This window comes from Pediococcus sp. EKM201D (assembly GCF_011800215.1).
Lineage (GTDB): Bacteria > Bacillota > Bacilli > Lactobacillales > Lactobacillaceae > Pediococcus > Pediococcus pentosaceus.
Map to the genome: position 1 here is coordinate 1 of NZ_JAALFK010000003.1, position 230,686 is coordinate 230,686.

The 230,686-nt window shown below is 37.1% G+C and carries 237 protein-coding genes, 8 tRNA genes, 2 riboswitches and 4 other annotated features (1 of these 251 cut by a window edge); of the genes, 33 read left to right on the forward strand and 212 right to left on the reverse strand.

Annotation, left to right across the window (positions count from 1 at the left end):
* Positions 1–245: 245 nt before the first annotated feature.
* A complete protein-coding gene (locus HFC68_RS04945) occupies positions 246–620 on the reverse strand; it encodes a S1 RNA-binding domain-containing protein (RefSeq protein WP_002834538.1) in 375 nt (124 codons plus the stop codon).
* 112 nt (positions 621–732) lie between these two features.
* Between HFC68_RS04945 and HFC68_RS04950 the strand changes: the two genes are divergently transcribed.
* A complete protein-coding gene (locus HFC68_RS04950) occupies positions 733–1,377 on the forward strand; it encodes a VTT domain-containing protein (protein ID WP_002834539.1) in 645 nt (214 codons plus the stop codon).
* Here the strand turns inward: HFC68_RS04950 and HFC68_RS04955 are convergent.
* From HFC68_RS04955 to purB, 20 genes are all read right to left on the reverse strand, one after another.
* Positions 1,374–2,000 carry a TIGR01906 family membrane protein gene (locus tag HFC68_RS04955; protein ID WP_011673558.1) on the reverse strand — a complete coding sequence of 209 codons (627 nt, stop codon included), beginning with the start codon at positions 1,998–2,000 and terminating at the stop codon, positions 1,374–1,376. The genes HFC68_RS04950 and HFC68_RS04955 overlap by 4 nt on opposite strands.
* Positions 1,991–2,767, reverse strand: coding sequence for a TIGR01457 family HAD-type hydrolase (locus HFC68_RS04960; RefSeq protein ID WP_002834541.1), 777 nt, complete (start codon positions 2,765–2,767; stop codon positions 1,991–1,993). Before HFC68_RS04960 ends, HFC68_RS04955 begins: the two co-directional genes overlap by 10 nt.
* The gene (locus HFC68_RS04965; RefSeq protein WP_011673559.1) at positions 2,768–3,304 is read right to left on the reverse strand and encodes a YutD family protein; all 537 of its coding nucleotides are present in this window, start codon (positions 3,302–3,304) and stop codon (positions 2,768–2,770) included. It lies immediately after the preceding gene.
* 62 nt (positions 3,305–3,366) lie between these two features.
* Positions 3,367–3,975, reverse strand: coding sequence for a metallophosphoesterase (locus tag HFC68_RS04970; protein WP_011673560.1), 609 nt, complete (start codon positions 3,973–3,975; stop codon positions 3,367–3,369).
* Positions 3,972–5,336: an amino acid permease gene (locus tag HFC68_RS04975; protein ID WP_011673561.1), complete on the reverse strand. Its 1,365-nt coding sequence runs from the start codon at positions 5,334–5,336 to the stop codon at positions 3,972–3,974. Before HFC68_RS04975 ends, HFC68_RS04970 begins: the two co-directional genes overlap by 4 nt.
* Positions 5,337–5,427: 91 nt before the next feature.
* Positions 5,428–6,432 carry a class I SAM-dependent methyltransferase gene (locus HFC68_RS04980; protein WP_011673562.1) on the reverse strand — a complete coding sequence of 335 codons (1,005 nt, stop codon included), beginning with the start codon at positions 6,430–6,432 and terminating at the stop codon, positions 5,428–5,430.
* 17 nt (positions 6,433–6,449) lie between these two features.
* Positions 6,450–6,728 carry a hypothetical protein gene (locus HFC68_RS04985; protein ID WP_036673347.1) on the reverse strand — a complete coding sequence of 93 codons (279 nt, stop codon included), beginning with the start codon at positions 6,726–6,728 and terminating at the stop codon, positions 6,450–6,452.
* 4 nt (positions 6,729–6,732) lie between these two features.
* Positions 6,733–7,167 (reverse strand): ComGF family competence protein, encoded by a 435-nt coding sequence (locus HFC68_RS04990; protein ID WP_011673564.1) that lies wholly within the window; start codon positions 7,165–7,167, stop codon positions 6,733–6,735.
* Positions 7,168–7,310: 143 nt separating this feature from the next.
* Complete coding sequence (locus HFC68_RS04995; RefSeq protein WP_229564061.1) at positions 7,311–7,790, reverse strand: type II secretion system protein; 480 nt, start codon at positions 7,788–7,790, stop codon at positions 7,311–7,313.
* A complete protein-coding gene (gene comGC / locus HFC68_RS05000) occupies positions 7,750–8,055 on the reverse strand; it encodes a competence type IV pilus major pilin ComGC (protein WP_002834551.1) in 306 nt (101 codons plus the stop codon). Before comGC ends, HFC68_RS04995 begins: the two co-directional genes overlap by 41 nt.
* Positions 8,052–9,086, reverse strand: a complete 1,035-nt coding sequence (gene comGB, locus HFC68_RS05005; RefSeq protein ID WP_233418263.1) for a competence type IV pilus assembly protein ComGB — start codon at positions 9,084–9,086, stop codon at positions 8,052–8,054. The genes comGC and comGB overlap by 4 nt, the downstream gene beginning before the upstream one ends.
* Positions 9,040–10,002, reverse strand: coding sequence for a competence type IV pilus ATPase ComGA (gene comGA, locus HFC68_RS05010; RefSeq protein WP_167399711.1), 963 nt, complete (start codon positions 10,000–10,002; stop codon positions 9,040–9,042). Before comGA ends, comGB begins: the two co-directional genes overlap by 47 nt.
* 118 nt (positions 10,003–10,120) lie before the next feature.
* The gene (rbsK, locus tag HFC68_RS05015) at positions 10,121–11,032 is read right to left on the reverse strand and encodes a ribokinase (RefSeq protein ID WP_002834357.1); all 912 of its coding nucleotides are present in this window, start codon (positions 11,030–11,032) and stop codon (positions 10,121–10,123) included.
* Positions 11,033–11,142: 110 nt separating this feature from the next.
* Positions 11,143–11,880 (reverse strand): YebC/PmpR family DNA-binding transcriptional regulator, encoded by a 738-nt coding sequence (locus tag HFC68_RS05020; RefSeq protein ID WP_002834358.1) that lies wholly within the window; start codon positions 11,878–11,880, stop codon positions 11,143–11,145.
* Between the two features lie 102 nt (positions 11,881–11,982).
* Positions 11,983–12,381: a hypothetical protein gene (locus HFC68_RS05025; protein ID WP_002834359.1), complete on the reverse strand. Its 399-nt coding sequence runs from the start codon at positions 12,379–12,381 to the stop codon at positions 11,983–11,985.
* A complete protein-coding gene (locus HFC68_RS05030) occupies positions 12,374–12,703 on the reverse strand; it encodes a hypothetical protein (RefSeq protein ID WP_002834360.1) in 330 nt (109 codons plus the stop codon). Before HFC68_RS05030 ends, HFC68_RS05025 begins: the two co-directional genes overlap by 8 nt.
* Positions 12,696–13,985 (reverse strand): Y-family DNA polymerase, encoded by a 1,290-nt coding sequence (locus HFC68_RS05035; protein WP_167399712.1) that lies wholly within the window; start codon positions 13,983–13,985, stop codon positions 12,696–12,698. The genes HFC68_RS05030 and HFC68_RS05035 overlap by 8 nt, the downstream gene beginning before the upstream one ends.
* A gap of 474 nt (positions 13,986–14,459) precedes the next feature.
* Positions 14,460–15,017: an elongation factor P gene (gene efp / locus HFC68_RS05040; RefSeq protein WP_002834362.1), complete on the reverse strand. Its 558-nt coding sequence runs from the start codon at positions 15,015–15,017 to the stop codon at positions 14,460–14,462.
* Between the two features lie 237 nt (positions 15,018–15,254).
* Complete coding sequence (locus HFC68_RS05045) at positions 15,255–15,812, reverse strand: cysteine hydrolase family protein (RefSeq protein ID WP_011673569.1); 558 nt, start codon at positions 15,810–15,812, stop codon at positions 15,255–15,257.
* A gap of 28 nt (positions 15,813–15,840) precedes the next feature.
* Positions 15,841–17,139, reverse strand: a complete 1,299-nt coding sequence (gene purB / locus HFC68_RS05050; protein ID WP_011673570.1) for an adenylosuccinate lyase — start codon at positions 17,137–17,139, stop codon at positions 15,841–15,843.
* Between the two features lie 180 nt (positions 17,140–17,319).
* Here purB and HFC68_RS05055 point away from each other — a divergent pair, with 180 nt between their 5' ends.
* Complete coding sequence (locus HFC68_RS05055; RefSeq protein ID WP_002834365.1) at positions 17,320–18,615, forward strand: adenylosuccinate synthase; 1,296 nt, start codon at positions 17,320–17,322, stop codon at positions 18,613–18,615.
* Between the two features lie 23 nt (positions 18,616–18,638).
* Here HFC68_RS05055 and HFC68_RS05060 read toward each other — a convergent pair whose 3' ends face one another.
* Complete coding sequence (locus HFC68_RS05060; protein ID WP_205598753.1) at positions 18,639–19,511, reverse strand: hypothetical protein; 873 nt, start codon at positions 19,509–19,511, stop codon at positions 18,639–18,641.
* A 199-nt stretch (positions 19,512–19,710) separates the two neighbouring features.
* Between HFC68_RS05060 and HFC68_RS05065 the strand changes: the two genes are divergently transcribed.
* Entirely contained in the window at positions 19,711–20,442 is a 732-nt protein-coding gene (locus HFC68_RS05065; protein WP_002834367.1) for an MIP/aquaporin family protein, read from the forward strand.
* A 55-nt stretch (positions 20,443–20,497) separates the two neighbouring features.
* On the opposite strand, the gene ccpA is transcribed toward HFC68_RS05065, so the two are convergent.
* A complete protein-coding gene (gene ccpA / locus HFC68_RS05070) occupies positions 20,498–21,502 on the reverse strand; it encodes a catabolite control protein A (protein WP_002834368.1) in 1,005 nt (334 codons plus the stop codon).
* 162 nt (positions 21,503–21,664) lie between these two features.
* Between ccpA and HFC68_RS05075 the strand changes: the two genes are divergently transcribed.
* The gene (locus tag HFC68_RS05075; protein ID WP_011673572.1) at positions 21,665–22,759 is read left to right on the forward strand and encodes a Xaa-Pro peptidase family protein; all 1,095 of its coding nucleotides are present in this window, start codon (positions 21,665–21,667) and stop codon (positions 22,757–22,759) included.
* 56 nt (positions 22,760–22,815) lie between these two features.
* On the opposite strand, the gene spxB is transcribed toward HFC68_RS05075, so the two are convergent.
* The 3 genes from spxB to HFC68_RS05090 form a co-directional block, all read right to left on the reverse strand.
* Positions 22,816–24,564 (reverse strand): pyruvate oxidase, encoded by a 1,749-nt coding sequence (spxB, locus tag HFC68_RS05080; protein WP_011673573.1) that lies wholly within the window; start codon positions 24,562–24,564, stop codon positions 22,816–22,818.
* Positions 24,565–24,731: 167 nt separating this feature from the next.
* Positions 24,732–25,082 carry a hypothetical protein gene (locus tag HFC68_RS05085; protein WP_002834372.1) on the reverse strand — a complete coding sequence of 117 codons (351 nt, stop codon included), beginning with the start codon at positions 25,080–25,082 and terminating at the stop codon, positions 24,732–24,734.
* Between the two features lie 12 nt (positions 25,083–25,094).
* Entirely contained in the window at positions 25,095–25,508 is a 414-nt protein-coding gene (locus HFC68_RS05090) for a DUF948 domain-containing protein (protein ID WP_011673574.1), read from the reverse strand.
* Positions 25,509–25,637: 129 nt separating this feature from the next.
* Between HFC68_RS05090 and HFC68_RS05095 the strand changes: the two genes are divergently transcribed.
* The gene (locus tag HFC68_RS05095) at positions 25,638–26,483 is read left to right on the forward strand and encodes a mechanosensitive ion channel family protein (RefSeq protein ID WP_002834374.1); all 846 of its coding nucleotides are present in this window, start codon (positions 25,638–25,640) and stop codon (positions 26,481–26,483) included.
* Between the two features lie 86 nt (positions 26,484–26,569).
* On the opposite strand, the gene HFC68_RS05100 is transcribed toward HFC68_RS05095, so the two are convergent.
* The 40 genes from HFC68_RS05100 to ezrA form a co-directional block, all read right to left on the reverse strand.
* Entirely contained in the window at positions 26,570–27,166 is a 597-nt protein-coding gene (locus tag HFC68_RS05100) for an XTP/dITP diphosphatase (protein ID WP_002834375.1), read from the reverse strand.
* 11 nt (positions 27,167–27,177) lie between these two features.
* Positions 27,178–27,975 carry a glutamate racemase gene (murI, locus tag HFC68_RS05105; protein WP_011673575.1) on the reverse strand — a complete coding sequence of 266 codons (798 nt, stop codon included), beginning with the start codon at positions 27,973–27,975 and terminating at the stop codon, positions 27,178–27,180.
* A 141-nt stretch (positions 27,976–28,116) separates the two neighbouring features.
* Positions 28,117–28,428 carry a thioredoxin gene (trxA, locus tag HFC68_RS05110; protein WP_002834378.1) on the reverse strand — a complete coding sequence of 104 codons (312 nt, stop codon included), beginning with the start codon at positions 28,426–28,428 and terminating at the stop codon, positions 28,117–28,119.
* An 87-nt stretch (positions 28,429–28,515) separates the two neighbouring features.
* Positions 28,516–30,873, reverse strand: coding sequence for an endonuclease MutS2 (locus HFC68_RS05115; RefSeq protein ID WP_011673576.1), 2,358 nt, complete (start codon positions 30,871–30,873; stop codon positions 28,516–28,518).
* Between the two features lie 86 nt (positions 30,874–30,959).
* Entirely contained in the window at positions 30,960–31,247 is a 288-nt protein-coding gene (locus tag HFC68_RS05120; RefSeq protein WP_002834381.1) for a DUF1292 domain-containing protein, read from the reverse strand.
* A 10-nt stretch (positions 31,248–31,257) separates the two neighbouring features.
* Positions 31,258–31,698 (reverse strand): Holliday junction resolvase RuvX, encoded by a 441-nt coding sequence (gene ruvX, locus HFC68_RS05125; protein ID WP_002834382.1) that lies wholly within the window; start codon positions 31,696–31,698, stop codon positions 31,258–31,260.
* Entirely contained in the window at positions 31,698–31,979 is a 282-nt protein-coding gene (locus HFC68_RS05130) for an IreB family regulatory phosphoprotein (RefSeq protein ID WP_002834384.1), read from the reverse strand. The genes ruvX and HFC68_RS05130 overlap by 1 nt, the downstream gene beginning before the upstream one ends.
* A gap of 92 nt (positions 31,980–32,071) precedes the next feature.
* Positions 32,072–34,717 (reverse strand): alanine--tRNA ligase, encoded by a 2,646-nt coding sequence (gene alaS, locus HFC68_RS05135; protein ID WP_011673577.1) that lies wholly within the window; start codon positions 34,715–34,717, stop codon positions 32,072–32,074.
* Positions 34,718–34,991: 274 nt separating this feature from the next.
* Positions 34,992–36,353: a DEAD/DEAH box helicase gene (locus HFC68_RS05140; RefSeq protein WP_002834388.1), complete on the reverse strand. Its 1,362-nt coding sequence runs from the start codon at positions 36,351–36,353 to the stop codon at positions 34,992–34,994.
* Positions 36,354–36,367: 14 nt separating this feature from the next.
* Entirely contained in the window at positions 36,368–37,303 is a 936-nt protein-coding gene (locus HFC68_RS05145; RefSeq protein ID WP_011673578.1) for a bifunctional oligoribonuclease/PAP phosphatase NrnA, read from the reverse strand.
* 85 nt (positions 37,304–37,388) lie between these two features.
* Complete coding sequence (dinB, locus tag HFC68_RS05150; RefSeq protein WP_167399713.1) at positions 37,389–38,513, reverse strand: DNA polymerase IV; 1,125 nt, start codon at positions 38,511–38,513, stop codon at positions 37,389–37,391.
* Positions 38,514–38,515: 2 nt separating this feature from the next.
* Entirely contained in the window at positions 38,516–40,003 is a 1,488-nt protein-coding gene (zwf, locus tag HFC68_RS05155; RefSeq protein WP_011673580.1) for a glucose-6-phosphate dehydrogenase, read from the reverse strand.
* Between the two features lie 111 nt (positions 40,004–40,114).
* Positions 40,115–40,489 carry a preprotein translocase subunit YajC gene (gene yajC, locus HFC68_RS05160; protein WP_002833736.1) on the reverse strand — a complete coding sequence of 125 codons (375 nt, stop codon included), beginning with the start codon at positions 40,487–40,489 and terminating at the stop codon, positions 40,115–40,117.
* 65 nt (positions 40,490–40,554) lie between these two features.
* Positions 40,555–41,697, reverse strand: coding sequence for a tRNA guanosine(34) transglycosylase Tgt (gene tgt / locus HFC68_RS05165; RefSeq protein WP_167399714.1), 1,143 nt, complete (start codon positions 41,695–41,697; stop codon positions 40,555–40,557).
* Positions 41,698–41,720: 23 nt separating this feature from the next.
* On the reverse strand, positions 41,721–42,755 hold the full coding sequence (gene queA / locus HFC68_RS05170) for a tRNA preQ1(34) S-adenosylmethionine ribosyltransferase-isomerase QueA (RefSeq protein ID WP_002833734.1): 1,035 nt from the start codon (positions 42,753–42,755) through the stop codon (positions 41,721–41,723).
* A 10-nt stretch (positions 42,756–42,765) separates the two neighbouring features.
* Positions 42,766–43,779 (reverse strand): Holliday junction branch migration DNA helicase RuvB, encoded by a 1,014-nt coding sequence (gene ruvB, locus HFC68_RS05175; RefSeq protein ID WP_011673582.1) that lies wholly within the window; start codon positions 43,777–43,779, stop codon positions 42,766–42,768.
* Between the two features lie 9 nt (positions 43,780–43,788).
* Positions 43,789–44,376, reverse strand: a complete 588-nt coding sequence (gene ruvA / locus HFC68_RS05180) for a Holliday junction branch migration protein RuvA (protein WP_002833732.1) — start codon at positions 44,374–44,376, stop codon at positions 43,789–43,791.
* Between the two features lie 47 nt (positions 44,377–44,423).
* Positions 44,424–46,361, reverse strand: a complete 1,938-nt coding sequence (mutL, locus tag HFC68_RS05185) for a DNA mismatch repair endonuclease MutL (protein WP_011673583.1) — start codon at positions 46,359–46,361, stop codon at positions 44,424–44,426.
* Between the two features lie 11 nt (positions 46,362–46,372).
* The gene (gene mutS / locus HFC68_RS05190; protein ID WP_167399715.1) at positions 46,373–48,994 is read right to left on the reverse strand and encodes a DNA mismatch repair protein MutS; all 2,622 of its coding nucleotides are present in this window, start codon (positions 48,992–48,994) and stop codon (positions 46,373–46,375) included.
* Between the two features lie 113 nt (positions 48,995–49,107).
* Positions 49,108–50,667: a ribonuclease Y gene (gene rny / locus HFC68_RS05195; RefSeq protein WP_011673585.1), complete on the reverse strand. Its 1,560-nt coding sequence runs from the start codon at positions 50,665–50,667 to the stop codon at positions 49,108–49,110.
* A gap of 168 nt (positions 50,668–50,835) precedes the next feature.
* Positions 50,836–51,894 carry a recombinase RecA gene (gene recA / locus HFC68_RS05200; RefSeq protein ID WP_002833728.1) on the reverse strand — a complete coding sequence of 353 codons (1,059 nt, stop codon included), beginning with the start codon at positions 51,892–51,894 and terminating at the stop codon, positions 50,836–50,838.
* Between the two features lie 89 nt (positions 51,895–51,983).
* Positions 51,984–53,225: a competence/damage-inducible protein A gene (locus tag HFC68_RS05205; protein ID WP_011673586.1), complete on the reverse strand. Its 1,242-nt coding sequence runs from the start codon at positions 53,223–53,225 to the stop codon at positions 51,984–51,986.
* A 109-nt stretch (positions 53,226–53,334) separates the two neighbouring features.
* Positions 53,335–53,916 carry a CDP-diacylglycerol--glycerol-3-phosphate 3-phosphatidyltransferase gene (gene pgsA / locus HFC68_RS05210; protein ID WP_002833726.1) on the reverse strand — a complete coding sequence of 194 codons (582 nt, stop codon included), beginning with the start codon at positions 53,914–53,916 and terminating at the stop codon, positions 53,335–53,337.
* Between the two features lie 12 nt (positions 53,917–53,928).
* On the reverse strand, positions 53,929–54,798 hold the full coding sequence (locus HFC68_RS05215; RefSeq protein WP_011673587.1) for a RodZ family helix-turn-helix domain-containing protein: 870 nt from the start codon (positions 54,796–54,798) through the stop codon (positions 53,929–53,931).
* 45 nt (positions 54,799–54,843) lie between these two features.
* Entirely contained in the window at positions 54,844–55,569 is a 726-nt protein-coding gene (gene ymfI / locus HFC68_RS05220) for an elongation factor P 5-aminopentanone reductase (protein WP_011673588.1), read from the reverse strand.
* The gene (gene yfmH / locus HFC68_RS05225; RefSeq protein WP_011673589.1) at positions 55,566–56,858 is read right to left on the reverse strand and encodes an EF-P 5-aminopentanol modification-associated protein YfmH; all 1,293 of its coding nucleotides are present in this window, start codon (positions 56,856–56,858) and stop codon (positions 55,566–55,568) included. The genes ymfI and yfmH overlap by 4 nt, the downstream gene beginning before the upstream one ends.
* A gap of 5 nt (positions 56,859–56,863) precedes the next feature.
* Positions 56,864–58,117, reverse strand: coding sequence for an EF-P 5-aminopentanol modification-associated protein YfmF (gene yfmF, locus HFC68_RS05230; protein ID WP_011673590.1), 1,254 nt, complete (start codon positions 58,115–58,117; stop codon positions 56,864–56,866).
* A gap of 67 nt (positions 58,118–58,184) precedes the next feature.
* The gene (cls, locus tag HFC68_RS05235; protein WP_011673591.1) at positions 58,185–59,612 is read right to left on the reverse strand and encodes a cardiolipin synthase; all 1,428 of its coding nucleotides are present in this window, start codon (positions 59,610–59,612) and stop codon (positions 58,185–58,187) included.
* Positions 59,613–59,692: 80 nt separating this feature from the next.
* Positions 59,693–60,514 (reverse strand): amino acid ABC transporter substrate-binding protein, encoded by an 822-nt coding sequence (locus tag HFC68_RS05240; RefSeq protein WP_011673592.1) that lies wholly within the window; start codon positions 60,512–60,514, stop codon positions 59,693–59,695.
* The gene (locus HFC68_RS05245; RefSeq protein ID WP_002833718.1) at positions 60,515–61,150 is read right to left on the reverse strand and encodes an amino acid ABC transporter ATP-binding protein; all 636 of its coding nucleotides are present in this window, start codon (positions 61,148–61,150) and stop codon (positions 60,515–60,517) included.
* Positions 61,151–61,164: 14 nt separating this feature from the next.
* Positions 61,165–61,815 carry an amino acid ABC transporter permease gene (locus HFC68_RS05250; RefSeq protein WP_002833717.1) on the reverse strand — a complete coding sequence of 217 codons (651 nt, stop codon included), beginning with the start codon at positions 61,813–61,815 and terminating at the stop codon, positions 61,165–61,167.
* Between the two features lie 183 nt (positions 61,816–61,998).
* Positions 61,999–62,229, reverse strand: a binding site (T-box leader).
* A gap of 42 nt (positions 62,230–62,271) precedes the next feature.
* A complete protein-coding gene (mreD, locus tag HFC68_RS05255; RefSeq protein ID WP_002833716.1) occupies positions 62,272–62,817 on the reverse strand; it encodes a rod shape-determining protein MreD in 546 nt (181 codons plus the stop codon).
* Positions 62,818–62,826: 9 nt separating this feature from the next.
* On the reverse strand, positions 62,827–63,672 hold the full coding sequence (gene mreC / locus HFC68_RS05260; protein WP_002833715.1) for a rod shape-determining protein MreC: 846 nt from the start codon (positions 63,670–63,672) through the stop codon (positions 62,827–62,829).
* Between the two features lie 98 nt (positions 63,673–63,770).
* The gene (locus HFC68_RS05265) at positions 63,771–64,430 is read right to left on the reverse strand and encodes a RadC family protein (protein ID WP_011673593.1); all 660 of its coding nucleotides are present in this window, start codon (positions 64,428–64,430) and stop codon (positions 63,771–63,773) included.
* Between the two features lie 42 nt (positions 64,431–64,472).
* Positions 64,473–65,747, reverse strand: a complete 1,275-nt coding sequence (locus HFC68_RS05270) for a folylpolyglutamate synthase/dihydrofolate synthase family protein (RefSeq protein WP_011673594.1) — start codon at positions 65,745–65,747, stop codon at positions 64,473–64,475.
* Between the two features lie 83 nt (positions 65,748–65,830).
* Positions 65,831–68,497, reverse strand: a complete 2,667-nt coding sequence (locus tag HFC68_RS05275) for a valine--tRNA ligase (RefSeq protein WP_011673595.1) — start codon at positions 68,495–68,497, stop codon at positions 65,831–65,833.
* 45 nt (positions 68,498–68,542) lie between these two features.
* Positions 68,543–68,754: a binding site (T-box leader), on the reverse strand.
* Between the two features lie 42 nt (positions 68,755–68,796).
* Positions 68,797–69,288 carry a thiol peroxidase gene (tpx, locus tag HFC68_RS05280; RefSeq protein WP_002833710.1) on the reverse strand — a complete coding sequence of 164 codons (492 nt, stop codon included), beginning with the start codon at positions 69,286–69,288 and terminating at the stop codon, positions 68,797–68,799.
* Between the two features lie 76 nt (positions 69,289–69,364).
* Complete coding sequence (gene thiI / locus HFC68_RS05285) at positions 69,365–70,582, reverse strand: tRNA uracil 4-sulfurtransferase ThiI (protein WP_011673596.1); 1,218 nt, start codon at positions 70,580–70,582, stop codon at positions 69,365–69,367.
* A gap of 8 nt (positions 70,583–70,590) precedes the next feature.
* Positions 70,591–71,745: a cysteine desulfurase family protein gene (locus HFC68_RS05290; protein ID WP_002833708.1), complete on the reverse strand. Its 1,155-nt coding sequence runs from the start codon at positions 71,743–71,745 to the stop codon at positions 70,591–70,593.
* A 139-nt stretch (positions 71,746–71,884) separates the two neighbouring features.
* Positions 71,885–73,594 (reverse strand): septation ring formation regulator EzrA, encoded by a 1,710-nt coding sequence (gene ezrA / locus HFC68_RS05295; RefSeq protein ID WP_002833707.1) that lies wholly within the window; start codon positions 73,592–73,594, stop codon positions 71,885–71,887.
* 163 nt (positions 73,595–73,757) lie between these two features.
* On the opposite strand from ezrA, the gene HFC68_RS05300 reads away from it, so the two are divergent.
* The 4 genes from HFC68_RS05300 (at position 73,758) to HFC68_RS05315 (ending at position 77,443) form a co-directional block, all read left to right on the forward strand.
* Complete coding sequence (locus tag HFC68_RS05300) at positions 73,758–74,243, forward strand: GAF domain-containing protein (RefSeq protein WP_002833706.1); 486 nt, start codon at positions 73,758–73,760, stop codon at positions 74,241–74,243.
* Positions 74,244–74,425: 182 nt separating this feature from the next.
* Positions 74,426–75,034, forward strand: a complete 609-nt coding sequence (gene rpsD / locus HFC68_RS05305; RefSeq protein ID WP_011673597.1) for a 30S ribosomal protein S4 — start codon at positions 74,426–74,428, stop codon at positions 75,032–75,034.
* A gap of 63 nt (positions 75,035–75,097) precedes the next feature.
* Positions 75,098–76,375 carry a replication-associated recombination protein A gene (locus HFC68_RS05310; RefSeq protein ID WP_011673598.1) on the forward strand — a complete coding sequence of 426 codons (1,278 nt, stop codon included), beginning with the start codon at positions 75,098–75,100 and terminating at the stop codon, positions 76,373–76,375.
* A gap of 612 nt (positions 76,376–76,987) precedes the next feature.
* Entirely contained in the window at positions 76,988–77,443 is a 456-nt protein-coding gene (locus HFC68_RS05315) for a universal stress protein (RefSeq protein WP_002833702.1), read from the forward strand.
* Positions 77,444–77,508: 65 nt separating this feature from the next.
* Here HFC68_RS05315 and HFC68_RS05320 read toward each other — a convergent pair whose 3' ends face one another.
* From HFC68_RS05320 to HFC68_RS05330, 3 genes are all read right to left on the reverse strand, one after another.
* Positions 77,509–78,060 (reverse strand): DNA-3-methyladenine glycosylase I, encoded by a 552-nt coding sequence (locus tag HFC68_RS05320; RefSeq protein ID WP_011673600.1) that lies wholly within the window; start codon positions 78,058–78,060, stop codon positions 77,509–77,511.
* 48 nt (positions 78,061–78,108) lie between these two features.
* On the reverse strand, positions 78,109–79,164 hold the full coding sequence (locus HFC68_RS05325) for a D-alanine--D-alanine ligase (RefSeq protein ID WP_002833700.1): 1,056 nt from the start codon (positions 79,162–79,164) through the stop codon (positions 78,109–78,111).
* 120 nt (positions 79,165–79,284) lie between these two features.
* Entirely contained in the window at positions 79,285–80,259 is a 975-nt protein-coding gene (locus HFC68_RS05330) for a DUF2785 domain-containing protein (RefSeq protein WP_002833699.1), read from the reverse strand.
* Positions 80,260–80,427: 168 nt separating this feature from the next.
* Here HFC68_RS05330 and HFC68_RS05335 point away from each other — a divergent pair, with 168 nt between their 5' ends.
* Positions 80,428–81,849: an APC family permease gene (locus tag HFC68_RS05335; RefSeq protein ID WP_002833698.1), complete on the forward strand. Its 1,422-nt coding sequence runs from the start codon at positions 80,428–80,430 to the stop codon at positions 81,847–81,849.
* Positions 81,850–81,896: 47 nt separating this feature from the next.
* On the opposite strand, the gene HFC68_RS05340 is transcribed toward HFC68_RS05335, so the two are convergent.
* From HFC68_RS05340 to HFC68_RS05470, 27 genes are all read right to left on the reverse strand, one after another.
* Positions 81,897–82,652 carry a DUF975 family protein gene (locus HFC68_RS05340; RefSeq protein WP_011673601.1) on the reverse strand — a complete coding sequence of 252 codons (756 nt, stop codon included), beginning with the start codon at positions 82,650–82,652 and terminating at the stop codon, positions 81,897–81,899.
* 7 nt (positions 82,653–82,659) lie between these two features.
* Positions 82,660–83,448, reverse strand: coding sequence for a hypothetical protein (locus HFC68_RS05345; RefSeq protein ID WP_011673602.1), 789 nt, complete (start codon positions 83,446–83,448; stop codon positions 82,660–82,662).
* Entirely contained in the window at positions 83,441–84,307 is an 867-nt protein-coding gene (locus tag HFC68_RS05350; RefSeq protein WP_002833695.1) for an ATP-binding cassette domain-containing protein, read from the reverse strand. The genes HFC68_RS05345 and HFC68_RS05350 overlap by 8 nt, the downstream gene beginning before the upstream one ends.
* On the reverse strand, positions 84,304–84,675 hold the full coding sequence (locus tag HFC68_RS05355; RefSeq protein ID WP_002833694.1) for a GntR family transcriptional regulator: 372 nt from the start codon (positions 84,673–84,675) through the stop codon (positions 84,304–84,306). Before HFC68_RS05355 ends, HFC68_RS05350 begins: the two co-directional genes overlap by 4 nt.
* A gap of 166 nt (positions 84,676–84,841) precedes the next feature.
* On the reverse strand, positions 84,842–85,657 hold the full coding sequence (locus HFC68_RS05360; protein ID WP_011673603.1) for a MetQ/NlpA family ABC transporter substrate-binding protein: 816 nt from the start codon (positions 85,655–85,657) through the stop codon (positions 84,842–84,844).
* Positions 85,658–85,674: 17 nt separating this feature from the next.
* Entirely contained in the window at positions 85,675–86,358 is a 684-nt protein-coding gene (locus HFC68_RS05365) for a methionine ABC transporter permease (RefSeq protein WP_011673604.1), read from the reverse strand.
* Positions 86,348–87,385, reverse strand: coding sequence for a methionine ABC transporter ATP-binding protein (locus HFC68_RS05370; RefSeq protein WP_011673605.1), 1,038 nt, complete (start codon positions 87,383–87,385; stop codon positions 86,348–86,350). Before HFC68_RS05370 ends, HFC68_RS05365 begins: the two co-directional genes overlap by 11 nt.
* Positions 87,386–87,440: 55 nt before the next feature.
* Positions 87,441–87,683: a binding site (T-box leader), on the reverse strand.
* Positions 87,684–87,770: 87 nt separating this feature from the next.
* Positions 87,771–88,985 carry an FtsW/RodA/SpoVE family cell cycle protein gene (locus HFC68_RS05375; protein ID WP_011673606.1) on the reverse strand — a complete coding sequence of 405 codons (1,215 nt, stop codon included), beginning with the start codon at positions 88,983–88,985 and terminating at the stop codon, positions 87,771–87,773.
* A gap of 15 nt (positions 88,986–89,000) precedes the next feature.
* Positions 89,001–89,222, reverse strand: a complete 222-nt coding sequence (locus tag HFC68_RS05380; RefSeq protein ID WP_002833689.1) for a DUF2969 domain-containing protein — start codon at positions 89,220–89,222, stop codon at positions 89,001–89,003.
* Between the two features lie 8 nt (positions 89,223–89,230).
* Complete coding sequence (yidD, locus tag HFC68_RS05385) at positions 89,231–89,488, reverse strand: membrane protein insertion efficiency factor YidD (RefSeq protein WP_011673607.1); 258 nt, start codon at positions 89,486–89,488, stop codon at positions 89,231–89,233.
* A gap of 14 nt (positions 89,489–89,502) precedes the next feature.
* Positions 89,503–89,727, reverse strand: a complete 225-nt coding sequence (locus HFC68_RS05390) for a DUF1146 family protein (protein ID WP_011673608.1) — start codon at positions 89,725–89,727, stop codon at positions 89,503–89,505.
* 117 nt (positions 89,728–89,844) lie between these two features.
* Positions 89,845–90,264 (reverse strand): F0F1 ATP synthase subunit epsilon, encoded by a 420-nt coding sequence (locus tag HFC68_RS05395; RefSeq protein ID WP_011673609.1) that lies wholly within the window; start codon positions 90,262–90,264, stop codon positions 89,845–89,847.
* Positions 90,265–90,275: 11 nt separating this feature from the next.
* Positions 90,276–91,685, reverse strand: a complete 1,410-nt coding sequence (gene atpD, locus HFC68_RS05400) for a F0F1 ATP synthase subunit beta (protein ID WP_002833687.1) — start codon at positions 91,683–91,685, stop codon at positions 90,276–90,278.
* Positions 91,686–91,709: 24 nt separating this feature from the next.
* Positions 91,710–92,630, reverse strand: coding sequence for a F0F1 ATP synthase subunit gamma (locus tag HFC68_RS05405; protein WP_011673610.1), 921 nt, complete (start codon positions 92,628–92,630; stop codon positions 91,710–91,712).
* Positions 92,631–92,667: 37 nt separating this feature from the next.
* Positions 92,668–94,185 (reverse strand): F0F1 ATP synthase subunit alpha, encoded by a 1,518-nt coding sequence (gene atpA / locus HFC68_RS05410; RefSeq protein WP_002833685.1) that lies wholly within the window; start codon positions 94,183–94,185, stop codon positions 92,668–92,670.
* A gap of 29 nt (positions 94,186–94,214) precedes the next feature.
* A complete protein-coding gene (gene atpH, locus HFC68_RS05415; protein ID WP_011673611.1) occupies positions 94,215–94,757 on the reverse strand; it encodes an ATP synthase F1 subunit delta in 543 nt (180 codons plus the stop codon).
* Entirely contained in the window at positions 94,754–95,275 is a 522-nt protein-coding gene (gene atpF, locus HFC68_RS05420) for a F0F1 ATP synthase subunit B (RefSeq protein ID WP_002833683.1), read from the reverse strand. Before atpF ends, atpH begins: the two co-directional genes overlap by 4 nt.
* Positions 95,276–95,319: 44 nt before the next feature.
* A complete protein-coding gene (gene atpE, locus HFC68_RS05425) occupies positions 95,320–95,532 on the reverse strand; it encodes a F0F1 ATP synthase subunit C (protein WP_002833682.1) in 213 nt (70 codons plus the stop codon).
* Between the two features lie 32 nt (positions 95,533–95,564).
* The gene (atpB, locus tag HFC68_RS05430) at positions 95,565–96,281 is read right to left on the reverse strand and encodes a F0F1 ATP synthase subunit A (protein ID WP_167399716.1); all 717 of its coding nucleotides are present in this window, start codon (positions 96,279–96,281) and stop codon (positions 95,565–95,567) included.
* 273 nt (positions 96,282–96,554) lie between these two features.
* Positions 96,555–99,167 carry an ABC transporter permease gene (locus HFC68_RS05435; protein ID WP_011673612.1) on the reverse strand — a complete coding sequence of 871 codons (2,613 nt, stop codon included), beginning with the start codon at positions 99,165–99,167 and terminating at the stop codon, positions 96,555–96,557.
* A gap of 9 nt (positions 99,168–99,176) precedes the next feature.
* Positions 99,177–99,878 carry an ABC transporter ATP-binding protein gene (locus HFC68_RS05440; RefSeq protein WP_002833679.1) on the reverse strand — a complete coding sequence of 234 codons (702 nt, stop codon included), beginning with the start codon at positions 99,876–99,878 and terminating at the stop codon, positions 99,177–99,179.
* A gap of 105 nt (positions 99,879–99,983) precedes the next feature.
* Positions 99,984–100,613 carry a uracil phosphoribosyltransferase gene (gene upp / locus HFC68_RS05445; protein WP_002833678.1) on the reverse strand — a complete coding sequence of 210 codons (630 nt, stop codon included), beginning with the start codon at positions 100,611–100,613 and terminating at the stop codon, positions 99,984–99,986.
* Positions 100,614–100,682: 69 nt separating this feature from the next.
* Positions 100,683–101,915 (reverse strand): serine hydroxymethyltransferase, encoded by a 1,233-nt coding sequence (glyA, locus tag HFC68_RS05450; RefSeq protein ID WP_011673613.1) that lies wholly within the window; start codon positions 101,913–101,915, stop codon positions 100,683–100,685.
* Between the two features lie 13 nt (positions 101,916–101,928).
* Positions 101,929–102,951 (reverse strand): L-threonylcarbamoyladenylate synthase, encoded by a 1,023-nt coding sequence (locus HFC68_RS05455; protein ID WP_002833676.1) that lies wholly within the window; start codon positions 102,949–102,951, stop codon positions 101,929–101,931.
* Between the two features lie 9 nt (positions 102,952–102,960).
* Entirely contained in the window at positions 102,961–103,812 is an 852-nt protein-coding gene (gene prmC / locus HFC68_RS05460; protein WP_167399717.1) for a peptide chain release factor N(5)-glutamine methyltransferase, read from the reverse strand.
* Positions 103,805–104,884 carry a peptide chain release factor 1 gene (gene prfA, locus HFC68_RS05465; RefSeq protein WP_002833674.1) on the reverse strand — a complete coding sequence of 360 codons (1,080 nt, stop codon included), beginning with the start codon at positions 104,882–104,884 and terminating at the stop codon, positions 103,805–103,807. Before prfA ends, prmC begins: the two co-directional genes overlap by 8 nt.
* Positions 104,885–104,888: 4 nt before the next feature.
* Positions 104,889–105,482: a thymidine kinase gene (locus HFC68_RS05470; protein ID WP_002833673.1), complete on the reverse strand. Its 594-nt coding sequence runs from the start codon at positions 105,480–105,482 to the stop codon at positions 104,889–104,891.
* A gap of 153 nt (positions 105,483–105,635) precedes the next feature.
* On the opposite strand from HFC68_RS05470, the gene HFC68_RS05475 reads away from it, so the two are divergent.
* Together HFC68_RS05475 and HFC68_RS05480 are read left to right on the forward strand one after the other, a co-directional pair.
* Positions 105,636–106,982: a Mur ligase family protein gene (locus tag HFC68_RS05475; protein WP_167399718.1), complete on the forward strand. Its 1,347-nt coding sequence runs from the start codon at positions 105,636–105,638 to the stop codon at positions 106,980–106,982.
* Between the two features lies 1 nt (position 106,983).
* Positions 106,984–107,688, forward strand: coding sequence for a type 1 glutamine amidotransferase (locus HFC68_RS05480; RefSeq protein ID WP_011673616.1), 705 nt, complete (start codon positions 106,984–106,986; stop codon positions 107,686–107,688).
* A 47-nt stretch (positions 107,689–107,735) separates the two neighbouring features.
* Here the strand turns inward: HFC68_RS05480 and manA are convergent, their stop codons facing one another.
* The 5 genes from manA to HFC68_RS05505 form a co-directional block, all read right to left on the reverse strand.
* Entirely contained in the window at positions 107,736–108,704 is a 969-nt protein-coding gene (gene manA, locus HFC68_RS05485; protein WP_011673617.1) for a mannose-6-phosphate isomerase, class I, read from the reverse strand.
* 73 nt (positions 108,705–108,777) lie between these two features.
* Complete coding sequence (locus tag HFC68_RS05490; protein WP_011673618.1) at positions 108,778–109,776, reverse strand: serine hydrolase; 999 nt, start codon at positions 109,774–109,776, stop codon at positions 108,778–108,780.
* Between the two features lie 100 nt (positions 109,777–109,876).
* On the reverse strand, positions 109,877–111,757 hold the full coding sequence (locus HFC68_RS05495) for an ABC transporter ATP-binding protein (RefSeq protein ID WP_002833668.1): 1,881 nt from the start codon (positions 111,755–111,757) through the stop codon (positions 109,877–109,879).
* A complete protein-coding gene (locus HFC68_RS05500; protein ID WP_011673619.1) occupies positions 111,750–113,489 on the reverse strand; it encodes an ABC transporter ATP-binding protein in 1,740 nt (579 codons plus the stop codon). Before HFC68_RS05500 ends, HFC68_RS05495 begins: the two co-directional genes overlap by 8 nt.
* A 2-nt stretch (positions 113,490–113,491) precedes the next feature.
* Complete coding sequence (locus tag HFC68_RS05505; protein WP_011673620.1) at positions 113,492–114,142, reverse strand: TetR/AcrR family transcriptional regulator; 651 nt, start codon at positions 114,140–114,142, stop codon at positions 113,492–113,494.
* Between the two features lie 122 nt (positions 114,143–114,264).
* Between HFC68_RS05505 and HFC68_RS05510 the strand changes: the two genes are divergently transcribed.
* The 4 genes from HFC68_RS05510 to HFC68_RS05525 all read left to right on the forward strand — a co-directional run bounded on the left by HFC68_RS05510 (position 114,265) and on the right by HFC68_RS05525 (position 115,288).
* Positions 114,265–114,606, forward strand: a complete 342-nt coding sequence (locus tag HFC68_RS05510; RefSeq protein ID WP_002833665.1) for a hypothetical protein — start codon at positions 114,265–114,267, stop codon at positions 114,604–114,606.
* A 14-nt stretch (positions 114,607–114,620) separates the two neighbouring features.
* Positions 114,621–115,085 carry a transcription elongation factor GreA gene (gene greA / locus HFC68_RS05515; protein WP_011673621.1) on the forward strand — a complete coding sequence of 155 codons (465 nt, stop codon included), beginning with the start codon at positions 114,621–114,623 and terminating at the stop codon, positions 115,083–115,085.
* Positions 115,086–115,134: 49 nt separating this feature from the next.
* Positions 115,135–115,207, forward strand: a tRNA-Glu gene (locus HFC68_RS05520).
* 8 nt (positions 115,208–115,215) lie between these two features.
* Positions 115,216–115,288, forward strand: a tRNA-Gln gene (locus HFC68_RS05525).
* Positions 115,289–115,373: 85 nt separating this feature from the next.
* Here HFC68_RS05525 and HFC68_RS05530 read toward each other — a convergent pair.
* The 8 genes from HFC68_RS05530 to HFC68_RS05565 form a co-directional block, all read right to left on the reverse strand.
* Complete coding sequence (locus tag HFC68_RS05530) at positions 115,374–115,670, reverse strand: rhodanese-like domain-containing protein (protein WP_011673623.1); 297 nt, start codon at positions 115,668–115,670, stop codon at positions 115,374–115,376.
* 147 nt (positions 115,671–115,817) lie between these two features.
* Positions 115,818–116,639 (reverse strand): SPFH domain-containing protein, encoded by an 822-nt coding sequence (locus tag HFC68_RS05535; RefSeq protein ID WP_002833662.1) that lies wholly within the window; start codon positions 116,637–116,639, stop codon positions 115,818–115,820.
* Positions 116,640–116,651: 12 nt separating this feature from the next.
* Positions 116,652–116,981, reverse strand: coding sequence for a toxin-antitoxin system HicB family antitoxin (locus HFC68_RS05540; protein WP_002833660.1), 330 nt, complete (start codon positions 116,979–116,981; stop codon positions 116,652–116,654).
* A 126-nt stretch (positions 116,982–117,107) separates the two neighbouring features.
* A complete protein-coding gene (locus HFC68_RS05545; RefSeq protein ID WP_167399719.1) occupies positions 117,108–118,412 on the reverse strand; it encodes an NADPH-dependent oxidoreductase in 1,305 nt (434 codons plus the stop codon).
* Positions 118,409–119,041, reverse strand: coding sequence for an NADPH-dependent FMN reductase (locus tag HFC68_RS05550; protein WP_011673625.1), 633 nt, complete (start codon positions 119,039–119,041; stop codon positions 118,409–118,411). Before HFC68_RS05550 ends, HFC68_RS05545 begins: the two co-directional genes overlap by 4 nt.
* A 33-nt stretch (positions 119,042–119,074) precedes the next feature.
* Positions 119,075–120,016 (reverse strand): FAD:protein FMN transferase, encoded by a 942-nt coding sequence (locus tag HFC68_RS05555; RefSeq protein WP_011673626.1) that lies wholly within the window; start codon positions 120,014–120,016, stop codon positions 119,075–119,077.
* Between the two features lie 140 nt (positions 120,017–120,156).
* A complete protein-coding gene (locus HFC68_RS05560; protein ID WP_002833654.1) occupies positions 120,157–121,506 on the reverse strand; it encodes a glucose-6-phosphate isomerase in 1,350 nt (449 codons plus the stop codon).
* Positions 121,507–121,806: 300 nt separating this feature from the next.
* On the reverse strand, positions 121,807–122,676 hold the full coding sequence (locus HFC68_RS05565; RefSeq protein WP_002833653.1) for a GRP family sugar transporter: 870 nt from the start codon (positions 122,674–122,676) through the stop codon (positions 121,807–121,809).
* A gap of 347 nt (positions 122,677–123,023) precedes the next feature.
* Here HFC68_RS05565 and fba point away from each other — a divergent pair, with 347 nt between their 5' ends.
* Entirely contained in the window at positions 123,024–123,887 is an 864-nt protein-coding gene (fba, locus tag HFC68_RS05570) for a class II fructose-1,6-bisphosphate aldolase (protein WP_011673627.1), read from the forward strand.
* A 24-nt stretch (positions 123,888–123,911) separates the two neighbouring features.
* On the opposite strand, the gene HFC68_RS05575 is transcribed toward fba, so the two are convergent.
* The 5 genes from HFC68_RS05575 to HFC68_RS05595 form a co-directional block, all read right to left on the reverse strand.
* On the reverse strand, positions 123,912–125,360 hold the full coding sequence (locus HFC68_RS05575) for a HAMP domain-containing sensor histidine kinase (RefSeq protein ID WP_167399720.1): 1,449 nt from the start codon (positions 125,358–125,360) through the stop codon (positions 123,912–123,914).
* Positions 125,361–125,365: 5 nt separating this feature from the next.
* On the reverse strand, positions 125,366–126,088 hold the full coding sequence (locus HFC68_RS05580) for a response regulator transcription factor (protein WP_011673628.1): 723 nt from the start codon (positions 126,086–126,088) through the stop codon (positions 125,366–125,368).
* Between the two features lie 141 nt (positions 126,089–126,229).
* A complete protein-coding gene (locus HFC68_RS05585) occupies positions 126,230–126,907 on the reverse strand; it encodes a LysM peptidoglycan-binding domain-containing protein (RefSeq protein WP_011673629.1) in 678 nt (225 codons plus the stop codon).
* A gap of 319 nt (positions 126,908–127,226) precedes the next feature.
* A complete protein-coding gene (locus tag HFC68_RS05590; RefSeq protein WP_011673630.1) occupies positions 127,227–127,913 on the reverse strand; it encodes a LysM peptidoglycan-binding domain-containing protein in 687 nt (228 codons plus the stop codon).
* 308 nt (positions 127,914–128,221) lie between these two features.
* Positions 128,222–128,719 (reverse strand): GNAT family N-acetyltransferase, encoded by a 498-nt coding sequence (locus HFC68_RS05595; protein ID WP_011673631.1) that lies wholly within the window; start codon positions 128,717–128,719, stop codon positions 128,222–128,224.
* Between the two features lie 168 nt (positions 128,720–128,887).
* Here HFC68_RS05595 and HFC68_RS05600 point away from each other — a divergent pair, with 168 nt between their 5' ends.
* Positions 128,888–130,036, forward strand: a complete 1,149-nt coding sequence (locus tag HFC68_RS05600; RefSeq protein WP_002833646.1) for a hypothetical protein — start codon at positions 128,888–128,890, stop codon at positions 130,034–130,036.
* Between the two features lie 47 nt (positions 130,037–130,083).
* On the opposite strand, the gene HFC68_RS05605 is transcribed toward HFC68_RS05600, so the two are convergent.
* The 4 genes from HFC68_RS05605 to gnd form a co-directional block, all read right to left on the reverse strand.
* Positions 130,084–130,461, reverse strand: coding sequence for a YxeA family protein (locus HFC68_RS05605; protein ID WP_002833396.1), 378 nt, complete (start codon positions 130,459–130,461; stop codon positions 130,084–130,086).
* A gap of 65 nt (positions 130,462–130,526) precedes the next feature.
* Positions 130,527–131,879, reverse strand: a complete 1,353-nt coding sequence (locus tag HFC68_RS05610; RefSeq protein ID WP_088355943.1) for a gluconate:H+ symporter — start codon at positions 131,877–131,879, stop codon at positions 130,527–130,529.
* 71 nt (positions 131,880–131,950) lie between these two features.
* The gene (gene gntK, locus HFC68_RS05615) at positions 131,951–133,513 is read right to left on the reverse strand and encodes a gluconokinase (RefSeq protein WP_011673633.1); all 1,563 of its coding nucleotides are present in this window, start codon (positions 133,511–133,513) and stop codon (positions 131,951–131,953) included.
* 14 nt (positions 133,514–133,527) lie between these two features.
* A complete protein-coding gene (gene gnd, locus HFC68_RS05620; RefSeq protein ID WP_011673634.1) occupies positions 133,528–134,427 on the reverse strand; it encodes a phosphogluconate dehydrogenase (NAD(+)-dependent, decarboxylating) in 900 nt (299 codons plus the stop codon).
* 148 nt (positions 134,428–134,575) lie between these two features.
* On the opposite strand from gnd, the gene HFC68_RS05625 reads away from it, so the two are divergent.
* Positions 134,576–135,409 (forward strand): MurR/RpiR family transcriptional regulator, encoded by an 834-nt coding sequence (locus HFC68_RS05625; protein ID WP_002833390.1) that lies wholly within the window; start codon positions 134,576–134,578, stop codon positions 135,407–135,409.
* 98 nt (positions 135,410–135,507) lie between these two features.
* Positions 135,508–135,627 (forward strand): YdeI/OmpD-associated family protein, encoded by a 120-nt coding sequence (locus tag HFC68_RS09435; RefSeq protein WP_372237465.1) that lies wholly within the window; start codon positions 135,508–135,510, stop codon positions 135,625–135,627.
* Between the two features lie 832 nt (positions 135,628–136,459).
* Here the strand turns inward: HFC68_RS09435 and HFC68_RS05630 are convergent.
* The 12 genes from HFC68_RS05630 to HFC68_RS05685 all read right to left on the reverse strand — a co-directional run bounded on the left by HFC68_RS05630 (position 136,460) and on the right by HFC68_RS05685 (position 149,940).
* A complete protein-coding gene (locus HFC68_RS05630; protein WP_011673635.1) occupies positions 136,460–137,347 on the reverse strand; it encodes an Mrr restriction system protein in 888 nt (295 codons plus the stop codon).
* Positions 137,348–137,490: 143 nt separating this feature from the next.
* The gene (rlmD, locus tag HFC68_RS05635; RefSeq protein ID WP_011673636.1) at positions 137,491–138,858 is read right to left on the reverse strand and encodes a 23S rRNA (uracil(1939)-C(5))-methyltransferase RlmD; all 1,368 of its coding nucleotides are present in this window, start codon (positions 138,856–138,858) and stop codon (positions 137,491–137,493) included.
* Positions 138,859–138,976: 118 nt separating this feature from the next.
* Positions 138,977–139,978 carry a diacylglycerol kinase gene (locus tag HFC68_RS05640; protein ID WP_002833385.1) on the reverse strand — a complete coding sequence of 334 codons (1,002 nt, stop codon included), beginning with the start codon at positions 139,976–139,978 and terminating at the stop codon, positions 138,977–138,979.
* 27 nt (positions 139,979–140,005) lie between these two features.
* Positions 140,006–141,433, reverse strand: a complete 1,428-nt coding sequence (gene gatB / locus HFC68_RS05645) for an Asp-tRNA(Asn)/Glu-tRNA(Gln) amidotransferase subunit GatB (RefSeq protein WP_011673637.1) — start codon at positions 141,431–141,433, stop codon at positions 140,006–140,008.
* Positions 141,433–142,893, reverse strand: a complete 1,461-nt coding sequence (gatA, locus tag HFC68_RS05650) for an Asp-tRNA(Asn)/Glu-tRNA(Gln) amidotransferase subunit GatA (RefSeq protein ID WP_011673638.1) — start codon at positions 142,891–142,893, stop codon at positions 141,433–141,435. The genes gatB and gatA overlap by 1 nt, the downstream gene beginning before the upstream one ends.
* Positions 142,893–143,207: an Asp-tRNA(Asn)/Glu-tRNA(Gln) amidotransferase subunit GatC gene (gene gatC / locus HFC68_RS05655; protein WP_002833381.1), complete on the reverse strand. Its 315-nt coding sequence runs from the start codon at positions 143,205–143,207 to the stop codon at positions 142,893–142,895. The genes gatA and gatC overlap by 1 nt, the downstream gene beginning before the upstream one ends.
* A 19-nt stretch (positions 143,208–143,226) precedes the next feature.
* Positions 143,227–144,384, reverse strand: coding sequence for a CamS family sex pheromone protein (locus tag HFC68_RS05660; protein WP_002833380.1), 1,158 nt, complete (start codon positions 144,382–144,384; stop codon positions 143,227–143,229).
* 68 nt (positions 144,385–144,452) lie between these two features.
* On the reverse strand, positions 144,453–146,726 hold the full coding sequence (gene pcrA / locus HFC68_RS05665) for a DNA helicase PcrA (RefSeq protein WP_011673639.1): 2,274 nt from the start codon (positions 146,724–146,726) through the stop codon (positions 144,453–144,455).
* A 92-nt stretch (positions 146,727–146,818) separates the two neighbouring features.
* Complete coding sequence (locus HFC68_RS05670) at positions 146,819–147,958, reverse strand: ATP-grasp domain-containing protein (RefSeq protein ID WP_002833377.1); 1,140 nt, start codon at positions 147,956–147,958, stop codon at positions 146,819–146,821.
* A gap of 38 nt (positions 147,959–147,996) precedes the next feature.
* Positions 147,997–148,569 carry a xanthine phosphoribosyltransferase gene (locus HFC68_RS05675; RefSeq protein WP_011673640.1) on the reverse strand — a complete coding sequence of 191 codons (573 nt, stop codon included), beginning with the start codon at positions 148,567–148,569 and terminating at the stop codon, positions 147,997–147,999.
* Between the two features lie 9 nt (positions 148,570–148,578).
* The gene (locus HFC68_RS05680; RefSeq protein WP_036673025.1) at positions 148,579–149,223 is read right to left on the reverse strand and encodes a glycoside hydrolase family 73 protein; all 645 of its coding nucleotides are present in this window, start codon (positions 149,221–149,223) and stop codon (positions 148,579–148,581) included.
* 93 nt (positions 149,224–149,316) lie between these two features.
* Positions 149,317–149,940 (reverse strand): ECF transporter S component, encoded by a 624-nt coding sequence (locus HFC68_RS05685; protein WP_011673642.1) that lies wholly within the window; start codon positions 149,938–149,940, stop codon positions 149,317–149,319.
* Between the two features lie 73 nt (positions 149,941–150,013).
* Between HFC68_RS05685 and HFC68_RS05690 the strand changes: the two genes are divergently transcribed.
* Complete coding sequence (locus tag HFC68_RS05690) at positions 150,014–150,961, forward strand: phosphoglycerate dehydrogenase (RefSeq protein WP_011673643.1); 948 nt, start codon at positions 150,014–150,016, stop codon at positions 150,959–150,961.
* 68 nt (positions 150,962–151,029) lie between these two features.
* Here the strand turns inward: HFC68_RS05690 and HFC68_RS05695 are convergent, their stop codons facing one another.
* Positions 151,030–152,886: an ABC transporter permease gene (locus tag HFC68_RS05695; RefSeq protein WP_011673644.1), complete on the reverse strand. Its 1,857-nt coding sequence runs from the start codon at positions 152,884–152,886 to the stop codon at positions 151,030–151,032.
* Positions 152,887–153,163: 277 nt separating this feature from the next.
* Between HFC68_RS05695 and HFC68_RS05700 the strand changes: the two genes are divergently transcribed.
* From HFC68_RS05700 to HFC68_RS09345, 3 genes are all read left to right on the forward strand, one after another.
* Positions 153,164–156,016, forward strand: a complete 2,853-nt coding sequence (locus tag HFC68_RS05700) for a DUF3427 domain-containing protein (protein ID WP_011673645.1) — start codon at positions 153,164–153,166, stop codon at positions 156,014–156,016.
* 54 nt (positions 156,017–156,070) lie between these two features.
* Entirely contained in the window at positions 156,071–156,643 is a 573-nt protein-coding gene (locus tag HFC68_RS09340; protein ID WP_011673646.1) for a DUF4767 domain-containing protein, read from the forward strand.
* Between the two features lie 137 nt (positions 156,644–156,780).
* A complete protein-coding gene (locus HFC68_RS09345; RefSeq protein ID WP_011673647.1) occupies positions 156,781–157,218 on the forward strand; it encodes a hypothetical protein in 438 nt (145 codons plus the stop codon).
* Positions 157,219–157,289: 71 nt separating this feature from the next.
* Here the strand turns inward: HFC68_RS09345 and HFC68_RS05710 are convergent, their stop codons facing one another.
* Together HFC68_RS05710 and HFC68_RS05715 are read right to left on the reverse strand one after the other, a co-directional pair.
* Positions 157,290–157,772: a DNA starvation/stationary phase protection protein gene (locus HFC68_RS05710; protein WP_002833369.1), complete on the reverse strand. Its 483-nt coding sequence runs from the start codon at positions 157,770–157,772 to the stop codon at positions 157,290–157,292.
* Positions 157,773–158,041: 269 nt separating this feature from the next.
* Positions 158,042–158,308 (reverse strand): helix-turn-helix domain-containing protein, encoded by a 267-nt coding sequence (locus HFC68_RS05715; RefSeq protein WP_002833368.1) that lies wholly within the window; start codon positions 158,306–158,308, stop codon positions 158,042–158,044.
* A gap of 157 nt (positions 158,309–158,465) precedes the next feature.
* Between HFC68_RS05715 and HFC68_RS05720 the strand changes: the two genes are divergently transcribed.
* Complete coding sequence (locus HFC68_RS05720; protein ID WP_011673648.1) at positions 158,466–158,672, forward strand: helix-turn-helix domain-containing protein; 207 nt, start codon at positions 158,466–158,468, stop codon at positions 158,670–158,672.
* A 595-nt stretch (positions 158,673–159,267) separates the two neighbouring features.
* On the opposite strand, the gene rpsI is transcribed toward HFC68_RS05720, so the two are convergent.
* The 38 genes from rpsI to rpsL all read right to left on the reverse strand — a co-directional run bounded on the left by rpsI (position 159,268) and on the right by rpsL (position 180,953).
* Positions 159,268–159,660 (reverse strand): 30S ribosomal protein S9, encoded by a 393-nt coding sequence (gene rpsI, locus HFC68_RS05725; RefSeq protein WP_002833359.1) that lies wholly within the window; start codon positions 159,658–159,660, stop codon positions 159,268–159,270.
* Positions 159,661–159,674: 14 nt separating this feature from the next.
* Positions 159,675–160,118: a 50S ribosomal protein L13 gene (gene rplM / locus HFC68_RS05730; protein WP_002833358.1), complete on the reverse strand. Its 444-nt coding sequence runs from the start codon at positions 160,116–160,118 to the stop codon at positions 159,675–159,677.
* A 125-nt stretch (positions 160,119–160,243) separates the two neighbouring features.
* Positions 160,244–160,990, reverse strand: a complete 747-nt coding sequence (truA, locus tag HFC68_RS05735) for a tRNA pseudouridine(38-40) synthase TruA (RefSeq protein WP_011673649.1) — start codon at positions 160,988–160,990, stop codon at positions 160,244–160,246.
* 2 nt (positions 160,991–160,992) lie between these two features.
* A complete protein-coding gene (locus HFC68_RS05740; RefSeq protein ID WP_011673650.1) occupies positions 160,993–161,793 on the reverse strand; it encodes an energy-coupling factor transporter transmembrane protein EcfT in 801 nt (266 codons plus the stop codon).
* Positions 161,786–162,655, reverse strand: a complete 870-nt coding sequence (locus tag HFC68_RS05745) for an energy-coupling factor ABC transporter ATP-binding protein (RefSeq protein WP_023440647.1) — start codon at positions 162,653–162,655, stop codon at positions 161,786–161,788. Before HFC68_RS05745 ends, HFC68_RS05740 begins: the two co-directional genes overlap by 8 nt.
* Positions 162,631–163,473 (reverse strand): energy-coupling factor transporter ATPase, encoded by an 843-nt coding sequence (locus HFC68_RS05750; protein ID WP_002833354.1) that lies wholly within the window; start codon positions 163,471–163,473, stop codon positions 162,631–162,633. Before HFC68_RS05750 ends, HFC68_RS05745 begins: the two co-directional genes overlap by 25 nt.
* Before the next feature lie 184 nt (positions 163,474–163,657).
* Positions 163,658–164,041, reverse strand: coding sequence for a 50S ribosomal protein L17 (gene rplQ, locus HFC68_RS05755; protein ID WP_002833353.1), 384 nt, complete (start codon positions 164,039–164,041; stop codon positions 163,658–163,660).
* A 21-nt stretch (positions 164,042–164,062) separates the two neighbouring features.
* Positions 164,063–165,007: a DNA-directed RNA polymerase subunit alpha gene (locus tag HFC68_RS05760; RefSeq protein WP_002833352.1), complete on the reverse strand. Its 945-nt coding sequence runs from the start codon at positions 165,005–165,007 to the stop codon at positions 164,063–164,065.
* A gap of 83 nt (positions 165,008–165,090) precedes the next feature.
* Complete coding sequence (gene rpsK / locus HFC68_RS05765) at positions 165,091–165,480, reverse strand: 30S ribosomal protein S11 (RefSeq protein ID WP_002833351.1); 390 nt, start codon at positions 165,478–165,480, stop codon at positions 165,091–165,093.
* Positions 165,481–165,500: 20 nt separating this feature from the next.
* The gene (gene rpsM, locus HFC68_RS05770; RefSeq protein ID WP_002833350.1) at positions 165,501–165,866 is read right to left on the reverse strand and encodes a 30S ribosomal protein S13; all 366 of its coding nucleotides are present in this window, start codon (positions 165,864–165,866) and stop codon (positions 165,501–165,503) included.
* Between the two features lie 24 nt (positions 165,867–165,890).
* On the reverse strand, positions 165,891–166,010 hold the full coding sequence (rpmJ, locus tag HFC68_RS05775; protein WP_011673652.1) for a 50S ribosomal protein L36: 120 nt from the start codon (positions 166,008–166,010) through the stop codon (positions 165,891–165,893).
* A 27-nt stretch (positions 166,011–166,037) separates the two neighbouring features.
* Positions 166,038–166,256, reverse strand: coding sequence for a translation initiation factor IF-1 (infA, locus tag HFC68_RS05780; protein WP_002833349.1), 219 nt, complete (start codon positions 166,254–166,256; stop codon positions 166,038–166,040).
* Positions 166,257–166,407: 151 nt separating this feature from the next.
* Positions 166,408–167,067 carry an adenylate kinase gene (locus tag HFC68_RS05785; protein ID WP_167399721.1) on the reverse strand — a complete coding sequence of 220 codons (660 nt, stop codon included), beginning with the start codon at positions 167,065–167,067 and terminating at the stop codon, positions 166,408–166,410.
* Between the two features lie 32 nt (positions 167,068–167,099).
* Positions 167,100–168,398 carry a preprotein translocase subunit SecY gene (secY, locus tag HFC68_RS05790; RefSeq protein WP_002833347.1) on the reverse strand — a complete coding sequence of 433 codons (1,299 nt, stop codon included), beginning with the start codon at positions 168,396–168,398 and terminating at the stop codon, positions 167,100–167,102.
* Positions 168,398–168,832, reverse strand: coding sequence for a 50S ribosomal protein L15 (rplO, locus tag HFC68_RS05795; protein ID WP_002833346.1), 435 nt, complete (start codon positions 168,830–168,832; stop codon positions 168,398–168,400). The genes secY and rplO overlap by 1 nt, the downstream gene beginning before the upstream one ends.
* Before the next feature lie 27 nt (positions 168,833–168,859).
* Positions 168,860–169,042: a 50S ribosomal protein L30 gene (gene rpmD / locus HFC68_RS05800; protein WP_002833345.1), complete on the reverse strand. Its 183-nt coding sequence runs from the start codon at positions 169,040–169,042 to the stop codon at positions 168,860–168,862.
* Between the two features lie 13 nt (positions 169,043–169,055).
* Positions 169,056–169,559, reverse strand: a complete 504-nt coding sequence (gene rpsE, locus HFC68_RS05805; protein WP_002833344.1) for a 30S ribosomal protein S5 — start codon at positions 169,557–169,559, stop codon at positions 169,056–169,058.
* 21 nt (positions 169,560–169,580) lie between these two features.
* Positions 169,581–169,946 carry a 50S ribosomal protein L18 gene (rplR, locus tag HFC68_RS05810; protein WP_029258104.1) on the reverse strand — a complete coding sequence of 122 codons (366 nt, stop codon included), beginning with the start codon at positions 169,944–169,946 and terminating at the stop codon, positions 169,581–169,583.
* A gap of 43 nt (positions 169,947–169,989) precedes the next feature.
* Complete coding sequence (rplF, locus tag HFC68_RS05815; protein WP_002833341.1) at positions 169,990–170,526, reverse strand: 50S ribosomal protein L6; 537 nt, start codon at positions 170,524–170,526, stop codon at positions 169,990–169,992.
* Between the two features lie 25 nt (positions 170,527–170,551).
* The gene (rpsH, locus tag HFC68_RS05820; RefSeq protein WP_011673654.1) at positions 170,552–170,950 is read right to left on the reverse strand and encodes a 30S ribosomal protein S8; all 399 of its coding nucleotides are present in this window, start codon (positions 170,948–170,950) and stop codon (positions 170,552–170,554) included.
* Between the two features lie 35 nt (positions 170,951–170,985).
* Positions 170,986–171,171, reverse strand: coding sequence for a type Z 30S ribosomal protein S14 (locus HFC68_RS05825; RefSeq protein WP_011673655.1), 186 nt, complete (start codon positions 171,169–171,171; stop codon positions 170,986–170,988).
* 18 nt (positions 171,172–171,189) lie between these two features.
* Positions 171,190–171,732, reverse strand: coding sequence for a 50S ribosomal protein L5 (gene rplE, locus HFC68_RS05830; RefSeq protein WP_002833339.1), 543 nt, complete (start codon positions 171,730–171,732; stop codon positions 171,190–171,192).
* Between the two features lie 27 nt (positions 171,733–171,759).
* Positions 171,760–172,071, reverse strand: coding sequence for a 50S ribosomal protein L24 (rplX, locus tag HFC68_RS05835; RefSeq protein WP_002833338.1), 312 nt, complete (start codon positions 172,069–172,071; stop codon positions 171,760–171,762).
* A 32-nt stretch (positions 172,072–172,103) separates the two neighbouring features.
* Complete coding sequence (rplN, locus tag HFC68_RS05840; RefSeq protein WP_002833337.1) at positions 172,104–172,472, reverse strand: 50S ribosomal protein L14; 369 nt, start codon at positions 172,470–172,472, stop codon at positions 172,104–172,106.
* Between the two features lie 46 nt (positions 172,473–172,518).
* Entirely contained in the window at positions 172,519–172,785 is a 267-nt protein-coding gene (gene rpsQ / locus HFC68_RS05845; protein WP_002833336.1) for a 30S ribosomal protein S17, read from the reverse strand.
* Positions 172,786–172,811: 26 nt separating this feature from the next.
* Complete coding sequence (gene rpmC, locus HFC68_RS05850) at positions 172,812–173,006, reverse strand: 50S ribosomal protein L29 (protein ID WP_002832266.1); 195 nt, start codon at positions 173,004–173,006, stop codon at positions 172,812–172,814.
* On the reverse strand, positions 172,996–173,430 hold the full coding sequence (gene rplP, locus HFC68_RS05855) for a 50S ribosomal protein L16 (RefSeq protein WP_002833335.1): 435 nt from the start codon (positions 173,428–173,430) through the stop codon (positions 172,996–172,998). Before rplP ends, rpmC begins: the two co-directional genes overlap by 11 nt.
* A 2-nt stretch (positions 173,431–173,432) precedes the next feature.
* The gene (rpsC, locus tag HFC68_RS05860) at positions 173,433–174,104 is read right to left on the reverse strand and encodes a 30S ribosomal protein S3 (protein ID WP_002833334.1); all 672 of its coding nucleotides are present in this window, start codon (positions 174,102–174,104) and stop codon (positions 173,433–173,435) included.
* 3 nt (positions 174,105–174,107) lie between these two features.
* Positions 174,108–174,464 (reverse strand): 50S ribosomal protein L22, encoded by a 357-nt coding sequence (rplV, locus tag HFC68_RS05865; RefSeq protein WP_002833333.1) that lies wholly within the window; start codon positions 174,462–174,464, stop codon positions 174,108–174,110.
* A gap of 12 nt (positions 174,465–174,476) precedes the next feature.
* Entirely contained in the window at positions 174,477–174,758 is a 282-nt protein-coding gene (gene rpsS, locus HFC68_RS05870) for a 30S ribosomal protein S19 (RefSeq protein ID WP_002833332.1), read from the reverse strand.
* 26 nt (positions 174,759–174,784) lie between these two features.
* A complete protein-coding gene (gene rplB, locus HFC68_RS05875; RefSeq protein WP_002833331.1) occupies positions 174,785–175,633 on the reverse strand; it encodes a 50S ribosomal protein L2 in 849 nt (282 codons plus the stop codon).
* A gap of 22 nt (positions 175,634–175,655) precedes the next feature.
* Entirely contained in the window at positions 175,656–175,943 is a 288-nt protein-coding gene (rplW, locus tag HFC68_RS05880) for a 50S ribosomal protein L23 (RefSeq protein ID WP_011673656.1), read from the reverse strand.
* The gene (rplD, locus tag HFC68_RS05885; RefSeq protein ID WP_002833329.1) at positions 175,943–176,566 is read right to left on the reverse strand and encodes a 50S ribosomal protein L4; all 624 of its coding nucleotides are present in this window, start codon (positions 176,564–176,566) and stop codon (positions 175,943–175,945) included. Before rplD ends, rplW begins: the two co-directional genes overlap by 1 nt.
* A gap of 18 nt (positions 176,567–176,584) precedes the next feature.
* Positions 176,585–177,217: a 50S ribosomal protein L3 gene (gene rplC / locus HFC68_RS05890; RefSeq protein WP_002833328.1), complete on the reverse strand. Its 633-nt coding sequence runs from the start codon at positions 177,215–177,217 to the stop codon at positions 176,585–176,587.
* A gap of 26 nt (positions 177,218–177,243) precedes the next feature.
* On the reverse strand, positions 177,244–177,552 hold the full coding sequence (rpsJ, locus tag HFC68_RS05895; protein ID WP_002832277.1) for a 30S ribosomal protein S10: 309 nt from the start codon (positions 177,550–177,552) through the stop codon (positions 177,244–177,246).
* Between the two features lie 285 nt (positions 177,553–177,837).
* Positions 177,838–179,931 (reverse strand): elongation factor G, encoded by a 2,094-nt coding sequence (gene fusA, locus HFC68_RS05900; RefSeq protein ID WP_002833327.1) that lies wholly within the window; start codon positions 179,929–179,931, stop codon positions 177,838–177,840.
* Between the two features lie 122 nt (positions 179,932–180,053).
* Complete coding sequence (gene rpsG, locus HFC68_RS05905; RefSeq protein WP_002833326.1) at positions 180,054–180,524, reverse strand: 30S ribosomal protein S7; 471 nt, start codon at positions 180,522–180,524, stop codon at positions 180,054–180,056.
* Between the two features lie 15 nt (positions 180,525–180,539).
* On the reverse strand, positions 180,540–180,953 hold the full coding sequence (gene rpsL, locus HFC68_RS05910) for a 30S ribosomal protein S12 (protein ID WP_002832281.1): 414 nt from the start codon (positions 180,951–180,953) through the stop codon (positions 180,540–180,542).
* A gap of 275 nt (positions 180,954–181,228) precedes the next feature.
* Between rpsL and HFC68_RS05915 the strand changes: the two genes are divergently transcribed.
* Positions 181,229–181,909, forward strand: coding sequence for an A24 family peptidase (locus tag HFC68_RS05915; protein WP_041526972.1), 681 nt, complete (start codon positions 181,229–181,231; stop codon positions 181,907–181,909).
* Positions 181,910–182,001: 92 nt separating this feature from the next.
* A complete protein-coding gene (locus HFC68_RS05920) occupies positions 182,002–182,952 on the forward strand; it encodes a nucleoside hydrolase (RefSeq protein ID WP_011673657.1) in 951 nt (316 codons plus the stop codon).
* A gap of 87 nt (positions 182,953–183,039) precedes the next feature.
* Here HFC68_RS05920 and rpoC read toward each other — a convergent pair whose 3' ends face one another.
* The 14 genes from rpoC to HFC68_RS05990 all read right to left on the reverse strand — a co-directional run bounded on the left by rpoC (position 183,040) and on the right by HFC68_RS05990 (position 199,073).
* Positions 183,040–186,678 carry a DNA-directed RNA polymerase subunit beta' gene (gene rpoC / locus HFC68_RS05925; RefSeq protein ID WP_011673658.1) on the reverse strand — a complete coding sequence of 1,213 codons (3,639 nt, stop codon included), beginning with the start codon at positions 186,676–186,678 and terminating at the stop codon, positions 183,040–183,042.
* A gap of 29 nt (positions 186,679–186,707) precedes the next feature.
* On the reverse strand, positions 186,708–190,316 hold the full coding sequence (locus HFC68_RS05930) for a DNA-directed RNA polymerase subunit beta (RefSeq protein ID WP_002833322.1): 3,609 nt from the start codon (positions 190,314–190,316) through the stop codon (positions 186,708–186,710).
* A 239-nt stretch (positions 190,317–190,555) separates the two neighbouring features.
* On the reverse strand, positions 190,556–193,021 hold the full coding sequence (locus HFC68_RS05935; protein ID WP_167399722.1) for an ATP-dependent Clp protease ATP-binding subunit: 2,466 nt from the start codon (positions 193,019–193,021) through the stop codon (positions 190,556–190,558).
* Positions 193,022–193,048: 27 nt separating this feature from the next.
* The gene (locus tag HFC68_RS05940) at positions 193,049–193,513 is read right to left on the reverse strand and encodes a CtsR family transcriptional regulator (RefSeq protein WP_011673660.1); all 465 of its coding nucleotides are present in this window, start codon (positions 193,511–193,513) and stop codon (positions 193,049–193,051) included.
* Positions 193,514–193,684: 171 nt separating this feature from the next.
* Positions 193,685–193,758 (reverse strand) — tRNA-Pro (locus HFC68_RS05945).
* 90 nt (positions 193,759–193,848) lie between these two features.
* A tRNA-Arg gene (locus tag HFC68_RS05950) sits at positions 193,849–193,922 on the reverse strand.
* 21 nt (positions 193,923–193,943) lie between these two features.
* Positions 193,944–194,015, reverse strand: a tRNA-Gly gene (locus tag HFC68_RS05955).
* Positions 194,016–194,019: 4 nt separating this feature from the next.
* Positions 194,020–194,092, reverse strand: a tRNA-Thr gene (locus HFC68_RS05960).
* Positions 194,093–194,104: 12 nt separating this feature from the next.
* A tRNA-Leu gene (locus tag HFC68_RS05965) sits at positions 194,105–194,186 on the reverse strand.
* 42 nt (positions 194,187–194,228) lie between these two features.
* Positions 194,229–194,301: transfer RNA gene (locus HFC68_RS05970), tRNA-Val, on the reverse strand.
* A gap of 227 nt (positions 194,302–194,528) precedes the next feature.
* A complete protein-coding gene (gene serS / locus HFC68_RS05975) occupies positions 194,529–195,809 on the reverse strand; it encodes a serine--tRNA ligase (RefSeq protein ID WP_011673662.1) in 1,281 nt (426 codons plus the stop codon).
* 278 nt (positions 195,810–196,087) lie between these two features.
* Positions 196,088–196,720: a deoxynucleoside kinase gene (locus HFC68_RS05980; protein WP_002833318.1), complete on the reverse strand. Its 633-nt coding sequence runs from the start codon at positions 196,718–196,720 to the stop codon at positions 196,088–196,090.
* A gap of 80 nt (positions 196,721–196,800) precedes the next feature.
* Positions 196,801–198,252, reverse strand: a complete 1,452-nt coding sequence (locus HFC68_RS05985) for an amino acid permease (protein WP_002833317.1) — start codon at positions 198,250–198,252, stop codon at positions 196,801–196,803.
* Between the two features lie 113 nt (positions 198,253–198,365).
* Positions 198,366–198,543, reverse strand: a riboswitch (Lysine riboswitch).
* Between the two features lie 29 nt (positions 198,544–198,572).
* On the reverse strand, positions 198,573–199,073 hold the full coding sequence (locus HFC68_RS05990) for a GNAT family N-acetyltransferase (RefSeq protein ID WP_002833316.1): 501 nt from the start codon (positions 199,071–199,073) through the stop codon (positions 198,573–198,575).
* Between the two features lie 89 nt (positions 199,074–199,162).
* Here HFC68_RS05990 and HFC68_RS05995 point away from each other — a divergent pair, with 89 nt between their 5' ends.
* Positions 199,163–199,960 (forward strand): alpha/beta hydrolase, encoded by a 798-nt coding sequence (locus HFC68_RS05995; RefSeq protein ID WP_167399723.1) that lies wholly within the window; start codon positions 199,163–199,165, stop codon positions 199,958–199,960.
* 136 nt (positions 199,961–200,096) lie between these two features.
* Positions 200,097–201,416, forward strand: coding sequence for an LCP family protein (locus tag HFC68_RS06000; RefSeq protein ID WP_002833314.1), 1,320 nt, complete (start codon positions 200,097–200,099; stop codon positions 201,414–201,416).
* A 60-nt stretch (positions 201,417–201,476) separates the two neighbouring features.
* Here HFC68_RS06000 and scrK read toward each other — a convergent pair whose 3' ends face one another.
* The 9 genes from scrK to HFC68_RS06045 all read right to left on the reverse strand — a co-directional run bounded on the left by scrK (position 201,477) and on the right by HFC68_RS06045 (position 208,841).
* Positions 201,477–202,349: a fructokinase ScrK gene (gene scrK / locus HFC68_RS06005; RefSeq protein ID WP_011673664.1), complete on the reverse strand. Its 873-nt coding sequence runs from the start codon at positions 202,347–202,349 to the stop codon at positions 201,477–201,479.
* A gap of 174 nt (positions 202,350–202,523) precedes the next feature.
* The gene (locus HFC68_RS06010) at positions 202,524–203,015 is read right to left on the reverse strand and encodes a threonine/serine exporter family protein (protein WP_002833312.1); all 492 of its coding nucleotides are present in this window, start codon (positions 203,013–203,015) and stop codon (positions 202,524–202,526) included.
* A gap of 15 nt (positions 203,016–203,030) precedes the next feature.
* Positions 203,031–203,777 (reverse strand): threonine/serine exporter family protein, encoded by a 747-nt coding sequence (locus tag HFC68_RS06015; protein ID WP_011673665.1) that lies wholly within the window; start codon positions 203,775–203,777, stop codon positions 203,031–203,033.
* A 132-nt stretch (positions 203,778–203,909) separates the two neighbouring features.
* A complete protein-coding gene (locus HFC68_RS06020; RefSeq protein WP_002833310.1) occupies positions 203,910–204,110 on the reverse strand; it encodes a cold-shock protein in 201 nt (66 codons plus the stop codon).
* 349 nt (positions 204,111–204,459) lie between these two features.
* Complete coding sequence (locus HFC68_RS06025) at positions 204,460–205,143, reverse strand: phosphatase PAP2 family protein (protein WP_167399724.1); 684 nt, start codon at positions 205,141–205,143, stop codon at positions 204,460–204,462.
* A gap of 24 nt (positions 205,144–205,167) precedes the next feature.
* Positions 205,168–205,815 carry an HD domain-containing protein gene (locus HFC68_RS06030; protein ID WP_011673666.1) on the reverse strand — a complete coding sequence of 216 codons (648 nt, stop codon included), beginning with the start codon at positions 205,813–205,815 and terminating at the stop codon, positions 205,168–205,170.
* Positions 205,812–207,374 carry a ribonuclease Y gene (rny, locus tag HFC68_RS06035; protein ID WP_011673667.1) on the reverse strand — a complete coding sequence of 521 codons (1,563 nt, stop codon included), beginning with the start codon at positions 207,372–207,374 and terminating at the stop codon, positions 205,812–205,814. The genes HFC68_RS06030 and rny (HFC68_RS06035) overlap by 4 nt, the downstream gene beginning before the upstream one ends.
* A 138-nt stretch (positions 207,375–207,512) precedes the next feature.
* The gene (locus HFC68_RS06040) at positions 207,513–207,926 is read right to left on the reverse strand and encodes a hypothetical protein (RefSeq protein ID WP_002833306.1); all 414 of its coding nucleotides are present in this window, start codon (positions 207,924–207,926) and stop codon (positions 207,513–207,515) included.
* Between the two features lie 30 nt (positions 207,927–207,956).
* Entirely contained in the window at positions 207,957–208,841 is an 885-nt protein-coding gene (locus HFC68_RS06045; RefSeq protein WP_011673668.1) for an RluA family pseudouridine synthase, read from the reverse strand.
* A gap of 128 nt (positions 208,842–208,969) precedes the next feature.
* A riboswitch (THF riboswitch) is annotated at positions 208,970–209,065 on the forward strand.
* Between the two features lie 68 nt (positions 209,066–209,133).
* Between HFC68_RS06045 and HFC68_RS06050 the strand changes: the two genes are divergently transcribed.
* Positions 209,134–209,688 carry a folate family ECF transporter S component gene (locus tag HFC68_RS06050; protein ID WP_002833304.1) on the forward strand — a complete coding sequence of 185 codons (555 nt, stop codon included), beginning with the start codon at positions 209,134–209,136 and terminating at the stop codon, positions 209,686–209,688.
* A gap of 72 nt (positions 209,689–209,760) precedes the next feature.
* Positions 209,761–209,907 carry a hypothetical protein gene (locus HFC68_RS06055; protein ID WP_011673669.1) on the forward strand — a complete coding sequence of 49 codons (147 nt, stop codon included), beginning with the start codon at positions 209,761–209,763 and terminating at the stop codon, positions 209,905–209,907.
* Between the two features lie 48 nt (positions 209,908–209,955).
* On the opposite strand, the gene HFC68_RS06060 is transcribed toward HFC68_RS06055, so the two are convergent.
* Both HFC68_RS06060 and HFC68_RS06065 read right to left on the reverse strand, forming a co-directional pair.
* Positions 209,956–210,744 carry a hypothetical protein gene (locus HFC68_RS06060; RefSeq protein ID WP_011673670.1) on the reverse strand — a complete coding sequence of 263 codons (789 nt, stop codon included), beginning with the start codon at positions 210,742–210,744 and terminating at the stop codon, positions 209,956–209,958.
* 104 nt (positions 210,745–210,848) lie between these two features.
* Positions 210,849–212,159 (reverse strand): nucleobase:cation symporter-2 family protein, encoded by a 1,311-nt coding sequence (locus tag HFC68_RS06065; protein WP_011673671.1) that lies wholly within the window; start codon positions 212,157–212,159, stop codon positions 210,849–210,851.
* A gap of 180 nt (positions 212,160–212,339) precedes the next feature.
* Between HFC68_RS06065 and HFC68_RS06070 the strand changes: the two genes are divergently transcribed.
* A complete protein-coding gene (locus HFC68_RS06070) occupies positions 212,340–213,746 on the forward strand; it encodes a C69 family dipeptidase (protein WP_160211268.1) in 1,407 nt (468 codons plus the stop codon).
* Positions 213,747–213,845: 99 nt separating this feature from the next.
* On the opposite strand, the gene HFC68_RS06075 is transcribed toward HFC68_RS06070, so the two are convergent.
* The 13 genes from HFC68_RS06075 to HFC68_RS06135 form a co-directional block, all read right to left on the reverse strand.
* On the reverse strand, positions 213,846–214,199 hold the full coding sequence (locus HFC68_RS06075; RefSeq protein ID WP_011673673.1) for a hypothetical protein: 354 nt from the start codon (positions 214,197–214,199) through the stop codon (positions 213,846–213,848).
* A gap of 553 nt (positions 214,200–214,752) precedes the next feature.
* On the reverse strand, positions 214,753–216,012 hold the full coding sequence (purD, locus tag HFC68_RS06080) for a phosphoribosylamine--glycine ligase (RefSeq protein ID WP_011673674.1): 1,260 nt from the start codon (positions 216,010–216,012) through the stop codon (positions 214,753–214,755).
* Positions 216,013–216,025: 13 nt separating this feature from the next.
* A complete protein-coding gene (gene purH / locus HFC68_RS06085) occupies positions 216,026–217,561 on the reverse strand; it encodes a bifunctional phosphoribosylaminoimidazolecarboxamide formyltransferase/IMP cyclohydrolase (RefSeq protein WP_011673675.1) in 1,536 nt (511 codons plus the stop codon).
* A 14-nt stretch (positions 217,562–217,575) separates the two neighbouring features.
* Entirely contained in the window at positions 217,576–218,157 is a 582-nt protein-coding gene (gene purN / locus HFC68_RS06090) for a phosphoribosylglycinamide formyltransferase (RefSeq protein ID WP_011673676.1), read from the reverse strand.
* Positions 218,154–219,203 (reverse strand): phosphoribosylformylglycinamidine cyclo-ligase, encoded by a 1,050-nt coding sequence (purM, locus tag HFC68_RS06095; RefSeq protein ID WP_011673677.1) that lies wholly within the window; start codon positions 219,201–219,203, stop codon positions 218,154–218,156. The genes purN and purM overlap by 4 nt, the downstream gene beginning before the upstream one ends.
* Entirely contained in the window at positions 219,203–220,672 is a 1,470-nt protein-coding gene (gene purF, locus HFC68_RS06100; RefSeq protein ID WP_011673678.1) for an amidophosphoribosyltransferase, read from the reverse strand. The genes purM and purF overlap by 1 nt, the downstream gene beginning before the upstream one ends.
* Entirely contained in the window at positions 220,657–222,864 is a 2,208-nt protein-coding gene (gene purL, locus HFC68_RS06105) for a phosphoribosylformylglycinamidine synthase subunit PurL (RefSeq protein ID WP_041526973.1), read from the reverse strand. Before purL ends, purF begins: the two co-directional genes overlap by 16 nt.
* Positions 222,865–222,881: 17 nt before the next feature.
* On the reverse strand, positions 222,882–223,556 hold the full coding sequence (purQ, locus tag HFC68_RS06110) for a phosphoribosylformylglycinamidine synthase subunit PurQ (protein ID WP_011673680.1): 675 nt from the start codon (positions 223,554–223,556) through the stop codon (positions 222,882–222,884).
* Between the two features lie 2 nt (positions 223,557–223,558).
* A complete protein-coding gene (gene purS, locus HFC68_RS06115; RefSeq protein ID WP_011673681.1) occupies positions 223,559–223,813 on the reverse strand; it encodes a phosphoribosylformylglycinamidine synthase subunit PurS in 255 nt (84 codons plus the stop codon).
* Positions 223,806–224,534: a phosphoribosylaminoimidazolesuccinocarboxamide synthase gene (gene purC / locus HFC68_RS06120; RefSeq protein ID WP_011673682.1), complete on the reverse strand. Its 729-nt coding sequence runs from the start codon at positions 224,532–224,534 to the stop codon at positions 223,806–223,808. Before purC ends, purS begins: the two co-directional genes overlap by 8 nt.
* On the reverse strand, positions 224,534–225,673 hold the full coding sequence (gene purK / locus HFC68_RS06125) for a 5-(carboxyamino)imidazole ribonucleotide synthase (protein ID WP_011673683.1): 1,140 nt from the start codon (positions 225,671–225,673) through the stop codon (positions 224,534–224,536). Before purK ends, purC begins: the two co-directional genes overlap by 1 nt.
* Complete coding sequence (purE, locus tag HFC68_RS06130; protein ID WP_011673684.1) at positions 225,657–226,139, reverse strand: 5-(carboxyamino)imidazole ribonucleotide mutase; 483 nt, start codon at positions 226,137–226,139, stop codon at positions 225,657–225,659. The genes purK and purE overlap by 17 nt, the downstream gene beginning before the upstream one ends.
* A gap of 218 nt (positions 226,140–226,357) precedes the next feature.
* Entirely contained in the window at positions 226,358–226,855 is a 498-nt protein-coding gene (locus tag HFC68_RS06135; RefSeq protein WP_011673685.1) for a cysteine hydrolase family protein, read from the reverse strand.
* Positions 226,856–226,966: 111 nt separating this feature from the next.
* Positions 226,967–227,216: a binding site (T-box leader), on the forward strand.
* A gap of 60 nt (positions 227,217–227,276) precedes the next feature.
* Here HFC68_RS06135 and asnA point away from each other — a divergent pair.
* On the forward strand, positions 227,277–228,284 hold the full coding sequence (gene asnA, locus HFC68_RS06140; protein WP_011673686.1) for an aspartate--ammonia ligase: 1,008 nt from the start codon (positions 227,277–227,279) through the stop codon (positions 228,282–228,284).
* Positions 228,285–228,360: 76 nt separating this feature from the next.
* Here asnA and HFC68_RS06145 read toward each other — a convergent pair whose 3' ends face one another.
* The 3 genes in view from HFC68_RS06145 to tsaD are tightly spaced (at most 17 nt apart) and all read right to left on the reverse strand, a layout consistent with a single transcriptional unit that may run on beyond the window.
* The gene (locus tag HFC68_RS06145; RefSeq protein ID WP_002833282.1) at positions 228,361–228,987 is read right to left on the reverse strand and encodes a redox-sensing transcriptional repressor Rex; all 627 of its coding nucleotides are present in this window, start codon (positions 228,985–228,987) and stop codon (positions 228,361–228,363) included.
* Positions 228,988–229,004: 17 nt separating this feature from the next.
* The gene (locus HFC68_RS06150) at positions 229,005–229,982 is read right to left on the reverse strand and encodes a serine hydrolase (protein WP_056979364.1); all 978 of its coding nucleotides are present in this window, start codon (positions 229,980–229,982) and stop codon (positions 229,005–229,007) included.
* A 17-nt stretch (positions 229,983–229,999) separates the two neighbouring features.
* Positions 230,000–230,686 carry the 3' portion of a tRNA (adenosine(37)-N6)-threonylcarbamoyltransferase complex transferase subunit TsaD gene (tsaD, locus tag HFC68_RS06155; protein WP_011673688.1) on the reverse strand. It continues 351 nt past the right edge of the window, so the window shows 687 of its 1,038 coding nt (coding positions 352–1,038); its start codon lies beyond the right edge, outside the window — the gene reads right to left on this strand; its stop codon occupies positions 230,000–230,002.

A 230,686-nucleotide genomic window follows, 5' to 3' on the forward strand; every position in this document is an offset into this window, starting at 1 on the left:
ATTTGTAAGACCCTACACTATTGATTGTCAAAATTTTGTTCAGTTTTCAAAGGTCTACTATCGTTGTCATATCAACGTTGTTAGCGCTTTTGACAACTATTTAACTATACCATCGAGAACAATCACTGTCAACAACTTTTTTTAAAATCATTTAACAAGTTTTTTAATTATCGATGTGCGCCTTATCAATGCCGCTCAAATATAATACCAAGTTTTCACACCTAACGTCAAGTAATTTTATGAAATTAATTTAATTTCTCTTTTTTCCATTGTTCCATGGCGATTTCTAAGGGTTTAAAACCACTAATATAATGGGCTTTGGTCCAATATTTCTTATGTCCAACATATAAGTTGCTTGGCTTAGGATATTGGTGTAAATCTCCTTTAGTTTCCTTTAAAGAACGAATTGATAACGAAAACTTTTTATCACCATCATCCTCCATTACGATTGCTTTTATTTTTTCACCAATTGAAAAAGTGTTTCTCAGATTCTTTATATATCCGTCATCGCATTCTGAAACATGAATTAAGCCTTTTCGTCCATTACGATCCAACACGAACACGCCATACGGCTTAATTCCAACTATCGTAGTTGAAACAATTTCTCCTAATCTATACATAATTAAAACCTCCAATACTTAATTTTACGGTAATATTCTTTTAAATACAAAATACTCTTTAGAATATGTAATAATATATAAGATACGTTCATAATTTGAAAGGAATGATATTTTGCAAGTTCTCATTGATTTTGTTTTACACATTGATTCTCACTTAGTAACCATTGTAAATAGTTTCGGAGATTTAACCTATTTACTCCTTTTTGCAATTATTTTTATTGAAACTGGGGCTGTAATTCTCCCCTTCCTGCCTGGCGACTCACTTTTATTCGCAGCTACCGCCCTTTCCGCAAAACCTGAATACGGACTACACGTTTGGATTTTTGTCGGGCTTTTCTGCCTAGCCGCTTTATTAGGAGATTCCTTAAACTTTTATCTAGGTAGACACGTTGGTATGGCATTAAGAAAACACCGTTTCTTTGGTAAATTCATTAGTGATGAAAAAATGGCTGAGGCTGAGCACTTTTTCGAAAAACACGGTAACATCTCAATTACTTTAGCACGTTTCATGCCAATCATTCGAACTTTCGCTCCATTTGTTGCTGCTGGTTCTAATATGCCTTATAAAGATTTCATCCGTTACAATATTATTGGAAATGTAGCTTGGGTTGCAATTTGCTGTAGTGCTGGATATTTCTTTGGTAACATCGCATTTGTAAAAGAGCATTTCTCACTCGTAGTAATCGGAATCATTGTGGTTTCCCTAATTCCAGCTATTGTTTCCTTTGCCAAATCAAAAATAAAAAAGCAGGTCTAGTTGACCTGCTTTTTTACTACCCAAAATGAAATGGCTAAATATAACTCCAATAAACCGAACAAGAAAACAAAACAAATTGTAAAAAAGTTATCTGTTAAAACATTAATAATTGGGTCTGTAACGGGATTAAAAATCCAATAATTGTTATTAAAAAATGCCTGATGAAAGAGAACAAACCAATGGTCAAAATCTAAGCTTATAAAAATGACTACTAAAGGGACCAATATCATCGAGTTTTGTAATCCGCCAATTAATTCCCACCACTTCTTATTTTTAGCAATATAACGATATAGAATTATTACCATACAAATAGAAAATACCATTACAATCGTATTTAGCATAAATAAATTTTTCACTTCCGCCATATGAACTAAACCATGTTCAGAAAAGGGAAAATCATCGAGTTTTAATCTATGGACCCATGGAAGCTCTAGATATGCAATCAATTGGTAATAATTAACCATAATTTTATTTGTAGACATCCCTACCAGTTTAGTTAGATGCGCATTGATAGTGAACCTAAACAAAAAAATAGAATTAATTGTCAGAAAAATAGCACTACTTAATCCTGCTATATCCAATAGCAAGCTATATAATAATCTTTTCCAAAATCCTATTGCCATTCATCAAAACTATCAACTTCATGAGTAGGTTTAATGTCTTGTTTTGCAACGAGCTCTTTAGTTGAAACTCCCGTATAGACAAGCAAAGTATCAATCCCAAAATTAATACCAGCGGAAATGTCGGTCATGTAATTATCTCCTACCATAACTACTTGATCCTTAGATAATCCAGTCACTGCTAAAGCTTTTTCCATAATAATGGTTTCAGGTTTACCTATATATAGGGCTTGTTGTTGCGTAGAACGTTCCAATAAAGCAATCACAGAACCCGCACCAGGTACTAATCCTCGTTCATTTGGTAAATTGGTATCAGCATTCGTACCAATAAACTTAGCGCCCTTTTTAATCGCTAACGTGGCAATTTCAAACTTGTGATATGTAACGTCATAGTCTAACCCAGCAACAACATAATCGGGATTATCTTCGTCCATCTCAAAACCTTTTGATAAAATAGCTCGCTTAAGTCCTAATTCACCAATAATATAAACTTTTCGATGTTTTTGATCAGCGATACCATCCAAATAGTCTGCCGTAGCCAAAGCGGCCGTGTATACATTGGATGCTTCTGCTTTGATATCATGATTGTCCCTTAAGTTCTTAGCCACATCTTCTGGTGTTTTGGTTGTATTGTTAGTTAAAAAAAGGAATGGAATATTATGTTCTTGCAATCGTTCAATAAAGCGTTTAGCTGCAGGAATTTTTTCTTTTCCCCGATAAATGGTTCCATCTAAATCAATTAAATATCCGCCGTAACTATTAATCTTCATCTATTTCTTCTCCCTGATTGTAAATGTTTTTTGTCGTTTCTTCTTACCGGTCCCCACAACCTCGTTATTTCTCTTTGATACTGGTTTACGACTCTTTTTAGTCTTTTTAGGTTGACGCCCCTTACTGTTTTTCTTTCTAGGGGTAAGTTTCTTTTGCTCTCTCAACCACTTATTTTTAGCTCGTTCATTAATTTGCATGTTCCGTAAGATAAAATATGGGCAACCAAAGCCACAATACTCATTTAGGTAATCTTGAACTCTGCTAATCTTCATTTCACTAGGTGCTAACATATCATCAGCATAAAACCCCTTCAATCTTAGCTGTCCTGAACCTATATCTCCTACCAAAAAATCATACCTACTAAATAATCCTACAAACCGTTCTGCAAGTAACTCTTCATCAAAAGCTTCTCGATAGTTCACTTCTAGCCGATATTCATGGTCATTGATTAGAATTTCATCATCACTAACACGGTTAACCTTATTAATGACCGGTCTTCTCATTTCAGATAATTCTTCATTTGTTTTCTTACTCATCTAAATTCTCCACTCATCAATATAAAACTTATCCTAAATAAAAAAAGAAGAAAGGTCAACGCCTACTTCCTTTTTTGAAAATCAATTTTCTTACCATTGATGATTTGTTCTATGTCAGATTCTGAAAATGGCGCTCCAAATGGAATCGCATAATCTAAATAATCTTTTTCAGGAGTATCCACACCCACATTAATATTTTCCTTAATATTTACGCTGTAATGGTGGATATGACCATGTAAATTAATTACCTGTTTTACAATTCCTAACATTATCGGATAATGACTCATTATTAATTGGCGATGATTCATCTTAATGATAGTACCCACATCATGAAATTGAAATTTAGATTGTCCATTTAACAAATAATTATTAGCTTGAAGATATTTGAATAAACTTCGTGCGTCATGGTTCCCTTTAATTAAAACAATGTGACCATTTAAAGAATTCAATAATCTGAATATTTGTTCGTTAGCCCTTTTTTCAGGTCTCACAAAATTCAAAGCCACATCCCCTAAGTGATACACCGTATCCCGATCGGTCACTCGATCATTCCAATTTTTAATGATTGCTGCATGCATATCTTCGATATTGTCAAAATCGCGTGGAGCAAAGTCTTTATCTTTTAACAATTCTTTATGAAAAAAGTGTGTATCCGAGGTGAAAAATTTCAATCCATTAGCTCCCCTTTTCCCTTAATTTTCGCTACCGTAAACATTACACCGAACCAAATTAATGATCCAATTAAAGCAATCGCTGTTTCCTTTTGCAATAATAATACAACGCCCACGAAACTTAGGAAAGTTAATACAATATAATTACTAATTGGGAAAAATGGCATACTGAATTCTTTTTTAGCCTGCTTTTGACCTTTTTTATATTTCAAATGAGCTAAGACAATCGTTCCCCAGATAAACAAGAAACAGGTTGTCGCAATACTAGAAATTAGTGTAAATACTCCTTCTGGCATCAAGATATTTAAAATGACTGCTACTGCAATCACTAGCGATGATAACAAAATCGCATTTTTGGGCACTTGACTTTTAGACAAGGTACCTAGTCGTTTACCTAGTTTGTTTGAACTTCCATAGGTTAATGAGAATAGCATTCGTCCAGTTGTGAACAGTGAACTATTACATGCTGAAGCCGCTGCCGTTAGGACCACAAAGTTAATGATTCCACCTGCTCCTGGGATACCGATATTCTTAAAGACTTGTACAAAAGGGCTTCCATTGGGATTAATTTCATTCCAAGGATAGATTGCCATTAAGAAAAATAGCGCGCCAACATAAAAGATACCAATTCGCACTGGTATTTCATTAATAGCCTTAGGGATTACACTTTTAGGATCTCTAGTCTCAGCGGCTGTCATCCCTACCATCTCAATACCAACAAATGCGAATAAAACCATTTGAAAAGAAAGGATAAAGCCTTTCAATCCTTGCGGAAAAATACCGCCAAAATGTATTAAATTAGTAAGGTCGGCATGTCCTACGTTTGTTTTAGAGTGTAAAAGTACCATAATAAAACCAATGGCAATCAAAGCCACTATTGCAATAATTTTAATAATTGAAAACCAAAATTCAGTCTCTCCAAAAGCCTCAACCGTGATCAAGTTTAGCCCGATTAATAAAATAAGGATAATAAATCCTGGAATCCATTGTGGCACACTTGGAAACCAATACCTAACGTACATTCCGGTTGCCGTAATCTCAGCCATTGCAATCGTTATCCAGCAAACCCAATACGTCCATCCCGTGACAAATCCTACTTTTTTTCCTAAATATTTAGTTACAAAAGTTACAAATGAAGTTGATTCTAAATCTGATAACAGTAGTTCACCTAACGCTCGCATGAGCCAAAAACAAACCAATCCAGTTACAATATATGCTAATAGAATTGACGGTCCTGCTAAATGAATAGAACTTCCTGCCCCAAGGAAAAGCCCCGTTCCAATCGTTCCTCCAATCGCAATTAACTGAACGTGCCTGCTCTTTAAATTCCGAGCCAGCTCATTATTACCATTTTCTTCCATAATCAATTCCCCCCAGAAATGTTTCAAAAATTAAAAAATCATTAGACTTTTAATAGTCTAATGATACATAAAACTTTTTAATTAGTAAAACCTAAAATAAGTTCTTTTGAGCCCATTTCTTAAAATCTTGTAAGAAATCAAGCATTTTTTCTTGATTATTGAATTCTGGGAATTCTCCTAATAAAACTTGTTCTGCCTGTTTAGCACTAGCTCCAACCTTTTGCAAAATGAGAATTGACTTCTGCGCCTGTTCATCTTTAAACATTTTGGTAGGCAGATTCAAAATTGCTTGCAAATAAACTTTTTCGTGGAAAAATGATAATAATTTTTTAGCCTCTTGAGTTTGAAATAAATTACTTGGAACTAGGAAAACCCCATACCCTCCCGGTCGGATAGTCTTCATTGATTGCTCAATTAATAAATGGTGTACAAAAGAATGTCCCTCCTTGCTTCTCGTTTCAAAGCCCTTAGTCCGTTCGTCAATAGGATAATAGCCAACCGGCAAATCAGATACCGCAATATCAACATTCTTTACAAATAAATCATCAATACTGTCTTGATGGAAGAGCTCCACCTCTAGTCTTTCAAAAGTAAATGACATGCTAGCAATCGAAAGCATCGTATCATCATTATCTACACCAATTCCTTTAAAATTAATTCGTTTAGTTTGAAAATAATTTAAAATTGTTGATAGTAGATTACCTGTACCTACAGCGGGATCAAAAATTGTTAATTGATTTGAATCAACTTTTAAATTTTCAATAATGTAGTTAAAAAGCATTCCAACTGCTTCCGGTGTAAATTGATGATTTGCTTGAATTCGTTCTTCTTTGTTAGCACGAATCATAACCAATTGGATAGCTTTTCGTAATTCTTCCGGGCTATAATCATTGTACTTAAAACCTTCATATATTTTTTTTAATTCGCCAATAATTGCTTCGCTAGGCTTCCCGTCTTCAACATGAATTTGACCAGAAATTAGATTGTCACCTGTTTCAATAAATGCATCTAGAAAATCAACGTCCAATTCCTCTTTTAAAATTTCAATTGATTTCTCGAATGTTTTATAAATCTTTTTAATAGTTTCTGTATTCATTTATAAACTCCTCTTCACTAATAGCCACTTTCATTAAATTCAACCTTTACAGTATTACCTTTTAGGACTTTTATAGTCAAGTTATTATCATCATTTATTTTAACAGTTCCATATTTCGGATCATCTAAAAACCTTATTTTTTGTTTTCTATTCTCTAACACAAACTTATTTGCTAGAATCTTAGTCTTGGTTATTTGTTGTTCATCTTTTAACCTCAGTATTACTTGCCGCGCTTGCTCACCAATCAAGAGACTAATTCCAGATAAAAAAGATAAAACAAATAACGCCGTAATCATTGCACTACCGCTTTTTTTGAGGCGGGATATATACATATGAGATACTCTTCTTTCCATTTGAAACTAATTTAATTTGGATTAAATTTCTTTCTTTTTTAAAAAATACGTGTTGCACACCCAAAACTAGTGGCATATGTCCAGGTGTATATCTCAACATATCATGATTGACATAACTTCCTAGATAATAACGTTTCTCTTCAGTTTTGGAATATAGAGTTAATTGGTCACTTCTAACTTCAACCAATTCAAAAGCATGCTTTGGTGACTCCAAGTCTTGGACCACCTCTGTAATCTTCATATTAAAATTTTGTTGAGCCTTATTTTGAGCACTTTTAATTAAAAGTACTGCTAAATTAACAATTAAAAACATTATCATCATTGCTAATACAGCTTCCATTAATGTAAAACCACTCTTTTTATAACTTTTGTCTAATTTCATTTAATATTGTCCGCTCATAACTTAGTTCAATCTGTTCTCTATTTATTTTATCGTTCCACATATGCCATGAATTCAATATAACTGTGCCAAAGCCTCCTAATAAAAATAAACTAACGATTCCTTCGTATAACAGTGTTCCTTGTTTATTTTTCGGTAATTTCATAAACTCCCCAACCCATTTGTGCTGATAACTTATATTTAATTTTTCCATTGGATTCTAGCATCACATTGATTGGTGTGACCGTTCCATTTTTGCCAATATTAATGGTTCGATCATAAACCGGCTCCAATCCTTCAGGTAACTCCAGATGTTTTGAAATTTTATGACCATTCCGATAACACAAAAAAATTACCTCATGCAAATTCTTCTGAAAAGTTACCGTAGCTTTGTATCCATCATAAGCTGTTAGACGTTGTGTATCCTTCCAACTCATTTCAAATCTTCTAAAAAATATTTTTTCATTATTGGCGCTCTGAGCTCCTTTAAAACCACCATAACCCATTAAGATCGTTCCACTTGTTATTAAGAGAACGATCATCGTCTCTAATAGTGAAAATGCTTTTTTCAAATAACAGCTAACTTTAGCTTCCGACTGCATGTCCATCATTAATCTTAATGCCATTTCGATTAGCCTGTTGAACTTGTTTATCAGATAAGTAACCTTTGTCCTGTAATTCATCTAAGGACTTAGGCAACTCGTTGTATTCATTTTCGTACAAATCTACTTGAGTTTGAACCACTTGCGTCATCGCATCCCCTTGGATATGTCTAGCATTTTTCTTTTGACTAGTGACATTGGGTAGAATAATTAAAATTAATAATGAAATAATAAATAAGACGATGGTCATTTCAATCAAAGTAAAACCTTTTTTTATTTTCGCTTTCATTTTGACACTTCCTTCATTGAGTTATACATTGGCATTAAAAGATTCATGTACATCAAAACAATGACAATTCCGATTATGCCAAACAAGATTGGCTGGACAATTAAAATCATTCGTTCAATTTTTTGAATCAAAGTTTTGTATTTAATCATTGATAATGCATGCACTTCTTTTGATAATGTTTCTTTTTTACTCCCTTTACGCAGCAATAAGTCTAGCTCAATTGGTAAATAAACCGATTTCTTTATTACCGAACTAATATCTTGACCACTAGCCATGCTTTTTTCGACCCGTCGGCCAATTTGATGAAGTAAAGACTGGGAATCTAAAAGGGTTAAATACTTACAAACACTTCCCATTGACATACCGCTACTAATAAAAAATGATAAATTTGCTGTTAAGTAGTAATGACAATATGTTTGATACAACTGGCCAAAGATTGGTATTCTACATAGTAAAGCGACTTGATTAGCCATACTTTTCTTTTTAAATTTTAACCATAAATATAATATTCCTACTATAATTCCAAATAACATACCAATTATTACCAATTTAATCACTTGACTTTGAACACTTGCTGTCCCCGTATTCCAATTAGCCAGTTCAGGCATAATATAAATTCGCATCCCTAGCATCATTATTCCCAAGAATGCCATTAAAAAAACGGGATATTGAATTAACGACTTTAACTTCTTACGTTGCTGACTTTGACTAGTAAAAATTTTAGCGATGGTTTCCAAGGTTTGCTCTAATCCGCCGTGTTGATCGGCAATTTCTAATTGATAATAGATATTAGTACTTACATACGGACCAAAAGCTGTTGAAAATGATTTACCACGCTGCAACTGATTAATCACCTTTTCCATGGGTTTAGCAATCGCTGGACGCATAATTCGAACAAGTTCCACACTCTTGCGAATCGAAACGCCCATTTTCATTAAATCAACCATAGTTGAAAAAATAAACGCTTGATCATTTAATTGGATCCTATCCGTATTGGAAATCTTCAAATACTTCTTTAGTAATTTGGCCACTTTCCTTCCACTCCTCTAGTCGTTCTGTCCACTTCTTCTTTGTTCCTTTCAGGGCCGGATGGAATGATTTAATTTCTGCCATAATTTTTAAATCACCAACCTTAGCAGGAATCATTCTTTGATAGATAACTGCCGTTAAGGCTTCTTTTAAGTGCTCTTCTCGTACACCTAATTCAACAATTCGATTCCATACCCCTTGGGTACTTTTAGAGTGAACGGTGGTTAAAACTAAATGACCACTTAACGCAGCTTGAATCGCAATTTCTGCAGTTTTACCATCTCGGATTTCGCCAATAATAAAAACATCTGGTCGATTCCTTAAACCATTTTTCAGTAATTCTTGATACGACATCCCCGATTTTTCATTAACTTGCAGTTGCAAAAAATTATGTTCGCGAATTTCTACCGGATCTTCAATTGACATTACCATCTTGGTTTCACTTAATTTACGAGCTACTTCGTAAATCAACGTTGTTTTTCCGGAGCCCATTGGACCTGAAAAAACCATTAATCCCCGAAGCTTAGTTGCTAGTTGGATTTTTTCCATACTTTCGCTATCCAAAATATGTTCATCTTGCTTTAGTACATATATAAAACGAATTACCATCGAAGGTCGATCCAAAAAATCGCCCACCGTAGATATTCGTAAATTAACTAATTCTCCCTGGCGGTTTAACCAAGTCATCGCCCCACTTTGTGGCCTTCGTCGCTCACTGATCCCCATATCAGCCCGATATTTGATATACATCATAATTTGTTCTGCTTCATCTCTATCAATCAGGGCAGACTTTCGGTACCCTCCCGCATCTCGATATAATAATTGATATTTATCAAATCGCGACATAATGAATAAATCACTATCCCGATTGACAAGACACTCTTGGATGATTTGATTTAGCTTACTGGTTATATTCATCTCACGTCCTCCTCACCGTATATATACTCAAAAACAGAACATTTATTTTTTAATTAGCTAAATTTAGACAACAAAAAAACATGAACCATTCAGGTTCATGTTTTTTTGTTATGACTATTTATTTTAGAACTTCTTTGCGTGTTGGAATTGATGGTTGGGCACCCATCTTTTGAACAGCCAGCGAGGAAGCTTTATTGCCATACATAATGGCTTCTTTTAAGTTACTTAAATCTGGCTTCAATTCCGAACTAAAAGATCCTAGGAACGTATCTCCAGCTGCTGTTGTATCAATCGCATGCACTTTAAACGCCGGAACAATGCCGCTCACGTCGCCATCATCATAATAAACCCCTTTACTACCTAGGGTAATAATGACCGTCTGGACTCCCATTTTATGTAATCTTTGAGCTGCTTCTTTCATTGAAGCATCGTCCACAACCGTAACGCCTGTTAAAATTTCAGCTTCAGTTTCATTGGGCGTGATAACATCCGTCAATTGAATTAATTCCTTAGGTAAATTTTTAACTGCAGGAGCAGGATTTAAAATTGTTTTGATTCCAGCTTGTTTAGCAATTTCGAAGGCATATTTAGTTGTTTCAAGTGGAGTTTCCAATTGAGCAACGATAAAATCAGCTTGTTGAATTTTTTCAGCTGCCTTATTGACATCATCCTCATTTAACTCAGCATTAGAGCCTCCATAAATTAAAATTCGATTTTCACCGGTATTTTCGAGCATTACAAAAGCTTGACCTGTATCCGCTACTTTGGAGGTTGCCACATATTCCGTTGAAACCCCGCTATCAAGTAATTGTTTAAGCATAAATTGCCCATTCGCATCGGTTCCGACTTTACCAATAAAACTAGTTTCTGCACCTGAACGAGCCGCTGCAATTGCTTGATTGGCTCCTTTTCCACCACCGGCCATTTGCTTATCTTTTAAAGCCAATGTTTCCCCTGGTTCTGGAAACCGTCCAACTTGTAAAATTGTATCCACATTTAGACTGCCAAGAACGACCACTTTATTACTCATTACGCCACCTCAGTTATATGTTATATAAGTAAATTTTATCATACTAAATTTTCAAATTCTTGATTAAATAAAAAAAGCAAGAACTTAATTGTCCTTGCCTTTAATAATTATTATTCAGCGTCTTCAGGTAATGTAGCTGCTTCATAAACTTCTGAAACATCATCATTATCTTCAAGTTCATCAATTAAACCTGTATATTGTTTAACTTTATCTTCTGGAACCATTGTTTCGTTTTCAGGAATCATGGTTAATTCAGCATTAGCCAATGTGTATCCCTTTGCTTCAAGAGCATCACGAACAGCAGCAAATTCCTTAGGATCAGTATAGATTTCAAATACCTCTTCTGATGTTTGTACATCGTCTGCACCTGCATCAATTGCATCTTCCATCATATCATCTTCATTTTTATCAAGGTCTTCACGACTAATAACAATGTAACCCTTACGATCAAACATGTAAGAAACTGAACCTGAAGCCCCTAGTGAACCACCATGGTGAGTGAATGCTGAACGAACAGCAGCTGCAGTACGATTCTTGTTATCTGTAAGAGCTGACACGATAATAGCTGTACCAGCTGGTCCATATCCTTCATAAGTAATTTCTTCGTAGTTAGCACCACCTGCGCCACTACCCTTATCAACGGCACGTTTGATGTTGTCTTTTGGCATGTTGGCTGCGCGTGCCTTATCCATCATTAAACGTAATTGAGGGTTAGAAGAAGGGTCCGGACCCCCAGCTTTAACTGCAACATAAATCTCACGAGAGATTCGTTGGAAAATTTTACCACGCTTTGCATCTTGGGCGTTTTTACGACCTTGAATATTATGCCACTTTGAATGTCCTGACATACCCGAACTCCTTCTTTCATTTCAATTTTTTATCTGTTCATAGACGTTTAATATATTACGTATTATAGTGGGGTTTGTCAATGCTTACATTCAATCCTCACCTTACCCTTTTCCATTGTTCGCTAACCTAATCGAACGCATCATCGAAATGCTAACAAACTTTCCATCACCTAAATATACAGAATCTTCATTAAATCCTTTAATACGCGATTTTATTGCATTTTCAAAGAGTAAATCACGGTTACATTCATTTAATTGAATTTCAACTAATAGTTGCTCTTCATATGCCCGAGCAACTTTTAATCTGATTTCACCTTGTTTCATTCTTGGTGGAATTTTTTGCTCATAAAATATTTTGTTATCATTTCTCTTACGTTTAATTGCTACAGTATGATCTGAAAGAAAAAAGCCTTGCCACTTTATCATTCCTCGATCAATATACACATTATCAAAAAAGTTTTGAACTACTTGAGGATCATATTGATTATTTTTATTATTCATCTCTACGCCTCTTTTTTTGAATAACTTTTTGACTAGTAGGCCAAAGTTGATTTTCAAATTGAATAAATTTTATAGTAAACTTCCAGCGTTGCTGAAGCCCGCGTACAATCTCTTCTAGATCTATCAATGTATATTTTTCAAGCGTATGAATTGGAATAGAACGTTCCCTTTGCCCTCGTCGTTGTTCACTAAAAAAAATATTATAAGAATGATCATAGATATCATTAACAATTACAATCCAAAATTGAGTGTTAAATTTTGAAACATTAAACAGTGTTTCAATTCGCTGGTTAATTAAAGTTAATTCTTGTTGCTTATTCATAAGCATTCCCCCCATTATGTCCACCTACTAGGCTGGCCCGCTGGATTGCAGTACCACCTTTAGTTAAGCTACGTGCGTAAACTAAAGCGGTAAAGCCATATTCAGCTCTAATCTGGTCAACCAGTTGATCAGTTTGATGTTTGGAAATCCTCGGAAACGGTTCGAATAGATTCAATTGTTCACCAATCTGATAGCTCAATTTAGCAGTAAAGATAGCTATATTACGAACAGGTTGCCCTTTCCAGTACTTTTGGAAAATTTCCTTAGCATATTTAAAAATTTCTACATTACTATTAGTCGGAATAACCTTCAATGACTGGCTAAACCCACTATTTATCGTAGACTGGTAACTAAATCCAATACTTAACGTTAGCTCACCACATTGTTGACACCGATGTCGTAACCGTGCAGCTACCTGCTCACTAATCTCTTTAATTACAGTTTCAATTTCACATTGCTGCTGATAATTTCTAGGTAACACTTGGGAATTACCCACACTATTTTCTTTAGGTTTTACCCTTTCACTTAGAATCGTTCGATCAATGCCCCACGCTGTTGCAAACAATTGAGTTCCAATTATTCCAAACTCTTGTTTTAAAAAATATGGATTACTATGTGCTAACTCATTCATATTGTTAATACCCAGTTTTTGCAAACGCTCGGTCGTCCGTCTTCTAATTCCCCACACATCTGTCAACTTAGGAATCATCCATACTTTTTGGGCTACTGTATTGTATGTAATTGTGCCAATCAAATCATTGGATTTTTTAGCGAAATTATCCAATGCTAGTTTAGCTTGCAATGGATTTTCACCGACACCGATTGTTGTGTATAAGCCTAACTGCCTACGTACTTTATGTTGAATTTTTTTAGCAACTTCTTCAGGAGTTTCTCCAAAAAGTTTCCAGGTTTTAGTAATATCTAAAATTGATTCATCAATGGAATATGGATATAAATCTTCTTCTGCCACATACTGTTTAAATATTTCGTTAATTTGAAGATTACGCTTAATATATAGATTCATTCGTGGTGGGACCATTATAATTCTTGGATCACACGGTAAATCCCTTTGTCGCGAGACGTTAGCTTTCAATCCAAAAAGTTTTTTGGCCATCGGTGATGTGGCTAAAATTAGTCCACCATTGGTATTTTCCTGCTCAGAAATTACTACCATAACAACTTTTAATGGATTTAGCCCGCGCATAACTGCTTCAACGCTGGCATAAAAAGATTTATTATCAATCATTAAAAAAACACCCTTGGGTTCTTTATCATAATTCATTAAATCTGCCTCCGCTCTCAATTATACGAACATATGTTCTTTTTGACAAGAAAAAAATAAAAAACGCTTCTTAAAAATAGAAACGTTTCTTATTAACGAGGGGGCGACTATCCCGATTAAAAGATAGTAGAATATATTAAGTTTTGGGACAATGTAATATTATTGAGCTATTGCTAGCTTTTGAGTTAGACTCATTGATTTTGGGGGTCAATAAGTATTTTATATTCTAGCTTCGCCACTTAGTGCTCGTTTTCTTGATTGTAAAATCATTTTATAACTGCCCTTAAACGTAGTTTTTGCTAACTACAAATTTATCCTAACATACCCGCTGATGATATGCGATGCTTATTTCTAAATCGGGTAAAATATCTATTATTCCTTTTTACAGTTAGGCTCCAAGAGAATCATTCATCTATCAAAAAAGCCGATAAAAAAAGGATTAATAGTATTCCTACTATCAATCCTTTTAGACAATTACGCGCGTTTTGTGTAAGTTCCTTTTTCAGTATTAATTACTAGAACTTCGCCTTCTTGGATAAAGTCTGGAACATTAACTACTAATCCAGTTTCCATTGTAGCTGGTTTACCTGAACCAGTAACTGTAGCTCCTTTAATTGATGGTGCGGTTTCAACAACTTTTAATTCAACCGTTGTTGGTAAATCAACCCCAATTACTTCATTACCATAAAAACTAATTTTAACCATTGTATTTTCCAAAAGATATTTTAATTCACTTTCAATACTTGATACTGGTAATTCATATTGTTCGTATGTTTCAGTATCCATGAAAACAGCCATATCATCTTGACGATAAAGATATTGAGCTTCTTTAGTATCAAGAATAGCTTGTTCAACTTTTTCAGTTGGACGCATAGTTGTTTGAACAGTTGAACCTGCTCGTACATCATATAACTTCATTTGCATTACTGTGTTACCTTTACCAGGTTTATGATGGTTAGTTTCTACAACCTTAATCAATTTACCATCCTTAATGAACGTCATGCCTGCTTTTAAATTAATTGCTTCTACCATATTTAAAATCCCCTTTTATTTAATAATTTCTATAATTTTTGATTTTTCAATTCCCAGACTAGTTAGGTGGGATTGAAAAAATACTACTAATTATTTTTAACGTAAAGTTCATTATTAACTCCGCTTTAATTCGACTTAATACTTCATTCTATCATAAATTAGGCTGATTTTTGACTACCACATAAAAAGGAACCCCTGAAAAAATAATTTTCTCAGCGGTTCCCATTTATATTAATCCTATTCAACCTGAGCACCTAGTGCATTCTTAAAATGTTCTAGTGCCCATTCTTGACCATGTTCTGTAAAGGTTGCCACACCTTTTTCATTAATAATAATTCGATAGCCTAAATTATATGCATCAACGGCAGTATGAAGGATACAAATATCCGTACATACCCCCACTAGCCGTACTGTATCAATTTTACGAGCTCTTAGTTGCATATCTAGGTCCGTTCCAGTAAAAGCACTATAACGAGTTTTATCAAGGATTTTAACTCGTTGATTAGCTTTATTTAAATCGTACCAATCCTGCAACTGCCCGTAAAAATCACGTCCCCATGTTCCTTTGAGATTGTGTGCAGGAAATAACTTAGTTTCTGGATGATATGGATCGCCTTCTACATGTACATCAGTTGGCAAAAACACCCAACCGTCTTCACGTAGCTCTTGGTTCGCCAACTTGATAATCTCTGATTCAATCTTTTGTCCAACTACTCCTGTAGTTAACGCACCATTCGATGCCACAAAATCATTCGTATAATCAATTACAAGTAACGCTTCATTTGATTTTTTCATCAAAATTCCTCATCCCTTTTAATCTAAATTATGCTTCGATACCACACCGTTGGTAGATTGCATCAACGTTTTTAAGATGGTATTGATAGTTAAAAATAGCTCGAATTTCTTCATCATCAAGAATTGACTTAATTTTATCATTTTCAAGTAGTAAATCCATAAAATGTTGCCCAGTATTCCATACCATCATAGCGATTGGCTGAACTGTATCGTAGGCTTCCTCGCGGGTCCAACCTTTATCAATCAATTTCAACATAACTTGTTGAGAAAAAATCAATCCATGAGTCATTTCAAGGTCTTTTTGAACTTCATCTTCATTAACTACCAAGTTATTTAAAATCCGATTCATTCGTGTAAGAATGTAGTCAACTAAAGCTGTTGAATCTGGTAAAATTACACGTTCAGCAGACGAATGAGAAATGTCTCGTTCATGCCATAAATTCATATTTTCAAACGCTGTTATCATTTCTCCACGAACAACTCGACTTAGTCCTGAAACATTTTCAGAACCAATAGGATTACGTTTATGAGGCATCGCTGATGAACCTTTTTGTCCTTTAGCAAATCCTTCTCGCATTTCATTGACTTCTGTACGCTGTAAATGTCTAATTTCAGTTGCAATTTCTTCAATTTGGGAGGCGATTAAGGCCAAAACACTCAAATATTCTGTGTGTAAATCACGTGGGAGGATTTGAGTCGAAATTTCTTGATGCCCAATTCCAAGCATTTGGCAAACCCATTCTTCAATTTGAGGAGTAATGTTAGCAAAAGTCCCCACTGCCCCACTAATCTTGCCAACTTCGATGTTTTTACGGGCATGATTAAAACGTTCAATATTACGATTAATTTCTGAATACCAGCGTAAAAATTTTAATCCAATTGTAGTTGGTTCGGCATGAATTCCATGAGTCCGTCCAACGGCAATTAAATCTTTATATTTGATTGATAGTTCTTTCAAGGTTGTTTTTAGTGTTTCTAAATCTGCCGAAATAATTTCATTAGCAGCTTTGAGTCGAAGCGACTGCGCTGTATCGACAACGTCTGTACTGGTTAATCCGTAATGAATCCATTTTCGCTCTTCGCCTAAAGATTCGGAAACGGACCTAGTAAAGGCAATTACATCGTGATGCGTTTGACTTTCAAGCTCATCAATTCGATCTAAATCAAACTTAGCTTTCTTTTCGATTAGTTCGAGATCTTGATCAGGAACCTTTCCATCCTTATTCCAAGCTTTAACAACGGCTATTTCAACGTCAAGCCAACTTTGAAATTGGGACTGGCGGTTCCAAATTTTTTGCATTTCGGGTCTTGCATAACGATCAATCATTTGATTACTCCTTTGAATTAAAAATATTTACCTCTCCATTTTACCAAAATCTTCAGTATTAATAAACACGAACCATTAAAAGAATTACCTTTTGTATAATTCGGTTTATCCCTTTTATTTTTTTGGTAAACTGTGTTATCATCTTTAGAGTTGTGTATTGATAAAAATGGAGGAATAAATATGACAGCTACAGTAGTAATAGGAAGCCAATGGGGCGATGAAGGAAAAGGAAAGATTATTGATTTTCTTGGACAAAGTGCTGATGTTACAGTGCGTTATTCAGGTGGAGATAATGCTGGTCACTCACTTGTGGTTAACGACCAAAAATTAGCTCTTCGTTTAATCCCTTCCGGAATTCTTGCTCCTAATTCAATTTGTATCATTGGTAATGGAACAGTGATTAATCCTGCTACCCTACTTGATGAAATTAAAGAATTAAATGGAGTAGGTGTTAACACTGATCATTTAAAAATTTCTGATCGTGCTCATATTGTTTTCCCATATCACATCTTACAAGATCAACAACAAGAACGTGATCGTTCTAAAAATGGCGAAAAAATTGGAACAACTAATAAAGGTATCGGCCCAGCATACATGGACAAGATGCAACGTATTGGTATCCGAGCTATTGATCTATTAGACAACGAAACTCTTGAAGAAAAAATTGCTTTTAACCTTGAACAAAAGAAACGCATTCTGGACGAAGATCTTTGGAATCAACTTCCAAGCTTAAAGGAATTGACCGCTCAGTACATTGAATATGGAGAAATTCTTAAGGACTATATTACTGATACAAGCTACCTAATTCACACTAACTTAAATGATAATAAACGCGTCTTATTTGAAGGAGCTCAAGGTACTATGCTTGATATTGACCATGGTACTTATCCTTTTGTTACTTCCTCTAATCCAACTGCCGGTGGAGCTGCTACGGGTGCAGGAATTGGTGTAACTAAGATTAAACACGTCATTGGTGTATGTAAATCTTACGTTTCTCGCGTTGGTGAAGGCCCATTCCCAACTGAACAAATCAACGAAGTCGGTGATCGAATCCGTGAAATTGCTCATGAATATGGTACCGTTACTAAACGACCTCGTCGAATTGGATGGTTTGATGGCGTATTAATGAAATACGTTTCAGAAGTTAATGGGCTAACTGATTTAGTTGTTAACTGTTTGGATGTCCTTTCAGGATTTAAAGAACTTAAAATCTGTACTGGTTATCAAACTGATCACGGCGTAATTAAGTATTATCCTGCTTCAGAAAAAGAACTTAAAAATTCAACTCCAATTTATGAAACTCTTCCAGGTTGGGATGAAGATCTTACTCAAATGACTACTTACGAAGAATTACCAGCTAATGCTAAAAATTATCTTAAAAAGATTGAAGAAATTACTGGAGTTCCAGTTAGCGCCTTTTCAATCGGCCCTGATCGTGAACAAACCATCGTCTTAAATGATATGTGGTCAGACTAAAATAAAAAAAGAAGTAAAAATCATTAACGATTTTTACTTCTTTTTTTATTGACCTGATTAGCCCCAAAAGACAACACCAATAAAATGATTCCTAATATTAAAATACCAAGTGCCATAGTTAACTCACGTAATAAAATATCTTGTCCTGCTTGCTCAACAATCCCTTTAATTACAGCATATTGGATTGGCAAATCATTAAGAACATTTGATACATAGGCGATGGCACTAATCACAGTAGCAAATGCCCCAACCGTCACCATCATGGAACCTAATAAATTGAGACCGCGTCGTTTAATGAAAGCAAAGAATGTTAGTATCAGCAGTCCTACTGCACTAATCGCCATCATGATTTGATTCAACTTTTGTAATTTAGCTACCTGTCCCGCATAATGCGTTAGTTTTTGCGTATCCAACTGGCTATTAAAAATATTAGCAACTTGATTAACAATAATCGAAACTATCCCTTGTTGTATCATTCCGGACGTGCCAATATTTGCATTAACTTCTTCCGTAATGATTGATTGATCTAACTTGACTTCCTCACCAGCATAAAATTCACCAATCATTGACTTCAATTCATCATTAATTACATTATCAGGGATCAAATTAGTCTGTTGAATCCCTGCTTGTTGCAATTGTGTATTAACTTGCTGATTAATTGTACTAGCCGCATTCGATTTAACCACCTGACTTTGAACATAGTTTACATTAAAGACGGTTTGTTTAGCTGAGAAAGTTAAAAATAGTAATAACCCACAAATAATCATCAAGACTCTTATCCAAAACAGCCTTGGTTTTCTGTCAATTGTCGGATTTTTTTCCTGAAGCGTTTCTCTTGTCATCCTTGTTTCTTCGATTGGGACCACTCCTCCATTAAGCTCATAATATATCTTCATTTTACCACTATTCCGTAATCTCTCATTACTCTTCAAGATATCTTAAGACTTGCTATACTTGTTTTCATCCAATTTTCTTATTTTTTGAGAAATGTTAAGAAAGCTTTACATATCGCCCTTGCATATTGCCTTTCAAATAAGATATACTCATAAACAGTGTGTTTTACGTAAATTTTATTTTTAAGGAGTTTTACATAATATGGAATATAGTTTTTTTGCCAAGTTAGCAGCTGAATTTCTTGGTACAGCAATTTTAGTTCTTTTAGGTAATGGTTCGGTTGCTAACGTTGAGCTTAAAGGTACAAAAGGTAACGGTAGTGATTGGTTAGTCATCGCAGTTGGGTACGGATGTGGTGTAATGGTCCCTGCATTAATGTTTGGAACTATTTCTGGAGCTCAAATTAATCCTGCTTTCACCATTGGTTTAGCAGTTTCAGGAATGTTCTCATGGTCTCAGGTCCTTCCTTTCATTATTGCCCAAATGTTAGGTGCTATTTTCGGACAATTAGTAGTTTATTTTGCTTACAAGCCTCATTATGATTTAACTACTAATACTGAATCAATTTTAGGTACGTTTAGTACAATTGATGCTAGTCATAGCTCTTGGAATGGTTTTGCTAACGAATTTATTGGTTCATTCGTCCTCTTCTTTGGGGCTACAGCCTTTACTCATGCTCCTTATTTCGAGGCTAATAAAGGATCAGTATTTATTGCACTTGGTTTTCTAGTTGGTACTTTGGTTGCTTCACTTGGTGGTGCTACTGGTCCAGCTTTGAATCCTGCTCGTGACTTAGGTCCCCGTTTAGTTCACGCAATGCTCCCAATCAAACATAAAGGATCATCTCAATGGGGTTACGCATCAGTTCCCGTTGTTGCCCCAATCTTAGCTGGTATTTGTGCCGTTGCTTTGTATAAAGGACTTTTCCTATAACATATAATTAAACAAAAAATCCGCTTCTACCTAATGTAGAAGTGGATTTTTTCTTTTATTTAGTAGATTGTCTGAAGACCATATCAAATGGAAGAGTAATATTACGTTCTTCGACTTCTTCTTTATTCATTAATTTAGTTAAAAGACGCATTGCAACCGCCCCAGTATCGTACATTGGGTGACCAATTGAACTAATTTGTGGACGAACCATCTTAGTCAAGCTAGTATTATTACTTGAAATAATTTCGAAATCTTCCGGAACTTTAACGCCGAGATCTTGAAGGCCGTTAAGTAAGCCCACCGCTAAACTATCATTAGCAACAAAAGCGGCCGTAACGCCCGTTGTAGAAGCAATTTCGGATGCTAACTTAACTCCATCTTCGTAAGTATTACTTGTTTCAAAAACTAGATTTTCGTCATAATCAACTTTAGCTTCACTTAAAGCAAGACGATAACCTTCTAATCTAAATTTACCATTAACGGGTTCAGAAAGCGGACCTGAGATAAAAGCAATCTTCTTATTTTTATTATCAATTAGTTTATTGACTGCTTCGTATACTGCAGCCTTATTATCGATACTTACAGAAGGCAAAGTGTTCTTATCATCTACGGAACCAGCAAAAACGACTGGTGTACGAGCTGCTTTAAACGCTTCTCGTAAACGATCGTCAACGGCATTCCCCATATAAATGATACCGTCTACTTGCTTAGCTTGTAAGTTTTCAAGCACTTCAACCTTTTTATCAACATCTTCGTCAGAATTTTCTAAAATGATATTGTATTTGTACATTGAAGCAATATCATCAATTCCTCGTGCTAACGATGCAAAAAACATTTGAGTAATATCTGGTAGAATTACTCCAATAGTAGTTGATCTCTTGCTAGCAAGACCACGAGCTACTGCATTGGGATGGTAATCCAAACGTTCGATTACTTCGTTAACCTTTTTTCTTGTAACAGGTTTAACATTAGGATTTCCATTAACAACGCGTGATACTGTGGCCATTGAAACGCCCGCTTCTCGAGCAACATCGTAAATTGTGATGGTTTGTTTTGCCATATTATATTACCTCTTCCATTGATATTATTTGTTTTCATTCTGTTTTCATTGCCATGAATACGTTATCAAATTTTCAGCATACTTGCAACCTTTTTTTATTTTATTACCTATTTCCCTATGTGCTATAATCTAACTATCCGAATATAAGAAAGAAGAGATTAAATGTCACAATTAGATAAAGTCCAAGCATGGGTTTCAGATCATAAGTTAGACGTTGCATATATTAGTAATTTTGAAAGTATTAAATACTTAACTGGTTTTGGTAGCGACCCTATCGAACGCGTTTTAGCTTTATTTGTTTTTCCTGATCATGAACCATTCTTATTTGCTCCTGCACTAGAAATTGAAGCAATTAAAGATACTGGATGGAATCACCCCGTTTATGGTTATTTAGATCACGAGAAGCCCTTTCAATTAATTGCTAAATATATTCGTGAACGCAATGCTAACCCTATTCACTGGGGAATTGAAAATAATAATCTTACATTTGATCGTTATGAAGTACTTCGTTCTGAATTTCCAAATGCTAAATTTGAACAAAACTTAACTCCAGTTTTTGAAAAACTTCGTATGATTAAAACTGCCGACGAAATCGAAAAATTAAATGCTGCTGGTGCAGAGGCTGATTACGCCTTTGAAGTTGGTTTCAATGCAGTTGCCGCTGGTAAAACTGAAGCTGATGTTGCTGCTGAACTTGAATATGCTTTAAAAAAGCGTGGTGTAATGGAAATGAGTTTTGATACTCTCATTCAAGCGGGCGCTCATGCTGCTGAACCCCATGGTGCAACTGGCATGAACCAAATTCAAAATAATGAATTAGTACTTTTCGACTTAGGTACCATCCATGATGGTTATATTAGTGATGCTTCTAGAACGGTCGCTTTAGGAACTTTAAATGACAAACAAAAAGATATTTACAAAGTTTGTCTAGAAGCTCAATTAACTGCCCAAGCTTACGCCAAACCTGGAATTACTGCTGCTAGTTTAGATAAAGTCGCACGTGACATCATCGATAAGGCCGGTTACGGTGAATACTTCATTCATCGCCTAGGACATGGAATGGGTATGGGAGAACACGAATTCCCATCCATCATGGAAGGAAACGATTTAATCCTCCAAGAAGGTATGTGTTTCTCAATCGAACCTGGTATCTATATCCCTGGCGTTGCTGGTGTTCGCATTGAAGACTGTGTTCACATCACTAAGGATGGTTGCCTACCATTTACCCATACTTCAAAAGAACTTAGATATCTATAATATTTCTACCAAAAAGCACTTCGGTTCTAAGCCGAAGCGCTTTTTATATAGCCTAATTATTCGGCAGAATATTGAGCTAAATATTCATCAAATGGCTTCAATTCTTCTGCATCCCATTCTTTAAGAAATTCAGGTGTATACAATGTATCATCCTGTTCCAAATCAAGTTCAACTGGAATCCCTCGTTTATCCGTGATATTGGCATCAATTAACACCGGACGACCAGCTTTTACTTCTGCAACAGCATCATCAAAGGCCTTTTCAAGCTGACTAATTTCATCGACTCGAATTCCTTTAACACCCATTCCTTCGGCAATTTTAGCGTAGTCAGCATCAGTTAAATCTACCCCGAATTCATCTTGAGGAACGTCATCTTGTTCAGACTTAATAAAACTTAGATGGCGGTTAGATGTAACGATGTTAATGATTGGTAAGTTATAACGTTTTTCGGTAATCATATCCTGCATTACCATTGAGAACGCTCCATCTCCAGCAATATTGAATACTTGACGATCTGGATAGCTTAACTTGCTAGCCATTGCTCCAGGAATTCCACAACCCATAGTTGCAAACAAAGCTGAAGTTAAGATTTTTTGTTTAGGATTCATATCAAGGAAACGGAAACTATTAATAATATTATCCCCAACATCCATTGAAAATACGGCGTCGTCATCTGCAATTCGGTTAATTTGTTGATAAACTTGTTCGTATTCTAGAGGTCCATCTGCCCGATTCATCAAGCCCTTTAGGTATTTACGCCAGTCTTTTTGGGCAGCCACAGCCGCTTTGTAGAATGGACGCGGTTGAACGGCTTCGCTAATTTCATCCAATTTTTCAACGAATAATTTAGCATCTGCCCAAATTCCTAAATCAAGTGAATGATGGCGCCCAAAAATAGCTTGATCATTATCAACTTGAATATACTTAAATGGTCGATCTCCATATACAATTGCTGCAAATGGGAAGTTAGCACCAATTGAAATTAAAAGGTCCGTTTTCTTAATTAATTCATTAGAAACCTTAGAAGCCGCTCGGTTAAATGGCCCCATATTCCCCTCATATTCATCAGGGATTACGCCCTTAGCTAACCCAGTAATTACGATTGGAATTTGAAGTTTTTCAGATAATGCCTCAACTTCTTTGGTGGCTCCGCGAGCACCTTGTCCTAAATGAATAACTGGATATTTAGCATTTTTAATCATATCCCAAGCATCTTGCACTAATTCAGAATCAGGTTGAGGTTTAATCTCAGGTTGATTACGTGTTTTTTCAGTAGAATAATTGCCAGTTGGGATTTCTACGTAGCCAAAGTCATTCGGAATAATAACTACCGCTACTCCCTTTTCTTTATATGCCATACGAATCGCTTTATCAATTACATATGGCAAACTTTCTGGGGTCATCACAATTCGATTGTAAACCGCAACGTCATCGAACATAGGAGATTCATTGAATTCTTGGAAGTAATCATAATTCATTCGGGTATGTGGGACTTGTCCTACAATTGCCAAAACAGGAACATGGTCTTCCTTTGCATCATACAATCCATTAAGTAGGTTGACTGCGCCGGGTCCTGCTGACCCAAAAGCTACCCCAATTTTACCAGTCAATTTGGCGTCAGCTGCTGCTGCAAGTGCCCCGACTTGTTCATGTCGAACTTGGATGTATTTAATATTGTCTTGTTCTTTTTGCAAAGAATCCATAGTTGAATTAATTGATCCCCCAGGGTAACCGTAAATATGGTCTACACCCCATGATTCAATTACTTTTAACATTGCTATTCCTGCTTGAATTTTTTCTGCCATGAATAATTTCCTCCTCAGCTTTTTGAAAACGTTTTCGTTTTTCATATCTGATTATTTATCTTTTATAAGTAAAAATCAATAAATATGCTTACCGAGTAAAATCATCACCATTTCAAAATAAAAAAGATGAAAACTAGCAATAGCTACTAGTTTCCATCTTTTTTTATTTATTCTTGGATTTTGTGAGGCATAAATACCTCAGTGGGTTTTTCATATGGAGTCGCTTCTGCCATGTTATCAATAACTAAATCTTCATCCATCTCTTCTAAATCAGGATTAAATTTATTGTTAGCACGATTAGCTAATTCCATTCCTCGTTGTTTTAAATCATCTACAGATGAAACTGCTCGATCTTTAAGCGTAGCTGTATCAAAATCATTGGATTCCATGAAATCATCAAATTTCTCAATAGCAGCTTCCTTAAGTTGTTGAGGTGTTGTATCTGTTAACTTAATTGCTGCTGCAGTAGCAGCTGCTCCACCCAAGATTACACCTAGTAAAAAACTACTCTTTGACATACTGATAGCCCCCTATTTATTCTTAACTTTATGGTTCTTATACATATTCATAGCACCTTTACCAACATTCATGGCTGTGGCTACTTTACCGGTATTCTTGCTTTTTCCAGTATGGTTTACCCGACCAGCTAAACGACGAGTTGCTTGGTTTAAATCCGATGTACTTTCACTCAAGTCAGCAACTGCTTGGAACAATGGATCGATGGTAGCGACTTTTCCGTTAACATCTTCTAAAAGTTCGTTCGCATTTGCCATAATACCTTCAGCTTCATGTGATATAAGATCAACATCCCGTGTGATCACTGCCATACTACGATTAATCTCTGATAATGTTTTAGAAGCATTCACTAATACTAATCCAATGAATAGAACTAAAATAAGCAATGCTACTGCAGCAATAATTGCAGCAATTCCGCCTCCTGTCAAATGATCCCCTCCTGTTCGTTTATGACTACAGAATAGCATTACAAATAATTAAGTGCAATTAAAACCCCTACTTATTCGCTACAAAATTCTGTTAGAATAGTATTATTACTGAAAGGACGATTTTTATTTATGAAAAACATGCTTACTATTGCAGCAGGCTTCCCATCATTAAAATCCAGCTTTACTCATATTGATTGGGAAAAAATTGGTGTAGCTTTTATGGAACATTTTTTCCAACTCGTTCTAATCACCATTATTTTCTGGATTATTAATCGGATTGGTAAACATATCATCCGTAATAGTTTTCAACATCACGATCCAATTGAAAAACAATCCGCTCGTTCACAAACCGTTTACGCAGTGGTTAAAAATATTTTCAAGTATTCCGTCCTATTCTTTTACGTCTATACTATTTTATCAAATTTAGGAGTACCAGTGGGCACTTTATTGGCCGGTGCTGGAATCTTAAGTGTTGCGATTGGTCTCGGGACTCAAGGGATTGTGTCCGATGTTATTAACGGCCTAACTATTTTAATTGAAGGCCAACTACGTGTTGGTGATAGTGTTACGATTCAATCCATCGATGGAACCGTCGTTTCAATCGGTTTACGAACCATTGAACTTCAAGCACTCGATGGTACTTTACATTACCTACCGAATCGCTCCATTTCAACAATTTCAAATCATTCTCGCGGAAGTCAAACTATTTCCATCTTTCTACGAATCAGTGATCCGTTTGAAATTGACCGTGCTAAAGACTTGTTGCGTGACCAACTAGCTTCGATTAAACAAGACACCGATAAAATTAAAGCTACTCCCATTGTTCTCGCTCCTGTAGTCGAAAAGACTTACGGATATCTGGGAGTTCAAATCTCTGCCAAGGTTAAGGCCGGCTATCAAACTCCGATGAAAACTATGATTTTGGATCGTTGTCTACGAACTTTAGCCCAAGAACAAATTAAAATTCAAAATTAGTAAAAAAGTATGCCATCTTATAATCACCCAAAGTTAGATCCAATTCACTCTACTACGGGTTCAATGTTGATGGCATACTTTTTTATTTATTCCCAGAATTTATCAAAGTTTACTAATAAATCTTCAATTGCTAATGCACGATGGCTAATTTTATTTTTCTCTTCACGCGTCATTTCAGCTAAAGTTTTATTCTTTGCTTCCACAAAAAATAAAGGATCATAACCAAAGCCGTTGTCACCGCGCGGAACAGCAAGAATTCGTCCTCGTAGATTTCCATTTGCCACTAACTCACTTCCATCTGGTTTGCGCACAACTACGGTTGAATGAAACGTTGCTGTACGTTTTTCATCTGGAATGCCACCCAATTCGCTAAGAACTTTGGCATTGTTAGCTGCATCATTGTGATCACCGGCGTAACGCGCCGAAAAAATTCCTGGGCGTCCATTCAAAGCATCGATTTCCAAACCTGAATCATCGGCAAGGACTGGAATACCAATTGATTTAGCGTATCCGTCTGCTTTTAAACGGGCATTTTCTTCAAACGACAAGCCATTTTCAACTATTTCAACGTCATCATTAATATCTTTCAGCGATTTTACAACAATGCCCTTTTGTTCAAAAATTTGTTTAAATTCTTTTAATTTTCCATCATTTTTCGTGGCAATCAAAATTTCATTATTCATTCTAATTTCTCCTAGTCAATTTTAACTTCTTCAACTCTTAGATCTTGATTTAAGAATGTCCGCGCTATTTCTTCAAAATTCTTAATATTACCCGTTGAATAATATTGATCCTGCGCTTTAGGACCTTCTGCATGTTGAAGCGCTTGTTTTGTTAAAATTTCAATTAATTGGTGAACGGTCTCCACTCCTGGATCTACTAAAGTAACATCAGGCCCAACGGCTGCTTGGATACCTTCTTCTAAAAGCGGAAAATGAGTGCAGCCTAAAATCAAAGTATCAATTTGATCTTGCCTAAACTCAGCTAGTTTTTCATTCATAACTTTTTGAGCTGCCGTTGTATGAAGTTCATTTTTTTCAGCAATTTCTACAAATTCTTGGCATGCTACCGGATAAGCGCGTAATTTGGTATTAATTTCAGCTAAAGCCTTTGGGTAAGCCTCAGATTTAATTGTGCCTAGTGTAGCAATAACTCCAATTTTTTGATTTTTAGTTTGCCTATTAGCTGCAATTGCGCCAGGTAAAATCACCCCAATTACTGGGATGGGTAATTCAGCTTGTAAAACCGCTAACGCCGCGTTGGTCGCAGTATTACATGCAATCACTAGCGCCTTAATATTTTTAGTCATTAAAAATGACGCCATCTGTCGTGAAAATTCAACGACTTCTGCTGTGGGACGAGGACCATACGGCATTCTTGCTTCATCTCCAATAAAGATAATTTCTTCATTAGGTAACAGTTTTTGAGCTGTTTTGACAACTGTCAGACCACCGACGCCTGAATCCATAAAACCAATTGGACGATTATCCATTTTAATTCCCCCACTAAATAAAATTATACATACATCCATAATACTAAATTTCAGTACAAAAAGGGAGCATGTTACCCACCTAACTCTATAAAAAAAGAAACCAATTATTGATAAATTGGTTTCTACTTAACCTCAATTTAATTAAATGTATTGGTCTAAAATCTTAGCTAATTGTTCTTTAGAATGGTATCCCACGATTGAATCAACGACTGCTCCGTCTTTTTTTACCAAGAGTGTTGGGATACTCATAATTCCAAAGTTTCTTGCTGTTTCAGGGTTTTGATCAACATCCATCTTAGAAAATGAAACTTTATCGCCCATTTCATCAGCAAGTTGTTCAACTACAGGTGATTGCATCCGACAAGGTCCACACCATGTAGCCCAAAAATCAGTTAGTGTTACGCCAGTATTTGTTTTTTCTTCAAAATTTGCATCTGTAATAGCTTCAACCATTCTAATTACCCTCTTTCACAATTTGTTACGTTAACTATACCAGTCTTTGCGTAGCAAATGAAATAATTAGCTTACATTTTATAAGGATTATTTAAAATGAACAATCGTGGCACCATTTCCACCAGCATTCGCAGGTGCGTATTCAAAAGCTTTAATTCGACGATTATTCTTAAGATACTTGGTAATCCCACTTCTAAGTGCCCCAGTTCCTTTTCCATGAACAATCGTTACCTCGTCATAACCTGCTAACAAAGCAGCATCAATGTAGCGATCGGTTTCAGTCAGTGCTTCTTCATAACGTTTTCCACGTAAATCTAAGGTTGTTTTAACTCCCGCAGAAGCCGTTCTTTGAACTGAGTTATGAACTCGTCGCTTGACCGTCTTATCCGGTTTAACTTTTTCCAGTTCATCAACGGCAACCTTCATTTTCATAATTCCCATTTGGACTTCCCAATGTTTTTTATCAACTTGCCGAAGAAGTTCCCCACGTTGTCCATAAGTTAAGACCACTACTTCATCATTTTCATGGAATTTTTGAGCTTCTTTAGCACGTCGTAAAACTTTATTACGTTTAAGGTTAGTATCCTGATGAAGGGCGTTAATTTTACTTTTAGCGTCGATTAAATCATTTTCCTTAAAACTTCCTGTGGAATGTTCTAACTTACGTAGACGTTTAATAATGCGGTCTGCTTCGGCCTGACTATCATTCACAATTCGGTTTGCATCTTCTTTAGCACTCTCAATTAAATTGCTCCGTTGCGAATTTAGGCTATCGACTCCCTTGACCAAGGTTTGGTGGTACTCCTCGGCTTGTTTAAGTAATTCCACAGCTTGTTGATTAATTTTTTGAGCTCGTTTTTGACGAGTCGTTAAATCTTTAATCATATTGTTCAAATCTTGGCTATCTTGGTCAACTAGCCCCCGAGCTTGACTGATGATATCACTATCTAAACCTAAACGTTTTGAAATTTCAAAAGCGTTACTCTGACCAGGAATTCCTAATAATAACTTATAGGTAGGCTGCAAGGTATCAACATCGAATTCCATACTAGCATTAATGGTACCCATTCTTTCATATCCATAAGTCTTTAATTCTGGATAATGGGTGGTAGTCATTGAAACAGCCCCCGTACTGCGAACTTTATCTAAAATAGCAATCGCAAGTGCAGCCCCTTCTTTAGGATCTGTTCCGGCACCCAATTCATCAAATAATGCCAAGGAACGTTCATTTAAATTGCCTAAAATTCGAATTGTATTATCCATATGGGAAGAGAACGTACTCAAATTTTGTTCGATGGATTGCTCATCCCCAATATCAGCAAATATTTCCTCAAAAATCCGAACCGTACTATTCTCATTAGCTGGAATAAACATTCCCGACTGTGCCATTAATTGAAGGAGTCCCACCGTTTTTAAGGTGATGGTCTTACCACCGGTATTAGGTCCAGTAATCACGAGTGTCTCATACTCTCCACCTAGTCTAATATCGTTGGAAACTACCTTTTTTTGGTCAATCAAAGGATGCCTTGCTTCTCGTAGGTTAATTTCATTGGACGCTGAAATTTGCGGTTCAGTTGCTTTTAGTTGATGAGCATACTGGGCCTTAGCATTTAGTAAATCTAAATGGCCCAAAATGCGACTATTATCTTTTAATGTATCTGTGTAAGGAGCTACTAATGCACTAAGTTCTTGTAAGATGCGTTGCTCTTCATGGACTTCTGCTACTTGGTTTTGTCGTAATTCATTATTCAAATCCACTACTGATTCAGGTTCAACGTATAATGTTTGTCCTGATGAACTTTGATCATGGACTACTCCACCAAATTTAGAACGATATTCAACACGAGCTGGAATAACATAGCGTTCGTTTCGGATAGTCACGATTGGTTCACTTAAATACTTAACATTATTTCCACGTGTGAATTTTTCCATTCGTGAACGCACATCACTCTCGATACGGGTAATGGAAGCACGAATCCGTCTTAGTTCGCTTGAAGCGGAATTCAACAAATGACCGTTTCCTTCAATTGAATTACTTAAACGTTCTTCAACTTCAGGAATAGTTACTAGTTGCTCAATCACTTGATCTAGTGCAATGATTTCAATTTCTTCATTTTCTAAATCATCGAAAAAGTTAATTACCGTTCGTGTAGCTCTTAGAATTCTACCAATTTGAGCCAATTCTTGACCGTTTAAAGCAGCATCAATCTTCAAACGTTGAAGTGCCTCTGTCACATCTTCAAGCCGCGGAACTGGAATACCATTCTTTAAACGATAAATATTAACTGCATCTAGTGTTTGTTTTAAGGCGTTTCGTACTTCAGTTTCATCGCTACTTGGTACTAGCTCACGTAACTCTTTTGTTCCATTTTCAGTAGCTATAAACTGCCGAATAGATTGTTTAATCTTGTCATACTCTAAAACATCTAAAATTTTCTTATTCATATCAATCTCATTTCATTTCAAATCAAAAACGGCCCGCTCGCCGATAGATAATATCTCATCGTCAAACAAGGACCGTTTCTAGGAAATTAATCTTGGTCTTGATCACCAAGGAATGTATTCAAGACTTCTTCGACCATATCCCATTCTTCATCAGATTCAATTGGAATCAATTCCCCTTCACCTAAGTCGTGATTTTCATCAGGCATAAAGGCATAAGCTTGAATATCAACCTCTTCATCTGCTTCTGCTTCTGATGGGTAAAGTAAGACGTATGAACGACCATAGTCCTCTGAATCAAACGTAAATAGTACGTTATACAATTCTTCATTTCCGTGTTCGTCAACAAGTGTAATTTTTTGTTCTTCGTTATCCATATGCTTGTCCTCACTTTAATCTATCGATTAATTTTCCATGTCCGTTTAAGTAGTTTTCTAAAATCAGGCTAGCTGCTAATTTATCAATCACTTTTTTTCGCTTTGAACGAGAAGTATCTGCTTGCTCAATCAACATGCGCTCAGCTTCCACAGTCGTTAGCCGTTCATCTTGAAAATCGATGGGTAATCCAAAAGTTTCTTCCAATAACTTACCATAGTTACGTGCTGCTTCAACTCTTGGTCCCTCAGTGTTATTCATATTTTTAGGCAAGCCTAATACGAAACCTACAACATCATATTCTTTTACTAATTCTTTAACGCGTTCAATCCCGAAGATTTCTTCATCTTCATTGATTGGAACAATCTCGACACCTTGAGCAGTCCATCCTAACTGATCACTAACTGAAATTCCGACTGTTCTTGAACCGACATCCATTCCCATTAATCTCATTAATTTTCTTCCTTTTTGCTATCAGCGATTTGTTCAGATAGATAGTATCGAACGAGTTCTTCGATAATCTCATCGCGCTGATGTTTCCGAATCAAATTACGAGCATCATTCAACCGTGGAATGTATGCCGGATCACCTGAAATTAAATAACCAACGATCTGATCAATAGGGTTATATCCCTTCTCTTCAAGAGCATCGTAGACTGTTTTTAAAGTTTCTCTGACATCGTTTTGCTTATTATCGCCAAAGTCAAAGAACATTGTTTCATCAAGTTTTCCCACTGTTAGCACCCCTCTTCACATACTAGTCCTAATTTTACTTTATTAGCACCTAAATCACAATGAATGGAGCTTCTCGTAACTAACTCGTAATATTATCCATTTTGACTTTCTAGCCATTCTCGAGCGGCTTGCAAAGCAGCCTTGATATTATCCGGATTAGAACCACCGGCTTGAGCCATGTTCGGACGTCCACCACCGCCACCGTTTACTTTAGGTGCGATTGCTTTGATTAAATCTCCTGCTTTAAGACCTTTTTTAACAAAATCATCTTTGACAGCAGCAATTAAATTAGCCTTTTCACCAATCTTAGCAGCTAAGACTAGGACATCGGATTGATCTTTATTTTTCCAATCATCAGCCATTTGACGTAATTGATCCATTCCTGAAACTTGAACATCAGCAGCAATTAAACGCACTCCGTTAATTTCCACCATTTCATCGCCGATATTAGCAGCTTGGGATTTAGCAATCTTAGCTTCTAATTGGCTAATTTTTTGTGTCAATGCTTTAACATTTGATTGAAGTTGTTCAGTCTTAGTAGGAACATCTTTTAATTGAGCACTCTTCAAAAGACCAGCTGTTTGCTTCAAAAGGTTTTCTTCAGTATTTAAGAATTCAAGTGCGGCCTGTGAAGTTACAGCTTCAATTCGGCGAACGCCAGCTCCCACACCGGATTCTGAAACGATCTTAAAGAGTCCAATTTCATTAGTATTCTTGACATGGGTCCCCCCACAAAATTCTTTTGAATAATCGCCAATACCAACAACGCGTACCTTTTTACCATATTTATCATTAAACAAGGCAATGGCGCCCATCTTCTTACCAGTTTCAAGGTCCGTTTCAACCGTTGTTACTGGAATTTCATCATAAATTTTTTCGTTAATAATTTTTTCGACCCGATCCAAGTCTTCGTTAGTTACTTGTCCAAAATGCGTAAAATCAAAACGTAAATAACCTGGTTCAACTAACGAACCTGCTTGTTGTGTATGATCGCCCAAAATATCACGTAGCGCTTGGTCTAATAAATGAGTAGCTGTATGGTTCTTTTCAACTTTCAAATGGAAAGCTCGGTTAACTTCTAATGTATAAGCTGCTCCGCTGTGCATCTTCTTTAAAGCTTTAATAGTATGCAAGTTTTGACCATTAGGTGCATGTTGAACATCAATCACTTCCGCCACAATTTCGCCATTGGCATCCCTAATTTCACCTTGATCCGCAACTTGTCCACCCATTTCAGCATAGAAAGGTGTGATATTAAATAAGACGCGGGCTTCACCCGGTTCTACAATATCTGTTAATTTCCCATCCTGAATTACATTTTCAAGGATTGCATTATCAACTCGAAGAGTATCATAACCAACATATTTACTTTCAGTCTTTAAATCCGTTAATAAATCAGATTGAACTCCCATTGATTTTTCTGTTGATCGAGCCGAACGGGCACGTTCTTTTTGCTTCTGCATTTCATCTTCAAAGCCTGCTTCGTCAACTTTGAGCCCCTTATCACTAGCATATTCTTTAGCTAGTTCTAGTGGGAAACCATAAGTATCGAACAAACGAAAGGCATCAAATCCAGAAATTGTGTCGGAGCCCTTAGTCTTAGTTTCATCAATAATTGTATTTAAAAGTTCTAGTCCGTCTGTAAGTGTTTCGCTAAAACGATCTTCTTCAGATTTAATAACTTTGGCAATATAATCCTGATCAGCCAACACTTCTGGATAGTAATCCTTCATAATTTCGCCTACAACTGGAACCATCTTGTAAAGGAAGGTTTCATTTACCCCCAGTTGTTTACCATGCATAACCGCACGACGTAATAAGCGACGAATAACGTATCCACGTCCCTCATTAGAAGGAATAGCTCCATCACCAATAGCAAACGTAATAGCCCGTGCATGGTCAGCAATTACCTTAAATGAGATATCACTTTCTTTATTTTCTCCATACTTTTTACCACTAAGTTTTTCAACTTCATGGATAATTGGTAAGAATAAATCTGTTTCAAAGTTAGTGGGGGCATCTTGGAAAACAGAAACAACTCGTTCTAATCCCATCCCCGTATCAATATTTTTATGTGGAAGTGGTTCATAAGTTCCATCTGGCTTATGGTTAAATTGTGAAAATACAATATTCCAAATTTCAAGCCAGCGTTCATTTTCTCCACCAGGATAATTCTCTGGATCGTCATCTTCAAGATTATTAAACGCTTCACCGCGATCATAGAAAATTTCTGAATCAGGACCACTAGGACCCTCACCGATATCCCAGAAATTGTCTTCCACTTTCACAATATGGCTAGGATCAATTGGTGTTTCTAACCATATTTTTTTAGCTTCTTCATCCTTAGGATAGACGGTAACATACAATTTTTCTGGGTCCATGCCATACCATTCTTTGGATGTTAGCAATTCCCAAGCCCAATGAATAGCTTCTTCTTTAAAATAATCTCCTACTGAAAAGTTACCCAACATTTCAAACAAAGTATGGTGACGAGCCGTATGACCCACATTTTCAATATCATTTGTTCGAATACTTTTTTGTGAACTTGTTAGACGAGGTACTTCAGGAACCACACTTCCATCAAAGTACTTTTTCATGGTAGCAACCCCAGAATTAATCCATAACAAAGTTGGATCATCTTGCGGTACTAATGAGGCACTGGGTTCAATGATGTGACCTTTACTCTTGAAAAAATCTAAATACATTCGACGAATTTCACTACTTGACTTTCTTTCCATTATTTCCTCCTAAAATAAAAAACACCATTGCGTGTAAAATAATAAAGACGCGACTGCGCGGTACCACTTTACTTGCAACGATGTTTAATCGTATACCTCTTAAGTCTCATTAACGCTGAGAAAACGATTCATTAACTTGAGTAGCATAGAAACTTCCCTTCACCCTTCACACCAGCCAGAATGTCTCTTGCACTAAGGGGTTAGCTCCTACATATCTCAAATGATTTTAAAAATATTACAGCTAATTATAGAAAATCAACTTTAAAATGTCAATTTATCTTCGCTTATTTCGTGATTGTTTTATCTTAGCCTTTTTGGCTTCACGAACTGCTTGATGTTGTTCCATACGACGATCACGAATTTCTTTTTCTGAAATTGCTTTGCGAATTCGACGCTTGTAACCTGGTTTAACCTTTTTCTTCTTTTTCTTAACCATCCCAATCATGGTTGGGTCAAGTTTCTTTTGACTCAGACGACGCGTCTGACGACGATCACGATCGTACGTATCAACTAATTCGTTGTTTCGAATCTGTTGAGGTAAGAATGTAATTCCCATCTTTTCGACATCAGCTACTTTGTCTTCTTCATTAGGCATATATAAGGTAATTGCGGTTCCTGACATACCATTTCGACCAGTACGACCCACTCGATGGATAAAGAATTCAAGGTCTGTCGGAATATCATCATTAATTACTAGTGAAACTCCATCAATATCGATTCCACGAGCAGCCAAATCAGTTGCTACAACGTATTGATAACGAAGACGATGAATATCCTTCATAATTCGTTTACGTTCACGTGGTTGGATACCACCATGAATTTTAGCAACATCGAGTCCCTGAGCTTTAAGATAATCGGTCAACTCATCAGCACGTTCCTTAGTGTTGGTGAAAACTAAAGCTAGATAGGGCTCTCCCATAGTCAATAATTTATAAATTAAATTATTTTTGCCAGAACTCTTAGTTGAAATCAAGATATTCTTGATGGTAGGGCTAATAGTTGTTTCGGTAGGAATCTCTTCAATTACCGGATGATCCATATACTTCTTCAAAAATACATTTAGCCGTTGTGGAATGGTAGCTGAGAAAACCAAAATTTGCAGCTTAGATGGCATTGCAGCAGCAATTTGATCTACCGCGTTTAAAAATCCCATATCTAAGGTCATATCAGCTTCGTCAATAACCATATACTTCACTTGACGGAAGTTCAAGGCCCGTTCCTTTAACAAGTCCAAAACTCGTCCTGGTGTACCAATGATGATAGCTGGTTGATGATGTCCTAATTTTTCAACTTGACGTTTCTTATCAGTTCCACCAACGTAATTGCCAATTTCAATCTTAACTTCTGAAGCTGAGGCTAATTGCTTAGCATCTTCATAAATTTGATAAGCCAATTCACGACTAGGTGTCGTAATTACTGCTTGAATTGCATTTAATTCCGGATCGATATTGTTAAAAATTGGTAAAAGAAAAGCATGGGTTTTACCACTCCCCGTTTGAGATTGTCCGACAACACTCTTTCCATCAGCAATAAGTGGAATCACTTTATCCTGTACAGGGGTAGGTGTCTTAAAATTAATCTCATCTAAAGCCGTCATTAAAAATGGTTTTAGATTAAACTTCTGAAATTCGTTCATTAAATACTCCTTGTCTAAACCAATTGATCTAATTCACTTACAATTTGGTTAACTTCTTCAATGTTAGCTGCCTTCGCACCACTAGCTAATGGATGACCACCGCCGTCGTGTTTCTTTGCAAGTTCGTTGATCACTGGACCCTTTGAACGAAGTCGAACACGGTAAGAGTGATCATCTTGTTCAACAAAAATTGCCCAGCATTTAACCGTTGTAATATGACCTGGTAGTGAAACAATTCCAGCTGTTCCAGCGTCCTTCAAATCAAACTTATCCAAAGCTTCTTTACTTAAAACAATATGGGCAGCCCCATTAGCCTTAATTTGAAGGTTGTCATATACGTATGATGATAAATGAGCTACTGATTCTGGTATTTCGTCTAACGTCTGATTAACAGCTACCATGTCAAAGCCAGTTTCCATTAAACCAGCTACTACACTATGCGTATGTGCACTAGTAGCTGCATACATAAAGCGTCCAGTATCTCCCACGATTCCCGCATAGAGATCTCTAGCCGCGTCTGCTGTCAGCGTTAATTGGTCCTTGAAGCGATTATAGAAATCAAAAACTAATTCTGAACTACTTGATGCTTCTTCTTTTACCCACATCAAATCGCCAAATGGGTCATCATTCGGATGATGATCAATTTTAATTAGGAACGCCCCGTTCTCAAAGCGACGATCGTCAATTCTTGGTGAATTGGCCGTATCAATCACTATTACCAATGCATCATCGAAGAAATCACCTTCAATTTCATCCATGTTACCCAACCAACTCAAACCATCGATTTGTTTTCCAACCACTTTGATTTGTTTATGGGGAAAAGATGCTTGTAAAATTTTGGCGAGTCCAACTTGTGATCCAATGGCATCGGGATCGGGACGTTGATGACGATGAATAATAATTCGGTTATATTTTTTGATTTGTTCTAAAATTTTTTCAAGTGTGTCCATTACAGCCTCATTTATCCTACTCATTAAATTTTTATCAATATAAGTTTAATACTTTATTATTAGCGCTCTTAAGCATATCACAAAATCACTCTGAGTGCTTAAACAGTGGTAAAGAAACTTCTTGAAAATTTTGATCCGTTAAGTTGGTTAGTGTAATCCCTAATAAGCGAATCCCCCGCGAAATATCAGCAATTTCATCCAAAATCTGTTTAGCATAAAAATAATAGGTTTCAACATCATTTTGGAAAAATTCGTCCAATGTGATTCGTTTAGTTAACGTTTCAAAATCACCATATCTTAGTTTCAATACAATGGTTTTGCCGTGTTTCTGTCTTTTCAAAACTGCGCGAAATAGATTCTTAGCAATTACCCGAAGTCGCTCTTCAACCTCCATCTCAGTGGTGAGCAACTTTCCATACGTTTCTTCTTTGCCAATTGATTTTCTTTCACGCAAGTATTCGACTGGGCGATCATCTTGTCCGCGAACCCAACGAAACAAGGTGTACCCAAATTTTCCAAAGTAATGAATTAAATCATTTTCAGACATCTTGATTAAATCCGCACCTTGAAAAACACCTAGCTCGTGCATTTTAGGCACTGTTTTTTTGCCAACCCCTCTAAACCGTTCGATTGGAATATTCTTTAGAAACTCAGCAACGTCATCTTTTTCGATGATTGCCACACCTACCGGCTTGGAATATTCGGAAGCCATTTTAGCCAGAAATTTATTGTATGAAATTCCCGTAGAGCAGGTTAATTGGGTTTCATTAAAGATAACTTTCTGAATTTCATGAGCAATCAACACAGCGTCACCAAGCCTCTTTTTATCTTCTGAAACATCTAAATAGGCCTCATCAAAGGCAACGGGTTCAATCTTATCGGTATACTCGTGAAAAATTTGATGAATTTGTTCCGAAACTGCACGATATTTAGTGAAGTCCGGATCTTTAAAAATCGCCTCTGGACAAAGTTCTAAAGCTTTCATAGCCGGCATCGCAGAATGGACACCAAATTGCCGTGCAATATAGTTTGCCGTTGTGACAACCCCATGTCCTCCAGTAAGGCGCGGATCATGAGCTACCACCAAAGGCTGGGTTTTGAACTTGGGGTTATCTCGCATCTCAATTGAAGCATAAAAGGCGTCCATATCAACATGAATTATCTTACGAGAATCATCAATGTTGATCGGAGTTAAAACTTCTGTTTCCATTATTAGCTGCGTGGATTAAAAACCCATTTACGTCCATCATCAGCTAGAAGTTGCATAGCTGCTTCAGGTCCCATACTACCACTTGCATAGTTTGGAAATGCGGGTTCTTCTTCATCCCAAGCCTCGCGGACTACATCCATAATCTTCCATGCTTGGCTAACTTCATGCCAATGTGCAAAATTAGTCTTATTTCCCATTAAAGCATCGCGAATCAAACCTTCGTAAGCATCTGGAATTTGAGCCTTTTCAGTGGCTGTCTTACGATAACGTAAATGAACTGGGGAAAGGTTGTAACCTTGGTTTCCAGTCTTTGTATTAAATTCTAGTGTAAACCCTTGATCAGGTTCAATATGCATAGTCAAAACATTGGTCTTTAATTTTTCTGACGCGTCTTTAGCAAAAATGTTTTGATCATCATTTTTAAATACAATGTTAATCTGAGTTGATTTTTTAGTTAATCGTTTCCCAGTACGAATATAAACTGGTACACCATCTAATGACGGATTATGTGTAATTAATTTACCGGCAACGAAAGTTTCAACAGTTGATTGATTATCCGTACCTTCTTCATCTCGGTATCCAAGTTGTGTATTAGCCTCATCTGCACCGTATTGGCCACGAATGAAATATTTTTTAGCTTCTTCTTTGGTATACATTTGGATATTTTCCAAAGCTTCAATTTTCTTGTCACGTAAATGTTCTGAATCAAAAACATCTGGCCGTTCCATTGTAAGTAACGAAACAATTTGCATAATATGATTTTGGACCATATCCCGCATTGCCCCAGCTGTTTCATAGTATCCAGCCCGTTCTTCGACACCAAGTGATTCAGATAGGGTAATCTGAATGTTATCAATATGTTCTTTATTCCAAAGCGAGTTGAACAATGCGTTCCCAAACCGTAATCCAGCAATTGACTGGATCGGTTCCTTACCTAAATAATGATCAATTCTAAAAATCTGTTCTTCTTTAAAGGAACCCGAAATTGAATCGTTCAATTCTTTAGCACTGGGATAGTCACGTCCGAAGGGTTTTTCGATAATTAATCGGTTAAAACCATTTCCCTTTGTAAGTAAAGCTTGATCTTTCAGATGGCCGGCAATTGTTCCAAAGAATCTTGGTGCCATTGCTAAATAAAAAATACGATTTCCTTGAAGATCATACTTTTCATCCAATTCATCTGCTAATTTACGTAAAGCTACATAATGATCGACATCATCAACATTATGTGATTGATAGTAGAAATGGCTTGCAAATTTGCGAGGTAGGTCATCGTTAGTCCGACCAGAATCACGGCCTGCGTCTTCAATTGCACTCATAACTACTTCATGGTAGTGATCGTTAGACCACGGACGGCGTGCTGTACCAATTACAGCAAAATCCTCTTTTAAATATCCTTTTTCGTATAAATTAAATAACGCCGGATATAATTTTCGATAAGCTAAGTCGCCTGTTCCGCCAAAAATAATAAATAAAGCCTTTTGATTCATTTTTATAACCCCGCTTTCGCTTTTCATATAGATTAATTATCTACCATTTTAAAACTTCAAACAAGAAAAAAAAGACCCACGAATTAAAATTCGCGGTCTAAGTTTGAAAAATTATTCTTCTTTTTCAGTTGTTTCTTCAGGTTCGGCTTCCTTTACGGGAGCTTCTTCTTTAGTTTCAGTTGTTTCAGTTGTCGTAAGAGCCTTCTTTTCGACCCGCATGATTGCCATACGATCAAAAACTAGGTAAATACCATCACAATCTAAAGTAACAGTTTTTTCCTCTTCATTAATTGAATCAACCACCCCATGAAGACGACCAATTGTTACAACATTGTCTCCAACGTTCAATTGATTCATCATTTCTTGGCGCTTTTGTTGTTGTTTACGTTGTGGTCTGATCATCATGAAGTACATCAATCCAATGATTAAAACAAAGAAAATGATTGAACTCATTCCGAAACCACCATTTGCAGCTGCTAATAACATTTTTTCACCTCACTAAAGTCGTCTAAGTATACTGTACCAAAAATACGTTTTCTAAACCAGTACTCTTAGAAATTCTTACTATTTTCCTTATTATATCCGTATTCTTCAAAGAAGTTTTGTCTAAACTCAAGTAAATTATCATCCATAATAGCTTGACGCACATCTTTCATCAAATGAACTAAGAAATAGACATTATGAATACTGGTTAGTCGAAGACCAAAAGTTTCGTCGCTCTTAATTAGATGGCGAATATAGGCCCGAGTGTAGTTGCGACAAGTATAGCATTGACAATTATCATCAATTGGTGTGAAATCACGCGCGTATTTAGCATTTTTAACTACTAAACGACCATGACTCGTCATACAGGTACCATTTCGGGCAATGCGGGTTGGTAATACACAATCAAACATATCTACCCCACGAAGAACACCATCAATCAAAGCATCTGGCGAACCTACTCCCATTAAATAACGGGGCTTATTTTCGGGAATCAATTGCGTTGTGAAATCCAACACCCGATTCATTTCTTCTTTAGACTCTCCTACTGAAAGTCCTCCGATTGAATATCCAGGGAAATCCATACTAACTAAATCTTTAGCACTTTGTCTTCTTAAATCTTCGAAACCGGCACCTTGAATAATCCCAAAAAGGCCTTGGGTTTCTGGGTTACGATGAGCTTTCAAACCACGTTCGGCCCAACGGCTAGTTCTTTCGACCGAATGTTTAACATAGTCATAACTCTCAAAATAAGGCGGGCATTCATCGAAACTCATCATGATATCTGGACCCAGATCATTTTCAATTTGAATAGCCTTTTCCGGTGAAAGGAACATGTTTGCTCCGTTAAGCTCGTTTTTAAAGTGCACCCCTTCTTCAGTGATATCCCGTAATTTCGCTAAAGAAAATACCTGAAATCCACCTGAATCAGTTAAGATTCCCTTTTTCCAGTTCATAAATTGGTGAAGACCACCACCTTCTTTAACAATATCTTCACCTGGTCGCACCCATAAATGATAGGTATTCGACAAAATAATGTCTGCTCCTAAGTCTTCTAGTTCTTCAGGTGACATGGCTTTGACGGTTGCTTGAGTTCCAACGGGCATAAAAATCGGTGTTGGAAAAGTACCATGCGGGGTGATTATTTCACCTAGACGTGCTCCTGTATGCTTATCGGTTTTAATTAATCGGTATTTAATTGCAGGTTCCAATGTATTTCTCCATTCATAGTTCTTTATTTAATAAACATTGCGTCACCAAAGCTAAAGAAACGATATTTTTCTTCAATCGCATGTTGGTAAGCATTTAAAATATTTTCTCTTCCCGTAAAGGCCGCTACTAGCATTACCAAAGTTGATTTTGGTAAATGGAAATTAGTTATAAAAGCGTCAACCACTTTCCATTCATAACCTGGTTTAATAAAAATATCTGTCCAACCACTATCAGCTTTAATTTCTCCATTAAACTTAGAGCCAATTGTTTCAAGCGTCCGAATTGAAGTTGTTCCCGTAGCCACAATTCTTCCACCCTGCTTCTTCACTTCATTCAAGGCTGCCGCTGATTCTTCAGAAAGTTGATAAAACTCACTGTGCATCTTGTGATCTTCAATATTATCTTCATCCACAGGTCGGAAAGTTCCTAGTCCAACATGCAATGTCAAATAAACTAATTTGATGCCCTTTTGTTCAACCTTTTCTAGTAGTTCTTTAGTCCAGTGTAATCCAGCCGTTGGAGCTGCTGCTGAACCTGGTTCTTTAGAATAAACGGTCTGATAACGTTCTGGATCATCTAATTTTTCTTTGATGTATGGAGGTAACGGCATTTCTCCTAGCTTTTCCAAAACTTCCATGAAAATTCCATCATAATCAAAGACAATCTCACGTCCACCATGTTCTAATTCTTTGGTAACTGTCGCTGTCAAGGCACCATCACCAAATATAATTTTGGTTCCAGTTTTTGCTCGTTTAGCAGGTTTAACGAGCGTTTCCCAGCGGTCGCCTTCAATATTGTGTAATAGTAGAACTTCAAAGTGACCACCCGTTTTGTCCTTAATTCCGTAAATACGAGCCGGCATTACTCGTGAATTATTCATAACGACTGCATCACCAGGATTTAATTGGTCGATAATATCGTAAAAATGTTTATCTTCCATTGCTCCTGTTTCGTGGTCTAACACAAGTAAACGAGATTCATCGCGTTCTTTAATTGGAGTTTGGGCAATTAATTCATGTGGTAAGTCATAATTAAAATCTTCAGTAGTTAGTGTCATTTTCAATTCCTCATTTATTCATATATTGATCAATTAAGCCTAGATGTTCGTAGGCACGTTCTGTAACCATCCGGCCTCGAGGCGTCCTTTTCAGGAATCCAATTTGAAGCAAGTATGGTTCATACATTTCTGAAATAGTATCTGGTTCTTCACCGATATTAGCTGCAATGGTGGAAATTCCTACCGGACCGCCTCCATAGAGCTCGATCATAGTAGTTAGAACTTTTTTATCAGTCCGATCTAGTCCACGATTATCTACTTGAAGTAATTTCAAGGACTGACTAACCAATTGGCGATCAATTTGTCCATCATTTTCTACTTCAGCAAAATCTCGGATTCGTTTTAACAGACGATTCGAAATTCGCGGTGTTCCTCGTGAGCGACTAGCAATTTCGTACGCCCCTTGATCGTCAATATGCGAGTTAAAAATACCCGCAGAGCGTCGAACAATGTTAGCTAAATCCGCTTCATTATAGTAATTCATATGTTCAACAATTCCAAAGCGATCTCGTAATGGAGCTGAGAGTAAGCCCGCTCTAGTAGTCGCTCCAATCAAAGTGAAAGGTGGTAAAGGAAAATGAATTGGATGTGCAGTTGGTCCTTGTCCGACAACAATATCAACAAAGAAATCTTCCATGGCTGAATAGAGCATTTCCTCCACCACTTTAGGTAATCGATGAATTTCATCAATAAATAAAACGTCACCAGGTTGTAGCTCATTCAAAAGAGCTACTAAATCACCCGGTTTTTCAATGGCTGGTCCACTAGTCGTTCGAATCTGAACGTTCATTTCATTAGCAATAACCATCGCTAAAGTCGTTTTCCCTAGTCCAGGGGGGCCATATAAAAGAACATGATCTAGTGCTTCTTCGCGATTTTTGGCTGCGGCAATATATACTTCAAGCTCATGTTTAATCTGATCCTGACCAATATATTGATGCAATGTTTGAGGCCTTAACGACAACTCTTCATTTTCTTCGTCTGGACTTTGAACTTCCGCAGAAGTAATCCGTTCATCTTCCATCAACTTGTCTTATCCTTTCATCAATAATTTTAATCCCGAACTAATATACTGATCAGTTGTCCGATCAGTTTGTTCACTCAATTTCTTAGTTAATTTCTTAACCTCTTTTTCAGAATAACCTAATGCAATCAAAGCTTCTAGAGCTTCATCTAGAGCTTGGTTTGAAGTAGTTGATAAATCAAAAAGGGTTCCTACTTCATTTTCAACCGCCACTTTGCCCTTCAAATCTAGAATGATTTGTTGAGCAGCCTTAGGACCAATCTTAGGGAACTTTTTGAGATAACTTACATCATCATTATTAATCGCATTAATCAACCCTGTATGATCATCGTTCGCTAAAATAGCCAACGCACTTTTCGGACCAATCCCCTTAACTTTTAATAAATTAAGAAAAAGTTCTTTATCTTCAGCTTTTTTAAATCCATATAAAGTTTGATCATTTTCTGAAACAGCTTGATGAACAAAAACTTTCTGTTTAGCATCTAGTTCAAAACTATATGGATTAGCCACGTTAACTAAAAATCCAACTCCATTGACATCAACAACAATATAAGCTGGATTAACGTTAACGACGACTCCATCTAAATATTCATACATTTATAAATCCTCATTTCAAAACGTTTGTTCGCATTCAGTTAATTGTATCACATCTCATCTTCCATCAAGTCAGAATGGTGTGGATCTTGAATTCTTTTAAACATTTTCTCCATGTCTGTCGTTGAAAAATGTACTAGTACTGGACGACCATGAGGACAATTAAATGGATTTTCAGCCTTAGCGATGTCTTTTAATAATTGTTTAGCTTGTGGTTCATCTAAATGATGATTGGCTTTAATAGCTCGTTTACAACTCATCATGATGGCGGTTGCTTCCCTAAATTTAGCTACCGTCATTGAGCTATCATTTAAAACATAATCAACCATTTCTTTAACGGTGTCTTCCTCTTGCCCTTTTTTGAACCACGTTGGATGATGTCTAACGATAAACGTATTTTTCCCGAATTCTTCTAAAAACAATCCACACGACTCTAAGACTGTTTGCTTTTCTTTAATTCGGATAGCATCCGTAGTTGAATAATCTAAGTAAATTGGCACTAGTAAGTCCTGTTGATCATCACTGACCTCTCCAATTTGAACTCGATAATATTCATAATTAATACGTTCCTGCGCTGCATGTTGATCAATAATGTAGAGACCATCCTCAGCTTCGGCAAACAAATATGTTCCGTGCATTTGTCCAATGTAAGTCAAAGTTGGAAAACGTTGTACGGCATCTTTCTCTTTTAATTCAGGCTGATCCCCGTCTTCAACCGTATTGTTAACTACTGCATCGTTAGCGTATTTGGTTTTAAATTCGGCAATGGTATCAGATTTTAAATCTTGGCGACTATTAATAACAATTGGTTCAGGTTCCACATATCGATCCGAGATATTTACTTCTTTTTCAACTTCGTCGTTATCTGTATCTGGAATCGTTACATGATCCTGTTCCATCTCAAAAGAACCCGATATGGCCATCCGAGCTAAGTCAAGTTGTTCACTTGAACTTACTTTTACACGTGACTTTTTTAAATTGTCTACTGCATCCGGAATCAAATTTTTATCTGCAAGTTCATTAAAAACGGCTTTGGAAATTAAATCTAACAGTGTCTGTTCTTCACTGATGCGCACCTCTTGTTTAGTTGGATGCACATTTACATCTACTAAAATTGGATCAGTTTTAATATTCAAAACTGCTACTGGATAACGACCAACCATTAATTTTGAACCATAACCATCAATAATAGCCTTACTGATTTGGAAATTTTTGATATACCGTCCATTAACTAGAACCGTGATATAGCTGCGATTTGCCCTAGTGAATTCTGGTAAACTAATATAACCATCAATCGTAAAGTCAATATTTTGTTCTTTAACATGTACCATTTTTTGAGCATTTTTGGCACCATAAATGTTAGCTAAAACTTGTTGAATATTTCCGTTTCCTGAGGTTCGCATTAGCTCACGCTCATTATTTTGTAGTGAGATAGCTACTTCTGGGTAACTTAGTGCAATTCGATTGACAATATCCGTAATTTTAGATAATTCTGTTTGGAGCGATTTTAAGTACTTTAACCGTGCTGGAGTATTGAAAAATAGATCCTGTACAGTAATATCCGTACCTTGGCGACTTTGAGCATCACCGCTATCTTCTAATTTGCCACCCCGGTAATGAATCTTTTTACCCGGTCCATCAGTTGTAGCTGTCAACATTTCAACATCTGCAATTGAAGCAATACTAGGTAGGGCTTCCCCTCGAAAACCCAAAGTCCCCACCTTAAATAAGTCTGAACGCGACGAAATCTTACTCGTAGCATGTCGTTTAAAAGCAATCTCAACTTGATTTGCATCAATTCCACTACCATTGTCAATAATTCGAATCATCTTTAACCCAGACTCTTCAAGCAAAATATCAATTCGAGAACTACCAGCATCGATAGCATTTTCAACTAATTCTTTAACCACTGAAGCTGGACGTTCAACAACTTCACCCGCTGCAATCTGATCCGCTAAAATTTCACTTAACTCATGTATTTCTGCCAAAAATAATCGCCTCACTTACGAAGTTTCTTTTGCCATTTATATAACTGATTCATAACTTCCATGGGAGTCATATCCATTAAATTTAACTGTTCCAGTTGGTTAGCAACTTCTTCTTTAGGACTTGATTTAACCGGCTTAGTAGGTGTTTCAAACAAAGCCATTTGTTCTTCAATCATGGTTGGCGTTTGCTCTGATTCAACCGGAGTTGCTTTGGAGACTGGTGTCTCAACCCCATCAGAATGAGCTTGATCTTTAGCCTCAAGTTTTTCTAAAATGACGGATGCACGTTTTAAAAGTTTATCAGGCATCCCTGCTAGCTTAGCAACATGGATTCCGTATGATTTATCAGCAGGGCCGTCTTCCATTTTATGAAGAAAGACAAGATTACCATTTTGTTCCACTGCTCCAACATGGACATTTTTGAGATGTTCTAGTGATTGATCGAGCTCAGTTAACTCGTGATAGTGAGTCGAAAAAAGCGTTTTAGCATGGACATTTTGATGAATAAATTCAATGATAGATTGAGCTAAAGCCATTCCATCATAAGTGGCTGTACCACGACCAATTTCATCAAAAAGAACTAAACTATTACTGGTTCCATCCTTCAAAGCTCGGTTTGCTTCTTGCATTTCAACCATAAAAGTACTCTGTCCGGAAATTAGGTCATCTGCAGCACCAATTCGAGTAAATATTTGATCAAAAATTGGCAAAGTTGCCTCACTAGCGGCTACAAAACATCCCATCTGAGCCATGATTACGGTCAAAGCAAGTTGCCGCATATAGGTACTTTTACCCGACATATTAGGTCCCGTAATTAAGAGAATGTCTGTATTATCATCCATATCAATATTATTTGGAACATAACTCTGATGTCCCATCACCTTTTCGACAACGGGATGCCGGCCATCTTTAATTTCGATTGCATGATTTTTGGTCATGGTTGGTTTAACAAACTGATATTTTTCACTAACCACCGCAAAGCTCTGTAGGACATCTAATTCGGCCACTTGTTTAGCTAAATCTTGCAGTCTTTCAATTTGTTTTTTGATCAATTCTCGAATTTCTTTAAATAATTGGTATTCCAAATCCGTAGATTTTTGTTCAGCTTCCAGAATAATCCGTTCTTTTTCCTTTAATTCTGGCGTAATGAATCGCTCTGCATTTGTTAAAGTCTGTTTTCTTTCATAACGTCCTTCAGGAATATTAGCTAAATTGGCTCTGGTTACCTCGATATAGTAACCAAAAACTTTGTTATAACCAATCTTCAATGTCTTAATTCCCGTTGTCGCTCTTTCTTGTGCCTGTAAATCCGCAATCCATTTTTTACCATTACGCATTGCATCTCGGTACTCATCTAACTTAGCATGGTAACCATCTTTAATAATATCTCCATCCGTAACAGAAATTGGTGCATCTTCATCAATAGCATTTTGGATTAGCTCAGCAATATCACTAACCGGATCCAAATGTTCTAAAGCATCATCAAAGACCGGCTCACTAAGTTCCTCTAAAATATGACGTACCTTAGGAATTTGAAGTAATGATGTTTTGAGTTGGATTAAATCTCGTCCATTCACGCTACCGAATGCAACGCGACCAGCTAGCCGTTCCAAATCATAAACTTTTGTTAACTCTTCTTGTAAATTACTACGCTCAAAAAAATGATCTACTAAAACCTGAACTCGATCTTGGCGACTAATAATTTCTTTTTTGCGGATTAAGGGACGATCTAACCATTGTTTCAGTAAACGTCCCCCCATCGCCGTTTTAGTCTCGTCCAACAGCCACAGTAATGTTCCTTGTTTTTTTCCTGTACGAATTAAACGAGTTAGTTCCAAATTATACTTGGAAGCATGGTCCATTCTCAAAAAGAAAGATGGTTCATATGCCACTGCTTTTTGAATATGAGCTAAATTACGTTTCTGCGTAGTTTGCACATACGTAAGTAGTTGCTTAACAACTTCTATTTCCGTTGAACTTGTTAAATCTTGAATTAAATAGCTTAATTCAGCGGATATTTCCACTTCACTCTGCTTAGACACTAAAATATTTAACTCTTTAAAACGTTCTTCAAAACTTTCTGCAAGGCTTTCGTCAGTTACTATTTCTTTGGTCTGTAATCCTACTGCTTCATTAATCACGCTATCAAAATCATCTAAAATCGCAACTTTTAATTCACCAGTTGAAAGATCTGTATACGCAAAGCTATATTTTTTAGTTTTAGAATCAAAATTAACAGCGGTCAAATAGTTATTTTCTTTGGCATCCTCAGCACTCTTATCAGTTGTTGTACCTGGAGTAACCAATTGGATAACTTCACGTTTAACCATTCCTTTAGCAGTCCGTGGATCTTCCATCTGTTCACAAATTGCCACTTTGTATCCTTGGTCGACAAGGATATCAATATAATTTTGTGCTGCATGATGAGGAACTCCACACATTGGAATCGGATCATCTGCGTTTTTAGAACGCGCTGTTAGCGTTAATTCCAATAGCTGGGAGCCTTTGACCGCATCATCATAAAATAATTCATAAAAATCACCAATTCGATAGAATAGGAAAGCATCGGGGTATTGATTTTTAATTTCCATATACTGACGCATCATTGGCGTATCACTTGTTTTTTGTGGCATTCTTTTTTCCTTCCAGCTTTTTCTCTCATATTTTTAAATACGTAAAAAATACATTAACAATGGATATTCTAACATATAACAAAAAAAGAGCGGACCGCTAGTCCAACTCTCCTTTACTTAGCATAATCAACTGCTCGAACTTCACGTACAACCGTTACTTTAACTTTTCCAGCATATTCGAGCTCTTTTTCAATCGCCTTACGAATATTGTGGGTCAACATAACCGCCTTCAAATCGTTAATCTTATTAGGTTTAACGATAACGCGAACTTCACGTCCAGCTTGAATTGCGTAACTTTTCTTTACTCCATCAAAATTATTAGAAATCTGTTCTAGTTTTTCTAAACGATGAATATAACTTTGTAGTGTATCACTCCGTGCCCCTGGTCGCGCTGCTGAAATCGAGTTAGCTGCAGCAACCAATACGGAGATAACATGCTGTGCTTCAACACCATCGTGATGAGCGGCAATTGCATTAATTACCGTTGCACTTTCTTTATACTTCTTAGCCAACTCAACTCCAAGTTGAGCGTGCGAAGTATCAGTTTCATGTTGTACTGCTTTACCAATATCGTGTAATAATCCTGCGCGTTTTGCTACAGTAACATCTTCACCTAATTCAGCAGCTAAAACACCTGCTAAATTAGCAACTTCAATTGAATGGTTTAAAACATTTTGACCATAACTCGTCCGATATTTTAATTGTCCAATTAACTTAATTAGTTCCGGGTTCATAGAATGAATTCCCAAATCAAAGACCGCTTGTTCACCAGTCTTACGAATATTGTCATCCATTTCTTTTTTAGCTTTTTCAACCATTTCCTCAATTCGAGCAGGATGAATCCGACCATCTTGAATCAGTTTGTCTAAGGCAATTCGAGCAATTTCGCGACGAATTGGGTCAAAGCTACTCAATACCACGGCTTCAGGAGTGTCATCAATGATCAAGTCTACTCCCGTGACATTTTGGAAGTTTCGAATATTACGGCCTTCACGTCCGATAATTCTACCCTTCATATCATCATTGGGCAACGAAACCACCGTAATTGTGGTTTCAGATGCCATATCAGCCGCACTGCGTTGAATAGCTTCAGCGATAAGTTTCCTGGCAGTCTGATCTGCTTCTGCTTCAGCATCTTCAAGACCTTCCTTGATTATTAACGCTCTTTCCTTTTCCAACTTAGCTTCTGTTTCGGAAATAATTAAGTTCTTTGCATCTTCTTGAGTTAGATTGGAAACTCGCTCAAGTTCTTGTTGTCGTTCTTCAACGAGTGATGATGCTTTTTGTTGTTGCTCATCGATATGCTTTTGGTCTAGAGCAAGTTTCTGTTCTTTTCGTTCTAGGCTATTCTCTCTCTTTTCGAAGGAATTATCCTTACGATCAAGAGAATCTTCTCTCTGAAGTAAACGATCTTCTTGCTTTTGAAGCTCAGCCCGTCGCTCTTTTAATTCTTTTTCCACCTTCGCCCGATAGCGATGACTCTCGTCCTTGGCTTCTAGAAGCTTTTCACGACGTTCCGTTTCTGCTTGCTTTCTTGCATTTTCAACAATTACATCTGCCGAATTACTGGCATTTGCAGTTTGCTTTTCAATGAGCCGTTTGTGCATAAAGAATCCTGCACAATAGCCAACAACTATAGCGATGATTGCGAGGATAATATATAAAATTATCATCTTTGCCTCCAAATCATCAAGACCATAGTTATATCTCTTGAATGATGTTATTTGATTTTCACACTTATTATCATTTTAATATTTAGGTATAAGAGTGTCAATGAATCATTTAGTTTGAAACCTATCAAAAAAGATTCAAGAAAAGTTTCTTGAATCTTTTAGTAGTATTTAAGCTAAATCTGAATCATCAGTTGAAGATTTTTTGGAACTTTCTTTTTTAACTTCACTCGTAGGATCAGCTACCATACCATACGCTTCACGAACTTTACCAAGAATTTCTGCACGAACGTCTGGATGTTCATCAATGTACTTCTTAGCATTCTCACGACCCTGTCCAATGCGTTCGTCTCCGTATGAATACCATGAACCACTCTTACCAACCAAATCTTTTTCAACAGCCATATCAATCATCTCACCAGTTTGCGAAATTCCATGACCATACATAATATCGACTTCAGCCTTTTTGAATGGAGGAGCAACCTTATTTTTTACCACTTTAATACGAACACGGTTACCAATAACGTCGGCACCATCTTTAATTTGTTCTGCACGGCGTACTTCTAAACGGATTGTTGCATAGAATTTTAAAGCCCGTCCACCAGGAGTTGTTTCTGGATTACCAAACATAATTCCGACTTTTTCACGTATTTGGTTAATGAATAACGCAATCGTCTTAGTTTTGTTAATCGAACCAGATAATTTACGAAGTGCTTGTGACATCATCCGAGCTTGGAGGCCAACATGAGCATCCCCCATCTCTCCATCAATTTCAGCACGTGGAACTAAGGCTGCAACGGAATCAATAACGACCAAGTCAATAGCACCACTTGATACCAAAGCATCGGCAATAGCTAATCCTTCTTCACCAGTGTCTGGTTGTGAAAGTAAGAGTGAATCGATATCAACGCCCAAATTAGTTGCATATGCAGGATCCATCGCGTTTTCAGCATCAATATATGCAGCAGTTCCCCCACGTTTTTGCACTTCAGCAACTGCATGTAAAGCTACAGTTGTCTTACCAGAACTTTCAGGCCCATAAATTTCGACGATTCTTCCCTTAGGAAAACCGCCAACTCCTAGTGCATCGTCTAATGCTAAAGAACCACTGGGAATCGTTGAAATTTGCGTATCAACCGCATCCCCCATTCGCATAATAGATCCTTTACCAAAGTTTTTTTCAATTTTTTTAAGTGCTTTATTTAAAGCTTCTTGTCTTTCGTCTGCCAATTAATAACCTCCTAGGGTTTCTCTATACTAGTATGATACATAGTTATTTTATAAAAATCAACAAAAAAGCGAACAAAAGTTCGAATGTTTTATTTAATAACATTTTCCCATATCATTCTAAATCCGTTCATCACGGCTAGGTGCCGAATCTTTTCACGGTTACCAACAAAATTAAATTCTTTAGTGACTATTGACCCATCACGTTTAGCTAAACCAATCCATACGTTTCCGGGTTGGTGATGTTCTAAGGCCCCTGGTCCAGCTACTCCAGTAAAACTAACCGCTATATCCGTATCTAACGTCTTTTGAGCCCCTCTAGCCATCTCTTCCGCTACTTGCCGACTTACAACCGTGTTTTCTTCAATCGTTGCTGGTTGAACCCCTATCAACTTACTTTTGACCTCATCAGCATATGTTACAAATCCTCCCGGAAAAATGGTTGCTGCTCCAGAAGTTTCTACAACCGTACTTTCAAAAGCTCCCCCCGTCAAACTTTCTGCCGCTGTTAATGAAATATTGCGTTTAATCAATTGATTAACGACAAAATCGGTGAAAGAAACTCTGTCACCTTCTGCATAAAAGAATTCTCCAACTCGATCTAGTAGTTGCTTTTTAGTATGATTTAAAATTTCCTCAGCAGCTAGCTTAGAATTAGCTTTGGCAGTCAATCGAATTGTCACATCGGTTGGTTTAAAGTAAAGGGCGATAGTAGGATTGCTTTGATTACGAACAATCTCATCTACTCGAGCAGCTAAATCTGCCTCACCGATTCCAACAAAATGCAGAGTTTTAGATTGAATTGTTTTCTCCAAACCATATTGCTGGCTTAGTAGCGGAAGTACCTTTTCATCCACCATAGGTTCGAATTCCGAAGGCGGTCCAGGCAAAACAATATAATCGGTTTGCTCTGTGTGATAAAAAATACCCAGGGCTAATCCATTAGGATTATGAATTGGTTTAGCCCCATCCAGTAATAAAGCCTGACGTTCATTATTTTTAGTCAATGGCCGATTTTGTTTTTTAAAATAGTCTGTAATTTGTTGTAGCGCCTCGGGATGGTGTTTTAAGTTTTTTCCGACAAATTTAGCCAAGGATTGCTTAGTGATATCGTCCTCTGTTGGACCTAATCCGCCGATCGTAACCACTAAATCACTTCTCTTCGAAGCGACTTCTAAGGCATCCATGATGTTTTTTTCGTTATCTCCAACAGTTATTTTGTTGAAAACATCAATCCCTAATTTAGCAAAAAGCTGGCTCAGATAAACGGCGTTAGTATCGACGATTTCTCCTAACAAAATTTCTGTACCAACTGAAATAATTTCAGCGTTCATTTTTTTTCCTCCTCAATGCTTATATATGTAATTTTACTCGTTTTTATTTTTTTGTATTAAAAAAAGGTCCATAACAAAATCATAAATTTCGCTATAGTCCTTTATATTACTAGAATGAATCAGAAAAAATGGCCCGATTCTTATAAAAATAATCGATTCCTGAATAAACAGTAAAGAATAAGCAGACATATAATAATACTGTACCTAGACCGAAATGTAAGAAACTTGAGAAAATGTTATTCAAAAGCAAGAAAATAATCGCGAACATTTGCGAGAATGTTTTGATTTTTCCAGGCATTTCAGCTGCTAGTACCTCACCATCATTTTCCACAATGATTAAGCGCAATCCACTAATAGCTAACTCACGACAAACGATGATAGCAGCAATCCAAGCTGGAACCATCTTCATTTCTACTAAGACAATAAAAGCAGTCATTACTAACATTTTATCTGCAATTGGATCAGCAAATTTACCAAAATTGGTAACCAAATGTTGACGTCTAGCAATCTGTCCATCTAAAAAATCGGTAATAGATGCAATTGCAAAAACAAGTGCCCCCCAAATCTTGGTAACTGCAATACTTGTCCCCAACCAAACTACACTTCCACCAACTTCTGGCATGACTGTGAGTATGATAAAAATTGGAATTAAAATTATTCTAAAAATGGTTAATTTATTAGGTAAATTCATTGATACTCCCTCTTATTTTACTTCAATTGTTATATTTCGAACCACCGAATTGGTAGTTGATTTAGGTATTTCTTTTCCGGCAATCGTTCCCGTAAACCCAGTTGAGGCGCCAATTTTAAGCGCATAAGTGTAACCTTTTTTCAATTCAATTGTTTTGCTAGCATTCGCTTCTAGCAGTCCTTGCCAAGTAGTTTCTGCTTTAGGCTGAGTTACCGTCAATGCATTCCAAGATCTTTGGCCCATCTGCATCTTTAAGTTAGCATGCTGGCTTCCTGCAGCCAACGTTACCTCTAAATTATCGGAGCTATTGTTAATTTTTTTAAGTGTAGCCTTCGAGTTCTTTGAACTAGCACTTTCCTTCTTGGAAGAGCTTGCCTTCGACTGATCATGTTTCTTGGTAGATGTCCCTTTAGTTGTATCAACCACCTTGACCTGATTTGGTACCTTGAACGTAGATTTAGTATGTCCAGCCATGTCATTGAAAGCTCCCCAAACTAAAAGCCAAATAACAACCACCAATACAATTCCCATCAACCATGGATGTTGTCGGATTAATCCTTGCAAAACTGATTTTCGTTGTTGTGCTTCTTTTTGACTACGACTTGATATCTCAGCATGCGTACGACGCCATTCTTTGATACTATTCGGTTCACTTTTTAGGTTGCGACTGCCAAGGTCAATTTCAAGTAGATTGGCGTATTGCTTAATCAGTGATTGTGTATAATAATCACCTGGTAAATCATCATTTTCACCAGCTTCTAACGCCATTAAATATCGTTTTGAAATTTGCAGTTTAAATTGAACTTCTTCAATCGTCCACCCTTTTTTTATACGAGCATCTTGCAGACGCTCACCAATTTCCTTGTATTTTCTAGTGCTCATAAGTATACCGCCCAACTTATTTCTAAATCAAAGATAAGTATATCATTATTTTTTCCATCCACCATCAACATAAATCGTTTGACCAGTTAGGTAAGAGGCCCGTTCATCCATAATTGATTGAACTATATGACTGATCTCTGTTGGATCACCGAAACGTCCCACCGGTATTTCTTCATTAACTGCTTCAATTTCTGTTTGATTAAATTCATCGTTCATCTTAGTGGCAACTGCCCCTGGTGCAACAGCATTAACAGTAACTCCTAGTGAAGCAACTTCTTTAGAGTAGGCATTTACAAAACTACTAATCCCCCCCTTAATAGCACTATAAGGTACCTCCATTGAACTGCCTACTGCTCCATAGATTGAACCAATAAAAACAATTCTTCCATTTTCAGCGTTGCTTATTTTTTTAATTACCTTTTGAATAACTAACATGGGTGTTTTTAACTGTTCTTGCCACAAATTTTCCAACTGTTGGGCACTAAAACAATCAAACAATTGATAGATTGTCGTTCCTTGAGCAAAAACCACGGCATTCAACCCAAAAATATTTTGGCTAATTTTTTGAGCAGCGTCTTCGCTTCTGAAATTCGCTTGAATGGTTAAAAAATCTTGCTGAGGATATTCTGCCCGTAACTCATTGGCTAATTGATTAGTTGTTGCCTCATTTTGATAATAATGTAAGTAAAGTGACCATCCCTTTTGAGCCAAATCTTTGCTAATCGCTGTTCCGATATTGCCGCTTGCTCCACAAATTAATGCAAATTTCATTTCTTCGCCTGCTCACTATCCATTTTAAACGTACTGATAACAACATTTTTCATAAAGGTATCGAAAGTATTAATTACTTCGTCTAAAGAGATATCTTGATAAAGCATTGCTTCATCAAAAATTGTCGTATTTCCATAGTTTTCACCTTCAAATGAATTAGCAATAGCTTCCAAAGAATTCATCCTAGTAATACTTCTTCCATACATTTCTTTTTTAGCTAGCTCGAAATCTTTGAGGAGCGCATCCGACTTCATTAAAACAGTTGTCAAAATATCTTTTAAGGCTTGTATCAATTCAGTAGGATGGTTGGTGTCACCGCCCAAAGTTAGGAACAAGGCTTCTCTTTCACTATTTAAATCGTATCCAAAAGTGTCGTCCAAAAGCCCTTCATCATACAATTCTAAATATAATCTAGAAGATGAACTTAAGATTAAATATAACGCCAAATCAAGCGTAATAATGAATCTTAGACGTTCAATACCAGGTTGAGGCAATGCTTTAGCATTTTTAACTCCTAACATAACTTTAGGACGTTCAACCTTAGTCAATAATGCACGATTTTCGATAATCTCATCATCATCGGATTCTGGAGTAGGAATTTCAAAGTTAACTTTTGCAAACTCTTTTCGTTGCTGATTATCCTTAATCCATTGAAGGATCTGATCCGGATCTAGGTTCCCAGTAACAAATAAATTCATATTTTCGGGACGGTAAAACACTTTATGTACTTTGTACAACAACTCCGGAGTAATTTTAGCAATTGATTCCACGGTTCCGGCAATGTCGTCACTAATGGATTGATTGGGGAAGAGATTCTTTAAAATTCCCATGTATAATTGCCAATCAAAATCGTCATTATACATCTGAATTTCTTGTCCAATAATTCCTTGTTCTTTAGCAACTGACTTCTCCGAAAAATATGGCTGTTGAACAAAATCTAACAAAATATCTAAATTCTCTTGTAATCCAGTCGTTGAAGAAAATAGATAACTAGTCTTGGTATAGCTTGTAAATGCATTGGAATCTGCTCCGTTATTAGTGAACAATTCAAATGCATCGTATTCCGCCTTTTCAAAAAGTTTATGTTCTAAAAAGTGTGCCGTGCCGGCGGGAATCTGAATTTTTTCACCATCTAAAGTGAATGCTCGATCCATTGATCCAAAATCAGTAGTTAAAACGGCGTATGTTTTTTTAAATCCAGTTTTGGGTAAAATATTAACTTTTAAACCGTTGGAAAGAACGGTTGAAAATAAGCATTCATTGAACGCTTGATATACTTTTTTATTCATTCAAATTATTCTCCACTCAAGAAATATTCAGCTCGAATTTTAATTTGCTGAGCTAATTGTTCAATATCCTTTTTAGACACTGCATTAATCTGGGTTAGCCACTCTTCCGTCGACCAATGTCGATTTAACAGATAATCATTTAATCCACGCCGATGTGCGGTTCTTTGCAAGTCCATCCCCGAAAGATAATCTGATTGTAGTCCTTTTTTAATGTTAGCAAGTTCGCTTTCAGTAAAGAGCCCATTTTGCATGTCTTGGAGTTGTTGTTGAATAATTTGCATTGCAGCATCATGGTTCCCGCCATTAATACCTGTCTGGATATTTAAGATTCCGTCATATAAATCTAAACTCGAACTAGCATAGTAGGCCAAGCTGGCTTTTTCGCGCACGTTAACAAACAACTTAGATTGTGGTGATCCGCCGAATAAAGCATTAAATACGACTGCCGTAAAAAAGTTCTCTCCAGTCATATCAGCCGGAATATTGAAAGATAAGTTTAAGCGTGCTTGGCGTACATCTTGATGTTCAGCCTTAACGATAGCTTTCTCCCGTGCATCGAAATGTGTAATTAAAGGTTTTAAATCAAATTGGCGTTCATCTAATTCAAAAATCTTTAAATCTTCCTCAATCTCTTCTTGATTGACGTCCCCTGAAACACTAATATGCACTAAATCATTTTTAAGCATATCCAAATAAGCTCGGTAGGTTTCTGCATTTTTTAGGTTCTCTAAATCTTCTACTAATCCATAGCTTGGAATACCTTGTACCACGGTCTGACCGAAAGTTAGTTTACGTAATTGTTGCGCGGACCAATACTGCTTATCTTCTGTTGCCGATTTAACATAATTTAACATATTTTGCTTTTGACGTTGGAATGTTTCTTCATCAAATTGCTTACCATCTGCTAGTGGATGAACAATCACTTCATTCAAAAAGCGAATCGCATCTTGAATTAAGTTTTGGTGCTTAATATATTTATCATTGGCAACTACCATTGAGAAAGCTACATCATGCATATTACCTTTTTTAGCAGCACCTCCACCAAAGCTAGCGCCGAACATTTCCGATAGAGCATGCGTAAACCGAACTTGATCTGGATACTTTTTAGTACTTGTATCTAAAATATTAGCAATTAAAGAGCGTTGGGCTAAATCTTTAATCGTTGCGTATTTCAAAAAATGTACGTCAATGCGCACAGTTTTAAATTTTTTACTTGGTAAAACTAAAGTCTGAATCCCAGACTGATTTTGAACATCCAATATGATGCCTCCTACTTTTTCACATGCGATTAATGTTAGCGAAATTTCGCACACTTTTCAATGTTAATTAAAGAATTGGTGAAATCAAACGACTAGCCAATTGACGGAATTTTTTCCACGAAGATTGTTGCTTGAAATATTCTTCATCCAATTCACGCGCATCCTTTAAATCATTTTTAATTGTAGCGATTATTTGTTCAGCCACTTTAGGATCATACATAAATGCATTTGCTTCAAAATTTAATTTAAAAGAACGAATATCCCAATTTGCTGAACCTACACTTGTAATCATATTATCGACCACAATCGTCTTAGCATGCATGAACCCATTTTGATATGAATAGATACGCGCGCCAGCTTTTAACAATTGTTGTACATAATACTCTGTAGCCCGGTAGACGAAGGGATGATCAGGCATTTGTGGAATTACAATCCGCACTTCGATGCCTGAACGAATAGCGATTAACAAAGCTTCCATTAAGGCATCATCAGGGATAAAGTATGGCGTTTCAATCCAAATGGAATGTTTAGCCCCCATAATCATTTTAATATAACCCTGTTTGATTTTTTGAACATCATTCTCAGGTCCACTACTAACAATCTGCATTGGAATATTATTTTGAACGTTACTTTGTGGAAAATAATCTAAGCTAAATTGAACTTTTTGACGCTTAGCAGATGCATTCCAATCCATGAAAAAACGACTTTGCAATTGCAATACCACGGAACCCTCTAACCTTAAGTGCGTATCACGCCAGTTTCCAAAGCGCTTATTACGTCCTAAATATTGGTCACCAATGTTAAAACCACCAATGTATCCAACCGATCCATCAATCACCACAATTTTTCGATGATTTCGAAAATTAATTCTAAAACTATAATAGCCTAGTTTAGATTTCATAAATGGCGTGACTTCGCCACCAGCCTGAATTAATTCTTTAAAAAATTTTTGCTTGGATCCTTTTGATCCAAATAAATCGTACAACACCCTTACTTGGACACCTTCACGCGCTTTTTGAACCAAAATTTTACGTAATTTTTTGCCTAACTGATCATCATAGATTGTAAAATATTCGATATTGATATGATGTTTAGCCTTTTTTAAATCTTCAAACAAGCTGTTAAATTTTTCATGACCATCTGTAAAAATCTTTAAATCATTTTTAGTCGTTAAAATTGCATTATCCGTGTTTAAAAACATCTGAACCAAGTCATTTTCAAGATTGGTATCCAGGGTCGGTTTGTTTTTAGGATTACGCTTTTGATATTCAGCCATATCGCTAATTCCGAGTCTTTTTTGAGCTTTCAAATCAAATATTTGCCTTTGATTTAACTTCCAGCCAAAAAATAGATAAATTATAAACCCAATTCCAGGAAGCAATAGCATTACAAATAACCAAGCCCATGCTGCAGAAATATCTCGCTTTTCCATTAATGCGATCGTTAACGCGATGATAATATTGATTAGATAAAAAACAATCTCAATAAGAACCAAAATGATCTTCCTCCGCCATTCTTTTCTCCAGTGTATCAAAAAGACCGAAAATAACTAAATTTTCGGTCTTAAGGTTCAGATTATTTTCCAAACCACTTTTGATTGATACGTTTTAATTCTCCATCGGCCCTTAATTGATTAATTCCCTGATCAATTTTTTGTTTAACTTCAGTGTTGCCTTTTTTAATTCCAACTGCAAATTGTTCACTGGGCATATTACTCTTTATAATCCGATAATCACTTGAATTCGACATATGCTTAATATAGTAATTAGCATACACACTATCAATTAGTAACCCTTGGATACGGTTAGCATTCAAATCAATAAACGCGTTATTGAAACTATCATACAAAATAGGGTCGTGGTTTTTAATCCGATTCTTTAAAATTTGGGGATGGTCATCAATATCTTGTGCCCCCGATGACCCACTTTGTGCACCAACACTTTTATTTTTCAGATCTGCTAACTTGGTAATCCCGCTACTTTTCTTTACTACTATAATTTGTTGATTAGTTAGATAAGGCTCACTTAGCGTCAACGCTTTTTGACGTTCATCAGTGATTGTTAATCCATTCCAAATCAAATCAATCGTTTGATTGCGCAATTCAGTTACGTTCATTGACCAATCAATTGTTTGAAAATCAACTTTAATTCCATATTGTCTAAAAACTGCTCTAGCTAAATCAATATCGTATCCAGCAAGCTGCCCATTTTTTTCTCGAAATCCCATTGGTACAAAACTATCATCTAAGCCAATTACGACTTTTTTATTTTTTTGAATAGTTTCCCAACTACTAGGTTCGGCCCTCGTGGTTTTCTTTGAATTGCCACAACCTCCTAGAACTGGAATAATTAATAGTCCCAAAGCCATCACAAGAAATAATTTCAATTCTTTTTTCATTTAATCCACCGGCTTCACTGTTAAAGTATCATCAGCAACTTTATCTGCAAATTCAATATCATGCGTAATAATTACTTGTGTAATACCATTTTCCTTCAAGTCTAAGATTAATTTACTAACTTCATTTCGAAGTTCAGGATCTAACGCTGAAGTTGGTTCATCGTAGCAAAGAATACTAGGGTTCATCGCTAACGCTCTTGCAATCGCTACTCGCTGTTTTTGCCCACCGGATAGTTGATATGGATATTGTTCTACAAATTTAGTTAAATCAAGGCGTTCAATAATGTTTTGCACGCGTTCTTTAGCTTCCGTTTCTTTTTGATGTAAAACATTGATTGGAGCCAGCGTGATGTTATCGATTACTGATAAGTTAGGAAATAATTGAAAATCTTGAAAAACAACTCCGATTACACTTTCATTGTCTCGACTTTCATATGGATCAAACGGTTGCCCATCTAAAAGAAATTCACCTGAATCAATTTTTTCTAACCCGCTAATACAACGTAAAAGGGTTGTTTTACCCGCTCCTGAAGGACCAACAATAGTTAATATTTTCCCATCTTGAATTTTTAAGTTCAAATTATTGATAATAGTTTTACCGTTGAAACTTTTAACAACATTTTTAAGCTCTAACATAACCTAATCCCTCCCTATTTAAAGTATGAATAGTGTTTTTCGACTTTACGTAACAGGAATGTACATATCCCTGTCAATATTAGGTACATAATACCGACTAAGATAAATGGAACCAAAGTCACATCACGAGCCGCTGCTACATTTCCTGCACGTAGTAAGTCACCAATTCCAATCACATAAACTAATGACGAATCTTTAACAAGGTTGATAACTTCATTTCCGATTGATGGGAGAACAATTTTAGCGACCTGAGGCAAAATTACTTTCTTAGTTGTTTGCCAATAGGTCATCTGAAGTACCCGTCCCGCCTCATATTGACCTTTATCAACGGATTGTAATCCTCCCCGAAAAATTTCTGCAAAATAGGCTGCATAGTTTAGGATAAAAGCTAGTAAAGCAGCTTCGTAGCGTGGAAATACAATTCCCACAGTTGGTAATCCGTAAAAAATAAAAATTAATTGCAAAAGTAATGGAGTACCACGCATTAACCACACATACGCACTTATAATTGCTTGGAATGGTTTAAATTTTGATACTAACCCCAACGCTAGAAAAACACCTAGAATTAATGACCCCACAATTGTCCAACAGAAAACCTGTAATGTCATTGATGCCCCACTTAACAAAGATGGTATGATTTCTGAAATATAATTAATGTTAAACATCGCTATTCCCCTTTTCAATAAATAAAAAATCCTCTTAGGCGTTAAAAAGCCTAAGAGGACGAGTTAATCGTGGTTCCACCCCTGATTCGTTATTTACTCACATAAATAACCTCAGAAAGTTAGTTAACCTTCTTTAGTAGCACACCACCCAGTCCATAAAAAAATCCTCTTAGGCCAAAAGCCTAAGAGGACGAGTTCAATCGCGGTTCCACCTCAAGTTTGTTAATTGCTCACGCAACCAACCTCAGAAAGTTAATTAACTTAAATGATAACGGAATTACCGGATAACTCTAATTAATTGTTCAAGTTATCAACTTACAGATGTGTTTCATTTATGGTCTTGACCATGCTTCCACTGTCCACGGCTCGCTTAACGAAGATTACATAAACTACTTTTCTGATCATTGCTAAAGTATACAAATAATATCAATTATATTTAAAACTTTCAAGTCCTTATTACATAAAACTTCTTGAATTGGTTCCCCGTGTTCTTCTAAATACGGTTTTAATTGGGTAATATAGAATTACAAAAATTGATAAATTGAGAATAATGGTTGGTAAAAACGAATATCCGATGAAAAATGTGGTAGTCACATTCGCCATCTTAATCATTTGAAAAACGATGAAAAATAAGATGTTATACATCGCCATCGCAAACATATCCATCCCCAACACTATCAAGAATGTTGTTTTAACAAAAGGTCGAATTCCACGAATAAACATCACTACGATTGGAATAATAAAAGTATCCACGCCAAAAACTCCAGTATAATACCAATCAAATATAATCCCAATAACAAATGACCACAATGTGAAATTAATTTGAGATTCTCCTTCAAAAAAGATCGCCATTACAAACCACATCAACGTTAGATTACAAATCATCGAATATGGATATTGAAATAAAGTTGACGAAAAAATTTGATTTAATGAACCATCTAGAAAAAAAGCAATCAATAAAACGATAGGAAAAATATATTTTAATTTTGCAGATTGTAACATGCTTTCACCCTAATCTAACTTAGCAATATAAACGTTGTTAACATTGCTTAATTTAGCTGCTGGTTCGATTCGAATTTCGCTAGCTAACCCATAATCATCTTTTGAAATTTTAGCAACTTTTCCGACATACAGTCCTTTTGGAGTAACTCCTCCAAGACCTGATGTTGTTACCGGAGTTCCAACTTTAACCGTCTTTTTATCCGTAATTTGTCCCATAATAATCTGGTTAGTCTTTTTATCGTAGCCAGTAATAATACCGTTAATATATTCTCCATCAGTTGCTTGAACCTGAATAGCAAAGCGATTAGCGGATTCATTATTATCACTAATCAATTCAACTTTACTTACCGTATAATCAGCTTCTACTACCCGACCAACTAATCCGTTACCGGCTAAGACGGGTTGATTTTTCTTTATCCCATTAGCCGTTCCTTTGTTTACCGTAATTAAATCTTGCCATGAACTTGGTGAACGGGTTAAAACGGTTGCTGCTGTTAGTGAATAGTCCGACATGGTTTCTTTTAGGCCAACTAATTTCTTTAATTCTTTGTTCTCAGCCTTTAAGCTTTTATTTTCGGCGTTGATTGAATCATTTTTTTCAATCCCTTTTCTCAAACGTGCGTTTTCTTCGTAGGTCGAAACAAAGTTGTTAATATCAGTGGTCATTGTTTGTACACCATGAATCGGCAATGCAATCACACGACTAACTGTACCAAAAACGTCGTTACCGACTTTTTGAATAACAGGCGTCTTATCTTTCTTTTTCAATGTAAGTGAACCTGCAATTAAACCTACCGCGATAATTGCACAAATCACTGTTATAACTAATTTTCGATTAGAAAAAAACTTATGCATGAGCCCTGAACCCCTTAACTTATCTCATTAAAATGACTTCATAAATTATAACATATAAAGATTATAAACTAGGCAATAACCTAAATGTTTATCAATCATTAAATAAATCTTTTTTCTGCTGCACTCCAGTAACTTTGATCTCCTACAATTAAGTGATCAATTAGGCGAATACCCATTAAATCGCCGACTTTTTTCATTTTCTTGGTGAAGGCTAAATCATTGGTTGAAGGCTCTATATTACCGCTTGGATGATTGTGGATTAAAACAAAACTATTTGCACTAACCCGCAATACTTCCACCATAATTTCTCGAGGATGAACTTCTGCCGAGTTAAGGCCACCCTTAAAAACAACAATTTCGCGTTTAATTTGATTTTTAGTATCCAAACATAATACCAACAGGTGTTCTTGCGGTTCCTTTTGAAATCTTGAAACCATCATTTGTCCCAACTGAGCGCTTCCTAGTACCTTTCCCAGTAAATGGATTGGTTGTTTTTGAATTCGACGTCCCAATTCAATACCCGCCTCCAAAGCTACAGTAGCATCTGGAATATTTTTAAAAATTTTTCTTTTTTCATTTTGACTTAGTAAGCCGTAACCAGCTATGTCTCCAATTGTATCCCAAAAATGATTAGTTAGCTGGTTAATTTTTTGACTTTGTCCAAAACTATCCAAAAAAGCTCGAACAAGTTCTTCGTTACTTAAATTTTCAGCACCGACTTTTTTTAATTTTGCTTTCGCTTCATCTTGAATTTCCATATACATCACCTCTAATAAATACATACGGAAATTCAGCCGGCTTTATTTAATTAGCTGCGGGCGTACCTCAGAAATAAAATACAAGGATCCGGTAATAATAATTACGTCGCTAGGTTTAGCCTGACGCAGAATTTCTTTTAAAGCCAACTGCCAATTCGCTTGATAATTAATATCTTTTCGAATCGGATCGTGCAGTTCTGACCAGTCTACAGCAGCACGCTTGATTGGCCCATTAAATCTAGTTAACGTTAACTCTACTTGTTTTAAATCAACTAACTCGGTCAACATTGCCTCAAATCTTTTGTCATCTAAAATAGCTGCTAAAATAAAAACTTTTTGTTCTGGCCAATACGCTTGAATCGATTTTTTTAATGCTTGGATTCCTGGTAAATTATGGGCCCCATCTAAAATAATTTTAGGCCGTTTTTGAATAATTTCCATTCGGCCAGCCCATTGAGTATGTTGGACTGCTTGTCGTAATTGATCATAGTTAATCTTCCAATTTAATTGACGACTAACTACTAACATAGTTTCTAGAGCAACTGCTAAATTATTTACTTGATATAAACCCAGTAAGCCACTGTGGATATGTTCGATTTGAGCGAACGTATTGCTGAAAAAATTTTCCTTGGAATCAATTTTAAAATCACGTTTCAAAATTTTTAGCGGTGCATGTAACTTTTTAGCTTCCTCTTCAATCACTCGTAGCGCAGCCTGATCTTCAGTTCCAGTGATTACTGGAACATTAGTTTTAATAATGCCTGCTTTTTGAAAAGCAATTTTAGGTAATGTATCACCCAGAATTTGCATATGATCCCAACCAATATTCGTTATTACACTAGCAATCGGGGTGAAGACATTTGTAGAATCATACCTTCCTCCAATACCTACTTCAATCAAAACTATATCCACGGGGTGTTTTTTAAAATACAAAAACATCATGGCTGTGACAATTTCGAATTCTAATGGTCCACCTAAGGGAGTTTGATCTAACTCGTCTACGATTGGTTTGATTTCTTCCACTAACGTTAGAATCTCATCGTCACGGATAGGGATTCCATTTACTGCAATCCGCTCATTGAAGCGTTCTAAATAAGGCGAAGTAAATGTCCCTACTCGTTGTCCAGTAGTCTCCATCATTTTGGCCAAAAAAGCAATGGTCGAACCTTTACCATTGGTCCCTGCAACATGAATTCCTTGAATTGCATCTTGTGGATTCCCTAACTGATCTAGAAAGGCAGTCATTCTTTTTACGGTCGGCTCTTTTCGTAACCGCGGCCGCCCGTGTATAAATTTCAAAGCCGTTTTATAATCCATCACTGAGCCCCCTTCTAGCAAAAAAGAACCGCATCAAAAATCACTTTTTGTTTGCAGTTCTTTAATGTTAATTTAAACGTTAGCTACTTGCTTTCAGATTTAATATCTGCAAGACGACGTTTAGTTGCTTCTAATTTACCTTCGTAATCCGTTTGTTTTGCACGTTCAGCTGCAACAACTTCTTCAGGAGCATTGCTTACAAAACGTTCATTTTGTAATTTTTTAACCACACGGTTTACTTCTTGCTCGTACTTAGCTTCTTCTTTTTCCAGACGCGCAATTTCATCTTCCAAGTTTACTAATTCAGCTAGTGGAATGTAAATTTCTCCGTCCGTAATTACCGCTGACATTGAAAGTTTTGGTGCCTCTACATCTGCCCCTAATTCAAAATTAGCTGGATGACAGAAACGATCAATATAATCGCGATTTTCATTAAAGAGTTGCATTAGTTTTGTACTATCAGTCTTAATCAAAAGATCAACCGGACTAGACATTGGGGCCCCAGCTTCTGAACGAATGTTACGAACCGCCTTAATCAATCCAATTAAGTGATCCATTCCCGCTTCAGCATCTTGATTTTCTAGTTCAGCATGTACAACCGGATATTCTGCATTCACTAATGATTGACCATCATGTGGCATGGAGAGCCAAATTTTTTCAGTAACAAATGGCATCACTGGGTGCAACAAACGAAGTGTTTGATCAAGAACGTATGCCAATACATTTTGAGTATTAACCTTAGCTTGTTCATCTTCACCGTTCAAAATTTCTTTACTCATTTCGATATACCAGTCACAGAAATCATCCCAAATAAAGGTGTACATTGCCCGACCAGCTTCACCAAAATCATAAACGTCAAAGAAGTGCGTAACTTGTTCAACCGTTTTATTCAAACGACTCAAAATCCATTTATCAGCTAATGTTAATTGGCTTAATTCTGGAAGTTTTGGCTGTTCAACTTGATCCAAATTCATAATTACATAACGGCTAGCATTCCAAATCTTATTGATAAAGTTCCATGCCGAATCCATCTTATCGTAACTAAAGCGTAAATCTTGTCCAGCAGTTGAACCATTGGATAAGAACCAACGAAGCGCATCGGCACCATACTTATCAATTACGTCCATTGGATCAATCCCATTACCCAAGGATTTACTCATCTTGCGTCCTTGCTCGTCACGAATTAAACCGTGAAGTAACACATCTTTAAACGGACGTTTGCCAGTGAATTCTAGACTTTGGAAAATCATTCTAGCAACCCAGAAGAAGATAATGTCATATCCAGTAACTAATGTACTAGTTGGGAAATAACGTTTAAAATCTGCTGAATTCTCATCAGGCCAACCCATTGTTGTAAATGGCCATAAAGCACTTGAGAACCAAGTATCCAAAACATCGGGGTCTTGTTCCCAATTTTCAACATCTTGAGGTGCTTCTTCGCCCACGTAAACTTCTCCAGTTTGCTTGTTATACCAAGCAGGGATTTGATGTCCCCACCACAATTGACGTGAAATAACCCAATCATGAGCATTCTCCATCCATTGGTTAAAGGTATGTTCAAAACGTTCAGGAATAAAGTTAACCTTATCGTCTGTTTTTTGGTTATCCAGCGCCATTTGGGCTAACTTATCCATCTTAACAAACCACTGGGTAGATAATCGAGATTCGACTTGCACACCCGTCCGTTCAGAATGGCCCACACTATGAACAATTGGATCAATCTTAATCATGTAATCTTGTTCTTCAAGATCTTTAACCATGGCTTTCCGAGCTTCAAAGCGATCCATACCTTCGTACTTACCAGCATTTTCATTCATTGAAGCATCTTCATTCATCGTATTGATGCGCTTCAAATCATGACGATTACCGACTTGGAAATCATTAGGGTCATGAGCTGGTGTAATTTTTACCATCCCTGTCCCAAATTCTGGGTCAACATATTGGTCAGCAATGATTGGCAAATGACGTCCTTGGAGCGGAAGAATGACTTCCTTACCAACGATATCTTTATAACGTTCATCACTAGGGTGTACAGCAATAGCAACATCCCCAAACATAGTTTCCGGACGAGTAGTTGCAATTTCGATATAGTTTTTACCGTTAAATTCAAACCCTTCATCTGCAAAGAAGTACTTAACATGATAAAAAGCACCTTGGTCATCTTGATGTTCCACTTCAATATCGGATAAGGCAGTACGAGCTTGTGGATCCCAGTTGATAATGTATTCACCACGATAAATTAAGCCTTTTTCATAAAGGGTCACAAAGACTTTCTTGACAGCTTTAGAAAGACCTTCATCTAAAGTAAAACGTTCACGGTCATAATCAAGAGAAAGACCCATCTTAGCCCACTGTTGATGAATTGTATCAGCATATTCATCTTTCCATTCCCAAACTTGGTCAACGAACTTTTCACGGCCTAAGTCATAACGGGAAACACCTTGCTCTCGTAGCTTGGCTTCTACTTTAGCTTGAGTAGCAATTCCAGCATGATCCATTCCAGGAATCCAAACAGTATCATATCCTAGCATTCGTTTTTGGCGGATCAACATATCTTGTAGTGTCGTATCCCAGGCATGTCCCAAATGTAATTTTCCAGTTACATTGGGAGGCGGAATAACGATTGAATAAGGCTTAGCCTTTTGATCTCCATTAGGTTTAAATTGTCCTTGTTCGACCCATTTTTGGTAGCGTCCATGTTCAACGCTTTGGGGGTCGTACTTTGTCGACATATCTACGTCTTTAGTCATTAAAATCCCACTTTCCTTTCCAAATAAAAAGCACCCCGTCCTAACTCATAGGACGAAGATGCTTCGCGGTACCACCTAAATTGGGCGTATTATGCCCCTCTTTAACATTGATAACGAACAATTTGTTCGATTTTCTAGAATTAAATCTAGAAAATTGGCTCATAAGCAACCCGAACTCCAACTTTTTAAGACTCTCAGCAAAAATGTCTATTCTCTGAAAAAAGTTTTGCAGCTCTCCTCTTAGTCATAACCTTCAGAATAAATAATAAAGAATAATTGTCCGTTCGTCAATTATGTTTTTACATTTTATTGATAAAATCAAGTGCAGCTTGATAGTCAGGTTCGTCATGAATTTCTGGTACAATTTCACGATAAATAATTTTGCCATCAGCATCAACAATGAAGATACTACGAGCTAGATAACCAGCATTCGGAATATATAGATTCATCTCATAACCAAATGATAGCTCATGATCTGACAATACTTCCATGTTCTTAACGCCTTCATTTGCGCACCAAGCTACTTGGTCTTTAGGCATATTGTTAGAAATGGTTACAAATCGAATATCTGAGTATTGGTCAGTTTCTTGGTTAAATTTTTTAGTTTGCATGCTGCAAACCGGCGTATTTAAATCTGGAACAACACTAATTAAAAGTGGTTTACCCAGTAAATCGCGTGTCTTAACTTTTTCACCGTCGCCAGTAAAAACTTTAAATTTGGGTAATTGTTCTCCAATCATTGGAGGATTTCCAACGAGTTCAACTTTTTCTCCACCGCGTAATACTTCCATAATTGTACGCTCCTTTATTTAAATTACGTTAACCTTATCTCAAACACTCACTGATTTCAATCAATATACAAATCCTTTACAATAATTCAGCAAAAACTTCTTCATTTTGATTCATAAAGTTTTCTTCAGCACGAATGTTAGTAATTTTTACGCCTGCTAAAGAACGTTCCAATAATCCTTCAACGTCAATTCTCTTCTCAAAGTAACGCGTCTTTTCGAGATCTGGATGTGTTTTAGGTGATGGTGGAGCAAAAATCGTACAACAATCTTCGAATGGCATAATTGATAAGTCATAAGTGTCGATATCCTTAGCTATGTCAATAATTTCATTTTTATCCATTGAAACTACCGGACGAATAATCGGCATAGTAGTTACGTCATTAATAGCTAACATGCTTTCCATTGTTTGCGAAGCTACTTGTCCTAGAGATTCTCCATTAAAGATTGCTAGTCCACCACGTTGTTTAGCTAGGGCAACTACTAGGCGCAACATCATTCGACGTTGAATCGTCATCAAATACCCCTCTGGACATTTTTCTTTAATAGTTTCTTGAATTTCTGTAAATGGAACTTGGATAAATTGAACACTTCCAGAATATGCAGCTAATTTTCCACTTAATTCCTTAGCCTTAGCTAGAGCTTGTTCGCTAGTATATGGCGGACTGAAAAAATGCACCATTTCCATCTCTACGCCACGTTTCATCCCCAAATAACCTGCCACAGGAGAATCAATTCCACCAGAAAGCATCATCATTCCCTTACCAGCAGTTCCAACCGGTAAGCCACCTGCCCCATTAATTACTTCACTAGTTAAGAAAATTCCATTAGATCGAATTTCAACACGTAAGGTAATGTCTGGATTTTTCATTTTTACATCATTATCTGGGAAGTTATCTAGTATAAATCCACCAAGTTCCCGATTCATGGTATCTGTATTAATAGCAAATTCTTTATCAGAACGACGTGTATTAATTTTAAAGGTCATTCCCGGCTTTAATTGCTCCTTCATCATTTCTAGAGCACCAGCTTGGACAGCTTCCATTGTTTTCTCAACTTTTAACATTGGCGAAAAATTTTGAATCCCAAAAACTTTTTTAAGTCTGTTAATGACTGCATCACTGTCTGTACCATTTAAGGTTACATGTGTACGATCACGATTAGGATGAATTTCAACGTCTTCAAAGTCCTTAAGACTTTTACGTATATTTCCTCCCAAACGAGCAATAAAATCTTTGCGGTTTTTACCTTTAGTTGATAGTTCACCGTAGCGAACCATTATTTCCGTATATTTCATATAAACTCCTAGCTATTTTTATTTATTTTTGAAAAGTCTTGATATAATTGGTCAAAAATTCGATTAAATTCATCAGCTTCTTCCAAAGAATTAGCACTATCTAAGCTAACTCGGACGGCACTCGTTGAAATGGTTGAGTCAATCTTCATTGCCGTTAAAGTACTTGAAGCTTGCTGTTTTTTAGAAGAACAAGCACTAGTGGTCGAAATGTAAATTCCATGTGATTCAAACGCATGAACAATCGTTTCTCCACGCACCCCTTTAATTGCAAAACACAAAATATGCGGAGCAAAGTTAGCTTGAATTTTAGAAAAAGCAACCACTTTTTCAAACTTAGTTACGTGATTATAAATTTTCTCTTTAATTGATTCTTGTAAAGCTACCTTTTGATCTTCGCCATCAAGTAGTAAACGCAGTGCCTTAGCCATCCCAGCAATCGCAGGTAAGTTCTCCGTTCCACTCCGTAAATTCTTTTCCTGTCCACCACCAGTTAACAATGGTGCAATTCGCCTACCTTCGCGCGCATAAATAAAACCCACCCCTCGAGGAGCATGAAATTTATGGCCAGAGAAGGTTACAAAATCAACACGATCATTCATGATTGCAGCTTGAATCCCTTTACCAATTCCTTGAACAGCATCGATATGAAAATGTACTTTTGGATAGTCCTTTAAAACTTCTGCTGCTTTTAAAAGTGGTTGAATTGTTCCAATTTCATTATTAATTGCCATAATCGAAACCAGAATCGTATCCGGGCGAATGGCATCTTTTAAATCTTGAATGTTAATTCGACCCTCATCATCAACGGGAAGATAGGTAATATCAAATCCTAATTGTGCTAACTGTTCCATAGAATTTTTTACGGCAGGATGTTCGACAGCCGTCGTAATTAGATGCTTTCCATACATCCGTTTTTCCATCGCTGTCCCTTTAATTACCCAGTTGTCGCCTTCCGTTCCACCACTTGTAAAAAATATTTCGTGAGGTTTAACATTTAACAAACTAGCAATTTGTTTTCTAGACTGCTCCAATAAATTGAACGACATTTCGCCCATATCATGCAAACTAGAAGGGTTACCCCAAATCTTATTACTGACCTTTTGGTAGGTCTCTAAAACGTTCTTATCAACTTTAGTTGTTGCACTATTATCAAAATAAATCATTTACTCATTTCTCCATTATATATTTCCGTAAACCCTAATAATTATAACAGAAAAATATACTTACAAAATTAAAGTAATCTAAATATTTAGATCTTCAAAGTAAAATGCCATCGCACTAAGTACGATAGCATTTTATTTTCTAATATTCAGTTCGTTTTTGTTGGTAGTAATTGTCTGTGATATTATCCACTGCACCTGGTTCAACTTCTTCTAGTGCTTTTGTAATTACAGTTAAACTTTCATTGTAACGATGGTCCGTATCAAAAAGCTTTTGAGCTCGTAAAATAGCATCTTCGATATCTTGATCGGTATGACGATAACGATTAGCGTATTGAATTGCTAACTCACTGATAGCGGCATCGTCTGTCAGATCAGTGGTCTTCTTAGTAAGAGTTTGAATATCCGTACTTACCATATCAAGTTCTCGGTTAATTTTGTCTATATTAACTCGAACTTGATTCATATCGCTCCCAACTTTTTCAATCTCATCACTAACCACAAAGAAGTAATCCATGTATCCTTCTGGAATACCTGGAAGGTTAAGACTTTCAACGTGACGTTTGATGTTATGGAGTTCACCGTCATATTGTTGCATTCTTGCACGGGCATCTTTTTCACTATCTACAAGGCTTTGAAGTTCATCATTTAATTTAGCTTGTTGATCTTCAATCTCAGAAAGTTGGTCATTTTCAGCTTTTAAACGTTCCACAATTTCTGAGTAAACAACCGGTTGGTTAGTAATTTGTTCTGTATCACGATCATGTTCATTACGAATTTCATTTAATTCAGCATCTAAGTTTTGACCTAATACCAACTGATCATCACTCAAAACATAACTTTGATCCATGCGTTCCACTTCTGCTAACAAAACTTTATTCTGTTTTTCAGCGTGATCTAAGAAGCGAGTAATTACATCAAAATTATGCTCAACTGACTTACGTGCATCAATCTCAGTTTGTAAGATACTGTATAAATCGTCAATTCTAATTTCAATTGACTTATTGTTATCACGTACAGCATCTAAACGTAAGTTACCAAGGGTTTCAAGATTATCTGAAATCTTAGCTTTAATAGCACCCAGCTCGTCATCAACGATATCATCTTCAAAGGCATAGTTATGATTAATCAATTGATCGTAGCCATCTTTGATTTCAGCAATTTGCTCTGGAAATACATTAGTTAGTTCTTCATATAAAGGTGGAACGTTTTGAATTTGTGCTTCTAATTGTTCTGTACTTGTTCGAAGTTTTTGGAGTTGGCCTTCAGCCTTTTCATGATCTCCAGCTTCTACGGTTCCACTGAACATTTCAAATTCATCATCTAAACGAGCTAATTTTTCTTCTAATAAATCAATGCTTGGACCAAGCGTTAGGTTCTTAGCTAGAAGTGTTTTTCTAATTTCTTCATACTTCATGCGTAAGACCTTAACCGCATCTCGTTGTTCTTGATCCGTACGTTTAATATTATCCAACTGATCGTTAAGACGTCGCGTTTCTTCGTCAATTGCATCTAAAGATTCACTAACCGTCGTAACATCCTTACGCGCTTCGAAAATCTTCATATCATTGACATCTTGTTTCGAATGGTTAGCAATGTCTTCAATTTCTGGTAATCGATGATCAATAATTTCCTGGTAGTCATTTCGAATGTTATCTAACCCAATAGCCGATGATCCAGTTAGATTCATGGAGGAAACTTCCATTAGTTTTTGACGCACCGGTGATTCACTGATGTCTGCTTTTCGATCTAATAATTCATCGATTTGTTTAAGTAAATAACGTTGATATGAAACAATTCCTAAATAAACTAGAATTGCTACCACTATGATTGCAATCAATACCATGATCATAACTAAAATCCCATCCTTCTTAACTTCACTCAATTCAATTGATAAAAAACTTGCCTTTTAACTTTCTTCAATTTAGAATTTACCTAATTAATTATATCATACCCATTAGTTTGTTAAACTAGGGATTTTTTATTAATTAAACATTATATAGGAAGTGACTACAATGTCAGAACCGATTAACTCAATTATTGTCGAACAGATTGATGCACTTTTGTTTAATGAAACCAACTTAATTGCCAATCTTTCAAATGCTTCAGCTTTGTTGTATAGCGAAACCAAAGATGTAAACTGGTGTGGTTTTTATCTTTTTGATTCAAAAAAAGATGAATTGGTCCTGGGACCCTTCCAAGGAAATGTGGCTTGTATGCACATCAAAAACGGTTCGGGAGTTTGTGGAACTGCCTTTAAAGAAAATAAAGTCCTCCGTGTGGAAAATGTGCATGAATTTCCTGGACACATTGCTTGTGATAGTGCATCAAACTCAGAAATTGTCTTACCTTTAATGGTGGGTAACCAATTATTAGGTGTTTTAGACATTGACTCACCGATTCTCAATCGTTTTAGTGAAGATGATGAAGCCACTCTGATTAAATTCAGAGACGCATTAGTTAAACACATTGACAGTTCTGTTTTGAGTGCGTTAAACTAGTAGGAGTGTAAAATAATGCAGCGGTGGGCGGTAAGCTCGTCAACAGATTGTTGCCTGTTTTTCAGGTCAACTAGTAACCTCAGCGGCTGCAAAGGTGAACCTTGCAAAGCAATCTGCACGAATACTAAACCCACATTTGTTTATTTTACTCCAACAAAAACAATTTATTGGAGGATATTTTTATGTCTAGATATACAGGCCCAAGCTGGAAAGTTTCACGTCGTCTTGGTATTTCATTAACAGGTACAGGTAAGGAATTGGCTCGCCGTCCTTACGCTCCTGGTGATCATGGTCAAAATAACCGTCGTAAGATTTCTGAATACGGTATGCAACTTCGCGAAAAGCAAAAGTTACGTATGATGTACGGTTTAACAGAACGTCAATTCTCAAACCTATTTGTTCGCGCTGGTAAGATCCGCGAAGGTCTTCCTGGTACAAACTTTATGGTTTTACTTGAACGTCGTTTGGACAACATGGTTTACCGTTTAGGTTTGGCAACTACTCGTCGTCAAGCTCGTCAATTGGTAAATCATGGTCACATCACTGTTGATGGCAAGCGTGTTGATATTCCTTCATACGAAGTAGAAATCGGCCAAGTTATTGGCGTTCGTGAAAAATCAAAAGATCTTAAGATTATCAGCGAAGCTGTTGAAGCTGTTGTTGGTCGTCCACAATTTGTTCAGTTTGATGCTGACAAGTTGGAAGGTTCTCTTGTTCGTCTTCCACAACGTGATGAACTTGAAGCAGATATTGACGATTCACTTATCGTTGAATACTACAACAAGCTATAATCATATTAAAAACGGCCTTGGCCGTTTTTTTATTTACTTTAAATTTTTATTTTAGGAGAAAAAATGCAACCATTAGCGTTTCGTATGCGCCCACGAACTATCGAAGAAATTGTTGGTCAACAGCATTTGGTCGGTCCTGGAAAAATTATCGACCGCATGGTTAAAGCCAAACTTTTATCATCCATGATTTTATACGGCCCTCCTGGAACTGGTAAAACTAGTATTGCCAGTGCTATTTCAGGCTCAACTAAATATGCTTTTCGAATTTTGAACGCTGCCACCGATTCTAAAAAAGATCTTCAAATTGTGGCTGAAGAAGCCAAAATGAGTGGAACTGTAATTCTGCTACTAGATGAAATCCATCGTTTAGATAAAACTAAGCAGGATTTCCTCCTCCCCCATTTAGAAAATGGCAATATCATTTTAATCGGTGCAACAACTGAAAATCCTTATATCAATATCAATCCGGCAATCCGTAGTAGAACTCAAATTTTTGAAGTTAAACCACTTCAACCGGATGAAATTAAAAAAGCCGTCCTTGCTGCGATTAAGGATTCCTCCCGTGGCTTAGGTGAATTACCCATCGTAATTGATGAAGATGCTTTAAAATTTGTATCTGAGTCCACTAATGGTGATTTGCGTAGCGCCTTAAATGCAGTTGAACTGGCTGCGCGTTCAACTGGTCCTGACGAAAATCAAAAAATTCACTTAACACTAGCTATTCTAGAAGAATGTCTGCAAAAAAGAGCTCTCACCCAAGATAAGGATGGGGATGCTCATTACGATGTAATTTCTGCCTTTCAAAAATCGATTCGCGGTAGTGATACAGATGCGGCTCTCCATTATATGGCACGACTTTTGGAAAGTGGCGACTTGCAAAGTGTTATCCGTCGACTGTTAATCATTGCTTATGAAGATATCGGTTTGGCTAACCCCCCAGCTTGTCAACGGACAGTTTCTGCCGTCACGGCCGCTGAACACGTCGGACTGCCTGAAGCTCGAATTCCTTTGGCTGACGCCGTGATTGAACTTTGTGTCTCTCCTAAATCCAATTCAGGCATTAGCGCAATCGATAATGCCTTAACCGATGTACGTACTGGAAAGATTGGTGAAGTCCCAGACCATCTACGCGATTCTCATTACAAAGGTGCAGCTGCTTTAGGTCGTGGGGTAGATTACAAATACCCTCACAATTATCCTAATGACTGGATAGCTCAGCAATATCTACCAGACAAATTGGTTGATGCTGCCTATTTTGATGCCAAAGGTAATAGTACCTATGAAGAGAAAATTAAAAATCGGTACGAAAGTCTAAAGAAATCACAACGTTCTAATCATTAACATTGTATTTTCTACAAAAAGTATAGTAAGATAATTATGAAGTTCTTAGGTATTCGGAATTATCGGTTTCATATTCTTCCAACAAACATCTAATCGGGAGCACGGATCTCAAGTGAATTGTATGCCTTGTATAAGGAAACATGCTGTTTGGGTATGTGCACCCACCTAGTTACTAGGGTTAGATACTGGCCGATATGAACGCTACTAAAAGTTCTTTGCCCCACTCCGGTGGGGTTTTTTTATATATTAAGAAAGTAGGATTTATTTATGCTAATTCAGCTCTTTATGTTCATTTTTGCAATTATTATCTTTTATATCGGTTATTACCTCTATACCCACCGTTCCACGGATTTTATGCTATTTAAACCTTCTACTAATAAATTACTCAGCCAAAGTTTAAATGTAGTTGGAAAAATATTAATAGGCATTAGTATTATTACTCTACTGTTAGGAATAACTGGAAATACTGTTCTAATTTTAATTGCTTTAGTTTTAGGAATTTTTTCTACCACTGGAACTTTGCTATTTTTATTAAAATTTTTATAGCAAATTCCTTTTTATTTTCTCATTTTTAACGTACAATGAGGGTAAATAGATAGGAGTGGTTATGTTATGACACAACAGTATAAACATATTCTTGTTCCAGTTGATGGTTCCAAAGAAGCAGAGCTAGCCTTTAGAAAAGCAGTTGCCGTCGCTAAGCGTAACGATGGTGCAGAATTGCATTTACTCCACGTTATAGATACTCGTGCTTTCCAAAATATTTCGAGTTTCGATACCGCCATGGTCGACCAAGTCACAGATACAGCTAAAAAATCTTTAGACCGCTATATCCAAGAGGCACACAATGATGGATTAGAAAATGTTGCTTATTCCATTGAGTACGGTTCACCAAAGGTAGTAATCTCTCAAGATGTCCCTAAAGAACTTCATACAGATTTAATCATGATTGGTGCTACTGGATTAAACGCTGTTGAACGTTTATTAATCGGTTCCGTTACCGAATACGTAACCCGTACCGCCATTTGTGATGTTTTGGTTGTTCGCACAGACTTAGAAAATAAATAATAAAAATAAAGTACAGTAATTTAGTTTAAAAAAATTAAATCGCCGTACTTTTTATTTACGCCATTTTAACGATAACTACAATTTACCCAGTGTGTATTAATTATTCCACTTGCTTGTAAAAAGAAGCTAATGTTAGTAGGCCCCACAAACTGAAATCCCAGCTCTTGCATGTCCTTACACACCCTTCTAGCAATTGGTAAATCAAACATCATCTTAGCATTATTTTTGGGTTCTAAATCCATAGGAACAAAATCTACTTTTGACCAGATAAAATCATTAAAAGACATCCCCGTTTGAGACATTTTTAAGATCACATCTGCGTTATGGATAACTGCTTTAATTTTTCGTCGGTTTCTAATGATTAATGGACATGCCATCAACGCTTCTAATTTAGACTGATCATAGCCAGCAACAGTTTGAACTTTAAACTCGTCAAACATTTCATTTAATGCTTCCAATTTCGTCAAAACCGTTCGTAAATCTAACCCCGATTGGAAAATTTGAATTGCCAGACATTTAAAGAGTTCTTGGTCACTAAAACATGGCTTTCCCCATATCTTATCATGATAGTTTTCTAAAATTGCATTCTTAGTTGACCACGTACATTTTAATTTCATAAAAAATCCCTCCTTAGGGTTTAATTACTCTAAAGAGGGATTTTAAATTTATTTTTTTAATTCATCGTAAAGCTTTTGCTTGCCTAATACGATACTTTCACAAAGGTCCTCATAACTAATACCAGCTGCTTCTGCTTCTTGTGGTAATAACGATAGAGGTGTCATTCCTGGAAGGTTATTGGCTTCGATTACATATACGCCTGTGTCGTTAGTTAGAAAATCAACGCGTCCATAGTTAGTCATGCCCAAGGCATCCATTGTTTGAACAGCTACCCTTTTCATTTCATCATGAACATCATCTTCGATTTCTGGAGGAGTAACGAATTTAGTCGTTGAACCCGTTTGAAATTTATGTTCATAATCGTACCAACCATCATTTACCACAATTTCAATTGCTGGCATTGCTTGACCATTTACCACCCCTAGTGAAAATTCACGTCCAGTGATAAATTCTTCGACAATAATTTCATCATCAAAACGATAGGCATCCTTTAATGATTCAGCTAGTTCGGCTTCATCATGTACAATTCTAGTACCAATACTTGAACCACCACTATTAGGCTTAACAACCATTGGATAGTCAAAGGCTAATTGAGGATGAATACCATCTTTTGCATGCAATACAGCAAATTGGGCTGTTTTAATGTTGTTATACAACATTATCTCTTTTGAAATTGCTTTATCCATGGCAATTCCTGAAGCTAGTGAACCACTACCTGTATATTTAATATGATTAAGATCCAAAACAGCTTGAACTTTACCGTTCTCACCATCACCACCATGTAACGCTAGAAAAACAAAGTCAGCAGCTTGGAGGATTGGTAAAACATTTTTCCCAAACAATCCAACCGTACCGTCTGTACGAAGTTCTTCAATATCTTCTTCTGTTAAAACTGCGTCACTGATTTCATAATCAGTACTGGTATTACTAGACTTAAATACGTCTTCATAACTTTGACCATCCTCAAGTTCATATCCCAAGAATAAATCAATCATCGTTGCATCGTAACCTTTTGATCGCAAAGCATTGGTGATCTTTGAACCAGATGAAAGCGACACGTTTCTTTCCGTGCTTTTCCCACCGGCAAGTACAGCAATTTTCATTTTTTCCACCTCGTATGTAAGATAATTACAAACCTTGAGTTTGCTCCGCCAATTATCAAACGTTTATTGAACCTTCAGTATATCATAAAATCAGTTCAATGATGAAATAGAAGTTAAAAATTATACTGTAAAATCATTGGAATCTTCCAAATATTCCACAATTGAATTGGCCATATCCGGATTTAAAACGAGAGCTTGCAAAAAACGCTGACGATTAAATAAAGCATTCCACATAGCACTGGACTCTCTCATTTGAATTGTTTCCAAAGAGCGACGCCATTCGCGAAGTTCAATCAATAAAAATTGCTGATATACGTCGTCTTCATATAGCTGGTCGGCAATGTATACCGCTAAACGAATAGATTCTCCATAAATTAACGGTGTTTTTAATCTTTTTATCTTTTCAATCACTGTACACATTAATAAAATTTTATCCGCTCGGACTAACTTTTCATCACTTGCTAGCTCATCTAAAACGTTACCCAAATGTGTATAGGCATGAATCCATCCTCGCCCGTCTTCATATCCACGTGTATCGTTTTCTAGCATAGTATAGAGTACAATTTGGTTTACCAATCTTGATCGACGTTTAGGATCAATAAAAGTGGTCCCAGCTCGATCAATGTAGATAAGAGTTGCTAACAAAATTAGTGTGTATGCTCTTAAATATGCCGCATCATTCTGTGTTTCATTAATATGCGACAAGAGCATCTGGTCACTAATCAAACGATCAAATATCATTATTTTTTGATTTTTAGTTAAAATATCATATTGGAGTAAATCACCAAAAAGAGTGAAAACTCCACCATCACGGATTTGAGCTTTAAAAGAGCCTAGGTGATCCATTAGTAGATTAATGTTATCATCACTAATTTCGTCCATGTCTCCCTTCCCCAACTGTTCATTAATAATTTTAAGTAATTCAACTACATCATCTTCATCTTGGGGGACTTTTACCTCAGTAACTGGTAAATCTTGTGAAGCCGAATCAATAATTAGTCCAACTGATTTTCCTAAAGAAGAAAATATTTTTCCAACTCGGAGATCCATCCTTAGAGCTGCTATTTTTGTTTGTGTTTCATTAATTGAATCCAAAGGCATGTCCTCCTAATAATATATTGATTCTAACACGTTCATCAACTTAGCAAAAATATTTCCCATTCTTCACTTAAAAATACAATTAAATTTGATTAGCTAAACATTAAAAATAAATGATAGAATATGATATGATAGTCTATACTACTATTTAAGGAGGTTAAATTATTGCATAATTTCATCAAAAATTTTATTAAAAAAGAAAATCCTGCTATTTATGAAGATAAAGATTCTCATTTGACTCGTACCCTAGTAGTCAAAGACTTTTTAGCTCTTGGGGTTGGGACGATCGTTTCCACCTCCATCTTCACACTTCCTGGTGTGGTTGCAGCTCAACATGCTGGTCCAGCCGTCGTACTTTCATTCTTAGCAGCAGCTGTAGTTGCCGGCCTAGTAGCCTTTGCTTATGCCGAAATGGCTTCCGCTATGCCATTTGCTGGATCTGCATACTCTTGGATTAACGTAATCTTAGGTAAAGGGTTTGGTTGGGTAGCCGGCTGGGCTTTGTTAGCGGAATATTTCATCGCCGTAGCCTTCGTGGCCTCCGGACTTTCAGCTAACTTTAGGGGACTGCTTTCCTCAATTGGAATCCAAATTCCCAAACAGCTTGCAAATCCTCTAGGTACTAATGGTGGAATCATTGATATTACTGCGTTGATCGTCGTTATTGCGGTAGCGTTACTTTTAGCTCATGGAACTACAGGAGCCGCTCGCATCGAAAATGCACTCGTTGTTTTAAAGGTTGTTGCTATTTTAGTATTTATTATTGTGGGACTTTCAGCTATCCATATTCAAAACTACCTACCATTTATCCCTAAATATCATACCAACCCAGACGGAACTTCCTTTGGTGGATGGAAAGGTATCTATTCGGGAATTTCAATGATTTTTCTTTCCTATATTGGTTTTGATTCAATTGCTGCTAATGCCGGAGAAGCTAAAAACCCTGAAAAAACTATGCCTCGCGGTATTTTAGGATCGTTAATAATTGCTGTTATCCTTTTTATTGCAGTTTCGCTAGTGCTAGTTGGAATGTTTCATTACACGAATTACGCTAATAATGCTGAACCTGTCGGTTGGGCCTTACGACACGCTGGTCACGGAGTAATTGCTGGTGTGATTCAAGCAATTGCCGTAATTGGGATGTTTACAGCATTAATTGGCATGATGATGGCTGGTTCTCGTCTGCTATACTCATTTGGACGTGATGGTATGCTACCTAAATGGTTAGGTCAAGTAAATCCAAAAGGTCTTCCTAACCATGCATTAAGCCTTTTAACAATTATCGGCATTATTATTGGTTCCATGTTTCCTTTTGCTTTCTTAGCGCAATTAATCTCAGCTGGGACCTTAATCGCCTTTATGTTTGTATCGTTAGGGATCTATGTCCTGCGACCTCGTGAAGGTAAAGATATTGCTATTCCAAGCTTCAAAATGCCGCTCTACCCTGTTCTTCCTGCCTTGGCTTTCTTAGGCTCTCTGGCAGTTTTCTGGGGACTAGACGCCCAAGCTAAATTATACTCACTAGTTTGGTTTATCATTGGAATTATTGTTTACACTTTCTACGGAGCAAGACATACTACAGATTAAAAAACGCATCTAAACTTAGCTTTTAACTAAGTTTAGATGCGTTTTTGTCATCCAAATATTTCTGGAAGAATTTGTTGACCACGCTGTTCAACTAAATTTTTATAAAATACGGCATAAAGCCCGTTGCGATAGGGAACGTACCAAATAAATCCTATTCCAAACGTAATGATGCTTAAAATGTACCATCCAATTAATGAAATTTGTAATCCCAGTAATCTTGCCTTATTGCCATCCATGAGTCGTCGACTAAAAGTAATGAAATTAACAAATTCAAAACGATCACTTATCTTCCGATCAGTGGCTTCTTTATAAAGAAAATAGGCTTGTGAATACGAATAATATTTGATCCAACCCGGAATAATGAGCAAGAAGGACCATAAGAAGCGGAAAATAAATTGAAAAATAAAAATAGCTAGAGTTGATGTAAAATACTTTCTGCTAAAGGTTTGGAAGGCTGTCCCCCATGAAAGACGCTGATTTCGGTGTCGTAACCAATCTAAAATTCCGTATTGAATTCCCACTGTAAAAAATACTACGATTGCTTGAAAGAAAAATTGTTGAGCAGTCGTCCTGCCTGAATAAGGGGTCCCTGAATTTTGACTGTAATTTCCCATTGTACCTAGTGCGCTGCTATCAATCTGACTAAAAAAATATAAAATTATTCCAATCAAACTAGCAATTATAAATCCACTAAAAATGGAGCAAACAATTGGTATAATGTTAATTTTAATTGCTGTTATCCAGTTTCCCCGATAGAGTTCTAGGACTTCTTTCTTTAATGTTCTATTGCTTGTCTGATCCATATAAAAGTCATTCTCCTCGTTTAGTACGTAATAATGTATTTAACCATCTTGAGATTATCAAAGATAATACAATCAATATTACCATACCTGTCGCTGGAATGATTGGGTTAAAGTAACCTAAAGTTTTAGAATAACCCATAGCAAATTTTAAGAATGCTACTAACGGGTCTAATATATGCGATTGTCGTATAACTATTCTTTCCAATATCGCCAATAACAGGATTCCTAAAATAGGGATTGATATTGCCACAATTTTTTGATTTTTCCGTGTTAATAGCGCAAAGACGGCTCCCGCAATGATACCAAAGACGGCTAGCATAACCAACATAATATAGTTAACAATAAACATTGAAACTAAATCTAATGGCAATGATTTAAAGAAATGACCATATAATTCTAAATAAGGTACTGACTTATACCCACTTCCCCCGTTTAATGCAAACAATCCGGTAATAAAACTATAAATATTACCGATTAACGCTACAATTAATATCGATATAACCTTTGCATACCAACCCGTTCTTCGCGAAATTCCATTTTGAATTAAGAAAGAAAAACGCTCGTACGTTAAAAAGCCAAAATAAAATAGTAAGGCTACGTTAACAAACAAGGCTGCCGTTGTTAGTAGAGATAAATCATTTAAGATGGCAATGACCATCCCTTCGGTACCACTAGCTACTAAATGTAATAGCACTGGAATTCCTACCAGCAAACCAATTAGCCACAGGTAAACAATTAAAATCAAGCGGACAAAATAACTTAAATCGTACTTGATTACGCTAGCTACTTTATTCATTCTCATTACCTCCATTTGTTAAATTGACAAATAAGGTTTGTAAATCCATTTGATCAATGTTAATTAAGTCCGAAATTGGTTTATTATCTAATGAACCAAAAACATAACTAGCTTTGATTCGAGCCAATTTATCGCTCCCAATAACGTTCAATCCTTGGGTATATTCATCCACCTTGTCCTCAGGTCCGCTAACTACGTAAGCTTCACCTAGCACTTTTTCGGTTTCATCATCCACAATTAAACGACCATGATCGATTACTAAGACATGCTCAATTAAATTAGCAATCTCTTCAATTAGATGGGTTGAAATAACAAAAGTACGAGGATTTTCCGCATATGTCTCAACTAAGGCATTATAGAAAATTTCTCGATGACCGGCATCTAAACCTAGAATAGGTTCATCTAAGAAAACATATTCCACCGGAACCGCCAATGCAACGATTAACTTCATAATAGTACGGTAACCGGTTGATAACTTATTAAAAATAATATTAGTTTGTAATCCAAACTTCTCACATAAATCTTGTGCGAGTTCTTCATCAAAGCCCCCGTAAAAGCTCTTGGTCCACTTGAAAACATCCTTAACTTTAAGGTTTTTAGGATAAAGATCCACTTCACTCATCAAAAACATCTTAGAGAGTTGTTCATCATTATCACGAATAACTTTATTATCTAACCGAATTTCTCCCGTATCCGGAGCAATTCGGTTTACTAATAAGCTTAGTAAAGTACTTTTTCCAGCCCCATTTCGACCTAACAAACCATAAATTTTATTAGGCTCAATTGTCATCCCAATTCCATTTAAAATCATTTTTTTATCGAATGACTTGGTTACCTGCTTTACTTCGATCCCCTTCATATAGATTTATACCCCTGTTCAATTAATTTTTTTAAATCTTCCTCATTAATATTAAGGCGAACTGCTTCCTTAACTACCCCTATTACATACTTATTATAGAAATTTTGCTGGCGATTCAAAGTAATTTGATTACTTGCCCCCTCAGCCACGAACATCCCTACTCCACGATGTTTTTCTAAAAGCTTTCGTGAAACCAGTTGATTCATTCCTTTTAAAACTGTTGCAGGATTTATGTGAAATTCTTTTGATATTTCAGTAGTGGAAGGGATCTGTTCTCCCTCTTTAAAACCGCCGGTAAAGATTGCATCTTCAATCTGTTGGGCGACTTGGAGATAGATTGGTTCGCTGCTATTAAAATTAAATTGCATAACATCCACCTTCAAATTTTATTAATTCCTTCATTATAAACTTAATTAGTCATGTAACTAACTATATGGGTTATCGTGCAAAAAGTCAATTAAATTGACATGTTTAACCCCGTCAGACCAACAAAAAATCTGTAATAACATTCAGTGTTATTACAGATTTTAGAAGTTATTCAACCGGCTCTACAGAACCTTTAAAGTGTTTTTTAATCCAACTTTGAGTTGATTTTGACTTAAGCGCCTTAATCACTTTCTTAAGGGCTTTATTGTTCTTTTCATCTGGTCTAATTGCTACAATGTTGCTATATGGAGACGATGATTTTTCAACTGCAATCGCATCTTTGGCGGGACTTAATTTAGCCTGAACTGCATAATTAGAATTAATTACTTCCGCGTCACCTTGTTTATTATTGTAGAGTTGAGGCATCAATTTAGGTTCGTACCCCGTCTTAAATTTAATATTCTTCTTATTAGTGGCAATATCCTTAAAGTTAGCATTCGTGGTATCCGTACCCTTCTTGAGAGTAATTAACCCAGCATCTTTAAAGATTTCAAGCACCCGTCCATAATCTGCTACATTATTGCTTACTAGTACCGTCGCATTTTTAGGTAGATCTTTTAGTGATTTATACTTCTTTGAATAAACTGCAATCGGTTCCAGGTGAATTGAACCTGCGCTAATCAAATTTCCTTTGTTCTTGGCGTTCCATTCCTTTAAGAAAGGAGTGTGTTGGAAGTAGTTAGCATCGATATCTTTAGAAGCTAATGCCTTGTTAGGTAAAACATAATCTTGGAATTGTTTAATTTTAAGATTTACCCCTTCCTTTTTTAGTTCAGGTTGAATATGCTTTAAGATTTCTGCATGAGGGGTAGGTGAAGCCCCAATGGTAACCGTCGTTGTTTTTTTAGCGGTACTTCCACAAGCTGCCAAAACTACTGCAGTTGCTGCAATTGTTAATGCGGTTAAAACTCTACTCTTTTTCATAAAAATTTCCTCCTTGATTAAACAACCCTTTTATCAATAATTTTAACTAATAAATCACCAATCCATTGAAGAACAAAAACAAATAATACAATTAGAATCGTTGCCACCAGAATGATTGTTCCATTATATTGCAAGAAACCATTGTTATACGCTAAGGCGCCTAAGCCTCCCGCACCGATGGCTCCAGCCATTGCTGTATATCCTACTAACGAAATTGCTGTAACAGTCAAGCCTGATACCAGCGCGGGTAAACTTTCAGGTAACAAAACTTTAAAGATAATTGTCCAATGGCTTGCGCCCATCGCTTCTGCTGCTTCTAGAACGCCTTGATCAATTTCTCTAAACGACATTTCTACAATTCGTCCAAAAAAAGGAGCCGCAGAAAGAATTAGAGAAGGTAAAGCTGCTACTGGACCTACAATGGTGTGGACTAACGTATTAGTAAAAGGAATCAAAACAACGATTAAAATAATATAAGGAATTGATCGGAATACATTAACAAATAACGAAACTAACCAATTAACTACCTGAATTCCTTTACTCTTGCTATCTTTGGTTTCAAAGAGTAAGAGACCTATCAAGCAGCCAATAATTGCTGTAAATAAAACAGACACAAGCGTTACCCAAATCGTCTCCCAAGTTGCACTCCCCATTTCAGTCCAATCAACTGAACTAAAATCAAAATAAGAACTACTTCCCATCTGCGATAACCTCCGTTTCTACCCGTAATTTCTTTAAGAAATTAACCGACCCAGCTACTTGTGGTTCAGGTCCTGTTAATTGTAAATATAATGTCCCAATAGAACCCTCTTGAGTTTGCTTAATATTACCTGCAACGATATTTAAATCAACTTTGGGAAATTCATGTACCATTTCCGAAACGATCGGTAATTTAGCCTGATCCCCATGGAAAGTTAGCCGAACGATTCTACTATTGGGATATTTATTTAATAACTCATCTAAAACAATTTCTGTTTCTTGATGACTTGGATCAGATTCTGCGGAAACAAAACGTTGTGTTAACGGTTGTTGAGGATTTTTGAAGACATTCAGTACTTCTCCCTCTTCAATAATCTTACCGCCGTCTAAAACGGCTACATTATCACAAATTTTACGAATGACATGCATTTCGTGGGTAATCAATACAATGGTGATATTCAGACGTTTCTTAATATCAAGTAATAAATCTAGTACCTCATCGGTTGTTTCTGGATCTAAAGCACTAGTGGCTTCATCAGAGAGAAGAATTTCTGGATCATTTGCCAATGCTCGAGCAACACCCACTCGTTGCTTTTGCCCTCCGGATAGGGAAGCTGGATACATATCTTCCTTTCCTTCTAAACCAACCAAATCGATTAACTCTAAAGCCTTCTTTTCACGTTCAACTTTAGCAACTCCAGCAATTTCTAATGGAAACATAACATTTTCTTTTACGGTTCTTGACCATAATAAATTAAAATGTTGGAATATCATTCCAATTTTATGGCGTTGGACGCGTAAATCTTTAGCTGACAATTGATTGATTGCTACTCCATTGATATTAACACTCCCAGTTGTCGGCTTCTCAAGACCATTTAACATTCGAATTAAAGTCGTTTTACCAGCACCAGAATATCCGATAATGCCGTATATTTTTCCACTATCAATTTTTAAATTAACATCCTTAATTGCGTGGACTGTTCCTTCTTTGGTTTCAAAAGTTTTTGAAACGTCCTTAAATTCAATCAATTCTAATCCCCCTTTTAAACAAAAAAACTTTCGCCCGAATATAGCTAAAGCTATATTCAAGGACGAAAGTCTGTCGTGTTACCACCTTGTTTTTTCGTTGCCTTACGGTCAACGAACTCTGCGGGTCAATCAACCCGTGCGCTGTAATGGGCGCTCCCATGATTTGCTAACTAAATGCTCACAAATCCGCTGAATAAATTGAAAGACCATCTTCAACGATTACCTCGATTTCCTTCCACCAACCGGAAACTCTCTAAGCGTAGATAAATCTGTTTACTCATCTTTCTCTAATACTTTGTTAATAGGCTAAAGTATACATGCCATCAGTTTAGCTGTCAACACTAAAATAAAAAAACTAGGATACCTAATTTGTATCACTAGTTTTTTAGAAATCAGCTTTTTGTTCTAATCCTGTTTTACTATAAGAATAATAATGGTACCTCATCGACATGATTAACCCCACGCCAATCATATTTCCGATCAATGCCGAACCTCCTGCACTAACAAACGGTAGCGGAATTCCAGTTAGTGGTAAAAGCCCGATGTTCATTCCAATATTTTCAAATACATGGAATAGAATCATCATGATAACTCCCACTGCTATATACGCATAAAATTCATTTTTAGTATCAAAAATGACTTGGATAATTTTATAAATTAATAAAAAGTATAGTCCAATTAATACTACACTACCGACAAATCCAAAATTTTCTCCAATAACCGAAAAAATCATATCAGATTCTCGAACCGGAACGTTAACGTTCGAAACGTTGAAACCTTTTCCAAATAATTGCCCAGAACCGATAGCTTTCATACTTTGCCATAATTGATAACCTGAATTAGTAGTATCCGAAGCAGGATGCAACCAATTATCGATTCGAGCAAATTGATAAGATTCAAAACCTAACTTACTCAAAAACGATTGTCCCCAACTTGTAGCGACCAGCATCAAGGTTGAACTTCCTAATACCACCATTCCAACAAAAGACGGTACCAAAATTCGCCAAGTAACTCCCGAAACCACGACTAATCCAGCAAAAATAGCAATAAACACTAACATCGTGCCAAAGTCATGTTGCAACAATAACAAGATAGGCACTGGTAAAGTCCATAAAATCATTGTTCCGATAAGCTTCCAATCACTGCGGACTGTGCGCTCTTTTACTTTTGAGTTGTAAACCGTAATAACTTTTGCCATCATCAAAATATAAGCTGGTTTCATTACTTCAGAGGGCTGGAAGGTAAAGGGTCCTAGAGCAAACCAGCTCTTTGCTCCCGTATTAGCCGCGTAGGCTCGACTGTATAGAAATAAGACTAGAACTAACAAAAGTAGTCCAATTCCATACACAATTGGTGCTAGTTTCCACAATTGTTTCGAATCAAATTGCATTATGACAGTGACAATTACGATACCCAATACGTACCAAACTAACTGAGAAACAACCTGTCGTAAGATGCTTGTAGCACTAGTATCATGTGTCGCAGCTACGTAGATGGACGCCAGCCCGATAATTGCTAGCATTAGCACTGGAAAAATAATTCCATAGTCAATCCGGGAACTATCATCCTTTCGAGCAACCCTAGAATTCATTCTTTCCATCGAGGTAGCTCCTTTCTATAGAGAATGTAGGTTAAATTCAGCTACAATCCATTGAATTCCTTCATCCATAGATTTTACACGCATTTCTCCACTTTGGTTAGAAGCTGTAAAATTCTTATCATTTACTTGAGAAATTTGACCAACTAACTGTCTGTTGATATAAACCTCATTGATAACTGAATCATTTTCTTTAACTTCTTTAATTTCGATTTCGAACTTTTTCTCTCTTCTAGACATTTTAACTCCTAATTTCTTGGTTTACTATTTTTTTGATTGCGTTTTAAAGAAAAATTATCTGGCACTGGATCGTATCCGCCTCGCACAAATGGATGACACCTTAAAATTCTTGCAACCCCCATCAAGCCGCCTTTTATGGCACCAAATCGTTTGATGGCTTGGAGGCTATAATTAGAACAAGTTGGATAATATCGACAAGATGGCGGAAACATTGGCGAGATAAATTTTTGATACCCACGAATAATCAGTAACAAAATTTGCTTCATTTAGGTTTAATCCCCTATTTGACTAAAAATGTTAAATTTTCAATCGTTGTAATTAAATTTAAGAAAAAACTACTTACCGTATATCCAATAACCACAGACAGCAATACGATTAAAACCCGTGCTTGATTCTCATATCTTCCCATAAATTTATGAAATGGAATAGCCTGAATACTCCAAAAGGAAATCAGGATGAAAAATAGATAACAAATTAAAGTTATTACAGATTGAATTCCTAACATAATTTTCCTCCAAAATTTCATACATGTATTATTGTACCAGAAACTAAGCTAAATTTATCATTTTTAAACACAAAAAAAACGCTCAAAATTGAGCGTTTTTTATGACCAATAACTAAATTAATGTTTTGATACATTAATTCGGTTAATAGCCCGACGAAGTGAAATTTGAGCGCGCCGTAATTCACTATTGTCGTGTGCTTGTTGCGCTTTACGAATCGTTGCTTCAGCACGTTTCTTAGCACTTTCAGCACGAGCTACGTCGATATCAGATTGATTTTCAGCGGTATCCGCAACAATAGTTGCAGTATTCTCAGAAAATTCAACAAATCCACCATTTACTGCAATAACGTCTTCCTCTTGACTGTGTTTTACCCGCACTTCATCAATCGCAAGAGCAGCAATTACAGGAACGTGATTAGGCAAGATACCTAATTCACCTTCTTTGGTATTAACTACCAACATGGTAACTTGGTCATCATCATAGACTTGACCATCAGGAGTAACAATACTAACTGTTAATACTGAATTTTCAGCCAATTAGATCCCTCCTAATCTTCTGTAGCACTTATTTTTTTAGCCTTTTCAACTACATCATCAATTGATCCAACCAAACGGAATGCTTCTTCAGGAAGATCATCATACTTACCATCAAGGATACCCTTGAATCCAGAAATTGTGTCTTCAATCTTTACATAGTGACCTGGAAGGCCAGTAAATTGAGCAGCAACACTGAAGTCTTGAGATAAGAAGAGTTGGATACGACGTGCACGAGCAACGACGGTCTTTTCTTCATCAGATAATTCATCCATACCAAGGATAGAGATGATATCTTGCAATTCCTTATAACGTTGGAGAACATGTTGTACCTCTGTAGCTACTTCATAATGTTCTTCACCAACAATTTGTGGGTCAAGCGCAGTTGAAGTAGATGCAAGAGGATCCACAGCAGGGTAAATACCTTGTTGAGTCAATGCACGTTCCAAGTTAGTAGTTGCATCCAAATGAGCAAATGTTGTAGCAGGAGCAGGATCAGTATAATCATCAGCAGGAACATAAACTGCTTGGATTGATGTTACTGAACCCTTCTTTGTTGATGTAATACGTTCTTGAAGTTGTCCCATTTCTGTAGCAAGTGTTGGTTGGTAACCAACGGCTGAAGGAATACGACCAAGTAAGGCCGAAACTTCTGAACCAGCTTGCGTGAAACGGAAAATGTTATCAATAAATAACAACACATCTTGCCCTTCAACATCACGGAAATGTTCCGCAATCGTCAAACCAGTAAGAGCAACTCGCATACGAGCCCCAGGCGGCTCGTTCATTTGACCATATACCATGGCCGTACGTTCAAGAACTCCGGATCCCTTCATTTCGAAGTATAAGTCATTACCTTCACGTGTTCTTTCACCAACACCAGTAAAAACTGAGATACCATTATGTTCTTGTGCAATATTATGAATTAATTCTTGAATCAAAACGGTTTTACCAACCCCGGCACCTCCGAAAAGACCAATCTTACCACCACGAATATATGGGGCAAGTAAGTCAATAACCTTGATACCTGTTTCAAGAACTTCTGTACTTGGATTCAATTCATCATAATCTGGTGGATCACGATGGATTGGATCGCGTTTTATATCGGGGCCAAGTTCTTTGCCGCCATCGATAGTGTCACCCAAGACGTTGAAAACACGACCAAGTGTTTCTTTACCAACGGGTACTTTAATAGAATCTCCAGTATCTTCAACATCAAGACCACGTTGTAGTCCATCTGTTCCATCCATAGCGATGGTTCTTACAACACCATCACCTAATTCAAGCGTTACTTCAGAAACTAGGACAGTACCATCCGCCTTTTTAATCTTCAAAGCGTTATTGATAGTTGGTAATTCTTCGTCAAGGGGAAATTCAACGTCGATAACTGGTCCGATAACTTGAACAACTTTACCAGTACTCATATCGTTTAATTCCTCTCGTTAATATTATTCAAGTGCAGCTTGACCACCAGTAATTTCGGTGATTTCAGTCGTAATAGCACTTTGTCTAGCACGATTATACTGTAGCTCTAAATCTGCAATCAAATCACTAGCATTATCAGATGCTGAGCGCATCGCTGATGAACTAGCAGCATGTTCTGCAGTCTTTGCATCTAAGATAGCACCATAAACCAAACTTTCAGCATATTGAGGAAGAATTTCCTGCAATAATGCTTCTGGTGATGGTTCAGTGTCATACTCAGCAGTAACTTGTTCATGAGCTTCGTTATTAGCCAAATCATCTCCACCAATTGGAAGTAATTTAGTTACTCGGAAACTATTTGAAAGTCTATTTACAAAGTGGTTGTAGCATACGTATAATTCATCAAATTTTTCTTCTGTGTACATTTTAGTAACAGTTTTAACAATTTCACGAATTTCATTGAAAGTTGGAACGTCGCTAACACCGCGGTATTCGTAAGCAACTTCATGATTACGATTTCGATAGAAATCAGAACCAGTGCCACCTACCGCGAGAATAACGGCATCGCCTTCAGTATGCCCATGCTTTTGCATAAAATCGTTTGTTTGCTTAATCACACTGCTGTTGTATGAACCAACTAAGCCACGATCAGAAGTGATAATTAAATATCCAGTCTTCTTGACAGGACGTTGTGCTAGTAAATCAGCAGCCGAGATAGCTTGGTCAGACTTAGCCTTACCAGCTACACTGGCGCTCATTAAATGTGATTTAGCAAGGTGAGCAACAATACTCTCAACTTTTTGTGCATACACTTGATATCCAACTGTATGTCTCTGAATTTGGCTTAACTTAGCAGTTGAAACCATTTGCATAGCAGTCGTAATTTGACTAGTTTTCTTAGTCGAATCAATTCGACGCTTTACATCTTGTTCAGATATTGCCATTAATTCTCACCACTTTTCCTCTCGTTAGCTGATATCCTTATTTAGCTTCCTTTGTAGGTTGAAAATGTTCAGCAAATGATTTAATTGCTGCATCCATCTTGTCCGTATCAGGAAGTTGCTTAGTTTCACGGATTTCGTCTGTGAGCTCCTTATTGTTACTTGCAATATAGTCAAAGAGTTCATCTTGGAAACGTTGAATATCATCGACAGGAACATTGTCCAAGAAACCATGAGTTAATGCATAAAGAATCATAACTTGGTTTTCAACGGAAAGTGGTTGATGAAGTGGTTGTTTTAGAACTTCAACAGTCCGACGACCACGAGCCAACTTAGCTTGAGTAGCTTTATCCAAATCTGAACCAAATTGAGCAAATGATTCCAATTCACGATATGAAGCTAAATCCAAACGAAGAGTTCCGGCAACCTTCTTCATCGCCTTAATCTGGGCATCCCCACCAACACGAGAAACAGAAGTACCAGCATCAATAGCTGGACGAGTTCCTGAGTTAAAGTAATCACCATCAAGGAACACTTGTCCATCAGTGATTGAAATAACGTTAGTTGGGATATAAGCTGAAACATCCCCAGCTTTAGTTTCAACGAAAGGCAAAGCAGTCATTGAACCTCCACCCAAATCATCACTCAACTTAGCTGCACGTTCAAGCAAACGTGAGTGAGTATAGAAGATATCACCAGGGTAAGCTTCACGCCCAGGCGGACGGCGAAGAATTAATGAGAGTTCACGGTAAGCATCAGCTTGTTTTGATAGATCATCGTATACGATCAAAACATGTTTGCCGTTGTACATGAATTCTTCACCCATTGCTGCTCCGGCATAAGGAGCAAGATATAACATTGGAGCTGGTTCAGAAGGACCAGCACTAACAACGATTGTATAGTCCATCGCACCGTAACGTCTCAATGTTTCTACTTGTGTACGAACAGTTGATTCCTTTTGTCCGATTGCAACATAGATACAAATCATATCTTGATCTTTTTGATTCAAGATTGTATCGATAGCGATTGTAGTCTTACCTGTCTTACGGTCACCGATAATCAATTCACGTTGTCCACGACCAATTGGAACTAAAGCATCGATAGCTTTAATACCTGTTTGAAGTGGTTGTTCAACTGATTTACGTTGCATAACACCAGGTGCCTTATTTTCTACCGGACGGGTTTTGGTGGTTTGGATTGCTCCCTTGCCATCAAGTGGTTCACCCAATGGGTTAACAACTCGACCAATTAAGGCATCTCCAACTGGAACTTCCATGATACGACCAGTTCTCTTAACTACGTCTCCTTCGTGGATACCATCATAGTTACCCATGATAACAATACCAACATCGTTTGATTCAAGGTTTTGAACCATACCGAAAACACCGTTAGAGAATTCTAGAAGTTCACCAGAAAGAGCATTATTTAAGCCATGAGCACGAGCAATACCATCACCAACATATGTAACGGTACCAGTTTCTTCGACATTAAGCTCAGCTTGGTAGTTTTCTAATTGCTGTTTGATTAGAGCACTGATTTCCTCAGCCTTAATGCTCATAAAAGTTTCACCTCTTTACAAATATCGAGCTAACCTATTAGGCGCTGTCTAATTTGATTAATTTGAGTCTGAATACTACCATCGTAGATCAAACTATCTGTTTTGATGATAGCTCCACCGATGATTGAATCATCAACTTCACTATCTAAGACAACTTCACTAACTTTTAAACGTTTAGCGAATTGTTCTGCCATTTTATCAAGTTGTTGATCACTTAATGGGATAGCAGAAACAACTTTTGCTCGAACGATTTTTTCATCAGCGTCACACAAGTTGTTAAACTCATCAATAATCGCTGTCAAATAGTCCATACGACCATAATCAAAAGTCATTTTGATGAGATTTCCAACGTAATTTGAAGCATCTTTAGTCAGAATATTGAGAATTTCAAGCTTTTGATTTTGCTCCAAACCTTTGTCAGTTAAAATTTTGCCTAATCCTTCATTATCATTAAAAACTTGTTGAATCTGATTTAGTTCAGCACGTGTTTCATCGCGTTGTCCTTTTTCAGAAACAATTTCAAAGAGGGCTTTTGAATAACGCTTAGCAATTGTTGTTTTATCTAAACTCATTTGCTATCACCCAAACCTTCGATGTATGAATCAATCAAATCCTTTTGACTGTTTTCATCAAGTTCTTTTTTGATAACTTTGGAAGCAATCTCAATAGATAATGACGCAATATCGTCTTGTGCACTTTTAAGTGCGTCAGCACGTTCTTGTTCAATATCTTGTTTAGCCTTGTCCTTTAGAGACTTAGCTTCATTTTGAGCATTTCCAATAATCAATTCTCGTTCTTTTGCACCACTATCTTTAGCATTGTTAATGATAGAAGTAGCTTCAGCATGAGAATTATCTAATGCTTCTTTACGTTGTTTAGCAAGCTTTTCAGCCTCGATTCGAGACTGTTCAGCTGAGTCAATGTCGTTAGAGATACGATCAGCACGTTCCTTCAACATTGCATTAACTGGACCCCACGCAAATTTTGCAATTAAAGCCATTAATACAATAAACAAGATGGCATAAAACAACATATCACCAACGTACAAAGTACTTCCATGTGCCGCCCCTACTATAATGTGCGAAAACATCTATTGACACCTCCTTCTCCGATAAATTGTTTAATTTATCATGCCTACTTATTCATTACAAGAAGTGAAATAACGAAGGCAAGGATAGGCATAGCTTCAACCAAACCAACACCGATAAACATTGTTGTTCTTAATTGTCCTGATAATTCAGGTTGACGAGCCATTCCTTCAAGCATTTTTGCGACAACGATACCGTCACCGATACCACCACCAATAGCGGCTCCAAACATAGCAATTCCAGCTGCAATAGCACCCATAATAGTTGTTCCTCCTACCTAAAAATATATTATTATTCGTCTTCGACCTTATGAGAAATGTAAACGGATGTTAGTGTTACAAACACGAACGCCTGAATACTTCCCAAAAATACGGAAAATCCTTGCCAAATCAAGGCAAGTGGGATGGCGACAATCATATTGACGATGCCACCCGAGAATGCAATTCCTCCGATCATCTTAAGAAGCATTTCGCCGGCAAAAATAACACCGTAGATACGTAGCCCAAGGGTCAAGAAATCAATGAATTCTGTAAAAACACCAATCGGTAACCAAACTTTAAATGGCGATAAATATGTTTTTTCAAAATATTTTTTAAAGCCAAATTTTGCAACACCTGAATAGTGCGCTAACATCATTGTGATCAACGACAATGTTAAAGTGACAATCGGATCAGCTGTTGGGCTTCTTAGATACGAAACATCATTCCATGCGATTTGCAGGAATAGACCGATTTGGTTAGAAACAAAAATAAATAGGAATAATGTGAAAGCATATAGACCAAAATTCTTTTCTTCCTCTTCATCCACTGAATCGAGGAGGATACCATTGGTAAAATCAACGATCCACTCCAAAATATTTTGCTTACCAGTCGGCTTTAACTTCAAATTACGAGATAAAGCAAACACTACACAAAAAACAATTAGTGCACTTACTAAACCTGAAATTAAGTTAGTCGTATTAAATGTCAAACCAAGAAACTGAAAAGTTGAAATTGATTCACCACTCACAGAATATCACCTCTTTTCTACCTAAGTGTACCTAAACCAAAGCCAAAAATTGACAATAATCTAAGTCATAAACTTGAACAAAAGACAGTATTTTCCGTCTGAAAATACATTTGAAATGATACCACCATTTTGGACAAAAGACAAAAGAATAATCGCTTTATTTCTATGATATTCTTCCTGTTCGTTCTTCAAAAATTGAAATTTGTTCAATTTATCTACTTAAAATCAAAAAGAATTTCAGAAATAAAATTTATTTATCTCTGAAATTCTTAACTATTCATTTGATTTCAATGCTTCAACCATATCAACTTGCCTTAGTCGACGATGCGTAATATAAACAACTATTAAATTAAAAATGACCATTAATACAGTTGCTACCACGTATCCCATTGGTTTAATTGTTAGTGGAAAGACGACGATGCTAGTCTCAGCTTGTTTGATAACATAACTTGTCAAAATATTTCCTAATCCAAAACCAGCTAGTATTCCAATCAAAGCTAAAATAATACTTTCCCTAGCAATATACATTGTAACTTCTGAATCAAAGAACCCGAGTACTTTAATTGTTGACAATTCTCGCAAACGTTCTGAAATATTAATATTGTTCAAGTTATATAAAACAATGAAAGATAACACTCCAGATAGGAGAATAAAAATCAAAACAACCGGTCCTAATTGCTTAGACATGCTTGTAACTGCTGCAGCTTGATCCCTCACAAAACTCACACCTAAAATATCAGCATTAGCTTCAATCCATTGCTTGCTTAATTTTTGTTGATTCTTTTTAGAAGTTTGATGTAATTGAACCATTAAAGTTTGCATCGTAGGTTCTTTTTTCATAGTTTTCCTATAAAAAGAAGTAGATCCATACATAAAGTTTCCAACATAATTCTGGGTTACACCAATCACCTTAACTTCTTTTTTAGTTTGCTTTTCATTTTCTATAGAAATTGTACTTCCTTTTCTAACTTTTAAGGCAGTGGCAAGTTTTTCTGAAATAATTACCCCCTGCTTTTGCAAATGCAACGGATATTGGTTTTGATAGTCCCTTAAAGTTACAAATTTTTCAAATTGGTGCTTATTTTGAGGAATGTCCATATTGATATCATCCACGGTTTTACCGTGCTTAGTTGCTTTAAAAGTTTCCGTATGGGTCGCAAGACTTTGCTGATAATTCTTTCCCCTAGCAATTGTCTGCCGAACCGATTCTAATTGGTTGGCTTTTTTAGCTTGAACTACAGCATCATATTTAATAATTTGATTAAATTGAAGATCTCCAGTTGCTGAAATGGAGTTGGCAATGCCGAACCCTGTCAAAATAAGAGCTGTTCCACCCGCGATCCCCAAAATCGTCATTAAGCCTCTCAGCTTAAATCTAAATAGGTTACGATAACTAATTTTCTGATTAAAATTTAGCCGTTTCCAAATAAAACTAATATTTTCTAGCAAAATTTTCTTAGCTTTCTTTGGAGATTTAGGCCGTAGTAACTCGGCTGGAACTGCTTTTGTTTCCTTGATTACTACCAATAAGGCCGCTCCAACTGTGGCAATCATTGCCAAAACCACAGCAATTGCAATTGAAGCCCAATCATATTCAATGACCGGTTGACCAATTACATACTTTGTATACATTGATACGACAAAACGTGGCAATAATTGGTTACCTAAAAATGAACCCACGATTACTCCTAAAATTCCAGCCAAAAAAGCATACATGGTATATTCGTAGGCAATCGCACTCCTAGAAAATCCTAAAGCTTTCAATGTTCCAATTTGTCCACGGGCCTCTTCTACCATCCGAGTAATAGTAGTGAAGGTAATTAACGCAGCTAACAGAAAAAAGAACACTGGAAAGACATTCGCAATTGCGGCGATCCGGTCAGAACTATCTCCATAGCCAGTGAATCCAGGTAAATCTTCACGAGTTTGCCATGTGTAACTTGGAACTTTTATCTTTTCAACCTTTTTTCGCTGCCGTTTCAAATTAACTTGCGTTTCCGCTAATTGTTGCTCTTGTTTATCAAGCTCTGAAGTAGTGGTTACCTTTCCTCCAGATTGCTTTTTCAATTGTGCTTTAGCTTGAACTATTTTTTGCTTAGCTTGATTTAATTTCTCCTGAGCTCTATTAAGCTGATTTAAAGGTTTTGCAACAATTTCATTCCTTCGCTCGTTTTTTCGTTTATCCAATTGTTTCTGCAAAAGTTTTACTTTAGCTTTGATAGTTCCTTGATACTTTCCTGAGAAAACATCTTGATGTTGAAGCTTAGCAAAACTAATATTTATCGCTGTTGCGACAGGCAAATTGATTGCTTGGTCTTTAATATAAGCGAAATACTGAACTTGACCACTACCAACATTGGCTGATCCTCTAGTAGAATCGTCGATGTACAGGGGTGAATCAGCAAAACCCACAATTTTATATCTATTGACTTTAAGATTAGCTGATTTTGCAAAAGTAAACTGGTCACCAATTCGATACCCATCCTTAATTTGCGCTTGTTTATCTAATAAAATTTCATTATTTTTTTGGGGCAGACGTCCACTTTTTAAAATAACTTGATTTTGTCTAGCTGGATCTTTCAAACCGTATAGTGCAATCGCATCACGTGTTTTTCCACCAATCACATATTTAAATTTAATACTCTCCGCTTTAGCTCCTTGAACGCGCTCTACAGCTTTGATATCCTTTCGGGTAAATCCCTTATCCGAAAATACCTGCACATCGCTCAAATGATGTTTAACGACCTCTGATTGCATGGAATGGTTCAAAGCAGGCCCAGTTGCTTTCACTCCAACAAATAATAGTACACCTAACATAATAATTAGGACGATTGCGGTAAATCGTCCTAACGATCCCCTAATATCTCGCATTAATAGTTTATTCATTAGCTCACCCTACCAAACAATGTCTTTAACTGGAACTGGATTAGCATTATCTTTTACCGCTCGCACTCGGGCGTCGTTAATCTGAATTACCCGATCAGCCATTTGAGCAATTTCAGAGTTGTGAGTAATAATGATTACCGTTTTATGAAATTTACGACTAGCATCACTTAATAATTGCAAAACTTGTTTTCCTGTTTGATAATCCAAAGCTCCCGTCGGTTCATCACATAAAAGTAACTTAGGATTCTTAGCCAACGCACGAGCAATAGCTAGACGCTGCTGTTCACCACCAGAAAGCTGGGAAGGAAAATTATCCATTCTTTCTTGTAATCCAACTGCTTTTAAAACTTCCTCGGGCGCTTGTCCATCCTTAACTAAGGAAGTAGCTAATTCAACATTTTCCAATGTGGATAGATTTGGAATTAAATTATAAAACTGAAATACGAATCCTACATCATGGCGTCGATAATTAGTTAATTGGCGATCGTTAAATGTCGCAATATCCATATTATCAATCATAATTTGACCACTAGTAGGGCTATCCATACCACCTAACATATTTAATACGGTTGATTTTCCTGCGCCACTAGGCCCTAAAATCACCGTTACTTTACCTTCTTCAACTTCAAAATTAACATCTCGATTAGCAAAAATTTTTGTTTCACCCATTTGGTACACTTTTGACTCGTTTTTTACTTCGATATAAGCCATGCTGATTCCCCCGAATTTTTACTATATTACTAATAATAAAGCTTAGTTCGTTTTAATACTAATAACATACAAAAAAAGAAGGCCAATGGCCTTCTTTTTAAAGATTTATTTTGTACCGAATAAGCGATCACCAGCATCCCCTAATCCTGGGACGATGTAACCATCTTCATTAAGCTTTTCATCTAGAGCAGCTGTGTAAATATCGATGTCTGGATGAGCTTCTTGTAATGCTTTAACCCCTTCAGGAGCAGCTACTAAGCTACAGAAACGGATGTCTTTAGCACCACGTTTTTTCAATGCATCCACAGCCATAATGGCTGATCCACCAGTAGCAAGCATTGGATCAACAACGAATACTTGACGTTCACTGATATCACTTGGTAATTTTACAAAGTATTCAGTTGGCTTTAATGTTTCTTCGTCACGATACATTCCGATGTGACCAATACGAGCAACTGGTAATAACTCGGCCATTCCATCAACCATACCTAAACCAGCACGTAGAATTGGAACAATCGCCACTTTTTTACCTGAAATCTGTTTTTGAATTGATTTACCAATTGGTGTTTCAATTTCAACATCCATCAGTGGCATATCTCGTGATACTTCATATGCCATTAATGTTGAGATTTCATTGACGATTTCTCTAAATTCTTTTGTACTACAGTGTTTATCTCTAATCAAAGTTAACTTATGTTGAATTAACGGATGATCGAGAACCTCAAACTTACCCATGACTAAACTCGCTCCTTTCAAATTCCTTATCAATTGTAGCTAAAAAAACATAAAAAAACTAGGACTAATTTAATCAATAGGGTACTTTTCAGTTAGTTTGAACACATCTCGCTTAATTTCTTCTAGAACTGTTTCATTATCCGCATTTTTGATTGCTCGAATTATCAAATTAGCAACTTCACGACAGTCGTCTTCTTTAAATCCTCGTGTCGTAATAGCTGGCGTTCCAATTCGAATTCCTGAGGTTTTAAATGGGCTTAATTTTTCTTCTGGAATAGCTTCTTTATTAGTAGTAATGAAGACGCCATCTAACAGATTCTGTACTTCCTTACCATTTAATTGGGTCCCAGTTAAATCTACTGTCATCAGATGATTATCGGTCCCCCCTGTTACTACGTGCAAAATCGTATCATTTTCAAAGACTTCAGCCATTGCTTTCGCATTTTTTAAAACTTGTTTTTGATAAGTCTTAAATTCTGGTTGCAATGCTTCACCAAAGGCAACGGCCTTCGCAGCAATAACATGTTCTAATGGACCACCTTGATTTTGAGGAAATACCGCAAAATTAAGTTGCTTGGCATATTTTTCCTGCGAAAGAATCATGCCACCACGGGGACCTCGGAGGGTCTTATGTGTCGTAGTTGTAACCACATCAGCAATGCCAACTGGTGAAGGATGCAGACCAGCTGCTACCAGACCAGCAATATGGGCCATATCTACCATCAGATAAGCCCCGACTTCATCAGCAATTTCGCGGAATTTATTCCAATCAATAAATCGACTATAGGCCGAAGCTCCCGCAACAATAATTTGTGGCTGTTCTTTTAAAGCAATACGACGAATTTCATCGTAATCTAATTTTTCAGTTTGAGGATCAACCCCATAACTCACTGATTGATAAAAAGTTCCACTAAAGCTTACTTTAGCACCGTGTGTTAAATGTCCACCAGCATTAAGGTCCATCCCTAAAATTTTATCCCCAGGTTTAATAAACGCGGCATAAGCCGCAGCATTCGCTTGGGAACCAGAATGGGGTTGAACATTTACATATTCCGCATTAAAGATGGCTTTTGCCCGATCAATTGCTAATTGTTCAACTTGGTCAATAAATTCACACCCACCATAGTAACGTTTGCCAGGATAACCTTCGGCATACTTATTAGTAAGTACACTACCTTGGGCCTTGCGTACGCTATCAGATACAATATTTTCCGAAGCAATTAATTCAATATTATGTTGCTGACGCTTTTCTTCACGTTCAATTGCTGACCATAATTCTGGATCTTGTTTTGTATAATTCATTGACCAATTCCCCCTAATCGATGTCACTAAAGTATGTGTTACCTGCAGATTTTTGGAGACGATTCATGTATGCCTCGCCAATCCCTATTCTATCAAATCCTTGAGCAAAAATGGTTTTTATTGCTGAATCAGCATCAAAGGTTCGTAATCCATCGAATAGTTCTCGACTAGCCGTCTTAGAATCTACCCCTAAGGAAATGTATCGAACTTGGTCGAATTCTCCTAATTTTTTGGTCTCGAAAATTTCATTTGTGGCCATAATTCCAATAGTTTGATCAGTATGCTTTTGGAGCCAAGCTACGACACCGTCCCAATCCTGATCAGACACTATGTATACTTGGGCATTCGGAGCATAGTGTTTGTATTTCATTCCAGGCGCCTTAGGAACTTCATCTTTTCCGACTTTATGATGGTCGGTCTGGACCTCACCTATTAAGGGTGCCAATGCTTGTTCTGTAATGGCCCCTGGCCGCAAGATACTTGGCGTTGTACTTGACATATCTAAAACCGTTGATTCAACACCGATGGTAGTTTCCCCATCATCTAGAACTCCAGCAATTTTTCCGTCCAAATCATGCAACACATGCTCCGGTTTAGTGGGGCTAGGTTTTCCTGATGTATTAGCGGATGGGCCCACCAATGGAACTCCAGCTGCACGAATTAAATCAATTGTTACTTGAGTAGCCGGATTACGAAAAGCAGCTGTATCTAATCCACCTGTAACAATCGAATTTAAAGCTCCCTTTTTAATTGGTAAGATAATGGTTAGTGGTCCTGGCCAAAATTGATCCATTAATTTTTTGCTTTTGTCGTCAATATTAGCAAACTTTGCAACTTCTGTTTGGTCCGCAACATGGACAATTAGCGGATTATCCGAAGGACGGCCTTTAGCAGCATAAACTTTTTTTACTGCCTCTGGATTAGTTGCATCCGCACCCAGTCCATAAACGGTTTCGGTTGGGAAAGATACTAATTCACCAGCTTTGATGGCTTGAGCCGCTACTTGTATTTCATCAGAACTAAATAATTTACTCATTTTTATCACCTATTTCTTTTTAACCCAAAGAATTCGATCGTGTTGACTAAGATCTTTTATAACTTCCGCTTGGTCAATATACTTCTTTTCTAAGAAATACTTTTTTAGGTCCGTACCTTGACGATAACCAATTTCGCAACCCAATTCTCCGTGTTCGACTAAATATTGATCCAATTGATCTGCAATTCTTTTATACCAAAATAATCCGTGGTCGTCAGCAAATAAGGCTTGATGAGGCTCAAAGTCAATCACTGATTGATCCATTTCATGCTTTTCATTATCCGCAATATAGGGCGGATTGCTGATAATTAAATCAAAACGTTCCCCTTGGACAGGTTCAAACAATGACCCTAGCCTAAAATCAACGATAGCTTCATGACTTTCAGCATTCCGTTGAGCCACTGTTAAAGCATCTTTAGAGATATCGACCGCCGTGACTAACCATTCTGGACGCTCCAATTTAAGCGTAATCGCTATATCACCACTCCCCGTCCCAATATCTAAAACTCGAAGTCTCTGTCGACTGCGCTTAGTTTTAGTTAGAATCGTTTCGACTAACTCTTCCGTTTCAACCCGTGGAATTAACACCCGTTTGTCAACGTAAAATTCACGTCCAAAAAAAGTAGCCTTATTCGTTACGTATTGCACAGGCTCTCCCTTGGCAACTCTTTTCACAGCGGTTTGAAACTTCTCCCACTGTTCGGGAAAAAGTTTTTCACGGTAATGCATGATTAATTCGGTTCTTGACCACTCCATTGTATCCATCAAGATCAATTCTGGAGCATTCTCGTCTCCTTGGTTTTTTCGGATAAACAAAGAAGCCCATCTCAGGGCTTCAAAATAAGTTGGAATATTATTCATTACGAAGTTGTTCCACTTTCTTGGCTTGATCATCGAGAATAAGAGCATCGATGATATCATCTAATTCACCATTCATAACTCGATCTAACTTGTTCAAAGTAAGACCAATCCGATGATCGGTAACCCGATTTTGAGGGAAGTTGTAAGTTCTTATACGTTCGGAACGATCTCCGGTACCAACAGCGCTTTTACGTTCTGCATTATATGCATCTTCTTCTTGCGTTTGGTAATAGTCATAGACCCGAGCCTTTAAAATGCGCATTGCCTTTTCACGATTTTGTTGTTGCGAACGTTCATCTTGCATCGCAACTACGATACCAGTTGGTAAGTGGGTCATTCGAACCGCTGAAGAAGTCTTATTAATATGCTGTCCACCAGCACCAGATGAGCGATAAACATCCGTACGAATATCTTTTTGATCGATTTCAATATCAACATCTTCCGCTTCAGGCATTACTCCTACGGTTGATGTAGATGTATGTACTCGTCCTGCCGATTCAGTAACTGGAACCCGTTGAACTCGATGTGCACCATTTTCATACTTCAATTTAGAATAAACTTTGTTACCAGAAATCATTAATACGATTTCCTTGAAACCACCAACGTCAGTAGCATTTTCATCCACAACTTCTACTTTCCATCCTTGGGTTTCAGCATAACGCGTATACATGTTGTATAGGTCAGCAGCAAATAAACTAGCTTCATCCCCACCAGCTGCTCCATGAATTTCCATGATGATATTTTTATCATCATTGGGGTCAGTTGGTAACATTAAAATTTTAATTTCTTCTTCTAAAGTAGCTTTAGTTTCACGGAGTTCAGCTAATTCAGCTTTAACTAAACTATCCATTTCTGGATCTAATTTTTCACGTTGTAATTCTTCGTTTTCAGCAATAGCATCAACTGTTTTTCGGTATTCACGATACTTTTCCACAGTTTCACGGATTTCGCCTTCTTCTTTAGAAAGCTCTTGATAACGTTGTGAATCTCCTAGAACTTCAGGATCAGCTAATAGTTCGCTTAATTCTTCATAGCGGTCGGCAACAGCCTGAACTTTTTCAATAATATCCATTTAATTAATTCCTCATTTCTTCTTCAGTCAGTGGGTGAAAATAATGGCGACGACAAACCGGGTAATAAGACTCATTACCACCAATTTGAACTTGCTCACCATCATAGACCGGTTTACCATCATGAACGCGTAAATTCATTAGCGCTTTGTGCTTACAGAACCAACAAATTGTCTTCATTTCCACAATTTTATCGGCATATAAAAGTAAGTATTTAGTTCCTTCAAACAATTCATTTCTGAAATCATTTTTTAAACCAAACGTCATGACTGGAATTCCTAAGTCATCGACTACTTTAGCTAGTTCTATAATGTGATGTTTTTTCAAAAATTGAGCTTCATCAATCAAGATACAAGCAGTATCTTCTTGGGCACTAGCTTGCGTAATCAATTCCAAAATATTCGTATCATCAAAAATTGGAAGAGCATCTCGGCGCAACCCAATCCGGCTGGAAATTTCACCAACAGCCGTTCTAGTATCAATACCACTCGTCATTAAAATAACTTTTTTATCTTGTTCTTCATAGTTATGAGCCACTTTTAAAATTTCAATTGACTTACCACTATTCATTGCTCCGTAATGAAAAAATAACTGTGCCATTCTAGCCCCACTCCTAATTTTATTCTCCGAAATTTAAGTATAGCTGATATAAAATAAAAATTCATCTCTTATTAATATAAGAAACTTTCTTTTTTATCAATTTCAGCTTAAAATACTATTTTAGATGTTTTAAAGATATTCGGAGGGCTTAACATGTCATTTAAAAGTTCAATTGCCAAAATGGCCGGTAAATCGTCATATTGGTTTTTACACACATTTCGTTCTGGAGGAAGTTCACTACCAGGCAAAATAACTACTAAGATTGATCCAACCATTCTAAAAGATCTTGGTAAGGACTACGATGTGATCGTAATCACTGGTACCAATGGTAAGACCCTTACCACTGCTTTAACCGTTAAAGTTCTTCGTCAAAAGTTTGATCATGTTCTTACTAATCCAACTGGTTCGAACATGGAACAAGGGATTGTCACCACTTTCTTAACTGACCATAAATCTAAAAATGGCAAAAATATTGCTATTTTAGAAGTAGACGAAGCTAACGTCATTAAGGTAACACAATATATCAAACCCTTAGCCTTCGTTTTTACTAATATATTTAGAGATCAAATGGATCGCTATGGCGAAATTTACACAACCTATCGAAAAATATTAGATGGGGTTAAATTAGCTCCAGAAGCTACCATTATCGCTAATGGCGACATGCCAATTTTCAATTCGGTTGACCTTCCTAATCCTGTTGTCTACTATGGTTTTAACAATCAACCCGACGGTGAAATGAAGGCAGATCCGAATACTGATGGCGTGGTTTGTCCTCGCTGCGAACATATTATTCACTATAAATTTATTAGTTATAGCAATCAAGGTAAGTACTATTGCCCTAATTGCGGCTGGGAACGTCCCGAATTGACTTATCAACTTACCCAGATTACCAAGCTTACTCCCAATTTATCTAAATTTTTCATTGATGCTTCCAACTTTACCCTTCACATCGGGGGACTTTACAATGTCTATAATGCACTGGCCGCCTATTCGGTCGGTAAATTTATGGGAGTACCTACTTCTAGCATTCAAAAGGCTTTAAATGACCCCGATGAGCGGGTTTTTGGACGACAAGAACAAATCAATGTAGATGGTAAAGAAATTACCATCGTGCTAGTTAAAAATCCTGTTGGTTTAAACCAAGTAATTGATATGGTTGGAACTGAAAGCGAACCTTTTTCTTTTGTTGGTTTACTAAATGCTAACTATGCTGATGGGATTGATACAAGTTGGATTTGGGATGGAAATTTTGAAAAATTAACGCAAATGCCAATTCAACAATACATGACGGGTGGCGAACGTTACAAAGACATCACTTTCCGTCTTAAGGTAGCTGGAATTGAGGATAATCAACTTTGTACCTATGATAATTTAAAAGATGCTGTTTCAAATATTAAAAATTTACCTACCAAGCGTGTTTACGTATTTGCAACTTACACTGCCATGCTTCAATTACGTAAACAATTAGCTACAGAAGGTTACATCAAAGAGGGGATTTAATATGAAATACAATCTAAACGTGGCTCATCTTTATGGTGACCTATTGAATACCTATGGTGACAACGGTAATTTACTAGCTTTAAAATATTATGCTAAAAAAATGGATACAGATTTAGATATTGACATTGTTAGTCTCGATGATCAATTTAATCCTAAAGACTGGGATATCGTCTTTTTCGGCGGTGGTCAAGACTATGAACAAACCATCGTTTCCAAGGATATTCAACACAAAAAAGAAGGTCTAACTGATTATATTGAAGATGGCGGTCCACTACTTGCCATCTGCGGTGGTTATCAACTTCTAGGTCATTACTACGTTGGTGCGAATGGTGAGAAAATTAAAGGGATTGATGCTTTAGATCACTACACCTTAAGTCAAGACGATAATCGCTTCATTGGCGATATTGTTATCAAAAATGCTGAAACTGGAGAAATTTACCATGGTTTTGAAAATCACAACGGGAAAACTTTCCTTGGTAAGGGAGAACGTCCTTTAGGAGAAGTTCAGTCTGGCCATGGTAACAACGGTGAAGATCAATCAGAAGGAGTCATTTATAAAAACGTTTATGGCTCTTATTTCCATGGTCCAATCCTAACTCGTAATGGTGAATTAGCTAAGCGTATAATTTTAACTGCTCTTAGTCGTAAATATCCTGATGCTGATTTAACTCCTCAAAAAGAACTTACTATTGAACCAACTTTCTAAGACTAAAAAGAGTATCTAAGAAAGAATTTTTTCTTAGATACTCTTTTTTATGCTTCACCAGGTTCACTAACAATTAATTCAAGTTTTCCACTATAGCTCCATTCTTTGACTGGGTTAGGAAGAACAAAGTGTTGACCTTTAACAAGAGTATATGTTTTTCCATCAACAGTAATGTTCCCTTCTCCATCTAATACTGAAACTAAGGTGTACAAACCTTCACGCTTAAAGCTAACTTCGCCATCTTTCAAAGAAACTTTTCTCACTGAGAAATACTTTGAAATTGGAGCTTTAACAAATGTAGTTACCTCAGCGTCGCCTACTTTGTCAGTAGTAATGTTAAGTTTAGGATCTTCATGAGGTACGTTAGTTACATCAATTGATTGTTGAAGATGAAGTTCACGTTTTTCACCAGTGGTTTTATCTACCCGATCAAAATCATACAAGCGGTATGTTGTATCACTGCTTTGTTGAGTTTCAAGAACCATAATTCCCTTACCTAAAGCATGAATTGTACCACTGGGCACATAATAAAATTCACCGGCTTTAACTGGCACTTTGCGGAATAATTTGTCCCATTGACCATTATTAATCCAATCTGCCAATTCTTCATGTGTTTTAGCGTTATGACCGTAGTATAATTCAGCTCCTGGTTCGGCCGAGATGATATACCAACATTCAGTTTTACCCAATTCATGTTCATGCTCAGCTGCATAGGCATCATCTGGATGAACTTGAACAGATAAATCGTCATTCGCATCTAAGATCTTAGTTAAGAGTGGAAAGACTTCCCCCTTGGCATTTCCAAATTGTTCTCGGTGACTTTCCCATAGTTTGTCTAACGTAATACCTTTAAATTTTCCGTTAGCAATGGTGGCTGGGCCATGTGGATGAGCTGAAATTGCCCAACATTCTCCCGTGTGGTCACTTGGAATATCATAACCAAATTCAGTTCTTAAATGGTCCCCTCCCCAAATTTTTTCATGGAATACTGGATTTAAAAATAATGGTTCACTCATGCTCTATAAAACCCCTTTCATCTACTCATTACCTAAGAATACCACATCATCAATTGTTCTTTAAGTTACATTTTTAAAAATCTTCTTTGGCAAAAGTTTGATAAATTTTTTGTCGATATTCTAAAAATTCCAAATTAGGTTGCGGGTGAACCCGATTAGATAAGAATACCAACCCATTTTGTGTTAAACGATCCAATAAAATAAATGTTCCAGTGAAACCGCTATGTCTGAGTAGAACTTGATGTGGTTTTCTAGTAACAAACGCCCAGCCCCATGAACGGAGTAATTTAGAATTAGTCGTTTGATTACCTTCGAATTGACGCATGGTTGTTTCATCCAAAAGTTCATTTTCATTTGCTAACATTTTCAGGGTAAATTTAACCACATCATGTTTGGTAGAAAATAGTCCTGCTGAACCAGCATGCAAGCCTAACGAAGCGGCCTTAGGATCATGTACCTGTCCCTTAGTTAAGATGCCATTGCGGACTTGCGTTGGAATAGCTTGATGAGGATCAGGGGTGAAGCTACTGGCTTCTAATCCCCAAGGCTGCAACACATATTTCTGAATTGCTACTTGAACCGGCATATGTAATACCCGTTCAATTATAAAGCCCAGCAATAGGAAATTATAATCGTTATAAACAACTTTTTGATTAAAATCAGCTCCAAAAGTTAAATTATTGTAGATAGCTTCCCGTAATTCACTCGCATTTAATTCATCCCGCTGATCAATCCAAGCCTTAGCCCCCGAAGTATGCGTCAACAAATGACGTAACGTAACTCTTGCATCTTTAATTTGGGGAAGGTATTGGCTCACTGGGGCTTCTAAATTAATCCTTCCCTGTTGTTCTAACCAGAGCGTCAAAGGAACCGTCCCCATAACTTTGGTTAAAGAAGCTACATCAAAATACTCACCTTGCGCTAAGCGCCGTTTAATCGGTACTACGCTGCTATAGCCTGTGGTTACCTCATGAACTAACCTTCCATGATGAATAAAAGTATAGTCTGCTCCAGGAATTATCTGTTGCTCCAACATCGCTTGAATTAAATTTTCTGTATCAGTAAATACCATTTTTATTCCTACCGTCCGTTTCCTAAATTCCAATAGCATTATATAACAAAAAATGGGTTATTCTCCGTTTTGTTTCAAACGAAGAATAACCCATTAAAAATTAAATTACTTCACCACTTGCAAATTGTGAATTATACAAGTCGGCGTAGAAACCATTTTGGCTCATTAAATTATCGTGATTTCCAGTTTCAACGATTTGACCGTTATTAACTACCACAATATTTTGAGCATTGCGAATAGTAGAAAGTCGATGTGCAACCACGAAACTTGTACGGTTGCTCAATAAATTATTCATAGCTTTTTGAATCAACACTTCTGTACGCGTATCAACCGAACTCGTAGCTTCATCTAAAATTAAAATTTCAGGATCAGCTAAGAAAGCTCGTGCAATTGTTAGCAATTGACGTTGACCTTGTGAAATATTAGAAGCTGCTTCGTTTAAAATGGTGTCATACCCATCTGGTAACTGCCGAATAAATGAATCAGCATGGGCTGCCTTAGCCGCGTTATATAATTCTTCATCCGTTGCCCCTTCACGACCATACTTGATGTTTTCTCGAATGGTTCCGGTAAAAAGCCAAGTATCCTGAAGAACCATCGCAATTTTAGAACGTAATTCCGTCCGTTCCATATTACGAGTATCCTTCCCGTCAAGGTAAACCGTCCCTGAATTAACATCGTAGAAACGTTCAATTAAATTAATAATCGTCGTTTTACCAGCTCCAGTTGGACCAACGATCGCAACCATTTCTCCGGGCTCAACCCGCAAATTAAAGTTTCGAATCAATGGTTTATCAGGAACATAACGGAAGTCCACATCGTCAAAAATCATCTTAGCATCTGTCTTAACATCCGCTACATCTGTGTGAAGATCTTCCATCTCTGGTTCATCTAGCACTTCAAAAACTCGTTCTGCGGAAGCCATGGTCATTTGAAGTGTATTAGCAATATTTGCAATTTGAGTAATCGGTTGTGAGAACTGTTGGGTGTATTGGAGGAACGCTTGGACGTTACCTAAGGAAAGATTTCCGTGGGCAACTTGTACACCACCAATTACAGCAACCATTAAGTAACCAATATTTTTGACGAAGTTCATCAATGGCATAATCAATCCACTGATAAATTGCGCTTTCCAAGCTGACTTATAATACTTAACGTTTTCTTTTTCAAAATCTTCAATTGCATCTTGTTCATGATTAAAAGTCTTGATTACTGTATGTCCCGCATACGTTTCTTCAACCTGATTATTCATTAAACCAAGGTGTTTTTGCTGAGATTTAAAAAATCTTTGTGATTTAGGTGCGACAACCGCAACGACAATCAAACTCAGTGGCACCGTTGCAACAGCAAGTAGGGTTAGTTTCCAACTAATTGTTAGCATCATGTACAATACCCCGACAAATTGGAAGAAACTAGTTACTAATTGAGTCAAACTTTGTTGTAAAGTTGAACTAATATTATCCATATCATTGGTCATCCGACTCATGATATCCCCATTTGAATGGGTATCATAGTAAGAAATCGGTAATTTTTGCATCTTATTTTTGAAATCTGCTCGAAGTTGTGCAACGGCTTTTTGAGAAACGCGCGTCATTACCACTTGTTGAACAAAACTAAACGCAGCTGAAAGGACATACAATAGTCCCACTGACGTTAAGATTTCGACAATCTTGGTAAAATCAATAGGAAATTTATGCACTGGTACACCCATCTTCATCTGAGCTGCACCCTTCATTACCCCTTTAAAAATTTCAGTCGTAGCTTCACCCAAAATTTTAGGTGCTCGAATTTGAAGAATGGTAGAAATTGCCGCAAAAATAAGGACAACAATGAAACCAAACATCCAAGGCGAAAGATATTTTACCAATCGACCAGCTGATTTCCAAAAATTCTTGGGCTTTTCGATTACACCACGGGGACCGCCATGTCCGCCAGGCCGAGGCCCATTTTGTGGTCGTGCTGCATTATTTGCTTTAGCCATTTGTTTGATCTCCTTCCTTAATTTGTGATTCGATAATTTCTCGATAAGTTTTATTTGTTTGTTTTAATTCTGCATGCGTTCCTTGCCCAACCACTTTTCCATTTTCTAATACTAGAATTAAATCTGCATCAGCAACCGTGGCAATTCGTTGAGCAACGATAATAACAATACTCTTTTGAATTTCAGGATCTTCCCGAAGAGCTTTTCTTAAATTAGCATCTGTCTTAAAATCAAGGGCTGAAAACGAATCATCAAAAACATATACCTTAGCTTTTTTAACTAACGTTCTAGCAATTGACAAACGTTGCTTTTGTCCACCTGAGAAATTATCCCCATTCTGTTCAACAAAAGTATCTAGTCCATCGCCATCACGTTTAATAAATTCTGTCGATTGTGCTACCTCTAAAGCATGCCAAATCTCTTCGTCAGTAGCATTTTCATTCCCATAACGCATATTTTCACGAATCGTTCCCTTAAAGAGAACTGCTTTTTGTTGCGCAAATGCTACTTGTTCATGTAGATTGAATTGGCTTAACTTTTTAATATCAACGCCATTCAATTCGATTGAACCAGATTCGGGATCAAATAAACGTGGTAACAAACTAATCAAAGTAGTTTTACCAGACCCAGTTCCGCCAATTACGGCAACGGTGTCTCCCGCCTTAGCTTCAAAATTAGCGTTATCAATTGAAAGACGTTCAGCACCAGGATATCTGAATTTAACATTGTTATAAGCCAATGTAGCAGTCGAATCTTCAACCATGTTTTCCACGTTTGCTTGGTCTTTAACACTATTTTCAGAATTCAATACTTCATTAATACGAGCTGCCGAAGCTGAAGCTCTCGGGATACTTACGAAGACCATCGAAAGCATCATAAAACTCATTAAAATTTGAGTGGCATACGTCATAAAGGCTACCAAATTACCAACTTGCATCGTTTGGTTGGCAATTAAATGAGCTCCATACCAGACGATTCCAATATTAGTTCCACTCATCAAAAGAGTCATTACCGGGATCATGAAGGAAACGATTGTAAATACCTTAATACCAGTTTTCATATAATCATGGTTTGCATCAGCAAAACGATCTTGTTCAAATTGATCTTGATTGAATGCTCGGATGACACGTACCCCAGTTAATCCCTCACGAAAAACCAAGTTGATCCGGTCAATCTTTTTCTGAAGGCCCTTAAACAAAGGGACCGCAAAAAACATAATAATTCCCACAAAAACTGCCAGTAATGGTAATGCAACTAAGAAAACTGCGGTTAACTCGGATTGTTTTTGATAAGCCATAAATCCTGCTCCGACTAACATAATCGGCGACATTAACATCATGCGTAAAATCATAACAATCACGTTTTGAATTTGAATAACATCATTAGTTGTACGAGTAATTAACGAAGCTTCTCCAAATTTTTCAAATTCATAATTGGACATGAACGATATTTTTCTGAAGAGATCACTGCGTAGTTTATTACCAACTTTTTGGGCTTGAGTTGCAGCAAAAAACACGTTAACTCCCGCACCAATTAATCCTACTAGTGAAACTAATAACATTTTTAAACCCGAGTTCCAAATGTATCCAATGTTATTTTTGGCGATACCATTATTAATGATATCCGAAGTAATATTAGGTAAAAGCAAATCACCCGCAATTTGAACCATCAAGAAAACTGTCCCAACTAATACCGCCCACCACGTAAATCGAGACTTTAGTAGTTTCCACATAACTATTTATCCTCCGTTCTTCTTGCACCAAATTCCAACCAGTTGAGGTTCCGTTCAATTTCTTTTTGAACTTCTGCCGGATCTGAATCAGTGTTGTTTGAATGTACAAAATAATTTGCAAAAGAATGAAAGAAAATCATCATTATCAATTGCTGAATCATATTTTGATCCTTTTCGTTAGTCACTTTTAGGAGTTTCCAATTGACTTCTTTTTTAAGATTGACACGTAGTTCTTTCATACGATCTGAATGATATACATCAAACCCGGGATGTTTACCATCTTTAGAACGCTTTGAAATATTGGCTCCTAAAAAGAAGTTTCTATAAAAATCACGATGATTGCCTGAAATAATTTCTTTCATATATTCCCCAGCATATTTTTTAACTGCTGAAAAAATGTCACCATCCGCCTCTTGAACACTATCAATCAAATTCTCTTGAATATCTTCTAAAATCAAACTAAAATAATACCCGTATAAATCTGATAAATCATCAAAGTATTGGTAGAAACTTCCCCGTGGAATTTTCGCATCCTTAATGATATTATTTATCGAAGATTCATATAGAGGACATTGACTAAATTCACGTTCAGCTGCATCTATAATACGTTGCCGTTTTTCGTCCTTTAAATTAAAAAATGTTTGCTTTGGCATTTCGACCTCCTAAAAATGACAACTTGTCATAAACCACAATTATACACTTTGGTTTTCGATTTGCAACAACATTTACTTAGGAATTTTTGCTACAATATCAACATGTAGAAAGGAACTTATTTATGGCAACTAACTCAGATTCTTTATATAACATTTTGTACCGAATTGATAATAAACCCGAGATGGTTAAGATTCATCACATTGGCTACAGAAACGTAATTAATATGACTTTCCCGGACACCGTTCCCGTTTCTGAACCACATGTTTATTTTCCAGACAATTCTTTATTAGTCGATCGATTTGCTGACGAATTTGTGGCTAAAAATAGTGACATTCTTGATCGTTTCCAGCAAAAAACATTAGATAAAAATCATGGGCTAGATTCTGTCTGGGTAACCACCTCACATATCCTTGAAAAGCATGAATATATGATTGAACTTACTTTCGAATCATCATCCATGTAGAAAGGAGTGATTTTATGCAACCAAAGTTTGTACCTATGACTCCTAGTGGCTACGCTAAAATTAATCAAGAAATTGATGATTTAAAGCAGACACGTCCGGCCTTAATCAAGGCCCTTGCCGATGCCCGAGCCTTGGGTGATCTTTCTGAAAATGCCGAATATAGTGCCGCCAAACGTGACCTTCGTCGGATGGAAGGCCGACTACGATACTTGCAGCGTCAAATTAGTTATTCCAAAATCATTCAAAACACTAATCATTCCAAAATCGATTTGGGTAGCATAGTCAAGATGCGTTTTGTCGATGACCATGACGAAATCACCTACGAGATTGTGGGAAAACATGAGGCGGACGTGGTTAACAACAAAATCTCTTTCCAATCTCCCCTAGGTTCAGCACTTATGCACCATAAAACCCATGATATTGTCCTAGTTACTGCTCCTGATGAACAATATCAGGTTGAAATTCTTGAAATTAATTAAGGTCTTTATTGACGAAACGTATTTTTTAGTGTAAATTAATAGAGTAATTTGCCCGCTGGTCAAATTGGTTAAGACGTCGGCCTCTCAAGCCGGAGTTACGGGTTCGATCCCCGTGCGGGTGATTTTTTAATGGCCATTCGCCAAATTGGTAAGGCAGCGGACTCTGAATCCGTAATTTACTGGTTCGAGCCCAGTATGGCCAATCAACCTAAAAAGAGTCATGTAGTTTTCACACTACATGACTCTTTTGCTTTCCATTTAACATTTTGTTAATTTTATCCCCCACTACTAAATAACTTCGCCCTTCCAAGCTAGCATCCCTCCAGTTACATTAGTAACGTTCAATCCCTTATCTTGCAAGAAAGCACATGCATTTGCTGAGCGTGCCCCTGAACGACAAATCACATAGTAAGATGTGCTAGTATCTAATTTGCTATATTTTTCGGCTAATTCACTCAAGGGCCAATTTTGTGCCATCGGTACATGACCATCGATAAATTCTACTTTCTCACGTACATCTAAAACCGTTAATTTTTCATTTTGCATCTTTTGGTAAAAATCATCATTTTCAATCGAATTAATCATTAGTTTACTCTCCTATATCTATAAAAATACCTATCGGAGCATTTTATCATATTTTACGGCTCATTTTTTATAGGTTTCAGTAATCACGAATATTAACCTTCGGTCGAAATCACTCTCGATCAAACCATCCAATCGTCTGCCAAAATTTTAAGCTTTATCCATCCCTTTTTCTAACATTTTTCCTACCACTGGAAGATTGCCTATTTCCGTCATTCCATCCGATGGAACTACTACCAGATTAGCAGCTGATTTAGCAAGTGTGGAGAAGGCTTCAATCGATTGATTTTTGAAGTACTTTCCATCCGCATTAGCTAACCCAGTTTGGACTGTATCAATCCGATAACGTTCAGCGTCTGCGCGTGTTTTAGTTGCGTCCGCTTCAGCTTTAGCAGTGGCCATGATAGCATCATTTTTAGCTTTGGTAGTTAATTCAATCGAACGGGCTTCTCCCTCTGCCCTAGCAATTGTAGCAACTCTTTCACGATCAGCAGTTAATTGTTTATCCATTGCTTCTTGAATCGCCCTCGATGGTGTTAATTCATCAATGTTAATGCGGTCGACATTAATTCCATATGTATTAGTTAAGTCGCCAATTGCCAAGGCTAATTCTTGATTAATTTTAGCCGTTGAACCAAGTGCTTCGTTCAAGTCCATCCGCCCAATAATATCGCGCAAGTGACCTCGAACTAATTGAGCCATTGATTCAACTGAGTCTGTATTTTCATATTGATACTTAGCCGCATCCGTTACATGGTAATTCAAAGTTAAACTAGCAGAAACATCAGCATTATCCTTAGTAATGATTGAATAATTAGGAAGCGCTAAAGGTCGCATCGCCAAACTAATCTTTCGAATTTTTTGGAAAATTGGAATATAAAAATTTAGCCCTGATTCTACACTATGACTATACTTTCCTAACGTCTCAACTAAACCCTGGTTATTTTGCGGAACGATTTTAATACCTAACATCAAATATTCCCCCTATATTCTTCTTAAAGTTAAGATATTTCCATTTGCTTCAATGATGGCATATTGGGCGTCTTCGACCACATTACCATTATCATCAAGTAAATATCTGTAATAAATTCCTGAAACTAATACTAGTCCACTCTGACTTAAATCTTTACCTGCAATGACTTTTCCAATAATTTGGCGTTTCTCAAAGGTCGCTGGCGTGTTAGTTCTATTTAAGATATTAACGATATGTGCATTAACACTTCGTCCTTGTTCATCCGCTTCCGATTGAAGTCTTTCATAAAGTTTTTGATCTAAACGAAGCAAAAAACGTTTTTCATGATCTTTGTTGCCCATCTTAACTCCTTTCGTGATATCAAAACAATATCATTAATATATTATGGTTAAAGTGTAGTCTTAGATATTACTTCTGTCAATAAAAAAATGATCCCTTATTATCAAGGAATCATTTTATATAATCATTTAAACTTCTGAAGCCCCCGAAGTAGCATCTACTTCTGGATTGCTCTCGAGTGTTTCTGAAGCTCCGCTTGTGACATCAAGACCTGCAGGCCCCTCTTTCGAAGCTCCTGAAGTTACATCAGGCTCTGGATTAGCTGAAGCACCAGCCATTACGTCAATTCCTGTAATTGGTGAAATCGGTTTGGCTGCTGGATCCTTTATTAGTTTTTGGCCAGTGGATGCTAAATAATATTTAATGATGGGCATGATATCAGTTACCCATTCATTAACCCCTCGATAGCGACCATTTTCATCACGCATTGCTTTGTAGTAATGCATAACATGTCGATCCGGACCATTACCTGGAACTGGCATCGAAACTAGATCAGTTTCTCCGGTACGAAGCGCATGTATCACCTGTTTAACTCGGTCAACTGCTCGCCCTGGATGAACGTCTGCTAACGGATCACCAGCTTGCCCAGGATTTCTTGGTGCTAGCATCTTGTCAGCCGGTTGATTTTTGTTGTAGTAAATAAACTGATTGTTATCATCTGCATACGTAAGTTCCACTGGCATGGTCTTCAAGAAATAATTAAGCTGGTCAACCGTTAGAATTCCACGATCCAATTTAACATAAGTACTTCCATCCACCGCGTGAACTTTTTGGGCTGCTTTTTCAACCCAATGCTCATCGTGCATATCGACCCCTTCGATAGTTGTATTTACTTTACCTTTAGATTCAAGATCTTCGTCTTGGTAAGACTTTGGATCAGGAGCATCTAACATATCAATTACCTTCACAAATTTAATAAATTTCTGGATGACCATTTCTAAAAACTGAACAGTACCAGCATCCTTTAATTGGCCTTCTGCATCGAACGCTTCCTTAGCGTTCCGAAGTAGAAATTCATTACCAGGCATTACAATTGCATTAACTCCTGGAGCTTCGAGGATCTGTTTTAGATGGAGTTGCGCTCTTGAGGAACCCTGGTTGAAATAAGAAGCTCCAACAATCCAAACCGGCTTGCCATCAAAGGGATGTAATTTAAAGGATAACCATTCGATGACATTTTTAATTGCAGCTGTTACTGTGTGATTATGTTCTGGGGTAGCTAAGATAACCCCGTCGGCTCCATAAATTTTTTGATATATTTTTTGAATTTCAATATTATCACTTAAATCTTCATCTTCATTGAAAACTGGAACATCATCAATATTTAAAAGTTCAATATCAACTAAGTTTTCAAAATGCTTGGCAATGTATTGTAATAACATTCGATTATAAGATTGCTCACCTATAGATCCCGCAATTGCTACTAGTTTCATTTTTCTTCATCCCTTCTACCAGAACCTTCGTCCCATGAAAAGTTTTGCATTTCCTTTGCGTTATTAGAATTAGCGTGGTTTAACTGTTTGGAAATATCTGAGAATAAAATAAAGTCTTCAAATAAACCGTCTAATCTTTCAACTTGTTCTTGATCGATTAAATTTCCCGCTGAATCAAAAGCTTTAAGCGAATTAGCCAGTAAAAATTCAGAGCTAGGCATAATCCGCGCTTTAATTTCTGGTGAATCTAGTATTTGTCTAAGTTGAGCCTGAGCTCGTGATGCACCTAAAGCACCATATGAAGCTCCCGTAATCATCACCGGCTTATCTAGCAGAGGATGGATTCCATAGGACAGCCATGCTAATGTACTAAGCAAGATGGCCGGAACGGAATGATCATACTCCGGAGTACCAATAATCACTCCGTCAGCATTCTCAAGCTCGTGAGCAATTCCTTGAGCTAGTTTTGGAATCGCCATTTCCTCGGTCTTTTTAAAAATTGGCAGTCCCGCCACCTCAACGAGCTTAATTTCTGCGTCATTTTTATATCTTTTTTGCATGTACTGTAGTAATTTACGGTTGGTTGATTTTTTACTATTCGTTCCAACGATTGCAACAAATTTTTTCATAAATATTCCCCATTCTATATGTAAAAATATGGATTAACTATTATTCGCGATTTCATTGAAACAATTCTGTAGTCCATCGGTTACATAAACTTTCAAATCCCGTGTAATAAACACTGCTTCAATTCCTGGTTGATTGGCCAGTAGCGCTTTGCCCTTTTCAATTCCTTGATAAAAACAAATGGTTGACCAAATTTCTCCATCAATCGAACGATCGCTTACTATGGACACGCTAGCTAAATTATTAGCAATTGGATATCCCGTCGCTGAATCAAACATGTGATGATATGTCTGCCCTTCAACTATTAATTTCCGTTCATAAATGCCTGATGTGCCAACAGACTTTTCTGGAATATGTAGAACTCCCAACGGGACGTGCCTTGATTTAATTGGATTTTGAATCCCAACTTTCCATTTTGCATCGGGATGCTGACTCCGCCCCACTAACAACACATTACCGCCCAAATCAATAATTCCTGACGCTACGTGTTCGCTTTGCCAATATGCCTTAATTTCGTCAGCAATAAATCCTTTCGCAATCCCCCCTAAATCTAATTCCATTCCCTCTTTTTTAAGGAAAACACTTCGATTTTGAGCGTTCAAAACAATTGCTTGCGGGTCAATTAATTTTATCCGTTCTAAAATTTGAGCATGACTAGGTTTATTCGCCCCATCAAATCCAATTTTCCACAATTTGACTAGCGGCCCAATGGCCACGTTAAAACCTAATTGCCATCTACTAACTTCTACCGCCTTTTCAATTAAGCGATACGTTGTTTCCGAAACTTGAACAGCTTGTTTTCCAGCTTGATGGTTAATCTCCATCACTTCCGAAGATGGTCGATTAACTGTTAAACGGTCTTCGAAATCATCAATCATTTTTATAGTTTTTTCTAAGATATCAACTTGATAGATGGAGGCTATTGAAAGGTTAATTACCGTTCCTAAAGCATGATGCTGTTTATTAACTAACTCCATTCGTCCGCCCCCTTTTCCCAATATATTTATATCTAATATTATACCTTACCTAGAAAACGATTTCTTTTGTAGTTTGGAAATTATTTTCAATAAAAAAAGCTATCACAAATGTGATAGCTTCTGAGTAGTACTTCAGTTTTTTATAGACGAGCGTTTAATTCAGCTGTCTTATCTTCATAACCTGGTTTACCAAGTAATGCAAACATATTTGACTTGTATGCTTCAACACCTGGTTGATTGAATGGATTAATTCCGTTCAAGTAACCAGATACAGCAACAGCTGCTTCGAAGAAGTAAATCATGTAGCCTAATGTGTAAGCTGTTTGATCAGGAATGTTAACTGTCATAACTGGAACACCACCGTCGTTATGAGCAAGAGTTACACCTTGATAAGCTTTCTTGTTAACTTCGTCCATTGTGCGACCTTCAAGATAACGTAATCCATCAAGGTCTTGGTCAGCCTTAGGAATGTCGATGTCATGGTTAGGCTTTTCAACATTGATAACCGTTTCCATCAAATTGCGACGACCTTCTTGGATGTATTGTCCTAGTGAATGTAAGTCAGTTGAGAAGTTAGCAGAAGATGGGTAGATACCTTTTTGATCTTTACCTTCTGATTCACCCATCAATTGCTTCCACCATTCGCCGAAGTATTGAAGTGTTGGTTCGTAGTTTTCAAGAAGTTCTGTTGTGTAGCCCTTACGGTAAAGGATGTTACGTAAAGCAGCGTACTTGTATGCTTCGTTCTTTGTAACATCAGCATCCTTGTATTCGTTGCTTGCATCTTCAGCACCCTTCATCAATTGGTCAATATCACCACCAGCAACTGCGATTGGTAATAAACCAACAGCTGAAAGAACAGAGAAACGACCACCAATGTCATCAGGAACTACGAATTCTTCATAGTTTTCTGCATCAGCTTCTGTCTTTAGGGCACCTTTAGCACGGTCAGTTGTTGCATAAATACGTTTCTTAGCTTCTTCTTCACCGTACTTCTTGATTAGTTTTTCTTTAAGAACACGGAATGCAATAGCTGGTTCTGTAGTTGTACCTGACTTAGAAATTACGTTAATTGAGAAGTCACGGTCACCGATCAAGTTCAATACGTCTGCAAGATATGTTGAACTAATTGAGTTACCAGCGAAGATTACTTGAGGAGCACCATTACGTTGTTCTTTAGTAAGAAGATTGTAGAAAGTGTTGTTCAAGAAATCAATGGCTGCACGAGCACCCAAATATGAACCACCAATACCGATAGCAACGAATACTTCTGAGTCGTTGCGGATCTTATCAGCGGCTTTCTTGATACGGGCAAATTCGTCCTTATCATAATTTGATGGTAAATCGATCCATCCACGGAAATCACTACCGGCGCCAGAGCCATCACGTAAAATCTGATCAGCAGCTGTAACAAGTGGTTGGATTTCTGCAAGTTCGTTTTCATGTACAAAATCTGCAACATTAGAACTGTCAAATGAAATATGTGCCATTAATAACTACCCCTTTTGTTTAAAATTCTTTATCTGTACCATTATACAATAAAATTACTTAATTTGGTTAAGCCTATCCGATTTAACCTAATATTTACTAAAATTTAACTACTAAGGGTATCGCAGATTAACAATTTACGCTTTTTAGTTAAGATGTTTTTTAAGTATCTTCATTTAGTTAGATTGCCATTCCCACTTTCGACTCCATCGGTTCTAATAAATACGAAAAAAATCGCTCCCCAGGTCACCTAACAACCTCGAAAACGATTTTTCCTACTATAGTATTGCTTTTATTTAAAATTATTTTAGCGTTGCTAGTAAAGTTTCACCAACAATGATTAAAATTGAACCGATGATGATAAATTGCATTTCACGACGCGTCTTGTGTTCACCAAGTAACCAAATTGAACCAAAGGTTGAAATAACAATCCCAGCTTGAGCAAGTGAATAACTAATTGCCAATCCAACTGATGGAATTGCAAGGAACATAAAGATGTTACCTGTTCCCCAAATCAAACCAGTAATAATATTCATAAAAGTTGGTTTCTTAGTAATTTCCTTTTGTTCTTTAGCGATTAGAACAAAAATTAAAGCACCAATTAACATCCCAATTGCTTGAGGGAAGATAATGGCTTTGGCGTCAACATTAGCAAAACGAACAATTACTGTATATCCGATATAACCAATAGTTGAAACAACCAAAGCGCGAATTCCAGCTGGCATATTTTCGTCATTTCGATCTGCAGTTGTGTCACTTTTATCTTTAAGTGAAGTTAATGCTGCACCAATAATCAAAGCAATGACAGCAATTGTACCAACCATAATCATATTACCAGAAGTCCACTCATGCCAGATTAATACCCCGGCTAAGGCGTTACCAGCCAATTGTAATCCAGTTGAAATTGGCACCGTCTTTGAAACACCAATATGTTTCATCGAACTAAATTGATTAAATTGACCGACAGCCCAAAATAAACCTGAAATCAAACCAGCAATCCAAATTTTACCATTCAAAGTAGGATGGTAAAGAACTAAAGTGATTAAAGAAAAGACAACCGCACCCATTGTCATTCCAAGCGTTTGTTGAGAAGCGCTTCCACCTAATCGACCGCTAACTAATCCAATACTTCCCCACATGATTGCGGGAACTAACGCGATTAAAATACTCATATTCAATTCTCTCCTATATATATATATCTAAAAATATATGTCTCTCTCTCTAAGACAAAATATCATTTTACCAGTTATGAAAGCGAATTCCAACTTTTATTTTGTAAATGTAAAATGGTATATACTTTATTCCATGTAAAATAAATTCTAAAAATGCCGTATTATGTGGCTTTTCATTACTTTTCAATAAAAAATTGGACCACACTAATTTTTTAATTAAAAACGTCCATATGTTAACTTGTTTCTGAAAAACTCGTATAATATTTTTTAATTTTGTGATAAAATAGATGTGTTGCGAAGAGAAAAGCTCTTTGTTTGTATAAACAATATTGGGAGGAACCAGTTTTATGTCATTTATTAATGGTACATCAACATTTGCAGCAGCTCGTAAGGGTGGATACGCTGTAGGTGCTTTTAACACAAACAACCTTGAATGGACTCGTGCTATCTTAGCTGCAGGCCAAGAAACACACACACCTATCTTGATCCAATCATCAATGGGTGCTGCTAAGTACATGGGTGGTTACAAAGCTGTTAAGAACCTCGTTGAAAAACAAGTAGAATCAATGGGTATCACAGTTCCTGTTATCATGCATTTAGACCATGGTAACTACGAAGCTGCTAAAGAAGCTATCGCTGCTGGATACAGTTCAGTTATGTTTGATGGTCATGATCTTGACTTTGAAGATAACCTTCTAAAGACAAAAGAAATCGTTGCTTTGGCACATGCTCAAGGCGTATCAGTTGAAGCTGAAGTTGGCTCAATTGGTGGTGAAGAAGACGGTATCGTTGGTGCTGGTGAATTAGCTGATGTTGAAGAAGCTAAACAACTTGCTGCTACAGGCGTTGACTTCCTTGCTGTTGGTATTGGTAACATCCATGGTGTATACCCTGCTAACTGGACTGGTTTAAACTTTGACCGTCTACAAGAACTTGCTGATGTTATTAAGACACCACTTGTACTTCATGGTGGTTCAGGAATTCCTAAGGAACAAATCGTTAAGGCTATTTCAATGGGTATTTCTAAGGTTAACGTTAACACAGAACAACAAATTGCTTGGTCAAACGCTGTTCGTAAATACTACGAAGCAGACAATGACAAGAAAGCTAAAGGATTCGATCCTCGTAAAGTTCTTGCTTCAGGTACAGAAGCTATCAAGAACACTGTTAAGGAACGTATCGAATGGTTCAACACACCATCAATGTGGTAAGATGATCCATGAAAAAAGCTTGGCTTAATGGCCAAGCTTTTTTTGTTGCTCTGGAAAATGTAATTTAAAAGTTGTTCCTTTTTCTGGAGTACTCTCGACAGTAATTTGTCCTCCATGAACTTGCATTAATTCATGGACAATTGCCATCCCCAATCCAGATTCACCTTTGGTTTGAATTCTTGATGCATCAGCCTTATAGTATCTTTCCCAGATATTTTTGATCTGCTCTTCTGTCATACCAATTCCATTATCGCTAATTTGGATATCAGTACCATCTTTAGCATTTTGGGCCCGAATAGTAATTTTTCCATTTTGAGTGAATTGAATTCCATTTTGAATAATGTTAAATAAGATTTGAATTAAGCGATCTGTATCAGCGTATACCATCACATCATCAGCCATATCAATAATAATCACATCATTTTCAAGTTTGGCCTTTTTAGCTAGTTGTTTACTAATCCTTTGAGTTGTTTGCTTTAGATTAATCTGATGACGATTTAAACTAATTTTATTCGTGCGCAACCGTTCATAATCCAAATTATCATTAACTAACCGAATAAGCCGCTTCGTCTCTCGTTGCATTAAATGAACGCTTTCCTCTTTACTATCTTCAGGAATTGCATCATACTCAAGCCCCTCTAAAATACCGTTGATAGTTGTCAATGGCGTTCTCATTTCATGAGCTGCATCAGCCATAAAGGCTCGTCGCCGTTCTTCTTGGCGTTTTATTTCATCATTAGACTCTTTCAGGGAAGCAGTCATAATATTAAAATCGTTGGTCAATTCTCCAATTTCATCCTTACGCCCAGAAACTAACTGAACATTAAAGTTTCCTTCCGTAACCTTGTGCGCAGCTTCTCGAATTGCTTGGATTCGCCTTACTAAGTAACGTGATAAGAAATATGAAGCAATCACTGCTACAATAATCGCAAAGGCAAACGTCATGAAAAGATTCTTTTTAACCTTCTCGATGTCAGCCTGTACGTTAGCTAATGGTGATCCAATCGAAATCACGCAAACCAGATTACCATTACGATTAAAATAAGGCTTATCCATCTCTGTCATGGTAACTTGTCGGCTTGACTTATCAAAAGTCATGCGTGATTTGGTTTTGACCGTGTCACCATTTTTCAATTCTCTTCGCTGAGCTTTAGTAATTCGAGAAGCTATATTACGGTTTGGATAACTAATCGTATTTCCATCATTAGTGTAGATTGTAAAGTGAATGTGTTGATTATCTAACAGTTTTTCCACACCTTGAAGCTGATCAACTTGTACACTCTTTACATCAGCAGTTTCTGTATCTAACACAATTGCTTGCTGAAAAATACTATCAGCATATTCTTGCAAGGAATGCCATTTGTTGCGGTAAACTGAGTCTTTAGTAAACTGAATAAAAACCAATCCAACGATCAATAAAGATGACAGAGTTACTAATAAAAAGGCCATCATCTGTTGAAAAAACAATTTCATATTAACTAATCCTCATCGATTTTACTATCATCAAACTTATAGCCAACTCCCCATACCGTTTGGACCACTTGTGGACCAACTGCTTCTAATTTTTGGCGAAGCTTTTTAATATGGGCATCTACCGTACGTTCATCACCATAATATTCATAATCCCACACTATTTGTAGAAGTTGTTCTCGTGAGAAGACCTGCATGGGCTTCTGCGCCAATGTTTTAAGTAAATCGAATTCTTTAGGGGTTAAATCTGAAATAAGCTTTTCGTCTAAATACACCTCTCGAGTAGATGTACTAATCTTAAGATGAGCCGTTCTAACATCGAATTTCGCATTCTGAGCACCTTGCGTCATCGTTTCCCTACTCATTGACACTCGTCGGTACAAGGCCTTAATACGAGCGATTAACGTAATAGGACTAAATGGTTTAGTAATATATTCATCGGCTCCCATTTCTAAGCCTAAAACTTGATCACTTTCTGAATCACGTGCTGTCAACATAATTAAGGGGATGGACTGCGACGTGCGTCGAAGTTCAGCTGCTACCTCCATACCATCTTTTCCAGGTAAATTTAAATCAAGTAAAACGATGTCCCATTGTTCAGGATCGGTTTTAAAAGTTTCAATGGCTTTTAATCCATCATACACAAATGTAACATTCCATCTTTCTTTTTTAAAAAACATTCCCATCATATCGGAAACAGATTTATTATCTTCAATCATCAATATACGCATTTCAAAACTCCTCCAGTTCCTTTTACCTTATCAAGTATAGCCTTTTTTATCGAAAAAAATGTGAATATAATATCAAAAAAGAGAGACAAACTTAATTAGTTTGTCCCTCTTTTATAAATTTTAGAATTTAATTACCTAATTTTAGTACCAACCTTGTGATAACCAAGCTGACTTAGCAGCTGACCAGCTACCGTAACGACTCTTAACGTAGTTATCAGCAACACGTTCTTGGTTAGCAGCTGAGTAATCACCATTTAGGTATGAAGATGACAATTGGTATTTACCAACATATTGTCCATTTGTAGCTGAGTATGAACCACCAGATTCCTTGTTAGCAATCCATGCTTTAGCTGAAGCTTCACCACCAGAAACAGTTGATGTTGTAGCCGTTGTAGCTGGTGTTGATGTTGCAACTGTATTTGTCTTAGCAACAGTTGTTTTGTTTGTCTTATTTGTTGTTGTGCTTGCAGTTGTATTTGCTGTTGTTGTGTTTGCAGCATTTGTGTTCTTAGCTACTTCTGGAAGAGTGTTAACTTCTGATTTTGTAGCTTTCTTGATATCACCAGAATTTGTGATAACCAGCTTTTGACCAACTTCAATAATATTTGCATCTTTAATATTATTTGCTTTTGCAAGAGAGTTGTAGTCACCATTTAAGCCAAATGCATAACTAATTTCTGAAAGAGTATCACCAGATTTTACTGTGTAAATTTCATCAGCATTTGCACTACTACTTGTAGTTGTAATCATGGCTGCTCCAAGAGCTGCTCCAGAAAGTAATGCGATAGAAAGTTTTGAAAGTTTAGCTTTAATTGACATGTAGAAATATCTCCTTGTGTTTTAAATCATTTTTTTAATTTTTATGTTTTCTTCTTAACAGGTAATTACTTTACAGGACGTTTGTTACAAATATATTTTGGATATCTATAAATATCCCGTTTTTTTGTAAAAAGAAGTAATATTCTGTAATATTATGCTGCATAAACGTTGATATAAAGGTATTCGTGTTTTTATGAAATAATTCAAAATGAAATATTTCTTCTAAAAAACTTTATATTTTAGGACGTTTTTAATAAAAAAACAGGGGAAAGAAAACTTTCCTCTGTCACAAAAGTGTCTATAAAGACGTTACTTTTGCTTATTCACCCCAAGCAGACATACCTTGAGCTTTATATACACTAGCAGCCATGTTAACTTGTTCTGAAGTTGACATGCCAGCATGTTCACCATGACCTAATAGTTGGAAATAACCGTATGCCCCTGATGAAGCATTTACAGCATTAGCATTACCACCAGATTCACGGTTGATAATCCGTTGCCATGTAGCAGCTGAAACACCGGTCTTAGCAGCCATTTGTTGAGCTACTGATCCGCCATTTGAACTGCTTGTTGTTGTGCTACTTTGAGCTGGAGCAACATAGCTTGATTTAGCTGTTGTTTGAGTTGAAGCAGCATTGTTAGTTGTAGTTGTATTATTTGTTGTGCTTGTAGTAGCTGCATTGGCAGCGTTAGTATTCTTAGCTACTTCTGGAAGTGATTTGACTTCTGATTTAGTAGCTTTCTTGATGTCCCCACCATTAGTAATAACTAACTTTTGTCCTACATTGATAACATCAACGTTTTTAATGTTATTTGCTTTAGCAATTGAATTGTAGTCACCATTCAAGTTGAATGCGTAACTAATTTCTGAGAGAGTATCACCAGATTTTACTGTGTAAATTTCGTCGGCATTTGCGCTACCGCCTGTTGTAATCATTGCGGCACCAATTGCGGCACCTGATAGTAATGCGATAGAAAGTTTTGAAAATTTACTCTTAAATGACATATAGATAAATATCTCCTTTATTTTAAAAAAACATATCCTTGCTTCTTTTCGACAAGAAATAACTTTACAGGAAGTATATTACAGGTATATTTGTAATTTCAGGGATAATGGGATATTTTGTAAGACTTTGTAACATTCTGTAATATAAGCCTCGTTATTCACTAGTTTAAAAGGATTCTATCAATTCCCAAAGTTTCTTTAAATGAAATATTTATTTATGAAATCAGTCATTTTATGCCAAATTTGTGCAAAAAAGTTCTTTTTGACTTAAATTCAAACGGTGAAAACTAGGACTTTTTTAAATTTTATTATTTTAAATGCTTCCCCATAATTGTTAAATCGTACAATTGGCCATCCATTTCAGCAATCTGAGGTAGAGTTCCCCATTTTTCATAATTTTCAGATTTAAATAAACCAATACTAGGTAGATTATGCGCAAATATGAAAGCCATAATTCGATTAATTTCCAATTTAGGTGCCTGCTCCTCCGCAAACTTAATTGCTTTTCGTCCTAAGTGCATTCCCCTAAAACTCTGATCAATATAAATACTAATTTCCACGGTATGCAGATAAGCTGGTCTTCCATAAAAGCTACTGAAACTTATCCATCCAGCGATTACTCCCCTAACTTTTATTACCCAAAGCGGGCGAGTAGGTTCTTGATGCGCTTGAAACCATTCCTGACGTTCTTCAACTGTGACATATTTTGTATCAGCAGTCGCCATCCTTGAATCAATTGTTTCATTATATATCTTTACAATTTCTGGTAAGTCTTCTTTTAAAGCTATTTCAAATTCCACCGTCAAATCCAACACTTCTTTCTATAATTGAGTTATGAAGAATAATTTATATATCCAAGTATCGCATAAAAAAGCGACCTGTACTGACTTATCAATTTTAATAAATAGGCATATTTTTTGAATCCGTTTTCAACGGTTGTTAGACTGAAGGTATAATATGAAGGAGGTAATAACATGCAAGATACTCAAAAGTATACTTCTCTAACAGAATTCTTACGCTCCACCCAGAAGGGACCTTTTATTTCTGTTTATATGGATATTGAACCGAATCAGCCCGTTGAAAAGACATCTATTACACTAAAGAATCTCGTTAAACATGCTTTAGAAGTTTTACAAGCCACTTGGGATGTTGATAATGGGGATGATTATCGACAATTAATTGATTCAACCGTTGATAGTTCTTCACTTTGGAATATGGGTAATAATATAAATTCATTTGGGTTAATCACCAACGGAAAAACCATTTTTGTTCAAGAATTAACGGTTGAAACCCATGATATTGCAATGGCTACTGATTTACCATTTATCTTGCCAATGTTACTTGATTACCAAAATCGCTTTGAATTTTATCTATTAGGGATTAGCTACGATAAAATTCGCCTTTACGATTTTACAGATCGTTACTTAAAAGAATTACCGTTACCAGATGATGCACCCAAGACTTTAAAAAAGGCTTTAGGTGACGACATTCGGGGTGGAGAAACTAATTCGGTCTCTGTTGGTAATGGAAAAATCAGTGTTCATGGCCACAATGACACTTCTGCTGAAAAAGAAATCGACCATCGCCGTTACTATCAAATTGTTGATAAGTATATCATTGATAATTTTGGTAATGATCCAGCGAAACCAGTAATTTTAATGGGCCTACCTCAAAATATGACTTTATTCAAAGAAGTTAATAAAACGCCTAATCACTTCAGTGAATTTGAATTAGATCTCAATCCCACTGAACTGGACTATGATCAAAAAATTGAAGATCGGATTGAACGATTCAAACAAGAACGTAATAAAGCCTTGCTTGAACAAGATTTAGATGAGATTGATAAGGCCCGGGGTGCAGCATTAATCTCTGCCGACTTAAATCAAATTATTACGTCAGCAATTCATGGTCAAGTCGATACTATCTATTTGGCCCAGGGGGTTCGGATTGACGGACGTATTTTAGATAATGAAATAGTTGATACAACCAGTTCGCGAGCTATTCACAATAATTTGCTGAGTGACCTAGCCGATCTCACTATTAAAAATAGTGGTAACGTTCGAATTCTTCCCGAAGATAAACTTAACGATAAGGTTATTGCTAAATTACGTTACACAATCTAAATCAAAAAAAGAATTTTCCTTTGGATGGAAAATTCTTTTTTATTGTCTTAATTTAATTTTTCTAACGCTTTTGATGGAACTTCATTCTTATTCACATAATTAGGTCCCTTGTTGATTCTCGTTTTGCTAATCTCAGCCTTGGCATAAGCCCCTGGCTTAAAGGGTTTGACGTTTTCCCCATTTAATTCATACTTCATAGTTTGTTCTTTACCAGATTTGGTCACAAACTTAAATTTATAATTATATGAATAGCTACCAACGATTACTTTGCCTGAATCATCTTTAGTTTGTACCTTAGGCGGAACTTTTTCTGGAATCATAGTGTAAGCTTCAGTACTTTGGTAAGTATCTTGGTAATACCTAAAACCCAAAAAGATTGCTATAAAAACAAATACTATTGCAATAATTGAAAGAGCTCTTTTCATTTAATCCACCTCCCACTTACAGTTTACGGGAAACGTGGTGAGATAGCTATTTTAATGCCTTTAAGTTAAACAATCAAACTTAATAATAACACGCCAATTAATCCAACAATCGAAATGACTGTTTCTAGTACTGTCCATGTTAGTAAGGTTTCTTTAACGGATAAATCAAAGTATTCTTTGAACATCCAGAAGCCTGCATCATTAACGTGACTCGCAGCTAAACTTCCTGCTCCAACTGATAACACCATTAATGCAGGATCAATTCCCGCCCCTTGCATTAAGGGTAATACTAAACCGGCAGCAGTTAGAGATGCCACCGTTGCGGATCCTAAAGCCACTCGAAGGACTACCGCTATCAACCATCCTAAAATTAGAGGAGAGATACTAGATGATGCAAAGATATTTTTGACCGCATCTCCAACACCACCATCAATTAAAACTTGTTTAAACGCACCTCCACCACCAATTACCAGAAGGAGCATTGCAATTGATTTCACCGCATCTTCTAAAGTAGCCATAATATCTTTACTAGCAATCTTACGGTGATAACCCATCGACCACATTGCAAACAATAATGAAATTAACATAGCTATACTAGGAGAACCGATAAATCCAAAAAAATTGTCAACCGCATTAGGATTTTTAGGCGTAACACCGTCGTGGACAATCAATTCATATATCGTTGTGATAGCCATTAAGATGACTGGGAAAAGAGCAGTTAAAACCGAAATACCGAATCCCGGAGTTTCCTCTAATTTAAATTGTTTTTGAGGTCCTAAAGCTTTTAAATTACCATTTCTTTTAAACGCTTCTGGAAGATATTTTTTAGCAATTTTTGAAAATAATACACCTGCAATATAAACAGTTGGAATTGCAATAATCACTCCGTAAAGTAAAACCTTTCCAGCATTAGCATTCAGGACTGCAGCAATTGCAGTAGGAGCTGGATGTGGTGGCAAAAATCCGTGAGTAACTGATAAGGCTGCTGCCATTGGAATTCCTAAGGAAAGAACTGGAACCCCTGCTTCGATCGCAATTGCGAATACAATTGGTACTAATAACACGATTCCTACTTCAAAGAAAAGTGCAATCCCAATAATAAACGAAGCAACTACAACAGCAATTTGTAAGAAGCGGCGTCCGAATTTATCGATTAAGGTATTAGCAATCCGATAGGCTCCCCCTGCGTCGGCAACCAAGCGACCCAACATAGCTCCAAAGCCAAATACCAACGCTAGTTCACCCAATTGACTCCCAATTCCATTTTGAATCGTGGTGGCAATCTGGCTAGCCGGCATCCCTAAACCTAATCCAACAACCACCGCAGTAATAATCAATGAAACATAAGTATTCATCTTAAATTTTATAATTAAAGTTAACAATAAAATTATTCCAATAACTAAGACCATAATTTCCATAAATAACACGCCCCCATCTAAGTAACCGCTTTCTTTTTGCTATTAAATTAAAAAGACCGTTGATCGTCTCTTTAATCTTCTTCAGCTATTTTTGCATGTTCATTAGGATGATTTCTTTGAAATTTTGCAATACTATCGTATTCTCCAGATAATTCATCTGTTAATCTAATCCAAATTGGTAGCAATTCTCGATAGGAAGCAAAATTCTCTTGATTGGGTTTATGTGTATTTGTTACCCCAACCATATCCTTAACAACGCTCAAATCGTCGACAATTCCCAAACTCTTCATCCCTATCACCACGGCCCCCAGCGCTGAGCTTTCAAAACTTTCTGGAATATTAACATCTTGTTCAAAAATGTCAGCTAACATTTGACGCCAAAGTGCGCTCCTAGCAAATCCACCGGTGGCTTGAATTGATTTCGGTTTACCGGCTACTCCTTCAATCATTAGCATTACCATGTAAAGGTTATATACAATGCCTTCCAAAGCTGCTCTAACCATGTGTGCACGAGTATGTTGACGCGTTAATCCGAAGAAACTTCCACGTGCGTTTGCATCCCAAATCGGCGCTCTTTCTCCGCCTAAATATGGGTGAAATAATAGTCCATCTGCGCCAGCTGGAATCTTAGAAGCAATGTCGGTTAAAATTTCATAAGAATTGACTTGCATTTGTTCAGCCGTAATTTTTTCAGGAGAGAATAATTGATCGCGAACCCAGCGAAATACAATTCCACCATTATTGACCGGTCCACCTACTACCCACTTACCATCATCTAAGTAATATGTGAATAATCGACCCCGTGGATCAACAACTGGCTTATCCACAACCACGCGTACTGCTCCAGAAGTTCCAATTGTTACCGCCAAAACTCCTGGTTCAATTGCATTAACCCCTAGATTACTAAGGGTACCATCACTAGCTCCCATGATGAACGGAGTATCTTCCGGAATCCCAGTCACCTCCGCATACGATTTAGCTAACCCCGTTAATTGATATTCAGGGGAAACTAATTCTGGAAGCTGGTCTCGCGTTACACCCGTAATTTCAAGGGCTTGTTCATCCCAATCCATCGTGAAAATGTTAAATAGTCCAGTCGCGTTAGCAAGAGAGTAGTCCTGAACATACTTTCCATATAATCGAAATAAAACATAATCCTTAATACCAATAAAATGAGTCGCCTTTTTAAAAATTTCTGGTTGTTCATTCTTTAACCAAATCAATTTAACTAATGGTGACATTGGATGAGTGGGTACACCAGTATGGGCGTATAATTGTTGGCCAAGTCCATTGTCCTTTAATTCTTCAGCATACTTGCTCGAACGGTTATCTGCCCAAGTTATAACTCTAGTTAATGGATGATTATCTTTATCCATCAAAATCAAACTATGCATCGCACTTGAGAATGATACTCCCTTTAATTCACCATTCTTAACATTTCCCTTACGCATCACTTCAGTTAATCCATTAATAACTGCTTCAAAAATTTCGGCTGGATCTTCCTCGGCCATATCTGGACTATCCTGATATAAAGGATAAGGATTGTTTGCATAGGCAATTGAATTTCCCTTCATATCAAATAAAACTACTTTTGTACTAGTAGTGCCAAGATCAACACCAATCATATAATCCATATTCTGTACCTCAACTATTCTTTATGATCAACTTTGTGTCCGCCAAAACCATTTCTTAAGGCAGATACTACTTTTCCTGTCATCGTATCATCTTCTTCAGAACGATAACGCATCATCAACGAACTACTGATTACAGGGGTTGGGACGTGTAACCTTATCGCCTCTTCGACCGTCCAAGCGCCCTCTCCAGAACTATGCATAACCCCTTTTATTTCATCCAAGTTAGGATCGTTACTAAAGGCTGATTGTGCGAGTTCCATCAACCAACTTCGGACAACCGATCCATGGTTCCATACTTTGGCAACTGCTTCATTATCATAATCAAATTCACTTTTAGAAAGTACTTCAAATCCTTCACCAATCGCTTGCATCATTCCATATTCGATTCCATTGTGGACCATTTTTAAATAATGCCCTGAACCAGCTTGGCCTGTATAAAGATATCCATCTTTTTCAGCAATAGCTTTAAATAATGGTTCAATCTCCCCAAACTTGTCTTTATCTCCGCCAATCATAAAATTGCCTCCATGGCGGGCTCCGGACATCCCTCCAGATGTTCCTACATCGAAGAAATAAATCCCAGCTTTACTAAGTACCTGATTATGATGAAGTGAATCTTGATAATATGTATTTCCTCCATCAATCACAACATCATTTTTGCTTAATAAATTGCTTAATTGGCCGATAGTGTCGTTAGTGGGAGCTCCGGCTGGTACCATTATCCAAATTATTCGCAGTTGATCAAGTTGTTTAACTAGCTGTTCAATACTATCTACAGTAATTATGTTATGCTTTTCAGCATTCTCTCTAGCTTTGTCAAAGACATCAAAAGCCAATACTTCGATATTATTATCTAACATATTTTCTGCTAAATTGAGTCCCATTTTTCCTAAACCAATCAATCCAATTTTCATGACGTTCCCTCATTTCTTCATATATCTCTTAATTTATATTTATATTGTATGAAAATATGTTACATATTGCAAGCGTTTACAAGAAAATTATTTTCTTATACAATTTTGATGTTATAATTAAATAAATCACAAACTCGAGGTAATCACGATGGCAAATTTTAATTTAAGACTTCAAGCTTATCAAGCCAATTTTAGCGATAAGGAAAAAGAATTAGCACAATTTTTATTAAAAAATCAGGCCCAAACTACCCAACTTACGATATCTGAACTTAGCCATAGAACTAATATCTCTACTGCGACTATTTCACGTTTTGCCAAGAATCTAGGTTTTGATAATTTTCAAGCTTTAAAACTCTGCATAGCTCAAAATATAGAAACTAATAATCCCTATGTAGAAATCAGCCCTGCCGATTCTCCTAAAACCATGGCTAAAAAGATATTTAAATTGAATGTGGATACTTTAAATGCTACTGAAAATGCTCTAAATGGAAAAGATTTGGATCAGTGTGTAAATCTAATTTTAAATACTAAAAAACTAGGTTTATTTGGCTTAGGTGCTAGCAATATTGTTGCATTAAATGGATTTCATAAGTTTTTACGTACCACTATCGAACCCATCTATGCAAGTGATTTTCATATGCAATTAATGGAAGCAGCCCGCCTCTCAAAAAATGATGTGATGTTGTTAGTATCTCATTCGGGGGAAAATCGGGATGCCCTCGCCCTAGCTGAAGTCGCTAAAGAACGTAATATTCCATTAATATTAATTACTAGTTCTGCTAACTCAACTCTTTCAAAAAAAGCTGATGTTACTCTTGTTTCAGTCGCTGAGGAATCACTTTACCGTCCGGATGCCTTACACGCACTCATTGCTCAAATTAGTATAATGGATACCTTATTTATGATGATTGCTATTAAGACTAAACGAAATATTGCTACCAATATTCGACATGAAATTGATAAAACTAGAAATAGACAATAAAAATTTCAAAATGCTGTTATAATGCTTTTATCAAACAAACTGGAGTCGTTACTGTACCTCAAAAGTTATTAGCAGAATACGCAATTGATATCCCCAAGATTGCTGAACTATTAGAAGATACCGATAGTTTACATACTTTTTTTATAAAACTTACTCCGGGATATCAGCGCGAATGGGCTCGTTTTATTTTTGGAGTTAAATCTGAAACAAGCTTATGATCAACGCAAAAAATAAGTTTAGAACAACAATTTTTTGTACTAAACATAAAAAAGCTCCAAGAAACTGAATTGCATCTAGTTTCTTGGAGCTTTTAGTTACTTTATCGCCAATAGTAACCGTAGTATGGCTTAACACTATTCTTAATAGCAACCATCGCGGAGACCTGCTAGTGTAGGCAATAGTTTTACAACCATTAATAGCAGTATCGACAATACTTTCTTAGCTTAAATCTCAAAACGGAATGTGACTATCCATTTTTTGTAGAAAGAATTTTTAAGGAAAAATGCAAAGCAAAGAAGCTAATGGTTAAGTTAAAATGTAAATAATTGAATTGTACTCAGTAATTTTTAGTTGTGTATCTATTTTTCAGGAAATCCTTTAAATAGGTTTAGTTCTGAATCTGTTTTATCAGATTAGAAAATCCAAATTTGTTAGTAGACATTATTCTTCAGCGTGAATTCACATATAGAGTTGTTTAAATTTTATTAATTGACACAAGCATGCCTTTTTATTGACCAGAAGTAAGTCTTGAAAAGAATTGCATTTGCATTCTGCTCATACTCACTACAATGTGAGATAACCCCAAATATTAGCTGGCATCTAAAAAATCTAGTTGTTGATATGTTATAGTTTCGGATTTGACGTCAGGACCAGATAAGATAGGTATTTTTCTTTTTTAAAGAGCCTATAATATTTATTATTTAACGATACACTCACAAAAAATCAGCGTCATCTTTTAAATTTATAGAAAATGCTGGATTGCATTAAAAACTATCTTTACTAAAATTCCTCGATATACCTTACAAGTCTGAATTGTACAAATAACCATTGTTAATCCTTATCCAAATAAAATTCTTTAAGTCGGTATGTAGTTACAGGCTCAACGTAATAATTATATTTAGCAACTAGATCACAAATTTGATCGCCATTAATTAATGTAATAATTCTTGTACCTTGACGAGCAGTTTCAACGGCTTCTCGAGTAAAATCTGAATTAGTAATAAAGATCCCAAATTCGGCATTGAATTTGTCCATAGCACCACGAAATTTATCAATCTCAGGAGCGGACACCTTACTTTGCCAACGTTTAACTTGAAGAGCTACACGAGTAGTTCGATAATCATCCGAACGGACATATCCAAAACCATCTAGGCCTCCATCAGCGACAAACTTTACACCAATTACATCGTCAACATCAATGTCCATTTTCTTTAATAATCCTCGGCAGAAAAGTTCAAATTTCTTAGGATTCATCTTTATTAATGCATTTAGTAATTGCTCTCGCCAAGATTCTTCTCTAGCATCAGGCTCGACCTGTTCACTTTCAACTTCTTCGATAACCGAAATTTTATTCTCTTTTTCCTCAACTAACTGTTTTTCAACAATAGGCCTCACGTACCTTGCTGCATCAAATTCTAGAAAATTAATATTACGACCTTTTTTTGATAACTCTAATTCTCGATTATCTTCTGTTTCGATATAATCTGTCATGATAAGATACTTAATGGCAAAATTTAATGTCCAATTAAAGGGTCTGTACTTGTTGCCCGTTTTTTTTGATACCCTAACTTTATCTACTTCATTATCGGAAATTACATCTGAATTATCTCGTATATCTTGCCGAATATCCTTTCTTGTAACTTGACCTCCTAATCGATGCATTGCCTTTAATACCTCATTCATAGTAATGTTCTCGATTTTTATTTGTTGACTAGCCATCACATTGCCCTCCATACTTTCGTTCTGTAATCAATTATAATATTTAATCCGTTTCTTATCATAATTTTAATAAAAAAGCGTACTACTTATTTTCGAATAAGTAGTACACTTTTTAATCAACGAAATTTAAAATTTATTTTTATCTAAGCTCGTTCTAACACCGTAACGCTTTCTACATGTGGTGTTTGCGGAAATTGGTCCACGGGAACGATTGGTTGATTTACTACATAGCCTTGTTCGCCAAAACGGTCAATATCACGCACAAGGGTTGCAGGGTTACAGCTTACATAAACAACCCGTTTTGGCTTCATACCAACAGTTGCATCAATAACACTTTGGTCAAGTCCTTTTCGTGGAGGATCAACAACAACAACGTCCGGTTTCAAGCCATCTTCTTGCCATTTTTGCATTTGTTCTTCGGCTTTACCAACAACAAATTCAGTATTACTTGCGTTATTTTGGAAGGCGTTGATTTTAGCGTCTTGGACAGCTTCCTTAACAATTTCTACGCCATAAACTTTTTTAGCAGCTTTTGCCATCGCAAGCGAAATTGTACCGATTCCGCTATAAACATCAATCACAGTTTCTTCTCCAGTTAATCCAGCTTTATCGATAGCAAGTTGATAAAGTTTTTCAGTTTGGATAGGGTTAACTTGATAGAAAGAATGAGCTGAAATAATGAAATCCAGTCCTAAAAGTTCATCATGAATAACTGATTCACCAGCAAGAACTCGGTCTTCATCTCCCATAATGACGTTAGTTTGTTTGTAATTAATATTTTGAATTACACTAACAACTCCATCAATAGCAGCAATTGCTTCTGTAATTTCTGCTAGATGAGGAACATCTTTAGTACGCGTAATCAAAACTACCATAATCTGTCCTGAACGACGTCCACGACGGACCATAATATTTCGAATAATTCCCTTATTTTCGGCTTCACGATATGGATCAATATAAAATTCACGTAAAATATCGCGTACTTCAACGATTACCTTATCAATTACTGGATCTTGAATATAAAAATCTTCGATAGGAACTAAATCATGGCTGTTTCGCTTGAAAAAGCCAGTTTGAAGTTTTCCTTTAATTTTACGTACTGGAATTTGAGCCTTGTTACGATAACCGGTTGGATTTTCCATTCCAACTGTATCAGCCACTTCTAAATCTTCTAGATGTGATTTTTTCAATAAGTTTTTAATTTGATTTTGTTTGAATTTTAGTTGTGCATCATACGTGATGTGTTGTAATGGCGCAATTCCAGTTTGGGTATAAGCCGCATCATTACTTTCTACACGATCTGGACTTTCTTCTAGGACCTTTTCTACACGTCCAAAAGCAAAATTCTTTTGAACCTTAATAATCTTAGTTTCAATCTTTTCACCAGGAATACTATCAGCGATAAAAATTGGAAAATGTTCAATCTTAGCAACTCCCATGCCTTGATATGTTAAATCTTCAATTTCTACCGTATATACTAAATTTTTTTCAACAGGTGCTGTACTCTTCATTTATTTCCCCTATCTATTTACTGATAAAAACAGGCTGGCACATTAATACCAGCCTGTTTTATTCTCGTGTGCTACTCAAGAACTGTAACGCATTTCAGCGTATTTCTCAAGCTTTTCTTTAATCTATTTTGTTATCATCTGGAAGATTTTGAACTTCTTCGACAAATTGTTGTTCCACTTGTCGATATTCGTCATCTTCTTTAATCAAATTAACTGGTACATCATCTAAGTTAGTGAACATTTCAATATGGCGTTTTAAATTTTTAAATACCATAGGAGCATCTCCACCATACTCCCCATCCAAATTAACCATAACACGATCGTTTACTGGACGGACCGTAACTTTTCGTGCTTTCCGATAAATGATTCGCGAATCATTGACATGTTTTCCATTTAAGGCTTTAACCATTAAATGGAGTAAGTTAGGTAAATTACCTGATTTTACAATAATCATTGTAAATTTACCGTCATCCAGAGAGGCATCCGGTACAATTTGTTCAAATCCACCAATTGAATTCGTCAACGCGAGGAAAAACATGGAAGCTTTACCATGATACCGTTCTCCATCATATTCGATGTCCATTTCGACCGGTTTTACCCGTGGTAGTAATTCTGCCCCCTTAACAATATATGCAAGATAGCCAAAAATACTTTTAAGGTTTGAAGGCACATCATAAGTTAGTTCCGTTAATAAACCACCGGCCGCAATATTAATGAAATAATTTTCGCCAGCTTTACCAATATCCATCTTTAGTCGTTGATTTTGCAAAATAACTTTGGCAGCACCCACTGGATCTTCGCGAGGAATTCGTAAAGCCCGCGCATAATCATTGGTCGTTCCAGTCGGGATAATCGCCATTTTAGGACGTCTAAGTAACGGTGCAATTCCATTTACTACTTCATTAATCGTTCCGTCTCCGCCAGCTGCAACCACTAAATCAAATCCATCTTTTGCAGCTCGGCGAGCCTCGTTTTTGGCAGAATCGGGTTCAGGTGTAGTAGCAAAAGCACTTGTCTCATATCCTGCTTTCTCAATTACCGCAAGAATTTCAACTAAGTGTTGTTTAATCATTTCACGTCCTGAAGTTGGGTTATATATAATTCGCGCACGTTTCCGCATCGTACGTCATCCTCCGATTCTATTCCTCTAACGAGAATTAAGTTCTTGCATTAGGATTTTGTTAACTACTTTAGGGTTAGCTTGTCCTTTAGTTTGTTTCATAATTTGTCCCACTAAGAAGCCCACTGCTCGATCTTTACCATTCTTAAAGTCAGCAACAGATTGTTCATTATTATCAACGATTTCTACAATCATTGGCTTCAAAACAGCTGGGTCTGATAGTTGAACCAGTCCCTTAGCTTTAACCCAACTTGTAGGTTCTTCACCTTGGGTGATAGCTTTAAAGACCTTCTTAGCCATCTTAGAAGAAATCGTTTCATCAGTAATCATTTTAACCATGCTGGCCAAGTGTTCAGGAGTTAATTTGGTTTCTTGAAGATCGACTTTTTGGTCATTTAAGTAGGCATTAACATCCCCCATCAAATAGTTGGCCGTTAATTTAGGATCAGCTCCTTGAGCAACAGTAGCTTCAAAGAAATCTGACATTTCCTTAGTTTGAGTTAAGACCATCGCATCGTAATCTGTCAAACCAAGTTCTTCAACGTAACGAGCACGACGCTTACCAGGCATTTCTGGCATCTTATCTTCAACGTCTTTGATCCATTCATCATCAATGGTAATGCTTGGAAGATCCGGTTCTGGGAAATAACGATAATCTTCTGCCCCTTCTTTGACACGCATCAAAATAGTTTGCCCCGTAGCTTCATCATAACGACGCGTTTCAGGACGAACTTGTCCACCAGCTAACAGAATTTTTTGTTGACGTTTTTCTTCAAAAGCAAGTCCCTTACGAACAAAGTTAAAGGAATTAATATTCTTCAATTCAGCTTTTGTACCAAACTTTTCAGAACCCAGTGGTCTAATAGAAATATTAACGTCGACTCGCATGGATCCTTCTTCCATCTTAACATCTGAAATACCAGTAAATTGAATTCGTTGACGCAACGCTTCAAGATATGCATAAGCTTCATCTGGTGATTCGATATCTGGTTTAGAAACAATTTCAATTAACGGAGTACCCTGACGATTCAAATCAACATAAGAGTATCCATTGGGATTATGACTATTTTTACCGGCATCTTCTTCAATATGCATCTCAGCAATACCGACTTTTTTCTTTTTACCTTCTACTTCAATTTCAATCCAACCATCCGTACCAATTGGAGTATCCGCTTGGGTAACTTGATAAGCCTTAGGATTATCAGGATAAAAATAATTTTTACGATCGAAATGTTGAGTTCTAGTAATATTAGCATGTAAAGCTTTGGCAGCCATCATCCCTGCCTCAACCACACCCTTGTTAGTTTGAGGTAATACTCCCGGGTATCCCCAGTCAATTACGTTCGTATTAGCATTAGGTTGGTCACCAAATTCAACGGGTGAAGGACTAAAAATTTTCGAGTTTGTTTTTAATTCAATGTGGACTTCAAGTCCAATAGTTGTTTTAAAATTCATTATTTGTCCTCCATTTCAGGGTGCTTTGAATGTACCTCGGTCGCAGCTTCAAAAGCTGCCCCAGCTTGATACATCGTTTCTTCATCAAACGGTTTAGCAATAATTTGTAATCCGACTGGCATATTATCACTAAATCCAGCAGGAACTGACATTGCTGGTAAACCTGCTAAGTTAACTGGGATTGTTAAAACATCATTCATATACATTGTAGTTGGATCATCAACTTCAGCGCCTATAGCGTAGGCTGGTGTTGGAGCTGTTGGTCCAATAATCAAATCATAATCTTCAAAGATTTTATTGAAATCATTAATAATTAAAGTACGAACTTGGGCTGCCTTCTTAAAGTATGCATCATATGTACCAGCCGATAACGAATAAGTCCCTAACATGATACGACGCTTTACTTCATCTCCGAAACCTTCGGAACGTGATTTAACATATACATCTTCAAGATTTTTGACATCTTGAGCTCGATGACCATATCTAATACCATCGAAGCGTTGTAAGTTAGATGAAGCTTCTGAAGAACCGATAATATAATAAGCTGCTACACCATACTTACTCCGTGGGAGCGAAATTTCTTCAATCGTTGCTCCCAAATTGGTTAATGTTTCAACTGCCTGACGTACGACTTTTTTAACGTCTTCATTGATTCCATCGCCTAGATATTCTTTAGGCAAACCAATCTTCATCCCCTTAATATCTTTACCAATCTTAGATGTGAAGTCTGGTACCTTTTTGTCAGAACTAGTTAAATCGCGCTCATCCATTCCAGCAATAATATTCAATAAAGCTGCATTATCCTTAACTGTACGCGTCATGGGTCCAATTTGATCTAAACTTGATCCAAAAGCAATTAAACCATAACGTGAGATACGTCCATAAGTTGGTTTCACCCCAACAATTCCAGTGTATGAGGCTGGTTGACGAATTGAGCCACCCGTGTCTGAACCAAGAGCAGCAATTGAATTTCCAGCTGAAACTGTTGTAGCAGAACCACCTGATGACCCACCAGGAACCTTAGTATGATCCCATGGATTACGCGTATCACCAAAGTATGAAGTTTCAGTTGATCCACCCATGGCAAATTCATCCATATTTGTCTTACCAATAATAATTACATCATTAGCTTGTAAACGTTCAATAACAGTTGCATCGTAGATGGGTGTGAAGTTACTGAGCATCTTAGATGCAGCAGTAGTTTTGATTCCTTTGGTTACAATATTGTCTTTGATAGCAATCGGGATTCCGGCCCAAATATTATCAGGGTTAATTCCCTTTTCATCGATAGCACGGGCTTGAGCTAAAGCTCCCTCGCGATTAATGGTCACAAAATCATTTAAAACTTTTTGGTCGGCTTCAATTTGATCCAATGTTTCTGAAACTAATTCAGTTACTGTTAATTCTTTATCAACTAACTTTTGGTGAAGCTCTGTTACTGTTATATCAAAAAACTTCATTATGCTTCCCCACTTTCATCAAGAATTGCTGGTACACGGATAAATCCGTTTTCTGTTTCAGGGGCATTAGCTAATAATGCTTCCTTATCATTCGAACGAACAGCTACATCTTCACGCATTCGATTTAATTGATCAGTAACATTAAAAGTAGGTTCGACATTGGTTGTGTCAACCTCATTTAAAGTATCCACTAAATCGATAATATCTTCGATTTGATCCGTAAATTTTTCAAGTTGTTCGTCATTAAATTTTAGTTTAGCTAACGTAGCAACATGTTCTACATCTTTTTTAGTAATGTTATTTTCAGTTGTCATTGATTTCTCCTTCTAAGATTTAATAACTTGAAAAGACATGAGAACTAAACGTCTTTTCTTTAGCTGAGCGCGATAGGAAACTCTGGACTTCATCGGTAGATTTAATTGTTATATCAATATTAACTCCACTAGGAAGATACTTTTCAGCCTGAGTTGAAACAAATTGAGTAAAACTGTTAATCTCAGTCTCACTATAGAATTGAGTCGTGATTGATACACTCATACCTTCCATCGATTTACCGTCGTATCTTGCTTTTGCAGTAATCCCACTTAAATTAGGGAAGAAGCTTTCTACTTGCGTCTTAAAGTTATCAAACGCACTAGAATCATTGCTATTAGGTGAGGTTTCCGTATCACTAATTGGATAAACAACATTCTTGTAGTCTAAGTCTTTCCATTTTGCAAGCTTTTCACCGGAATTGTTAGAATAACGCATAAACGTTCCACCAACTAGGCTATCATTGGAAGCTTGTTTATAGACTGCAATCACAATTGGAACATTTTTAAATTCAGATTTCTTGCGAAGTCGTTCTAGCACTTTTTGAGCAATTTCTTGACTCTTAGCCTTAATCTCTGCATCTGAGATTTTAGTCTCATATTGAGCGCCGTATTGTTCTTTTTGATAATAATCAACCGAATTCATCGCTAATCCAATTGTAACCCCTTTGAGTTTCAAAGAAGTTCCTGATTTTTCCATATAATCCTGTTCTTCAAGAGCCTGGAGATAAATTGGGTTTCGTTTGTCTGGGTCTTTTGAACCATTATCCTTAGGGTTCAGCCCTTCCGGATTGCTCTTAGATTCCCGATCAAGCCAATTTTGAACAGTATCTGAACTCAGATATTGACCTTCTTGGAAAACATATTGAGAGGTTGGAAAAATCTTTTTGGAAATGTCTTGTAATCCACTCTCGAAACTCTTGGTGTTATTAACATTACCATTTTGATCGGCAGTTAATCCCCGTGACTTGCTTGTCACGTATTTTCCATTTTTAATCACCCCAGCATACGAGCCTGAAGCTGATCCTGTTGTTTGGTAATTATTTTTTTTGTTCTTTTTTCCGGTCACATTATTGGTAGAAGATTGCATTGATGAATTATCTAAACTTCCGCAGGCAGTCAGTCCCACGCCCATAACTAATGTGGCAACTAATAAACTCAATTTTTTAGTTACATTCATAGAAAAGTTTCCTCAATCTTTCATTTATCCCTAATTATACCGCTAACCTAAACCCTGTATAAAATTCTTTATTCAACAACCCGTTTAATTGGTGCAAAAGCGGCCAATAACCGCTTAATTCCTTGATCTTTAAAGGCGATATCCAATTCGGCATCTTCTCCAGCGCCAGACACCTTCACTACGGTACCAATACCCCAAGCTTTATGTTCGACTTTATCCCCAGCATTCCAGCTAACTTTACCAGCTCCGCTACCATTAGATTTAACCGCCGTAGCATGGGTATTACCATAAACACTAGCTGTTGCGCGTGCATTTCGGTTATTGTCAAACGGATATGATTTTTCTTTAGTATTTCTTGAAAAACTCTTTTCTTCATTTTCACTCTTCAAATATTGTGATCCAATTTCTGAAATGAACCGTGAAGCTGGATTAGTTTGTGTCCTACCATAAAGCATTCTAGAATAAGCATTCGTAATATACAACTTTTGACGTGCTCGGGTGATTCCAACATAGGCTAATCGTCGTTCTTCTTCCAATTGTTCTTGGTCCATCATTGCTCTAGAAAGTGGGAAAATTCCATCTTCCATCCCAACTAAAAATACGATTGGAAATTCAAGACCCTTAGCCGCATGCAGGGTCATGAGGGTTACTCCTGATGGTTCTTCTTCCACATTATCTTGATCAGAAACTAAGGCCAAATCCGCTAGGAAATCTACTAATTGAATGTTATCACCATTTTCGTCAGCAATTTCATTTCCCTCAGCTTCATTCTTATCGTCAAATTGCTTAGTAACTGTTAAAAATTCGTCAATATTTTCAAGGCGTGCTTCTGATTCCATCGTTCTAGATTTTTCTAAAGCAGCTCGATAACCAGTTTGTTCCAAGACTGCTTCTGTTAATTCTGTGATATTTAAAAATTCACCTGATTTACGTAGAGCGTCAATCATCTTAGCGAAATCTTCAATTGCATTGCGAGCTCGACTAGAAATTCCATTTGCAATCTGAACACTACGAGCCGCTTTCAATAAGGACCAATTATTTTCATCCGCGAAAGCTTGTAATTTAGCAATAGAAGTCGAACCAATCCCACGTTTAGGTTCATTGATCACTCGTTCAAAACTCATCGAATCGTCTTCGTTAGCAATCAAAGTAAGGTAACTCAGTACATCTCTAATTTCCTTACGATCGTAGAATTTATGTCCCCCGACCATTAAGTAAGGGATGTTGGATTTAACAAACGTATCTTCAATTACTCGTGACTGTGCATTCGTCCGGTAAAGAATGGCAAAATCTCCGTAATTTAAATTATGCTCTTTAATTTGCTCACGAATTTTTTGAACGATGAAATGGGCTTCATCAATCCCCGTCTGGCCACGATAATATGAAATTTTTTCACCTTCATCATTATCAGTCCAAAGTTGTTTAGGTTTACGTTCTACATTATTTTCAATCACATCATTAGCAGCATTTAAAATATTTTGGGTTGAACGATAGTTTTGTTCCAACATTACAGTCTTTGAATCTGGATAATCTGATTCAAAGTTCATGATGTTTTGCATATCGGCGCCCCGCCAACCATAAATACTTTGATCAGAATCACCAACTACACAGATATTTCTAAAATGTTTAGCTAGCATCGTTACTAATTGATATTGAGCCTGATTAGTATCCTGATATTCATCCACATGAATATAATGAAATTTATTTTGATAAAATGATAAGGTTTCAGGATTCTTTTGGAAAAGTTCGATGGTTTTCATAATCAAATCATCAAAATCTAAAGCCTGATTGTTCTCTAAGCGACGCTGATATTCTTCATAGATATCTGCGACTACCTGTTCATATGGAGTACTTGCATTCTCACGATAAGTGAGTGGCGTTTTTAAATCATTTTTAGCATTGGAAATCGTTCCTAAAACTGAACGTGGATCAAACTTTTTAGGATCATAATTTAAATCGGCTAAAATATGTTTAACTAGGGTTCTTTGTTCGCTAGGATCGGCAATCGAAAATGCTCGATTATATCCAAGTTGATCAATATTTCTTCTTAAAATTCTTACGCAAAGAGCATGGAACGTTGATACCCAAATTTCAGCAGCTTCATCACCCAGCAAACTAGTAACTCGCTCACGCATCTCTCTAGCAGCCTTATTAGTGAAGGTAATTGCCAAAACATTCCACGGATTAACACCTTTTTCTTCTATTAGATATGCAACGCGGTGCGTCAAAACTCGGGTCTTACCACTACCGGCGCCGGCCATAATCAATAACGGTCCTTCAGTTGTCTGAACCGCTTCTTTTTGCATATCATTAAGGCCTTTTATTAAATTAATTTCTGGCAATTTGTTCAATCCTCTCTATCTACGTAACTAAAAAATAACCACAAACCATTATATCAAAAAAAGCCGGTTTATTTACCGACTTTAACAGAGTTTTACCAAATATCAGTGTTATCAATTTGTTCTTGAATTTGTTTGACATCATCACCATCTGCCAAGATATATCCGATATGCTGTTTAGCATCTGCTTCATCTACTTGTGGATAGAAGTGGAAATGCCAATTTGATTTAATTAACCACTGTGTTTTGATTTTCTTCATTTGTTCATCCGTAATGTTTAACATGATGGTTGGTACTTGGAGCCGGATGTCACTAATCATCATTCCACTCAAGGCCCGGAGCATTTCTTCATAGACCGTGGTGTTTGACGCTAGATTAAATACGTTTTGTTCATCACGAATTCCAGGTATTAATTGTTCAAAATAGATGTCCTCACCATCAACATAGAAGACGATTGAAAATACACCTACGTACTCTACTAAACCAGCAATTTTAGTTGCTGCTTCTAATACTGAATTTTGAACTTTTGAATCTAAATCAACTGGAACTTTAGTTTCTTTTAGAAAATGGTTTTCGTAAACATTCTCGACCATTGGGAACATTTTTTGTCGATTATTTTGATCTTTAACAATACTTACCGCGATTTCTTTTCCACCGGTCATAACTGGTTGAAGCATATAAGTTCCACGTTCTAATAGTACGCTGGCCTTTGGAATATCTATCTCACTCTTAAGAATTAACTCTTTTTCAGTCATAGCATCCTTTAAGATTGGACGAAGAATAGCCGGATATCCAATTTCATTAATTGACTCATATAAATCGTCTAAATCTACAACTGTAACATAGGGCGTTCCCTTAATCCCTGTTTGTTCTAGAGTTGCTCGTTCTAGGATTCGATCTTGATTTAATTCAAGTAATTTAACTCCTTGTGGAATTGAAACAAATTGTTGTAAATATTGAATTGTTTTAATATCAATTAGTTCTGATTCGTATAGAACAATTTTACAACGTTCTGCAAAGCGTTGTAATTTTTCCCCATCATGAATACTACCGACAAAACTAATGTCCGCATATTGATTCACGCCATTTTTCTCAGAAGTAACGTATGTAGCAACCTTAAAACCCATTGACTTTGCAGTAGCAACGAGTTGTACACTTGAACGTCCTTCTCCAATAATACCAATTATGTCCCCTGGATAAATAATTTTTCTAGAGGTAATTACTTCACTCTCCACTTAAATCATCCCGCCTGTTCATCAATCTTCTTACTTATTTATTCAAATTCAACTTGACCATCATCCGTTAGCGCCTTAATTCTTGCTAAAGATTCTAACTGAATGTCACGGTCTTTAATAATTTGGCTTCCCTTTTGGAAAGTCTTTTCAATCACAATTCCGACTCCCACTACATCGATATTAGCTGCATCCGCAATATCAAGCAATCCAGAAACCGCTTGGCCATTAGCCAAAAAATCATCAATAATCAAAACTCGATCTTTTTCATCAATAAACCGTTTTGAAATAGAGATTTGATTACTAGTTTGCTTTGTATATGAGTAAACTGACGCTGTGTATAAATCATCAGTAAGGGTCAAGCTCTTATGCTTTCTAGCGAAAACAACTGGCACATCCATTGCTAAGCCAGTCATTACAGCAGGGGCAATTCCTGAAGATTCAACCGTTAAAATCTTTGTTACGTTCTGTTTTTTAAATAAACGTCCAAATTCTTTGCCAATTTCAAACATCAATTGAGCATCCACCTGGTGATTTAAAAAACCATCTACCTTTAAAACGTTGTTTGGTAATACGATTCCTTCGGACTTAATCTTATCTTCAAGTAACTTCATAATATCCCCCTATTTATCATAGTTATTTAAACCATATTTTTGAATTAAATTAATTAATTTACTAGGATAATCCGGATCAGTTGCATATTGGGCATCATACAGTGCTTGCGCAGCTTGTTTATAATCTGCCGCATTGATGACCGCTTGGTACTGTTGCGAATTCCAATTTGTTCCGTTAACCAAAAGAAGTGAATGATCCCGCATTGACTCTTGCCATGAAGAATAAACCCTAAATCGAGCTGAAACAGTTACCCATCTACCATTTACGAATTCCTGCGTCTTAAAATACCTACTATTAGAATCGGAATCACCTTTAATTCCATAGTAGTTATTAAACTTTTTAGATAGGGTGCTCTGTCCCCAATCCGACTCTAAAATTGCTTGAGCCATTGTAATGCTAGGTAATATGCCATATTGCCGCTGCATTTGTTGGGCATACGGTCCAATTGTTTTAATAAATTGCTGATGTTGAGCATCATTAGATGCTTCCGTAGCCACACTATCGTCCACGACATTATGCTGAGTGACATATAACTTCATGCTAACTGCTACAATCAGGCATAATGCTAACAAAACACCGATCAAGTTAGAAACGTGTAACTGACCTCGATTATAAAAAGAACTAGATTTTCGTCTTCTTTTTCTCTTCGCCACTCGCAATCCAGACCCTTCATTTTGGTGTACGTATTCAGTTTAACTGAACCATCAAAAAAATCATAGTCCTGTGACAACTAATCAAGTTAAAAATTAATTTTTTCTTTCATATTGTCTGAATCTTTCTTGTCCCACTTTAGTATATTTTAACAGCGGAATTGAAATTAGCGGTGCAATCACACCTGCTGCAATGGCCTCAGGTATTCCATGAACCCCCGCCACAGTCAATAAATATGGCATCAAATCTTGAATATTGAGAGCTGCATAAATTCCAGAACCATTGTGAAAAAAGATGTAAATCATACTTAAAACTAAACTAGTATTAACCAAAGAGCCAATGATCGACCCGACAATCAAAGTAATCTGTTGTTTAATATTAATTCTTATCATCCAGTTGACTACCAAACCTGTTACTAAACCGATTAAAATGCGAGGTACGATTGATACCATGGGGTTAGCCATCACGATGTTACTAAAAGGACTCGCTGTTAAAGTAAGTGCCTTTATCCAATCAACGATCCCCCAAATTCCACCAACTATCGCACCATCTACCGGTCCTAGAACAATCGCCGCAATAACAACCGTGATGTGAATTGTAGTTACTACAAATATTCCTACGGGGATATATCCTAATAGTGGGACATAATTTTGAATAATAATAATCGCTGCAAATAACGCAAGTATACTAATCTTCCCAGCGTTGGTTTTTCTTGTCATTGTTAAAGCTCCTTACTGTAAAAAGTATTCTATATATTATATCATTGAGGCGATTAATCAAAGGAGGATTAAGATGAAAATTTATATATCCGACCAAATTTCTAAACAAATTAGGACTAATTTACCCAAAGACAATGTGACATACCTTAATAGTTCGTCTATTACTAAGGCAGACTTAAAAGAAATCCAAGTTGCTTGGGGCTATGACCATCATGTGCAATCTCTATTAGATACTCCTCACCATCAGTTAAAATGGATTCAATCTTTTAGTGCTGGAATTGATTATTTTCCTAAACAACAACTTACAGATCAAAAAATTACTTTAACCAATACTAGCGGTGTCCACAGCGAAGCCATTGCCAATACGGTTCTTTTATATGCCTTATACTTCATGCGCGATATGAATTTAGCTCTTAACATGCATCGCCAAAAGCAATGGGATGGTAGTCGCCATTATGAGGAACTAACCCTACTCTCAAATAAAAAATGGTTAATTTTCGGTACTGGTCACATTGGACAAGAAATTGCTCGAGAAGCTAAAGCTTTAGGTGGTTATACTACCGGTGTTAACCATTCTGGTCATGCAGCTACTAATTTTGATGATACCGTAGCAGATAACGCTTATTCAAATATCATTCAAGATGCTGATATTATTATCAACATTCTCCCCTTAACTCCAGAAACTACTCATATGTTTGACCATCAATTCTTTAATCAATTAGAGCATTTATATCTATTTATTAATGTCGGTCGAGGACCATCAGTCGATACTTCTGCCTTAATGCAAGCTCTTGATGATGGTCACGTTAAACATGCCGCATTAGATGTTTTCGAAGAAGAACCGCTCACTTCAGATAGTCCACTATGGGATTATCCACAAGTTTTAATTACACCGCATAATTCAGCAGTAAGCTCTGAGATGCTGCCAGGTGTTCAGGATGTGTTTATCCACAACTTACAAACCTTTCTAAAAGATGGGCATCCCAACACAAATATTGTTGATTTAACTCGTGGTTACTAAAAAACTTGGTACATAGTAATTTTAATAGACTCCCTAGAGTTGTTATTATTGCTACGTATCAAGTTTTTTTAATTTTTAATTTGATTAACTTTTTGTAAACCTTTTGAGGTAACTTTATATAAGCCTACCTTATAATCTTCGTGATATGTTTTTCTCAACATTGTTGTGAAAGTTCGGTGCCATTCCGGTAATGCCACATATTGGTATCTTTGAACAACTTTTTTAAAGTCTGAATTGGACAACATAAAGTTTTCGCGTCCATCTACTTTATCAGAGAAGAAATAGTATTTACCAACATATCCAGCATAGTAGTCATTAACGTCAGCTGTGTGCGGATCAACTACCAATACTTTAGTATGATTGTATTTCATATCTTGTTTGGCAATATGATTAAGTTCCACCGGTAACTCTTCTTTTCCAATTGTGCTCCGATACTTAATCCCGTTAATTTCTGAGAACATCAGAATGGTTGAAAATAAAGCTAAAACTAAGGCAGATAATTGGTAAGTATTTTTTGTAATAATATTTTTGAAACTTCGTATTCCACGTTTACTTACATCAGGCTCATACATCGCTCGGTCCATCGCTACGACGAGTGCCATCGTGGCTAACAACATGTTTAAAATTACCATACTAGATAAATAACGTTCAGAACCCTCTAAATTAATTGCTTCTGAATAAGGCATTGATACAATATACATCGCAAAGACACTGAGATAGTATGCAACAAAACTAGCATCTAAAGCTAGTAGGACTTTGAGTAAATTATTAGGTTTCTTGAGATACAAGCGAATAACAACCCACGCGGTTATCAGCGTTAAATTAACCAGTAAAAAACCCCTAGTTGATAGTGAATCCAAACTGAAAATTTGATGTAAAAACTTATTACCAATCTTCATTATTACTTTTGAACTTTCACTAGCTAATTGATTTTTATATGCAGATGTACTAATTTGATGCTTAGAAACGGTGCTAAAAGTGGCATGGACATGCTGATTCCACCAGAAAAATGATAGGTAACTCCCCACCATCGTAAGGGCTGTTAGACCCAAACTTTTTCCAAAGCGCTTAAACCACTTAATTTCTTTAGAGTTCTTCATTAACAAATATAATAAGTAAAAACCAATCATAACCACATACATGGTTCCAGAATTTTTAATTAAAAACAACTCTGAACCGAACAAAAAGGCTGTAACACATTGCAACCATGGTTGATGTCGATACACATAGACACCGGCAATGCCAGCCGCTGCAACTACCGGAAGGATAAAATCAACTAATAGATTGTTCATCCGAATGGCAATGTTGAACACATTAATGAGTGAAATGGTGAGACATAAAATAAAAGCATTGGTTGACCTTGTATAATCTCTTAATACCGCAAAAACAGCATAAAGTCCCGCCCAAATTAGTAAAAATTGTCCTACTAACATTGCACCACTACTGAATCCAACCCAAGTTACAAATTGAGTGATAAATAAAGCCGTTGCCGGAGGATATGAAGTAAACGAAATGATTGCATCTGAAGCAATTGGTAAGTGTCCTTGTAACACTAAATATTTAACAATTAAAGCCCAGTGGGAATAATTATCATAGTGAAGCAAAGGACTGCTATATAAAGTCGTTCCTAGTGAAAGTCCAATCACAATCATCCACAAATCAAAATAATGAAAACCTTCAAATGGTATTTTTTGAATCTTGAAGATTGCCATTACCATACGTACCAAGAATAAAATACAGCCCAAAATAACAACCGCGCGAAGCCCAAACCTTAACCAGTTTAACATCGCCATTATGTATAGAAGAAGGGTTTGGATTATCATTGAAGTAATCCATGCCATGTATTTATTAACCCCTACCATTCTAATTGACCCAGCATAACCTAGCTGAGCAATTATAAAAATGATCAATCCGATTAACGCCAAAAAGATCCACCCACCATTTCCATTCTATTTAACTTATCTCTTATAAAGACACTTAGATTATTCTACATCTTTAACTACAACGTGTCCTAAATTCTTTATTTTTGTTATGTAACTGTAAAGACTATAAAGACGGATTAAAAGTTTTAACCGGCTAATTTTTATTGGGTTAAAGGATTAAGTATCTTTTTTTAACAGTTTCCCTACTTTGGTATGCTTTTAAAGAATTATTGTTATAATTGTAAAAAACAGAACAAACGTTCCAATTAGGAGTTTATCTATGAATTTAAATACCAATTTTTCAAATTCAATTTTGTCAGCATTATTAGATAAAAATATCGCTACTAAAACTGAATTCACGCCACAACTAATTGCTAATGCTCCGCACGAAAAATTAAAGCATCACCTAGAGCAAGAATTGCGAACCTGTACGAGTTTTACTTTTGCTGTAGCATTTATTTCTAATGCAGTATTAACCGATTTAAAGGTAACCTTTGCTGATTTAGCCCGTCATCACGTTTCTGGAAGAATTATAACTTCAACTTATTTAAATTTTAATCAACCTAAAATTTTTGCGGAACTCCTAAAAATTCCCAATGTCGAAGTACGGATCGCCGACGCTGATAGTGACTTTCATGCCAAAGGATACATTTTTAATAAGTCTGACTATCAAACATTTTTAATCGGTAGCTCAAATTTGACCAGTAATGCCCTAATTCAAAACTATGAATGGAATCTCAAATTATCTTCAAAAACTGAAGGACGTTTAGCTGAACAAATCAATCAAGAAGTTGAGAAACAATGGCAAAAAGCCCAACCATTAAATCAAAAATGGATTGATCAGTATGCCAAATTTTATTCAGAAAATGTGTCTCTATCCAGCCCCACTACTCCATTCCAATTGGAAAATAAATCACCTTTAACGCCTAACCGAATGCAACAAGCAGCACTTAAAGCTTTGATTAATTTACGTTCAGAAGGTCAGAAGCGCGGATTAATTATCTCTGCTACCGGTACTGGCAAAACATACTTAGCAGCCTTTGATGTGCGTAATTATCGGCCTCGTAAATTTTTATTCGTGGTTCATCGGGAACAAATTCTCCGCAAAGCTTTACTTAGTTTTAAAAATGTCCTAGGCGGACCAGCGGACGACTACGGTATCCTCGCTGGTGGAACTAAAGAAATTGACCGAAAATACGTTTTTGCTACGATTCAAACCCTTTCTAGACCAGACATTTTAAATGAACTTAAGGCTAATACTTTTGACTATATTTTAATTGATGAAGCTCACAAAGCTGGTGCAGCTTCCTACCAGAAAATAATCAATCACTTCAAGCCTGAATTTCTATTAGGGATGACTGCCACACCTGAGCGAACAGATGATTTTAATATATACGAACTTTTTGATTATCACATTGCTTATGAAATCCGGCTTCAGGATGCCATTGAAGAAAAAATGTTGAGTGAATTTCATTACATTGGAATTACTGACTATGAGTATGAGGGACAAGTCATCACAGATAATACGCCTCTGAAACACTTAGTTTCTAGGGAGCGCATGGATTATGTAGAACAACAAATTGATTACTACGGACATGATGGCGATCAGGTTTATGGTCTAATTTTTTGTAGTAGAACTGAAGAAGCCCACGAAGTAGCCCAAATTATGACGCAAAAAGGTCATCCAACCGTTGCACTAACTGGTGAGGACTCTGTGGATAATCGTGAAGCAACTATCAAAAAGTTTGAGAACGGCGAAATAGAATACCTTGTTACTGTTGATATTTTTAATGAAGGTATTGATATACCTAAAATTAATCAAGTTATTATGCTTAGGAATACAGAATCTAGCATTATCTTTATTCAGCAACTAGGTCGTGGCTTGCGTAAAAGTGAAGGTAAGGACTTTGTCACCATTATTGACTTCATTGGAAATTACCAGAATAATTATATGATTCCTATTGCCCTTACTGGTGATCAAACGTTAAACAAAAATAGCCTTCGTAACAAAATATCTATTAATCAAACGGTCGGACTTTCTTCTATTAATTTTAGTGAAATTGCGCGAGAACAAATCTATAATTCCATCAATAATAGTAATTTGACCCTCCTCACGAAGTTACGTGCTTCATACATCGACTTGAAAAACAAACTTGGTCGAGTTCCTTTACTGGTTGATTTTCAAAAGTACGGCTCTACCAATGCTCAAATTTTTGTGGATAAATATGAGAATTATCATCAATTTTTGTTTAAAATGCATGACCAGCAGGCGTTAACTACGCTCGAGGATAGCTTTCTGCGCTTAATTTCGCGAGAATTTTTAAACGGCATGCGTGTTCATGAATTAATTTTATTACAGGATTTATTTACTAATAATGGTAAATATTCCAAAAATGATTTAATCACCGAACTAAGTCAAATGGGTACTTATACTGATGTGGCAACTATTACCTCATTGGAAAAACATCTAGACTTAACTTATTATCAGCCTAATGACAGCAAAAAATATGGCAATACTGCCATGATAAATTTGGTTGAAAATACTTACCATTTGAATGAATCGATTTGGAATTCATATCAAAATAACTCCTACTTTAAAAAACTAGTCGACGACGTAATTACAACTGGATTAATTAATAGTAAGAACTATGATTTGAATACCAAATTTACACTCTATCAAAAATACACACGTCGCCAAGTCAACAGCTTGTTAGGCTGGCCTACAGACCAATCTTCCGCAATTTACGGTTATAAAGAAAAAATGGGATTTTGTCCTATGTTTGTTACTTACCAGAAACGAGCGGACATCCCTGATGAGTTAAACCATAACAACGTTTTCTATAATTCTTCTTTACTAAGTTGGTATACTAAAAGCCCTCGTCGTCTTGACTCTAATGAAGTAGTTCGTCTACTAGAAGGTAACCAAAATAACACGATTGATTTACTACTTTTTGTTAAAAAAAGTGACGATGAAGGCTCTGATTTTTATTATTTAGGACAAGTTGATTTCGATTCAGATTCAGTAGAACAACGATATCGCACCGTTAAAGGTAAAGAAAAACCCATTGTTAAAGCTAATTTGAAGCTCCGAACTGCAGTCAAATATGATTTATACTTAGATTTAATCGATTAACGTTTTGGAGTACAATGTTAGTAGCGTTAATTAAATCTTTTGGAGGAAATCAGTTTGAAAAATGCACATAATAAAATTACTTTAACGTTACTTTTAGGGCTTTGTACCTTACTTCTGAGCGCCTGTGGGCAAAATACTACCAACGCTACTAGCAGTAATACTAAAACAACAGGCACCTCTTCTAACACAAAAAAGTACTCTACCGCTAAAAGTTTTTATTCAAAAAATTCTAGCAATCAAAGTTCGAGTGTCTGGAATGATACCAAGGATGATAAATTAGCTTCCTTCATGGTTACTTGGGGACAAACTATGAAACAAAGCTATACTCAATGTACTCCAGATAGAAATACAACATATACTGGTTTACATTATCCCAACGATTTTTCCGACAATAAAACTGCTTTTAGCAACCATAAGCTGTCTGCTGGCTGGTCGCCAGACGGTTCAAATAAATATAAGGTAAATGTGGTAGCAATTTATGAAGATACTAATGGTGGCTCAACCATTGGCGGGCGAATTTATCTATTTACCATTCAGGATCATACTCCTATTGTCTATTACACTGAACAAAATCAAGGAACTCCCGATGGATTAGTTCATTTGAACCTACTCAAAATACAGGTTTAAGTAACGGATTTAAAAATATTGTTAATAGCAAAAAAACGGCTACTCCAAAATCTGCAACCACTAAGTCATCTAATAAATCAGGTTCATCAGATACAACCGCAGATACAAATAATCAAAAATTTGTATTTCCTTCACGAATGCAAGGAACTTGGTATACGTACACTGATGGGGATAAAATTCAAACCGTTTCTTTTGATGGTAACCTTTGGAAAAGTATGGGGAAAACTGACAAAGCTTTCGAGGCTTCAAAACATCCCTCAGAAATTACTTACAATACTAATGATACTAGTAAGGATAACTGGGTTGTTGCGACGTTTATGGAAAGTAATGATGGTATCTTTAAAGGAGACGAAAATCCCTCTAGGATAGTAAACATCCGAGGCTGGTACCAAGGCAGTGGAGATGGAACTTATTACTATAACACTACTCAAACTGTGGACGGTAAAAAAATTGAAGTACTGACGGAAGCCGGTGGTGCAATGATAGCCACTACTGCTCATTATTATAAATCTCCAGCGCTTGCTAAAGAATATGCATCAAATGATTACTACGCTGATCATCATGGAGATGATTAAAATATCAATTCAATCTAAAAGGCTTAGCTGTTTTTCAACGGCTAAGCCTTTTCAATTATTTATAAAAAATTCTATTTATCTAAAGGACCTTGGTTAAGATATGCACTAACCATCCAAATCCATTTATCAACTTCTGCCCTAAATCCGTTTAACATATCTTGAGTGGAGAAGTCCCGTTCTTCATCCGATACTTCCATACCAATCCGATACTGACTGGCAAGATACTTAAATTGATCATTAAGGCGTTGCATTAGTTCTGGTAATGAATATTGATTCCAAGTTATCTTTTCGTCGGGTAATCCGGTATGATCAATAAATTCATGCGTTGTAGCATATGGTGAACCACCCAGAGCAATTAAACGTTCAGCAATTTCATCAAGTTGTTCACCTAATTCTTCGTTATATTCATCCATTTGAGGATGTAATCTAAAGAATTCTGATCCACGCATATACCAATGAGTTTGCTGAATATTAGTTTCTAATTGACTAATATCTGCAATTAATTGATTGAGTTGTTCCATTGTCTTAGGAAATTGTGCTTTATGTTCTGACATTTTACATACCCCTTTCAAACTTATAACTTATCATCTACGCCTACAGTGTAAATGAAACTGTTTTCTATTTCAAAGAATATGAATTTTATTCTAAAAGCTTTTAAACATTAGCAATCTTCTTTGTATTTCTTTCAGTTAGACTTAGTAAAATTATTCCATTAGTCGCCATTATTCTCAAAAAGAGTTTTTTAGTTATATAAAAGTCAGTTAATCGATAGCATGTATTTAAAACCTATGCTATAGTGCTCTTGTAGCACTATGCTGATAATTTATTTTTTATTACTATTTTTTATCTTTATGATTTTTTCAACTTCTTTCCGAGCAAGTTCATTTAAATCAATATCTAAATAAACCGATAGTGCAAACATTGCTTTTATTGACATTCGTCTTGGCAATGGAGTCAACTCATCCTCATAACGAGATAACATACTAGTTGATATATCAATTCCATATTCATCATGGATTTTGCGAATTAATTCAATTTGGCTCATTTTACGTTCTTCACGAGCCTTTCTTAAAACCGAGCTAAAAATCAAGGACGGAATCCTCCTTTATATTCGAATGTTTCAATTTCAGTACACACATTTTAATTAAAGCATAACAAATATTGAAAAGGATACCCTTAAGTATTATAATTCCATGGGAGGAATCTCTATAAGGAGTATATAAAAATATAATAGGATGGTGAAATATATGAATGACGATGCCCAAGCTTCGCAAGGAGTATTAAAACACCTAAAAGCTAAGCAAATAAAACAAGAAGACGTGGCAAATTACCTCGGTATCAGTCGCACGACCTTAAATCGAAAATTAAATGGTTCAAGTGAGTTTAAAATTTCTGAAATCAAATTAATTCATAAACAATACAATGTTCCTTTAAGTTTATTTTTCGAAGAATAGTAGGTCTTTAAAAAAAGTTTGTCATAGATCAATCTCTGGTATAATCCTATATCAATACCCCTTAAAAAATATAAAAATACAATTGCAGTGATACTGTCCGAAGTTATTAAAAAGTAAGTACCCCAGCTTACTTCCCCATCTCGAATTAACGTATATACTTCTTTTATCACTGCAATTAATAACCCCCACGGATCGTTGTGCATCGATTCATGGGGGTTATTGTACTAAAAATTAAACAAATTTACATTACTATTATAAAGCTCATAATGCCCGTTATATCCTGTGAACTTTAATTATAATGTTACTAGAAAACGTCAAGCAAGCTTAATTATATTTCATTTGAAATTGCGCTCGGTGAGAAAGTAAGAGTTTTAAAATGACAATGAAATTTATACTGCTATCATATGATATATCTAAAAAAAGGATTGACCTCTATATTACAATAGAGATCAATCCTTTTTACTATAATTTCAAAATTAGCAATCACTAAATTTTAGAATAAACTACTAAATAAAATATTTGATATTTCTTAGATTACATCTTAAACAAAAAAACACTCTCCCAAAGGAAAGTGTTTTGAACGAAAATATAAATATTAACGTTTTGAGAATTGAGCTGCCTTACGAGCTTTCTTAAGACCGTATTTCTTACGTTCCTTCATACGAGGGTCACGTGTAAGAAGACCAGCTTTCTTCAAAGGTGCACGGAAATCAGGATCAACATCCAAAAGTGCACGAGCGATACCATGACGGATAGCTCCAGATTGTCCTGAGAATCCACCACCATTAACGTTAGCAATAACGTCATAGTTACCGTTTGTTTCAGTTACACCAAATGGTTGTACAACTACTTGACGTAAGTTTGCAAATGGAATGTATTCTTCGATTGGACGATCATTTACTGTGATTTTACCGGTTCCCGGTACAAGACGTACACGAGCAACGGAGTTTTTACGACGGCCAGTGCCGCGATATTGTGCTTCAGCCAAAATTCAATTCCTCCTTAAATTAAGTTCGTGATGTCAAGCTTTTCTGGATTTTGAGCTTGTTGGTTATGTTCTGAACCTGCATAAACATGCAACTTCAAAGCTTGCTTACGACCAAGAGTGTTGTGTGGAAGCATACCCTTAATTGATGTTTCAATCAAACGTTCAGGTGTCTTTTCACGCATTTCACCAGCAGTCTTAGACTTAATACCACCTGGATGTAATGTATGGTGATAGTAAATCTTACCAGTAGCCTTACGACCAGTTAATTTAATTTTTTCAGCATTGATAACGATAACGAAGTCACCTGTATCCACATTAGGAGTGAATGTTGGTTTGTTCTTACCACGCAAAATAGATGCAACTACTGTTGAAAGACGTCCCAAAGGAATGTCTGTAGCATCAACGATGTACCATTTACGTTCTACTTCACCTGGTTTAGCCAAATATGTTGTACGCACTTGAATTTCCTCCAATTTCTGTTTTGTTTAACTCAACTTTAATAAGTTTCCGGGGCTTATTTTGTGGAGGTAAACAATACCAACTTCCATTATATTAACAGTCCCTATTAAAGTCAATCAAAAATCTAATAATCTACTTCTTTTAAATATAGCCCGCTAGCAGGTGCTGTCCCCCGGGCCTGATTTCGGTCCTTAACTTCAAAGAGACGTGGTATATCATCTGCTGGACGACGTTTACTACCTATTTCAACTAAAACTGCCACCATAATTCGAACCATGTTGTATAAGAAGCCATTGCCATAAAATTCAAACACGATTTCATTTTGTTTTTTATCTTCCCATACTTTAGCTTCATAAATGGTTCGAACATGATCTTTTACGGTACTCCCTGATGCAACAAAACTCGAAAAATCATGAGTACCTTCTAAATCTTTAATCGCTTTTTGGATTAACCCAATATTAATGGGGAATTTCCAATGGCCTGTATAATTTCTTTTAAACGGGTCTACGAATTGTCCCAAAGCCATTCGATACTGATACTTTTTACCATGTGTGGTAAAACGCGCATGAAATGTTTCATCAACTATTTCAACCTTTTTTACTTGCATATCTAATGGTAATTGACTATTTAATGCGTGTAGCATGCTACGTTCTGACATTTCAATGGATAAATCAAAATGAACCACTTGTCCTAAAGCATGTACTCCAGCATCTGTACGTCCTGATCCATAAACTGAAATTTCCGGGGTTGGATTTTTAGCTATTTTATTAACTATTCTTTTTAAGACCCCTTCCACAGTTCGCTGATTAGGTTGCATTTGAAAACCTGCAAAATTAGTCCCGTCATAAGCTAATATTATTTTATATCGCATTACTAACTCCAATTTCTGAGTACCATAATCAATGCTACAGAAACCATCATGAATATCGTACCTATTATGTCATTTTTTGTATAATTTAAAACTCGATACTTACTGCGGCCTTCGCCGCCCTGGTAGCCACGAGATTCCATCGCTGTAGCTAATTCTTCAGCCCGATTAAACGCACTTTCAAAAAGAGGAATCAATATTGTAACTAACTTTTTTAATCTGGCCATAATTGATCCCGAACTAAAATTAGCTCCTCTTGAGCGTTGGGCATTCAAGATTTTTTCTGTCTCGTCTATTAATGTTGGAACAAATCTTAATGCAATTGATAGCATTAACGCCATTTCATAAACAGGAAAATGAATCTTTTTAAGTGGCATAAAAAGTGACTCGATTGCTCCTGATATCTCTAGTGGTGATGTTGATAAAGTTAATACCGTTGATACCAGAATAATCAGGACAAATCGGATTGCAATGTAAACAGCATTTAACAGACCATCACTCGTGATAGATAATATTCCCCAATGCCAATAGACGTGTCCTCCGACGCCGAAGAAGACCTGAATCACAACGGTTAATAGAATTACTCCAATTAATGGTTTAACGCCGTCCCAGAAGAATTTAGGAGCTATTCCTGATGAAGCAATGATAGTCAAAGCAATTATAAAACTAACCGCATATGCTGACCATGAATTAGCCATAAAAACAGCCACAATATAGATCAAACTCAAAATCAATTTAGCGCGCGGATCCATTCGATGTACAAATGAGGTGCCGGGGACATAACGACCAAATAGAATTTTATTCATGACTTGGCCTCCTATCTTTGACATTAACAATCTGATGTACTAGATCACTAATATCAAGTGGCATTTTATCAAATTTAACTCCCCTATCAGCTAACTTACTGGCAAAATTTGCTGCTTTAGGTAATCCTAGTTGATGTTTTATTAGCCACTTAGTGTCTCGAAAAACTTCAACCGGAGCACCATTCTTAACAATCTGTCCTCCATCCATCACAATGACATTATCTGCATAATTTGCCACATCATCCATTTGATGGGTTACTAATAGAATGGTAAGTTGCTCTTTATGATGTAATTCATTAAAAAGTTCCATCATTTCAAATCTTCCTTGAGGGTCTAATCCAGCGGTCGGTTCATCTAAAATAAGGATTTTAGGATTAGTTGCCAACACACCTGCAATTGCTACTCTTCGCATTTGTCCACCAGAAAGTTCAAACGGTGACTTCTGCCAAAATTCTTCTGGTAGCTTAACTTTTTGTAATGCATCTTTGGCTCGATTCGTAGCTTCTGTATCTGATACTCCAAAGTTCAATGGCCCAAACTTAACATCATCAACTACCGTTTCAGCAAAAAGTTGGCTTTCAGGAAATTGAAAAACAATCCCTACATGTTGGCGTAAGGAAACTAATTGTTTATTTTTAGTATTAGCATTAATTATTTGTCCATCGACATTGACCAAGCCCTTGGTTGGTCGTAAGAGTCCATTAACATGTTGAATCAGCGTCGACTTGCCACTTCCCGTATGACCAATAATAGCAGTATATGATCCATCAGGAATCGTTAAATTAATGTTTCTTAAAGATAGATTTTCAAACGGAGTATGCGCTTGGTAAACAAAATCTACGCTTTCAAAAGCAATTGACATAGCCATTCCTCCAAATCATTTTCATCCATTCGTAATTCTACTGGAGGATGAATTCCTTGTTCGACTAAGGCATCAAATAAATGTGCATTAAATGGTTTTTCTAAGCCGGTTAACTTTAACATTTCATCATCATTAAATACTTTTTTAGGAGCACCAGATTCGACGATTTTACCATCATTTAAGACAATGACATGATCTGATAGCATAGCCTCACTTACATCGTGCGTTATAGAAATGACCGTAATATCATTTTCCTGGTGAATTTCATTAATTAAATTAATTATTTCATAGCGTCCTTGAGGGTCAAGCATGCTTGTAGCTTCGTCTAAGATAATGATTTCAGGTTTTGAAGCTAATACCCCAGCGATAGCTACTCGTTGCTTTTGTCCACCAGATAATTGGTCAGGTTGTCTCTCTTTAAAATCTTCCATTCGAACTTTTTTTAAGACATTATTGACAATCTTATGCATCTTGTCAGTTTCAATGCCTAAATTTTCTAAGCCAAATGCGACATCATCTTCGACCGTTGCTCCAACAAATTGATTGTCAGGATTTTGGAAAATCATACCAATTTTCTTACGAATGTCCCAAACTGTATCATCGGATAAAATAATTCCATCTACATTAATTACACCCTCGTTATATGACATCAATCCATCAATTGAACGTGCTAAGGTACTCTTCCCACTCCCATTATGCCCAACAATTGAAGTCCAACTGCCCTTTTCAATAGAGAGCGAAACATTATCAAGTGCTTTTTTGTCACCACTATTTGCATATTTGTATGTAAGATTTTTTACGTCAATAATGTTATTCAAAGTCTCTTATCTCCCTAAACAATATGGACTTAATTCTATCATTCTATACAAAAAAAATCACTGAAGATAATGATAGCAAGTTAAAAACTCGCCGTGGGCTAGACTAGGATTTCTCCAACATCGTAACACCCTACCATTATCTTAAGTGATAGATTTTGTTATTATTAAAATCGTTTTAAATTAATTAATCAACTAATTCTAAAACAACCATTGGGGCACCGTCTCCACGGCGTGGCATCGTCTTGTAGATACGAGTATATCCACCTTTACGATCAGCATAACGTGGAGCTAAATCAGCAAACAATTTTTGAAGTGCTGAAGAAACTTTTACGTCCTCACCATCTTCAGTAACATCAGCAACAACATTACGAACGAATGCTGCAGCTTGACGACGTGCATGCAAGTCGCCACGTTTACCCAATGTGATCATTTTTTCAGTAGTAGAACGAACTTCCTTAGCGCGTGCTTCAGTAGTAACGATCTTTTCGTTAACAATTAATTCTGTTGTGAGATCGCGAAGCAACGCTTTACGTTGGGAGCTTGTACGACCTAATTTACGATAACTCATCTATGGGAACCCTCCTTATGATTAGTCTTCTGAACGGAAACCTAAGCCCAATAAACTAAGTTTCTCTTGGATTTCAACCAATGACTTACGTCCAAGATTACGAACTTTCATCATTTGAGCATCAGTGCGGTCAGTTAATTCTTGAACACTGTTAATACCTGCTCGTTTTAAGCAATTGTATGAACGGACCGAAAGATCTAATTCTTCAATTGTCATTTCAAGCATTTTTTCCTTGTGAGTTTCTTCTTTTTCAACCATAATTTCAGTCTCTTTAGCCTGATCATTAAGGTTAACAAAGATTGCAAGGTGTTCTGTTAAAATTTTAGCAGATAAACTTGTTGCCTCACTAGGAGTGATAGAACCATCAGTCCAAATATCGAGCGTAAGTTTATCATAGTCGTCTCGTTGACCAACACGAGTATTTTCAACTTGATAATTAACACGTTCAATTGGGGTATAAATAGAATCGATTGGTAATACACCGATTGGCATATCAACCTTTCGAGCCTTGTTTTCGTCCGCAGATGTATATCCACGGCCAGTGTCAGCAGTGAGTACTGCATGGAATGTAGTACCTTCAGCTACAGTACAGATTGGTAACTCAGGATTAAGAATCACTACGTCACCGTCTCCCATAATATCGCCAGCAGTTACATTAGCAGGTCCCGCAACATTGATTTCTAATGTTTTATCTTCATCAGATTCAATCTTCAACGAAACCTTCTTAAGATTCAAAATAATTTGTGTTACGTCTTCTACAACACCTTCAATGGTTGAGAATTCATGTAAAACACTATCAATTTGAACGCTAGTAATAGCTGCTCCTGGCAATGATGATAATAGGATACGACGAAGTGAATTACCAAGCGTTGTACCATATCCCCGTTCTAAGGGTTCAATAACAAATCGGCCATAATTGTCATTTTCGTCAATTTTATGAATTTTTGGCTTCTCAAATTCGATCATTCTAATTTTTACCCCTTTCAAAACGCAGTCTGCATTTCGATTTTGAATGCATTATAAAGTTTGCCCTCAAACAGAACCGAACTCTATACACGACGGCGCTTTGGAGGACGAGATCCATTATGAGGAACTGGTGTAACATCACGAATTGCACTTACTTCAAGCCCAGTAGCTTGTAGTGCACGAATAGCAGCTTCACGACCTGAACCAGGTCCCTTAACAGCAACTTCAACATTCTTCATACCATGTTCCATAGCTGCTTTAGCAGCAGCTTCTGATGCCATTTGTGCGGCAAAAGGTGTAGACTTACGACTACCCTTAAATCCAAGAGCACCAGCAGATGACCAAGCAACTGCGTTACCTTGGGGATCTGTAATCATAACAAGAGTATTGTTGAATGTTGAATGGATATGTGCTACTCCAGATTCAATATTCTTTTTTACTCGACGTTTGCGAGTATTCTTTTTCGTTGCCATAAAAAGTTAGCCTCCTTTAATTATTTTTTTCTACCTGCGATAGAAACTTTCTTACCTTTACGTGTCCGAGCGTTATTCTTCGTATGTTGTCCACGAACTGGCAACCCACGACGATGACGCATACCACGGTATGAACCGATTTCTTGGAGACGCTTGATATTGAGACTAACTGTACGACGAAGATCACCTTCAACTAGATAGTTATCTACTTCTGCACGGATCTTGTCTTCTTGATCGGCTGTTAAATCACGAACGCGGATATCTTCTGATACTTCTGCGTCCTTTAAGATTTTTTGAGCGGTAGTGTTACCAATACCGAAAATATATGTCAAACCAATGACAATTCGCTTGTCACGTGGTAAATCAACACCTGCAATACGGGCCATTAAATTTCACCTCCAAGTATAATATTATTTTCCTTGACGCTGTTTGTGCTTAGGATTTGCTGAGCAAATTACCATAACGCGCCCTTTACGTCTAATGATTTTGCAATGTTCACACATTGTCTTAACTGATGGACGTACCTTCATGAATAAATCCTCCTAAACGAATAAAACTTATTTGAAACGATAGGTAATGCGACCTTTGGACAAGTCGTACGGTGACATTTCAACCGTAACCTTATCGCCAGGTAGAATTTTGATATAGTGCATGCGAATCTTTCCCGAAACATGAGCAAGAATTTCATGACCATTTTCAAGCTCTACTTTGAACATCGCATTAGGCATAGTTTCTTTAACTGTGCCCTCAATTTCAATGACATTATCTTTAGCCACTAAATTTGTGCCTCCCATTAACTTTTCTAATAGTAATAACCAACAAAAAGCCTCAAAATATGTATTTCGAAGCTAAACCTGAATTAGCTTACCATACGAAAAAACTATTTGCAAACAATGAACGTTATCTATAGTACCAACAAGCACGAAATTAGAGAGCCTCTAATACTTTTTTGACTTCAGAATAAACATCGTTGATATCCTGATCGCCATTAATGTTGTAAAGGAGATGCTTTTCTTCATAGTAAGAAATCAACGGAGTGTTAAGTTTAGTATTAACAGCAATGCGATTTTTTACAGTTTCTGGCTTGTCGTCCTCACGTTGGAAGAATTCGTGATGTCCGCAAACATCACAAGTTCCTTCAACCTTTGGTGGATTGTAAAGCTTATGATAAGTAGCTCCACAATTTTTACAAATAAATCTGCCAGATAGTCTTTCAACCAAAACTTCAGGATCAACATGAATGTTAATCACTGCTGTAAGTGGTTTGTTTAAACGAGATGTCATTTCATCTAGCGCCTTAGCTTGATCGATATTTCTAGGAAAACCATCAAGCATAAAACCATCGTTGACATCGTCCATTGCAAGACGATCTTCGACGATCCCGTTAGTTACACTATCGGGAGCAAGTTCACCCTTATCAATGAACTTCTTTGCTTCCACACCCATTTCGGTTTCATTTTTCATAGCTTCACGGAAAATGTCACCAGTTGAAATATGTGGAATTTTGAAATCCTCAATAATTCTCTGAGCCTGTGTACCTTTACCAGCACCTGGAAGACCCATCAAAACGAGGTTTAATTTACTCATTTGAAATTCTCCTTCATTGTTAAACTAACGAATTATTTTCGAATGAATCCAACGTATTCTCGTTTCATCATTAACCCTTCAAGTTGATTTGCCAACTCGATTGCTACACCAACAACAATCAAAAGACTTGTTCCACCTAAACCAATTGATTCGTCCAAACCAAAAATGTTTGAAGCAAGCAATGGAATTAAGGCAACCAAGCCAAGGAATAATGCCCCAACTACACTAAGTCTAATTAAAAGACCTGACATATAATCTTGGGTTTTCTTTCCCGGCCAAACTCCTGGAATATAACTGCCTTGTTTTTGTAAATTTTCAGCTAGTTTTTCAGGGTTAACCTGAACAAAAGCATAGAAGAACGTAAACAATACAATTAACACAGTATATAAGATGGCACCTTTAGTGGTTTGCATATTGAATACATCGTTTAAAACAGTGTACCAAGTATCATCAGAATGTGATGATGCAAAAGCCATTAAAATGGTTTGCGGTGTAGAAATAAAAGAACTAGCAAAGATAACTGGAATAACACCAGCTACGTTAACCTTAAGAGGTAAATAACTACTATCAGAAGCGCCAGAAGCTCTTCTTGTATATTGAATTGGAATTTTACGACTTGCTTGTTGTACCCATGTAACAAAAATTACAATGGCTAAAACTGCAAGGATAATTGCTCCAACAATAATAAAACTTTGCGTCCATTCGCTTTTCGCAGTATTAACAAACTGCTCAGTGTAAATTTGCTGAATCCCAACTGGTGTACGAGCAATGATACCTGCAAAGATAATCATTGATACTCCTTGTCCAATCCCACGTTCCGTAATCATGTCACCTAACCAGGTAGTTAACATAGTTCCGGCCGTAAGAATTAAACCAATCGTTAGAAAGGTTTGGACACTTGGTGATTCAACCAAATTCATCTGACTTAAATAATTAAAACCAGCTGTAATTCCGATTGATTGAGCAAAAGCAAGGACGATTGTTAACCATCTCGTAGCTTGATTAAGCTTTCGACGACCAACCTCACCTTGCTTACTCCATTCCACAAATTTAGGAACGATATCCATTTGTAGCAATTGTACAATAATTTGTGCTGTGATATATGGCGAAACCCCCATTGCGAAAATGGAGTAATTCGTTAATCCACCACCACTGAACGTATTCAAAATTCCAACTAATCCTGATGAAGACATGCTTTCCAATGCTTTCGCATTAACACCAGGAACAGTGATATATGATCCTAAACGAAATACAATCAAAATACCGAGTGTGAACAGAATCTTATTTCTAATATCCTTCACTTTTAAAGCATTTTTGACAGTCGTCAGCATTAAATCACCTCGGTTTTACCACCAGCAGCTTCGATTGCTTTTACAGCACTTTCAGAGAATTTGTTAGCTTTAACAGTAAGCTTCTTAGTAATTTCTCCATTACCAAGAACCTTAACACCGCTAAGTTGTTTACTAATGATACCAGCTTTAAGCAATGATTCTGGTGTTACTTCAGCACCTTCATCAAAAACGTTAAGAGCATCAAGGTTTACAATAGCAAATTCTTTACGGTTGATGTTTGTGAATCCACGTTTTGGAATTCGACGGTAAAGAGGCATTTGTCCACCTTCAAAACCTAAACGAACTTTACCACGTGCCTTTTGACCCTTTTGACCACGACCAGCAGTCTTACCTGTACCACTAGAAGTACCACGACCAATACGTTTACGGTTAGTGCGTGAACCTTCGCTAGGCATTAATTCATTCAACTTCATGCAAGGAAACCTCCAATCTTACAAAAATTATTTTACTTCTTCAACTTCAATTAAATGTGCAATGTGGAAAATAGCTCCACGAGTTGCCTCATTGTTAGGTAGGACTACAGAGCTATTTACTCGGCCAAGACCTAATTCCTTAACAATTGTTCTTTGTTTTGGGAGGCGATGTGCAGCACTTTTAATTAATGTAACTTTTAATTGTGACATCAGAATATCCTCCTTATTCAGCTAAATGATCGACTGAAACCCCACGAAGGGCAGCAACTTCTTCTGCATTACGCATGCTCTTAAGACCTTCGAAAGTAGCACGAACAACGTTAACAGCAGTGTTTGAACCCAAACGCTTACTTGTAACATCATCGATACCTGCTAATTCCATAACGGCACGAACAGCACCACCAGCAGCTACTCCAGAACCTTCAAGAGCTGGCTTCATCAGAATTCGTCCACCACCGTAAACACCGACGGCTTCGTGAGGGAGAGTTGTTCCAACAATAGGAACTTCAATCAAACTCTTACGTGCAGTTTCAACCGCTTTACGGATAGCTTCTGGAACTTCTTGAGCTTTACCAGTACCAAAACCTACATGACCGTTCTTGTCACCAACAACGACTAAAGCAGCAAAACGAAGACGACGTCCACCTTTAACAACCTTTGTAACACGGTTGATGGCAACTACGCGATCTTCAATTTCCAATTTTTCTGGATCGATAAATTTAGACATGTACGTATTTCCCTCCTATCCTTAAAATTTAAGTCCGTTTTCGCGAGCAGCTTCAGCTAAAGCTTGAACGCGACCATGATAGATGTATCCACCACGATCAAAAACGACATTTTCAATTTTCTTTTCAACAGCTCTCTTAGCAACTAAAGCACCAACTTGTGATGCTAATTCAGTCTTTGAGCCACCTGAAATTTCGCTATCTAATGTTGAGGCACTAACTAGCGTTACACCCGCTACGTCATCAATTACTTGAGCGTAGATGTTTTTGTTAGAACGGTATACATTTAAGCGTGGGCACTCTGCAGTACCAGAGATTTTTGAACGAACGCGTGCATGACGACGTTGACGTTTTTTGTTCTTATCTGGTTTAGAAATCAAAATTTTCACCTCATATTTTTTGAATCTCAGCTAATTATATCAAGCTGCGTGATTATTTACCTGTTTTACCTTCTTTACGGCGAACATATTCACCAACGTAACGAACACCTTTACCTTTATATGGTTCTGGTGAACGTACGGCACGGATTTCAGCAGCTAAATCACCAACACGTTGTTTGCTGATACCACTGATATTAATGTGTGTGTTGTCAGGAACTTCAACCTTAAGGTCTTCAGGAGTTTCCATTTCAACTGGGTTTGAATAACCTAAGTTTAAGATTAATGTCTTACCTTTAAGTTGTGCACGGTAACCAACACCAATTAGTTCAAGTTTCTTTTCAAAACCATTTACAACACCTTCAACCATGTTGTTGAAGTTAGCGCGTGTAGTACCATGTAATGCACGCATTTTGTTATTGTCGTTTGGACGATCAAATGATACAACGTTTCCGTCAACGGACATTGTAATATCTGAGCTCATTGTACGTGTTAATTCACCCTTAGGTCCTTTAACAGTTACGACGTTTCCGTCTTGTTTAATTTCAACACCAGCTGGAATTTCAACTGGTTTTCTACCGATACGGCTCATTGAACGGCACCTCCTTATCTAAAAATTACCAGATGTAAGCTAATACTTCTCCACCGATTTTCTTAGCACGTGCTTCTTTATCTGTGATGACACCTTCAGAAGTTGAAATGATTGCGATACCTAAACCATTCAACACCTTAGGAACTTCGTCAGATTTAACATATGAACGCAATCCAGGTTTTGAAATACGTTTCAAACCAGAGATAACTCGTTCGTTGTTCTTTCCATATTTTAGGAATACACGAATGATGCCTTGCTTGTCATCTTCAATATATTCAACATCCTTGATAAAACCTTCGTTCTTAAGAATTTCGGCCATATCTTTTTTGATTTTTGATGCAGGTACTTCTAAAGATTCGTGGCGAACCATGTTCGCGTTACGAATACGAGTAAGAAAGTCTGCAATAGGATCTGTCATAGACATTCAGTATTACCCTCCTTTGACTCTGATTTCTTTTTTTACCAACTAGCTTTCTTCATACCAGGAATTTGTCCTTCATGAGCTAATTCACGAAGGCAAATACGGCATAAATGGAATTTACGGTATACAGAGTGTGGACGGCCACAACGTTCGCAACGTGTGTATGTTTGTGTCGAGAACTTAGCAGGACGTTCACTCTTTACAACTAATGATTTTTTAGCCAATTTGTTTGCTCCCTTCGCTTACTTTTCAAATGGCATTCCGAATTGTGCCAATAGTTCACGTGATTCTTCATCTGTGTTTGCAGTTGTAACGATAACAATATCTAAACCACGAACACGGTTAACATTATCAAAATCGATTTCTGGGAAAATCAATTGTTCGCGTACACCTAATGTGTAGTTACCACGACCATCAAAGGCCTTGCTACTTACACCACGGAAGTCACGAACACGAGGTAATGAAACGTTAACTAACTTATCTAAGAAGTCATACATTCTTTCACCACGTAATGTAACCTTAGCACCAATTGACATACCTTCACGAAGACGGAATCCAGCGATTGACTTTTTAGCCTTTGTAACAAGTGGCTTTTGACCTGAAATAAGTTCCAATTCAGCAACTGCTTCATCTAAGTTCTTAGAGTTAGTAACTGCATCACCGACACCCATATTCAAAACGATCTTTTCAATCTTTGGTACTTGCATAACTGATGTATAGTCAAACTTTTTAACCAAATCAGGTGTGATTTCGTTAACGAATTTTTCTTTTAAACGATTTGCCATGAATATTATTTCCTCCCTTCGCTTAGATTATTTGTCGATACTCTCGCCAGATTTTTTTGATACTCGTACTTTCTTACCATCAACAGTTTTGAAGCCAACACGTGTTGGTTCATTTGTAGATGGATCGATAAGCATTACATTTGAAACATCCATAGGTGCTTCAACATCAAGAATTCCACCTTGAGGATTTGCATTGTTAGGCTTTTGATGTTTTTTAATCATGTTAAGGCCTTCAACAACAACACGGTTCTTTTTAGCAAGGGTTTGTTTAATAGTACCTTCCTTGCCTTTGTCTTTTCCGCTAATTACGCGAACTTTGTCGCCAACTTTTACGAACATTAATGGCGCACCTCCTTCGTTATGATGGTTGATTACAATACTTCAGGAGCCAAAGAAACGATCTTCATGTAGTCCTTGTCACGTAATTCACGTGCAACTGGGCCAAAGATACGAGTTCCTTGAGGGCTCTTATCATCTTTAATTAATACTGCAGCATTTTCGTCAAATTTGATGTATGAACCATCAGCACGGTGTGCACCTTGTTTTGTACGAACAACAACAGCTTTTACAACGTCACCTTTTTTGACAACGCCACCTGGTGTTGCTTGTTTAACAGTAGCAACGATAATGTCACCAATGTAACCAAATTTAACACGGGAACCACCCAATACTTTAATAACCAACAGTTCACGTGCTCCAGAATTGTCAGCAACTTTCAAACGACTCTCTTGTTGGATCACAGTTAGTGTCCTCCCTTCAATTTTGTATCAGAATACGAAACATGAGCTAGATAATAACCGCTTTTTCAACGATATCAAGCAAACGGAATCTCTTTGTAGCAGACAAAGGTCTTGTTTCCATAATTGTTACGATATCGCCCATCTTAGCAGCGTTGTTTTCATCATGTGCCTTATATTTCTTTGAGTACTTTACACGCTTACCGTAAACAGGATGTGTCTTGTAAGTATCGATTTGGACTGTGATAGTCTTATCCATCTTGTCAGAAACTACGCGTCCTTGGTAAACCTTTCGTGCGTTACGTTCTTCACTCATTGATTAAGTCCTCCCTTCGTATTCTTTTACTTGTTTAATTCTTGTTGACGTAGAGCAGTTTTGATTCGAGCAATGTTCTTACGAACAGCTTTAAGGCGAGCAGTGTTTTCAAGTTGACCTGTAGCCAATTGGAAACGTAGGTTGAATAACTCGTCCTTATACTCTTTTTCCTTATTGATCATTTCGTCAGTGGTTAATTCATTAATTTCTTTAGCCTTCATCTGATTCGCCACCTACTTCCTCGCGTTCGATAATCTTTGTCTTAACAGGAAGTTTCATTGCTGCCAAACGTAGAGCTTCGCGAGCAACTTCTTCAGGAACACCTGCAACTTCAAACATAACCTTTTCGCGTTTTACTGGTGCAACCCAGCCTTCTGGAGTACCTTTACCATTACCCATACGAACACCCACACCTTTAGATGTGTATGACTTATGAGGGAAAATCTTAATCCAAACTTTACCGCCACGTTTCATATAACGTGTCATAGCCACACGAGCAGCTTCGATTTGGCGGTTAGTAATCCATGATGAAGTTAATGCTTGTAAACCATATTCACCAAAAGCAACTGTTTTGCCACCTTTAGCAGCACCACGCATACGACCACGATGTTCGCGACGATGCTTTACTCTCTTAGGTACTAACATGCTTATTTCCCTCCTTGTTCTTTAGAGTTTTTCTTAGCGTCCTTTACTTCAGGTAAAATTTCGCCACGGTAGATCCATGTCTTAACACCAAGTTGTCCGTATGTAGTACGAGCTTCAACCCAAGCGTAGTCCACGTCAGCACGAAGTGTGTGAAGAGGAACCTTTCCTTCTGAGTAGCGTTCTACACGAGACATGTCAGCACCGTTTAAACGACCTGCAACTTGTGTTTTAATACCTTTAGCACCTGAGCGCATTGAGCGTTGCATTGCTTGCTTCATAGCACGACGGAATGCAACACGTCCTTCTAGTTGAGCAGCGATGTTTTCACCAACAAGTTTTGCTTCGAGATCAGGTTTCTTGATTTCGACAATGTTGATGTGAACACGTTTGCCAGTTAATTGATTTAGTTGATTACGCAACTTTTCAACTTCTGATCCACCTTTACCGATAACCATACCTGGTTTAGCAGTGTGAATTGAAATGTTAACACGATTTGCTGCACGTTCAATTTCAACAGTAGATACAGAAGCATCAGTAAGTTGCTTTGCGATAAATTCACGAATCTTGATATCTTCGGCTAAGAACTTTGAAAAGTCTTTATCAGCATACCATTTAGCTTGCCAATCACGAATGACACCAACACGGAATCCATTAGGATTTACTTTTTGACCCACGCGTTATCCCTCCTGTTTTTCTGATACTACAACTGTAATATGACTTGTACGTTTGTTAATTGGTGATGCAGAACCCTTAGCACGTGGACGGAAACGTTTTAACGTTGGTCCTTCGTTAACAAAGACTTTGCTAATTACCAAATCTTCACGATCCAAATCAAAGTTGTTTTCAGCATTCGCCACTGCAGACTTCAAAACCTTTTCAACAACAGGTGAAGCACTACGTGGTGTAAATTTTAAAATTGCAAAAGCTTCAGCGACACTTTTACCTCTGATAAGATCGACTACGAGACGAATCTTACGAGCGGCAATACGAACAGTCTTTGCAGTTGCCTGTGCAGATGTTACTTGTTCAGCCATGATTCATCCTCCTTACTTTCCAGATGTCTTTTTGTCGTCGCCACCGTGACCACGGAATGTGCGAGTTGGAACAAATTCGCCAAGCTTATGACCAACCATATCATCTTGGATATAAACTGGAACATGTTTTCTACCATCGTATACAGCGATTGTGCATCCGATGAAACTTGGAAAAATTGTTGAACGACGTGACCATGTCTTGATTACTGGCTTCTTGTCTTGATCTTTTTGTGCATCGACCTTCTTTAGAAGATGTTCATCAGCGAATGGTCCCTTTTTTAAACTACGACCCATTAATTTGACCTCCTTCGAAAACTGTTCTAGATGTTACCTAAGCGACCGCGCTTACGACCACGAACGATAAATTTGTTTGACTTGTTATGTTTGTTACGAGTCTTCTTACCGATTGTTTTCTTACCCCATGGAGAAAGAGGAGATGGACGACCGATAGGAGCCTTACCTTCACCACCACCATGTGGATGATCGTTAGGGTTCATTACAGAACCACGAACATGTGGACGTTGGCCAGCGTAACGTGTACGACCAGCTTTACCAACGTTAACTAGTTCATGTTCTTCATTACCAACAGCACCGATTGTTGCACGGTTTGTTGCAAGAACCATACGAACTTCAGAAGAAGCAAGACGGATAAGTACATACTTACCTTCTTTACCAAGTAATTGTGCTGAAGCACCAGCTGAACGAACAAGTTGTCCACCTTTACCTGGTTTTAATTCGATATTGTGGATAACAGTACCAACAGGAATATCCTTAAGTGGTAATGCGTTACCTACTTTGATATCAGCTTCTGATCCAGATTGAACCTTGTCGCCAACCTTCAAACCTTTAGGAGCAATGATATATGACTTAACACCATCAGCATAAACAAGCAAAGCAATGTTAGCTGTACGGTTTGGATCATATTCAATAGCTTTTACTGTAGCTGGTACATCATCTTTAATACGCTTAAAGTCGATGATACGGTATTGACGTTTGTTACCACCACCACGATGGCGAACAGTCATACGACCGTAGTTATTACGACCAGCAGTATGGCTTTGAGATTCCAACAATGACTTTTCTGGACTCTTCTTTGTGATTTCAGAGTAGTCCAATTGTGTCATGCCACGACGGGCATTTGTAGTTGGTTTAAATTTCTTAATCCCCACGTTGTTTTCCTCCTATATTTATTTATTCTTCACCAAATAATTGGATTTCTTTTGAATCTGCAGAAAGTTGCACGATTGCCTTACGACGCTTCTTTGTGTAACCAGCGTAACGGCCTTGGCGCTTCAACTTACCTTTAACATTCATAATGTTGATCTTAATAACTGTAACTTCAAAGATCTCTTCGATAGCTTTTTTAACTTGAGTCTTTGTAGCACGTGGATCTACATCAAATGTGTAACGTTTGTTATCGATTAACGCCATTGATGCTTCTGTAACAACAGGGCGTAGAATAATATCACGTGATTCCATTATGCTAGAGCCTCCTCTACTTGAGAAAGAGCCTTTTGTGTAATGACAAGTTTGTCGCTATTCATAATATCTAAAACATTGATACCTTCAGGTTCAACGATTTTTACATTAGATAAATTACGAGCAGCCAATACAGCACTTTCGTTATCTTCTTCAAGAACTAATAGAGCTTTTTTATCAACATTAAGGTTACCTAATGATTGAGCAAAGTCCTTAGTCTTTGGAGTTTCGAACTTGAATTCATCAACGACTACAAGGCTTTCATCCAATACCTTTTGTGAAAGTACTGACTTCAATGCCAAGCGACGCATTTTCTTAGGAATGCTGTATGCATATGAACGAGGAGTTGGTCCAAAGACAATTCCTCCACCACGCCATTGTGGTGAGCGAATTGAACCTTGACGAGCACGTCCAGTACCTTTTTGACGCCATGGTTTTCTACCACCACCACGTACAGCACTACGATTCTTTACTGCGTGTGTACCTTGACGCATAGATGCACGTTGCATAACTACTGCTTCAAAGACTACATCGTTGTTAGGTTCGATACCGAAAATATCGGCATTTAATTCAACGTCACCATTTTTAGTTCCGTCTTGTTTGAATAATGATACGTTAGCCATTTATATGGTCCTCCTCTCTTATTTAGTATTCTTTACAGTACTTTTAACAACTAAGTATGACTTCTTAGCGCCAGGTACATTACCCTTAACTAGTAATACGTTGTTTTCTGTATCTGCTTTAACGATTTCAAGATGTTGAATTGTTACTGTTTTGTTACCCATGCGACCTGGTAATTTCTTTCCTGGGAATACGCGGTTAATAACTGCCCCAAGTGAACCAGGACGACGGTGATAACGAGAACCGTGCGCCATCGGACCACGACGTTGACCGTCTTTTTTGATAACACCTTGGAAACCATGTCCCTTAGTAGTACCAGTTACGTCGACGATTTCGCCTGCTTCAAAAATGTCAGCTGCGATTGTGTCTCCAACTTTGACGTCCCCAAGCTCAACATTTCTGATTTCGTGAATGAAGCGCTTAGGATTTGTATTTGCTTTTGCTACGTGGCCTTGTTCAGGTTTGTTGCTCAAAACTTGACGTTTGTCGTCAAAACCTAATTGAACTGATGAATAACCATCATTTTCAACTGTCTTGAGTTGTAATACAACGTTAGGAGTTGTATCGATTACTGTAACAGGAATTAATTCTCCAGCTTCAGTAAAAACCTGTGTCATTCCGACCTTTTTACCTAAGATTCCTTTTGTGGTCATTAGTACACCTCCGTTTATACTTTAAATTATAGTTTGATTTCGATATCTACACCACTTGGCAAGTCAAGCTTCATCAATGAATCCACTGTCTTTGGTGTTGGGTTAACGATATCGATCAATCGTTTGTGCGTACGCATTTCGAACTGTTCACGAGCCTTCTTAAACTTATGTGGAGAACTCAAAACAGTATATACTGTGCGTTCTGTTGGCAATGGGATTGGACCCGAAATTGTTGCACCAGTACGTTTTGCTGTTTCAACAATCTTGTCAGCAGATTGATCTAAGATACGGTGTTCGTATGCCTTTAGGCGGATACGAATTTTTTGTTTTGCCATTGTGTTACCTCCTTCGTCTATTTTAAAAATAAGACTTGCTCCGTGAAAATTACCGCCACACCCTGTGGCAAAGCGGCCGGGTGTGTCGCAACCTTTCACATCAACGCTATGCTTATACACCACCGTTTAGAGAGCATAATGCTCCCTCGTTTGAAAACGGTACTTGATAATAATACATGATAATCAGCGTTATGACAAGGGTTTTGAGAAATAAATTTAAAATAAAAAGAAGTTTTCTCCTTCAATTAAATAATTGAAAAAAGAAAACTTCTTTAATTTTAAAGATTATTCAGCATGTCCGCCATTTTTCTTGATAATTTCTTCTTGAATTGATTTTGGAACAGCTTCGTAATGATCAAATGTCATAGTAAATGTACCACGACCTTGTGATGCTGAACGAAGTGTTGTAGCATAACCGAACATTTCTGATAGAGGAACAAATGCATGGATTTCTTCAGCACCAGCAATTGCTTCCATACCATCAACGCGTCCACGACGTGCAGTAACTTGTCCCATGATATCACCCATGTATTCTTCAGGAACACGGATTTCTACCTTCATAATTGGTTCTAGGATAACAGGAGCAGCAGTCTTAGCAGCAGCACGTAAAGCAAGTGATGCAGCCACCTTAAATGCAGCTTCACTAGAATCGACATCATGATAACTACCATCATATAGTTTAGCCTTAACATCAACCAATGGATATCCGGCAAGAACACCATTGTTCATAGCTTCTCTCAAACCTTCTTCAACTGATGGAATGTATTCACGAGGAACTACACCACCAACGATGGCATCTTCGAATTCAAAGCCTTTACCTTCTTCGTTTGGTTCGAATTCAACCCAAACGTCACCATATTGACCTTTACCACCAGACTGACGTACAAATTTACCTTGTGCGGAAGTCTTCTTAGTAAATGCTTCACGGTATGATACTTGAGGAGCACCAATTGTAGCTTCAACGTTAAATTCACGTTTCATACGGTCAACAATGATATCAAGGTGAAGTTCACCCATTCCGGCAATAACAGTTTCACCTGTTTCAGGGTTTGTTTCTGCACGGAATGAAGGATCTTCTTCAGCAAGTTTTTGAAGAGCGATATCCATCTTATCTTGGTCAGCTTTTGACTTAGGTTCAACAGCAACTTCGATAACTGGATCTGGGAATACCATTGATTCCAATTGTAATGGATGTGCTGGATCAGTCAATGAATCACCAGTTGTAGTGTTCTTAAGACCGATAGCAGCAGCGATATCTCCAGAGAATACTTCTGGGATTTCTTGACGTTGGTTAGAATGCATTTGTAGCAAACGACCAACACGTTCACGCTTGCCCTTTGTGGCGTTAAGAACATATGATCCTGATTCCAATGTACCTTGGTATACACGGATAAATGTTAAACGACCAACGAATGGGTCAGTAGCAACTTTAAATGCTAAAGCAGCGAATGACTTGTCATCACCAGCAATCAATTCAACTTGGTCGCCTGTTTCAGGATCTGTAGCACTATAAGGCTTAACATCCAATGGTGATGGTAAGTAATCAACAACGGCATCAAGCATCATTTGAACACCCTTGTTCTTAAATGCTGAACCAGCAAGAACTGGGAATAATTCAAGAGCTAAAGTACCTTTACGAATAGCAGCTTTGATTTCAGCAACTGAGATATCTTCTCCACCAAGGTATTTTTCCATGATGTTTTCATCAATATCAGCCAATTGTTCAATCATTTCGTTACGACGCTTTTCAGCTTCTTCTTTGTATTCATCAGGAACATCAACAGTTTCCCATTCTGTACCTAATTCATCAACGTCATACAAATCAGCCTTCATTTCAACCAAGTCAATAATTCCTTGGAAATCATCTTCAGCACCGATTGGCATTTGAATTGGCAAAGCGTTAGCTTGCAAACGGTCGTGGATTGATTGAACTGAGAAATCAAAATCAGCACCAAGCTTATCCATCTTGTTAGCAAAAACGATCCGTGGAACATCATAATCTGAAGCTTGACGCCAAACAGTTTCTGTTTGAGGTTCAACACCAGCTTGAGCATCAAGAACCGCTACGGCACCATCAAGCACACGGAGTGAACGTTCAACTTCGATTGTGAAATCAACGTGTCCTGGTGTATCGATGATATTGATACGGTGGTTCTTCCATGCTGCTGTTGTTGCAGCAGATGTAATTGTAATACCACGTTCTTGTTCTTGGGCCATCCAGTCCATTTGTGAAGCACCTTCATGTGTTTCACCAATCTTGTGGATCTTACCTGTATAGTACAAGATACGTTCTGTAGTTGTTGTTTTACCAGCATCAATATGAGCCATGATACCGATATTACGAGTTCTTTCTAGAGGAAACTCACGTTTGTTAGCCATTATATAAAAGGTTCTCCTTCCAAATGAAATCAAAGTAATAGCTGTTTTTAGAAAAAATGACTACTATATGCATCCATATAATAGTCATCATGGTTGCAATGATTAATTGCAACGACTGAATCTTACCAACGGTAATGTGCGAATGCACGGTTGGCTTCAGCCATCTTATGTGTGTCTTCACGTTTCTTAACAGATGCACCAGTATTGTTAGCTGCATCCATAATTTCACGAGCAAGACGTTCTGGCATTGTGTGTTCACCACGGAGACGAGCGTAGTTAACTAACCAACGTAAACCAAGTGTTGTACGACGATCTGGACGTACTTCAATTGGAACTTGGTAGTTAGAACCACCAACACGACGAGCCTTAACTTCAAGGACAGGCATGATGTTGTTCATAGCTTCTTCGAAAACTCCTGTTGGTTCTGAACCAGTTTCTTTTTCGATAATATCAAAAGCATTGTATAAAATCTTTGAAGCTTTACCACGCTTACCATCTAACATTAAACGGTTGATTAAACGTGTAACAAGCTTTGAGTTATAAATTGGATCTGGTAATACTTCGCGTTTTGGTGCTGGACCTTTTCTTGGCATTTATACACAACCTCCTTACTTCTTAGGTTTCTTTGTACCGTATTTAGAACGGCTTTGTTTACGATCAGTAACACCTGCTGTATCAAGCGCACCACGAATGACATGGTAACGAACACCAGGTAAATCCTTTACACGACCACCACGGATCAAGACAACACTATGTTCTTGAAGGTTGTGACCAATACCAGGAATATAAGCTGTAACTTCAATCAAGTTTGACAAACGTACACGAGCGTACTTACGTAAAGCTGAGTTAGGCTTCTTAGGTGTCATTGTACCAACACGTGTAGCAACTCCACGTTTTTGAGGAGCTGGGTTGTTAACTTGAGACTTCTTCATGCTGTTATAGCCGTAGTTCAAAGCTGGAGCTTTTGACTTCGAGCTTTGTGAACGACGACCCTTACGAACCAATTGGTTAATTGTAGGCATCGATGTTTCTCCTTCCAATATATGAAAATAAATAAGTATTCTTTAAGTACACATATCCAGGCGGTTCTTTTTTTGATATAAAAAAAGACGGCCGAGACTTGTACCAGGGCTAACGTTTCCAGTCAGCATGTCTGCATTTGCAGAAAACCTGTCCACAAAAAGCACCTTAAATAGAATATCACGCAATTTTTATGAATGCAAGTAAATTAAGCAAAAAAACGGAGCGTTATTTCGTATATTATCTAATACCAATCATTAAGTTAAGGAGAAATAACATGCTCTTATTTTATTATTTACTTATAGGAATTCTAGGTGCCAGTTGGGGATCATTTCTTCTAGTGCTTTATGAACGCCGTTTAGTCGGTCAATCCATCATTTTTCCACCCTCCCACTGTTCAAACTGTTCTACTCCACTGCCGTATTATTGCTTAATTCCAATTGTTAGTTATTGGAGTTGCCGAGGGCGATGCATTTTTTGCGACGTATCGATTCCTACCTACTCCGTGATGCTTGAAATATTGTCAGCCTTATTCTTTTTAACGATCGTGCCTACCACTTCGCCAACACCATTTAGTTTTATTTGCTTTTTTATCCTCAGTTACCTAGCCGTGGAGGATGTAGCCGTTCAATCAGTTAGCACGCATATTTTAATTTTTCCAGCCTACTTATTGGTCAAATTTAATTTTTCTTGGTTAAACTTCGCTATTTTACTCATATTAACCTTTTTATTATTCAATAATTTAGAACACCTAGCTTGCTTTCAAAAAATAGGACAAGGCGATATAGAAATCTTATTATTTTTCACTTTATTAGTTGGTGCCCATTTGACTACCCTCATTATTTTGATTGCTGCTACCCTTGGAGCAACCGTACTATTTTTTACTAAAAAAAGCATAATTCCTTTTATTCCATACCTTTTCACTGCATATTATTTATTAATGTTTGCATTTCAGTAAAAATCATTAATATACTTCGCGAAAATCATTTTATAAACACAACATACGAACTTTATGCTATCATTACTTTAATAAATTTGGGAGGTCCTACTTTGCAAAATATTTATTTTAATCATGATGGTAATGTCGACGATCTTGTATCTTTACTTCTACTATTGGAATTTCCAGATACAAAGTTAATTGGAGTGGGGGCAGTTGGAGCAGATTCCTATGTAGAACCTGCTGTTTCAGCATCTAGAAAAATCATTGATCTTTTTGGTCAAGATACTACCCTAGAAGTTGCTAAATCTAATTCACGCCCAGTAAATCAATTCCCCAAAGAATGGCGCCTCAGCGCTTTTTCATTTGATGATTTTCCCATTTTAAACGAACACTTGGATAACAATAATCAACCTAAAACTAAATTGGCATCTCAACCAGCTCATTTAGATATGTTAGAGAAGATTAAAGCTTCTCAGCAGAAGGTGACTTTGATTATGACTGGTCCATTAACTGATCTGGCTCGTGCCATCGAAATCGATCCTACAATTGTGGACAATATCGATGAACTATTCTGGATGGGTGGATCAATGAACGGGGTTGGTAATGTTGCTGAACCCGAACATGATGGTACAGCTGAATGGAATGCATACTGGGATCCTCAAGCTGTCGAAACCGTCTTTGATACGGACCTAAAAATTACCATTGTTAGTTTAGATAGTACTAACCAAGTTCCCTTGACTAAAGCTTTACGTATTCGTTGGGCTAAGCAGCGCCAATTCCCTGCTTTAGATTTAATTGGTCAAGGTTATTCTCTAGTTCACTCTTTTGAAGCTAACTCAACTTATTATTTATGGGATGTTCTAACTACTCTTGTAAGTAAATATCCTGAATTAGTTGATAGTAAACCAATTAAAGCTGCTGTTATCACCGATGGTCCCTCGGCTGGAAAAACTTTTGTTACTGATAACGGACGTCCTTTAACCTTCGTTACTCAAGTAAATTCCGCTCTCTTCTTTGATAAATTCGATGAGCTAGCGCAAGCAGCTAAAACCAACTATTAATTCATCGCGTTTCTTAAAATTACCATAATAAAAAAGCTCACCAAACTGTGTTATCCACAATTTGGTGAGCTTTTTATCTAAAAACTATTATTCAACAGTTTCATTCATTTCTTTTTCAACGTCACTTAATGATTGAGGTTGTTCAACGTTTCCGCCCACAACTTCAGGCTTGATTTGACGATAATCCGTCATACCAGTACCTGCAGGAATAATCTTACCAATGATAACATTTTCCTTCAAACCAACAAGTGGATCATTCTTACCACGAATAGCAGCATCAGTAAGAACTCGAGTTGTTTCCTGGAATGAAGCAGCTGACAAGAAACTATTTGTTTCAAGAGCAGCCTTAGTAATACCAAGAATTACAGGACGTGATGTGGCAGGAATACCACCAGCAATCAAGGTCTTGTAGTTATCATTCTTAAAGTCATTAATGTCCATTAATGTACCTGGAAGAATGTCAGTATCACCAGGATCCATTACCCGAACCTTACGAAGCATTTGACGAATCATGATTTCAACGTGCTTATCACTGATTTCAATACCTTGCATACGGTAAACTTTTTGAATTTCACTTAGCAAGTAATTTTCAGTAGAAAGAACGTCGCGAACTTTGATTAATTCCTTAGGATCGATTGAACCTTCGTTCAATGCTGAACCACGGTGGATGTAGTCACCTTCTGCAACCTTCATACGAGCCGTGATTGGTAATGTGTAAGTACGAGTATCGGTTTCACCCTTAATCGTAATATCCTTTGTACCTTCAGCAGGATCTTCTTCAATAGCTTCGACTGTACCAGTAACTTCTGAAATCTCGGCTGGTCCTTTAGGATTACGAGATTCAACAATTTCTTGGATACGTGGAAGACCTTGAGTGATATCGGCATTACCAGCCACACCACCAGTATGGAAGTTACGCATAGTAAGCTGAGTACCAGGTTCACCAATTGATTGAGCAGCAACAGTACCAACTGCTTCACCAACTTCAACACGGTCACCAGTAGCCATATTACGTCCATAACACTTCTCACAAACACCATGCGCAGTGTTACATGTAAATGCTGAACGAATAGTTACTTCTTGAACGCCGGCTTCAATGATTTGTTGTGCTATAGCTTCGTTAATCATCTCATTTGGTCCAATGATGGTTTCACCATTTTCAGGATTGAAAACAGATTTCATTGTGTAACGACCTAAGATTCGATCATAAAGTGGTTCAATCATTTCATTACCTTCAGCAATTGCTGAAATCAATAATCCACGATCAGTTCCACAATCTTTTTCACGAACGATAACATCTTGAGCAACATCAACAAGACGACGAGTCAAGTAACCAGAGTTAGCGGTCTTCAAGGCGGTATCGGTCATACCTTTACGAGCACCATGAGTAGAAATAAACATTTCCAAAACACTAAGTCCTTCACGGAAGTTAGAAAGAATTGGAAGTTCCATGATTTTACCATTAGGAGCGGCCATCAAACCACGCATACCAGCAAGCTGAGTAAAGTTAGAAATATTACCACGCGCACCAGAATCAGACATCATGAAGATTGGGTTTTGTGGATCAAATGTTTCCATCAGTCTTTGTTGGATGTCATCTTTAGCATCGTTCCAAATTCCAATTACCCGTTCATAACGTTCGTCATCAGTAATAAGTCCACGACGGAATTGCTTTGTAACAGTAGCAACTTGTTTATGAGCTGCAGCAATAATTTCTGGCTTTTCAGGCAAGTTAGTAATATCTGCAATACCCACAGTTAAACCTGAAAGGGTTGAGCGATAGAATCCTAAGTCTTTCATTCGATCAAGTAATAATGAAGTTTCAGTAACTTTATATTGCTTGTAAACTTCAGCGATAACGTCACTCAAGAATCCAGATTTGAATGGTGCAATTAATGGTCGTTGATTTAGTTGTTCACGGATGTCTTCGCCACTTTCGAGGAAGTATTCATCCGGTGTACCACTAACCAAGTTTTCATTAGTTGGAGCATTCAAGTAAACAAAGCCCTTAGGAAGAATGTCATTGAATAACATTTTACCAACAGTAGTAATCAAGATTTGTTTACGTTGTGCATCAGTAAATGGCTTTTCAGGCATTGAATTAGCACGAACACCAATTCTTGTATGAATTGAAACATAACCATTTTGAAGAGCTAAACGAACTTCATCAAGGTCGTTGAAGATCATGCCTTCACCGACACTTTCAGCTCGTTCCATTGTTAACCAATAGTTACCAATAACCATATCTTGAGATGGAGTAACAACTGGCTTACCATCCTTAGGAGCAAGGATATGGTGAGCAGCTAACATCAAAAGGCGGGCTTCAGCTTGAGCTTCATTTGATAAAGGTAAATGAATAGCCATTTGGTCCCCATCAAAATCGGCATTGTAAGCTTCACAAGCTAATGGATGTAAACGCATGGCCTTACCACTTACTAGAACGGGTTCAAAAGCTTGAATACCAAGTCTATGAAGTGTAGGGGCACGGTTCAAAAGAACTGGATGTTCTTTGATAACATCTTCAAGAACATCATAAACATCATCATCTTTACGATCAATTTTACGTTTAGCATTCTTGATGTTAGAAGCTAAGCCACGACCAACGAGTTCCTTCATAATAAATGGCTTGAATAATTCCATTGCCATTGGAACTGGAAGACCCATTTGGTTCATCTTCAATGAAGGACCAACATCAATAACTGAACGTCCAGAATAATCAACACGTTTACCCAGCAAGTTTTGACGGAAACGTCCTTGCTTACCTTTAAGCATGTGTGACAATGACTTCAAAGGACGGTTACCAGGTCCAGCAACAGGACGACCACGACGACCATTATCAATCAAAGCGTCAACCGCTTCTTGAAGCATCCGCTTTTCGTTTTGAACAATAATTCCAGGTGCATTTAAATCTAACAATCGTTTCAAACGGTTGTTACGGTTAATTACACGACGATATAAATCATTCAAATCTGATGTAGCAAAACGACCACCATCCAATTGAACCATCGGACGTAAATCAGGTGGAATGACTGGAATAGCATCGAGTACCATCCATTCTGGGTGGTTACCAGATTTAAGGAAGGCTTCAATAATGTCTAGACGACGAACCGCACGGGTACGCTTTTGACCAGAAGCTTCCTTCAATTCTTCTTTCAATTGGTTAGCTTCTTTTTCAAGATCTACTGTTTCAAGTAAAGCTTGGATAGCTTCCCCACCAATTTTAGCTACAAATTTATCACCATATTCACTTAACTTATTACGATATTCGCGTTCAGTTAATAGTTGTTTCTTTTCTAGTGGAGTTTCACCAGCATCGATAACAACGTATGAAGCAAAATAGATGATTTCTTCCAATGAGCGAGGACTCATATCAAGAACTAGTCCCATACGACTAGGGATTCCCTTGAAGTACCAGATGTGTGTTACTGGTGCAGCAAGTTCGATATGACCCATACGTTCACGACGAACCTTAGATTTTGTAACTTCAACACCACAACGATCACAGACGATTCCCTTATAACGGATACGTTTGTACTTTCCACAAGCACATTCGTAATCTTTGGTTGGTCCAAAGATTCGTTCGTCGAATAATCCATCTTTTTCTGGTTTTAAAGTTCGATAGTTAATGGTTTCAGGTTTTTTAACTTCACCATATGACCACATACGGATCTTATCAGGAGAAGCTAAACCGATTTGCATACTTTCGAATTTATTAACATCGATCAACGGACTGACCTCCTCTTTCTTTTAAGTAATTAGTTTTGATTGTTTTTAGTTTCAACAGGAGCTGATTCCGTTGATGGAGCCTTTGCTTCTTCAGCGCTAGCATTTGTTTTTTCATTTTGCTTTTCAGCATACTTGCTAAGAGCATCGACATTCACAACATCGTCATCTTCTTCGTCCATATCACGAAGTTCAACTTCTTGGTCATCCCCACCTAGAACCTTCATATCAAGTCCTAAAGCTTGTAATTCTTTAACAAGAACTCGGAATGATTCTGGAACACCTGGGCGTGGAATTGGTTCACCCTTAACGATCGCTTCGTATGTCTTAACTCGACCAACGACGTCATCAGACTTGTAAGTAAGGATTTCTTGAAGAGTATATGCAGCACCGTAAGCTTCAAGAGCCCAAACTTCCATTTCACCAAAACGCTGTCCACCAAATTGTGCTTTACCACCAAGTGGTTGTTGTGTAACAAGTGAGTAAGGTCCAATTGAACGAGCATGAATCTTATCATCAACCATGTGAGCAAGTTTCATATAGTGCATGACACCAACAGCCACACGTTGTTCAAATGGTTCACCAGTACGTCCATCATAAAGCACAGACTTAGCATCAGAATCCATACCAGCTTCAGCAACTGCTTCCCAAATATCTTTATCTTGGGCTCCATCAAAAACAGGAGTTGTCATGTGGATACCTAAGTTACGTGCAGCCATTCCCAAATGAAGTTCAAGAACTTGTCCGATATTCATACGAGAAGGCACACCCATTGGGCTAAGCATAATGTCAATTGGAGTTCCATCAGGCATGTAAGGCATATCTTCTTGTGGGATAACCACTGAAACAGTACCTTTGTTACCATGACGTCCGGCCATCTTATCACCAACTTGGAGTTTACGCTTTTGAGCGATATAAACACGAACCATCATGTTTACACCAGGTGATAATTCGTCACCATTTTCACGAGTGAAAATCTTAACGTCTTGAACGATTCCGCCGCCACCATGTGGAACACGGAGTGATGTATCACGAACTTCACGAGCTTTTTCACCGAAAATAGCATGAAGCAAGCGTTCTTCAGCAGATAATTCTGTGACCCCCTTAGGAGTAACCTTACCAACCAAGATGTCACCATCTTCAACTTCAGCACCAACTCGAACAATACCATCTTGATCAAGATTGCGAAGGGCATCTTCACCAATATTAGGAATTTCACGAGTCATTTCTTCAGGTCCAAGTTTTGTATCACGTGCTTCTGATTCATATTCTTCGATATGAATTGATGTATATACGTCATCACGAACTAAACGTTCATTAATCGCAATCGCATCTTCGAAGTTATAACCTTGCCATGTCATGAAGGCGATCAATGGGTTTTGTCCAAGGGCTAATTCACCTTGTTCCATTGATGGACCATCAGCTAGTACTTCATCCGCGTCAACTTTATCATTAACTCGAACAATTGGGCGTTGGTTGTAGTTCTTACCACCATTTGAACGGCGGAACTTCATGAGCTTGTAAGTATCAAGTGCGCCATCATCACGACGGACACGTACTTCACGTGCATCAACATATTCAACTACACCAGCGTGTTGACATAAAAGAGCAACCCCAGAATCATGCGCAGCTTTATATTCAATACCAGTACCAATTAATGGAGAATGTGGATCAACCAATGGAACAGCCTGACGTTGCATATTAGCACCCATCAAGGCACGGTTAGAATCATCATTTTCCAAGAAAGGAATACATGCTGTAGCAACAGCAACTACTTGCTTAGGAGAAACGTCCATGTAATCGACATTTTCAATGCTAGTTTCGATGTTATCACTTTCATGACGAGCCATAACTACGTCGTCAGCAAATGAACCATCATCATTAAGTGGAGAGTTAGCCTGAGCAATAACAAATTGATCTTCTTCGTCAGCAGTTAAGTAATCAATACGATCGGTAACTTTATGATCTTCCCATGAAACACGACGATATGGTGTTTCGATAAAACCATAACGGTTGATCTTACCATATGAAGCCAAGTTATTAATCAAACCGATATTAGGACCTTCGGGAGTTTCAATCGGACACATACGACCATAATGCGTATAGTGAACGTCTCGAACTTCATATCCGGCACGATCACGAGTCAAACCACCAGGTCCAAGTGCTGATAGACGACGCTTATGTGATAATTCACCAAGCGGGTTAGTTTGATCCATGAATTGTGACAATTGTGAAGAACCAAAGAATTCTTTAGTTGCAGCAACTACTGGACGAATGTTAATCAATTGTTGTGGTGTAACTGTTTCAGCATCTTGGATTGACATACGTTCACGTACTACACGTTCCATACGTGATAAACCAATGCGGAATTGGTTTTGAAGTAGTTCACCAACTGAACGGATTCGACGGTTACCCAAATGATCAATATCATCTGTACTACCAATTCCATCTTGAAGAAGGAAGAAGTAATTCATTGAAGCAATAATATCAGCAGGTGTGATGTGCTTCAATTTAGCATCGATATTACCATTACCAATCATATTCAATGTACGTTCTGGGTCGTTAGGGTCTTGAACTTTGATAACTTGGATAGTCATTGGTTCAGTAACGACTGCTTCTTCAGATGGTTGGTATGTAACCATCTTGAAGTCAGGACGATCAAGGAAAACTGCTAATTTCTTCATTACGTCTTTGTTGACCATTTCACCCTTTTGAGCAATAACTTCCCCTGTATCAGGATCAGCTAATGTTTCAGCTAGGGTTTGACCTAAAAGACGAGTCTTAAGGCTAAGTTTTTTATTTACTTTGTAACGACCTACTGGAGCCATGTCGTAACGTTTTGGATCAAAGAAGCGCGCAGTTAGCAAACTTCTTGAACTATCTGCAGTCTTAGGTTCACCAGGACGCAAACGTTCGTAAATATCCTTCAATGATTCAGCAACCCGTGAATCTTCGGGATTCTTATGAACATCTTTATCAAGAGTGAAATCTAAACTATCAGAACCACCAAAAATATCGATGATTTCTTCATCAGAGCCAAATCCAAGGGCACGAACTAATTCGGTCATTGGAATCTTACGAGTACGATCAATCCGTACATAAGAAATTTCTTTAGCATCTGTTTCATATTCTAACCAAGCCCCACGGTTAGGAATAACGGTTGTTCCCCAAATTTTACGATTATTTTTATCTGTATCTAAGTTGTAATAGACACCAGGTGAACGAACTAATTGTGAAACAATAACACGTTCTGCTCCATTAATAATGAAAGTACCTTGTTCTGTCATTAATGGGAAATCACCAAAGAATACGTCTTGTGATTTAATTTCGCCAGTTTCGTGGTTTGTTAAACGTAAAGTTACGTGCAATGGTGCAGAATAGTTTGCTTCATGTTCACGAGCTTCGTCAACCGTGTACTTTGGTTCTAGTAGTTGATAATCGACGAATTCAAGTGATAATTTACCTGCAAAATCTTCAATCGGCATAATGTCATTGAACATTTCACGGAGACCTTCGTCTAAGAACCATTGGTACGAATCAGATTGAATCTCGATCAAATTAGGTAGATCAAGCACTTCTTTAATTCGTGCATAGCTCCGGCGCGTACGATGTTTACCATACTTAACTAAATGTCCTGCCAAGTTATTCACCTCTCCAATTTCTAAACGAGTTAAATGTTACAGTTTGATTACAATTTGCACTGAAACCTGTTTTTTAGCAAAAAAAAACCAAAAATAGTCCTCTATAAGAAACTATTTTTGCTTTTTTATCTAGAACACTGCGGACAATAGATCGCACTGTCTCATTTAACCCTGCTTTAACATACATATTACATTTTATTCCTTGCCATATGCTTTGTCAAACAACTTGCAATGTTAAATTATTTATTTTTTATTAATGTTTTATTTTTAACTTTTAAATTAATTTTTCCGTTGCGCGCTCCGATCGTAATATCGTCACCAACCTTAGCTTCACCGGACAACATTAATTCACTTAATTGGTCTTCAACCTTAGTTTGTAAGGCTCGACGCAATGGACGTGCCCCATATTCAGGATCAAATCCAGCTTCAGCCACCACATCAATTGCACTAGGAGTAAACTTGGCATTAATTCCCTGCTCACTCATCCGCTGAATGACATCTTTAGCCATCAATTTAACGATTTGATGGAGTTCAGGTTTCGTTAATGAATGGAAAATAATGGTTTCGTCAATCCGGTTGAGGAATTCGGGACGGAAACTCTGCTTCAAAACTTCACGTACTTTATCTGCCATAGCATGGTAATCTTCAGCTGCATTTTGAGCACCAAAGCCGACTGATTTTTCATCCCTCAATGCTGTAGCTCCCAAGTTAGACGTCATAATGATAATAGTATTTCTAAAATCAACTCGTCGGCCCTTAGAATCAGTTAGAAAACCATCATCAAAAACTTGAAGTAACAAATTAAAGACATCTGGATGAGCTTTTTCTACTTCATCAAATAAAACAACTGAGTATGGTTTCCGACGAACCTGTTCAGTCAATTGTCCACCCTCGTCGTAACCCACATAACCTGGTGCTGATCCAACTAGACGACTAGTGCTGTAACGTTCCATATACTCAGACATATCAATTCTGATCATATTATCTTCCGAACCAAACATAATATCTGCTAAAGACTTAGCCAGTTCTGTTTTACCAACCCCTGTAGGACCAAGGAACATAAAAGAACCAATTGGTCGCTTAGGGCTCTTCAAACCTGAACGCGCACGGCGAATAGCTCGAGCTACTGACGAAACGGCTTCTTTTTGACCAATTACTCGTTCGTGCAAAGTTTTCTCTAAATTAATCAAGCGATCTGACTCAGATTGTTTCATCTGCGTTAAAGGTACACCAGTCCAATCTGAAACGATTTGCGCAATATCTTCGCCATTTTCAATTAATTTATAATCTTTTTTAGCTTCATTGGTTTCTGGGTTATTTTCAGCACGCTCAATCTTACGGCGTAACTTCATTTCTTTCTTACGGATGTCGGCAGCCTTTTCGAAATCTTGATTATCAATCGCTTCTTCTTTAGCTGTTCGTAATTTTTCTAATCGATCTTCATCCGTAACTTTTTTCACTTGCTTCTCAGAGGCATCGATTCGAATTTTAGCAGCCGCTTCATCGATTAAATCGATGGCCTTATCGGGAAGAAAACGGTCTGCAATATAACGTGATGATAAAGTAACTGCTTGTTGAATGGCATCATCTGAAATTTTAACTTGATGATGTTCTTCATACTTAGGACGAATTCCTCTTAAAATTTGAACTGCTTCAGCTTCCGTAGGTTCATCAACTTCCACTTTAGCAAAACGTCGTTCCAAAGCAGCATCAGCTTCAATATACTTTTGGTATTCTGTTAAAGTAGTTGCACCAATCGTTTGTAGCTCGCCACGAGCTAAAGCTGGTTTTAGGATATTAGAAGCGTCAATGGCTCCCTCAGCCCCGCCAGCTCCAATTAACGTGTGTAACTCATCGATAAAGACAATCACTTGACCATCATTGCGAATTTCTTCAATCACCTTTTTTAAACGATCTTCAAATTCACCACGGTACTTAGTTCCCGCCACTAAAGAACCCATCTCTAGCATCATTAATCGTTTATTTTGCATATCAGTTGGAACATCTTGATCGATAATCTTTTGAGCTAATCCTTCGGCAATCGCCGTCTTCCCAACTCCTGGTTCACCAATCAATACTGGATTGTTCTTAGTCCGTCGGCTTAAAATTTGGATTACGCGACGAACTTCTTTTGTCCGCCCCACCACTGGATCAATTTTTCCTTCAGCAGCCATCGCCGTCAAGTCTCGTGCAACTGAATCTAAAGTTGGGGTTCCTTCAGCACTTGTAGCCCGTTGCTTACTACGTCGATTTTGAGTAGCTGGATTTACACCTAATTTACGTAAAGTAACTTTGCGAACCTCGGCAATATCTGTATCCAACGCCAATAAAATTCTTGAAGACAAAATATTATCATTTTGTACTAAAGCAAGTAATAAATGTTCGGTTCCAATTTTAATAGCGTTTAATTGCTTAGCCTGCTCTTGAGCGTTGGCTAAAATTTCACTAGCTTTTGGTGAATATGGTAAATAATCATCTTTTACTGTTCGTAAGTTACCATAGCCGGTAAATTGCTCAATTTCCTCAGCAACGTCCACTTCTGTAACATTGAATTGTCCTAAGACGCTTCGCGCTACACCATTGGTCTCAATTGCCAATGCTAACAACAGGTGTTCAGTACCCACCGCGGGGTGTTTAAATCTTTTTGCTTGTTCTTGAGCAATAACCAAGGCATTTCTTGCACTAGGGGTAAATAAATTTTCCATTTTCCACCTGTCTTTCTCTAATCTCTACTATTCATATCTGAGATGATTCAAAATTCCAATCATCACTTTTGCTCTAATTTGTTCTTCTAAATTACGATCGCCAATATTTAAAGTACTTTTGGAAAGGGTCGAGGCTAATAAGCTCGCTTCTCGTTTACTTAGTACGGAGTCTTCATATAAACTGCCTAGAATTGAAATCGCATCACGTTCATCCAATGAATCTCCAATCACCCGTATTAAAGAATCCAAAACATCAATATCGTCAAGAAGTTTAACTTTTTCAATTCTAATGTATCCACCGCCACCACGCTTACTTTCAACCACGTAACCATTTTGAATGGTGAATCTAGTCTTAATTACATAATTAATCTGAGATGGTACGACATCGAATTGATCGGCAATTTCAGAACGGCGAATTTCAATCTCCTCTGAATTAGCCAAGATTTCCTTTAAATACCGCTCGATTATATCTGAAATATTCTGTCCTTGCATAACGACCACCTTTCTATACTCTGACTAATGTTGACTATTATTATACGAGACTGACAGAAAATTGCAAAAAATATTAATTATTCCGCCTTAAAGCTATCAAAACCTTAAGAAAATAAAAAAACTTACCATCAATTAAACATCAATAATAAGTTTATTCTTGACCTATCTCAATCGGGAAAACAAGATTTGAACTTGCGACCCCCACGCCCCGAACGTGGTGCTCTACCAAGCTGAGCTACTTCCCGCCAACCATTATATTCTAGCACAAATTTAAACCGGTGATTTAGAAAACAAAAAAAGCATTAATCATATCCGATTAATACTTTTTTAAGCGATGCACCCAGCAGGAGTCGAACCTGCAACCTTCTGATTCGTAGTCAGACACTCTATCCAGTTGCGCTATGGGTGCAAAATATTAAATTTGGTACAAAGCGGAAGACGGGATTCGAACCCGCGACCCCCACCATGGCAAGGTGATGTTCTACCACTGAACTACTTCCGCAAAATGCCGACTAGAGGATTCGAACCTCCGACCCCCTGTTTACAAGACAGATGCTCTGCCAGCTGAGCTAAGTCGGCTTAAAATCGATATGCGGGCGAAGGGATTCGAACCCCCACACCTTGCGATACAAGAACCTAAATCTTGCGCGTCTGCCAGTTCCGCCACGCCCGCAAATAATTCTATTTTATTAGACCATTGAGAATCGCTTCTCAATGGAGGATACAGGGCTCGAACCTGTGACCTCCTGCTTGTAAGGCAGATGCTCTCCCAACTGAGCTAATCCTCCATAAATCTCTCGTGAACACATTTATATATAATACGGATAAAACTCCGTTATGTCAATCACTTTTGCAAAAAAAATTAAATTTTTCTTTATTAATTTTTTTAATAGCTTTAAATCACCCTTTTTCTCCCATATTTGCTGAAAAACATTTCTAATCAGAGGCTTATCCTTTATGGATTCCATAAAAAAATAAGAGATCTCAATGCGATCTCTTATTTTTAGATAACTATTTACTTTTTACCAATTACAGTTGTCCCTTGCATATAAGGTACTAAAGCTTCCGGAACGTTGACTGTTCCATCTTCATTTTGATAGTTTTCTAAAATTGCAGCTACTGTACGTCCGACCGCCAAACCAGATCCATTTAGGGTGTGTACGTATTGCAACTTACCATTTTCATCGCGGAAACGAATATGTGCACGACGAGCTTGGAAATCAGTACAGTTTGAACAACTTGAAATTTCGCGGTATTTATCTTGAGCTGGAATCCACACTTCAAGATCGTAAGTCTTGGCTGCCGTAAAACTCATATCCCCAGTGGTTAGGGTAATCACTCGATAAGGCAATCCCAATTTTTGAAGAAGGGTTTCAGCATGGGTAGTTAATTTTTCTAATTCATTCCATGATTGTTCTGGCTTAGCAATCTTGACCATTTCTACCTTGTTAAATTGATGCATACGAATCAAACCACGTGTATCTCGTCCGGCACTTCCTGCTTCTGAACGGAATGCTGGTGATAATGCTGTTACGCTAATTGGTAACTTTTCTTCATCAATGATTTCATCTCGATAGTAATTTACCAAAGGTACTTCAGCTGTAGGAATTAAAGTTAGTCCTTCATCTTTTACTTCATAACCGGCATGGGTTTCTTTAAACTTTGGAAATTGACCAGTTCCAAACATTGATGCATCGTTAACCATGTAAGGTGTGATTTCTTCTGTAAAGCCAGCTGCATTATTTTGATCTAAAAAGAAATTGTAAACTGCTCGTTCAAGACGTGCACCATCCCCAACATAATATACAAAACGACTACCAGCAACTTTAGCTGCCCGTTCAAAGTCTAAAATACCAAGCTCTTCTCCAATTTCCCAGTGAGCCTTAGGCGTAAAGTCAAAAGTCCGTGGTGTTCCATTACGACGTTGTTCAACACTACCCTCTTCAGTTAAACTAACCGGTACATCTTCATGTGGTAGATTAGGTAGATGAGCAGCTTTGCTTTCAACTTCTTCGGCAATATTTTCCAGTTGTTCGTCTAAGCCTTTAATATCTTGGCTCACTTTACGCATTTCTTGAATTTTATCGTTAGCGTCTTCTTTATTACGTTTTAATTGTGAAATTTGATCAGACACTTCATTACGAAGCTTTTTCAAATTTTCACTCTTTACAATCAATTCACGGCGTTCATTATCCTTAGCCAATAAATCGTCGATTGCTTCAGGTTTTACGCCCCGAGTTGCTAATTTAGCTTTGACGTCTTCTACATGATTACGAATCATTTTCAAATCTAACATAATTACATCCTCCTTAAATATAGAAAAAGAGCCTCTATCCACATTGGGACGAAGAGACTCTTTTCGCGGTACCACCCAAGTTCACCTGCTTATATAAGCGGTGCACTCAATCCGACGATAACGGAATCACCGTGTGGCATTACCCACCTTTTAACTAGCGCCGGAGTTTCGGCTAATCCTTTCCACCATGCGGATCTCTCTAAAAACCTACTTTAAACGCCTTTAATTTCTCTATTAATTTATAAACTAATTCTACAAAAAAGCCGGGTAGATATCAATTAAATTGTGGCAATCTTTTCATCAATTAGTTGAATAACTTTTTGACGAGCTTCTGGATTTTCCACAAAATCATATTTATCACCGTCAATTTTAATTTTAGCACTTTGATCATAATTATCGAACCAAGCAACATAGCGCTTATTGAGTTCGTGATAGTATTCGTATAATGATGGATCATTTTCGATTTGTTCGAATGAACGACCGCGCTTTTTGATCCGTTTTAACATTGTATCAAACGAAATATCAATATGAACTAGTAAATCGGGATTCTTCTTATATGAAAGACGTGGCAACTCTTGCATCATATTTTTAAGTAACGAATCGTAAATATCCACTTCTGTATTAGTTGCTCGTCCTAAATCAGCGTTCAAATGGAACAAAAGTGAATCTTCATAAATCGAACGGTCCATAACACTACGAGCATCGCTATTAGCTTGCTTGATACTATCCATACGTTTATTCAAAAAGTAAATTTGAAGTAAGAACGCATAGCGTTTAGGATCTTTGTAGAAAAGTGGCAAAATTTTATTATCATCTACTGATTCGTAATAAGCATCACTTTCCCAGTGACTTGTTAATAATTCTGTAAGTGTTGTCTTTCCTGCGCCAATTGGGCCTGATAAAGCAATCATTATAAGAAATACCTCTTTTTTCGTTTTTTAGCACTACATATTGTACCACCAAACGACCCCAAAACAATATCTTGAAAAAATTATTCTTTCGTGATATCTGGACGCGATAAATCGATTTCTTCCAGCGGTATTAACTTCGTTTTATATCTAATTTTATAATAGGTATACAACACAATGAATAGCGGAATTGCCATGTACGTAATCCCAATTGCTTGCCAATCGAAATTAGCAATGGAATGAATATCTTGTCCCGCAATCACAATAATACTGAGAACAAAGGCAAAGAGTGGTCCAAATGGGAACCATTTTGCACGATATCTAAGTTCTGACACGTCATGTCCTTGTTTAATAAAAGCCCGACGGAACCGCCAATGAGCAATCGCAATACCGACCCAAGCCACAAAGCCAGTCAGTCCACTGGCAGCAACTAACCATATATAAATTTTAGGTCCCATAATACTGGAAATAAAGGTTAGCAATCCTACGATAGTTGTACCAAGTAAGGCCAGGTATGGGATTCCTCGCTTCGAAGTTTTACCAAAAATTTTGGCAGCAAATCCTTGTTTCGAAAGCGAATATAACATTCTAGTCGAGGCATACATCCCCGAATTAGCTGAGGATAGTACTGAGGTCAAAATAACCGCATTCATTACCCCAGCTGCTCCTGCTAGTCCTGCCCGACGGAACACAAGGGTAAATGGACTAATGGAAACATCACGGGCTGATGATCCTAATAAATTAGGGCTTGTATAAGGGATGATACAAGCAATCACAAAAATTGCTAAGATGTAAAATAGTAAAATTCGCCAAAATACTTGGCTAATGGCCTTCGGAACACTAGTTTCAGGTGTTTCAGATTCGCCAGCTGTAATTCCAATCAATTCTGTACCTTGAAACGAGAAACCAGCCACAACGAAAACACTAAGAATAGCAGGGATCCCACCCACAAACGGGGCTTTATGATACACAAAGTTTTCTAAATATGTGGCTTTACCTCCCATAATTCCAACAATGGTTAAAACTCCTACGACCAAAAATATAATAACCGTGACTAACTTAATTAAAGCAATCCAATATTCAGTCTCACCAAAAGCTTTAACCGTCAAAGCATTTACCAAGAAAACTAGCACTAGTGCCAACAGGCTCCAGATCCACCCCGGAGCGTGAGGAAACCAGAATTTCATAATCAAGGCAATGGTACTAATATCAACTGCAACCGTAATAGCCCAGTTAAACCAGTAATTCCATCCCATTGCAAAGCCAAAGGCTGGATCAACGTATTTAGTTGCGTACGTTGAAAACGAACCCGAAACCGGCATATAAGTCGCCATTTCTCCTAAACTAGTCATGAGGAAATAGACCATGACCCCCATCCCAACGTAAGCTAATAATGCACCACCGGGACCTGCAGTGGAGATTGCCGATCCACTGGCTACGAATAGTCCTGTACCAATACTTCCACCCAGTGAAATCATTGAAATATGTCGCGTCTTTAAGGCACGCTTAACCTGACTACCACCTTGTTCTGCCATAAGAAAACCTCCTATAAAATAAAAGAGGCGCTGTTGATTTTCAAAAAACAAAATAAAAAGCCTTTTTGTGAGCATTCCTACGCACAAAAAGACTGTTTAAAATCATTAGTCAAATCGTAGATAGCGCTCCGCAATTTTCATTGCGACAGTCTCTGGCTTATTCAACCAGAGCCCAAATCGTACATGAATAAGCATGTAGTCATTTCGGCCTCTTTTCCTTTCAATTCGGGTCATTGATGCTTAGTCATCTAGCCGGATCTACTAATAATTGAGGCAACCTCTTCTTTCGATGTGATTCAAATTATAACAAATCTGTTCAATTATTCAAGTAATTTTACATTTAATTCGTAGCGATACTCTTTTTGTGAGGATTGATCATAACCAGAGATTCCCGTGGTAATCTTTTCTAAACGCTTAAAACCATTGCGCTTTAGTACTTGCTGAGAGGCATAGTTGTCAATACAAACATTAGCAAAAACTTTAAAATCTCGTTTATTTCGATTTTTCAAGTTTTTAATTGCAAAATGTACTGCTTTTGACATAATACCTTGGTTCCAATACTCTTCACCCAATAAGTATCCTATTTCATATATATCTTCTGCAGCTGGCTGAAAAATAAAAATTCCGCCCACAACTTGGTCTGCTTCGTTGACGATTGCTAAAAAGCCTTGACGTCCAACCATCCCTTTAAACGCCATCCATTGTTCAAACGCGTTTGTCAGAATCTTCATCCCCGCTGATTTAGCAATCTTTCGATTATTAGCTAACGCCTGATAATTACTAAAATCATCTTCTAAAAAATATCTTAATTTAAACTTCATTTCGTAGTTCCTTACCTTTTCTTTGGTGAATAACAGTAAAAAGATTAAAATGTAACCAAATATATAATTCTCAAAAAGGAGTCAACATTATGGAAATTGTTAAAACTAAACTTAATCATACTAATTCTAAATCAAAAGCCGAATTAATTTCATATATATCGCCCAATTTAACTGATCAAAAAAGTCCATCTTTAATCTTTGTGCCCGGTGGATCCTACACCCACATCGATTTAGCTCAAGCTGAAAAAGTTGCCTTACGTCTGGAATCATTTGGTTACCAAGTCTCCGTTCTAAGGTACTCCTTGGTTGATGAAGTTCAGCCACTTTATCCAGCTCCCTTAATCGAATTAGCCGAAGCAATGGATATTACGCATCAAAACGCTGAAAAATGGCAGGTTGACGTTAATCAGATTATTTTAATGGGCTTCTCGGTTGGCGGTCATATCGTCAGCAATTTTAATAATAACTGGAATGCAGCCTGGCTTAGTTCACAAACCCATTTAGCATCAACTACATTGCAGCCTTTTGCAACCATTTTAGGTTTTCCTGTAATTACTCCTAATGATGGTTTTCCTGACGCTAAAACTTTAGCTAAATGGACCACCCATCCTCAACAATTAGCAGCTGATCAAAATGCCACTAAAGACAATGCCCCAACCTTCATTTGGGCAACGGCCGATGATCAGTTAGTTCCATCCCAAAATGCGGTTGATTACTTCTTAGCCCTTCAAGCTCTGCAGGTTCCAACAGAACTTCATCTTTACCAATATGGCCCTCATGGGATGGCTCTAGCCGATGAAACTACCGCCTATGATAACCATCACGTCGATCATCGGATTGCTACTTGGTTAACCACGGCGCTGGCCTGGTTGCATGAATTGAAATAAGTTCGTTATTAATGTCGATATACCAATTTTTTGTGTACTATTTGTTAAACTTTCTTAAACAAAGTTATAGATAATCCATTAATTTGGTATCATATTAATGATTGAATTTTTTAGTATAACTCGGAGGATAAGTTGCATGAATTCTGAATCACCCAGATCCAATTCAAGCCGATTCAGCAGAAACCGGTTCAATTACACACCTGATGACAATAATAACAATGGTGACAACGGTCAAAATAAACAAAACCAGCGCCGAAAACCACGAAAGAAACGACCTCGTAGAAAAAAAACCATCATTGTCGTTTCCATTATTGCTGTTATATTGGCTATCTTTGGGGTTAAGAAATGGTACGATGCCAAAAATGCTGTAGATTCGATTTTTGATAGTGCTAAAATCCAGAAATCACGTGATGTTTCAGCTACCTTAAAGCAAAGTAAACCAATTTCAATTTTGCTTTTAGGTACTGATACTGGGGCCCTCGGGCGTAATTATCGTGGCCGAACAGATACCATTATCGTGGCAACCTTGAATCCTAAAAAGAAAAAAATGACTTTAACTAGCATCCCTCGGGATACGGTTATGTCGATTCCTGGTTACTCAAATTATTCTCCTTCCAAGATTAACGCTGCTTATGATTTAGGTGGAGCCGGTACAGCAATCAAAGCTGTCGAAAAACTACTAAATATTCCCATTGATTATTACGGCTTAATTAACATGGGTGGCTTAGAAAAGATTGTTGACGGGGTTGGTGGAATCGATATCACTCCTAAATTAACCTTCAAATATGGACATGCCGACGTTACTAAAGGTAAAAAAATTCATCTAAATGGTAAGGCAGCACTGGATTATTCACGGATGCGTTATACCGATCCAAACGGTGACTATGGTCGTCAAACTCGTCAACGCCAAGTTTTAATGGCCATTTTACGTAAGAGTGATTCAATTACGGCTTTATTAAACCAAAATTTCTTAAATTCTCTTCAAAAACAAACTAAAACTGATTTAACATTTAATGAACTTTTAGCACTCTCGACTAATTATCGAGTTGCTACCCATCATTTAAAGTCTACTCACCTCCAAGGTAATGGTACTACCATCGATGGTGGTTCTTATGAATTAGTTTCTAAGAGCGAACGTCAGCGTGTTACTAATTTCATCCGTAAAGCCCTTGATTTATCTGCTAAAGAAACTGGGACAACTGGATTAAGCAGTATCTATACTGGCGAAGAAGATGATACCGATACTACCAATTCAGATACTAACAGTTCAGACACTACTAGCTCCTCCACTGAAGATTACGGAACCACAAGCGCATCTTCGGTGGAGACACCGGCTAGTGACACAACAGGCGGTGCAGATAACAACGGAGCTACCACTGATAACACTCCTACAACTCCATCACAAGCTGATCCGCAAGGAAATGCTACTGGTAACTACAACTACTACGGACAATAAAGCTTTAATTAAAGAACAAAGGGCAATCCTGATTTTAAATCGGGATTGCCCTTTTTATAATTATTCCGTTAATAGCTTCTCTGCCAATGCAAAATTACCGACATTCGCTGACCCATTATTTTTAACTTGAGGCATCGTGATATATTGATCCAAATCTGGCACAGTCACATAGCCATTAAGTAATTTATCAAATTCTTTTCGCACTTTCTCTAAGAGGGTTGCATTAGTAACTCCACCACCAAACACAATCTTGTTTGGTCGTAATATTAATGTACTTTGTACAGCTGCTTGAGCAATATAATAAGCTAAAATATCCCATGTCTTATCCGTCAAAGGCACATCCTTACCCTTTTTACCTAATCGCGCTTCAAAAGTTGGTCCAGCAACCAATCCCTCTAAGCAATCACCATGATAAGGACAAACACCCTTAAAATCAAGATCTTCGGGATGACGTTTCAAAGGGACATGTCCCATTTCTGGATGGCCAATCCCACCAATCAAATGCCCATCGATAACCGCACCTGCACCAACTCCTGTTCCAATCGTATAATAAACTAATGAATTAATTTTTTCGTTAAATAGCGTTGACATTGTATACTCCCCATAGGCCGACCCATTAACGTCGGTTGTCCAAGCCATGGGAACATTAATTTCTTTTTTCATGTAACCCAAAAAATCAGTATCTTTCCATCCCGGTTTAGGAGTTGTAGTAATAAATCCATACTTAGGCGACGTTTTTCGAATTTCAATCGGACCAAATGAAGCAATACTTAAAGCTGCTATATCAAATTGTTTAAAATATTTTACAACGGCCGACAATGTCTCTTCCGGGGTCGTTGTTGGAATTTGAATTTGATCTTTCACCTGATAATCTTCGTTCCCAACTGCGCACACAAACTTGGTTCCACCAGCTTCAATACTACCTAATAACATTTACTTTCACTCCTATAACTCAAATTTTTCAAGTCACCATGGCTAAAATTTCGTTAACTTAGATGTCTCTTTCTACTAGTAAATCGCTCTATAAAATGAAAGTCAAGTAACTTTTGTATTCGCTTTCAAAAAGAAATAAAAAAATGTCCAAATTAATTTGGGCATTTTTTAATCCTACTCTTTTTCAGTATTATTAGCACTTTTACTTTTGCTACGTTGTTTGTGTTCCTTCAAAGTAATTATAATTTTACGTTGCAATCGATCGATAAATTCTGCCATTAAAAAACCGATTCCAATTGACCCTGCAATTTCTCCTACTTCTAACATAAAATGCGTTGCCATATCACTGTTAGAAAGCGCAAAGTTTCGAATCATCTGGTATGCTTGTCCTCCTGGAACGAGCGGTACAATTCCAGGAATATTAAAAATAATCATCGGAAGTTTCATTCGCCTAGCAGCGTATAAACTTAATAAAGCAATGACAGTGGTCGCTGTTAAAGCACTTAACGCTAAGCCTAAGCGCACTTGGAGCATCGCCCAGTAAATCGTCCATGACACGCCACCAATGGCACCTGCAGCAATTAAAGCCCGTTTAGGTATATTAATAATAATTCCAAAGCCGATGGTGGCAATGCCGGCCATAAAAAATTCTAGTAGTAATTGCATCTCTTACTCCTTTGTTTACAAAAAACGAAATACGAAGGCAATCCCAAAACCAATTGCACATGCTGATAATAAAGCTTCAATTCCACGAGCCGGACCACTAACCAAGTGACCATTTAAAATATCGCGAACAGCATTAGTTAGTGGCACCCCCGGTACTAACGGCATCACTGATCCAATAATAATATCATCGATAGAATGTCCCCATCCCCAACGCACTGCGAATACAGCTATAATTCCGATTATAATTGATGCAAAAAATTCGCTAATATATTTAATATTTAAAATCCGATTTACAAAATAAAATAGCGTATAGCCTAACGCCCCAGTCAAAGTAGTAATTCCTAAATCAACCATATTTCCAGAAAAGGCTGTCATTAAAGGTCCACTAACTAGGGCTGCTCCAATCACTTGAAGCCAAAATGGGAAGGATGGCGTCGCCTCATCCAAAGTATTTAGTTTTTCGTAAAACTCTTCTAACGTAATATCTTTGTCCGCATAGCGTCTTGAAAAAGTATTAACCGCAGAAACTTTCTCTAGGTCAATCGCTCGCCGATTAATCCCTTCCACCTGAGAGTCCATTGAATTTGGAATTGAAACAATAATTCCAGTAATCGTCCCGAAAATTTTTAAATTATTAACACCTGAATTCATCGCAATTCTTTTCATTGTATCTTCTGCTCGTGACATCTCAGAGCCATTTTCAATCATAATTCGACCTGCAAGTAAGCAAGTATTAATAACGATTTGGTTAGTTTCAATCATTCTTCAAGGCCTCCTCTTCAATTAATTCATTATACCTAATTAATTAATAGTATTTAACTAAATCTTTATGTTTTGCATAAAAAAAGAGTAGGTTGCCGAAGCTCCCTACTCTCATAACTATTTTAATTTAAATTAGTTTTTGTTTACGTTAACTGCTTGTGGTCCACGGTCGCTTTCTTCAACGTCGAAAGAAACTGCTTGGCCTTCTTCAAGAGTCTTGAATCCGTCACCTTGGATAGCTGAGAAGTGAACGAATACGTCACTACCATCTTCGCGAGTAATAAAACCAAAACCTTTATCAGCGTTAAACCATTTAACTGTACCTTGTTCCATTATGAACATCCTCCTGTAAACCTAATCTATATAGTAATAGACGGCATTGTTTAATTTGTAGCTTGAGCCGGTAGTAATGGGGATAGTTCAAAATGAAACGATCTGACCAAAAGCACCTAACCAAAAGCACAAGCTCATTATAGCATGCTCAAAAAAAAAAAGATACCTTCTTTAATATTTTGTTTTAGGCCGCTAAAACATTGATAGATTAATAATTAAAAGGTTTTTCTTCCAAAAAACAAATTATTTTTTAGAAACCGCTTTACCAAAAAAGTCGTTTTGGACCGGTTCGATCAGGAAATAATCAGAAAAAAAGAACCTAAAAGATTAGGCCCTTAAGTAAAATATTTTAATGTTGTCGTTGATGTCGTCCCCCTGAAGGAGCAACAAAGCTGGCAATCCAATCATATAGCATCTGGTAAAGCCATAAAGCAACCCATAGCCACACTATGCCTAAAGCTACCGCCGTAACCGTATCAGTAAGGTAATGAGCCCCCATATAAATTCGTGACCACATTACTAAGACTTGCCATAGAATCAATCCTCGAAAAGCCCAACGCCGCTTACTATCAGACTGAATTGGACGGACAAAATAAAGGTAAATAAAAGCTAACACTAAAAATGCTTCAAAGGTGTGCCCACTAGGCATACTAAAACCTGTTTCTGGAATAATTTGATCAATAGTTGGGCGCGGACGCTTAACCAATTCTTTTAGAATAAACGCTACTACAGCGCCACCAAACATTGTACAAATGACCCAGATAGCATCTACTCGTTGCTGTTCTTTAAACCACAAATATACTGCAATAATGATTGCATAAATTAAACCAAGCTTGGTATCTGCAATCATCGTAATTAAGCGCATGATTGGCTCAAGAAAAGAAAAAGCCGTTCCTTGAACGATACTACTAAATAACTGGTCAAAAAATTGCATAAATGTGTTTTGTAACTTAACACCTAGTGCAAGTAAAACAACAACGGCTGCGGATACAATCACATACCCTCTGGGTATATTATCAGTATCTTTTAACATTCCTAAATCCCCCTAAATTCACTGTTACCATTCTTTTTTAAACTCATTTACGAAGCTTTTCATATACTCCGTCCGTTCTACCGCAATTTTTTGTGCTAAAGGTGTGTTCATGTCATCTTTAAGCTTAAAAAGTTTTTCGTAAAAATGATTGATTACCGTTTTATTGTCACGATATTCATCATGCGTCATTTTTTCACGAGGTTGGATTTCGGGATCATATAAAATATGTCCATGTGCACCCCCGTAATAAAATGTACGGGCAATGCCAATTGCTCCGATGGCATCCAAACGATCCGCATCTTGGACAATCTGTCCTTCCAAGGATAATTTATATTTCTGTCCTAAATTATCAGAAAATGACATATGCGTGATAATATCGAAAATATGAGCAATATCAAAATCGCTAACTCCAAGGCTTCTTAGAAACCGAGCTACTTCATTTTCAGCAACGGCCTGATTCTCAACTAATTTTTCATCAATCACGTCATGCAAATACCCTGCAGCGAAAACTATAAACTGATTTACATTTTCAGTGCGATCATCAATTAAGCGTTTAGCCATCTTAACCACTCGTTGAATATGAGCATAATCATGCCCGGTTAAGTCATCTTGAAGCTTCTCTTTAACAAAACTATCGATTTTTTCTAACTGTGCGGTGTTGTCTTCACTCATGCTTGTTTTTTCTCCACGTATTCTACAATCTCTAACTTTCTAACAACCGTTACCTTCACCTGACCAGGATAAGTAACATCCTCTTCAATCTGATTCTTTACGTTAGTAGCTAAACTATGAATCGTCTTATCATCTGTCTCTTTAGGTTGAACAATTACTCGAAGTTCACGACCAGCTTGGATAGCATAACTTTCCTTGACTTCTGGATGTTTGTTAGCAATCTCTTCTAAGCTCTTAATTCTTTGGATATAGTCAGCCACTGATTCACTTCTAGCACCTTGACGAGCTCCAGAAATGGCATCCGCTGCCTCAACCAAATTAGCAATTACATATCGAGCTTCAACATCCCCATGGTGAGAAGCAATAGTATTCACTATCACTGGACTCTCTCGATATTTGGTGGTCAATTCCACACCCAATTCCACATGAGTCGCTTCAATATCGCGATCAATAGATTTACCGATATCATGTAGTAAGCCTGCACGTCGTGCTAAAGTAGCGTCTTCACCTAACTCAACAGCAAAAATACCTGCTAGCTTAGCAGTTTCAATAGAATGTTCTAAAATATTTTGTCCATAACTCGTCCGGTAATGCATTCGACCAATAAATTTGATTAAATCCGGCGCAACATATTTTAATTTCAATTCTCGAACCGCGTCTTCCCCATACTGGCGAATACGCTGGTCAATTACTTTATTAGCCTTATTAACCAACCGTTCGATTGTATCTGGAACAACTCGTTTCTCAGTTTTAATCATTTCCATGGTTTCCATGGCCACTGCTCGACGAACTGGGTCATATCCGTTAAGAATGACCTCTTTTTCTTGATCATCAATCACAATATCTACACCAGTTAATGCTTCAATTGCTCGTACATTCTGACCCGAATTTCCAATCAGTTTACCAAGATATTCAGCATTTTCTGCAATAAAACTGCGGTGATTTTCGGCTTGACCTCTTGGAACATCACTATGTTCCATGGCTAAAGCTATCAAATCCTCAGCTTCACGCTCGCAGGAGCTTTCTAATTCGGTTTGAGCGTTATTAACAAACTCATCTTTAGAACGAATTGCATCTTGTTTAGTTTCTTTCAAAACCAACTTTGAAGCTGCTTGCTCTTCCAAATCAGCAACTTCCTGAAGTTTATTCCATCGATCAGTAATTAGTTGTTTAGCTTCGCCTAAAGTTGTCCGTACGTTGTCACGTTCTTGTAATAGACTTTGTCTTTTTTTAGCTAATGCATCTGCTCGATTAGTTAACACAATCTTTTTTTGGTTCAATAAGTTCATTCTTTGTTCAATCCACGCCTCTTTACGTTGATTATCATGTAGATCATCTGCGAGTTCTTGGTCAATGGTCTCTTGATATTGTTGAGTTTCTTGAACACTATTTTTTTCATATTCAGCCACTTCGGCTTTAGTTTTTTGCCGTTCATGTTCAATAATTTTTTCTGCCGCTTTGCGGGCTTGCGCTAATGTTTCACTATGCTTTTTGGCTCGCAACCCATACCCTACTCCAATGGAAGCCAATAGCAAAACGACGATCAAAATCGTTGCCATCGCGTCGCCCCTTTCTTTTTAGTCGAAGTTAATTATATCATAAAAATATATTCAAAAAGTTGGTACAAAAAAAGAGCTTCTTAGAAGAAACTTACGTTAATTCGCTCCCCATAGTCCGCTCTTTTTAAATGTAAAATTTTATTGTTCCACCATGCGCCACATACCTTCGCCAGCTTTTTCCATATCATTAACAAAACTCAATACCATTTTGGCACGATCGGGATCTTGTTCGAATAATTTGTTTAAGCCTTCACCCGTTGTCATTGGAGTTCCTAGATTAAACTGCCCTTCACCTAAATCTGCTTCGGAAAAGGCTAGGACCCAATCGCCGGTATCAATTTCTGTATATAGAAAGAATAGCGCATATTCGTCACTTAAATAAGCTGGAACTGCCCATACATTTTCCCCAACTTCTTGGGTTGTATTACCCATAAAGTTATATTCTGACGCATTGCTAGCGTTTACCTCATGCGTCATTTGCATCAACATCGCATTAAATTCTGGTTCGCCTAACGTCATTTCTACGTCTTCAAATTCATTTTCTTGTGTCATTTTGTTCTCCTATCTGAAACTGCAATTATGCTACTCTTCCATCCCGATTTGCTTTAAATCATCTGGTAATTCTGCTGTAAAACTAACCTTTTCATCAATAAATGGATCAAAAAATCGGATCGATGAAGCGTGCAAAGCTTGCCGTTTAATTCCTCTATCCATTGGTCCATCGTATAACTGATCACCAACTAGAGGATGACCTGCATTCGCAAAATGAACTCGAATTTGATGGGTTCTTCCTGTTTTTAAGTGAATTTGAACCAGCGTTTGATTTTCAAAACGTTTGAGCACTTTAAAACTAGTAGTGGCTTGCTGTCCATCGTCCCGTACTTCTCGATGAATTCCATCGGCTGCTAACCCTAACGATTGATTAAATGTTCCTTTTTCAGCTTGAACTACTCCATCAACCATCGCTAAATAAATCTTTTTAATTTTATGATGCGCAACTTGTTCACTTAATAAACTGTTAGAAACTTGGTGACGGGCGACCAAAGTTATTCCACTCGTAAATCGATCTAAACGGGTAACTAAATGAGGCATCATATTTTTAGATTCAATGGCCTGCCAATGACCTTTAATCCGGTTGACCAATGTATCTTCTCGATCACTTGGACCAGGGACCGCGGTTAGTCCAGCAGGTTTATTAACTAATAACCAATTTTTATCTTCAAAAATAATGTCTAATGGACCATCACTAATTGCAACATTTTGATCTTGTTCTTCATCAGGCAATTCAATCCAAATTGGTTCAAAAGGCATTAATTTATCACTAAATTCTACATCGTTTTCGTTTTCATCAATCAGGCGACCCTCATTTTGGATTCTTTGCAATAATCTCTGGCTCATCCCTGATCTTTGTAATACTTTTTTGGCACTAATAATTTCTTCTAAGTTATTTTTAAATTGGTATCGCATACGTACTCCCATTCATCTGGCATAATTATTACATCATTAAAGCCATTATATACGATTTTTCATATTAATTAACGAATTCATTCTCTTTATTTTTATTTTAAGTTGGTTATAATGAACTTAGCTCTATCAATGGAGTAGGAATCGATGCGTTAAGTGCCAACAAGACGGAGAGTTGCTTGTTGGACGAATGCTTGTCAGCGATATCGATTCCGCATCTCGCCGTTGAATTGGGAAGTTTTTCATGCTATTTCCTTTTCGTTAAAACGGCCAACTAAAGACTGGAGGGATTTGCATGAAGAATTTTTTTAGTATCAAAAATGTTTTTTCTGTGCGAAATCTAACCATTATGGCTTTGTTGGCAGCATTGGATGTTGTGTTAGCGCGTTATACCACCATCCATTTGACGCCTCAATTTACCTTGGTTAGTTTCGAATATATACCAGCAGCCGTTGTGTCTGCGCTATTTGGACCTTGGGCAGGAATTGTCTTTGGATTAGTTAGTGATACCGTGGGGTATTTTTCTAATCCGGTGGGACCTTACTTACCCATTTGGGCCATCAGTGCTATGGTTGCTAATTTAATCCAATCGATATTCCTATACCCAGGTAAATTCGACTGGTGGCGGATTATTGTGGCACGCCTCTTAGTGATGCTAATTGTCACGATGGGCTTAAATTTCATTTGGCAATCCATTTACTTTGGTGCAGCAGCGGCCGTTTATTACAACTCAGCTCGCATCATTAGTAATATTATTCAATTGCCAATCCAAGTAATTTTAATTCGTATTTTTGGTAAAATTGCAATGCGAACGGTCCAGCGACTCAATGCGAACCGCCAATCCATTTAATAAATTTATTTGCTTTTATCTACCATTCATCATAGAATAGTAATTGATTATTTTTTTCTGAGGAGGATCACCATGAAGTCACCATACAATTCATTTGCACGTGCACGTAAAGTTTCTGGTAAGCGCGAACGTCGTCGCCGTCAAGAACGCGTTGTTGCTATCCAACAATTTGCTAAAGGCAAGACTGAAACAATCGCTGAAACACCAAAAGTTAAATAATAAACTATAAAAAGAGCTGTAAACGAATACTTCGTTTACAGCTCTTTTTTAGTTTACCCGTGTCCATGCGTCAATCGTTTGCCCTTTAGCATCTTTCAGGACTAACCAGCTATTAGTTCCCGCAAAATACAGAAACAACCCCACTTCGTTGACACTTTTTAATATTATATCTTCTGTGGTTTTAAAATCTTTAAAAGATTGTTGATGATCTTCTCGAATTTTCTGTCCCATTTTAGCAGCAAATCCAATTGAACCATTTTTATTCAATGGAACCTCGCGTTTCATTATCGCTCCGGCCCTAATTACCATTTCATTTCGCTTTACCCATTGAATTTCTGCCTGACATTCTTTGGTATCCACATAAAATGGAATCTGACTAACCATTTTATTCCAACGGTGGCTAGGCTTCCCTCCTAGTTTTGACTTTTCTGAAATCAAAACATGATCCGAGCCAAATCGATTAATGATAAAAAGCTGTTGTTGAACAAACCGATCTACTAACTCTTGAACTGCTGGGGGAAGCTTTTCTTTCTTTAAATGTTTTGGCAAAGTCACTTTATTTTTTATTGCCACATGAATGAACCCTTGTAACACATGATGGAGTCTTAAGTTAGCAGGAATAGATATTAAAATTAATCGATCCCAACGATCTCCCTTCACTTTTAACTCTTTTTCTACTTGGAAAATATTTTTAACTTTTCCCTTAAATAATAAAATTCCAATACCAGAATGGTTAACAACTGGTGGTTTAGTTCCATCGTAAATCTTAATTTCGATTGCATCTTCTTTTGAAATAATGTTAGTCCAATGTTCCTTCAACTCGACATTTAACTTCATGAGACCCGCTCCATCGTTTTTCTTCCATTATACTCAGAAAATAAAACAAGAGACCATACCAAATAGTATCATCTCTTGTTTTTAATTATATATTTTAAATTAAACTATTCTCCATCAACGGCTTGGTTACCGTTCAATAGAATATTCATAATAATTGCTGTGATACAGCCTACTACCATCCCATTATCTAAAATTGTTTGAACTGAGGTTGGTAAAATGTGGAAGAGCGTTGGTTGAGTAGTTACACCTAAACCAATTCCAATCGATACAGCAATTACCAATAAATTATTAACGGTCATTTTAACGTTAGCTAGCATTTTAATTCCTTGGGCACCTACCATCCCAAACATTACTAACATTGCTCCACCTAATACAGATGTCGGGATTAATGTAGCAATCGCGCTAAACTTAGGAATCAATCCTAAAATCAAAAGCATTCCAGCAGAGAAATAAATTGGTTTTAATTTCTTAATTCCAGATAATTGCACAATTCCCACATTCTGTGAAAAAGTTGAATATGGGAAGGTATTGAATATCCCGCCTAAAATGGCTGCAATTCCTTCTGAACGATATCCTCGTTTTAAATCATCGGCTGTCAGATTCCGTTTGGTAATATCTGCTAAAGCAAAGTAAACTCCCGTTGATTCAATCATACAAGTTACTGCTGCCAAGAGCATGGTTAAAATTGAGGACCATTCAAATTTGGGAGTTGCAAAATAAAAAGGCATTGGAATTTGAATCCAGTGAGCTTGGCTGATTGGTGTAGGATCGATTAATCCCATTACCACTGCTATCACTGAGCCAACGATAATTCCGATCAAAACTGAAATGCGTTTGATGAATCCGTGCGCAAAAACTTGAATTAAAATAATAACTAAAGCTGTTAAAAATCCTAAAATTAAGTTAGAAGAACTTCCAAAGTTTTTATCAGCAACGTTTCCACCACCAATGTTCTGGAAAGCAACGGGGATTAAGGTAAACCCAATTAAAGTAATCAAAGAGCCCGTCACAACGATTGGAAAAAATTTTCTTAAACTAGCAAATAATCCGCTAATTAAAAACACAAAAATTCCGGCTGCAATTACTCCACCATACATATACCCCCAGCCCATTGTATTACCAATGTGCTCCATCGGTGCCAAGTATTCAACTGCTGATCCTAAAACAACTGGTAAAGCAATCCCAGTTAGTGGAGTGCGTTTAACCTGTAAAAAAGTGGCAACTCCACACATGAAAATATCTACTGAGATTAAATAGGTCATCTGTTGCGCATTAAACTTAAGCGCCGCCCCAATTAATAATGGAACCAATATATCCCCGGCATACATTGCCAGTAAATGCTGAAAAGCTAATAAAATCGTCTTTGGTGTTGATAGTTCAACATTTTTGGCACCTTGTTTTTGTATATCTTCCATATTTCCTCCAACTCCACGTAATTATTAAGATAGCTACAACGAACATTTTAGCACATTAACCTTTTCATTAAAACAAAAATACGAACATTATTATTTTTAAAACGTTTTATCGTTCGTTACCAAAAACAATTTAAAAGCGCTATAATAGAAAATAACAAATTTTTAGGAGGTTTTTAATCTATGAATAAGAAAATTAAAGGTTCTTGCACGACCATTTTGGTCGGTAAAGATGCTTCTATTGATGGTTCAACGATTATTTCCCGTAATGATGATGGTCATGAAGCTCTTGATCCTCAACGTTTCGTGGTCGTTAACCCCGAGGAACAACCACGTGATTACCAAGCCGTTATCAGTGGTGTTAAAATCAAGCTTCCTGATCAGCCTTTGAGTTACACATCAATGCCAAATTCCATTTTAACTAACGGAATCTGGCCCGCAGCGGGGATTAATAGTGAAAATATTGCCATGTCTGCAACCGAGACAATCACTACTAATTCACGCGTCTTAGGTATGGACCCCTTCGTAGAGAATGGAATTGGTGAAGAAGACATTGTTACTCTCGTCCTTCCATATATTCACAGCGCACGTGAAGGTGTTAAACGCTTAGGCGCTCTTTTAGAAAAGTTTGGAACATATGAACCTAATGGTATCGCTTTTTCTGATAACGAAGAAGTTTGGTGGTTGGAGACGATTGGTGGCCATCATTGGGCTGCCGTTCGTATACCAGATGACGCCTACGTTGTGGCACCTAACCGTATGAATATTGATCAATTTGATTTTGAATCTGATGACACGCTATGCTCAGTTGATTTAAAAGATTTAATTGATGAATATCACTTAAATCCTGATTTTGACGGTTATAATTTCCGTCATATCTTTGGTAGTGCTTCTATTAAAGATACTGTTTACAATAATCCCCGTACTTGGTATGGCCAAAAATACTTCAACCCTGAGATTGAAAATGATCCCATGGAGCAAGATTTACCTTTTATCTGTCATGCTAACAAAAAGATCTCTATTGAAGACGTTAAGTTTGTTTTGAGCTCCCACTTTGAAAATACGGAATTTGATCCATATGGTAACGGTACTGAGGACCAAAAGACCCTCTTTCGTCCAATCGGTATCAATCGGAATCATAATGTCCACATCCTTCAAATCCGAAACCATGTTCCAGCAGAAATTGCCGGCATTCACTGGCTTGCATACGGAGCCAACACGTTCAACACGGTAGTTCCTTTTTACGCTCATGTCACCGACACACCAGCTGTCTATAAGAATGCAACTGGTACATTTGATATGAACAACATGTATTGGCTGAGCTGTACTACCGCTCTTTTAGGTGATACAGATTACGACTTATACGTTGATCTTCGGAACACCTTCGAACTTGAAACCACTGGTATTTATCGTCGAATTCAAAATGAAACTGATCGGGCAATCAAGCACCAAACTAACCCAACTCAATTTCTTGAACAAGCTAATGAACAACTAGCTACAGAATCCTTTACCCGTCAAACTAAATTACTTGGTGACATGGTAACATTAGGATCAGCTCACATGAAATTACGCTATAACTTAAATGATTAAAATAAAAAAACGATTTTAAGTAACTATGATATCTTCCGAATTGAGACAAAAATTCTAAGATAACAGTTAATGTCCTCATCGACACTTAAAATCGTTTTTTTATTTTTTATATTTTTCAATAATTTTTAAAAAGTCTCCATGATGATGTTTATTTCCCAGATGGCGAGTAGCTACTTTTAGAACATGTTTTTTATTTTTAGTATCCACAATTATGAGCTTATCCGATAGAATGCTCTTTTTTAAGGCAATACTTTTAATTTTTTGATTATCGAAGGGGATAATTTCCCCGGTTAGATTTCCTTGCTGAGCAACAGGTAACAGGGTAACCCCCCGATCACTCAACGCAATCCAATATCCCCTTTCACCTTTGGTACCATAGACAATCCATTCGTTAGTGCTATCTAAGTTATTACCCTTTAATAATTTTTTGATTTCATCATGTTGAACAACCATTTTTATAACTTCTCCCAAAACATTAAATTTATTTCTTCTTTTTTAAAAGCTGAATATTACTGGGTACTCTAAGTTCATACATTATTTGGATATCTTACATTAAAAATATTTAGATAACATACTACTCACAAAACGGACAAGTTAATTAACTCATCCGTCGTAATTTCACTATCAAAATTTCCATTAAACCAATAAATGATGTATCGATTAAATTTCATAAAAGAAGTATACAAACCACATTTCTTAAGTTAGTGCTCATTAAAATCATGACTAAACCGATTACTTAAAATGTTCATCAAATAATCTTGCTTTACTCTGTCATTGTCCTAATCTCTCAAACCCTGTTCAGTTTGTTTGGGAAATCACTCAATGACAAGTAAAAATTATCTCGTTACTTCTTTACTATATCTATACCACACTTACGATTAATTATAGCACTTACTTAAAACGTTTTACACTTTATATAGTATTAAATGTTACTAATTTTTTAGTTAAAAAAACCATGGAATCGAATTATTTTAAGTCGCCGTCATCGTTCTTCCATGGTTATTTTTTATTTTGCTTTATCTCCAATATCACTTCGATAACGTAAGCCCAGAATTGGATGCTGATTTAACCATCCGTACAATATTGCTTGAGCTTTCGTAATATTGCTCGCTCCAGTGGTCAAACATAGGATTCGTCCCCCATTACTAATTAATTGGCCGTCTCGCTTGCAACTAACGCCCGCATAATTAACTGTAATATTGGATGGAAGGTAATTAAAATCTGCTAGTTCAACTCCCCTTGCCGAAGCTTGCGGATAAGTTTGCGAACTAATTACTACTCCTAAGTAAACCTGGTCTTTTTGCCATTTAACCACTGGCACTTGGTGGTGGAGCAATCCCTGCAACATTTCGTATAAATCACTTTGTAGCTGCGGTAATACTACCACCGTTTCAGGATCACCCAACCGTACATTAAATTCAATCACTTTAGGACCGGAGTCTGTCATTATTAGACCAGCGTATAGAATCCCACAAAAAGCAATATTCTTCTTTTTAAGTGTTCGAATAATAGGACGAATAATTTTTTCCACACCTTCATTAACCAAATCACTTGGAAAATGCTGCAAGGGACTATACGCTCCCATCCCACCTGTATTGGGGCCTTCGTCACCATCATAAGCTGCCTTGTGATCTTGCGATAGAGGCATGGGAATAATTTGTTCGTCTTGAATAAAAGCCATCAAGGAAAATTCCTGTCCTGTTAAAAATTCTTCGATAATAATAGACTTAGTATCAAATTGATGTTCACCCAACATTTTATGAATCGTTGTCGTAGCTTCCTTCTGACTTTTAGCAATAACGACTCCTTTTCCAGCCGCTAAGCCATCCGATTTAATTACCAGTGGATAATCATTTTTCGCTAGCCCTTTGATTGCGGTAGCTTCATCTTGATAGCTAACATAACTAGCCGTGGGGACCCCCGCTTCTTGCATAATCTTTTTAGCAAATTCTTTAGAACTTTCTAGTTTAGCGGCTGCTTGAGTCGGTCCAAAAATCGTTAACCCCGCAGTACTAAAATAATCTACAATTCCTTGCTGTAGAGGTTGTTCTGGTCCGACAACCGTCAAATCAATACCTTGTTTCCGGGCGAACTCAACTAATTTCCCAAAATCTGTGACGCCAATAGGAATAATTTCAATGCCACTTTCCAACATCCCTGGATTTCCGGGTGCACAGTAAACTTTTTCTACTTGATTACTTTTCAATAGCTGACGTCCAAGAACGTGCTCCCTTGCACCATTTCCAACCACAAGTACTTTTGCCATCTGGTACCTCCGCTTAATGTCTAAAGTGACGACGTCCACTAAATATTAATGAAATTCCTAACTCATCCGCCTTATCAATTGAAGCTTGATCTTTGATACTTCCACCAGGTTCAACGATAGCTTTAATTCCATGTTTAGCAGCATATTCAACACAATCTTCCATAGGGAAAAATGCATCCGAAGCCATCACCGCATTTTTAAAATTGGCTGAACCTTCAGCCTGTTTAACCGCAATTTCAACCGAACCAATTCGATTCATTTGGCCTGCACCAATCCCTAAGGTTTGTTGATCAGTTGTAATCACAATTGCATTACTTTTAACGTGTTTAACAACGGTTTGACCAAATACCATTGCCTTAAGTTCACTTTCCGTTGGCTGACGTTTAGAAACCACTTTGAAGTCAGTCGCCGTTTCAACTACCGCATCCTGTTCTTGAACCAAGAGCCCGCCCATTACTGAAACTGTTTCAAGTTCTTTAGCATCCTGATGTTGATTAAAATCGACCGTCATAATCCGTAAGTTCTTTTTTTGAGCTAAAACTGTAAAAGCCTCTTTTTCAAAACTAGGTGCAATAATAATTTCAAGAAAAAGTTTATGCATTTTTTCTGCTGTCGCCAAATCTACTGGTCGATTTAAGACGATAATCCCACCAAAAATTGACATCGAGTCTGCTTCATAAGCGCGGTCCCAAGCTTCTTCAATATTTTGACCTAATCCAATCCCACATGGATTCATATGCTTAACCGCAACCACGGCTGGTTGATTAAATTCGGCGCTCATTTTTAAAGCGGCATCAGCATCCTTGATGTTATTGTATGACAATTCTTTGCCGTGCAATTGTTGAGCTTGAGCAATCGAAAATGGTACAGGTAGCGCATCTTCATAAAAGGCTGCTTTTTGATGACTATTTTCGCCATAACGCATTACTTGTTTTTTAGTATAAGTCTTGGTAAGTTCATCTGGAAAAATTTCACCGTTTTGTCCAAGATATTGAGCAATCAAAGTGTCATAAGCAGCAGTATGCTGAAAGACCTTCAAAGCTAACGCTCGCCGAAATTTAACATTGTCCGTCTGATGGGCTAGTGCAGCTAAAACTGGTTGATAATCTTTAGGATCAACTACGGGTAAAACTGATGCAAAATTTTTAGCCGCTGAGCGTAACATACTAGGACCGCCAATATCAATTTGTTCAATTGCTTCTGCTTCCGTCACTCCATTTTGCATAATAGTCGATTTAAACGGATAAAGATTAACACAAACTAGATCAATCAAATCAATATTATGTTCTTTGAGGGCTGCCAAATGTTCCGGTAAGTCACGGCGCGCTAACAATCCTCCGTGAATGGCAGGATGTAGCGTCTTAACTCGTCCGTCCAACATTTCTGGAAAATTAGTAATAGCTTCAACACTAACAATAGATAATCCAGCTTCTTCCAAAACTTTTTTAGTTCCACCCGTTGATATGATTCTAAAATCTGCCTTAACTAAACCTCTAGCAAATTCAACGATTCCAGTTTTATCTGACACACTCAGTAATGCAGTTTTCATGGCTTAATCTCTCCTTAGTTAATCAACTTTCTCTGTTTTAATACTTGGCAGATGCTTCTAAAATATAAATCATGTTCAACTTGATGGATACGTTGAGCTAAATGCTCTACATCATCCCCTTGTAAAACCGGTACAGGTTGCTGAGCAATAATCGGGCCAGTATCAATCCCTCCGTCAATCCAGTGAATCGTTACTCCCGTAATTTTTACTCCATATTCAAACGCATCCTCAATTCCATGGCGCCCCGGAAACGATGGTAACAGCGCTGGATGGATATTAAGAATGGCATGTGGATAAGCCTCTAACAAAACTTTGGTAACAATCTTCATGTACCCAGCTAAAATGATTAATGCTAAATTATATTTTTTTAGCTCACGTAAAATCGCCTTTTCATAGCTCACTTTATCTTCAAATTCTCTCAAACGGTGGGTCCAGACTGGAATTCCTAACTCATCAGCTTTAGTAACAACCGGCGCATTGGGTTGGTCACAAATTAAGCATGCAATTTTAATGGGAACTTTTGTTTCTCGAATATGTTGGTATAATGCCATAAAATTAGTCCCTGTTCCTGATGCAAAAACTGCAATATTAATCATCTGCTCCCTCCTGAAAGGTAAACCGCTGGTGCATCTTTCTCCCGTTTTTTTACTTTACCAATCTTAAAATATGTTTCTTTCTGTTGTTCAAGTTCTGCTACCACTCTGGCATAATTGTCGGGGCTAACAGCTAGTACCATCCCAATCCCCATGTTAAAAGTTTCATAACAGTCTGTCTGGGATAGCTTTCCAAGTTCCGCTAGGATTTTAAAAATTGTCGGCTTTTCCCAACTATCCAACTTAAATTCAGCCTGTTGCTGATCTTGTAACATTCGCGGAACGTTATCTAATAATCCTCCACCGGTAATGTGAGCGATTCCGTTGACCAATTTTTGTTTTAAAAGAGGCCGAATTACGTTGACGTAAAGACGGGTGGGTTGCATCAATTCTTCAATCAAACTACCATTTAATCCTGCCAACTGATCATCAAATTGGAAATCATGATCTTCAAATAAAATTTTACGAACTAACGAATAACCATTACTATGTAATCCACTGGAGGGAAGGCCAATTAAATAATCTCCATTGTGGACATTTTTTGCTTGGAGTAAATTACGTTTAGCAGTTAGTCCCACAGCAAAACCCGCTAAATCAAAATGATGCTTCTGATAAATTCCAGGCATTTCAGCTGTCTCTCCGCCTAACAGGGTGATTGACTGAGCTTGGCAGGCTTTTAAAATTCCGTTTAAAATCTTTTGAACCTGATTTTTCTCTAAATGTGATAGTGCTAAATAATCTAAAAAGAATAATGGCAACGCCCCTTGCGCCAATAAGTCATTTACACACATGGCAACCAAATCTTGCCCAATCGTTTCAACTTGACCTGACTGGGCCGCTAAAAGCACTTTGGTTCCCACTCCATCACTTCCCGCTACTAAAACCGGCTGATCCAATTGATCTTTTGATAACTGGTAACATCCAGCAAAACTGCCAAGTCCGCCTAGAACATGAGGGTCTGGAGCACCTAATTTTTGCTTTAGATCAGCTACAAGTTCTTCACCAGCTGTAATATTCACACCTGCTTTTTCATAAGCACTTTCTACCATTATTTTTCCTCCACTTGGGCCATTGCTGATAATGTAAAGTCGTTAGCTGTTTTAGGGATCTCAAAATCTTTTTCATAATCATAAAGGGGGGTGGGATATTTACCATCAAAATACGCTACACATAAGCCATCATTAGGGGCATCTTGATGTAAACCAATCGCCTCAATTAAACCTGGCAGGCTCAAAAAATGCAGTGAATCTGCTCCAATTTTCTGACACATCTCACTTACCGTATAATTAGCAGCCATCAATTCACGTGTATGTTCAATATCAATTCCATAAAAACATGGATATTTAAGTGGTGGAGAACTTATCATCAAATGCACCGACTTAGCTCCTGCATTTTTTAACATTTTCACAATATACTGACTGGTGGTACCCCGCACGATTGAATCGTCAACTAATGCCACATCTTTCCCCGCAATTACTGCTTTTAATGCAGATAATTTCATCTTCACTCCCTGTTCACGTAGTGCTTGGGTCGGTTGAATAAAAGTCCTACTACTATATTGATTTTTAATTAATCCCATTTCATTGGGAACGCCTAGTTGTTCGGCCACTCCAGATGCTGCTGATAACGAAGAGTTCGGCACCCCCACCACCATATCGACCTTAATGGGGTTTTCTTTTGCCAATCGTTGACCCATCCGTTGACGAGCGAGATGAACATTAACGCCATAAAGATTTGAATCGGGTCGCGCAAAATAAATGTATTCCATCGAACAAATTGATAACTGGGTTTTAGTAGTAAAATTACTAATTTGGAGCCCATGATGATCAATTTGAACTAACTGTCCCGGTTCAACATTTCGAACCAAGGTTGCTCCGACCGCATCTAAAGCACAGGTTTCACTAGCAACAACATACGAACCGTTAGCTAATTTTCCAATTACTAAGGGCCGAAAACCATTCGGATCAAGGGCCGCGTACAGTGCATCTTTGGTAAGGATTAAGTAAGCAAATCCACCTTGAATTTGTTTTAAACTCGCTTTTAATTTTTCAATAAAAGTTGGACCTTTTTGATGCTGAATTAAATGCATTAGTACTTCCGTATCAGAATTAGATTGAAAAGTAGCACCACTTTTTTCTAATTCGCGTCGTAAACTAACTGCATTGGTTAAATTACCATTATGGGCCATCGCCACATCCCCCTGTAAGTAGTGGAAAAGTAACGGTTGGATATTTTCAATTCCTCGGTTTCCAGCTGTTCCATAGCGCACATGACCAATCGCACTCGGCCCAATTAGCTGTGCCAAATCATCGGGACATCTAAATACATCTGCCAAAAGCCCCTTTCCTTTATGAATTTTCAACTGTCCTTCTTGATTACGAACGACAATACCAGCACCTTCTTGGCCTCGATGTTGTAAGCTGTGAAGTCCGAAGTAGGTCCGTTGGGCAGCTTCTGAATCATTCCAAATACCAAAAACACCGCATTCTTCGTTTAGACCCTTTAATTCAGCTGCCATGCTAGGGCTCCCTTCCAACTCTCCTTAGTATTTTTCAAATCAACATCAATTACATCATCCATCGTTGCAATTTTGATCCGCTTACCGCCAACTTGGCCGATTAAAGTTGCTCTGTTTGCCACTTGTGCTTCAAAAATCTTTTGTTTATCTGGAGCAATCGTCACAATAAAGCGGGCCTGATTTTCGGCAAATAGTTCTGTAGCTGTTAAATTAGTCTTGACGTCACATCCTAACTCACTAGCGAACACGCATTCAGCTAAACCAACGGCTAAGCCACCTTCGGCTAAGTCATGCGCACTATTCAAAAGTTCCGCGTGAATTAACTGAGTCAACAATTCTTGTTGCTCCTGTTCATAGCGTAAATCGAAATTAAATAATGGACCTTCAACATGTCCGAGTTGCATTTTTTGTAATTCACTACCATTAAGTTCTGCTGTTGTTTCTCCCAAAATATAAATTAAATCACCAGATTTTTTAAAATCTATGGTTGTTATCCAAGCTGGATTTTCAATTAAACCAACCATTCCAACCATTGGTGTTGGATAAATGGGTTGTTGGTTGGATTCATTATAAAGTGAGACATTACCTGAAATGACGGGTGTATCAAATAATTTACAAGCCTCCGTCATCCCTTTAGTAGCCTGTTCTAATTCATAGAAACTTTCTGGGTCTTCGGGGCTACCAAAGTTCAAACAGTCGGTAATTGCCAATGGTATTCCACCTGTAGCAACTATGTTTCGAGCGGCCTCACTGACCGCGATTTGTCCACCATAATAGGGATCTAAATACAAATAACGCGGATTAGCATCGGTCGTCATCGCCAAAGTTTTCTGAGTTCCTCGAATACGAACCACTGCCGCATCACTTTGTGTCGTTGAAATTGTATTAGTTTGAACTTGAGAGTCATACCGTTCAAAAATAGCACCTTTATGCGCAATTGTGGGTTGTTGCAACATCGCTTGGAAGGTTTTAGTTAAATTTTCAATTTTAGGTTGATACTGTTGCTTTTTAGTTTCACTGATATGCTGAGGTTTCTGACTTGGTTGATGGTAAACTGGGGCTTCATCCACCAAAGCATGCACTGGTACATCAGCAACTTGAACGCCCTTAAAGGTTAATTGATAGCGGTCACCTGCAGTAACTTCACCAATTTTTACTGCTTCGCTCTCGTATTTAGCAAATAGTGCTTCAACTGCGGGTTCAAATCCTTGTTTGACACAGAGCAGCATCCGTTCCTGAGATTCAGATAGCATTAATTCATAAGGGATCATTTCTTCTTCACGTTGTGGAACTAAATCCAAATTCAAATGCATTCCATATCCAGCTTTAGCAGCCATTTCTGCAGATGATGAAATCAACCCCGCTGCTCCCATATCTTGAATTCCCACTAGATATTCGGAATGGTTATGAATCAGTTCTAGACACGCTTCCATTAGTTGTTTTTCAGCAAAAGGATCTCCAACCTGGACGGCTGAACGTTGCGTTTCTTGTTCGTCACTAAATTTGGTTGAAGCAAAAATGGCTCCTTGAATTCCATCACGTCCCGTTTTAGCCCCCACGTAGTAAATGGCATTACCTACACCAGCAGCCGCTCCTTTTTGTTGGTCGTTGATATCCAATAACCCCACACACATTGCGTTCATGACTGGATTGTTTTGATAAATTGTATCGAAGGTCGTTTCCCCTCCTACTGTAGGTATTCCCATACAATTACCGTAATCGCCGATTCCAGCTATTGTCTGGTCAACAAGATACTTAGTATGGGCATCATTCAATTCACCGAAATGTAAACTGTCCATTAATGCAATCGGACGCGCTCCCATGGAAAAAATATCACGAATAATTCCTCCAACTCCAGTAGCCGCTCCTTGATAAGGCTCGACTGCCGTAGGGTGATTATGACTTTCTGCTTTAAAGACCACCGCTTGATTGTTACCAATATCAACAATTCCAGCTCCTTCCCCGGGCCCTTGTAAAATCTGTGAACCCGTTGTTGGAAATTGTTTTAAGAGGGGTTTAGAATTTTTATATGCACAATGCTCACTCCACATCGCAGCGAACAAACCCGTTTCTGTAAAATTAGGTAGGCGCCCTAAAGCATCATTGATTTTCTGATATTCGTCTTCGCTTATCCCCCATTGCAAATACAATTTTTGATCTCGAATTTCGGTAGGTGTTAATTCCTTCATCATTGCGAAAACTCCTTTAATTAAACATTTTGCGTCATGCTTTCAATTAAACTTTGGAACAGCATTTTGCCATCTTCGCCACCTAGGACGGCTTCACTAGCGCGTTCAGGATGGGGCATCATCCCTAGCACATTGCCTTTCTGATTGATAATTCCCGCAATATCGTCTGTACTTCCGTTGGGATTATTTTGATAACGTAAAACAATTTGATGATGATCCTTTAAGTCTTGTAAAGTAGCCGAATCACAATAATAGTTACCTTCACCATGGGCAATGGGAAACATTACGGTCTGTTTTAAATCAAAACGTTTGGTAAAGATAGTCTGATTATTTTCAACCACTAATTTTTGTGGTTTACAAATAAAATTCAAACTATCATTCGATCGCAAGGCCCCCGGAAGCAGCCCGGCTTCGGTTAAAATTTGAAATCCGTTACAAATTCCAATTACTGGGTTTCCCGCATAGGCAAATTTTTTTACAGCATCCATGATGGGAGAAAAACGTGCGATTGCGCCGCTTCGTAAGTAGTCACCATATGAAAAACCGCCTGGAATTAAGACTGCAACTGTATCTTGCGGTAAGGATTTTTCGCGATAGTCCACAAATTGAGGCTCAACGTTCATAACGTCGCGCAAAACATAGTACATATCCCAATCACAATTAGACCCTGGAAAACGAATAATGCTGTAAATCATTGCTAGTCCTCCTCAATCCTGCTAATCTCAAATCGATAAGTTTCCATGTTAATGTTTGCTAGTAGCTCATCACTCATTTTTCTAACTTGCTCTTCAATATTTTGACCATGATCTTCAATTTTTATTTCAAAATATTTTCCGACAGTTACAGCTTTAACATTTTCGTAGTTTAATCGATGTAACGCTGTTTTAATTGCTTCTCCTTGGGGATCTAAGATCGATTCTTTGTAAGTAACGTAAATTTTGGCGTTATCCATGAACTTCCTCCTGTGAATTATTCAAGCGATTTAAAACTTCCTGATAGACGGTCACTAAATCTCCAGTTTTTTTACGAAAAACATCTTTATCAAGTGATTCTTTAGTTGTTAAATCAACCAAGCGACATGAGTCTGGTGATATTTCATCTGCTAATACAATTTCGTCATCTGCGGTTTTACCAAATTCAACCTTAAAATCAACCAGTTGCAAATGGGCTTTAGCAAAGCGTTCTTTTAAAATTTGATTAATTTCTAACGCCATCTTTTCCAATCGTTGACTCTCTTCTAAGTCAATGATTTTCAACGCAATTGCTTTATTAGTATTAATAAATGGGTCATCTAATTCATCAGATTTATAAAAAAATTCCACAACAGGCTGGTCAAATGCTTGTAGATACGAAACATCAAACTTACGTTGGAAACTGCCTGATGCCGCGTTACGCACGACTACCTCTAGTGGAATAATTTTTACTTTACGATTCAATTGTTCGTTGTTTGAAAGTTTTTGGACAAAGTCCGTGTGAATCCCTTTTGCAACTAATTGCTCGAATAAAATACAATCGATTTGGTTATTCAATTCACCTTTACCAGCAATGTGATCTTTACGTTTTCCATTTAGGGCAGTTGCTTGATCCATATATTCAACCCACACCAAATCCTTTTCATCTGTATTGTAAAGTCTTTTTGCTTTGCCTTCTTTAATCAACGTGGTCTTCTTCATTATTTTATCTCCCAAATGTTTTCTGATTTAATTGAATCTAAGCTTTTTTGAATATCACCTAATATTGTGATGTGTCCCATTTTTCGATTCACTCGACTTTCGACTTTCCCATAGTCATGAAAATGCCAATCGGGTCTTTGAACTAACTTCTGACGAGCAGCTTCAAGGTGCTGCCCGAGAAGATTTACCATCACCGCTGGTGTAGTTTGTGTGACTTTTGGTAAAGCCAATCCACAAATACTCCGAATGTGGGCTTCGAACTGCGAAATATTACATGCTTCGATGGAATAATGTCCCGAATTATGTGGCCTTGGTGCCATTTCATTAACCAATAATTGGCCATTTTCTAGCATAAAAAATTCGATTCCTAAAACGCCCCTTAGTTCTAATTTCTGAGCAATTTTTTGAGCAATTTTTCGAGCATTATCTTGTACGTTTTGAGAAACCCGGGCTGGTACAATGCTTTGATGTAGAATGTGGTGCTGATGTTCATTCTCGGCTACTGGAAAACATTGGACGATTCCTTCGCGGCTGCGCGTTACCATGACAGATAATTCTTTAGTAAAATTTTGACGTTGTTCCAATATACATGGAGCTTGGGCTACTAAACGTTGTCCAGCAAGTAAATCCGCTTCGGAATTAATATCTTGTTGTCCATGTCCGTCGTAACCTCCTTCACTAGTTTTCAAAATGCTTGGATAACCTAATTTAGCAATTGCCATTTCTAAATCAGTAGGCTTTTCAACAACTTGATAGGAGGTAACCGGAATTCCATGACTACTCAAAAAATTTTTTTCTCGGATTCGGTCTCCAGTAATAGCTAGTAAGTTGGTTCCCTGCGGAATGGTTACCAATTCTTGTGCTACTTTCAAACTAGCTAAATCAACATTCTCAAATTCATAAGTTAAAACATCGCTCTGCTCCGCCATTTGCATTAAGGCGTGATGGTCAGTATATTCGGCTACAATCTGAAAATCACAAACTTGGCTGGTTGGGCAATCTCGCGTAGGATCTAGAACCCCCACCTTATATCCCATAGCTTTAGCCGCTAACGCCATCATTTGACCTAACTGTCCACCACCAATAATCCCAATTGTTGCCGGTGGTAAAATAATCCCTTTTTCAGAATTGCTTTTCACTCTCAATAGCCTCCTGAGTCTGTTTTTGACGGAATTCAATTAATTTTTCAGCAACTTTTTTATCGGTTAACGCTAAAATTTCAGCTGCTAATAAAGCGGCATTTTTAGCACCTGCACTCCCAATAGCCGTAGTCGCAACGGGGACTCCACTAGGCATTTGGACAATTGATAGTAATGAATCCATTCCGTGTAATGCATGACTTTCAATAGGAACCCCAATTACAGGTGAAATTGTGTTGGCTGCTAACATTCCCGGTAAATGAGCTGCTCCGCCAGCTCCTGCAATCAGCACGGCATATCCATTTTCTTGTGCTTGTTCACCAAACTTCTGTAATACTTTCGGCATCCGATGTGCTGAAATAATATGACGATCATAATCGACTTCAAATTCATCAAGTATATCTGTGGCCAGTTTCATGGTTGACCAATCAGAAATTGAACCCATAACTACTGCGACTTTTCTCATGACAATTCCCTTCCAAATTTAAATGCTGTATCAAATTTCAAGTTCAGTGTAACAAGTAAAATTAGTTTTATCAAGATATTTTACGAACTTTTTATTTTATTTTTTAATAAAAAGTTCGTTTTTGAAAAATAAACAGTTCGATACGTTAATTAAAAGCTCGGAAATTAATAAAAAAAAGCCTTAATGCAGTATTTAGCTACATCAAAGCTTTTTGGAAATTAATATAGTTTTAAAAAGCGATCTTTCCAAATATCTTCATAAAAATCGATTGTATCCTTAGCAGTCATAAATTCATTATCATAAGTTGTTGTACCATTTTTCTGCATTTGTAAGTTATAGCCTAGTCCATGCGCCATTTTAACTGTACTATCAATACAATATTGCGTTTGAGCCCCACAAATCTCGATTGAATGAATGTTTTTGCTTTTTAAAATTTTTTCTAAATTAGTGAGATAAAAAGAGTTAGCATGGGTTTTATCTACATAAATGTCTGTTATTTTGTTATTTATTTCAGGAAGAATTTTCCAATTAGTAGAGCCACACACTAATCCAACCTCGTTGTGCTGAATAAAAATAATCTCTTTTTCCTTTTTTCGATAACACTGAATTAATTGGTTTACTTGTAAAATTAATTTTTCTAAATGATCAATATCTGTTCTACCTCTGCATACTCCATTTTGTAAATCAATCACTAACAATGCATCTGAAGTTATCATACTTTCCACCTAGTTTTATTTTTAAAATACGCTTTTTTATTTATCTGTCAACAAATTTATGTTTTACAACTTCAGTTTCTTATGATAATATGATAATCAAATTAAAAATCAATGAAGACAAAAAGAGAGACGAGTAGAATTTATCATTCTGTCAGTGAGTTGGGATAAGTGGGAACCCAATCAGACCCTGATACTTTTGAATAACACTTTCTTAGTTTCTAACTGAAATAGCATAGGCTAAAGTAGGCTTAGACGTGACCGGTACGTTACCAATCGGAGGAGTATGTTTGTACTCTTATTGAGGTGGCTTATTAAATATAGGCAACTTGGGTGGTACCGCGGAAAGTCTTTCGTCCCTTGTCATGGATGAAAGGCTTTTTCTTTTATCCTTAAAATCTAATTTATTAAAGGAGAATCAATTATGGATTTAATTATTCCTGCATCATACGATCCAAAATTATCAGTACGTCAAACCCAAGAGGCCATTCGCTACATCCGCGAAACTTTTCAAGATGAATTTGGAAAAGAACTCAACCTCTCACGTCTCTCTGCACCAATGTTCGTTCCTAGTGCCACTGGGTTAAACGATAATTTAAATGGAGTTGAAACCCCAGTTTCCTTCTCTATGCAAGATATGCCTGAAACCAGCATCGAAATCGTCCACTCTCTAGCTAAATGGAAAAGAGTTGCTTTGAAACGCTTTGATTTCGAGATGCACAGTGGACTTTATACTAATATGAATGCCATTCGTAAAGACGAAGATCTTGATAATATTCATTCCATCTATGTTGATCAATGGGACTGGGAAAAAGTTATCGATCAAAGTGAGCGTAATCTAACTACCCTTAAAGAAACAGTTCAAACAATTTTTAAAGTAATCAAACACATGGAGCACGAAGTTTGGTATAAATATCCTGAAGCCGTCTATCATCTTCCTGATCAAATTCATTTTGTCACTACCCAAGAATTAGAGGATCGTTTTCCGAAATTAACTCCTAAAGAACGCGAGGACGCCATCTGTAAAGAACTGGGTTGCGTTTTCTTAATGCAAATTGGTGGGACGCTAAAAAGTGGTGAACGTCATGATGGACGCGCACCAGATTACGATGATTGGCAATTAAACGGCGATATTTTATTTTGGTATGAACCTCTTCAAAAAGCCCTTGAAATTTCTAGCATGGGAATCAGAGTTAGTGAAGAGTCGATGCTAAAACAACTAAAAATAGCTAACGCAGAGGATCGAATCCATCTCCCTTATCATCAAATGTTGTTGAATCATCAACTGCCCTACACCATTGGCGGTGGAATTGGTCAATCACGTCTTTGCATGTTGCTATTAGGTAAAGCCCATGTTGGTGAAGTTCAAGCTAGTGTCTGGCCTCAATCGATGATTGATCAATGTGAAGAAAATCAAATTCATATTTTATAAACTAAAATAAAAAAGCTATGACTTAATAAGCGACTTATCCGTCGTTTAGAAATTGAGTCATAGCTTTTTGTATTTTTTAATCTTGATCCATTGAGTAAATCAAGGCTTGTAATTCTAGAGATAAATCAACATCATGGATAGTTACATTATAAGGTACATCAATAATTTCAGTGGTGAAATTCATAATTCCTTTGATGCCTGCTTCTACAAGTAAATCGGTAACCCGTTGTGCTTGTGAATTAGGCACTGTTAAAATGGCTACTTCAATCTTCTCATCTCTAACACGTTGCTTGATTTCATTAATATCATAGACCGGAACTTCGCTTTGAATCGTACCTACTACCTCAGGATTAACGTCAAATGCCATTTTAATCCGAGCATTGCCCGTCTTATGAAACTTGAAGTTAATTAACGCATGCCCCAAATTACCTACACCAACAATGGCAACATTAGCAGCTGTATCTTGTTTTAAAACGTCGTTAAATAATTCCAATAAAATCTTCACATCATATCCATATCCACGTCGCCCCATTTGACCAAAATAAGAAAAATCACGACGTACGGTTGCAGCGTCGATTTTTAATAACCGTTCCAAAACGGCTGAAGAGACTTTATCTTCGCCTTTTTCATTTAGTTCACTCAAGCAACGGTAGTATAATGGTAAACGACGAGTTGTTGCCAATGAGATTTTATTATCATCCATTTTTTCTTCCACCTTTTCTACTGAATTACCTTTAATAATCCTGTTAACATTTTGGCATGAACTTGATTATTTTCCACAAAGTTATGAAGAACGACCATACCTTGTTTTTTCTTAACATTAAATGCGATAACCCCAGTTGGACTACTGCCATAAAATACGTCAGCATTGGCGCTAAAACGACTCCAACCAAGTGATTGCCCATCAATGTTGAATTTTTCCATCGTATCAAATAGCTGTGGATCAAGGACTTCTTTTCCTTGATAATTACCACGGTTTAACATCATTTCAACAAATACTGTTAAATCATTCAAGGTTGAAAATAATCCAGTGTAACCACTTTCTCCATTCAACAACAAGCCCAATTGATCTTCAACTTGTCCTTGGATTTGTCCTCGCTTAGCATCTTTTCTAGTTGGTACAAAGCGAGCCTTAGGACGGTTTAAATTAAAACCAGTATTAGTCATTGCTAGTGGATATAAAATGCGATCTTGAACAGCACGATCAATGGAACCGTCTACTGTTCGAATAATAATTCCTAGCACCACAAAGTTAAGTGGTGAAACTTGCATTTTTTCACCAGGTTTAAAATCTAGACCGACAGAATATAGTGCGTTAGTAAATTCGATTCCTGTAAAATGTTTCGATTTATTAACCGTTACTGGTAATCCACTAGTATGGGTTAATAAATGTAGAATCGTAATATCTCGATTTGAAAAACCAGGTAAATATTTAGTGACTGGATCTTTTAAGCCAATTTCTCGAATTGCAAGTAATTGAAAAATTCGAGTTGTGGTTGCAACTACCTCTGTCATTGTACTTAGGTCATAAATCATTGAAGGATCTAATAAAACGGCAGATGGTCCTTCTCCTTGGACACCTTCATAACGATTTTCAATTTCTTTTGGCGTAATCAAGCTATAGGAAGCACCATAAATATTATGATTTTCAATTTCCTTTTTAATAACTTGATGAACTTGATGCATTTGCTCAGTCATATTTATTCACCCACTCTTTACTTAATTGCTTCTGGTTCCCAATCAAATTCTAAACTTGGATCAGCATTTAACGTCATATCAGCAAAAACTTGGTGTCGCATTAACATTTCACCAGCAGCACCAATCATTGCTCCATTATCACCACAAAGATCCAAAGGTGCCTTAACGAAATCTAAATGATTAAATTTTTCGCCAAGTTCTTTATCTAAAGTATCCCGTAAACCACGGTTAGCTGCAACTCCTCCAGCTAAAATTAATTGTTTTATTTCTAACTGCTCGCAAGCCCGAACCGTTTTAGCCGTGATAACATCTATCACGCTTTGTTGGAAGCTTGCTGCTAAATCTTTTTTACTAAGTTCTTCATTAATTTGATCTGCATGATGCACTGTATTAATAAAAGCACTCTTCAAACCACTGAAACTAAAATCAAAATTATCTTCGTGTTCCATTGCTCGTGGGAACTTGAAGATGTCTTCGCCTTGGTGAGCAAGTTCGTCGATTGCTTTACCCGCTGGATACTTCAAACCCATTACGCGCCCCACTTTATCATAGGCTTCACCGGCTGCATCATCACGAGTCTCACCGATAATTTTAAATTCATTTTCGGTTGGCATATATACTAGTTCTGTATGACCCCCCGAAACAAGGAGAGCTAAGGCTGGAAAAACAATGGGTTTTACAAAACGTGCAGCGTAGATATGTCC

Excerpts from the sequence above, each read along its gene's own strand:
- HFC68_RS04945 (WP_002834538.1), bottom strand. The coding sequence starts at position 620 with ATGTATAGATTAGGAGAAATTGTTTCAACTACGATAGTTGGAATTAAG.
- HFC68_RS04955 (WP_011673558.1), bottom strand. The coding sequence starts at position 2,000 with ATGGCAATAGGATTTTGGAAAAGATTATTATATAGCTTGCTATTGGAT.
- HFC68_RS04960 (WP_002834541.1), bottom strand. The coding sequence starts at position 2,767 with ATGAAGATTAATAGTTACGGCGGATATTTAATTGATTTAGATGGAACC.
- HFC68_RS04965 (WP_011673559.1), bottom strand. The coding sequence starts at position 3,304 with ATGAGTAAGAAAACAAATGAAGAATTATCTGAAATGAGAAGACCGGTC.
- HFC68_RS04975 (WP_011673561.1), bottom strand. The coding sequence starts at position 5,336 with ATGGAAGAAAATGGTAATAATGAGCTGGCTCGGAATTTAAAGAGCAGG.
- HFC68_RS04980 (WP_011673562.1), bottom strand. The coding sequence starts at position 6,432 with ATGAATACAGAAACTATTAAAAAGATTTATAAAACATTCGAGAAATCA.
- HFC68_RS04985 (WP_036673347.1), bottom strand. The coding sequence starts at position 6,728 with ATGATTACGGCGTTATTTGTTTTATCTTTTTTATCTGGAATTAGTCTC.
- HFC68_RS04990 (WP_011673564.1), bottom strand. The coding sequence starts at position 7,167 with ATGAAATTAGACAAAAGTTATAAAAAGAGTGGTTTTACATTAATGGAA.
- HFC68_RS04995 (WP_229564061.1), bottom strand. The coding sequence starts at position 7,790 with ATGGCATTAAGATTAATGATGGACATGCAGTCGGAAGCTAAAGTTAGC.
- comGC (WP_002834551.1), bottom strand. The coding sequence starts at position 8,055 with ATGAAAGCGAAAATAAAAAAAGGTTTTACTTTGATTGAAATGACCATC.
- comGA (WP_167399711.1), bottom strand. The coding sequence starts at position 10,002 with ATGAATATAACCAGTAAGCTAAATCAAATCATCCAAGAGTGTCTTGTC.
- rbsK (WP_002834357.1), bottom strand. The coding sequence starts at position 11,032 with ATGAGTAATAAAGTGGTCGTTCTTGGCAGTCTAAATGTGGATACAATT.
- HFC68_RS05020 (WP_002834358.1), bottom strand. The coding sequence starts at position 11,880 with ATGTCAGGACATTCAAAGTGGCATAATATTCAAGGTCGTAAAAACGCC.
- HFC68_RS05025 (WP_002834359.1), bottom strand. The coding sequence starts at position 12,381 with ATGAATAATAAAAATAATCAATATGATCCTCAAGTAGTTCAAAACTTT.
- HFC68_RS05030 (WP_002834360.1), bottom strand. The coding sequence starts at position 12,703 with ATGAATAAGCAACAAGAATTAACTTTAATTAACCAGCGAATTGAAACA.
- HFC68_RS05035 (WP_167399712.1), bottom strand. The coding sequence starts at position 13,985 with ATGAATTATGATAAAGAACCCAAGGGTGTTTTTTTAATGATTGATAAT.
- efp (WP_002834362.1), bottom strand. The coding sequence starts at position 15,017 with ATGGTAGAAGCAATTAATTTAAAAGCAGGCATGACGTTCATTAAGGAT.
- HFC68_RS05045 (WP_011673569.1), bottom strand. The coding sequence starts at position 15,812 with ATGAAAAAATCAAATGAAGCGTTACTTGTAATTGATTATACGAATGAT.
- purB (WP_011673570.1), bottom strand. The coding sequence starts at position 17,139 with ATGATTGATCGTTATGCAAGACCCGAAATGCAAAAAATTTGGAACCGC.
- HFC68_RS05055 (WP_002834365.1), top strand. The coding sequence starts at position 17,320 with ATGACAGCTACAGTAGTAATAGGAAGCCAATGGGGCGATGAAGGAAAA.
- HFC68_RS05060 (WP_205598753.1), bottom strand. The coding sequence starts at position 19,511 with ATGAAGATATATTATGAGCTTAATGGAGGAGTGGTCCCAATCGAAGAA.
- HFC68_RS05065 (WP_002834367.1), top strand. The coding sequence starts at position 19,711 with ATGGAATATAGTTTTTTTGCCAAGTTAGCAGCTGAATTTCTTGGTACA.
- ccpA (WP_002834368.1), bottom strand. The coding sequence starts at position 21,502 with ATGGCAAAACAAACCATCACAATTTACGATGTTGCTCGAGAAGCGGGC.
- HFC68_RS05075 (WP_011673572.1), top strand. The coding sequence starts at position 21,665 with ATGTCACAATTAGATAAAGTCCAAGCATGGGTTTCAGATCATAAGTTA.
- spxB (WP_011673573.1), bottom strand. The coding sequence starts at position 24,564 with ATGGCAGAAAAAATTCAAGCAGGAATAGCAATGTTAAAAGTAATTGAA.
- HFC68_RS05085 (WP_002834372.1), bottom strand. The coding sequence starts at position 25,082 with ATGTCAAAGAGTAGTTTTTTACTAGGTGTAATCTTGGGTGGAGCAGCT.
- HFC68_RS05095 (WP_002834374.1), top strand. The coding sequence starts at position 25,638 with ATGAAAAACATGCTTACTATTGCAGCAGGCTTCCCATCATTAAAATCC.
- HFC68_RS05100 (WP_002834375.1), bottom strand. The coding sequence starts at position 27,166 with ATGAATAATGAAATTTTGATTGCCACGAAAAATGATGGAAAATTAAAA.
- murI (WP_011673575.1), bottom strand. The coding sequence starts at position 27,975 with ATGGATAATCGTCCAATTGGTTTTATGGATTCAGGCGTCGGTGGTCTG.
- trxA (WP_002834378.1), bottom strand. The coding sequence starts at position 28,428 with ATGGTTGAAGCTATTACAGATGCAAATTTTGAAGAAAAAACAAATACT.
- HFC68_RS05115 (WP_011673576.1), bottom strand. The coding sequence starts at position 30,873 with ATGAATAAGAAAATTTTAGATGTTTTAGAGTATGACAAGATTAAACAA.
- HFC68_RS05120 (WP_002834381.1), bottom strand. The coding sequence starts at position 31,247 with ATGGATAACGAAGAACAAAAAATTACACTTGTTGACGAACACGGAAAT.
- ruvX (WP_002834382.1), bottom strand. The coding sequence starts at position 31,698 with ATGAGATTAATGGGAATGGATGTCGGTTCAAGAACAGTCGGAATTTCA.
- alaS (WP_011673577.1), bottom strand. The coding sequence starts at position 34,717 with ATGGAAAGAAAGTCAAGTAGTGAAATTCGTCGAATGTATTTAGATTTT.
- HFC68_RS05140 (WP_002834388.1), bottom strand. The coding sequence starts at position 36,353 with ATGAACGAATTTCAGAAGTTTAATCTAAAACCATTTTTAATGACGGCT.
- HFC68_RS05145 (WP_011673578.1), bottom strand. The coding sequence starts at position 37,303 with ATGGACACACTTGAAAAAATTTTAGAACAAATCAAAAAATATAACCGA.
- dinB (WP_167399713.1), bottom strand. The coding sequence starts at position 38,513 with ATGGAAACAGAAGTTTTAACTCCGATCAACATTGATGATTCTCGTAAG.
- zwf (WP_011673580.1), bottom strand. The coding sequence starts at position 40,003 with ATGAATCAAAAGGCTTTATTTATTATTTTTGGCGGAACAGGCGACTTA.
- yajC (WP_002833736.1), bottom strand. The coding sequence starts at position 40,489 with ATGTTATTAGCAGCTGCAAATGGTGGTTTCGGAATGAGTTCAATCATT.
- queA (WP_002833734.1), bottom strand. The coding sequence starts at position 42,755 with ATGACACTAACTACTGAAGATTTTAATTATGACTTACCACATGAATTA.
- ruvB (WP_011673582.1), bottom strand. The coding sequence starts at position 43,779 with ATGGAAGATGAACGGATTACTTCTGCGGAAGTTCAAAGTCCAGACGAA.
- ruvA (WP_002833732.1), bottom strand. The coding sequence starts at position 44,376 with ATGTATGAATATTTAGATGGAGTCGTCGTTAACGTTAATCCAGCTTAT.
- mutS (WP_167399715.1), bottom strand. The coding sequence starts at position 48,994 with ATGCCACAAAAAACAAGTGATACGCCAATGATGCGTCAGTATATGGAA.
- rny (WP_011673585.1), bottom strand. The coding sequence starts at position 50,667 with ATGATAATTTTATATATTATCCTCGCAATCATCGCTATAGTTGTTGGC.
- HFC68_RS05205 (WP_011673586.1), bottom strand. The coding sequence starts at position 53,225 with ATGAACGCTGAAATTATTTCAGTTGGTACAGAAATTTTGTTAGGAGAA.
- pgsA (WP_002833726.1), bottom strand. The coding sequence starts at position 53,916 with ATGAATTTACCTAATAAATTAACCATTTTTAGAATAATTTTAATTCCA.
- HFC68_RS05215 (WP_011673587.1), bottom strand. The coding sequence starts at position 54,798 with ATGAGCACTAGAAAATACAAGGAAATTGGTGAGCGTCTGCAAGATGCT.
- ymfI (WP_011673588.1), bottom strand. The coding sequence starts at position 55,569 with ATGAAATTTGCATTAATTTGTGGAGCAAGCGGCAATATCGGAACAGCG.
- yfmH (WP_011673589.1), bottom strand. The coding sequence starts at position 56,858 with ATGAATAAAAAAGTATATCAAGCGTTCAATGAATGCTTATTTTCAACC.
- HFC68_RS05240 (WP_011673592.1), bottom strand. The coding sequence starts at position 60,514 with ATGAAAAAAGAATTGAAATTATTTCTTGTGATGGCTTTGGGACTATTA.
- HFC68_RS05245 (WP_002833718.1), bottom strand. The coding sequence starts at position 61,150 with ATGTTAGAGCTTAAAAATGTTGTTAAAAGTTTCAACGGTAAAACTATT.
- HFC68_RS05250 (WP_002833717.1), bottom strand. The coding sequence starts at position 61,815 with ATGTTTAACATTAATTATATTTCAGAAATCATACCATCTTTGTTAAGT.
- mreD (WP_002833716.1), bottom strand. The coding sequence starts at position 62,817 with ATGTTACAATCTGCAAAATTAAAATATATTTTTCCTATCGTTTTATTG.
- mreC (WP_002833715.1), bottom strand. The coding sequence starts at position 63,672 with ATGCATAAGTTTTTTTCTAATCGAAAATTAGTTATAACAGTGATTTGT.
- HFC68_RS05265 (WP_011673593.1), bottom strand. The coding sequence starts at position 64,430 with ATGGAAATTCAAGATGAAGCGAAAGCAAAATTAAAAAAAGTCGGTGCT.
- HFC68_RS05270 (WP_011673594.1), bottom strand. The coding sequence starts at position 65,747 with ATGGATTATAAAACGGCTTTGAAATTTATACACGGGCGGCCGCGGTTA.
- HFC68_RS05275 (WP_011673595.1), bottom strand. The coding sequence starts at position 68,497 with ATGACTAAAGACGTAGATATGTCGACAAAGTACGACCCCCAAAGCGTT.
- tpx (WP_002833710.1), bottom strand. The coding sequence starts at position 69,288 with ATGGAAGTATTACGCGGTGGAGAAAAAGTTGAACTCGTTGGAAATCCT.
- thiI (WP_011673596.1), bottom strand. The coding sequence starts at position 70,582 with ATGAAATATACGGAAATAATGGTTCGCTACGGTGAACTATCAACTAAA.
- HFC68_RS05290 (WP_002833708.1), bottom strand. The coding sequence starts at position 71,745 with ATGATTTATTTTGATAATAGTGCAACAACTAAAGTTGATAAGAACGTT.
- ezrA (WP_002833707.1), bottom strand. The coding sequence starts at position 73,594 with ATGATCATGGTATTGATTGCAATCATAGTGGTAGCAATTCTAGTTTAT.
- HFC68_RS05300 (WP_002833706.1), top strand. The coding sequence starts at position 73,758 with ATGTCAGAACCGATTAACTCAATTATTGTCGAACAGATTGATGCACTT.
- rpsD (WP_011673597.1), top strand. The coding sequence starts at position 74,426 with ATGTCTAGATATACAGGCCCAAGCTGGAAAGTTTCACGTCGTCTTGGT.
- HFC68_RS05310 (WP_011673598.1), top strand. The coding sequence starts at position 75,098 with ATGCAACCATTAGCGTTTCGTATGCGCCCACGAACTATCGAAGAAATT.
- HFC68_RS05315 (WP_002833702.1), top strand. The coding sequence starts at position 76,988 with ATGACACAACAGTATAAACATATTCTTGTTCCAGTTGATGGTTCCAAA.
- HFC68_RS05320 (WP_011673600.1), bottom strand. The coding sequence starts at position 78,060 with ATGAAATTAAAATGTACGTGGTCAACTAAGAATGCAATTTTAGAAAAC.
- HFC68_RS05325 (WP_002833700.1), bottom strand. The coding sequence starts at position 79,164 with ATGAAAATTGCTGTACTTGCCGGTGGGAAAAGCACGGAAAGAAACGTG.
- HFC68_RS05340 (WP_011673601.1), bottom strand. The coding sequence starts at position 82,652 with ATGGATCAGACAAGCAATAGAACATTAAAGAAAGAAGTCCTAGAACTC.
- HFC68_RS05345 (WP_011673602.1), bottom strand. The coding sequence starts at position 83,448 with ATGAATAAAGTAGCTAGCGTAATCAAGTACGATTTAAGTTATTTTGTC.
- HFC68_RS05350 (WP_002833695.1), bottom strand. The coding sequence starts at position 84,307 with ATGAAGGGGATCGAAGTAAAGCAGGTAACCAAGTCATTCGATAAAAAA.
- HFC68_RS05355 (WP_002833694.1), bottom strand. The coding sequence starts at position 84,675 with ATGCAATTTAATTTTAATAGCAGCGAACCAATCTATCTCCAAGTCGCC.
- HFC68_RS05360 (WP_011673603.1), bottom strand. The coding sequence starts at position 85,657 with ATGAAAAAGAGTAGAGTTTTAACCGCATTAACAATTGCAGCAACTGCA.
- HFC68_RS05365 (WP_011673604.1), bottom strand. The coding sequence starts at position 86,358 with ATGGGAAGTAGTTCTTATTTTGATTTTAGTTCAGTTGATTGGACTGAA.
- HFC68_RS05375 (WP_011673606.1), bottom strand. The coding sequence starts at position 88,985 with ATGGAAAGAATGAATTCTAGGGTTGCTCGAAAGGATGATAGTTCCCGG.
- HFC68_RS05380 (WP_002833689.1), bottom strand. The coding sequence starts at position 89,222 with ATGTCTAGAAGAGAGAAAAAGTTCGAAATCGAAATTAAAGAAGTTAAA.
- yidD (WP_011673607.1), bottom strand. The coding sequence starts at position 89,488 with ATGAAGCAAATTTTGTTACTGATTATTCGTGGGTATCAAAAATTTATC.
- HFC68_RS05390 (WP_011673608.1), bottom strand. The coding sequence starts at position 89,727 with ATGTTAGGAATTCAATCTGTAATAACTTTAATTTGTTATCTATTTTTC.
- atpD (WP_002833687.1), bottom strand. The coding sequence starts at position 91,685 with ATGAGTACTGGTAAAGTTGTTCAAGTTATCGGACCAGTTATCGACGTT.
- HFC68_RS05405 (WP_011673610.1), bottom strand. The coding sequence starts at position 92,630 with ATGGCAATATCTGAACAAGATGTAAAGCGTCGAATTGATTCGACTAAG.
- atpA (WP_002833685.1), bottom strand. The coding sequence starts at position 94,185 with ATGAGCATTAAGGCTGAGGAAATCAGTGCTCTAATCAAACAGCAATTA.
- atpH (WP_011673611.1), bottom strand. The coding sequence starts at position 94,757 with ATGAGTTTAGATAAAACAACAATTGCTAAGCGTTATTCAAAAGCCCTC.
- atpF (WP_002833683.1), bottom strand. The coding sequence starts at position 95,275 with ATGTTTTCGCACATTATAGTAGGGGCGGCACATGGAAGTACTTTGTAC.
- atpE (WP_002833682.1), bottom strand. The coding sequence starts at position 95,532 with ATGGGTGCTATTGCAGCTGGAATTGCTATGTTTGGAGCCGCTATTGGT.
- HFC68_RS05435 (WP_011673612.1), bottom strand. The coding sequence starts at position 99,167 with ATGAATAAACTATTAATGCGAGATATTAGGGGATCGTTAGGACGATTT.
- HFC68_RS05440 (WP_002833679.1), bottom strand. The coding sequence starts at position 99,878 with ATGGCTTATATCGAAGTAAAAAACGAGTCAAAAGTGTACCAAATGGGT.
- upp (WP_002833678.1), bottom strand. The coding sequence starts at position 100,613 with ATGGGTAAGTTTGAGGTTCTCGATCATCCGTTAATTCAACATAAGTTA.
- glyA (WP_011673613.1), bottom strand. The coding sequence starts at position 101,915 with ATGAATTATACAAAACAAGATCCAGAATTATGGTCAGCAATTGAACGT.
- HFC68_RS05455 (WP_002833676.1), bottom strand. The coding sequence starts at position 102,951 with ATGAGTAAATTATTTAGTTCTGATGAAATACAAGTAGCGGCTCAAGCC.
- prmC (WP_167399717.1), bottom strand. The coding sequence starts at position 103,812 with ATGAATAATATTCCAACTTATTTTGAAGCCCTGAGATGGGCTTCTTTG.
- prfA (WP_002833674.1), bottom strand. The coding sequence starts at position 104,884 with ATGGATATTATTGAAAAAGTTCAGGCTGTTGCCGACCGCTATGAAGAA.
- HFC68_RS05470 (WP_002833673.1), bottom strand. The coding sequence starts at position 105,482 with ATGGCACAGTTATTTTTTCATTACGGAGCAATGAATAGTGGTAAGTCA.
- HFC68_RS05475 (WP_167399718.1), top strand. The coding sequence starts at position 105,636 with ATGTCATTTAAAAGTTCAATTGCCAAAATGGCCGGTAAATCGTCATAT.
- HFC68_RS05480 (WP_011673616.1), top strand. The coding sequence starts at position 106,984 with ATGAAATACAATCTAAACGTGGCTCATCTTTATGGTGACCTATTGAAT.
- manA (WP_011673617.1), bottom strand. The coding sequence starts at position 108,704 with ATGAGTGAACCATTATTTTTAAATCCAGTATTCCATGAAAAAATTTGG.
- HFC68_RS05490 (WP_011673618.1), bottom strand. The coding sequence starts at position 109,776 with ATGGTATTTACTGATACAGAAAATTTAATTCAAGCGATGTTGGAGCAA.
- HFC68_RS05495 (WP_002833668.1), bottom strand. The coding sequence starts at position 111,757 with ATGGCTAAAGCAAATAATGCAGCACGACCACAAAATGGGCCTCGGCCT.
- HFC68_RS05500 (WP_011673619.1), bottom strand. The coding sequence starts at position 113,489 with ATGTGGAAACTACTAAAGTCTCGATTTACGTGGTGGGCGGTATTAGTT.
- HFC68_RS05505 (WP_011673620.1), bottom strand. The coding sequence starts at position 114,142 with ATGCCAAAGCAAACATTTTTTAATTTAAAGGACGAAAAACGGCAACGT.
- HFC68_RS05510 (WP_002833665.1), top strand. The coding sequence starts at position 114,265 with ATGGCAACTAACTCAGATTCTTTATATAACATTTTGTACCGAATTGAT.
- greA (WP_011673621.1), top strand. The coding sequence starts at position 114,621 with ATGCAACCAAAGTTTGTACCTATGACTCCTAGTGGCTACGCTAAAATT.
- HFC68_RS05530 (WP_011673623.1), bottom strand. The coding sequence starts at position 115,670 with ATGATTAATTCGATTGAAAATGATGATTTTTACCAAAAGATGCAAAAT.
- HFC68_RS05535 (WP_002833662.1), bottom strand. The coding sequence starts at position 116,639 with ATGTTAGGTATTAAAATCGTTCCGCAAAATAACCAGGGTTTAGTTGAG.
- HFC68_RS05540 (WP_002833660.1), bottom strand. The coding sequence starts at position 116,981 with ATGGGCAACAAAGATCATGAAAAACGTTTTTTGCTTCGTTTAGATCAA.
- HFC68_RS05545 (WP_167399719.1), bottom strand. The coding sequence starts at position 118,412 with ATGAAACTAGTAGCAATTGCGGGATCTATAGGTGAGCAATCTTATAAT.
- HFC68_RS05550 (WP_011673625.1), bottom strand. The coding sequence starts at position 119,041 with ATGAAAAAATTTGTTGCAATCGTTGGAACGAATAGTAAAAAATCAACC.
- HFC68_RS05555 (WP_011673626.1), bottom strand. The coding sequence starts at position 120,016 with ATGGAGTTAGTTAATAAACAGCATCATGCTTTAGGAACGGTAATTAAC.
- HFC68_RS05560 (WP_002833654.1), bottom strand. The coding sequence starts at position 121,506 with ATGGCACATATTTCATTTGACAGTTCTAATGTTGCAGATTTTGTACAT.
- HFC68_RS05565 (WP_002833653.1), bottom strand. The coding sequence starts at position 122,676 with ATGAGTATTTTAATCGCGTTAGTTCCCGCAATCATGTGGGGAAGTATT.
- fba (WP_011673627.1), top strand. The coding sequence starts at position 123,024 with ATGTCATTTATTAATGGTACATCAACATTTGCAGCAGCTCGTAAGGGT.
- HFC68_RS05575 (WP_167399720.1), bottom strand. The coding sequence starts at position 125,360 with ATGAAATTGTTTTTTCAACAGATGATGGCCTTTTTATTAGTAACTCTG.
- HFC68_RS05580 (WP_011673628.1), bottom strand. The coding sequence starts at position 126,088 with ATGCGTATATTGATGATTGAAGATAATAAATCTGTTTCCGATATGATG.
- HFC68_RS05585 (WP_011673629.1), bottom strand. The coding sequence starts at position 126,907 with ATGTCAATTAAAGCTAAACTTTCAAAACTTTCTATCGCATTACTTTCT.
- HFC68_RS05590 (WP_011673630.1), bottom strand. The coding sequence starts at position 127,913 with ATGTCATTTAAGAGTAAATTTTCAAAACTTTCTATCGCATTACTATCA.
- HFC68_RS05600 (WP_002833646.1), top strand. The coding sequence starts at position 128,888 with ATGCAAGATACTCAAAAGTATACTTCTCTAACAGAATTCTTACGCTCC.
- HFC68_RS05605 (WP_002833396.1), bottom strand. The coding sequence starts at position 130,461 with ATGAAAAGAGCTCTTTCAATTATTGCAATAGTATTTGTTTTTATAGCA.
- HFC68_RS05610 (WP_088355943.1), bottom strand. The coding sequence starts at position 131,879 with ATGGAAATTATGGTCTTAGTTATTGGAATAATTTTATTGTTAACTTTA.
- gntK (WP_011673633.1), bottom strand. The coding sequence starts at position 133,513 with ATGGATTATATGATTGGTGTTGATCTTGGCACTACTAGTACAAAAGTA.
- gnd (WP_011673634.1), bottom strand. The coding sequence starts at position 134,427 with ATGAAAATTGGATTGATTGGTTTAGGAAAAATGGGACTCAATTTAGCA.
- HFC68_RS05625 (WP_002833390.1), top strand. The coding sequence starts at position 134,576 with ATGGCAAATTTTAATTTAAGACTTCAAGCTTATCAAGCCAATTTTAGC.
- HFC68_RS05630 (WP_011673635.1), bottom strand. The coding sequence starts at position 137,347 with ATGGCTAGTCAACAAATAAAAATCGAGAACATTACTATGAATGAGGTA.
- rlmD (WP_011673636.1), bottom strand. The coding sequence starts at position 138,858 with ATGAAGAGTACAGCACCTGTTGAAAAAAATTTAGTATATACGGTAGAA.
- HFC68_RS05640 (WP_002833385.1), bottom strand. The coding sequence starts at position 139,978 with ATGCGGAAACGTGCGCGAATTATATATAACCCAACTTCAGGACGTGAA.
- gatB (WP_011673637.1), bottom strand. The coding sequence starts at position 141,433 with ATGAATTTTAAAACAACTATTGGACTTGAAGTCCACATTGAATTAAAA.
- gatA (WP_011673638.1), bottom strand. The coding sequence starts at position 142,893 with ATGAAGTTTTTTGATATAACAGTAACAGAGCTTCACCAAAAGTTAGTT.
- gatC (WP_002833381.1), bottom strand. The coding sequence starts at position 143,207 with ATGACAACTGAAAATAACATTACTAAAAAAGATGTAGAACATGTTGCT.
- HFC68_RS05660 (WP_002833380.1), bottom strand. The coding sequence starts at position 144,384 with ATGAATGTAACTAAAAAATTGAGTTTATTAGTTGCCACATTAGTTATG.
- HFC68_RS05675 (WP_011673640.1), bottom strand. The coding sequence starts at position 148,569 with ATGAAGTTACTTGAAGATAAGATTAAGTCCGAAGGAATCGTATTACCA.
- HFC68_RS05685 (WP_011673642.1), bottom strand. The coding sequence starts at position 149,940 with ATGACAAGAAAAACCAACGCTGGGAAGATTAGTATACTTGCGTTATTT.
- HFC68_RS05690 (WP_011673643.1), top strand. The coding sequence starts at position 150,014 with ATGAAAATTTATATATCCGACCAAATTTCTAAACAAATTAGGACTAAT.
- HFC68_RS05700 (WP_011673645.1), top strand. The coding sequence starts at position 153,164 with ATGAATTTAAATACCAATTTTTCAAATTCAATTTTGTCAGCATTATTA.
- HFC68_RS09345 (WP_011673647.1), top strand. The coding sequence starts at position 156,781 with ATGCAAGGAACTTGGTATACGTACACTGATGGGGATAAAATTCAAACC.
- HFC68_RS05710 (WP_002833369.1), bottom strand. The coding sequence starts at position 157,772 with ATGTCAGAACATAAAGCACAATTTCCTAAGACAATGGAACAACTCAAT.
- HFC68_RS05720 (WP_011673648.1), top strand. The coding sequence starts at position 158,466 with ATGAATGACGATGCCCAAGCTTCGCAAGGAGTATTAAAACACCTAAAA.
- truA (WP_011673649.1), bottom strand. The coding sequence starts at position 160,990 with ATGCGATATAAAATAATATTAGCTTATGACGGGACTAATTTTGCAGGT.
- HFC68_RS05740 (WP_011673650.1), bottom strand. The coding sequence starts at position 161,793 with ATGAATAAAATTCTATTTGGTCGTTATGTCCCCGGCACCTCATTTGTA.
- HFC68_RS05745 (WP_023440647.1), bottom strand. The coding sequence starts at position 162,655 with ATGTCAATTGCTTTTGAAAGCGTAGATTTTGTTTACCAAGCGCATACT.
- rplQ (WP_002833353.1), bottom strand. The coding sequence starts at position 164,041 with ATGAGTTATCGTAAATTAGGTCGTACAAGCTCCCAACGTAAAGCGTTG.
- HFC68_RS05760 (WP_002833352.1), bottom strand. The coding sequence starts at position 165,007 with ATGATCGAATTTGAGAAGCCAAAAATTCATAAAATTGACGAAAATGAC.
- rpsK (WP_002833351.1), bottom strand. The coding sequence starts at position 165,480 with ATGGCAACGAAAAAGAATACTCGCAAACGTCGAGTAAAAAAGAATATT.
- rpsM (WP_002833350.1), bottom strand. The coding sequence starts at position 165,866 with ATGGCCCGTATTGCAGGTGTTGATTTACCACGTGACAAGCGAATTGTC.
- rpmJ (WP_011673652.1), bottom strand. The coding sequence starts at position 166,010 with ATGAAGGTACGTCCATCAGTTAAGACAATGTGTGAACATTGCAAAATC.
- HFC68_RS05785 (WP_167399721.1), bottom strand. The coding sequence starts at position 167,067 with ATGAGTAAATTAAACCTCGTTTTGATGGGTCTTCCAGGTGCTGGTAAA.
- secY (WP_002833347.1), bottom strand. The coding sequence starts at position 168,398 with ATGCTGACGACTGTCAAAAATGCTTTAAAAGTGAAGGATATTAGAAAT.
- rplO (WP_002833346.1), bottom strand. The coding sequence starts at position 168,832 with ATGAAGTTGAATGAATTAATGCCTAGCGAAGGTTCACGCACTAACCGT.
- rpmD (WP_002833345.1), bottom strand. The coding sequence starts at position 169,042 with ATGTCACAATTAAAAGTTACATTAATTAAAAGTGCTGCACATCGCCTC.
- rpsE (WP_002833344.1), bottom strand. The coding sequence starts at position 169,559 with ATGTCTAAATTTATCGATCCAGAAAAATTGGAAATTGAAGATCGCGTA.
- rplF (WP_002833341.1), bottom strand. The coding sequence starts at position 170,526 with ATGAGCCGTATCGGTAGAAAACCAGTTGAAATTCCAGCTGGTGTTGAA.
- rpsH (WP_011673654.1), bottom strand. The coding sequence starts at position 170,950 with ATGTCTATGACAGATCCTATTGCAGACTTTCTTACTCGTATTCGTAAC.
- rplE (WP_002833339.1), bottom strand. The coding sequence starts at position 171,732 with ATGGCAAATCGTTTAAAAGAAAAATTCGTTAACGAAATCACACCTGAT.
- rplX (WP_002833338.1), bottom strand. The coding sequence starts at position 172,071 with ATGTTCGTAAAAGTTGGCGACAAAGTTCGCGTAATTAGCGGAAAAGAC.
- rpsQ (WP_002833336.1), bottom strand. The coding sequence starts at position 172,785 with ATGAGTGAAGAACGTAACGCACGAAAGGTTTACCAAGGACGCGTAGTT.
- rpmC (WP_002832266.1), bottom strand. The coding sequence starts at position 173,006 with ATGAAGGCTAAAGAAATTAATGAATTAACCACTGACGAAATGATCAAT.
- rplP (WP_002833335.1), bottom strand. The coding sequence starts at position 173,430 with ATGTTAGTACCTAAGAGAGTAAAGCATCGTCGCGAACATCGTGGTCGT.
- rplV (WP_002833333.1), bottom strand. The coding sequence starts at position 174,464 with ATGGCTGAACAAGTAACATCTGCACAGGCAACTGCAAAGACTGTTCGT.
- rpsS (WP_002833332.1), bottom strand. The coding sequence starts at position 174,758 with ATGGGTCGTAGTTTAAAAAAGGGACCATTCGCTGATGAACATCTTCTA.
- rplW (WP_011673656.1), bottom strand. The coding sequence starts at position 175,943 with ATGGAATCACGTGATATTATTCTACGCCCTGTTGTTACAGAAGCATCA.
- rplD (WP_002833329.1), bottom strand. The coding sequence starts at position 176,566 with ATGGCTAACGTATCATTATTCAAACAAGACGGAACTAAAAATGGTGAC.
- rplC (WP_002833328.1), bottom strand. The coding sequence starts at position 177,217 with ATGACCACAAAAGGAATCTTAGGTAAAAAGGTCGGAATGACACAGGTT.
- rpsJ (WP_002832277.1), bottom strand. The coding sequence starts at position 177,552 with ATGGCAAAACAAAAAATTCGTATCCGCCTAAAGGCATACGAACACCGT.
- fusA (WP_002833327.1), bottom strand. The coding sequence starts at position 179,931 with ATGGCTAACAAACGTGAGTTTCCTCTAGAAAGAACTCGTAATATCGGT.
- rpsG (WP_002833326.1), bottom strand. The coding sequence starts at position 180,524 with ATGCCAAGAAAAGGTCCAGCACCAAAACGCGAAGTATTACCAGATCCA.
- rpsL (WP_002832281.1), bottom strand. The coding sequence starts at position 180,953 with ATGCCTACAATTAACCAATTGGTTCGTAAGGGTCGTCGTTCACAAAGC.
- HFC68_RS05915 (WP_041526972.1), top strand. The coding sequence starts at position 181,229 with ATGCTCTTATTTTATTATTTACTTATAGGAATTCTAGGTGCCAGTTGG.
- HFC68_RS05935 (WP_167399722.1), bottom strand. The coding sequence starts at position 193,021 with ATGGAAAATTTATTTACCCCTAGTGCAAGAAATGCCTTGGTTATTGCT.
- HFC68_RS05940 (WP_011673660.1), bottom strand. The coding sequence starts at position 193,513 with ATGCAAGGACAGAATATTTCAGATATAATCGAGCGGTATTTAAAGGAA.
- serS (WP_011673662.1), bottom strand. The coding sequence starts at position 195,809 with ATGTTAGATTTGAAAATGATTCGTAATCATGTAGAAGACGTCAAAGCT.
- HFC68_RS05980 (WP_002833318.1), bottom strand. The coding sequence starts at position 196,720 with ATGATTGCTTTATCAGGCCCAATTGGCGCAGGAAAGACAACACTTACA.
- HFC68_RS05985 (WP_002833317.1), bottom strand. The coding sequence starts at position 198,252 with ATGGCAGAACAAGGTGGTAGTCAGGTTAAGCGTGCCTTAAAGACGCGA.
- HFC68_RS05990 (WP_002833316.1), bottom strand. The coding sequence starts at position 199,073 with ATGAAGTTTAAATTAAGATATTTTTTAGAAGATGATTTTAGTAATTAT.
- HFC68_RS05995 (WP_167399723.1), top strand. The coding sequence starts at position 199,163 with ATGGAAATTGTTAAAACTAAACTTAATCATACTAATTCTAAATCAAAA.
- HFC68_RS06000 (WP_002833314.1), top strand. The coding sequence starts at position 200,097 with ATGAATTCTGAATCACCCAGATCCAATTCAAGCCGATTCAGCAGAAAC.
- scrK (WP_011673664.1), bottom strand. The coding sequence starts at position 202,349 with ATGTTATTAGGTAGTATTGAAGCTGGTGGAACCAAGTTTGTGTGCGCA.
- HFC68_RS06010 (WP_002833312.1), bottom strand. The coding sequence starts at position 203,015 with ATGCAATTACTACTAGAATTTTTTATGGCCGGCATTGCCACCATCGGC.
- HFC68_RS06015 (WP_011673665.1), bottom strand. The coding sequence starts at position 203,777 with ATGATTGAAACTAACCAAATCGTTATTAATACTTGCTTACTTGCAGGT.
- HFC68_RS06020 (WP_002833310.1), bottom strand. The coding sequence starts at position 204,110 with ATGGAACAAGGTACAGTTAAATGGTTTAACGCTGATAAAGGTTTTGGT.
- HFC68_RS06025 (WP_167399724.1), bottom strand. The coding sequence starts at position 205,143 with ATGTTAAAAGATACTGATAATATACCCAGAGGGTATGTGATTGTATCC.
- HFC68_RS06030 (WP_011673666.1), bottom strand. The coding sequence starts at position 205,815 with ATGAGTGAAGACAACACCGCACAGTTAGAAAAAATCGATAGTTTTGTT.
- rny (WP_011673667.1), bottom strand. The coding sequence starts at position 207,374 with ATGGCAACGATTTTGATCGTCGTTTTGCTATTGGCTTCCATTGGAGTA.
- HFC68_RS06040 (WP_002833306.1), bottom strand. The coding sequence starts at position 207,926 with ATGACACAAGAAAATGAATTTGAAGACGTAGAAATGACGTTAGGCGAA.
- HFC68_RS06045 (WP_011673668.1), bottom strand. The coding sequence starts at position 208,841 with ATGCGATACCAATTTAAAAATAACTTAGAAGAAATTATTAGTGCCAAA.
- HFC68_RS06050 (WP_002833304.1), top strand. The coding sequence starts at position 209,134 with ATGAAGAATTTTTTTAGTATCAAAAATGTTTTTTCTGTGCGAAATCTA.
- HFC68_RS06055 (WP_011673669.1), top strand. The coding sequence starts at position 209,761 with ATGAAGTCACCATACAATTCATTTGCACGTGCACGTAAAGTTTCTGGT.
- HFC68_RS06060 (WP_011673670.1), bottom strand. The coding sequence starts at position 210,744 with ATGAAGTTAAATGTCGAGTTGAAGGAACATTGGACTAACATTATTTCA.
- HFC68_RS06065 (WP_011673671.1), bottom strand. The coding sequence starts at position 212,159 with ATGGAAGATATACAAAAACAAGGTGCCAAAAATGTTGAACTATCAACA.
- HFC68_RS06070 (WP_160211268.1), top strand. The coding sequence starts at position 212,340 with ATGAATAAGAAAATTAAAGGTTCTTGCACGACCATTTTGGTCGGTAAA.
- HFC68_RS06075 (WP_011673673.1), bottom strand. The coding sequence starts at position 214,199 with ATGGTTGTTCAACATGATGAAATCAAAAAATTATTAAAGGGTAATAAC.
- purD (WP_011673674.1), bottom strand. The coding sequence starts at position 216,012 with ATGGCAAAAGTACTTGTGGTTGGAAATGGTGCAAGGGAGCACGTTCTT.
- purH (WP_011673675.1), bottom strand. The coding sequence starts at position 217,561 with ATGAAAACTGCATTACTGAGTGTGTCAGATAAAACTGGAATCGTTGAA.
- purN (WP_011673676.1), bottom strand. The coding sequence starts at position 218,157 with ATGATTAATATTGCAGTTTTTGCATCAGGAACAGGGACTAATTTTATG.
- purM (WP_011673677.1), bottom strand. The coding sequence starts at position 219,203 with ATGGTAGAAAGTGCTTATGAAAAAGCAGGTGTGAATATTACAGCTGGT.
- purF (WP_011673678.1), bottom strand. The coding sequence starts at position 220,672 with ATGGCAGCTGAATTAAAGGGTCTAAACGAAGAATGCGGTGTTTTTGGT.
- purL (WP_041526973.1), bottom strand. The coding sequence starts at position 222,864 with ATGATGAAGGAATTAACACCTACCGAAATTCGAGATCAAAAATTGTAT.
- purQ (WP_011673680.1), bottom strand. The coding sequence starts at position 223,556 with ATGATTTACAGCATTATTCGTTTTCCAGGGTCTAATTGTGATTGGGAT.
- purS (WP_011673681.1), bottom strand. The coding sequence starts at position 223,813 with ATGGATAACGCCAAAATTTACGTTACTTACAAAGAATCGATCTTAGAT.
- purC (WP_011673682.1), bottom strand. The coding sequence starts at position 224,534 with ATGAAGAAGACCACGTTGATTAAAGAAGGCAAAGCAAAAAGACTTTAC.
- purE (WP_011673684.1), bottom strand. The coding sequence starts at position 226,139 with ATGAGAAAAGTCGCAGTAGTTATGGGTTCAATTTCTGATTGGTCAACC.
- HFC68_RS06135 (WP_011673685.1), bottom strand. The coding sequence starts at position 226,855 with ATGATAACTTCAGATGCATTGTTAGTGATTGATTTACAAAATGGAGTA.
- asnA (WP_011673686.1), top strand. The coding sequence starts at position 227,277 with ATGGATTTAATTATTCCTGCATCATACGATCCAAAATTATCAGTACGT.
- HFC68_RS06145 (WP_002833282.1), bottom strand. The coding sequence starts at position 228,987 with ATGGATGATAATAAAATCTCATTGGCAACAACTCGTCGTTTACCATTA.
- HFC68_RS06150 (WP_056979364.1), bottom strand. The coding sequence starts at position 229,982 with ATGACTGAGCAAATGCATCAAGTTCATCAAGTTATTAAAAAGGAAATT.